At 57.3% G+C, this 172994-nt stretch carries 170 protein-coding genes, 3 tRNA genes and 16 pseudogenes (1 of these 189 only partly in view); 102 read left to right on the top strand and 87 right to left on the bottom strand.

The genetic code is table 11. The annotated features are described in order from the left end of the window. Positions 1-171 precede the first annotated feature (171 nt). Positions 172-396, top strand: coding sequence for a hypothetical protein (locus IPJ12_12555; protein ID MBK7647955.1), 225 nt, complete (start codon positions 172-174; stop codon positions 394-396). Between the two features lie 972 nt (positions 397-1368). Here IPJ12_12555 and IPJ12_12550 read toward each other — a convergent pair. The 6 genes and pseudogenes from IPJ12_12550 to hpnC all read right to left on the bottom strand — a co-directional run bounded on the left by IPJ12_12550 (position 1369) and on the right by hpnC (position 5208). Continuing rightward, positions 1369-1719, bottom strand: coding sequence for a hypothetical protein (locus tag IPJ12_12550; GenBank protein ID MBK7647954.1), 351 nt, complete (start codon positions 1717-1719; stop codon positions 1369-1371). Next, complete coding sequence (locus IPJ12_12545) at positions 1688-2302, bottom strand: DUF389 domain-containing protein (protein ID MBK7647953.1); 615 nt, start codon at positions 2300-2302, stop codon at positions 1688-1690. Before IPJ12_12545 ends, IPJ12_12550 begins: the two co-directional genes overlap by 32 nt. A 393-nt stretch (positions 2303-2695) precedes the next feature. Next, a pseudogene (locus tag IPJ12_12540) lies at positions 2696-2785 on the bottom strand (FAD-dependent oxidoreductase). Between the two features lie 796 nt (positions 2786-3581). Further along, positions 3582-3895: pseudogene (locus tag IPJ12_12535) on the bottom strand (FAD-dependent oxidoreductase). Positions 3896-3899: 4 nt separating this feature from the next. Then, positions 3900-4393, bottom strand: a pseudogene (locus IPJ12_12530) (squalene/phytoene synthase family protein). A gap of 4 nt (positions 4394-4397) precedes the next feature. After that, positions 4398-5208: pseudogene (gene hpnC, locus IPJ12_12525) on the bottom strand (squalene synthase HpnC). Positions 5209-5559: 351 nt separating this feature from the next. Between hpnC and IPJ12_12520 the strand changes: the two are divergent. Both IPJ12_12520 and IPJ12_12515 read left to right on the top strand, forming a co-directional pair. After that, positions 5560-5643, top strand: a tRNA-Leu gene (locus IPJ12_12520). Between the two features lie 84 nt (positions 5644-5727). Then, positions 5728-5967: pseudogene (locus IPJ12_12515) on the top strand (helix-turn-helix domain-containing protein). A 180-nt stretch (positions 5968-6147) separates the two neighbouring features. On the opposite strand, the pseudogene IPJ12_12510 reads toward IPJ12_12515, so the two are convergent. From IPJ12_12510 to IPJ12_12490, 5 genes and pseudogenes are all read right to left on the bottom strand, one after another. Further along, positions 6148-6663: pseudogene (locus IPJ12_12510) on the bottom strand (ATP-binding protein). A gap of 18 nt (positions 6664-6681) precedes the next feature. Further along, the gene (locus tag IPJ12_12505) at positions 6682-6978 is read right to left on the bottom strand and encodes a hypothetical protein (GenBank protein ID MBK7647952.1); all 297 of its coding nucleotides are present in this window, start codon (positions 6976-6978) and stop codon (positions 6682-6684) included. A 406-nt stretch (positions 6979-7384) separates the two neighbouring features. Further along, entirely contained in the window at positions 7385-7675 is a 291-nt protein-coding gene (locus tag IPJ12_12500; protein MBK7647951.1) for a transcriptional regulator, XRE family protein, read from the bottom strand. Positions 7676-7677: 2 nt separating this feature from the next. Continuing rightward, a pseudogene (locus tag IPJ12_12495) lies at positions 7678-7982 on the bottom strand (type II toxin-antitoxin system HigB family toxin). Between the two features lie 63 nt (positions 7983-8045). Further along, on the bottom strand, positions 8046-8489 hold the full coding sequence (locus tag IPJ12_12490) for a hypothetical protein (protein ID MBK7647950.1): 444 nt from the start codon (positions 8487-8489) through the stop codon (positions 8046-8048). 545 nt (positions 8490-9034) lie between these two features. On the opposite strand from IPJ12_12490, the gene IPJ12_12485 reads away from it, so the two are divergent. Beyond that, on the top strand, positions 9035-9295 hold the full coding sequence (locus IPJ12_12485; protein MBK7647949.1) for a hypothetical protein: 261 nt from the start codon (positions 9035-9037) through the stop codon (positions 9293-9295). Between the two features lie 120 nt (positions 9296-9415). After that, complete coding sequence (locus IPJ12_12480) at positions 9416-9793, top strand: hypothetical protein (GenBank protein MBK7647948.1); 378 nt, start codon at positions 9416-9418, stop codon at positions 9791-9793. A 15-nt stretch (positions 9794-9808) separates the two neighbouring features. Here the strand turns inward: IPJ12_12480 and IPJ12_12475 are convergent, their stop codons facing one another. The 3 genes and pseudogenes from IPJ12_12475 to IPJ12_12465 form a co-directional block, all read right to left on the bottom strand. Then, complete coding sequence (locus IPJ12_12475) at positions 9809-10192, bottom strand: hypothetical protein (GenBank protein MBK7647947.1); 384 nt, start codon at positions 10190-10192, stop codon at positions 9809-9811. Positions 10193-10196: 4 nt separating this feature from the next. Beyond that, the gene (locus tag IPJ12_12470; GenBank protein ID MBK7647946.1) at positions 10197-10805 is read right to left on the bottom strand and encodes a hypothetical protein; all 609 of its coding nucleotides are present in this window, start codon (positions 10803-10805) and stop codon (positions 10197-10199) included. 2 nt (positions 10806-10807) lie between these two features. After that, a pseudogene (locus IPJ12_12465) lies at positions 10808-11001 on the bottom strand (SlyX family protein). A 254-nt stretch (positions 11002-11255) separates the two neighbouring features. Between IPJ12_12465 and IPJ12_12460 the strand changes: the two are divergent. The 19 genes and pseudogenes from IPJ12_12460 to IPJ12_12370 all read left to right on the top strand — a co-directional run bounded on the left by IPJ12_12460 (position 11256) and on the right by IPJ12_12370 (position 27054). Then, positions 11256-11332 (top strand) — tRNA-Val (locus tag IPJ12_12460). Positions 11333-11462: 130 nt separating this feature from the next. Then, positions 11463-13372, top strand: a pseudogene (gene thrS, locus IPJ12_12455) (threonine--tRNA ligase). Positions 13373-13396: 24 nt separating this feature from the next. Further along, positions 13397-13853: pseudogene (gene infC, locus IPJ12_12450) on the top strand (translation initiation factor IF-3). 146 nt (positions 13854-13999) lie between these two features. Continuing rightward, positions 14000-14202, top strand: a pseudogene (rpmI, locus tag IPJ12_12445) (50S ribosomal protein L35). Positions 14203-14213: 11 nt separating this feature from the next. After that, on the top strand, positions 14214-14573 hold the full coding sequence (gene rplT, locus IPJ12_12440) for a 50S ribosomal protein L20 (protein ID MBK7647945.1): 360 nt from the start codon (positions 14214-14216) through the stop codon (positions 14571-14573). A gap of 68 nt (positions 14574-14641) precedes the next feature. Further along, positions 14642-15688 (top strand): annotated as a pseudogene (gene pheS, locus IPJ12_12435) (phenylalanine--tRNA ligase subunit alpha). A gap of 21 nt (positions 15689-15709) precedes the next feature. Beyond that, a pseudogene (locus IPJ12_12430) lies at positions 15710-18074 on the top strand (phenylalanine--tRNA ligase subunit beta). A 14-nt stretch (positions 18075-18088) separates the two neighbouring features. Beyond that, positions 18089-18390, top strand: a pseudogene (locus tag IPJ12_12425) (integration host factor subunit alpha). A gap of 18 nt (positions 18391-18408) precedes the next feature. Then, a pseudogene (locus IPJ12_12420) lies at positions 18409-18747 on the top strand (MerR family transcriptional regulator). Positions 18748-18782: 35 nt separating this feature from the next. After that, positions 18783-18859, top strand: a tRNA-Pro gene (locus tag IPJ12_12415). Between the two features lie 368 nt (positions 18860-19227). Then, positions 19228-19536, top strand: a complete 309-nt coding sequence (locus IPJ12_12410) for a hypothetical protein (protein ID MBK7647944.1) — start codon at positions 19228-19230, stop codon at positions 19534-19536. Between the two features lie 479 nt (positions 19537-20015). Continuing rightward, positions 20016-20216, top strand: a complete 201-nt coding sequence (locus tag IPJ12_12405) for a hypothetical protein (protein ID MBK7647943.1) — start codon at positions 20016-20018, stop codon at positions 20214-20216. Positions 20217-20773: 557 nt separating this feature from the next. Beyond that, the gene (locus tag IPJ12_12400; GenBank protein MBK7647942.1) at positions 20774-21157 is read left to right on the top strand and encodes a dihydroneopterin aldolase; all 384 of its coding nucleotides are present in this window, start codon (positions 20774-20776) and stop codon (positions 21155-21157) included. A 96-nt stretch (positions 21158-21253) separates the two neighbouring features. Continuing rightward, on the top strand, positions 21254-21688 hold the full coding sequence (locus IPJ12_12395; GenBank protein ID MBK7647941.1) for a dihydrofolate reductase: 435 nt from the start codon (positions 21254-21256) through the stop codon (positions 21686-21688). A gap of 194 nt (positions 21689-21882) precedes the next feature. Next, positions 21883-22752, top strand: a complete 870-nt coding sequence (locus tag IPJ12_12390) for a hypothetical protein (GenBank protein MBK7647940.1) — start codon at positions 21883-21885, stop codon at positions 22750-22752. Between the two features lie 115 nt (positions 22753-22867). Then, positions 22868-23188, top strand: coding sequence for a hypothetical protein (locus IPJ12_12385; protein ID MBK7647939.1), 321 nt, complete (start codon positions 22868-22870; stop codon positions 23186-23188). Positions 23189-23287: 99 nt separating this feature from the next. Beyond that, positions 23288-24640 (top strand): annotated as a pseudogene (locus IPJ12_12380) (transposase). A 121-nt stretch (positions 24641-24761) separates the two neighbouring features. Then, on the top strand, positions 24762-26258 hold the full coding sequence (locus tag IPJ12_12375) for an IS21 family transposase (protein MBK7647938.1): 1497 nt from the start codon (positions 24762-24764) through the stop codon (positions 26256-26258). Then, positions 26251-27054 (top strand): ATP-binding protein, encoded by an 804-nt coding sequence (locus IPJ12_12370; protein ID MBK7647937.1) that lies wholly within the window; start codon positions 26251-26253, stop codon positions 27052-27054. Before IPJ12_12375 ends, IPJ12_12370 begins: the two co-directional genes overlap by 8 nt. A 345-nt stretch (positions 27055-27399) precedes the next feature. Here the strand turns inward: IPJ12_12370 and IPJ12_12365 are convergent, their stop codons facing one another. Further along, complete coding sequence (locus IPJ12_12365) at positions 27400-28194, bottom strand: metallophosphoesterase family protein (GenBank protein MBK7647936.1); 795 nt, start codon at positions 28192-28194, stop codon at positions 27400-27402. A 263-nt stretch (positions 28195-28457) separates the two neighbouring features. Between IPJ12_12365 and IPJ12_12360 the strand changes: the two genes are divergently transcribed. The 7 genes from IPJ12_12360 (at position 28458) to IPJ12_12330 (ending at position 40243) form a co-directional block, all read left to right on the top strand. Next, positions 28458-29870: a PLP-dependent aminotransferase family protein gene (locus IPJ12_12360; protein ID MBK7647935.1), complete on the top strand. Its 1413-nt coding sequence runs from the start codon at positions 28458-28460 to the stop codon at positions 29868-29870. A 215-nt stretch (positions 29871-30085) separates the two neighbouring features. Beyond that, entirely contained in the window at positions 30086-31477 is a 1392-nt protein-coding gene (ccoG, locus tag IPJ12_12355; GenBank protein ID MBK7647934.1) for a cytochrome c oxidase accessory protein CcoG, read from the top strand. 983 nt (positions 31478-32460) lie between these two features. Beyond that, on the top strand, positions 32461-33177 hold the full coding sequence (locus IPJ12_12350; GenBank protein ID MBK7647933.1) for a TetR family transcriptional regulator: 717 nt from the start codon (positions 32461-32463) through the stop codon (positions 33175-33177). 35 nt (positions 33178-33212) lie between these two features. Further along, a complete protein-coding gene (locus IPJ12_12345) occupies positions 33213-35567 on the top strand; it encodes an acyl-CoA dehydrogenase (GenBank protein ID MBK7647932.1) in 2355 nt (784 codons plus the stop codon). A gap of 1 nt (position 35568) precedes the next feature. Next, complete coding sequence (locus tag IPJ12_12340; protein ID MBK7647931.1) at positions 35569-36852, top strand: acetyl-CoA C-acetyltransferase; 1284 nt, start codon at positions 35569-35571, stop codon at positions 36850-36852. A gap of 99 nt (positions 36853-36951) precedes the next feature. Beyond that, entirely contained in the window at positions 36952-38853 is a 1902-nt protein-coding gene (locus tag IPJ12_12335) for an enoyl-CoA hydratase/isomerase family protein (GenBank protein MBK7647930.1), read from the top strand. Between the two features lie 133 nt (positions 38854-38986). Continuing rightward, positions 38987-40243, top strand: coding sequence for an outer membrane protein transport protein (locus IPJ12_12330; GenBank protein MBK7647929.1), 1257 nt, complete (start codon positions 38987-38989; stop codon positions 40241-40243). A 151-nt stretch (positions 40244-40394) separates the two neighbouring features. Here IPJ12_12330 and IPJ12_12325 read toward each other — a convergent pair whose 3' ends face one another. After that, entirely contained in the window at positions 40395-42773 is a 2379-nt protein-coding gene (locus IPJ12_12325; GenBank protein MBK7647928.1) for an EAL domain-containing protein, read from the bottom strand. A 148-nt stretch (positions 42774-42921) separates the two neighbouring features. Here IPJ12_12325 and IPJ12_12320 point away from each other — a divergent pair, with 148 nt between their 5' ends. From IPJ12_12320 to IPJ12_12275, 10 genes are all read left to right on the top strand, one after another. Next, the gene (locus tag IPJ12_12320; GenBank protein MBK7647927.1) at positions 42922-45321 is read left to right on the top strand and encodes a 3-hydroxyacyl-CoA dehydrogenase/enoyl-CoA hydratase family protein; all 2400 of its coding nucleotides are present in this window, start codon (positions 42922-42924) and stop codon (positions 45319-45321) included. Positions 45322-45450: 129 nt separating this feature from the next. Then, a complete protein-coding gene (locus IPJ12_12315; GenBank protein ID MBK7647926.1) occupies positions 45451-46647 on the top strand; it encodes an acetyl-CoA C-acyltransferase in 1197 nt (398 codons plus the stop codon). A gap of 42 nt (positions 46648-46689) precedes the next feature. Beyond that, entirely contained in the window at positions 46690-47202 is a 513-nt protein-coding gene (locus IPJ12_12310) for a DUF4442 domain-containing protein (protein MBK7647925.1), read from the top strand. After that, a complete protein-coding gene (locus IPJ12_12305) occupies positions 47202-47777 on the top strand; it encodes a chalcone isomerase family protein (GenBank protein MBK7647924.1) in 576 nt (191 codons plus the stop codon). The genes IPJ12_12310 and IPJ12_12305 overlap by 1 nt, the downstream gene beginning before the upstream one ends. 27 nt (positions 47778-47804) lie before the next feature. Continuing rightward, entirely contained in the window at positions 47805-49463 is a 1659-nt protein-coding gene (locus IPJ12_12300; protein ID MBK7647923.1) for a long-chain-fatty-acid--CoA ligase, read from the top strand. Further along, entirely contained in the window at positions 49463-50410 is a 948-nt protein-coding gene (locus IPJ12_12295) for a nitronate monooxygenase (GenBank protein ID MBK7647922.1), read from the top strand. Before IPJ12_12300 ends, IPJ12_12295 begins: the two co-directional genes overlap by 1 nt. Positions 50411-50433: 23 nt before the next feature. Beyond that, positions 50434-52227 carry an acyl-CoA dehydrogenase C-terminal domain-containing protein gene (locus IPJ12_12290; protein MBK7647921.1) on the top strand — a complete coding sequence of 598 codons (1794 nt, stop codon included), beginning with the start codon at positions 50434-50436 and terminating at the stop codon, positions 52225-52227. Positions 52228-52359: 132 nt separating this feature from the next. Next, the gene (locus IPJ12_12285) at positions 52360-52998 is read left to right on the top strand and encodes an FMN-binding negative transcriptional regulator (protein MBK7647920.1); all 639 of its coding nucleotides are present in this window, start codon (positions 52360-52362) and stop codon (positions 52996-52998) included. A gap of 76 nt (positions 52999-53074) precedes the next feature. Next, positions 53075-53380, top strand: coding sequence for a hypothetical protein (locus tag IPJ12_12280; protein MBK7647919.1), 306 nt, complete (start codon positions 53075-53077; stop codon positions 53378-53380). A gap of 700 nt (positions 53381-54080) precedes the next feature. Next, positions 54081-54644, top strand: a complete 564-nt coding sequence (locus IPJ12_12275; GenBank protein MBK7647918.1) for a PEP-CTERM sorting domain-containing protein — start codon at positions 54081-54083, stop codon at positions 54642-54644. A 350-nt stretch (positions 54645-54994) separates the two neighbouring features. Here IPJ12_12275 and IPJ12_12270 read toward each other — a convergent pair whose 3' ends face one another. The 3 genes from IPJ12_12270 to IPJ12_12260 form a co-directional block, all read right to left on the bottom strand. Further along, positions 54995-55549 (bottom strand): hypothetical protein, encoded by a 555-nt coding sequence (locus tag IPJ12_12270; GenBank protein MBK7647917.1) that lies wholly within the window; start codon positions 55547-55549, stop codon positions 54995-54997. A 114-nt stretch (positions 55550-55663) separates the two neighbouring features. Then, complete coding sequence (locus IPJ12_12265) at positions 55664-56155, bottom strand: TlpA family protein disulfide reductase (GenBank protein MBK7647916.1); 492 nt, start codon at positions 56153-56155, stop codon at positions 55664-55666. Continuing rightward, on the bottom strand, positions 56152-56979 hold the full coding sequence (locus tag IPJ12_12260) for an ABC transporter permease subunit (protein MBK7647915.1): 828 nt from the start codon (positions 56977-56979) through the stop codon (positions 56152-56154). The genes IPJ12_12265 and IPJ12_12260 overlap by 4 nt, the downstream gene beginning before the upstream one ends. Before the next feature lie 18 nt (positions 56980-56997). Between IPJ12_12260 and IPJ12_12255 the strand changes: the two genes are divergently transcribed. After that, positions 56998-57183, top strand: a complete 186-nt coding sequence (locus tag IPJ12_12255; protein MBK7647914.1) for a hypothetical protein — start codon at positions 56998-57000, stop codon at positions 57181-57183. 26 nt (positions 57184-57209) lie between these two features. On the opposite strand, the gene IPJ12_12250 is transcribed toward IPJ12_12255, so the two are convergent. From IPJ12_12250 to nosZ, 9 genes are all read right to left on the bottom strand, one after another. Next, entirely contained in the window at positions 57210-57698 is a 489-nt protein-coding gene (locus IPJ12_12250; protein MBK7647913.1) for a hypothetical protein, read from the bottom strand. Position 57699: 1 nt separating this feature from the next. After that, positions 57700-58557, bottom strand: a complete 858-nt coding sequence (locus IPJ12_12245) for an ABC transporter ATP-binding protein (protein MBK7647912.1) — start codon at positions 58555-58557, stop codon at positions 57700-57702. A 65-nt stretch (positions 58558-58622) separates the two neighbouring features. Next, entirely contained in the window at positions 58623-59600 is a 978-nt protein-coding gene (locus IPJ12_12240) for a NapH/MauN family ferredoxin-type protein (GenBank protein ID MBK7647911.1), read from the bottom strand. Then, positions 59597-60463, bottom strand: coding sequence for a 4Fe-4S dicluster domain-containing protein (locus IPJ12_12235; GenBank protein MBK7647910.1), 867 nt, complete (start codon positions 60461-60463; stop codon positions 59597-59599). Before IPJ12_12235 ends, IPJ12_12240 begins: the two co-directional genes overlap by 4 nt. Then, positions 60460-61818: a nitrous oxide reductase family maturation protein NosD gene (nosD, locus tag IPJ12_12230; protein MBK7647909.1), complete on the bottom strand. Its 1359-nt coding sequence runs from the start codon at positions 61816-61818 to the stop codon at positions 60460-60462. The genes IPJ12_12235 and nosD overlap by 4 nt, the downstream gene beginning before the upstream one ends. 5 nt (positions 61819-61823) lie before the next feature. After that, positions 61824-62798, bottom strand: a complete 975-nt coding sequence (locus tag IPJ12_12225; protein ID MBK7647908.1) for a hypothetical protein — start codon at positions 62796-62798, stop codon at positions 61824-61826. Between the two features lie 83 nt (positions 62799-62881). Then, positions 62882-63607, bottom strand: coding sequence for a c-type cytochrome (locus IPJ12_12220; GenBank protein ID MBK7647907.1), 726 nt, complete (start codon positions 63605-63607; stop codon positions 62882-62884). 112 nt (positions 63608-63719) lie between these two features. Then, entirely contained in the window at positions 63720-64028 is a 309-nt protein-coding gene (locus IPJ12_12215; GenBank protein MBK7647906.1) for a cytochrome c, read from the bottom strand. Positions 64029-64111: 83 nt separating this feature from the next. Further along, a complete protein-coding gene (gene nosZ / locus IPJ12_12210) occupies positions 64112-66394 on the bottom strand; it encodes a Sec-dependent nitrous-oxide reductase (GenBank protein ID MBK7647905.1) in 2283 nt (760 codons plus the stop codon). A 196-nt stretch (positions 66395-66590) separates the two neighbouring features. Between nosZ and IPJ12_12205 the strand changes: the two genes are divergently transcribed. Genes IPJ12_12205 through IPJ12_12195 form a run of 3 tightly spaced genes read left to right on the top strand, consistent with a single transcriptional unit; the run spans position 66591 to position 68146 of the window. Beyond that, entirely contained in the window at positions 66591-67061 is a 471-nt protein-coding gene (locus IPJ12_12205; GenBank protein MBK7647904.1) for a hypothetical protein, read from the top strand. Then, positions 67062-67664 (top strand): SCO family protein, encoded by a 603-nt coding sequence (locus IPJ12_12200; GenBank protein MBK7647903.1) that lies wholly within the window; start codon positions 67062-67064, stop codon positions 67662-67664. It abuts the gene before it with no gap. Continuing rightward, positions 67661-68146 (top strand): copper chaperone PCu(A)C, encoded by a 486-nt coding sequence (locus tag IPJ12_12195; protein MBK7647902.1) that lies wholly within the window; start codon positions 67661-67663, stop codon positions 68144-68146. Before IPJ12_12200 ends, IPJ12_12195 begins: the two co-directional genes overlap by 4 nt. Positions 68147-68198: 52 nt before the next feature. On the opposite strand, the gene IPJ12_12190 is transcribed toward IPJ12_12195, so the two are convergent. From IPJ12_12190 to IPJ12_12180, 3 genes are read right to left on the bottom strand one after another with little or no spacing between them, the layout of a single operon-like run. After that, positions 68199-69590 carry a sensor histidine kinase gene (locus IPJ12_12190; protein ID MBK7647901.1) on the bottom strand — a complete coding sequence of 464 codons (1392 nt, stop codon included), beginning with the start codon at positions 69588-69590 and terminating at the stop codon, positions 68199-68201. Further along, positions 69574-70245 (bottom strand): response regulator, encoded by a 672-nt coding sequence (locus IPJ12_12185; GenBank protein MBK7647900.1) that lies wholly within the window; start codon positions 70243-70245, stop codon positions 69574-69576. The genes IPJ12_12190 and IPJ12_12185 overlap by 17 nt, the downstream gene beginning before the upstream one ends. 16 nt (positions 70246-70261) lie before the next feature. Further along, positions 70262-70840: a NapC/NirT family cytochrome c gene (locus IPJ12_12180; protein ID MBK7647899.1), complete on the bottom strand. Its 579-nt coding sequence runs from the start codon at positions 70838-70840 to the stop codon at positions 70262-70264. A 144-nt stretch (positions 70841-70984) separates the two neighbouring features. On the opposite strand from IPJ12_12180, the gene IPJ12_12175 reads away from it, so the two are divergent. The 3 genes from IPJ12_12175 to IPJ12_12165 all read left to right on the top strand — a co-directional run bounded on the left by IPJ12_12175 (position 70985) and on the right by IPJ12_12165 (position 74567). Beyond that, positions 70985-72388 (top strand): cytochrome C, encoded by a 1404-nt coding sequence (locus tag IPJ12_12175; GenBank protein MBK7647898.1) that lies wholly within the window; start codon positions 70985-70987, stop codon positions 72386-72388. A 16-nt stretch (positions 72389-72404) separates the two neighbouring features. Then, positions 72405-72785 carry a c-type cytochrome gene (locus IPJ12_12170; protein MBK7647897.1) on the top strand — a complete coding sequence of 127 codons (381 nt, stop codon included), beginning with the start codon at positions 72405-72407 and terminating at the stop codon, positions 72783-72785. Positions 72786-73193: 408 nt separating this feature from the next. Beyond that, positions 73194-74567 carry an NAD(P)/FAD-dependent oxidoreductase gene (locus IPJ12_12165; GenBank protein ID MBK7647896.1) on the top strand — a complete coding sequence of 458 codons (1374 nt, stop codon included), beginning with the start codon at positions 73194-73196 and terminating at the stop codon, positions 74565-74567. 41 nt (positions 74568-74608) lie between these two features. Here the strand turns inward: IPJ12_12165 and IPJ12_12160 are convergent, their stop codons facing one another. After that, positions 74609-75142, bottom strand: a complete 534-nt coding sequence (locus IPJ12_12160) for a response regulator (GenBank protein MBK7647895.1) — start codon at positions 75140-75142, stop codon at positions 74609-74611. Next, positions 75139-76398 (bottom strand): HAMP domain-containing histidine kinase, encoded by a 1260-nt coding sequence (locus IPJ12_12155; GenBank protein ID MBK7647894.1) that lies wholly within the window; start codon positions 76396-76398, stop codon positions 75139-75141. The genes IPJ12_12160 and IPJ12_12155 overlap by 4 nt, the downstream gene beginning before the upstream one ends. Before the next feature lie 86 nt (positions 76399-76484). Between IPJ12_12155 and IPJ12_12150 the strand changes: the two genes are divergently transcribed. Together IPJ12_12150 and IPJ12_12145 are read left to right on the top strand one after the other, a co-directional pair. Then, positions 76485-77147: a cytochrome c4 gene (locus tag IPJ12_12150; GenBank protein ID MBK7647893.1), complete on the top strand. Its 663-nt coding sequence runs from the start codon at positions 76485-76487 to the stop codon at positions 77145-77147. Beyond that, the gene (locus tag IPJ12_12145; GenBank protein ID MBK7647892.1) at positions 77144-77479 is read left to right on the top strand and encodes a hypothetical protein; all 336 of its coding nucleotides are present in this window, start codon (positions 77144-77146) and stop codon (positions 77477-77479) included. The genes IPJ12_12150 and IPJ12_12145 overlap by 4 nt, the downstream gene beginning before the upstream one ends. Here the strand turns inward: IPJ12_12145 and IPJ12_12140 are convergent. Genes IPJ12_12140 through IPJ12_12115 form a run of 6 tightly spaced genes read right to left on the bottom strand, consistent with a single transcriptional unit; the run spans position 77471 to position 82091 of the window. Further along, the gene (locus IPJ12_12140; protein ID MBK7647891.1) at positions 77471-78019 is read right to left on the bottom strand and encodes an isoprenylcysteine carboxylmethyltransferase family protein; all 549 of its coding nucleotides are present in this window, start codon (positions 78017-78019) and stop codon (positions 77471-77473) included. The genes IPJ12_12145 and IPJ12_12140 overlap by 9 nt on opposite strands. A 1-nt stretch (position 78020) precedes the next feature. Continuing rightward, complete coding sequence (locus tag IPJ12_12135; protein MBK7647890.1) at positions 78021-79325, bottom strand: M18 family aminopeptidase; 1305 nt, start codon at positions 79323-79325, stop codon at positions 78021-78023. Positions 79326-79327: 2 nt separating this feature from the next. Continuing rightward, positions 79328-80206, bottom strand: a complete 879-nt coding sequence (locus IPJ12_12130) for an alpha/beta fold hydrolase (protein MBK7647889.1) — start codon at positions 80204-80206, stop codon at positions 79328-79330. A gap of 7 nt (positions 80207-80213) precedes the next feature. Continuing rightward, a complete protein-coding gene (gene dnaQ / locus IPJ12_12125; GenBank protein MBK7647888.1) occupies positions 80214-80930 on the bottom strand; it encodes a DNA polymerase III subunit epsilon in 717 nt (238 codons plus the stop codon). Beyond that, positions 80927-81385, bottom strand: a complete 459-nt coding sequence (gene rnhA / locus IPJ12_12120) for a ribonuclease HI (protein MBK7647887.1) — start codon at positions 81383-81385, stop codon at positions 80927-80929. Before rnhA ends, dnaQ begins: the two co-directional genes overlap by 4 nt. Then, the gene (locus IPJ12_12115) at positions 81375-82091 is read right to left on the bottom strand and encodes a class I SAM-dependent methyltransferase (GenBank protein ID MBK7647886.1); all 717 of its coding nucleotides are present in this window, start codon (positions 82089-82091) and stop codon (positions 81375-81377) included. The genes rnhA and IPJ12_12115 overlap by 11 nt, the downstream gene beginning before the upstream one ends. A 28-nt stretch (positions 82092-82119) precedes the next feature. Here IPJ12_12115 and gloB point away from each other — a divergent pair, with 28 nt between their 5' ends. Next, positions 82120-82902, top strand: a complete 783-nt coding sequence (gloB, locus tag IPJ12_12110) for a hydroxyacylglutathione hydrolase (protein ID MBK7647885.1) — start codon at positions 82120-82122, stop codon at positions 82900-82902. On the opposite strand, the gene IPJ12_12105 is transcribed toward gloB, so the two are convergent. The 3 genes from IPJ12_12105 to IPJ12_12095 are packed head-to-tail and all read right to left on the bottom strand — an operon-like array spanning position 82899 to position 84672. After that, positions 82899-83291 (bottom strand): response regulator, encoded by a 393-nt coding sequence (locus IPJ12_12105; protein MBK7647884.1) that lies wholly within the window; start codon positions 83289-83291, stop codon positions 82899-82901. The genes gloB and IPJ12_12105 overlap by 4 nt on opposite strands. Before the next feature lie 11 nt (positions 83292-83302). Further along, positions 83303-84244 (bottom strand): diguanylate cyclase, encoded by a 942-nt coding sequence (locus tag IPJ12_12100; GenBank protein MBK7647883.1) that lies wholly within the window; start codon positions 84242-84244, stop codon positions 83303-83305. A gap of 29 nt (positions 84245-84273) precedes the next feature. Then, complete coding sequence (locus IPJ12_12095) at positions 84274-84672, bottom strand: hypothetical protein (GenBank protein ID MBK7647882.1); 399 nt, start codon at positions 84670-84672, stop codon at positions 84274-84276. 110 nt (positions 84673-84782) lie between these two features. On the opposite strand from IPJ12_12095, the gene IPJ12_12090 reads away from it, so the two are divergent. From IPJ12_12090 to IPJ12_12075, 4 genes are read left to right on the top strand one after another with little or no spacing between them, the layout of a single operon-like run. Beyond that, entirely contained in the window at positions 84783-88103 is a 3321-nt protein-coding gene (locus IPJ12_12090; GenBank protein MBK7647881.1) for a DUF748 domain-containing protein, read from the top strand. Between the two features lie 19 nt (positions 88104-88122). Beyond that, positions 88123-89445 carry a DNA recombination protein RmuC gene (gene rmuC, locus IPJ12_12085; protein MBK7647880.1) on the top strand — a complete coding sequence of 441 codons (1323 nt, stop codon included), beginning with the start codon at positions 88123-88125 and terminating at the stop codon, positions 89443-89445. Further along, a complete protein-coding gene (locus tag IPJ12_12080) occupies positions 89429-89860 on the top strand; it encodes a DUF3293 domain-containing protein (GenBank protein MBK7647879.1) in 432 nt (143 codons plus the stop codon). Before rmuC ends, IPJ12_12080 begins: the two co-directional genes overlap by 17 nt. After that, on the top strand, positions 89857-92235 hold the full coding sequence (locus IPJ12_12075; protein MBK7647878.1) for an HDOD domain-containing protein: 2379 nt from the start codon (positions 89857-89859) through the stop codon (positions 92233-92235). The genes IPJ12_12080 and IPJ12_12075 overlap by 4 nt, the downstream gene beginning before the upstream one ends. A 71-nt stretch (positions 92236-92306) precedes the next feature. Here IPJ12_12075 and IPJ12_12070 read toward each other — a convergent pair whose 3' ends face one another. Beyond that, positions 92307-93077, bottom strand: coding sequence for an outer membrane protein assembly factor BamD (locus tag IPJ12_12070; GenBank protein MBK7647877.1), 771 nt, complete (start codon positions 93075-93077; stop codon positions 92307-92309). 52 nt (positions 93078-93129) lie between these two features. Here IPJ12_12070 and rluD point away from each other — a divergent pair, with 52 nt between their 5' ends. The 3 genes from rluD to IPJ12_12055 are packed head-to-tail and all read left to right on the top strand — an operon-like array spanning position 93130 to position 95609. Then, positions 93130-94086 (top strand): 23S rRNA pseudouridine(1911/1915/1917) synthase RluD, encoded by a 957-nt coding sequence (gene rluD, locus IPJ12_12065; protein MBK7647876.1) that lies wholly within the window; start codon positions 93130-93132, stop codon positions 94084-94086. After that, the gene (pgeF, locus tag IPJ12_12060; GenBank protein MBK7647875.1) at positions 94079-94813 is read left to right on the top strand and encodes a peptidoglycan editing factor PgeF; all 735 of its coding nucleotides are present in this window, start codon (positions 94079-94081) and stop codon (positions 94811-94813) included. The genes rluD and pgeF overlap by 8 nt, the downstream gene beginning before the upstream one ends. A gap of 28 nt (positions 94814-94841) precedes the next feature. After that, positions 94842-95609, top strand: coding sequence for a ZIP family metal transporter (locus tag IPJ12_12055; GenBank protein MBK7647874.1), 768 nt, complete (start codon positions 94842-94844; stop codon positions 95607-95609). On the opposite strand, the gene IPJ12_12050 is transcribed toward IPJ12_12055, so the two are convergent. Continuing rightward, the gene (locus tag IPJ12_12050; GenBank protein ID MBK7647873.1) at positions 95535-95780 is read right to left on the bottom strand and encodes a hypothetical protein; all 246 of its coding nucleotides are present in this window, start codon (positions 95778-95780) and stop codon (positions 95535-95537) included. The two genes, IPJ12_12055 and IPJ12_12050, sit on opposite strands and share 75 nt — an antisense overlap. Before the next feature lie 61 nt (positions 95781-95841). Between IPJ12_12050 and phaC the strand changes: the two genes are divergently transcribed. The 4 genes from phaC (at position 95842) to phaR (ending at position 99863) form a co-directional block, all read left to right on the top strand. After that, on the top strand, positions 95842-97620 hold the full coding sequence (gene phaC, locus IPJ12_12045) for a class I poly(R)-hydroxyalkanoic acid synthase (protein ID MBK7647872.1): 1779 nt from the start codon (positions 95842-95844) through the stop codon (positions 97618-97620). Between the two features lie 24 nt (positions 97621-97644). Beyond that, entirely contained in the window at positions 97645-98385 is a 741-nt protein-coding gene (phbB, locus tag IPJ12_12040) for an acetoacetyl-CoA reductase (protein ID MBK7647871.1), read from the top strand. Positions 98386-98433: 48 nt separating this feature from the next. Next, positions 98434-99177 (top strand): acetoacetyl-CoA reductase, encoded by a 744-nt coding sequence (phbB, locus tag IPJ12_12035; GenBank protein ID MBK7647870.1) that lies wholly within the window; start codon positions 98434-98436, stop codon positions 99175-99177. 125 nt (positions 99178-99302) lie between these two features. Beyond that, a complete protein-coding gene (gene phaR / locus IPJ12_12030) occupies positions 99303-99863 on the top strand; it encodes a polyhydroxyalkanoate synthesis repressor PhaR (protein ID MBK7647869.1) in 561 nt (186 codons plus the stop codon). Between the two features lie 116 nt (positions 99864-99979). Here phaR and nifM read toward each other — a convergent pair whose 3' ends face one another. From nifM to nifV, 6 genes are read right to left on the bottom strand one after another with little or no spacing between them, the layout of a single operon-like run. Then, positions 99980-100801, bottom strand: a complete 822-nt coding sequence (gene nifM / locus IPJ12_12025) for a nitrogen fixation protein NifM (GenBank protein ID MBK7647868.1) — start codon at positions 100799-100801, stop codon at positions 99980-99982. A gap of 4 nt (positions 100802-100805) precedes the next feature. Next, the gene (locus IPJ12_12020; protein MBK7647867.1) at positions 100806-101261 is read right to left on the bottom strand and encodes a nitrogen fixation protein NifZ; all 456 of its coding nucleotides are present in this window, start codon (positions 101259-101261) and stop codon (positions 100806-100808) included. Beyond that, positions 101261-101602, bottom strand: coding sequence for a nitrogenase-stabilizing/protective protein NifW (locus IPJ12_12015; GenBank protein MBK7647866.1), 342 nt, complete (start codon positions 101600-101602; stop codon positions 101261-101263). Before IPJ12_12015 ends, IPJ12_12020 begins: the two co-directional genes overlap by 1 nt. 9 nt (positions 101603-101611) lie before the next feature. Beyond that, positions 101612-102154, bottom strand: coding sequence for a hypothetical protein (locus IPJ12_12010; GenBank protein ID MBK7647865.1), 543 nt, complete (start codon positions 102152-102154; stop codon positions 101612-101614). A gap of 19 nt (positions 102155-102173) precedes the next feature. Further along, positions 102174-102950, bottom strand: a complete 777-nt coding sequence (gene cysE, locus IPJ12_12005) for a serine O-acetyltransferase (protein ID MBK7647864.1) — start codon at positions 102948-102950, stop codon at positions 102174-102176. Next, a complete protein-coding gene (nifV, locus tag IPJ12_12000) occupies positions 102943-104082 on the bottom strand; it encodes a homocitrate synthase (GenBank protein MBK7647863.1) in 1140 nt (379 codons plus the stop codon). Before nifV ends, cysE begins: the two co-directional genes overlap by 8 nt. 297 nt (positions 104083-104379) lie before the next feature. Between nifV and IPJ12_11995 the strand changes: the two genes are divergently transcribed. The 3 genes from IPJ12_11995 (at position 104380) to IPJ12_11985 (ending at position 107571) form a co-directional block, all read left to right on the top strand. Further along, the gene (locus IPJ12_11995) at positions 104380-105045 is read left to right on the top strand and encodes a thiopurine S-methyltransferase (GenBank protein MBK7647862.1); all 666 of its coding nucleotides are present in this window, start codon (positions 104380-104382) and stop codon (positions 105043-105045) included. Between the two features lie 139 nt (positions 105046-105184). Then, a complete protein-coding gene (locus tag IPJ12_11990; protein MBK7647861.1) occupies positions 105185-106840 on the top strand; it encodes a transporter substrate-binding domain-containing protein in 1656 nt (551 codons plus the stop codon). After that, complete coding sequence (locus tag IPJ12_11985; protein MBK7647860.1) at positions 106840-107571, top strand: sensor domain-containing diguanylate cyclase; 732 nt, start codon at positions 106840-106842, stop codon at positions 107569-107571. Before IPJ12_11990 ends, IPJ12_11985 begins: the two co-directional genes overlap by 1 nt. Positions 107572-107650: 79 nt before the next feature. Here IPJ12_11985 and IPJ12_11980 read toward each other — a convergent pair whose 3' ends face one another. The 9 genes from IPJ12_11980 to nifH form a co-directional block, all read right to left on the bottom strand. Beyond that, positions 107651-108619: a hypothetical protein gene (locus tag IPJ12_11980; protein ID MBK7647859.1), complete on the bottom strand. Its 969-nt coding sequence runs from the start codon at positions 108617-108619 to the stop codon at positions 107651-107653. Positions 108620-108633: 14 nt separating this feature from the next. Continuing rightward, positions 108634-109392 (bottom strand): (Fe-S) protein, encoded by a 759-nt coding sequence (locus IPJ12_11975; protein ID MBK7647858.1) that lies wholly within the window; start codon positions 109390-109392, stop codon positions 108634-108636. Continuing rightward, entirely contained in the window at positions 109382-109645 is a 264-nt protein-coding gene (locus IPJ12_11970; GenBank protein MBK7647857.1) for a hypothetical protein, read from the bottom strand. Before IPJ12_11970 ends, IPJ12_11975 begins: the two co-directional genes overlap by 11 nt. Next, positions 109642-110373, bottom strand: coding sequence for a dinitrogenase iron-molybdenum cofactor biosynthesis protein (locus IPJ12_11965; protein MBK7647856.1), 732 nt, complete (start codon positions 110371-110373; stop codon positions 109642-109644). The genes IPJ12_11970 and IPJ12_11965 overlap by 4 nt, the downstream gene beginning before the upstream one ends. 75 nt (positions 110374-110448) lie before the next feature. Then, on the bottom strand, positions 110449-110640 hold the full coding sequence (locus tag IPJ12_11960; protein ID MBK7647855.1) for a 4Fe-4S binding protein: 192 nt from the start codon (positions 110638-110640) through the stop codon (positions 110449-110451). An 11-nt stretch (positions 110641-110651) separates the two neighbouring features. After that, entirely contained in the window at positions 110652-110879 is a 228-nt protein-coding gene (gene nifT, locus IPJ12_11955) for a putative nitrogen fixation protein NifT (protein MBK7647854.1), read from the bottom strand. Positions 110880-110942: 63 nt separating this feature from the next. Beyond that, entirely contained in the window at positions 110943-112511 is a 1569-nt protein-coding gene (nifK, locus tag IPJ12_11950) for a nitrogenase molybdenum-iron protein subunit beta (protein MBK7647853.1), read from the bottom strand. A 73-nt stretch (positions 112512-112584) separates the two neighbouring features. Next, a complete protein-coding gene (gene nifD, locus IPJ12_11945; protein MBK7647852.1) occupies positions 112585-114057 on the bottom strand; it encodes a nitrogenase molybdenum-iron protein alpha chain in 1473 nt (490 codons plus the stop codon). Positions 114058-114150: 93 nt separating this feature from the next. After that, positions 114151-115041 carry a nitrogenase iron protein gene (nifH, locus tag IPJ12_11940; protein MBK7647851.1) on the bottom strand — a complete coding sequence of 297 codons (891 nt, stop codon included), beginning with the start codon at positions 115039-115041 and terminating at the stop codon, positions 114151-114153. Positions 115042-115157: 116 nt separating this feature from the next. Here nifH and IPJ12_11935 point away from each other — a divergent pair, with 116 nt between their 5' ends. Together IPJ12_11935 and IPJ12_11930 are read left to right on the top strand one after the other, a co-directional pair. Further along, positions 115158-116144 (top strand): NAD(+)--dinitrogen-reductase ADP-D-ribosyltransferase, encoded by a 987-nt coding sequence (locus IPJ12_11935; protein ID MBK7647850.1) that lies wholly within the window; start codon positions 115158-115160, stop codon positions 116142-116144. A gap of 215 nt (positions 116145-116359) precedes the next feature. Continuing rightward, positions 116360-117574 carry a GGDEF domain-containing protein gene (locus tag IPJ12_11930; GenBank protein MBK7647849.1) on the top strand — a complete coding sequence of 405 codons (1215 nt, stop codon included), beginning with the start codon at positions 116360-116362 and terminating at the stop codon, positions 117572-117574. 107 nt (positions 117575-117681) lie between these two features. Here IPJ12_11930 and IPJ12_11925 read toward each other — a convergent pair whose 3' ends face one another. Further along, positions 117682-118866 carry a CoA transferase gene (locus IPJ12_11925; protein ID MBK7647848.1) on the bottom strand — a complete coding sequence of 395 codons (1185 nt, stop codon included), beginning with the start codon at positions 118864-118866 and terminating at the stop codon, positions 117682-117684. Positions 118867-119095: 229 nt separating this feature from the next. Between IPJ12_11925 and IPJ12_11920 the strand changes: the two genes are divergently transcribed. The 7 genes from IPJ12_11920 (at position 119096) to IPJ12_11890 (ending at position 124280) form a co-directional block, all read left to right on the top strand. After that, complete coding sequence (locus IPJ12_11920; protein MBK7647847.1) at positions 119096-119932, top strand: SIR2 family protein; 837 nt, start codon at positions 119096-119098, stop codon at positions 119930-119932. Positions 119933-119958: 26 nt separating this feature from the next. Further along, on the top strand, positions 119959-120516 hold the full coding sequence (locus tag IPJ12_11915; GenBank protein ID MBK7647846.1) for a hypothetical protein: 558 nt from the start codon (positions 119959-119961) through the stop codon (positions 120514-120516). Beyond that, entirely contained in the window at positions 120516-120893 is a 378-nt protein-coding gene (locus tag IPJ12_11910) for a hemerythrin family protein (protein ID MBK7647845.1), read from the top strand. Before IPJ12_11915 ends, IPJ12_11910 begins: the two co-directional genes overlap by 1 nt. A 5-nt stretch (positions 120894-120898) precedes the next feature. Then, the gene (locus IPJ12_11905) at positions 120899-121267 is read left to right on the top strand and encodes a Rieske 2Fe-2S domain-containing protein (GenBank protein MBK7647844.1); all 369 of its coding nucleotides are present in this window, start codon (positions 120899-120901) and stop codon (positions 121265-121267) included. Between the two features lie 18 nt (positions 121268-121285). Further along, the gene (locus tag IPJ12_11900) at positions 121286-122941 is read left to right on the top strand and encodes a hypothetical protein (protein ID MBK7647843.1); all 1656 of its coding nucleotides are present in this window, start codon (positions 121286-121288) and stop codon (positions 122939-122941) included. Then, complete coding sequence (locus tag IPJ12_11895) at positions 122938-123378, top strand: ankyrin repeat domain-containing protein (GenBank protein ID MBK7647842.1); 441 nt, start codon at positions 122938-122940, stop codon at positions 123376-123378. Before IPJ12_11900 ends, IPJ12_11895 begins: the two co-directional genes overlap by 4 nt. An 89-nt stretch (positions 123379-123467) precedes the next feature. After that, the gene (locus IPJ12_11890; GenBank protein MBK7647841.1) at positions 123468-124280 is read left to right on the top strand and encodes an SHOCT domain-containing protein; all 813 of its coding nucleotides are present in this window, start codon (positions 123468-123470) and stop codon (positions 124278-124280) included. Positions 124281-124462: 182 nt separating this feature from the next. Here the strand turns inward: IPJ12_11890 and IPJ12_11885 are convergent, their stop codons facing one another. From IPJ12_11885 to acsA, 4 genes are all read right to left on the bottom strand, one after another. Next, positions 124463-125512 (bottom strand): NAD(P)-dependent alcohol dehydrogenase, encoded by a 1050-nt coding sequence (locus IPJ12_11885; GenBank protein MBK7647840.1) that lies wholly within the window; start codon positions 125510-125512, stop codon positions 124463-124465. A 245-nt stretch (positions 125513-125757) separates the two neighbouring features. Continuing rightward, positions 125758-126285: a GNAT family N-acetyltransferase gene (locus IPJ12_11880; protein ID MBK7647839.1), complete on the bottom strand. Its 528-nt coding sequence runs from the start codon at positions 126283-126285 to the stop codon at positions 125758-125760. Further along, positions 126282-126557 (bottom strand): acyl carrier protein, encoded by a 276-nt coding sequence (locus tag IPJ12_11875; protein ID MBK7647838.1) that lies wholly within the window; start codon positions 126555-126557, stop codon positions 126282-126284. Before IPJ12_11875 ends, IPJ12_11880 begins: the two co-directional genes overlap by 4 nt. 11 nt (positions 126558-126568) lie before the next feature. Continuing rightward, a complete protein-coding gene (gene acsA / locus IPJ12_11870) occupies positions 126569-128305 on the bottom strand; it encodes an acetate--CoA ligase (GenBank protein MBK7647837.1) in 1737 nt (578 codons plus the stop codon). 279 nt (positions 128306-128584) lie between these two features. On the opposite strand from acsA, the gene IPJ12_11865 reads away from it, so the two are divergent. Both IPJ12_11865 and IPJ12_11860 read left to right on the top strand, forming a co-directional pair. After that, positions 128585-129877 (top strand): Hsp70 family protein, encoded by a 1293-nt coding sequence (locus tag IPJ12_11865; protein ID MBK7647836.1) that lies wholly within the window; start codon positions 128585-128587, stop codon positions 129875-129877. Continuing rightward, complete coding sequence (locus tag IPJ12_11860) at positions 129874-130257, top strand: hypothetical protein (protein ID MBK7647835.1); 384 nt, start codon at positions 129874-129876, stop codon at positions 130255-130257. The genes IPJ12_11865 and IPJ12_11860 overlap by 4 nt, the downstream gene beginning before the upstream one ends. Positions 130258-130282: 25 nt before the next feature. On the opposite strand, the gene draG is transcribed toward IPJ12_11860, so the two are convergent. The 8 genes from draG to nifB all read right to left on the bottom strand — a co-directional run bounded on the left by draG (position 130283) and on the right by nifB (position 136179). Further along, entirely contained in the window at positions 130283-131269 is a 987-nt protein-coding gene (gene draG / locus IPJ12_11855; protein ID MBK7647834.1) for an ADP-ribosyl-[dinitrogen reductase] hydrolase, read from the bottom strand. After that, the gene (locus IPJ12_11850; GenBank protein MBK7647833.1) at positions 131248-131820 is read right to left on the bottom strand and encodes a nitrogen fixation protein NifQ; all 573 of its coding nucleotides are present in this window, start codon (positions 131818-131820) and stop codon (positions 131248-131250) included. Before IPJ12_11850 ends, draG begins: the two co-directional genes overlap by 22 nt. A gap of 10 nt (positions 131821-131830) precedes the next feature. Beyond that, positions 131831-132193: a (2Fe-2S)-binding protein gene (locus IPJ12_11845; GenBank protein MBK7647832.1), complete on the bottom strand. Its 363-nt coding sequence runs from the start codon at positions 132191-132193 to the stop codon at positions 131831-131833. An 88-nt stretch (positions 132194-132281) separates the two neighbouring features. Continuing rightward, positions 132282-132569, bottom strand: a complete 288-nt coding sequence (locus IPJ12_11840) for a (2Fe-2S)-binding protein (protein ID MBK7647831.1) — start codon at positions 132567-132569, stop codon at positions 132282-132284. Positions 132570-132584: 15 nt separating this feature from the next. Next, positions 132585-133856, bottom strand: a complete 1272-nt coding sequence (locus IPJ12_11835; GenBank protein MBK7647830.1) for an FprA family A-type flavoprotein — start codon at positions 133854-133856, stop codon at positions 132585-132587. Next, positions 133834-134313, bottom strand: coding sequence for a hypothetical protein (locus IPJ12_11830; GenBank protein MBK7647829.1), 480 nt, complete (start codon positions 134311-134313; stop codon positions 133834-133836). The genes IPJ12_11835 and IPJ12_11830 overlap by 23 nt, the downstream gene beginning before the upstream one ends. Next, entirely contained in the window at positions 134313-134591 is a 279-nt protein-coding gene (locus tag IPJ12_11825) for a 4Fe-4S binding protein (protein MBK7647828.1), read from the bottom strand. The genes IPJ12_11830 and IPJ12_11825 overlap by 1 nt, the downstream gene beginning before the upstream one ends. Before the next feature lie 85 nt (positions 134592-134676). Continuing rightward, a complete protein-coding gene (gene nifB, locus IPJ12_11820) occupies positions 134677-136179 on the bottom strand; it encodes a nitrogenase cofactor biosynthesis protein NifB (GenBank protein ID MBK7647827.1) in 1503 nt (500 codons plus the stop codon). A 370-nt stretch (positions 136180-136549) separates the two neighbouring features. Here nifB and IPJ12_11815 point away from each other — a divergent pair, with 370 nt between their 5' ends. Continuing rightward, positions 136550-139999 (top strand): pyruvate carboxylase, encoded by a 3450-nt coding sequence (locus IPJ12_11815; protein ID MBK7647826.1) that lies wholly within the window; start codon positions 136550-136552, stop codon positions 139997-139999. A 116-nt stretch (positions 140000-140115) separates the two neighbouring features. Beyond that, positions 140116-141456 carry a 4Fe-4S dicluster domain-containing protein gene (locus IPJ12_11810; GenBank protein MBK7647825.1) on the top strand — a complete coding sequence of 447 codons (1341 nt, stop codon included), beginning with the start codon at positions 140116-140118 and terminating at the stop codon, positions 141454-141456. 1 nt (position 141457) lies between these two features. Here the strand turns inward: IPJ12_11810 and IPJ12_11805 are convergent, their stop codons facing one another. Genes IPJ12_11805 through IPJ12_11785 form a run of 5 tightly spaced genes read right to left on the bottom strand, consistent with a single transcriptional unit; the run spans position 141458 to position 144692 of the window. Further along, positions 141458-141850: a hypothetical protein gene (locus tag IPJ12_11805; GenBank protein MBK7647824.1), complete on the bottom strand. Its 393-nt coding sequence runs from the start codon at positions 141848-141850 to the stop codon at positions 141458-141460. 16 nt (positions 141851-141866) lie between these two features. After that, the gene (gene modD / locus IPJ12_11800) at positions 141867-142721 is read right to left on the bottom strand and encodes a ModD protein (protein MBK7647823.1); all 855 of its coding nucleotides are present in this window, start codon (positions 142719-142721) and stop codon (positions 141867-141869) included. Continuing rightward, entirely contained in the window at positions 142721-143110 is a 390-nt protein-coding gene (locus IPJ12_11795) for a hypothetical protein (GenBank protein MBK7647822.1), read from the bottom strand. Before IPJ12_11795 ends, modD begins: the two co-directional genes overlap by 1 nt. 2 nt (positions 143111-143112) lie before the next feature. Next, positions 143113-143862 (bottom strand): molybdate ABC transporter substrate-binding protein, encoded by a 750-nt coding sequence (modA, locus tag IPJ12_11790; GenBank protein ID MBK7647821.1) that lies wholly within the window; start codon positions 143860-143862, stop codon positions 143113-143115. Positions 143863-143873: 11 nt separating this feature from the next. Next, positions 143874-144692: a TOBE domain-containing protein gene (locus tag IPJ12_11785; GenBank protein ID MBK7647820.1), complete on the bottom strand. Its 819-nt coding sequence runs from the start codon at positions 144690-144692 to the stop codon at positions 143874-143876. Between the two features lie 216 nt (positions 144693-144908). Here IPJ12_11785 and IPJ12_11780 point away from each other — a divergent pair, with 216 nt between their 5' ends. After that, positions 144909-145337, top strand: coding sequence for a TOBE domain-containing protein (locus IPJ12_11780; GenBank protein ID MBK7647819.1), 429 nt, complete (start codon positions 144909-144911; stop codon positions 145335-145337). Positions 145338-145346: 9 nt separating this feature from the next. Here IPJ12_11780 and IPJ12_11775 read toward each other — a convergent pair whose 3' ends face one another. From IPJ12_11775 to IPJ12_11755, 5 genes are all read right to left on the bottom strand, one after another. Then, positions 145347-145652: a hypothetical protein gene (locus IPJ12_11775; protein MBK7647818.1), complete on the bottom strand. Its 306-nt coding sequence runs from the start codon at positions 145650-145652 to the stop codon at positions 145347-145349. After that, positions 145649-146182 carry a flavodoxin gene (locus IPJ12_11770; protein MBK7647817.1) on the bottom strand — a complete coding sequence of 178 codons (534 nt, stop codon included), beginning with the start codon at positions 146180-146182 and terminating at the stop codon, positions 145649-145651. The genes IPJ12_11775 and IPJ12_11770 overlap by 4 nt, the downstream gene beginning before the upstream one ends. Positions 146183-146184: 2 nt before the next feature. After that, positions 146185-146463, bottom strand: coding sequence for a nitrogen fixation protein NifZ (locus tag IPJ12_11765; GenBank protein MBK7647816.1), 279 nt, complete (start codon positions 146461-146463; stop codon positions 146185-146187). A gap of 4 nt (positions 146464-146467) precedes the next feature. Then, the gene (locus IPJ12_11760; GenBank protein MBK7647815.1) at positions 146468-146797 is read right to left on the bottom strand and encodes a (2Fe-2S) ferredoxin domain-containing protein; all 330 of its coding nucleotides are present in this window, start codon (positions 146795-146797) and stop codon (positions 146468-146470) included. A 221-nt stretch (positions 146798-147018) separates the two neighbouring features. Next, positions 147019-147675, bottom strand: coding sequence for a glutathione S-transferase family protein (locus tag IPJ12_11755; GenBank protein MBK7647814.1), 657 nt, complete (start codon positions 147673-147675; stop codon positions 147019-147021). Positions 147676-147818: 143 nt separating this feature from the next. On the opposite strand from IPJ12_11755, the gene phaZ reads away from it, so the two are divergent. Then, on the top strand, positions 147819-149063 hold the full coding sequence (gene phaZ / locus IPJ12_11750; GenBank protein ID MBK7647813.1) for a polyhydroxyalkanoate depolymerase: 1245 nt from the start codon (positions 147819-147821) through the stop codon (positions 149061-149063). 27 nt (positions 149064-149090) lie between these two features. On the opposite strand, the gene nifA is transcribed toward phaZ, so the two are convergent. Next, on the bottom strand, positions 149091-150662 hold the full coding sequence (nifA, locus tag IPJ12_11745) for a nif-specific transcriptional activator NifA (GenBank protein ID MBK7647812.1): 1572 nt from the start codon (positions 150660-150662) through the stop codon (positions 149091-149093). Positions 150663-150751: 89 nt separating this feature from the next. Then, entirely contained in the window at positions 150752-152275 is a 1524-nt protein-coding gene (gene nifL, locus IPJ12_11740; protein MBK7647811.1) for a nitrogen fixation negative regulator NifL, read from the bottom strand. A 302-nt stretch (positions 152276-152577) separates the two neighbouring features. On the opposite strand from nifL, the gene rsxA reads away from it, so the two are divergent. The 8 genes from rsxA (at position 152578) to IPJ12_11700 (ending at position 159388) form a co-directional block, all read left to right on the top strand. Next, positions 152578-153156, top strand: coding sequence for an electron transport complex subunit RsxA (rsxA, locus tag IPJ12_11735; protein MBK7647810.1), 579 nt, complete (start codon positions 152578-152580; stop codon positions 153154-153156). Between the two features lie 15 nt (positions 153157-153171). After that, entirely contained in the window at positions 153172-153699 is a 528-nt protein-coding gene (locus tag IPJ12_11730; GenBank protein ID MBK7647809.1) for an RnfABCDGE type electron transport complex subunit B, read from the top strand. Between the two features lie 7 nt (positions 153700-153706). Then, entirely contained in the window at positions 153707-155263 is a 1557-nt protein-coding gene (gene rsxC, locus IPJ12_11725; protein MBK7647808.1) for an electron transport complex subunit RsxC, read from the top strand. Continuing rightward, positions 155260-156357 (top strand): RnfABCDGE type electron transport complex subunit D, encoded by a 1098-nt coding sequence (locus tag IPJ12_11720; GenBank protein MBK7647807.1) that lies wholly within the window; start codon positions 155260-155262, stop codon positions 156355-156357. The genes rsxC and IPJ12_11720 overlap by 4 nt, the downstream gene beginning before the upstream one ends. Position 156358: 1 nt before the next feature. Then, entirely contained in the window at positions 156359-156967 is a 609-nt protein-coding gene (gene rsxG / locus IPJ12_11715) for an electron transport complex subunit RsxG (protein MBK7647806.1), read from the top strand. A 2-nt stretch (positions 156968-156969) separates the two neighbouring features. Further along, the gene (locus IPJ12_11710) at positions 156970-157641 is read left to right on the top strand and encodes an electron transport complex subunit E (GenBank protein MBK7647805.1); all 672 of its coding nucleotides are present in this window, start codon (positions 156970-156972) and stop codon (positions 157639-157641) included. Between the two features lie 11 nt (positions 157642-157652). Further along, complete coding sequence (locus IPJ12_11705) at positions 157653-157922, top strand: RnfH family protein (protein MBK7647804.1); 270 nt, start codon at positions 157653-157655, stop codon at positions 157920-157922. A gap of 212 nt (positions 157923-158134) precedes the next feature. Then, the gene (locus IPJ12_11700) at positions 158135-159388 is read left to right on the top strand and encodes a citrate transporter (protein MBK7647803.1); all 1254 of its coding nucleotides are present in this window, start codon (positions 158135-158137) and stop codon (positions 159386-159388) included. A gap of 113 nt (positions 159389-159501) precedes the next feature. Here IPJ12_11700 and IPJ12_11695 read toward each other — a convergent pair whose 3' ends face one another. Both IPJ12_11695 and IPJ12_11690 read right to left on the bottom strand, forming a co-directional pair. Then, a complete protein-coding gene (locus IPJ12_11695; GenBank protein ID MBK7647802.1) occupies positions 159502-159936 on the bottom strand; it encodes a universal stress protein in 435 nt (144 codons plus the stop codon). Positions 159937-160097: 161 nt separating this feature from the next. Beyond that, positions 160098-161666 (bottom strand): GGDEF domain-containing protein, encoded by a 1569-nt coding sequence (locus IPJ12_11690; protein ID MBK7647801.1) that lies wholly within the window; start codon positions 161664-161666, stop codon positions 160098-160100. A gap of 250 nt (positions 161667-161916) precedes the next feature. On the opposite strand from IPJ12_11690, the gene nifE reads away from it, so the two are divergent. The 14 genes from nifE (at position 161917) to IPJ12_11620 (ending at position 172266) form a co-directional block, all read left to right on the top strand. After that, positions 161917-163317, top strand: a complete 1401-nt coding sequence (nifE, locus tag IPJ12_11685; protein ID MBK7647800.1) for a nitrogenase iron-molybdenum cofactor biosynthesis protein NifE — start codon at positions 161917-161919, stop codon at positions 163315-163317. Between the two features lie 9 nt (positions 163318-163326). Beyond that, positions 163327-164736 (top strand): nitrogenase iron-molybdenum cofactor biosynthesis protein NifN, encoded by a 1410-nt coding sequence (nifN, locus tag IPJ12_11680; protein ID MBK7647799.1) that lies wholly within the window; start codon positions 163327-163329, stop codon positions 164734-164736. Next, entirely contained in the window at positions 164699-165178 is a 480-nt protein-coding gene (locus IPJ12_11675; protein MBK7647798.1) for a nitrogen fixation protein NifX, read from the top strand. Before nifN ends, IPJ12_11675 begins: the two co-directional genes overlap by 38 nt. Continuing rightward, entirely contained in the window at positions 165175-165630 is a 456-nt protein-coding gene (locus IPJ12_11670) for a SoxR reducing system RseC family protein (protein ID MBK7647797.1), read from the top strand. Before IPJ12_11675 ends, IPJ12_11670 begins: the two co-directional genes overlap by 4 nt. A gap of 4 nt (positions 165631-165634) precedes the next feature. After that, positions 165635-166096 carry a NifX-associated nitrogen fixation protein gene (locus IPJ12_11665; GenBank protein MBK7647796.1) on the top strand — a complete coding sequence of 154 codons (462 nt, stop codon included), beginning with the start codon at positions 165635-165637 and terminating at the stop codon, positions 166094-166096. 15 nt (positions 166097-166111) lie between these two features. Then, a complete protein-coding gene (locus IPJ12_11660) occupies positions 166112-166330 on the top strand; it encodes a hypothetical protein (GenBank protein MBK7647795.1) in 219 nt (72 codons plus the stop codon). Beyond that, positions 166327-166596: a ferredoxin III, nif-specific gene (fdxB, locus tag IPJ12_11655; GenBank protein MBK7647794.1), complete on the top strand. Its 270-nt coding sequence runs from the start codon at positions 166327-166329 to the stop codon at positions 166594-166596. The genes IPJ12_11660 and fdxB overlap by 4 nt, the downstream gene beginning before the upstream one ends. 2 nt (positions 166597-166598) lie before the next feature. After that, entirely contained in the window at positions 166599-166943 is a 345-nt protein-coding gene (locus IPJ12_11650) for a hypothetical protein (GenBank protein MBK7647793.1), read from the top strand. Further along, positions 166944-167363 (top strand): hypothetical protein, encoded by a 420-nt coding sequence (locus IPJ12_11645; protein ID MBK7647792.1) that lies wholly within the window; start codon positions 166944-166946, stop codon positions 167361-167363. A gap of 120 nt (positions 167364-167483) precedes the next feature. Continuing rightward, complete coding sequence (locus tag IPJ12_11640; GenBank protein MBK7647791.1) at positions 167484-167807, top strand: iron-sulfur cluster assembly accessory protein; 324 nt, start codon at positions 167484-167486, stop codon at positions 167805-167807. Positions 167808-167819: 12 nt separating this feature from the next. Further along, positions 167820-168716, top strand: a complete 897-nt coding sequence (nifU, locus tag IPJ12_11635) for a Fe-S cluster assembly protein NifU (protein ID MBK7647790.1) — start codon at positions 167820-167822, stop codon at positions 168714-168716. A gap of 96 nt (positions 168717-168812) precedes the next feature. After that, positions 168813-170021 (top strand): cysteine desulfurase NifS, encoded by a 1209-nt coding sequence (nifS, locus tag IPJ12_11630; protein MBK7647789.1) that lies wholly within the window; start codon positions 168813-168815, stop codon positions 170019-170021. Positions 170022-170573: 552 nt separating this feature from the next. Next, entirely contained in the window at positions 170574-171536 is a 963-nt protein-coding gene (locus IPJ12_11625) for a PEP-CTERM sorting domain-containing protein (protein MBK7647788.1), read from the top strand. Between the two features lie 184 nt (positions 171537-171720). After that, on the top strand, positions 171721-172266 hold the full coding sequence (locus IPJ12_11620) for a hypothetical protein (protein MBK7647787.1): 546 nt from the start codon (positions 171721-171723) through the stop codon (positions 172264-172266). On the opposite strand, the gene IPJ12_11615 is transcribed toward IPJ12_11620, so the two are convergent. Next, on the bottom strand, positions 172238-172994 hold the 3' portion of the coding sequence (locus tag IPJ12_11615) for an o-succinylbenzoate synthase (protein ID MBK7647786.1). The gene runs 227 nt beyond the window's last position; the window shows 757 of its 984 coding nt (coding positions 228-984); the start codon falls outside the window, past its right edge — the gene reads right to left on this strand; the stop codon is at positions 172238-172240. The two genes, IPJ12_11620 and IPJ12_11615, sit on opposite strands and share 29 nt — an antisense overlap.

The following is a 172994-nucleotide window of genomic DNA, read 5'->3' as shown; positions in this document are numbered from 1 at the left end:
TTTCAGCTACCGCCCCCGCTGACAGCGCTGGAGAATGTCATGCCGTTTTGAATTGGGCTGGCTTTTCCTGAAAATGACCGCAGCAGCCGGCGAATGGCTGGAACGTGTTTGGCCCCAGTCATCGCCTGGAAGCATTATCCGGAAGCATTTGTCCGGCGGTGAGCAGCGCGCGTGGCACTGGCCCGCGCCTTCGCACCTAATCCCCAACTGGTCTCCGCCGATGAGCCGACTGGCAATCTCGACGCTGCGACCGGCCAGCAGGTCATCGACCTGATGTTCGATCTAAACGCCAAACAGGGAACGACAGCTGCTGGTCACCTTAATGAGCACGAAGCGATTAAGCTGCCCGTTGCGGGCGCATTCTGCGCATTCAGTCCGGGCGGCGGCTGGCTTTGATTCGACTGGTCTGCATCACGGTGACGAGGAAGAACGTCTTTGTTACGGGCGCCAGCGCGGCTATCTTGGCTGTCGCCCGGTGAGGGCGCTGCTGGCGCGCGGCCATCAGGTTAGCGCGCTGGTTCGTGGTAACGGGTCGAGCATCCGTCCTGCCACCGGCATGTCGCGTAGTGATAGGAGATGCGCTCGATCCTCAAAGTTTTCAGGATCAGATGGATGGCGCCGACACCGTTCATCTTTGGTGGGCGTTGCGCATCCTCGTCCGGGTTAAAGTTCGCTGCCTTCCGGCATCTGATTCAGCCTCGCTGCAAGCTGCGCTGCTCGCCTCTCGCCATGCTGGGCTGAGTCATTTTGTTTATCTGAGCTGCCGCGCAACCGGCGCCGGTCATGCAGGTTTATCTGGCGGCTCCTCGCCGAGGGTGAGGCGAGCCTTGTCGCCAGCGGCATCCCGGCGACTATTCTGCGCCCCCGTACGTGCTGGGGCCAGCTCATAGGTGGCCAATGGTGCTGTTGCTAGTTTATTGGCTGGCCGAACAGTTTCTCGGCAACCCGCGAGGAGCGAAAGGCGGCTCGGGCTGGTGACCAATGATCAGACGAGGACGCCGCATTGGTGGCGGCTGTCGAGTCGCCGGCTTCGAGACCCGCATCGCGATGTCACGGCCATCCGGCGTTTTTCGTGATGTTGGTTAGGCGTCAGATTTGTTCGTTGCACCCACGACTCTTCGACGCGAGCGTTTGGTCGTGCGTTTGATGAAGCAATTTCCGGACTGGATCACCAGTGAAATGGCCTGCCCTGATAGCGTGCCTTCAGCCCGGACCGCAAGCGGGCTCGTTCAGACGCCATGATCGGTTGATCGATGACCATCGTGATGATGATGGTGGTCTGGGCCCTGGTGTCATTGCGTTGCGCCTGCTGCCACTACCCGCTGAAATCCTCAGGGCTTCCGGGTACTGTGCGCGAATTTTCCTTGATCAGCCGCTCAAACTTTCCCGCCCTGACTTCAGCGACTTCGATTTCGCTTCGAGGCGCGTCCGTTGGTGGCCACGCTTTCCCTGCAGCTGCTGGAGCGTATTGCTGAGCACTTGTTGCTGCAGTTCCTGCTTCAGTTGGGTGACGTCGAATTTCTCCGCACCAACATGGCGCACCGTGACTTCTACGCCATCGTAGCCCTCGGTTGCAAACTGTCGTTCAACGAGCTGTCGTACCTCGTCAAGTTGCCCGTCGCCGCCTAGCGTCAGCATGACGCGGCGCTTGTCGACGGAGATTTCCCGGCCAAGCAACACATAGCGTTTATCCCTGTCGATGCTCTGGACGATGCGCATTGCTTTTTCTTCGAATACTTTCTGTACGACCAAGTCGTAGGCGAGGAAGCCGCTTGGTACGGCGGTGGCAATGACGATGAAGCCAATGGCGAGGCGGGTACGTTGGCGGGTCGTGGCGTCGATTTCGCCGCGTTCCGGCAAGCGCAATAACTTGACCACGAGCAGGCTGGCAAAGGCGATGAAGACGCTGTTGATGGTGAACAGGTAAAACGCGCCGCCAAAATACTGCAGGTTGCCGGTAAATATACCGCAGCCGGCGGTGCATAGCGGCGGCATCAAGGCGGTAGCGAGGGCATCGCGGGGAACGCAGGCTGGAGTTGTAGCGCCGCCGTTCTCTGATCATGCCGACTGCACCGCCGAAGAAGGCAATCAGGACATCCCACAGCGTCGGGCTAGTGCGCGATAGCAATTCCGATTGGGCGTGGGGTGAGCGGGTCAGCAGAAAGTAAAGCGTTGCGGTCAACAGGCTGATCGCGACAAAAACACCGAGATTGCGCAATGACTGTCTGATCAACTGCAGATCCTTGACGCCGGCCCCGTATCCGACGCCAACAATCGGGCCCATCAGCGGGGAAATCAGCATGGCGCCGATGATCACGGGCCGTTGAATTGACGTTGAGTCCGATCGACGCGATCGGGGATGGCGAAAAACAGCACCCCAGATTGGTGCCGCCAACCGGATACGCCACTGCGGATGAGTTTCGTCGATCATGTCTCGGGGCTTGTCCTGATCGTGCCGAGATGGAAGAGGCGGTTCAGGGCGACAATTTGTTTATTCATGTTCATTATTCAATAGTCTGTGCCGGCCAGTGTGCCGGCGAAAATAACGAGCATCCGGAGTAACCCATGGCTTAACGATGCGCCAGTGGTTTTCTGACTGGTTCTATGTATGGCACCTATTTTAAGTGGCCTGCTCCGGATCGGCTAATCGCGATTCCGGATTGCTCTGTCATTTGGCGAGTGATTTGGCAGCTGATCATGCCGCCCGCTGACCACTCCGCACGGCGCCTTCCAGCGTGGCCGGGTAGTCGGCCCAGGTGTAGTCGCCGGCCGGAAGATGCGCGGGTCTTCGGTCTTGGATGGGCGCTGCAGTCCTGGGTGGCCGAGAAGGTGGCGCGTTTTTTTCACGGATGACTTTGTGCCAGCTCGACGTTTCCGGCATTGCCAGTTCGGTTTCAAAGGGCGATTGCCAAGGCCGCGTCATCCAGTGCTTCCCAATCGCCATGGCCGCTCAGGACGCAGGCGAGCAGGCCATCGCCGCGATCAACTATCCATTGGCCATACCGTCCGCCGGCTGGTCAGGGGAAAGAAGTTTTCGTTTTTGGCCCAAATTTCAGGTAGACCGTACTGCAATCGGTTCGTAGGCGTAATTGGTGGCTGCAGCAGGCCAAAGGGCGCCGCCGATATGCTGGGGTGCGGTGGCGATGATCGCGGCTACGTAGGCTTCTTGCCGTCGATTTTGATGGCATTTTCAGTGCTTGGGAATGATTGACGCGTGTGCTCAGACAGATTTTTTGCGCCATGGGCGGACAGCCATTTCCTGGCGGGATCCGGCAGTAATTGGCCGAGATCAACGCGGGGCAGTAGCAGGTCGGTATCTTCGCGGCGTGAACTGCCGAGGCTGTCGCGCAGGACGCGGCACGAAAGTTGCGCCGAGGCGCGCTCGGCTGGCGTGTTCAGTGCAGCGAGTCAGAGCGGTTCCCACAGGTGGCGGCGCAGGGCGCCAGTCTGCCCCGCAGAGTCCAGCCATTGGGTGACGGTCATGTCTTGCACCAATGAAACCCTGGCGGTTTGACGCCTTCCATCCACCAGCTGTTTGCGGTTTTCTTTCCAATCGACGGGGCAGCGGTTAAAACCCCAGGCTACTGAGGCGGGGCCGGCGGTTTCGGAAGTGCCAGGCGGTAGCCGGTGTTGTCGATGACCTGCAGTGGGCGGCGGTTGAATAGCTGGTCAGGATCGCCACCGACCCGGCGCATCAGCGCCAGCGTCTCGCGATAGGCGCCAAGCGGGATGTGCTGGCCGTTGTCGAGCGTCTGGCTATCAATGCGGACAGCGCGGAAGCTCGGCCACCGAGCACGCGGCCGGCTTCGAAGAGGGTGGTTTCAATACCGGCGGCAGTCAATTCCACGGCCGCAGCGATGCCGGCCCAGCCGCCACCGATGACGGCAATTTTCAAGGCTTCAGCCCTTCATCCAGGTCTTGGCAGCCAGCCATAGCTTGCGCGTCGGCGGCAAAGAAATGCGCTGGTGAAGCACTTGAAAGTTGTCGCGTTTGCGAGCAGGCCGACGACGCTGGCGACACGGTAGCAGTAGAGCGAAAGGCCCTTGAAGTCGAGGTAGCGCGATTGCATGAGGTCCATCTCCATGCCGTCAACGATTTCCAGCAACTGTTCCTTCGGCAGGTTGATGCGCTTGTCCAGTCCGGCCAATGCCAGTCCGACCGGGTGCTGCGGCTGGCCGGTAGCCACGCGCTCGATTTCCTGTCGCCACCAGGTGAGTTTGGTGGAGGCGATGGCCGCATCGTTGCATTCATCGACGACATCATCGACTTCGCGGCAGAAGGCATAGAGCGCCATGTTGGCGCGGCGGCGCTCAGCAGGAAGGAACAGAAAGCTGTAGTAGAAGGAGGAGCCGCTGGCAGCCTACTTCTCCTGGCAGTAATTGTCAGGATTCATGGGGCTACATTCTAATGGAACGGCCAGCAAGTACGAGCCAATCCCATTTGCCCAGCTTTGGACGTCGCGTGAAAACGTCACCACGCACCTTGCCGGATACGGTCGAGAATGCGCAGGCCGCCCTGCATGGTCAATCGAATTTCCCAGCCAAGCCGGCCGGGCAGGGCATGGACGAGCGGTGCGCCACGCTTTATCAGGGCGCTGGTGCGGTCAATCTCGAAATCCATCAGTGCCGCCCAGTTGGCCGACCAGTGGCTTTGCGCGATATCTACCTCGCTGACGTGAAAGCGCGGGAGGTCGCACAAAGGTACGTAAATCCGCTCTTTTTTCCAGTCGACCGCAACATCCTGCCAAAAATTGATCAGCTGCAGGGCGGTGCAGATGCAGTCGGATTGTGCCAGATGCGCCGGCTCGGTTCGGCCAAACAGGTGCAAAACCAGACGCCCGACCGGATTGGCCGAGCGGCGACAACAGTCGAGCAATTCCGGGTAATCGGCGTATCGCGTTTTCACAACATCTTGCGAGAAAGCGTCGAGCAAGTCGCGGAAGAGCTGGATGGGCAAGGTATGGGCAGCGATCACCTCGGCGAGTTCGACGAATAGCGCCGTTTGTGGAATGTCGCCGGCGTCGATGCGATCCAGTTCGGCGCGATAGGCGTTCAATCCATTGAGGCGCTCGTCACGCGATGCGTCGCCCTCATCGGCAATATCGTCGGCGCTGCGCGCAAAACGGTAAATCACCTCGATCGGCGAGCGCAATTTGGCCGGCACCAGCAGCGAGGCAACAGGGAAGTTTTCGTAATGATCGACCGACATTAATAGTCTGCTCTGGAGATTGGCGCCTAGTCGGTGCTAAAATGCGCCCCGCTTGCCCAAGTGGCGAAATTGGTGACGCACCAGATTTGGGTCCTAGTAAATCTTGCGCGTTCGCGGATTTTATCTTCACCGGCACCAATGCTGGTTTTAAGTTATTGATTTTAAAATGTATTGCATTGGTCTGGCAAGCCTTTGCTTTTCGGGCTGACGATTCCATAGTATCGTCGGACTGTAATCATCGGAAATAGATGAGAATAGGTGGAAGATGAGAATGTGCCAAGTTGGTGCAATCCTCATCAAGATAATGTGTGTCGTGAATTCGGTTTCTTTCTGAAGTACGATTTCATGCGTGCCCAGGTGGCGAAATTGGTGAACGCAGCAGGTTTAGGTCCTGCCGCCGCAAGGTGTGGGGTTCGAGTCCCTTCCTGGGCACCACGGAATATCTGTCTGGTATGTCTCTTTTGGTGGTAACTTGTGCCGGTCTTCTCTCCGAAAAGATTGCAAACAAGATTACATCGAATGAGAAAGCTGCAAGAATCATCAATAGAAAAAGAAAAGGTCATTACGGCCTATGACGCTCTTGGAGCGTCAGTTCCCCCGGTGATGGTTCTCTCTCCTGAAGATGTAGCTACATCATTAGGATTCAGTCGTAAAAGCATTTACGGCCAGATAGCAGCAGGCACCTTCCCGATACCCGTTTTGCGGATTGGGCAACTGATCAAAATCCCCAAGCTTTTGCTTGCCGAGTGGCTGGATGGGAAAGTCCTAGCCTTTGGTTCTGAATCGCCAACCTGTACAGGTGCCGAACTGGATTTTAATCCTGAGGTATCAACCAAAGCCAAACGAGGTCGTCCCAAAATGGCCAGAAATAGGGCGAGCTATCAAGTCAGTCGACGGACGGTGTCAGTTCTTGTGGATGCCGAGCTTGTCGAACAGGATTCAGTTTCGCCTTTTTGCATCCCTGACCAGCTTGTCGTAGGAGACGATCTCGACGTAGCCATTGCCCTTCGGCAGGGTAAGAAGTAACCCTCGTTATCGGAGGTCTTGTGGTACCGCATCTCGACTTGGTCGCGCAGGCTCGGGGTTAAGTCAGCGATCAGATATCCCATATACCTTAGTCGGTCGGGATTCACCGGCCGGCCGTCAATATCCTTGATGTTCCCTTGGTCGATCTCCTGAATCTGTGGATGATCTGGTCTGCAGGATCCCTGTCATAGTCATCCCGGCCCGGCCGTTTGAACTCGATGATGACTACGCCACCGCCGGGAAGGTTATCTGGTTCTGCGACCCCGATAGGCGTGCCGTAGAAAAAAGTCATGATGTCAGGCTCCTTGCCTGACGTCCCCTCAAGTCCCGGCACCTTGTTGAGTTTCTTGTCGGAAGTCAGCAGTGTGTGGAAACACAGTCGCTCGTCGATGAGCCAGAGGTTCTGTTGATCCAGAACACGTCCTTCGAAGGCCATTGAGTGCTGCCTTACACCGCCTCCAGCGCGAGCAGCTCATCTTTTGCTTTAGGATGAGCAAACAAGGTGTCGCGTGATATTCCTTTTTTGACGTAGTCGTAATAACAGTCCGGTGCTTTGCCTTTGGCAAAATGCCGAAACAAGGCCCGCAAGGAAAGGGTTTGATGGGCGTGAAAATCCTTTTCGATTGACACGCGAAGGTTAAATACAGGAGCGCCGTCGGCATTTGTCAGAGAGGAAAATCCCTCCCCTAGACCTCCTGGGCCAGCAAACAGGTCGATAACGGATATTGGTTTGCGGTCTGCCATGTGTTCTTTTTGGTTGTTCGGCACGTTCGCTGGCGTGCCTTATGGTCCACCGATGCTACCGGAATGTCCCTTGGTTGGGGTAAGCTTTGATTTTAACCTTCTGGGACTCGGGCTGGTGGGACGGTTCGATTTTTCGGGGTGTCGTCCTTTGCCCTTGCCTAGTAATGGAACCGTCCGTGTTGTGATGTTGCTCGACAGATAGACTTTCTGCTCTGAAAAAACAAAACCCGCCGAAGCGGGTTTGGTGGGGGCGGCGCGAACGGTTAAGCCTTGGGAATGAACAGCGCGGGGCTGACGCCAAAGAACTCGCCAAGCTTTCCGGCCAGTGTTGCAGATATCTTGCGATGACCAGCAAGGATATTCGACAGGTTGCCTTGTGCGACGATATTTGAAAGGTCTTCCTGTTTCAGGCCTTTGGCTTCGATCCAGGAAGCGCAGGGGCGTCTTTCGGCACGGAAGCTTCGATGGTGAAGTGTTCGCGCTCGTAGTTGGAAACCAGATCGCCGACAAGCGCCAGAAGACCAGCCAGCTTGTGTTCTTCATTGTCGCCAACCACATCGAGCAAGTCATTCATGAGGGCAACCATGCGGTCATAGCCTGCTTCGTCATGGATCGGACGAATGTGAGCCATTGCATCGAGCTTGGCCCAGGAGGTCTGGATTGCGCGGATGTCAAAACGGCTTTGTGCAGCATGCATGATTACACCTTTCCTTTTCTATATAGCTTGTTCCAGTCGTCGTATTCCCGATGTGTCATCACTTCTCGGACATAGATCTTCTTGAACTTGTACTTCACGACAACAATAACTCGATAGTTATTACCACCCACATCAAACACCGTGTAAAGGGAGGGACATAGTCGGCCGAGTTGAATGTGTTCTTCAGTTCGTTGAAGTCCTTTGCAGTGGACTTCTCCAGAACTGAATGCCAGTCCTTCAACACTTGCTCGGCCTCTGGGTGCTTCTCCCAGAACTCCCGCAGCATTTTCAGCGAAATGATGTGCATGCCCATGAGTATATCAATCTGATATAAATCTGCTGATCTTTTTTTGTAGTGGTCATCATCGGTTCAGGTGAAGATTGCCGGGCAATGCGCTCCGGTTTTTCTGTGGGTTGGCATTATCTGCATGTCACAGCGATGGTCCAACTGAACAGGCGCTCGGTTGGCAAGCCTTAACAAGCTGCTATGGTTACCTTCGGTTCCAGCGAGCGTAGATCTCCTTGCGTTCCGTTTCCAGAAAGAATGCCGGTAAAAGGCGTAGAAGACCGTAATCTGGCGCTTTCCTGGTCTTCGCCAGTCAGGGCGCGCAGAATACTTTCGTTCCCTGAAGAGAGAGATGTCTTCCCACTCAGAGTAGGCGGGTGTTTCCCCGCGCAGGCTTTCCAGCGGGAAATGTTTGAGCGGGCACGTTCTACCAGGAGATGGATTCGCTTCCAGCTTTTTGGCGATCAGACGATGCATTTCAAGGCTGCGCCAGTCGCTTGGCTGGTATTTGTTGTCGACCTGTTCCACGTATGTCACTCCATGAACCGTAGTCGTACGGTAATCGATCAGCAGCATAAATCAAGGGGGCCGACGTAACGTATGTGGGGACTGCCCGTTGTCAGCCGTCAACCACAAGCAACAACTGACGCCTGATTTCAATGAGTAACCACATTTACTGTTGTCATCTCGGTATCATCGACATTGTTGATCGCCGAATCGTTGGTTCGTTTTTTCCATGTAACTCTCCTGATTTTTGCCGGAAGATATGACAGGGTTGTTAAAAAAGTGTGGGGAGAAGTGCGGGAAAATCCTCGCGCAATTTTCTAAGGTTTTGATTATGAATGATTAAAAATTCAAATAATCGGCGAGATTTTAGATTTAGGTTCTGGCGCCGAAAGGTGTGGGGGTTCGAGTCCCTTCTTGGCACCAAATATAGCACAAAGCTCTGATTATTCAGGGCTTTTTGATTTTCTGGTCGATGAAATTCCAAATGACCGTCATTTTTTGGAGTTTGCCTGGGGAGTTTGGGCATGGTACATGCGTAAATGCCTTGTATTATCCAGGAGGTATCCATGTCCATCAGTTCTGTTCTTTCCACTGGCTTGCAAAGCATGCAGGCTGCCATCAACCGAACAGGCATTGCAAGCAGCCGAATTGCCGCTGATGACAGCGAGATGGCCACCAACATCGTTGGGCTGCATCAAGGGGCAATCGATGCCAAGCTTGCAGCCAATGTCATAAAGCCGGTGACGAAATTCTCGGGACAATTATCAACATCAGAGGCTAGATTTGCCGGAGGCGGCAGTTTACGCCGCTTGAAGTATCAGTTCTAGCCACCTTGCTTGCCATAAATGCCTGGAGTGAGCTGATCGGTAAATCAAAGGGATTGTGTTTGCCTGTATGTGCCTATACTGGTTTAAGGATTCAGTTGATTTCTGGAAATTTAGGAGGCGATGATGCGCAGACTTTTCGTTCCACTTATTCTCGCGCTATCCGTTGTTGCGCTTCCCGCTCAAGCTCAACGAGGTTACGGCCATAGAGGCTATGGCCATCACGGCAGTGGTGGTTCCGGCTGGGCCGGGCTGGCTGTATTTGGCGCGCTCACTGGTTTGGCTATCATGTCGGAGCGGAGCAGGCCGGTATATGTCGATCCCTATTACGTCGGGCCGGTTTATTCACCACAGCCAGTCTATATCGAACAGCAGCCTGCACCGGTAGCCCCGTCTGCCAATGCTTCCGGGAGTTGGTACTACTGCGGTTCGAGCGCCATGTACTACCCATATACGCAGGCATGTCCCGAAGGCTGGCAGGCAGTGCCGGCCAGACCCTAGCCAAATGGCTGGTAATCAGGCCTTGGGGGATAAATTCAGAACTTCACTGAAGAATTGCTGTGCCGGCATTTGGAATCCGGACGCATTCGTGTGACCGCCGCCACCATAACGTGAGGCAATGGTGGCAACGTCGAGCGTTTTGCCTTTTGAGCGCAGCGAGGCCTTGATTTCGCCGACACCTGACAATTGCCAGATCAAACCGTAACTACCACTTTGCTCAGCCAGGAGTTTCCTAAATCCGAGGCAAACAGCGCGTTTGCGTTGATGGCGATCCCCTGGTGTGGCCAGCCAGCTCAGATCGCCGTCGGTAATGATGGTTTGTCCATGGCGCTGCGCCTGCAGGGCGTCGACAGGTTCGCCACGAACCAAAGCCGGCATACGCAATACGCTTTGGGACATGCGTTCAATCTCTTTGGTGAAACTGATCAATGGCCGAGCCTTGAATGATGGCTTCTAGGTAGCGAGCTGCCGACGCGTTGGGTGTCTCTAAAACCAGTTGGTACCAAGTGGCAAAGTCAAATGGCAGCAGGCGCAGGGCGCGACAGAAGGCACGCGTGCCGGGTAAAGCAAAGCGCCAGATGTCTTGGTCTTCGATGTGCCGAATTGCCAGGGCGTCGGTGTTTCTGGATGGAAGTTCTCCCAAAGCCAGTCGTGCTCCTGATTTATCAAGATTGAAAACGACGTAAAGTGGCAGCGTTGGGTGCTGATATTGGCGCAGGCCGTTATCGCTGGGGCGTAGCTTGTCGCCCCAGGCATTGAGGGCGGATGCGTGATGATCAATCTGGGTGACCGAATTGGCACTTCTGGCCATGGTTTCGAGAAATTCTGGCGGAAACGAGAAGTCCAGAATGAATACCTGATGGCCGGCAATGTCGGCGAGTGCCCATGGTTCACCGTGATGCATTGCTCGATAAACCGCAGCGTCACCAAAGTGAGCCCACGCCGCGTAGGCAGCGCCAAAGCCATCCAGACAGTCTGCGTGGTAGATAACCGTAACGGGTGTTTGCTGCATGTTCAGTAGTGCGGCGGAAGTTCGTCGCGCAGGTTGCCCGGTTGGTGCGCTTGGGCATTTTGCGACTGTTCGCGCAGACTGCGAATTTCCTTGGCGAGCAGATCGATTTGTTGCTGCTGGCGAAGACGATGCGATTCAGCTCGTCCAACAAGTCTTCGGTGTAGCTGATCTTGATTTCGAGATCGGTAATCGTGATTCCACTGGGCGTCCTTACTTTGCGCTACGCCAGTCGCGCAAAGTTTCCTTGGGCAGTGGCGGCGGGGTATCGTTGCGGGGTGGCGGATCAGCGGCAAGGCGCCTCCCAATACCACAATCAGGCAAATTCCAAAATTATCCAGCCTTCGTTCATTCGCCTCTCCATTCATTAAGCGGCAAGTTTAATGGGCAACTCAAAAAATCGCGAAGGGCTGTTGACATCGGCTTTTACGTCTGTAAAATGCGCGCTTCTTTAGGCGGTTAGCTCAGTTGGTTAGAGCGCCACGTTGACATCGTGGAGGTCGTTGGTTCGATTCCAATACCGCCTACCAAAATTCCTGACGGAGTTGAATTGATGATTTTCCGAACTTGCAGTACCGTTCAGAAACACTAATCGAGTCAGCCTTCGTTTGACCAAAAGTGCGGCTCGCCCCGCACTTTTTTTTTGCCCAGAGATCCGCCATGCCCGATATCAAACTGCCTGATGGTTCCATCCGCTCTTTTGAACAGCCGGTAACAATCGCCGAAGTGGCGGCCAGCATCGGCGCTGGCTTGGCTCGCGCAGCGTGGCTGGCAAAGTCGATGGCGTTGTGGTTGATACCTCTCATTTGATTGAACGAAACGCCGACTTGGCCATCATCACGGACAAGGATGCCGAGGGGCTGGAGGTTATTCGTCATTCGACGGCTCACTTGCTGGCTTACGCGGTTAAGGCGCTGTTCCCTGATGCTCAGGTAACCATCGGCCCGGTTATCGAAAACGGGTTTTACTACGATTTTGCCTACAAGCGTCCGTTTACCCCGGAAGATCTGGTCGTCATCGAAAAGCGTATGGCCGAGCTGGCCAAGAAGGACATCCCCGTTACCCGCGAAGTCTGGGCGCGACGATGCGGTTAAATTTTCCTCGATCTCGGCGAAAAGTACAAGGCTGAACTGATTGGTGCTATTCCAGCTGACCAGCAGGTATCGCTGTATCGCGAAGGCGATTTCATTGACCTATGCCGCGGCCCGCACGTGCCGACCACGGCCAAGCTGAGGATTTTCAAGTTGATGAAGGTGGCTGGCGCCTATTGGCGTGGTGATCATCGCAACGAGCAATTACAGCGTATCTATGGCACCGCTTGGGCCAAGAAGGAAGACCTCGACGCCTACTTGCACATGCTGGAAGAGGCTGAAAAACGCGATCATCGCCGTCTCGGCAAGCAATATGACCTGTTCCATATGCAGGACGAAGCGCCGGGTCTGGTTTTCTGGCACCCCAAGGGTTGGGCGATTTGGCAGGAAATCGAACAATACATGCGCGCCGTATATCGCAACAATGGCTATCAGGAAGTTCGCTGTCCGCAGATTCTCGACAAGACCTTGTGGGAAAAGTCCGGTCACTGGGAGCATTACAAAGACAACAAGTTCCTGACCTCGTCGGAAAATCGCGACTATGCGGTCAAGCCGATGAATTGTCCGGGCCATGTCCAGGTTTTCAATTCGGATCTGCGTTCCTATCGCGAATTGCCATTGCGCTATGGTGAGTTCGGTTCCTGCCATCGCAACGAGCCAACCGGGGCCTTGCATGGCCTGATGCGTGTGCGCGGTTTTGTGCAGGATGACGGTCACATCTTCTGTACGGAAAGATCGGATCGAATCCGAAGTGACTGCTTTTAATGCGCTGGTTAAAAAGTTTATGCCGATTTCGGTTTTAACGATGTCGCGGTCAAATTGGCGCTGCGTCCGGATAGCCGCGTTGGTTCCGACGATGTTTGGGACAAGGCGGAGGATGCGCTACGCCAGGGTTTGCGTGCATCCGGGCTGGAATGGACCGAACTGCCGGGGGAGGGGGCTTTCTATGGTCCGAAGATCGAATTCCACATCAAGGATGCCATCGGTCGCTCTTGGCAATGCGGGACGATGCAGGTGACTTCTCGATGCCGGGCCGTCTGGGGCGGAATATGTCGGTGCGGACGATACGCGCAAGGTGCCGGTGATGCTGCACAGAGCCATTCTGGGGTCGTTGGAGCGCTTCATTGGCATCCTGATCGAGAATTTTGCCGGCGCACTTCCGCTGTGGCTGGCGCCGGTGCAGGTGATGGTGTTGAATATCTCCGGAAAAGCAGGCGGATTATGCTGCGATTTGGCGAAAAAGCTGCATAACGCGGGCTTCCGGGCCGAGTCGGTTTGCGTAACGAGAAAATTACCTATAAAATTCGCGAACATAGCTTGAACCGGCTGCCTTATCAGCTCGTTGTGGGCGATAAAGAAAAAGCGGACGGACTGGTTGCCGTGCGGACTCGCGGTGGTCAGGATCTCGGACAGATGTCCATTGAGGCCCTGATCAAACGACTTCAGGAAGAAGTCGTGGCGCGTAGTAGCACGGCTTAATTTATTGTTTTCGGGGGTTTTACCATAGCTCAGAACAAGGCGCATCGCCTCAACGAAGAAATTACGGTTCCGGAGATTCGTCTCCAGGGTGCAGAAGCTGAACAGCTAGGCATAGTCAGTATTCGTGAGGCTTTGCACATGGCTGAAGAAGCCGGGATGATCTGGTCGAGATCGCTCTCGACCGCTGTAGCCGGTCTGCCGCATCATGGACTACGGCAAGTTCAAGTACCAGGAACAAGCGTGCGCGAAGGCCAAGCTGAAGCAGAACAGGTGCAGGTCAAGAAACGAGACTGCGCCCAGGTACCGACGAAAACGATTACCAGATCAAACTCCAGGAACATGACGCAGCTTCTTGGAAGAGGGCGACAAGGTCAAAGTGACCCTGCGCTTCCGTGGCCGCGAAATGGCGCATCAGGAATTCGGCATGCGCCAGTTGGAACGAATCAAGGCTGACCTTGATGCGGCTGGTGCAGTCGAGTAGATGCCGAAGATGGAAGGTCGTCAGATGATTATGGTCATCGGGCCGGCCAAGAAGAAGCAAACCGTAGTATTCAGTAGTTGGTGGTGCTTGGTACGGAAGCGTTCCCGCCGGGAACCACCTGACGGCATGTCATTAAGGAGCATTAAATGCCCAAAATGAAGACCAAGAGCAGCGCGAAAAAAAGCGCTTCTCCGATTCGCGCTGGTGGTAGCATCAAGCGCGGTCAAGCCTTCAAAGCGTCACATCTTGACCAAGAAGACGACCAAAGCGTAAACGTCACCTGCGTGGTTCAGTTGCTGTTAACGAGCGCGATGCAGCATCCGTCCGCGCCATGATGCCCTACGCGTAAGGAGATAAAAGATGCCTAGAGTTAAACGTGGTGTAACGGCGCGCGCGCGTCACAAGAAGATTCTCGTTCAGGCCAAGGGTTACCGCGGTCGTCGCAAGAACGTATATCGCATCGCCAAACAGGCGGTGATGAAGGCTGGTCAATATCAGTACCGTGACCGTCGTCAACGCAAGCGTCAGTTCCGTGCCCTGTGGATCGCTCGTATCAATGCTGCAGCTCGTCTGGAAGGCATGAAATACAGCACATTCATGAATGGCCTGAAGAAAGCTAATATCGAAGTCGACCGCAAGGTCCTGGCCGATCTGGCTGTCTTCGATCAGCCGGCTTTTGCTGCTCTGGCCGCACAGGCCAAGGCACAGCTCGGCGCCTGAGCGAAGGCTTGACTAAAAAAAGGAGGCGCAAGCCTCCTTTTTGTTGGTGGTTTTGTAGGTGGAAGTCTATGGATAATCTTGATCAAGTCGTTAGCGAAGCCAAGGCGGCCTTTGCTGCTATTTCAGACCCGGATGCGCTGGAACAGGTGAAAGCCCGTTTTCTCGGCAAGACGGTCAGATTACCGAACTTCTCAAGGGCTTAGGCAAGCTGCCCGCAGAAGAGAAGAAAACGGCAGGTGCCGCGACAATCTCGCCAAGACGCCGTTGAAACCGCGTTGAACGAGCGACGCGAAGCGATCCGCAAGGCGGCCCTGGATGCCCGTCTTGGCCGAAGAGGCGCTGGATGTCATTGCCTGGTCGCGCGCGAAGCGCGCGGTGGTTTGCATCCAGTGACGCGCACTTGGAGCGCATCGAGTCGTTGTTCGCTCGATTGGTTTCTGAGGTCGCCGACGGCCCGGAAATCGAAGAGGATTTCTTCAATTTCCCTCGCGCTGAATACGCCCGAGGATCACCCGGCGCGTTTGATGCACGACACGTTTTACCTGCAGAACCGGGGACGGTACTGTTGCCGAAAAGGTTTTGCTGCGCACTCATACCAGCCCGATCAGGCCCGTTACATGCAAGCGCATGTGGCCCGCTACGGTCAACAGGAAAAAATGCCCGAAATCAGAATCATCGCGCCGGGCCGCGTCTATCGTGTCGATTCCGATGCGACGCACTCGCCGATGTTCAATCAGGTTGAAGGCCTGTGGGTGGGGGAAGGGTTTCCTTCGCCGACCTGAAGGGTGGTATTGCCGATTTCCTAAGAGCTTCTTCGAGACCGATGACCTGAAGGTGCGTTTCCGTCCTTCATTCTTCCTTTTACCGAGCCATCCGCCGAAATTGATGTCGCCTTCAAGGATGGGGGCGCCGATCTTGAAGGCCGTTGGCTGGAAATCGCCGGTTGCGGCATGGTGCATCCGAACGTGCTGCGCATTGCCGGTATTGATCCGGAAAAGTACACCGGTTTCGCCTTCGGCTTCGGTCAGGACCGCCTGACCATGCTGCGCTACGGCATCAATGACCTCCGCCTGTTCTTCGAAGGCGACCTGCGTTTCCTGCGTCAGTTCAACTGACCCCTAATTCGAGTCACGCCAATGAAATTCTCTGAATCCTGGCTGCGTAACCTCGTCGATCCCAAGCTGTCGAGTGAGGAACTTTCCCATCTGCTGACCATGGCCGGCCTTGAGGTCGAGGAACTGGACCCGGTCGCCCCTGACTTTGACAGCGTGGTCGTCGCCCATGTGCTTGAAGTCGTCAAAGCATCCCGATGCCGACCGCCTGAATGTCTGCAAGGTCGATACCGGCAGCGGCACGCCGACCACTATCGTCTGCGGTGCGCCGAATGTCGCCGTTGGTCTTGGGTGTCCTTGTGCTTTGCCCGGCGCTAAGCTGCCCGGCGATTTCACCATCAAGGTCGCCAAAGTGCGCGGCATCGAATCCTCCGGGCATGCTGTGTTCCAGCAAAGGAGCTGGGCGTGCCGAGGAGGCCTCGGGGTTGCTGATCCTGCCGGACGATGCGCCCGTTGGTCAGTCAATTCGTCAATATCTGGCGCTTGACGACAACGTTTTTGAGCTGAAGCTGACGCCAATCGTGCGGACTGCCTTTCGCTGCTCGGGATCGCCCGCGGAGGTCGGTGCCATTACCGGTGCCGCGACCAGTACTTCCCGTCGTTCCGGATTCCCGCCAGCAACCACCGAGCTGCGCGCCGTCGTTCTTGACGCGCCGAGGCCTGCCCGCTGTACTGTGGTCGGGCCTCCAAGGGACGTCAATGCCAAGGCGCCGACGCCGGAGTGGATGAAGCGTCGCCTCGGAGCGTAGCGGCATTCGTGCCATTTCGGCGTTGGTCGATGTCACCAATTACGTGATGCTTGAACTTGGTCAGCCCTTGCATGCTTTTGACAACACGAAGCTGGAAGGTGCTGTCCATGCCCGCATGTAAGACCAGAAGAAAAATGTTGCTGCTCAATGAGCAAACCATCAAGTTGAGCGCTGATGTGCTGATGATTGCTGATGACCAAAACCACTGGCTACGCCGGGCATCATGGGCGGCGAAGAAAGCGGCATTACGCTTGGAACGACCGAACTTTTCCTCGAGTCGGCATTTCGCGCCGAAGGCCATCGCCGGTCGTGCCGTCGCTACGGTTTTGGCTCGATGCCTCACATCGCTTCGAGCGCGGTGTCGATTTCGGCGGCATGCGTCAGGCCATCGAACGCGCAACAGGGTTAATTCTCGATATCTGCGGCGGTCAGGCTGGGCCGTCTGTTGAGGGCAAAGGCGGCGATGCCAGTTCGTAACCCGGTTCGCCTGCGCACGGCTCGCGCCGAAGAAGTTGCTTGGTCTGACTCGGAAGTGCAGCGCATTGCCGGGTCTGTTTACTGGTCTCGCGCTTTATCTTTCGTACGTGAGGCGATGATTTCTTGGTGACACCGCCGTCGTGGCGCTTTGACATGGAAATCGAAGAAGACCTGATCGAAGAGATCGCTCGCCTGTATGGTTACGACAATATTCCTTCTGCCACTCCGCGTGGCCCGCTGAAAATGCTGGTTCAGCCGGAAGCGCGGCGTCCGGCCTATCGTGTTCGCCAGATGTTGGCTGATCGCGGCTACCAGGAGGTGGTTAACTTCGCTTTCGTCGAGGAGGCCTGGGAAGCCGATTTCGCTGCGAATGACGACCTGATTCGCCTGGCCAATCCGATTGCCAGCCAGATGGCGGTGATGCGCTCAAGCCTGTTCGGCGGCCTGATTTCAAATCTTGTCACCAACCTGAAACGCAAGCAAAACCGTGTCCGCTTGTTCGAGGCCGGGCGCAGCTTCCGTCGCGATGACAAAGGTGGCGCCGTAGGCTTCCATCAGCCCTGAAACTGGCAGCTGGCCTACGGCGGTGCTTTGCCGGAGAGTTGGGGATGATGCGCGCAAGGTCGATTTTACGATATCAAGGGCGACCTGAAGCGCTTGCTGGCGCCAGCCAAATTCGCGTTTCGAGAAGTTGCATCATCCTGCACGCTTCATCCCGGGCGTGCCGCCAGGGTGTTGATCGATGGTAACGAAATTGGCTGTATCGGCGAACTTCATCCCGAGTGGGTTCAAAATATGACTTGCCACAGGCCCCTGTGCTTTGAGGTTGATTTTCGATGCGGTTAAGCTTGCTCAGGTGCCAGCCTATGCAGAGGTATCCAAGTTTCCGCCGGTGATCCGTGACTTGGCGATCGTGGTTGACCAAAGCATCTTTTGCAGACCTTGCTTGATAGGCTGAAAAGCCAGATTTCTGCCTTGATTCAGGACATTCAGTTGTTCGATGTTTTACGTTTGGAAAAGGCGTCCCGAAAAAAAAAAAGTCTTGCATTCCGGATAGTTATGCAAGATACTCAACGCACTTTGCAAGATTCGAAGTTGATGCTGCAATGCAGCAACTGGTGGCCTGTTTCGAACAGGCATTCGGTGCTCAACTGCGTGCCTGACGGAAATAATAAAGATGACGCTAACCAAAGCTGAGCTTGCTGATCTGCTTTTCGAAAAGTCGGTCTCAATAAGCGCGAAGCCAAAGACATGGTCGAAGCTTTTTTGAAGAAATCCGCAACTCGCTTGAAACCGGTGATGGCGTCAAGCTTTCAGGTTTCGGCAACTTCCAGTTGCGCGACAAGCCGCAGCGTCCGGGCCGCAATCCGGAAAACGGGTCAGGAAATCCCGATTACGGCGCGCCGCGTCGTGACATTTCACGCCAGCCAAAAGCTGAAGTCAGACGTAGAGCTTGCCTTCGATGGAACCGCGGCATAAAACCCCGGCGGTGACGAACTGCCGCCCATTCCTGCCAAGCGTTACTTCACCATTGGTGAGGTGAGTGAGTTATGTGGTGTCAAACCGCATGTGCTGCGCTATTGGGAGCAGGAATTTAATCAACTCAAACCAGTAAAGCGACGCGGAATCGTCGCTATTACCAGCACCATGAAGTTCTGCTGGTGCGACGTATTCGTGAGCTTTTTATAATCAGGGCTTTACCATCAGCGGTGCCCGAAATCGTTTCGATGAGGGTGGTGCAGTAGATGTGGCTGTGGTCAATGCTTCGGAAGCTACCTCTATGCCGGGTGGCTTACGTGGAGAATGCAATCGATCATTGAGATGTTACAGCTTTGAATCTGACATTTTCTGGTCTATAATGGCCGGCTTGTCGGGGCGTAGCGCAGCCTGGTAGCGCACTTGCATGGGGTGCAAGGGGTCGCGAGTTCGAATCCCGCCGCCCCGACCAAGAGAATCAAGTACTTAGGCCAATCTTCGGATTGGCCTTTTTCGTTTCTGCGGTTCTTTGAAATATTTCCCCCACAATTCCCCCCTGCACGGTCGTAGGCTGCATTCGTTACTAGGCTGCTAAATGAGCGGGTCTGCGATGCTCAGGCCATCATTTATCTCGCGCCGTAGAGCGCGCGGCATCGGCTTGAGTGCTGAAGGTGTTCGGTCATGGCTTTTATATTGAAGCTCGGCCAGCGATACATGTCCTTTCGAGAGACGCCCTCCAAAATCCTGATTCCATCCTTGGTGCTGGATTAAAACTTGCTTGTTATGATCTGCATGGCAAGTTCTTCTTTATCTGATGATCAGTAAAGTCGGAGGTGGATCATGAACAATTATCAACAGCAATTTTCTGAGGTTGCAATCGGCAACCCGCCAGCAGGTCGCCAAAATTGGCGGCTTGGCGGATTCCTTGTTCCTGTCAGGAGAATTGCGATGTCACCCCGGCTAACTGAAGAAACATTGTTCTGGATGAGGCTTGCGGCCTTTGCCAGCCTTTCCGAGTACGTGTTATCTACCGGCGCGTCAGCAGATGATGCCGAAGATTTTCTATTGGGCTTGAGCCTTCCGACCAGTCTGCCTTCCAGGTACGCCTGTTTGTCCGGAGGCGCTGCAAACAATACAGTCTTTGGGTAAGAATCTGCACCGATATTGCCAGTGGTGCACCGAAGTGGTGCGCTCTCAAATGGGTTTTTTCGCGAGTGGCGTTGCTATTGTCCTTATGGGTAGTCTGCGAGAGCAACTTCTCTACTGCAGTTTGCGTTCAGGAAGCCCGACCACGGATATCACGTCGGCTGATACTGCAATTTTTGGTGACTCGTCGCAGCTCCCGAATTCCCCCTGATTTTTGCATACCGTGGATTTAATTCAGTTTGCTGTCTCGTTTTCTATTTTTGCTTGAGTCAGGGTATGGATTTTTCCACATGAATTGCATTGGGTACAACGGGTAGCAAGTTCTAAATCGTCGGGCCTGTGAAGCGCCTCTGATAGCACCATTCCGGAAGTCAGGTTTTTCATTTTTTGCGTTATTTTCAGGTTGACCGTAGAAGATACTTTTGAAATATTTTTGAAGGTGATCTAAGCTTGTTAAGTAGATTACTTGTTGAGGTGACGACGTGGATATTCAATCAGTGACTTCAAATGTGAGCGCCTACGCCAATACTGCATCGCAGCCGAGTCAGACTCAGCAGGTGCAACAGGCAGAGAGGCGTGAGCCACCTGCGGCAGAACGCGTGGAGTTCACGGAAGAGGCGCCACGCCCGGTGAAAAACGCACAAGGTCAGGAGACGGGCAGGCTGATCAATGTGATAGCCTGACTGCGGTGAAGGCGGGGGATCGCCGTTAGGGGGCAGAATTATGGTTTCATCCATACCGAGCGTTCAGTCCGTGACTGGCGGATTCTGGATGCAGATTCAGCAGCAACTCGCACAGCGTAATGTGGAGCAGGCTGAGCAGCAGGCAACTACCCTTCGTGCCAAGGTGCAGGGTGCTCAGGCTATAGCTGAACGTGCTCGAGAAAACGCTCGGTCATTACAGATCGAGGCGAATCAGGCTCAAGGAGAAGCCAGTCAGGCTCGAGGGTTTGGTTGCCAGCAGGGCGCTTGGCGAAGCTCAGGCACAATTGAACGGCCTGCATGATCAGATCGCCCCGTTGGCTCAACCCGAGGCTTCGGTGGATAAGGCGCCATTACCTGCTACAGTCATCAATGCCCTTGGCCAGTCAACCGGAAGCTCGGACAATGTGACGGCCTGTCCGGCAGTTAAGGCTTTACGGGTATTGAATGGGCGCGCAGGCGCCTTTTTTCTTGCCAATTGATTGCCGTACTTATCGTAATATCGTGCCCAAACCGATGGGCGTAGAAAGGAATTATTGGTGTTAGCTAATCATTGGTGTGCCTCTGTCGATGCCACCATTCAGTTGCGCACAGGCTGCAACCCGCTTGAAAAACATGGTCCGCAGGCGGTGCTGGTCCATGTTGATGCCTGGGCGCCTGTGAACTCAGTAGCGAATCCTCACGATATTCGTGATGTGGTTGATTACGAGGTGGTTTTTCTGGCGATTCGGAAGCTTGAGGGTAATCCGCACTGTGAGTGTCTGGAGTCCAGCATTCTGGAGTTGATGGACGCTATATTCGGAATTTCCATCGTGACATCGGCCCTTGTTTCGATGCATAAGCCACATGTGTATAACGGTCAGGCAACACCTGCTATTTCACTTTCATTGACGCGCGAGCAATGGGCAGCGACGAAGGCTTGATCTTTGGTATCGGTGCGGTAGCCAGTAATGGCATGCTGGGCTTGGCTGGATGGCTGCCTTGGGATATCCCCGAGGAGTTGGCGTATTTCGAGAAAAATGGTTTCCGGCGCGGCATTGGTCATAGGCCGTCTGACCTATGAATCGATGGATGAGGTTCAAGCAGATTCCTTTATTGTCAGCAATTGCGAGGATCTGGCGTTACGCCCCGGTTGTACGCGGGTTGCAACCGTGGAGGATGGCTTGCGTGGTGCACTTGCGACGGGCAAGCCTGTATTCGTGATTGGTGGTGCTTCTGTTTATGCCGCAGCCTGGCCGTATTGCCATCGCTTTTACTTGACCAGAATCGACCAAGCGTTCGATGGCGATACGCTGTTTCCCAAAGAAATTCCGCTGAACGATTGGCCCATTCATCAAGAGTCGGTGAGAGCGCTTCGGGACAACAAGACAGGCCGGGACGTGCTCTGTCATTTTCTGCAATACCGTCAGCCAAATCCGAGTCCGCTGCCGACTATTGCGGGGACTTCTGATTGAAATAAGTCTTCACCCGTGCAGATGCCATGTCAGCGAAGATCGGTAGATTGAGCCATCCACGCAGCAAATCATTTTGCCGGACGGCCGATCGGAGGGGTAAAACCGATGCGTGGATTCCGGATCATGAGACCTGTTGCGATTGCTATCAGGTGACTTCAGCCGGTAATTGAATACTCCCCAATTTCAGGTAACAAATGAACAAATTAATTGATGAACTGCAGCGACTGTATTTCTCAGAGAATCCGAAGCAGGCTGATGACGCGTCCGGTATTACCTCGAGTGAAGAGGGTTCATTTACGCCCGAATTTATCGCCAGGTGGCTGGGTGGAGAAGCGCAGGCAAGGCGCACGCTCGTTGGTGCGGACGGACGGGTCAGAGCCATGGTCGTGGGTTTCGACAAGACAAGTGACTGGGAGGCGGTAGCAGGGCTTTATCAGGGGATACAGGATGACCTTGAACTGCCTGCTCCGGCAATCTCGGTGTCAGGAAGCGCGGGATATCAACTCTGGCTGTCTCTGGCGGAATGCATTCCACTCGCTGAAGCCAGATTTTTTCTCGATGCATTACGGAGCAGATATTTCGCCGAGGTTTCTCTCTCCAACCTTCGATGCATTCCGGATACCGCTCAAGAATTGGTAGAGATGGTTCCGGCTTATGACGAGGCAACCGGAAGATGGTCTGCGTTCATCGATCCCAGCATGGGCGCCATGTTTATCGAAGAGTCCGGCCTGGGTATGGCCCCCAATATGGATCGGCAGTCAGAGATGCTGTCCAGGCTGGAGAGTATGAAAGCAGGGGCTTTCCTGCAGGCAATGAATATTCTTCGCACAAAGGCAGAGATCGATCTCGCGATTCAGGAGGAGTCTTCAAATCAGCCAAGCGCAAATCACGCTTGCTCTGCCAATGTCGGGCAATCCAGGCCAAAGCTTGATGTTGGTGAAAACTTCACCGATCCCAAAGCCTTCTTGCTGGCCGTAATGAACGACGCGTCGGCAAATCCGCGTGACCGAATCGAGGCGGCCAGGGCTCTGCTACCGTATTTCAATGGACCGACGTCACAATGAATGTCTCCGGAACATGTCGAACACGGAAGAAGTCACAGAGAATCTACACGCGTGCGCGCATGCCTGATCTTTGAAAATTTATAATGCGCGCCGTTGCCACACAATCTGGACGTACATGAGAACGAATTTGAAGGTTCCCTTTGCTGAAAAGGATGAAGCCAAAAAGCTGGGTGCCAGATGGGATGGCGCAAGAAAAATCTGGTACGTCGACGACAAGCTTGATATGGCACCTTTCTCAAGGTGGTCACCCACGCCTCATGAGGTAGGTGGCGATGAAGCGGTGCCCAAGGGCAAGCCGGCGCCCCGGCAGCAGACAACAGGCAAGGTGATCGTCGGTAGCGCATATGTCGAGCAGACTAAAGTTTGCGAATGTCTGCCATGGGAGCTGTGTGAAAAATGCGAGCCCATGGCCTTGTCCCGCCAACGGCCTGATTGAAACTCGCTGCCTTCGTCGGTGACTGATTCCATTCGATGGTGTTGAAAAACGCGCCGCGGTAAAATATGCTTCGTGCATGTTTGTAGCGAGGTAATCAGGATGATGGGGCACCTGCCAAGCGGTCAAGACCAACTGTTCTACTCCTTCAATCTTGAATCCGTCGTTCCCCAGAAGCACCTACTCCGTGGCATCGACCGCTGCTTGGAGTTAGCTGACCTGCGCGATCATCTGGCTGAGTATTACAGCCACACCGGTCGCCCCTCAATTGATCCCGAGTTGATGATCCGGATGTTGGTCGTTGGCTACTGTTATGGCATCCGTTCCGAGCGGCGCTTGTGTGAAGAAGTTCACCTGAACCTGGCCTACCGCTGGTTCTGCCGTCTCAGTCTGGAAGATGCCGTGCCGAACCATTCGACCTTTTCAAAGAATCGCCATGGTCGCTTTCGTGAGAGCGGAACATTCCGTTGGGTATTCGACAAAGTCGTGCGTGCCTGCATGGCGGCCGGCTTGGTCAAGGGTGAAGGCTTTGCAGTAGATGCCAGCATTATTGAGGCAGAGGCAGGCCCACTGCAAGCGGGCTGTACGCGAATATCTGGAAGGACTGGACAACGAAGCGCTGGGCGTAACCATCCCCAAGCGCATTTCGCTCGCCGACCCGCAATCAAGTTGGACGGCCGCACCCGGTGGGCCGGCCTTCTTTGCCTATTCGACGAACTATCTGATTGATGTTGCCCATGGTGTCATCGTGGATGTGGAAGCGACGCCTGCGAATCGCACCGCAGAGGTTGAGTCCACCAAGCTCATGGTTGATCGAGTCGAGACGAACTTCAATATAACGCCACGGCGCCTCATCGGGGATACGGCCTACGGTACGGCACCGATGCTGGCCTGGATGGTCGATGAGAAGGCTATCGAACCACACGTCCCCGTTTGGGATCGGACTGAGCGCAAAGACGGCACCTTCTCTCGTAGCGATTTCCAGTGGGATCGAGAGGCCAATGAATACCGCTGCCCAACAGGCAAGAGTCCTGTTGTGATCGCCGCGCCTTCAATAAGCCGCGCAGCCGCATCACCAAAGCCGAGACGATCGTATATCGGGCAAGCCAGCGCGACTGCGCAAGCTGCCCAGAAAAAGTGCGGTGCTGCCCGAATACGGAGATGCGCAAAATTGCCCGGAGTATCCATGAGGAAGCCCGGAATGTGGCTCGGAGCATCGCCAAGACGCCGCAATATCAGCAGTCACGCTGTGAGCGCAAGAAGGTGGAGATGCTATTTGCCCGCCTCAAGCGGATTCTCCGGTTGGACCGGTTACGTTTACGTGGCATCAGCGGGGCCAGCGATGAATTCACATTGGCGGCGACCGTTCAGAATTTGCGCCGACTGGCCAAGCTGGCCTGTCCTTCGCCACTCTTTGGAGGGATAGTTGCGCCTGCAGAATGCGAAATGGCATGAAATGACCTGTTGGCGCGTGTTGAATAGGACCCAAATGGTTTGAGTAGTGCGCGTTGAAAATTACCCAGGGTGACTAACCTTCCTGCTCGATTGTTGAGCAGGGCCAAAGGAGATGATCACCATGAAAGATCTGGGAATAATTCGACGCATGTTTTACCGCGACGGCCTTTCGCTGTCGGAAATTGAAAGACGCACGGGCCTGACCCGCAAGACAGTGCGGCGCTGGCTGAACGCAGCAGAGGGAACAGAGCCGCAGTATCGGCGACGCCCCGCTGAAGACACCAAGATTGCGCCGTTTGCCGAGCGACTGACTAAGGCGCTGGAAGTGGATACCCGGCGCCCGAAGCGCGACCGCCGAACGGCGCTGAAATTATTTCGTGAGATTCAGGCGGCGGGATTTGATGGCGACTACAGCCGGGTTACGGAGTTTGTCCGACGCTGGCGCCTGAATGGCGGCCAGGCCCTGGTCAAAGCCTACGTCCCCCTGCGCTTCGAATTGGGCGAAGCCTTTCAATTCGACTGGAGCGAAGAGCGCCTGGTGATTAACGGCGTCTGGCGCAAAATCCTGGCCTCCCACCTGAAGCTTTGTGCCAGCCGCGCCTTTGTAGTCCAGGCCTATCCCACGCAGAGCCATGAAATGCTGTTTGATGCCCACACGCGATCCTTCAGCGCACTGGGCGGCATTCCCCGTCGCGGCATCTATGACAACATGAAGACCACCGTGGATAAGGTCAATAAAGGAAAAGGGCGAACTGTAAACACTCGCTTCGCCGCCATGGCCTCGCATTACCTCTTCGACCCGGACTTCTGCAACGTGGCATCCGGTTGGGAGAAAGGCGTCGTCGAGAAGAATGTTCAGGATAGTCGGCTACGTATCTGGCAAGACGCAGGCAAGGAGCGGTTTGGCTCATTCACCGAACTGAATCTGTGGCTGCTGGCCAAGTGCCGCACCCTGTGGCGCGAATTGCGCCATACCGAATATGGCGATCTGACGATTTCCGAAATGCTCGAACATGAGCAGCCCAGCCTGATGCCGATGGTGACGCCCTTCGATGGCTACGTGGAGACTCTGGGGAAGGTGTCGAGCACCTGCCTGGTCAGCATTGATCGGTGTCGATACTCGGCACCGTGCGAACTGGTCGGCCAGATGGTGAGCATTCGTATCTATCCCGAGCGACTCGATTTCGTTGCCCACGACATGGTCGTCGCCAGCCATGTGCGCAGCTTCGAGCGGAACCAGACCCACTACGACTGGCAACACTATATTCCCATCATCGAGCGCAAGCCGGGTGCGTTGCGCAATGGTGCGCCATTTGCCGACCTGCCGGATCCTTTGCTTCGCCTGCGCAGTCTTCTGCTCAAACGCGAAGGCGGAGACCGCATCATGGCCAAGGTGCTTACGGCAGTTCCGAGAGCGGGATTGGAAAGCGTTCTGGTAGCGGTCGAACTGGTTCTGGAGTCGGGAAATCCGAGCGCCGAACACGTTGAGAATGTCCTCAATCGTCTGAAGACAGCGCCGCCACCCGAGCATGTCGAAACCAGCTTGCAGGTGACCGAAATGCCGGTTGCCGATACTGGCCGCTACGACCGCCTGCGGACGGAGGCAAGCCATGCGTGATATTGCGACCGAACTCAAAAACCTCCGCTTGTATGGCATGGCCGGCGCTTGGGATGAGCTGCTTGCTCAGGGCGAGTCGGCTGGGTTGCAGTCGGCTCGCTGGCTGGTTGAGCATCTGCTGGATGTCGAATATACAGATCGGGCTATGCGCTCAATCAGCTATCAACTTCATAGCGCCAAGTTTCCCGTCCATCGTGATCTAGCGGGGTTCGATTTCGAGCAATCAAAGGTTGATCGTGGTCTGATCACCGAACTGGCGAATCTGTCCTTTGCCGAGGCAGCCCACAACGTGGTGTTCATCGGCGGGACAGGGACCGGCAAGACGCATTTGGCCACGGCCTTAGGTGTCTCCGGCATTACCCAGCACGGCAAACGAGTGCGGTTTTACTCGACGGTTGATCTGGTCAATCTGCTGGAGCAGGAGAAGGCTGCCGGCAAGGCAGGAAAGTTGGCCTTTGCGTTAATGCGCATGGATCTGGTGATTCTCGACGAACTAGGCTATCTGCCCTTCAGTCAGGCCGGTGGCGCCTTGCTGTTTCACTTGCTCTCCAAGCTCTACGAGCATACCAGCGTGATGATCACAACGAACCTGACCTTCAAGGAATGGTCAGCCGTGTTCGGGGATGCCAAGATGACGACGGCACTGCTGGATCGGCTGACGCATCATTGCCATATCGTGGAGACGGGCAACGAGTCCTACCGATTCCGCCACAGCAGTGCGACCGCCAAGTCACGCATCAAGGCAAGGGAAGAGAGCAAGCGCCCGGGACAAGCCGAGGAAAAGGAACCGTTCTGAGCGGAGGCCGCGTGGGGAAATCCGCTCCGGGCTTCGCCCTACGCGGCTATCCCCACGCAATACATCGGCCTCCCGCTTCCTTCAAAACCCGGATGAATCCGCTACACTAAACTTCAACCGACCTGCCTCAGGCGGCCAACGTCCCTGAGTAATCGTTCAACGCGCACAGCCGGGTATTTTTAAACGCGCGCCGACAGAAATGACCTAAAAACACAGCTCGCCGACCTCATTTAAAGGCTAAAACACGCAAAAAATCGCATATCGGGCGAGCGAACCCGGCTTGAGCAATGGGTTTTTCAACACCATCATTCAACTGACGCCATTGATGGCATTCAGTAGTCGACGTCAGATTTCTACGGTAAATCGTTGGTCAAAGCTTGGATTTTCATGCGCCAAGTCGGCGGGAATTGAAGCCCATTTGACCCCCTTGCTGTAACCCTTCGGGTTGGCGATCACGCGTGTGCCGTTGACCATATAATCAAATGAATGGTGCGTGTGGCCGTGGATGTGCAGCTCGGCCTTGCCAAGCAATTCCGATAAATTCGACATAAAGCCGGCGCTGGTGATGTCTTTTGCGAAGCGCGGATGAAGACTGAGTGCAGAAGGTGCATGGTGGGTGACGACCACGGTCTTTCCATTGAACGGTTCAGCCAGTCTTGATTTCAACCACTGGCGTTGTGCCAGATGTAGCGTCAATGCGGCCGCGGGCGTAAATGGTGATTCTTCGACTACTTTGATCGCGGTGTGATCAGGAATGCTTTCACCACAAATCGCCATGGCCAAATCCCGGTGCTCTTTCCCGAAGAGTTCGTAATCTGTCCACAACGTACAGCCAATAAACCTTACGCCGGCAATTTCGCAGCAACCTGGCGCCAATATGCTGACATTTGGGTAGTCCTCGGCTCGCTGCACAAACCTGGCTTCAATGTCAGCCAACGATGAATTGTAATATTCGTGATTTCCTGGAACGTACACGACCGGATATGGCCAGTCGGCGAATTGGTCCAGCGCCCGCGTTCCCTGATTGATGTCGCCAGCCAGCACAAGCACATCCGCGACACAAGGTTCGATAGCTCGATATTCCGGAAATCGCCATTGAACGTGTTCAAGGTGTAGATCGGATGCGATCTGGATACGCATAGTTCAGCCAAGTGTTACCACGATTCTTAAAGTGTAATGGCTATCGGAGGATTGCACGTAGTTCCGGGTGGTATCGGCTCGAGTGACCCTATGACGATAGATCAGGGAAGAAGTGAGGCACGGGGAAGTGGCCCCAAGTGAGTAAACTCGGCCAATCAGTTGCTTTAGTTTAGTTCTGTATATGCTTAGCCATCGTCCAAAGCCCGCCTAAATCTGACTGCCCTTGATCATCAAATACAGCTCAAGGCTGCTAGCATCTCGAAATGAGCCTTTACCAAGACTTCGCCGAGCAGACCGAAAAACTGATCATTGACGGTATCTTGCGTGTTGGGGATCGTCTGCCTTCTGTCCGTAAAGCCTGCAATGCACAAGGGATTAGCCCAATTACTGTGACGCAGGCTTATTACCTGCTGGAAAGCAGGGGATTGATAGAGGCACGTCCTAAATCAGGCTATTTTGTTCGCGCCCGCCTTGGGCGTGATCTTCCCGAGCCGGATATCTCACATCCCGTGGGTGGTTCGACCGGATTAGAGGTCAGTGAGTTTATTTTCCAGATACTCGATAGTGTTCGCGATCCATCGGTGGTTCCATTGGGCTCAAGTTTTCCCAGTCCTTACCTGTTTCCTCTCGAAAAACTAGGGCGTTATCTTGGTAATGCGGCGCGTAAACTGGATCCGATCGCAACCGTAACAGACCTTACGCCAGGCAATGAAGAACTTCGTCGGCAGTTGGCTCTGCGCTATCTCGCCCATGGAGCCTCTGTATCCCCGCAGGAAATAGTCATTACCTCGGGCGCAATGGAAGGGCTCAATCTATGCTTGCAGGCTGTAACGCAACCAGGAGACCTGATCGCTATTGAGTCACCCACCTTTTACGCTGGGCTTCAGGCCAGTGAGCGGCTGGGCCTTAAAGTGATTGAGATCCCGAGCCATCCGCGCGAGGGAATTAGCCTGGCAGCATTAGAGGATGCCTTACGCCAACATCCGATCAAGGCCTGCTTGTTCATGCTGAATTTTGCTAACCCGACCGGTAGCCTGGTAAAGGATGAACGAAAAAAGGCGCTGATAAATCTTCTTTCGCGGCATAAGGTTCCGCTTATTGAGGATGATGTTTATGCCGAGCTTTACTTCGGGCGGGTGGCACCACTTTGCAGCAAGGCCGAGGATACCGACGGGCTGGTGATGCATGTTTCTTCATTCTCGAAATGCCTGGCGCCCGGCTATCGACTGGGATGGGTTGCAGCCGGTCGATACGCAAATAAAATTGAGCGGATCAAACTTTCCACAAGTCTTGCTACAACCATTCCGGTACAAATTGCTCTTGCTGATTATCTCAAGCATGGCGCCTATGAAAATCACCTGCGTCAGTTGCGGCGTCGCCTGGCTGAGCAGGAGGCAACATTAGTTGCTTCCATCGAGAAACATTTTCCTTTGGGCACACGTTTGGCCCGTCCCTTGGGTGGCTACTTTCTCTGGCTGGAGTTGCCGCAGCAAGTCGATACTTTGGCTCTCCATCAGGAAGCGCTGGCCAGAGGCATCAGTATTGCCCCAGGGCCAATTTTTTCGGCTAAACGCGAGTTTATCCATCACCTGCGCCTCAACTTTGGCCACCCGGACTCTACTCATCAGCAGGAAGCAATAGCGATACTCGGGCGGTTGATCGCAAATCAGTTATAACTGATTGATGGCCATCGACAGATAGCCAGTGGTGCCACGAAAGCAATCAAGGGATCAGCGTAGGGCTCCGCCGCAATTCATGACTTTTCACGGGCGCCGGATCAACGAATACGATGGCAGGCATCTGTGCCTATATTAAATCGCTCAATCTGAATCTGACCCCATTCTCCGCCTGATGATCTACTTGCGTGCATCCACCGATCAGGAGCACGAATATGGGCAAGCCAGTCAGCAGAATTAGAGAAGCCAAGCTGGAGCTGTACCGCAAAAAGGGGAAAATTCATGCCAAGTCTGTCGACGGCCGGTTTAACAGGATCCGCTGGGCAATGGTCTGGTTCACTCAGGTCATTTTCTACGGTGCCTGCTGGCTGAACTGGGATAGCGTCGATATCTCCCGTCAGGCCATTCTCTTCGACATCGCACACGAAAAGCTTTACCTGTTCGGCTTGGTGCTCTGGCCACAGGATGCCTTGCTGCTTGCTTTCGTCCTGATTGTCGCGGCAACGGCATTGTTCTTTGTCACGGCGCTGGCCGGTCGGTTGTTTTGTGGGTTCGCCTGCCCCCAGACGGTTTATACGATGATCTTCACTTGGGTTGAAGCCAGGGTCGAAGGCGACCATCTCACACGGCTGAAACTTGATCAGGGACCGATGAATGCCCGCAAGCTTGGGCTCAAGGTGGTCAAACACGGGATATGGCTCGTGCTGGCAGCCTGGACAGCCATCACGTTTGTTGGCTACTTCACCCCTATCCGCGAATTGCTGCCGACTGTCTTCGCATTTGAGACTGGGCCCTGGGAAGCATTCTGGCTGATTTTCTATACTGCATTTTGTTATGTGCAGGCCGGTCTGGCGCGCGAAATGGTGTGCCAGCACATGTGCCCCTATTCGCGTTTTCAAGGTGTGATGTTCGATCCGACGACGGCTTCTGTTGCATACGACAGCCAGCGCGGCGAGCCGCGCAATGTCAAACGTCAGGTTGCTAACACCGGCGACTGTATCGATTGTGGCATCTGCGTTCAGGTCTGTCCGACCGGTATCGACATCCGTGATGGCCTGCAATATCAGTGCATCAACTGCGGCCTGTGCATTGATGGCTGCAACCAGGTGATGGACAAAATCGCTCTGCCGCACGGTCTCATACGCTTTGCATCGGAGCGTGAGCTTGCTGGTCAGTGTAAGCCGCAAGGTCTGCGCGAGCGGCCGAGAGTCGCCCTTTATGCCGCGCTTTTGGTCGTTTTGAGCGGCCTCGCGGCGTGGAATCTCAGCCAGCGCTCGTTACTGCTGGTCGATGTTCTGCGTGACAGGGGCGCGTTACTGAGGGAATCCTCGGAAGGACGAATCGAAAATGCCTACATACTGAAGTTGATGAATCTTGATGCGACCCGGAAAACATATCGGGTTGCGGTCGGCGGTCTGCCTGATCTCAGGATTGAGGGTGAAAGCGAGTTCTTAGCCAATTCGGGTAGCATCCAGCCGATATCCGTTACCGTTTCTTCGCGCGCAGACGGAACATTGTCGGGTATCCAGCCCATCCATTTCGACATTGTTGCTGTCGATGATCCGGATACACATGTTCGCGAAAAAAGCAGCTTCGTGTTGCCGTGAAGCGGATGCAAAGATCCTGATATGTACCAATACAAAGATAGTGATCAGCGGCTGTTCGACGACCAGGTCGCCCTGTTTTGCGAGCTAACGGAACGCTTCGTCAAGGGGCGTCTGAGTGAGGACGATTTTCGTCCCCAACCTCTGCAGAATGGTTTGTATGTCCAACGCCATTCACCGTTATTGCGTGTAGCGATTGCGGACTACTTCTGATCGGCTTCGATATCTGTTTGCGTCGAGCGGGCAGGATGAGAGGGCTGATGACGCACTGTTTCTGGCGACCGCCTTGTCCTGGGCGACTTTTGAATTGTTGATGTGGGTCGGGTATTTGGGTGACTTCGGTAAGTCCCAATATCCGATTTCAAATTCGGTCAAAATTTCCGGTTGACCGTAGCAATGGTGAAAACGCCGCGCTGAGCCGCCGATCGAAGGAAGCGGTCGGTGCCTTTGTCCTAAAAGCAGGGGATGCTCAGCTGAAATAGTGCAATTGTCCGTCACGCCATGCATCGTCATCGATTTGCTGGTGTTGCCGCAGCCATACCATGATTCGCGGTCCTATCAGCGAATGGATACGTCCCAAATCTTCACGGCGATATCGAACGGAAGTTGGCAACTGTTTGACGTCCTGAGATTAGGCCGCCAGGGCTGCCTGGTAAATCAGCCCAATATCCCGACGCTACGCCAAACACCCCAGTGATTCATGGCCCGAAAAGGCGAAAGCCCCGCTGGGGGAGGCGGGGCTTTCGAGGTGGTCACTAAGGAGGGGGGAGAGACCACCTAGGCTGTGGGGGGCAGCGCATGAGCTAAAGATACTTGCCGGCGGGTGGTAGCTCAAGTAACGGATTGCAACAGGTAGTATCTGTTTGTGTAGCTGGACTGAATTGCCGATGGCATTGCTCGGTATTCGAGCGCAAAAAACCCTTGCAAAAGGCGTGTCTTTTTTCTATGATTAAAACGAACGTATGAATTATAAAAACAAGGAGGGGATGATGGAAGTCAGAACACTCGATACTCGCGAACGCATTCTTGACACTGCCGAACACCTGTTCATGACGCATGGTTATGAGGGAACGTCGATGCGTCAGATTACCAGCGAGGCAAGCGTCAATCTCGCTGCCGTGAATTACCACTTTGGATCCAAGGAATGTCTGATTCAAGAAGTCTTCCGTCGTCGTCTGGATTGGTTGAATGAAGAGCGCATGCGCGTTCTCGACCAACTGGAGGCAGAAGCCGTCGATCAGCCGCTCAAGCCATCGGTCATTGTCGACGCCTTTTTCGGGACCTTGTTGCGCATGGGCGGCGATGAGAAGCGAGGCGGCATGACTTTCCTGCGCTTGCTGGGGCGAACCTTGACCGAGCCTTCCGAATTCATTCGTGCCTTCCTCGCGCATGAATACAAGGGCGTGATGGATCGCTACAAGGAGGCGCTGTTCAAGGCATTGCCCGAGGTGCCCAAGGCCGAGATAGTGTGGCGCTTCCACTTCATGCTGGGCGCGACCTCCTACGCCATTGCCGGTACCGATGCGCTGCGGCTGGTGACTGACTGGCAGATTGAGGATGAGGATTCGGTAGACCGACTGGACCGCCTCGTGCCGCGCCTGATGTCCTTCCTGCTAGGTGGCCTGCGCGCACAGTTGCCCCAGTTTTCTGATGATCCGACAAGTATTGCAGTAAAAGCCGATGCTGCGGTCGACGGCAAATAATCGGCAAAAACAAAAAAATAAAAGGAGACAACAGCATGTTCAACGGCATCATTCCGCTACTTGGGTTCATCGCCCTGATGGTAGTGGTCGGGCTGGTTCTGATTCGGCCTGTGCGCCGAAGCGTGATCACCCGGCCCATTTTTTCCACCTATCGCAAGGTGCTGCCGCAGATGTCCGACACCGAGCGCGACGCGCTGGAGGCCGGCACCGTGTGGTGGGAAGGAGAGCTGTTTCGTGGCAAGCCGGACTGGCAGAAGCTGCATGGCTATCCGCAGCCAACGCTGACGCCGGCCGAGCAGTCATTTCTCGACATCGAGTGCGAGGAAGCCTGCCGACTGGTCAATGACTGGCAGGTTACTCACGAACTGTACGACCTGCCTAACGAGGCCTGGCGCTACATCAAGGACAAGGGCTTCCTCGGCATGATCATCCCGAAGAAATACGGCGGGCTGGAGTTCTCGGCTTACGCCCATTCGCAAGTGGTGACCAAGCTGTCGACGCGTTCGTCGGCGCTGTCGGTGTCGGTCATGGTGCCGAACTCGCTCGGTCCGGCCGAGTTGCTGCTGCACTACGGCACCGAGGAACAGAAGAACCATTATTTGCCGCGCCTGGCCAAGGGCATCGAAGTTCCGGCCTTTGCGCTGACCAGCCCGTGGGCCGGTTCGGATGCCGCCGCCATTCCCGATAGCGGAATCGTTTGCAAGGGCATGTGGCAGGGCAAGGAAGTGCTTGGCATGCGCGTGTCTTGGGACAAGCGTTACATCACGCTGGCGCCGGTGTGCACAGTATTCGGGCTGGCTTTCCACCTCTACGATCCAGATGGCTTTTTGGGCGACAAGAAGCACATCGGCATCACTTGTGCCTTGGTGCCCTATGATCACCCCGGTGTCGAGACGGGCCGTCGCCACTTCCCGCTCAACGCCATGTTCATGAACGGCCCGACGCGTGGCAAAGACGTTTTCATGCCGCTCGATTTCATCATCGGCGGCCCGGAAAAAGCCGGGCACGGCTGGCGGATGTTGATGGAGTGTCTGGCCGCTGGTCGTTCCATTTCGCTGCCGTCTTCCAACACCGGCATGGCGCAAATGACGGCGCGTGCGGTGGGTGGCTATGCCCGCGTGCGCAGTCAGTTCAAGATGGCGGTTGGCAAGTTCGAAGGCGTCGAGGAGGCGTTGACCCGCATCGGTGCCTACACCTACATGATGGATGCCGTGCGCAAGATGACGGCCGGTGCTGTCGATCTCGGCGAAAAGCCATCGGTGGTGTCGGCCATCGCCAAGTACCACGTGACCGAACGCGCCCGTCAGGTGGTCAATGACGGCATGGACGTGATCGGCGGCAAGGGCATCTGCCTTGGCCCGTCGAACTTCCTCGGTCGTGCCTACGAGCAGGTGCCGATCGGCATCACCGTTGAAGGCGCCAATATTCTGACCCGCTCGCTGATCATCTTCGGCCAGGGCGCCATCCGTTGCCATCCCTTCCTGTTGCCGGAAATGCAGGCGGCGCAGAACCCGGACCAGAAGCAGGGTCTGGCTGATTTTGACAAAGCGCTGTTCGGCCATATCGGCTTCACCATCAAGAACGGTTTCCGCGCCCTGTGGCTGGGCATGACCGGATCGCATTTCGCCACGGTCAACGTCGAAACGGCGCCGGAAATGAAACGTTATTACCAGCAACTGACGCGCTTCTCTGCGGCGTTTGCCTTTATGGCCGACATCTCGCTGCTGGTATTGGGCGGAAGCGTCAAGCGTCGCGAAAAGTTGTCGGCACGCCTTGGCGACATCCTCGCCCAGATGTACCTTATCTCCTGCACCCTCAAGCGCTACGAGGAAGAGGGGCGGGAAATTGAAGATGCACCTCTTGCTCACTGGGCAATCTGGGATGCGATGTACAAGGCGCAGCAGGCCTTCGACGGGGTCATCGCCAACTTCCCGATCCCCTTTGTCGGGACGTTCCTGCACCGCTCGATCTTCCCCTGGGGCCATCCGTATGTCGTGCCATCGGACGAGGTTGGCCACCAAGTTGCCAAGGCCTTGATTGCACCCTCAGCTACCCGTGATCGCCTCACTGCCGAGTGCTACCTGCCGCTGGTCGAAAGTGAGCCGGTCGGTGCGATCGAGCTGGCGCTGAAGTCGACGCTGCTCGCCGAGCCAATCGAGGCACAGATTCGGGCTGCCGAAAAGGATGGGCGTTTCGACAATAACCCGCTGGCCAATGTTCGGGATATCGCTGTTGCAGCATTTGAGGCGGGGGTGATTTCTGCGGCCGACTACGAAATCATGAAGCAGCGTAATCGCCTCCGCGACATCGTGGTTCATGTCGATGATTTCCCGTTCGATTACGGGGTGGCTTCGGCCCACAAGGCCGCAGATTCGAGGATGGCCGCCTGAAATGAGCAAGACGATCTACGTGGTTGATGGCGCGCGTTCGCCTTTTCTGAAAGCGCAGAAAGGGCCGGGAATTTTCGCGGCATCCGACCTCGCGATGCAGGCGGGACGGGCGCTGCTGCTACGCCAGCCGTTCGAACCGAGCGATCTCGACGAAGTCATTCTCGGCTGTGCCGCACCGTCGCCGGACGAAACCAACATCGGCCGCATGGTCGCCCTGCGCCTCGGCTGCGGCAAGAAGGTGCCCGGCTGGACGGTGATGCGCAATTGCGCGTCAGGCATGCAGGCCATCGACTCGGCGATTGCCAACATTCAGTGCGGGCGTTCCGAACTGGTGCTGGCCGGCGGCGTCGACGCGCTCTCAAGGGCACCGTTGCTCTATTCGGACGCCATGGTGCGCTGGTTCGCCGGCATGATGGCGATGCGCACGGTCAACCAGAAAATTGGTCATTTTTCGAAATTGCCGCTGGCCGAGTTGCTGAAGCCGGTCATTGGTTTGATGAAGGGCTTGACCGACCCGGTTGTCGGCTTGCTGATGGGCCAGACAGCCGAAAATCTGGCCTGGAAATTTGGCATCAACCGCCAGCAGATGGACGAATTCGCCGTCAAAAGTCACTTGAAAGCGATGTCCGCCCGCGCCGCAGGGTATTTCGGCGAGATCGTCCCGGTCGTCGATAGGCAAGGCAAAGTTTACGCCGAGGATGATGGCGTACGCGCCGACGCCAGCATGGCTGGCATGGCCAAGCTGAAGCCTTTCTTCGACAAGAAATACGGCAACATCACGGCGGCTAACAGTTCGCAGATTACCGACGGTGCCGCCTGGGTGATTCTGGCTTCCGAAGAAGCAGTCAATAAATGGGAGCTAAACCCTATCGGCAAGATCGTCGACAGCGAATGGGCCGGACTCGATCCGGCGCAGATGGGGCTTGGCCCGGTGCATGCCACGACACCCATCTTGCAACGCCACGGCCTCGGACTGAATGACATCGATTACTGGGAGCTGAACGAAGCCTTTGCAGCGCAGGTGCTGGGCTGTCAGGCTGCGTGGCAATCCGATGAATATTGCCGTGAGCAGCTTGAATTGCCCGGCGCACTCGGTGCCATCGACGACGAAAAACTCAATGTGGATGGTGGCGCTGTCGCCATCGGCCACCCGGTCGGTGCCTCCGGCGCCCGCATCGTGCTGCATCTGCTGCACGTGCTACGCCGGAACAAGGCCAGACGTGGGATTGCCACGATTTGTATTGGCGGCGGGCTGGGTGGCGCGATGCTGGTGGAGGCGCTCTGAGATGAAAGAAAATTTCAATTTCGGCCAGTTTTTCCGGTTGACCACGCACCGAAGGAAGCACCCTTGGGGTGTAGCGATCGGCCAGCGGGAGAAAAGCGCATGAAACACTGGCAACTGATCATGGAAGAAAGTGGCATCGTCGTCGCCATGCTCGACAAGGCCGGTGAATCGGCCAATTCGTTGTCTGCAGAGGTGATGGCCGAGTTTGGCGAAATCCTCGACCAACTCGACAAGCAAGCGCCCAAGGGGCTGATCATCCGCTCCGGCAAAGACGCCGGGTTCATCGCAGGCGCCGACATCGAGGAATTTTCGCAACTCGACACGGCTGAAAAAGGTAGGGTGCTGGTTGCGCGTGGCTGGAACCTGTTCAATCGTCTGGCGGCAGTGTCCTACCCGACGCTGGCGCTGGTCCGTGGTCACTGCCTGGGTGGCGGCCTGGAACTATCGCTCGCTTGCCGCTACTTGCTGGCGGTCGACGAACCCGGCACCAAGATGGGCTTGCCGGAAGTCATGCTGGGCATCTTCCCCGGCTGGGGGGGCATGCTGCGTTTGCCGAAGCGCGTTGGTCCGGCTGCGGCACTTGACCTGATGCTGACCGGGAAGACGCTGGACGCCAAACGAGCAAAAAAAATGGGGCTGGCCGACGATTGCGTGCCGCCGCGCGTCATGGAAATGGCGGCTCGCCAACTGGTAATGTCTGGTCAGCCACGTCGGCCCTTGCCTCTGTTGCAGCGCCTGCTCAACGGCCCGTTGAAATCGCTTGTCGCCAACGGCGCCCGCAAGCAGGTGGCGAAAAAGGCCCGGACCGAACACTACCCGGCACCGTACGCCATTATCGATCTGTGGGCGAAGCACGACGGCAATGCGCTGGCCGCTCCGGAGGTAATCGACCGCATCATCACCTCGCCGACGGCGCGCAATCTGGTCCGCGTCTATCACCTGCAGGAACGGCTGAAGGGCTTCGGCAAGGCATCGGATTTCAAGACGAGGCGCGTTCATGTCGTCGGCGCCGGCGTTATGGGTGGCGACATTGCCGCCTGGTGCGCCCTGCGCGGCATGACGGTGACCTTGCAGGACCAGACGCTGGAACGGATTGCCCCGGCGCTCAAGCGCGCTCATGCCCTGTTCACCAAGCGCCTGCGCGAGCCGCTGAAAATCCGTGACGCCTTCGACCGCCTGATCCCCGATCCGAACGGCGATGGCGTAGCGCATGCCGATGTGGTCATTGAAGCGATTTTCGAAAACGTCGAGGCCAAGCACGCGCTGTTCAATGTGCTTGAACAGCGCATGAAACCGGGTGCCGTGCTGGCGACCAATACCTCCAGCCTTAAACTCGAAGACCTGCGCACCGTGCTCAGCAAGCCGGAACGCCTGGTTGGCATCCATTTCTTCAACCCGGTGGCGATGATGCCACTGGTCGAAGTCGTCGAGGCGGAAGGCGCCGATCCGGCTGTCGTGCAGGCGGCCTGCGCCTTCGTCAAACAGATCGACAAGCTGCCGCTGCCGGTGAAAAGTGCGCCGGGATTCCTGGTCAACGCCGTGCTGGCGCCCTACATGCTGGCCGCCATGCGTGCGGTCGACGAGGGAATTTCGCCGGAAGCAGTCGACGAAGCCATGCTCGCCTTCGGCATGCCGATGGGGCCGATCGAGCTGATCGATACCGTCGGTCTCGATATTGCCATGGCGGCCGGCAAGCAACTGGCCGGTGGGGCCGATGCGCCGCGTTGCCTGATCGAACGTGTCGAGAAAGGGCAGCTTGGCAAGAAGAGCGGGCAGGGCTTTTACGACTGGTCGTCGGGCCGTGCGACAAAGGCCGCTGCCGGCAGCGTGCCAGCCGGTTTGGCTGAAAGACTGATGACCCCGTTGATTGATCGTGTTGAAAAACTGGTCGCCGATGGTGTGGTTGCAGATGCAGCGTTGGCGGATGCCGGCGTGATTTTCGGCACCGGCTTTGCCCCCTTTACCGGCGGGCCGATGCACTTTCGTTCCCAATCCGGCTAGCACCGTTGCCTATTGCCAACGGCCGTCTAGATTTAAAAGATGCAATTTGTATTCGAAGTGTTGGTGTTTGATTTTACCGAAGCAGCAATCCCGGGAAGATATTTCCCGATATAACAAAACAGGAGACAAAACCATGAACAAGTCCACTCTGCGCCTGATGCCGGCGCTGATTACCATCGCGTTTTCAGGAAGTGCCGCAGCAGCCGGGTTCCAGCTGCTCGAACAAAACGCCAGCGGAATTGGTAATGCCTATGCTGGCTCGGCGGCGGTTGCCGACAATGCGAGCACCATTTTCTACAACCCGGCCGGCATGACTCAACTACAGCATATCGAAGTTTCCGGGGGGCTGTCGGTTGTCGGGACGAGCTTCCAGTTTTCTGACCAAGGCTCCACCGCGGGTGCCTTCGCCGGAACCGGAAATGGCGGCGACGGCGGTAATGTAGGCGTCATTCCCAATGGCTATCTGTCGTGGGGGCTGACCAAGGACCTGTATGTCGGTCTTGGTGTCGGCGCCCCGTTTGGCCTCAAGACGCATTACGACGATCGCTGGGTTGGCGCCGCCCAATCGCGTGAATTCGATGTCAAGACCTACAACCTCAACCCATCGGTGGCCTATCGGATCAACGACTTTGTCTCAGTGGGCGGAGGCCTGAACTGGCAGCGCCTGGAGGCAACTTACAAGCGCGCGGCGGCGATCAGTCTGGCCGGTTCACAGTCACCGTTGACGCTGACGCTCGATGACAACTCCTGGGGCTGGAACATTGGTGCACTATTTACGCTGACGCCGCAAACCAAGGTCGGCGTGTCGTACCGATCCGAAGTGAAATATCACACCAGCGGCAAAATCGACATTACCGGGCCGCTGGCTGCCGGTAGCTCGGACGCCAAGGCGGATATCACGCTACCGGATGTGTTCATTCTGAGTGCGACTCACAAGTTGACGGATCGCGTCGAATTGCTGGCAGATGTCTCGCGGACGGGCTGGAGCAGCATTCCGAAGGTGGACATCATGCGGGCATCGGGCGCAGGGATAGGCACGATCGCCCAAACCCTCGACACCGACTTCAGGGATACCTGGCGTTTCGCGCTGGGGGCCAACTACAAACTCAACAACGAGTGGATGCTGAAGGGCGGGGTGGCTTACGACCAGACGCCGGTCAAGGGGCCGACGACGCGACTGGTATCGCTGCCGGACAATGATCGCACCTGGTTCAGCCTTGGCGCGCAATGGAAGCCATCCAAAGCACTGACGCTGGATGTCGGTGGCACCTACCTGTACGTCAAGGATACGACGATTGACAACAATCAACCGCCAGCCCGCGGCCGTGTTGTTGGAACTTATCAGGACAGCGCCTGGATCTTTGGCGCTCAGGCGTCGATGTCCTTCTGACCCCGTCTTGCACAAGTGCTCAAATCCCCGGCGCGTCCGGGGATTTTTTTGAATTCCGGCAAAATTTCCGGTTGACCGCAGGAAGGGGTGTCGTCCGCATTTGTGCGGTTTGACCGACGTAATTTATGCAGCTTGGGGTTAGAGCTGCCGCTTATCCTGCCTGGCCCAGCCATCGCTCGGCGATGCCGGCGGCACCCACCGGTCGTGCAAAGTAATAGCCTTGCAATTGGTCACAGCCTGCCTCGCGCAACATCTCGGCCTGCTCACTCGATTCAACCCCTTCGGCGACCACGGTCAGGTTAAGCAGGCGACTGAGCGAAACGATGGTCTGGATGATGGCCTGTGAGGTCGGATTCTTCTCGGCTTCGTGAACGAAGGCGCGGTCAATCTTCATGATATCGATCGGCATATGCCGCAAATAGGCCAGGCTGGAGTGGCCGGTGCCGAAATCGTCGATGGCGATTCGGATACCCATGTTTCGAATCTCGCTGAGCAGGGGCAGGGTTTTTTCCGGCATGGACATAAGGACGCTTTCGGTCACCTCGATTTCCAGAAAACCCCGTGGCAAGCCGTGGCGCTGGATGGCGTTGCGGATTTTCCCGGCCAGGTCCTGATGGATCAGCTGTCGGGCAGATACGTTGACCGCAACGTTCTGCCATCCGTAACCGGCCTGATGCCATTCGGCCATCTGCCGGCAAGCCTGGTCGATCACCGACTCGCCGAGTGCTTCAATCAGGCCGGATTCCTCGGCGACCGGAATGAAGAGATCCGGGCGCACAAATCCATGGCCTGACCGTTCCCAGCGAACGAGTCCTTCGAAACCGGTGGGCGATCCATTGACTGCATCGATCTTGGGTTGGTAGTGCAGGGACAGTTCATTGTTCGCCAGTGCCTTGCGTAAAGCGGTTTCAAGCTCACGGCGGGCATTGGCTTGTTCCGACATGGCCGCATGAAAGTAATTGAAACGGTTTTTGCCGGCCGCCTTGGCAGCATAAAGTGCCATGTCGGCATTTTTCATCAATTCGTCGATGGTGGTGCCGTCCTTCGGATAAATGGAAATCCCGATCGACGTATTGACGTAAAGACTGGCCCCCGAAAGCTCGATGGGTGTTTCAAGCGCCCGCCGCAACTTTCTGGCGAGCAGGGCACAGTCGTCCTCGTCAGCAATGACGTTCATCAAGACGACGAATTCGTCACCGCCCAGTCTTGCCAGCGTGTCGCTGGCTCGAATACAGCCCAGAAGGCGGTTGGCAACTTCCTTAAGCAGCAAGTCGCCGACTTCATGACCCAGCGTGTCGTTGATTGATTTGAACTGATCCAGATCGAGGAAAAGAACGCCCACCAGACTCGTGTTGCGCAGGGCACGGGTAATCGCCATCCGCAAATGCTCATGCAGCAGGCTGCGATTGGCCAGTCCGGTCAGTGGGTCATGACAGGCCATATGCCTGAGTTGTTCGTCCTTGTGAAAATCTTCGGTGATGTCATTGAAGACGGAGACGTAGTGGGTAGTCGTGCCGTCGGCGTCCCGCACTGCATCGATACTGCGTCGTTCAAGAAAAACGCCGCCATCTTGCCGCCGGCTCCACATTTCCCCTTCCCATTTGCCTTCGCTGAGCAACTGTTGTTTAAGGTGATCGTAATGCTGGCGATCCTGTTTTTCGGAAAGTAGCAGGTTGGCCGGCTGGCCGAGCACATCGGCAACGGCATAGCCGGTGATTCGGGAGAATGCCGGATTGACCTCAATGATGAGGCCGTTCGGGTCGGTCACCATGATCCCCTCGGCGGTGTTCTGGATAACCGAATAGGCGAGACGATTGCGCTCCGTGCGAAACGCTATTTCGCGCTCAAGATGGGTATTTTGTTCGCGCAGGGCCGCTTCGGCCTTTCTCAAGTCAACATTGAGCTGTTCGACTTCGCTGCGCTTTTTTTGAACGTCGTCGAGAAGTTGCTGGTTTTCAAAACGCTTCAGGTTGGCCTCAAGCAGCAGTCTTCGTGCGTTGGCATGGCTGATCAGCATGACGACAAAAAAGCAGAGACCCAGCGAACGGATAACGGGCGCAGCCAAACTGGATTCGAGCAGGATGGAGCCAGGCACCAGCACGCAGAACAGATAAAAGCGGGCAGGCCATTTGACTGGCGACAGGACGGTAGCTGCACCCCCTGCCAGCCCTGCCATGATGCAGACAATGACGAATTGTTCGGGTTCGGATGCCTGCGGAAAGATCAAATAAGGCAAAGCGGCCCACAGCAGCGAGTTAAGCACCAGCGGGATGTTGAAAAGACGCTCGCGCAGGCGAATACTTAGCCGTTCGGTGTGCCGGAGGACGTAGGCAATGATGATGCCTCGTCCGACAACGATGGTCACGGCACTGATCAGCCAGGGAAGGTGGATGAGTGCATCCCTGCTGAACCAGTGAATCCACGCGATCGCGGCAATGGCGATCAACGTCATGGGTATGCCGCCCCTGCCATGGTGAAAGGCTTCGCGGATCAGCGCGTCACGCAACGGTTCGTCGTTGGGGAGGGACAAGGTTATTTTTGTGGGGTTGTTTCTCGTTACTTTATCGAATCTTGACTGAGAGACAAAAAGAAGTTGACCCTGAGTGCACCACGTCTATAATTCAAACGTTCGTTTTAGTTTTTCGAAACGGAAAAAAACAGACAAAAAGGAGATGCAATTGAACAAGTTGATCGTGAAAAAAGCGGCCGTTCTCGGCGCCGGCGTGATGGGGGCGCAGATTGCCGCGCACCTCGCCAATGCCAACGTGCCGGTCGTGCTGTTTGACCTGCCGGCCAAGGAGGGCGACAAGAACGGTATCGTGAAGAAGGCCCTCGACGGCCTCAAGAAACTGGACCCGGCCCCGCTGGCCGGCAAGGGCAAGCTGAAATTCATCGACGCCGCCAACTACGACGAGCACCTGCCGCTGCTCGCCGAGTGCGATCTGGTCATCGAGGCCATCGCCGAGCGCATGGACTGGAAGAACGATCTCTATGCAAAGATTGCACCGCATCTCGGCGCGCGGACCATCGTTGCGTCCAATACCTCCGGCCTGTCGATGAACGCGCTGGCGCAGGGGCTGCCGGCAGACGTTCGCCCGCGCTTCTGCGGCATTCACTTCTTCAATCCGCCGCGCTATATGCATCTGGTCGAGATTATCGGCACGCAGAGTACCGACGCCAGCACGCTGGACGCGCTGGAGACCTGGCTGACCTCACGCCTCGGCAAGGGCGTCATCCGGGCGCTGGATACGCCGAACTTCGTCGCCAACCGGATTGGCGTGTTTTCCATTCTCGCCGTCATGCATCACACCCAGGCTTTCGGCCTGGGCTTTGATGAAGTCGATGCGCTGACCGGCCCCAAGATCGGCCGTCCGAAGAGCGCCACCTATCGCACTGCCGATGTGGTCGGCCTGGATACGCTGGCCCACGTCGTTAATACGATGAAGGACACGTTGCCGAATGATCCGTGGCACGCCTATTTCACCAATCCGGCCTGGCTGCAGGCACTGATCGCGCAGGGCGCGCTGGGCCAGAAGACCCGCTGCGGCATTTTCCGCAAGCAGGGCAAGGAAATCCAGGTGCTCGATCTGGCCGCGCAGGATTACCGTGTCTCGGCCGGCGAGATTGCTGAAGAAGTCGGCGCCATCCTGAAGATGAAGAATCCGGCGGAAAAGTTTGCTGCATTGTGTGCTTCGTCGCATCCGCAGGCGCAGTTCCTGTGGGCCATCTTCCGCGATATTTTCCATTACGCAGCGGTTCAGCTGGAGAACGTGGCCGACAACGCCCGCGACCTCGATTTCGCCATGCGCTGGGGCTTCGGCTGGGCGCAGGGTCCGTTTGAAACCTGGCAAGCGGCCGGTTGGGGCGACATCGCGCAAGCGATTGCCGCCGATATCGCCGCCGGCAAGGCCATGAGCGCCACGCCGCTGCCGGCCTGGGCGCTGGAAGTCGGGCGAACCGGCGTACATGCGGCTGAAGGTTCGTACTCTGCTAGCAAGAATGCCTATGTGGCCCGGTCGACACTGCCGGTCTATCAGCGCCAGCTGTTCCCCGAGCGCGTGCTGGGCGAAGCCGGTGCCACCCCGGAAAAATCTGGCGAAACGCTCTACGAAAACGACGGGGTGCGCCTTTGGGTGCTTCCCGCGGTCGACCGGAAAATTGGCGTTATTTCCATAAAATCGAAGATGCACACGATCGGCGATGAAGTGCTGGATGGGGTCATCGCCGCCGTGCGTCAAGCAGAAACGACGCTCGATGGCGTGGTGATCTGGCATGAAGCACCGTTCGCCGTGGGTGCCAATCTGGCTCAGGTATCCGAAGCCATTGCCGCCGGCCAGTTCGAAATGCTCGAAAAGACCGTCGAGAAATTCCAGCGCGCCTCGCAGACCTTGAAGTATGCGCAGGTGCCGGTGGTTGCCGCAGTGCAGGGTATGGCCCTCGGCGGCGGTTGTGAATTCGTCATGCATGCCGGCAAGCGGGTGATGGCGCTGGAAAGCTACGTCGGCCTCGTTGAAGCCGGCGTCGGGCTGATCCCGGCCGGTGGTGGCTGCAAGGAATTTGCCGTGCGTGCGGCCGAATGGGCAGCGCAGTCGGCGACGCCGGGCGAGGTGTTCAATTTCCTGCAGCCGGTGTTCCAGACCATCGCCATGGCCAAGGTCGCCAAGAGCGCCTTTGAAGCGGTCGAGTTCGGTTTCGCCAGGCCCACGGACACCATCCTGTTCAACGCCAACGAACTGCTGTTCGTCGCCATCACGGAAGCCCGCGCCATGGCCGAGGCCGGTTACGCGCCACCGACCATGGCGCGCGGCATCCCGGTGGCGGGCAAGACCGGCATCGCCAATTTCGAGATGATGTTGGTCAATATGAAGGAGGGCGGCATGATTTCCGCCCACGACTACAAGGTGGCCAAGGCGGCTGCCATCGCGCTGTGTGGCGGCGAGGTCGAGACCGGCAGTCTGGTTGATGAGGAATGGCTGATCACCGTCGAGCGCCGGCTGTTTGTCGAGCTGCTGAAGACACCCGAAACCCAGGCCCGGATCAAGCACATGCTCGATACCGGCAAGCCGCTGCGCAACTAATTCCATGTCCTCGCCGCGCCATAACTTTGTCGCCGCCGCTCGCCGTACTAATCGTACTGTCTGCGCGCCGGCTTCGCGTTCTGGCGCAGCGCCGACACGGAATCCAGCTCTCCGAGGAGACAAAGAAAAATGAGCAAACAGATTCAAGACGCCTACATCGTCGCCGCCACCCGTCTGCCGGTGGCCAAGAAGAACGGCATGTTCAAGAACGTACGGCCGGATGACATGCTGGCCCACGTGATCCGCTCGGTCGTCGGCCAGGTGCCGGGCATCGATCCGGCCCGCATTGGCGATGTCATCGTCGGTTGCGCCATGCCGGAAGCGGAGCAGGGCATGAATGTCGCCCGCATCGGCCTGTTGCTGGCCGGGCTGCCAAACACCGTGCCGGGCATGACCATCAACCGATTCTGCTCTTCAGGCGTGCAGGCGGTGGCCGATGCCGCCAACCAGATTCGTCTGGGCCTGGCTGACGTGATGATCGCCGCCGGTACCGAGTCGATGAGCGTGATGCCGCAAATGCTGGGCAACAAGATGGCGATGAACCCGGCGTTCTTCACCGACGACAATGTTGCCATCGCCTACGGTATGGGCCTGACCGCCGAGACGGTGGCGAAGCAGTGGAAGATCAGCCGCGAGGCGCAGGATGCCTTCGCGGTCGAGTCGCACCGCCGGGCCTGTGCGGCGATTGCCGCCGGTCATTTCAAGGCTGAGATTTCGCCCTACACCGTGCGCGAAAGTCTGCCCGATCTGGCCTCCGGCGAGATTCGGCTGCGCGAATACATGGCCGATACCGATGAAGGTCCGCGCCCCGATTCCGCCCTCGATAAGCTGGCCAAACTGAAGCCGGTTTTCAATGTCCGCGGTTCGGTGACGGCGGGTAATTCATCGCAGATGTCGGACGGTGCCGCAGCTGTCATGCTGGTCTCGGAAAAGGTGCTCAAGGAACACAATCTGACCCCGCTGGCCCGCTTCGCCGGGTACGCAGTGGCCGGCGTGGCGCCCGAGATCATGGGCATTGGCCCGATTGCCGCGATTCCCAAGGTGCTGGCACAGGTTGGCATCACGCAGGATCAGCTGGACTGGATCGAGCTCAACGAAGCCTTTGCTGCCCAGTCGCTGGCAGTGATGCAGGAGCTCGGCATCAACCCGGACAAGGTGAATCCGCTGGGTGGCGCCATTGCACTCGGCCACCCGCTCGGGGCCACCGGCGCCATCCGCATGGCGACCGTGGTGCACGGTTTGCAGCGCACCGGCGGCAAATACGGCATGGTGACGATGTGCATCGGCACCGGCATGGGGGCGGCCGGCATTATCGAGCGCATTTGAGCATGCTGCGGTCAACCGGAAAAATCGGCCAAAATTGAAATCATGAAACCCGCCTGGCTGGCCAAACTTTCTCCCGCCTGGCGGGCGCGCATGGTGCGTTTGGGGTTCAATTTTCATCCGGCCTTTCGCGGCACGGGTGGGCGGGTGACGCATGTGGCGAAGGACTTGCGTCACATCCGGATTCGTCTGTCGCTGAACTGGAAGACAAAGAATATCGTCGGGTCGCTGTACGGTGGTTCGCTGTTTGCCATCACCGACGGGGCGCATCCGATGATGCTGATGGCTGCGCTGGGTGACGATTACATTATCTGGGACAAGGCGGCGAGCATTCGCTACCGCAAGCCCGGGTTTTCAACGCTGTATGCCGATTTCGTCCTGGATGATGCAGAACTGGCAGAGATCAGGGCCGAGCTGGCGAATAACATGGAGCTTGAGCGGACTTATCTGGTCGAATTGAAAGACAAGCAAGGTATCGTGCATACCGTGGTTGAGCGTACGGTGTATATCGCCGACAAAACTTACTACCGACAAAAGAGCGGTGGAGGAGACAAGTAATGATGACATCGACAAGTGTGCGGCGCACGGCGCTGATTGCTGTACTGCTGACTGTTCCGGGCTTGCATGCCGCCGAGGTGGCAGGTGTGAAAGTGGACGACAAAATCCAGGTCGGCAGCAGTGAGCTGCTACTCAATGGTGCCGGCCTGCGTAGCAAGTTTTTCATCAAGGTGTATGTCGGCGCCCTCTATGTTGGCCAGAAGGCGACGACCCCGGCGGCGATCTACGACAGTCCGCAGCCGCGCCGTATCGTGATGCGCCTGCTGCGTGACCTTGATGCGCAATCGCTCAACGAGTCCCTCGACGATGGGCTGAAGAGCAATCACACGCCCACCGAACTGGCCCTGATGAAACCCCTGGCCGACCAATTGGCCGGCATTATGAAGGCTATCGGCAAAGCCAGGGAAGGCGATACCATCGCCATCGATTTCTCGGCAGACGGTATTGCCGTCAGCCTGAACGGGGAGGTGCGGGGCAAGGTGGCCGGAGCGGGCTTCGCAAAAGCCCTGCTCAAGGTCTGGTTGGGCGACAAGCCGGCAGATGCCTCGCTGAAGAAGGCACTGCTCGGCAGTTAGTGCGGTCATAGCTGGAGGAGACAAAAAATGGAAAAGATCTGGCTACAAAGCTATCCAAATGGCGTGCCGGCGGTGATCGACATCGATCATATCCCGTCGCTCGTCGCGCTGTTCGAAACGGCGTGCACGCAGTACGCCGACAAGGTTGCCTACATCAGCATGGGCAAGGAGATGACCTATCGGCAACTCGATGCGGAGAGCAAGGCCTTTGCCGGCTGGTTGCAGGCCCGGGGCTACCAGAAGGGCGAGCGTGTTGCGTTGATGATGCCGAACTTGCTGCAATACCCGGTCACGCTGTTTGGCACCTTGCGCGCCGGTTGCGTGGTGGTCAATTGCAACCCGCTTTACACACCGCGCGAGCTGGAGCACCAGCTGAAAGATTCCGGCGCGACGGCCATCGTCATCGTCGAAAACTTTGCTCATACGCTGCAGCAGGTAGTGAGTCGTACCGCGATCAAGGACATCATCGTCACGCCGATGGGTGAAATGCTCGGCCTCAAGGGGGTAGTCGTCAATTTTATCGTGCGCCACATCAAGAAACTGGTACCAGCGTGGTCGTTGTCTGGCGCCCTTGGCTTCAAGCAGGCGCTGGCAACCGGCCGCCGCCATGGCTGGACGCCGGTGCCACTGACCCGGGACGACATTGCCTTCCTGCAATACACCGGTGGCACGACCGGGATTTCAAAGGGGGCGATGCTGACTCATGCCAACATCGCATCGAATGTGATCCAGGCCTACAGCTGGATCAAGCCGGTGCTGCGCGACGGACAAGAGTTCATCATCACTGCCTTGCCGCTTTATCACATCTTCGCCCTGACCGCGAACTGCCTGACCTTCATGATGATTGGTGCCCGCAACCTGCTGATCGCCAATCCGCGTGACATCCCCGGCTTTGTCAGGGAGTGGGGCAAATACCCGGTGACGGTGGTGACGGGGGTTAATACCTTGTTTAATGCGTTGCTCAACGATCCCGATTTTGCCAAGCTTGATTTTTCGACCATGCGCGTCACGCTGGGCGGTGGCATGGCGGTACAGGGACCGGTGGCCGACAAATGGCGGCAGGTGACCGGTTCCACCCTGTTGCAGGCCTACGGCCTGACCGAAACATCGCCGGCAGCGACCATCAATCCGCTCGATATGGGCGAGTTCAATGGCTCCATCGGCCTGCCGATATCGTCGACGGAGGTCTCGATCCGCGACGATGACGGGCTCGAGGTACCCATTACGCAGGTGGGCGAAATCTGCATTCGTGGCCCGCAGGTCATGAAAGGTTACTGGCAGCGGCAGGATGAAACCGATCTGGTGTTTTATCCGGATCGCTTCCTGCGCACGGGCGACATGGGTTATGTCGACAAAAAAGGCTTCGTTTTTCTGGTTGACCGCAAGAAGGACATGATTCTGGTCTCCGGCTTCAACGTCTATCCGAACGAAGTCGAAGAGGCGGTGGCCATGCATCCGGGCGTCATGGATGTCGCCGCCATCGGCGTACCCGACGAGCATTCCGGCGAGGCGGTAAAAATCTTCGTGGTTCGCAAGGACCCGAAAGTCACCGAGCGCATGCTGATCGATCACTGCCGCGGCCTGCTCACTGGTTACAAGATTCCGAAACATGTCGAATTCCGCGATGACCTGCCGCGTACCAACGTCGGCAAGATTCTTCGTCGCGCATTGAAAGAGGGGGCGTAATGGCCATTCCGGCTTCACTGAACAAGAATCTGACGCTGCCTGTCCTCTGTGCGCCGATGTTCATCGTCTCCAATCCCGATCTGGTCATTGCCCAGTGCAAGAGCGGCGTGATCGGCTCATTTCCGGCGCTGAATGCCCGGCCGAAGGAGGCGCTGGATGAGTGGCTGTCCCGCATCAAAGCCGAACTGGCGGCTGACTCCAAGGCTGCGCCATTTGCCGTCAACCAGATCATCCACCCCTCCAATGAACGGCTGGAACATGACATGGCGCTGTGCATCCAGCACGAAGTGCCGCTGATCATCACCAGCCTGTCGGCGCCCACCGCCATCGTCCCGCCCGTCCATGCCTACGGTGGCAAGGTCTTCCACGACGTGATCAGCGTTCGCCATGCCGAAAAGGCGCTTGAAGCCGGTGTTGATGGCCTGATCCTGGTGTGCGCCGGGGCCGGTGGCCATGCCGGCATGCTCAGCCCCTTTGCGCTGGTCGGCGAAATTCGCAAGTTCTACGACGGGCCGATCATTCTTTCCGGGGCAATCACCAACGGTGCGGCGATTCTTTCGGCACAGGCCATGGGCGCCGATCTCGCCTATATCGGGACGCGTTTCATTGCGACCCGTGAAGCCAATGCGGGCGAAGCCTACAAGCAGGCCATCGTCGATTCGGCGGCGGCCGATGTCGTCTACACCCCGTATTTCACCGGGGTGCATGGTAACTACCTGAAAAAAAGCATCCTTGCCGCCGGCCTCGATCCGGCCAATCTGCCCGAGAAGGACAAGACCTCGATGAACTTCGGGGGTGCCACCGCGGCCAAGGCCTGGAAAGACATCTGGGGCGCCGGGCAGGGTGTCGGCATGATCGACGACGTGTGGCCGACCGCCGAACTGGTGGCTCGCCTGAAGCAGGAATACCGCGCCGCCAAGGCAGCGTTGTGCAGCAATCCATTCTGAAATAATAACGAGGAGACCGAAAAATGAGCGACTACCGCGCGCCCGTCAAAGACATGCGTTTCGTTATGGACGAACTGGCCGGATTCAAGGAACTGAGCCAGATGGCCGCCTACGAAGAGGCGACGCCCGATGTGGCCGATGCCATTCTCGATGAAGCGGCCCGATTTACCGGTGAAGTGCTGGCGCCACTGAACAGGGTGGGCGACAAGCAAGGTTGCCGGATGACAGACGATGGCGTGACCACGCCGCCGGGCTGGAAGGAAGCCTACAAGGCATTTTGCGAGGCCGGTTGGAACGGCATTGTGTTGCCCGTCGAGTTTGGCGGTCAGGGCCTGCCGGACACCTTGGGTGTCGCCGTCAAGGAAATGGTCTGCTCGGCCAACCTGTCTTTTTCGCTCGGCCCCTTGCTCACTACCGGCGCCGTCGAGGCACTGCTGACCTGTGCCAGCGACGAGTTGAAGGCGATCTACCTCGAAAAGATGATCACCGGCGAATGGACCGGCACGATGAACCTGACCGAGCCGCAGGCCGGCTCTGATCTTGCCCTGATCCGCTCTCGCGCCGAACCACAGGCCGATGGCAGCTACAAGGTGTTCGGCCAGAAGATTTTCATCACCTATGGCGACCACGACATGACGGACAACATCGTCCACCTCGTTCTCGCCCGCCTGCCGGATGCACCGGCCGGGGTGAAGGGGATCTCGATGTTCCTGGTGCCGAAGTACATGGTCAATGCCGACGGTTCGCTCGGGGCACGCAATGACGCGTACTGTGTGTCTATCGAACACAAGCTCGGCATCCACGGCAGCCCGACCTGCGTGATGGCCTATGGCGACAAGGGCGGGGCCGTTGGCTACCTGCTCGGCGAAGCCAATCGCGGTCTGGAGTACATGTTCATCATGATGAACGAAGCCCGTCTTGGCGTCGGTTTGCAGGGCATCGCACTTGGTGAACGCGCCTACCAGCAGGCCTTGGCCTTCTCCCGCGAACGCAAGCAGGGCCGCGATGCGCTGACCGGCGAGGCGCTGGTCACGATCGACCATCATCCGGACATTCGCCGCATGCTGATGCTGATGAAATGTCGCGTCGAAGCCTGCCGCGCCTTGGCTTACTATGCCTCGGGCCTGCTCGATCGTGTGCATGCGGCGACCGATCCCGAAGAGAAGAAGCGCCATCTCTACCTCGCTGAATTCATGATCCCCATCGTCAAGGGCGGCGGCACCGAAATGGGCATCGAGGTCACTTCGCTGGGTATTCAGATCTACGGTGGTATGGGTTTCATCGAAGAAACCGGTGCCGCGCAGCATTGGCGCGACTCACGCATTACCACCATCTACGAAGGCACCACCGGCATCCAGGCCAACGACCTGCTGTTCCGCAAGCTGATGCGCGATCAGGGCGCCACCGCCAAGCTCGTCTTCGGTGAGGTACATGCCACCGCCAAGGCGCTCGGCGCTTCCGGCAAGCCCGAGTTGCAATCCATCGGCCAGCGTCTGGGCACCGCCCTCAAGGAGTGGACAGCGGCCACGGAATGGCTGGCGGCGAATGCCAAAACGGGTCTTTCCGGCGTGTTGACCGCAGCCGTGCCTTACCTGCATCTGGCCGTGACCGTTTGCGGCGGCTGGTTCATGGGCAAGGCGGCCCTTGCTGCGGCCGGTTATCTGGACAAGGCAGAGGGCGACCAGGCGTTCTATCGGGCCAAGATCGCCACGGCCCGCTTCTACGCCGACCAGATGCTGCCGCAAGCCGGCGCCTACGCCGAAACGGTGATGGCTGGCGACGCGGCGCTGGCCTGGATCGGCGACGACGTGTTCTGAAAACGATCCGGGCGGGCGCGCCGGCAGGTGCGCCTTCCCGCCGCCCCTGCTGTCCGAGTTGTGCAGCGAGTGTTGGCGTTCCCGGCAGATTCGGCGACACTTGGTCATCCTTTACTGCCACGCGAAAGCGTCATGTACATCCCCAAACACTTTGCTGAACCGGACGTTGATGTTCTGCATCAATTGATACGCGCCCGGCCGCTGGCGACGCTGGTTACGCTGTCATCCGGTGGTCTGAACGCCAATCATCTGCCGCTCCACCTGTCGGTGGATACTTCGCCCATGGGCATCTTGCGCGGGCACGTTGCACGAGCCAATTCGTTGTGGCGCGACTACGTTACGGACGTGGACGTGCTGGCGATTTTTCACGGGCCAGACGCCTACATCAGCCCAACGTGGTATCCGACCAAGGCCGAGACCGGAAAGGCCGTGCCTACCTGGAACTATGCCGTGGCCCATGCCAGCGGCCGGCTTCGCGTGATTGACGATGCATCCTGGTTGCGTGCGCATCTTGACGCGCTGACTGTCCATAACGAAGCGGGGCAGCCCGCGCCTTGGCAGCTTGCTGATGCACCCCCGGCGTACATCGACAAGATGGTGGCGGCAGTGGTCGGGATCGAGATTGAAATTGTTCGGCTTAGCGGAAAATGGAAGATGAGCCAGAACCAGCCGGCGAACAATCAGGCCGGCGTCGTCGAGGGCTTGCGGGCGGCTGGCAATAGCAGCGGGCTTGAAGTGGCCGCCATCATTGAAGGCCGCCAGCCATGCTGAAGCAGACCTCGGTGCTTGTTAAAAATGGCGGCATCGGAGATGCTTGGACCCGTCAGACAATATCCGGGCAAGATCGATGAAACTGCAGCATTTGGCGATGGGCGCCCGCTTCGAATACGAGGGCGTGACTTATGTGAAAACCGGCCCGATGACAGCTTCGTCAGAGACCGGCAGACAGCGCATCATCCCGCGCTATGCAACTTTGTGTGCGCTGGAAGAGCCGGTTGCCGAGAGCAAGGCGCCGATCAAGGGCCGGCTGGAAGCGGTGCGGGTACGCACGGCGTTCGAGCGCTTTTACGAGATCAGCAAGCGACTGGTTGGCGCAAGCGGGCAGGCAGAACTGGCACAAGCGCGCCAGAAGTTTCTGGACACCATCAAATAGCAGTTGCCACGGTCAACCGGAAAAATTGACCAAAAGTGAAAAACGAGAAAGGCCAAAACCTTCCCCGTATGCTTGTTTTGGCGATATGTATTCCAGGCTTAAAAACTTGCTTCCAGGAACGTCCTGAAATTCCTGTGGATTGTGCAAACCAAGTTTGGGTGACACGGAATTCGAACGGCTCGTTGTGTGCGCTACGTGGTTTAACCCTGTTTAGCCAATTGTGACCAGTGCCGCGCTTGCCGTCAGCGATGACGCTGAAATGTTGATGATCTTAGCTGCCTACTGAGTACAAAAGGTATTTCGACGAGCAGAGTTCAGCGCCAATGGCTGGCCCTCGGCGGCCAAGAGCGGCTGTTTTGGGGGGGCATCCCCCAAGTAGCCACTCACTGTTTTTTGCCTCACCCTAGCGTGAATTTTCAAAAATTATGGGATTTTGGAGTTGTTATACAGATAGCCAAAGCCCCAAGTTATTGAATCATATGAACTAAAAGCGCAATTTCCAGGTTCGTCAGTATCAATTGTTATATGGGCCATAGGGGCCGTGTAAACACGTTAGGTCGATATTAGGTCTGCGTCGGAATATTTTACAAATGGAGCAAGTGGTTATTGCAAACTATTGATTTTTATATATGGATTGAATATTGCTTGATTCTACTTACGTTCTTGATTGCAATCTTCATTACATATTCGGAGATGTGACATGATTAAAAAAGCCCTTTCAGTCGCAGTGCTGTCTTTCGCAGCTTTTGGAGCAAACCAGGCATTGGCAGCCCCGATATACGCTACGTCACTCGTGACCTCGAGCAACGTTACAGCGTTTGGCAGTGGAATTGTCACTGGCGCGCCAGATGGCGGTGGCCTTTTCTTGGGTTCCACATTTGATCCACCGGCACAACTGGGATCGTTTACTGTTAAGTTCGATACGGCCTTGGGAAATGGCGCGGGCGTTGATCTGGTTATATTTGAAATTGCGTCGTCCGCGAACGAAACTTTTAATGTTGAGGTCAGTTCCGACGATATTACCTTTACGTTACTTGGCGAGTTCAGTGCTACGAACAATCAGATCGACTTCGGCGCATTTGTCGACCCCGTTGCGTACGTTCGTCTTACCAACACCAGCACTCTAGTTTCAGCCGACATCGATGCCTTGCAGGGCAATTACGCCGCTTCCGTGCCGGAGCCAATCTCTCTTTCTCTCGTTGGTATCGGTATTGCCGGTCTCGCTTTCTCACGGCGTAAATCGAAAACTTGGCAATTTCATTAACATGGGCAAACATAAAGCGGGTGCTACTCCGCTTTTTCTTTGCGGGTTATGACGACGTTCCTCAGCGTCCGTTTTACAAAGCTGGCTATTGCAGCAAACGGTACGCTATTGTCATTCAATCGATAGGCGCTGAGTGAGGGTTACTGAGTGGATCTGCGCTCGTCTATACGCTTGTTAGAGGTCATTTCCAGTTCAAAGCCGGTAACAACTTGCGATCTTAATTCCAAGCATTGGAATTAAGATCGTGTTGCATATGAGATGCCAATTCCAAGCTGGGTCGCGAGCTTGATTTTGCTGCGAATCTCCCGCTATCCAAGCTCAGAATGCATCTGGCCTTATTGGCCGGTGGATCAGAAGTTGATGCCGACCTTGGCGAGCAGTGCCCAGTTTTCGAAGCTGACGTTATCGCGTTCGGTGGTGTTCAGATAACGCAGGTCGAGGCCCGAGTAGTACATGCCTTTATGGTAGTTGGCGCCGACCACTGCGCCGTAGCCGAACAGGTTTTTGTCGGTACGGCCGTTGTCGGCCATGACCAGCGCGAGTACCGGGCCGGCGCCAACTGAGTAGCCGTTGCCAATGGGCAGGGTGTAGCGCGGTGAGAGCTCGAAGGATGTCGATTTCATGCCGGATTCATCGACATGGTTGATCTGCACATGGGTACGGATGCGGTTGTCCGGGGTTTGAATCAGGCCGCAGTTCATGTTGAAGTCGAGACCGTAAACAAACATCGAATCGCTGTTGGCGGAGGGTGCGCCCATGACGCCAACCGAGACGGCCAGGCTGGGGTCGAACTTGAAGCCGGATTGCAGGCCGGGGAAGAATTTCAGCCCGTCGGCATGGCTGGCGGTCGTGCCCAGCGCAAGGCCGGCAAGAATAAGCGTGGATACGAGTGGCTTGAATTTCATGGTCTCTCCTCAGTCCTGTTTGTGGTTCGGTAACCCCCGGCTTCTGGCTGGGGTCAGTTCTCAAGACTTTATCGGCTCAACCATGACGGGTCTGTGACCCAGGTCACCTGGCGCCTATTTTTTCAGTAATGCTTCCTGAACAGCCTCAAGATCGGCTGCTTTCACAATGCCCATTTTTGTCTGGATCACCCGGCCATTGCGGTCGATGAACAGGGTGTAGGGGAGTACACCCTTGGTGTTGCCTAGGGCTTGCATCAATGGAAAGCCTTTTTCCTTGGCAACAAAGACGGGGTAGTTCATCTCGTAGGCCTTGGCGAAATCCTTGGCTGGTTCCGCCTTGTCTTCGATACCGATGCCGAGTACTTCGATTTTGCCTTTTTGGGCAGCGCGGAACTTGATCAGTTCGGGGATTTCGGCACGGCAGGGCCCGCACCAGCGCGCCCAGAAATTGACCACCAGCGGTTTGCCTTTGTAACGCTCCAGAGCGACTGGCATGTCGTCGAGATCGTTGAGCGTGACGGCAAACAGCGGGGCGGAGGAAATATCCTCTGCTACGGTCAACCCGGGAAAAAGGCCGAAAATGAAAAGTGCAAACAGCGTCTTCAAGGCAGGTCACCACGGCGAAAGATGAAGTAGCCGATGGTAGCACTGACGATGCCAAGCGTTGCCGGATAGGCCAGCGCGAAAATCTTGTAGCCGGTGGTGCCAAACAGATCGAGGATGACGTAGGCAGAAGGGCCGAGGACAATCAGTTGCGGGTCGAAGAGGGCCAGCGCGGCAGTGCGAAAGACCTGCAGTGGGTTGGCCAGGGCCAGCGTGACAGCCAATTCTGGTGCAACCTTGCCCTGGATCATGACACCGAGCAGAATCAGGTCGAGGAAGAGCAGCAGGAACAACCAGACCATGAAGGCGGCGCCCTGCGCCATATCTGTCGTGCGGGCGATGGCGGAGATCAGCATGCCGATGCCGAGGAAGCACATGGCCATCACGGCGAGCAGGGCGGTGTAATAACCGAACATGTCCCAGGGTACTTCAATGCCCTGAATGGTCGCCCAGGTCACGGCGCCGAGCATGGCCAGGAAAACTGGCGCAAAGACCACAATATAGCGACCGACAATCTTGCCCCAGAACCATGCGGAGAGCGACACCGGCAGAGAGAGCAGATATTCGAAGACGCCAGCCTCGCGGTCACCGGCGACCGAACGAACCGTGGTGATCAGCACGAAGATCGGCAGGATGGCCATGGTTAGCTGGATATAGGTAACGAGCAGGCGCGACAGGCCGATAAAGCCGAGCACGCGCGATTCGGTCAGGCCAAATACGAAGAGCAACGCGACAATGCCGCCGAAGACCAGCGTGTAGATCTGGAACCAGCGGGCGCGCAGGGATTCGACGATATCGAGCTTGGCGGTGAGCCACAGTTGTTTCATTTAACCTTGAATCCTTAGTTGGGCGCGGCTGTTGGTGCGTTTGGGCGGGATGGCCGGCGCGAAGCGACGACGCGGCAGGCTTATGCCTGCAAGAAGGAGCGACAAAGCCGGACGCCCGACCAGATGCGCCAGCGGTCGCGTAGCGCTGCTCCACAACGGGTGAATTGTTACGAAGTGCATTTCGTGCTGCTGGCCAGGGATTGATAGGCGGTCAATTGAGGTTTCAAGGTTCACTTGCCCTTGGCCAGAATGTGCTGGCGCATGTCGGTGAAATCGAGGCTGCCGGGCATCGGCATGGCGACGGCAGCAAAGTTGTAGCCCATCGGCGAGGTCTTGGTGATGAACTGGGCGCGTTTGGGTTCGAGCCAAGTCATTTCCTCGCGGCCTTTGCTATTGAAGTCAGCGATCCAGATACGCGTCGTGGCATCGGCCATCCACGGATACTTATCAGTCTTTTCCTTGAGCCAGAAAGCAAGGCAGCCGGGGTCGTCGAACTTGAAAACAGTATTGTCGGGGCCGCCACGGAGCTGACAAGCGAATCGACGGTCCGAAATGACCATGCTGCACCGTGCGCAGGTGTCGCGGTCCCATTTGATCTCGAGCATGCCTTCCGGCCAGTTCTTCTTGCTGCAACCCGAAAGGGCGGCGGCAAGCGGCGTCATTAGCAGCCCGCCGATACCGAGGCGACCGAGAAACTGGCGGCGATGGGTGTCGCACATATCAGGACCGAATTTCAGCCAGCGACAGATCGCTGACCAGCGCCGTGTAGCGGGAGACAATGCCGAGAAAACGCAGGCGATCCGGCCCAGCAATCTCGCCTTCCCAGATGCGATTGTCGTCGCTGCTGGAGAACTGCCAGCCATTCAGTGCTTTGGCGAAAGCCGGTTCGAAGCGACTGAGCACGATGCGGCAGGCCAGCTTCGCAGTCAGCGTGACTGCATCGGCCACTTTGTCGTCAAGGACGACTTTGCCCATGTCCATTTCGATGACGCGATTGACCAGGGCCGAGACTTCATCGAGACGGTGGCTGGAGATGATCATCGTGGCATCGTCAAGACGCTCGGCCAACAGGTCGAAGAATATTTTGCGCGCTTCCGGGTCGAGATTTGCCGCCGGTTCGTCCATGACCAATACCTTGGCTTCGCGACCGAGGGCAATGGCAATTAGCAGTTTCTGTTTCATGCCGCCGGAGAGGCGTACAAACTGGCGCGAGAGAATTTCTTCAATGGCCAGGCCGAGTCGTTTTGCAATGGCGTGGATACGCAGCGGATCGGTGCCACAAAGTGAGGCAGAGAAATCGATCAATTGACCCACCGGCATTTTCAGTGGTGGCGGTAGTTGCGGTACGAAGCCGATGTTGCCGAGTACCTGTGTCCGGTTACTGCGCGGGTCCAGACCGTTGATGGCCACCTCGCCACCGTAGGTGTATTCGCCAAGCAGGCAGCGAATCAAGGTGGTCTTGCCGGCGCCGTTCGATCCGATCAGTGCGACGCGTTCACCGATGCCAATGTCCAGATTGATTCCATCAAGGACTCGCGCCCGGCGAAAGTCTTTTACAACGTTCGTAAATTTGATCATGGAAGCAATTATAGAGTCGGGCACTGCCATCAACTTTGAACCTGGGTCAAAATCCGGATCAAAAATCAGGCGAGCTTTGACAGCCCCTTGACCTCGAAGCTCAGTGATCCAGTCGGGCAGGTGTCAACACACAATCCGCAGCGCGTGCAGTCGGGGCCTATGGGCACCTCGGTCTCGACCGCCCGGCCCTTGATCACGGTATCCAGCACATGCGGCACCAGGCAGACCTTGCGGCAGTCGCCTTCATGGAAGCATCCATCCAGTTTGTAGATGATGCGTACCGGCGAAACGATACCGACGACGCCATAAGTCAAACCGATCGGGCAGGCGTAGCGACACCAGGCGCGACGCGAGAAGAAGACTTCGAAAAAGAGCAGCGCCAGAACCCAGAGGAGTGCCAGGCCCGGTCCGTAGATCAGGGCGCGGGAAAGAATGCCGGTCGGCGAGATGGCCTCATAAACCGTATAGCCCGTTGCCAGGGCAAGCAGGGCAAAGACGATCCAGAAAACGGTACGCAGGCGGCGATCCATTGTCTGGTCGGTTACCAGCTTCTTTTTGGCCAGGAACAAGTGGATTTTTTCGGCCCATTCAGCGAGTAAATGATAGGGGCAAACCCAGGAGCAGAAGGTACGGCCTCCGAGCAGTGCCCAAAGAACCAGGACTGTGCCGGTACCAATCAGCAGGTTGTTGATGATGTGCTTGTGGGCCAGCATGACCTGCAGTGCCGAATTCAGGTCGATCAGATGAAAGCCGACGAAGCGCGAGGCGGTGAGTGCGCCTTCAAGAATCTGGATGTCGAGGAAGAATGACAGGGTGAACAGCAGATTGGCGAAAATGAGCGTTGCCCAACGCCGGTTGCGCCAGGTGTTCTTGTGTTGGGCATGGGCGCGAGCGTGGAGTTTTTCGGCAATCAGGTCACGATTGCCCTTTTTGTAGAAATGGATTTTCTGGGCAGCCGGGCTGATTTTCTTGGGCTTCGTTGGCTCGGCACCGAACATCACCTTGATCTGGTCAAAAAACCGCCGATTGAGTAGTGCGCTCATGTTTTCCAGACCTCGCCAGCTTCAACAGTAATGCAGCCAGGTTCTACCGGGCAGACCATTTCACAAACGCCACAACCGACACACGGTTCATGAACGACCGGTGATTTGCGCTTGCTGCCATCGGGAGCAAACACCGTTTCAATGGAAATCGCACCCTTGACCGGACATTCGCGGACGCATAAATCGCATTCGGGCACATCGTAGGGGTGGCTGCTAATCTTGACCGGCTTCCAGCGGTCGACTGCCATGTAGCGCATCCTCCCCTTGAAGTCGGCGCCGCGAGTTTGCCCTTTGAAACCCTTGCCCTGAATGGCCAGGCAGGCTTCCGGGCGGGTCAGTCGGGCAACGCCGATGCGTTCATGGAGATTGAGTGTTGGCTCGGGGTCGTTCTCCTTGGCCAGCAAAATTGGCTTGGTGGCCAGGGCGGCACCGGCACGAACAGGAAGGAAATCCGGTTTGTGGTACGTCAGCGAGCCAGTGGGGCAGGCAAGAATGCATTGCACGGCGTCACAGGAGAAATCGCAGGCCTGATTGCGCGGGTCAATATAAGGTGTTCCGACGCCAACCCCATCGATCAGGTCGGCCAGCTTGATCGCCTGTACAGGACAAACCTGAACGCACTGGCCGCACTTGATGCAACTGCCAAGAAAGTCCTTTTCATCCAGCGCGCCGGGTGGCCGCAGCCGCTTTTTCTGCGAATAGATGATAGGCAGGAAGCCGGACATTGCCGCACCGAGTACGCCGCCGGTCAACAGTATTGTTCGCAAGACGCGGCGCCGGCCCGTTTGTCGTTTGGCAATCGAGATGGCCGGCGTTTGATCGGATGCCACCTGGCGAGGTGGCTCGTTGTTGCTCTCGCTCATGATCGTGCCATTCTTTCAGGTTTGATGAAGCGCGGCTTTTCATCGCGCAGGATCAGGTCCGGTGTGGAGAAGGGGGCAAGGCGTTCAAGAAAATCAAGGAGTTCCATGACCGGCGAACTACGGAAAAAGCGGGCCACCGGCATTTCCATCCAGATCTGGTCGGCATAGGCGTAAAGCTCGTGAGTCTTGTCGCCAATCCCGTCGCCATTGCGGTCGAACCCCTGGTAGTCGTCCCAGTAGTTTCCGCTCCAGACATTCTTCGGGCTATTGTTGTTGTCGCCATGTCCGCCGTAGGCCACCTGAGTCAGATTGCCCTCGAATACATTATCGAGCATGTGGTTGCCACCGGTTTCGCTGTTGAACAGGATGCCGACACCGTTATACGCGAAGCGGTTGCCGCGGATTTCGATGGTGCTGTCAGGCTGAAATGGCGAGAGGTCGGAGCCGATGCCGACACCGCAATAAATGATCTCGTTGTTTTCAATGATCGTGCCTGAAGACTCCTTGAAACCGATGCCCATACCAGTAGCACCGGTGGCGTGCGAGATGACGTTGTCGCGGACAACCCCGCCTTCGGTGTACATGAAATAGACGCCGACCGCGTTGTCGTAGAATTCGTTGTTCTCGACCACATTGTCATTGGCGAACATGAAGTGGATCGAGTAGCGACTCCGCCGACCCAGATTATGGCGGAAGGTATTCTTGTTCGAGTACCAGGCCACCATGTCTCGTGAATCGATAATCCGATTGTTCTCGATCAGATTGTCGTTGCTGTACCAAAGACGCAGACCATCACCACGAACCCCGAGTTCGCGATCCTTGGAGCGGATGCTGTTGCCGCGAATCACATTATTGTTTGATTGTTTGAGGTCGAGGCCGAACAGGCAGTTGTCCATCTCGATATTTTCGAGCGTGTTGTGGTCTCCGCGAACGTCGAGGCAGGAGTCGTCCGTGTCATGCGAGTCGCCGGAACCGGTCAGGTGCACTCCGCGCACCACTGCATTGCTCGTATTCAAAATCATCACCGTGCCTCTATCGCCGGCGTCGATGGTGACTTGGCCGCCACCATCGATAGTCAGTGGCTTGTTGATGGTGACCGGCCCGGCGTAATTGCCTGGCGGCGGCTTGAGTACCGAACCGGATTCGGCGCGATCCACCAGATCCTGAAATGGTTTCAGGCCGTGTACCCGCTTGTCGCGCTCGTGCAACATGAAGGTTGGCTTGGGGCGGTCTACATCGGCACGAGCCCCCATGCCTGCCGGCACGTCTGATTGCTGCTCCGTGTTTCCGGTTGAAAGCACCAGAAGCAGCGCGGTGACGAGGCTGGCCTTGGCCAGATGCTTGAGGCGGATCACCAAGATTACTCGGCCTTTCCTTCGCGCAGTTGTTTGCGACGAATCAGAAGGGCTAGCATCATGCAGGCAAAAATTGTTAGCAGCAGGCCATAACCCCAGTAAGGATAGGAGAAGGTCGAGAACTGGGCGACCTTGCCTTCACCAAATACGGTGGGCATGAAAGGCTTGACGGTGAAGGCACCCCACGGGTGCATGTTGTGGCCAAAGAACCACAACCACCCTGCGTAGGTGATGACGAAGAAGACAGGCAACAAAGCGGGCACCAGCGCCAGCAGCAACTGGAACGGCCGTATTTTTGCTACGCCGGCAATTACGATGGCCATGGTGGCAATCAAGCCGAAGACGACGATCTTTGAAATGTTGCGGACGTTATCACCCCAACTGTTGATTCGTTCCATATCCTTAAAGAAGGAGCCTGATTCCTGCATGTAGGCCTGAACGTGGCTTTCCAGATGACCGAGCCAGAACTGGTCAACCAGCATCCACGTAGCAACGGCCGCGAATCCTGCGGTCAACACGATTAAACGTGGTTTTTTCCTGGCCATTGTGAAGGCAAGCATCATCACGGCGAAGAAGCCGAAGAAGAACTTGGCCAGCGGCTTCTCGACTGGCGCGCCGGTGGCAATCGGGAACATGCCGACGTAATGGTTGATGGTGTTCATCTCATGAACGCAGTCAAGTCCCTCAGCGCCTTTGTCGACGTTTTTGGCGGCGTCGGTGATCGGGTTGTAGCGTTCGTCGGTCGCTTCAAGATCCTTCTGGATGATCTCGTTGGCCATCCGACTGCCTTTGCCGGCGACCTTGCAACCGTTATAGACGCCATCAAAATGAAAATGAATGCGGATGCCATCGGGGAAGGCATCGGGGGGGTAGTTCGGGGCGGTCAGGGATACCCACCAGATTGGGGCAAAATAGGCTGCAACCAGGCAGATAAGCGAGATCAGGGTCAGGCCACCGATGATTTTGTTTTGTTTATCCATGTTGCTCTCTGTTTGACGCATCCGGCGTCTGGCCGGAGGAGGTTGCCCGAAGCTGGTTCAGGCAACCGTTTGCTGCTAGTCGATTATTTCTTCTTTGCTGCCTTCGGCTTGCACATGGCTCCCGGCATGACCATGCTCGATTGATAAGCAGAAATCGCAATCAATTGCTGGTTGTCATATTTCTTGATGATCTTGACCATGTCCGGATTCGCATTGCGGCGCTTGCCATCGCGAATGTCGGTCATCTGGCGCAGCAGGTACTTATAGTGCTGCCCGGCGATCACCGGGTAGAACTTTTCCTTGTTGCCCTCGCCAGTTTTTCCATGGCACTCGAGACATTCTTTCTCATACAGGGTTTTGCCTGCGGCAACCTGCATGGCGGCATCGGCACCTTCATACTTGCCGTGTTCCAGCGGAATGCAAAGGCTTTGGATGTAGGCTGAGGCATCTGCCAGTTCCTGTGGATCGACCAAGGTCGATGCAAACGGATACATGGTCGGATTGTCGCGCTCGCCGGAGCGGATATCAGCCATTTGTTTGATAAGCACGGTCGAATGTTGCCCAGCCAGTTGTGGGAAGGTACCGTCCGGGCGACCTGCGCCGGAGGGCAGGTGGCATGCGCCACAGATTTCATAAACCTCTTCGCCATTCTTGACGTTGCCCTTCTTGGTCAACGCTTCCATCTTTTCGCCGCCCTCGGCGTTCCATTTGTAATTTTTGCTCTCGATGCCTTCCTTGTGCGGTGCCGGCGGGCCGGCAAAGACGACGCCTGCGCTGAGCAGGCCGATCAGCAGAACTGATGCTTTCATGTTTGGTTTCCTTGTTTTGCGGGTTGATCGGAACGCTTGAAACATTGTTGATCTGTCTATATCAGCCTTCCTTGATATGAGTCATAAGCCACTAAATCGTGGCTTTGGCGGCTTATTTGAGCTTGGATAGATAGTCCGCAAGTGCCTTGATTTCCTCATCGCTTACGAGCCCCATGACCCCCTTCATTGCAGCGGTCTGGCCGTTATTACGGGCACCACTCTTGATGTCCTTCATTTGCTGTTCGGCATAAGCGGCATTTTGCCCGGCAAGTTTCGGAAAGGCGGGTGACAGGGTTTTCTTGGCATCCTTGCCATGGCATGACCAGCAGGTCTTTTCCTGGAAGAGCGTGGCGCCGTCCGGAGCGGCAAATACGGGAGCAGCGACAAAGGCTGCGGTGATCAAAGTCATTACATATTTCATGGGTATTCCCTCCTGAATGTGAAACGGGGAACAGATTGGCTCTGCTCCCCGTTGATTGCCTTAAGTCAGATCAAGTTTGTGACTTACTTGACCTTCTTGGCGCCGTTCTGCTCAAGGTAGGTCTTGGCACGCAGACCAATATCGGCTGCCTTGACCTGGTATTGCCAAATCTGCTCTTCCCAAAGATTGGCTTGGTCCCAATCCTTCTTGGCTGCAGCAGCTTCGGCCTTGCCCTTGGCTTCCTTGATTTTGCTCAGCTGGTCGGTTGCGTCGTCGACCATGTTGACCACATCAGGAAAGTCCTTGAAGTTAACACTGGTGATGTAGCCCACAACGGAATCGATAACTGCCTGGGTATCAGCAACCTTCTTCACTGTCGCCTTATAGTCTGTTTCGGTGTAGCTGGCCTTGGCTTCGGTTGTCTTGCTAGGCTTCCAACCCTTCGGTTTGACCAGCAGATAGCCCTGCATTTCGAGGTGTAGCGCGGAACAGAATTCCGTGCAGTAGTACGGATACACACCTTCCTTGTCAGCCTTGAACTTGACGGTCACCGTCTTGCCCGGCTCGACCGATGCGTGGGTATTGAAGGTCGAAACCGTGAAGCCGTGGGTTTCGTCCTGGGCACGTTCCAGGTTGGTCAGGTGGATGGTCACTTCGTCACCGACATCGGCTTCGATGGTTTCCGGCGTGATGTGCGAACGGATCAGGGTGCCGAAGACCTCGATCTTGTTGCCCTTCTTGTCGGTGTGCTCCTCACCGGCGCGGACGCCAAACGGACTAGGCTTGTCGGTACGGCTGTTGGTGCCGACCTTGTAGCGAACGCCCGGCTTCAGCTTCGATGCTTCGATGGCAACAACATAGTGCGGCTCGCCCAACGGAACGGGCATGTCGTACAGGAGTTGCATCTTGTCATTGCTGATGTCAATCAGCTGGTGGTTCTGCGGGTGCAGTGGACCAACCGGTGTGAAGCGGTCGATGGACAGCTTGTTCAGCGCAACCAGGTAATGCCCCTTCGGATCGGCCGAGTCACCTTCCATGGTCATCAGGTGACCGATGTTGTAGTGCACGGAGATCTTGTCGAGAACCTTGCCTTCACAATAGTTCCACTTGACGACTTGTGAGTCGACATAAAGGGAGGTGTAGGCAATACAGGGTTTGCTGTCGTACTGGGTGTGCAGCGGGCCAAGGCCGAGCTGGACCTGGGTGTGAAGGGCATCCTTCATGCTGATCACCGGAATGCCGTACGGATCCTTGGATTCGAACTTGCCGGCCTTGATGGCGGCCATGATCTTCTCGAAGGAATAAACGGAAACGTGGGTGTCCAGCTTGCCGGCGACGGTGAGCAGCTTGCCATCAGGCGTGACGTCTACGCCGTGCGGAGATTTCGGTTCCGGCACCAGGAAGAGGATGCCTTCCTTGATCGCAGTTTCCATCATGATCACATTGTGGCCGTTGATCTTTTTGGCTTTTCCGGCAGCAACCAGTTCAGCGGCCTTTTTCCAGTTGATCACGTGCAGATAGTCGGTGTCCTTGGCGGAGCAACCGGCTTCATAAGGCGGACGGCCTTTTTCAATGCCGCCAACGTAGCGCTCGGAACAGAAGGAATTGGTGAAGGACCAGCCATCGGACGGGCCTTTCCCAGCGTCGGACAAGTCCTGGCTGTACGGCGGCAGTTCGAGGGAGAAGGACTGCTTCGGATCAATGCGACCTTCCTTGCGGTCGAACTTCCAGTAGGTCACGCCACCACGGTATTTGTCGTTGAACTCTTCGAGCGGGAAGAACTTCTTGTTTTCCAGCGGGGACGCATACTGGGCAGCTTCAATGACGTAGTCGGTGTTCTGTGTGACGAAGGCGCCACCATGCTCGGACTTGAAGATCGGATTGACCACGATCTGCTTGGTTTCGAAGTCACGCAGGTCGATCACGGCGAGGCGCGGATTGGCCTTGTCGTTGATGAACAGGTACTGGCCGTCGTACTTGCCCTGGGTTTCGGACATGGCCGGGTGGTGCGTATCGCCCCAGTTGATTTCCTTGCCGTCGATGTTGCCCTGACGCAGCACAGCCTTGGATTCTTCATCGAAGCCGTAGCCCTGCCAAGGTTCCGGCGTGAAGACGCCGATGTATTTGAGGATACGCATGGACGGAATGCCATACACGATAATCTGGCCGGACTGACCGCCCGAACTGAAAGCGACGAATTCGTCCCGTTTTCCCGTCGGGACGTAGGTCTTGGACGCAGCGAGCAGATCCTGCTGGCTAAGGCCGCGACGCTTCATGACGTCCTGCAGCGATTCGGCAGACCATGCCGTGGCGGCAAACCCTGCTGCCAGAACCAGCGCGGTGGTGTTCACTACAAATTTCTTCATCTCGATTTCTCCCTTGAATACCAGAAGCAACAACTTCAATTCCCCCATCGCCGCCGGTCAATCAAGCCCCCTGCGACAATATGCCGCACACTCTATTCCGCACCGAGTATGAAAGAATTGATCTCTGCTAAATCCAAAAGCGCCTCATCGGCGAAAATGCCTTGTCCAAAATCTCTATAAAAATCGACGTACATTGGTGAACAAGAAAATCCTGGCGGATGTGATCGGACTGGAGTTGATCGCGCTGGTCGTTATCGTGGGTTACAAGCTGTCGCCCATGCTGCCGCCCAAGGCAGACGTGACGGTTCAGCCTGATCCCGTCTGCAATTTGCAGCGCGAAGCGTGCAGCGTGGCGCTGCCCTCAGGCGGCAAGATTCAATTGACGATGGGCACGCGCCCGGTGCCCCTGGTCAAACCTTTCGAGGTGCAGGTGACGACTACCGGCCTGTCGCCTTCGCGCGTCGAGATTGATTTCGCCGGTGTCGATATGAACATGGGCATGAACCGGCCACAATTGACTGAACGAGGTACGGGAAACTACACGGCCGAGGTGACGCTGCCGGTCTGCATTACCGGCCAGATGGATTGGCAGGCGACGGTACTGCTTGAATCCGGAAATGAGCGGATTGCCATCCCGTATCGATTTTCAACCGGAGCGCACAATTAGATGTCTGAACGCATATTGACGCTGCTGGCTGCCGTACTGGCCGTGTTGATCGCCGGTGTATTTCTCTTTTGGCAACCGGAGATTCCGGACCGTGTCTTGCCCAAGGCGAACATTGCGGCGGGCGGGGATTTCACCCTGCAGTCGGCAAGTGGCCCGGTTTCCCTGAAGGATTATCGTGGCAAACTGGTGCTGGTTTATTTCGGCTATACCTATTGCCCCGATATTTGCCCGACGTCGCTGGCGGCCACGGCCGAAGGTCTGAAGCAACTTACGCCGGCGGAGATGGCCCGGGTCGGCATGATCTTTGTGTCGGTTGATCCGAAGCGCGATACGCCGGCTCGCCTGAAGGAATACGTCGAATTCTTCCATCCGGCCATCGTGGGTGTTACCGGCACGCCGGAAGTCATCGCCGAGATTGCCAAACGTTACGGCGTCTTTTACGCCGAGCAAAAGGTCGATACCGCCGGTGGTGGCTATGTCGTCGATCACTCAGCAGATACCTTTATCGTCACGCCCGATGGGCAAGTGCTCAGCAAGATCGCACACGGCACGCCGCCCGACCGGATTGCGGCGGCCATCCGGAAATATTTGAATCAACCCTGAAGGAGATAAAACCCATGAAACAGTTATCCCTGCTAGCCGTCAGTCTGATGTTTTCGGCCGGTGTCATGGCGGGTGCCGCCGACCACGTTTCGGTGCAGGACGCTTACGTTCGCCTGGCACCACCCAACGCGCCGGCGACCGGGGCCTTCATGGTGATCAAGAACGACGGCGACAAGGACGTCAAGATCATCAAGGCCAATAATCCGATTTCCCGAGCCACCGAACTGCACACTCACCTGAACGAGGGCGGCGTCATGAAGATGCGCCCGGTACCGGGTATCGACATCAAGGCGAAGGGCGAAGCGGTGCTCAAGCCGGGTGGCCTGCATGTCATGATGATTGATCTGAAGGCGCCCATGCGTGAGGGCGACATGGTGCCGGTGACGCTGACCTTTGATGATGGCAGCACCAAGCAGGTCGATGCCAAGGTCGTCCGGCCAATGGCCGCCGGCATGCCGGCAGCCATGGAACAGAAACATTGAAATTTGGCTGTTTTTTCCGGTTGACCGCGGCAGTCAGCGGTGGGCCGGAAAATCAGGCGGGCGGCAGCTTGAATTGAATGCGTACGCGCAAGCCGCCTTGCTCGCTTCGCTTGAGCTCGACGGTGGCTTCGTGCAGTTGGGCAATTTCGCTGACGATGGCCAAGCCGAGTCCGCAGCCATTGCCGGGTGAGCCAGGGATGCGATAGAAGCGCTCGAACACGTGTTTTAGCTGTTCATTCGGGATGCCGGGACCGCTGTCGTCGACTTCAAGGAAAGCGTGGCCGTTTTCGTCGCCGCAACTCACGGTGATGATGCCGCCAGTCGGCGTGTAGCGGATGGCGTTATCAATCAGATTGGACAGCGCCTCTTGCAGCATCCAGGGGAACCCTGCGGTGGTGGCGGGCTTGATGTCGAAGCCGAGGTCGATATTTTTGGCCAGCGCACCATCCAGAAAAATCGATGCCGAATTTTCGACCAGTCGATCCAGGTCCACCGATTCAAATTTGTCCTTGACCGAATTCGAGGTTTCAGCCCGGGCGTAAGCCAGAAGCTGGCTCAACAGGTGACTGATGCGGAGCGTTGCTTCCTCGATCAGTTGAATGCGTTCGGGATTGTTATCGAAGGCACCTTCGGCGTTGGCCAGATCGAGTTGTGTCTGCAGGCCGGCCAGCGGGGTACGCAACTGATGGGCGGCGTCGGCAATGAAGCGTTGCTGGATTTCGACCGAGTCGCGCAGGAGGGCGAATAGCTCGTTGAGCCGGCGGAGCATCGGGCGAATTTCTGCAGGCTTTCCCGATGGATCGATTTCATGGAGATCGTTGGCCGAACGCTCGGCAATGTCTCGCTCCACTTCGTGCAAGGGCAACAAACCCTGCCTGACACCCAATACAACGGCCAGCATGGTGGCCAGGATAACGGCAAGATTGGGGATGACCATGGCGGTCAGAATGCGGGCGCTGGCCTGTTCGCGTTTTTTGGTCGTCTCCATGACGACAATCAGAAAATCCTGCGCCTTGATGGTAATCCGATGGCTGGCAATTCTGACGCGTGTGTCGCGGTACACACCGTTCGAGAATTCGACTTGATCATCTTTTGGCGGGCGAAGCTGCGGTAGATCGGCATCGCCGGCCACCACTTTGCCAAACGGGTCGCTCACTGAAAAATAGAGCATGTCCGGTGCATTGCTGCGCAGCATGGCTTCGGCTTCCTCCGTCAGGTCGAGCTTGAACGACGGATTCTGCGTTTTGATGTGGGCCTCCACGTCAAACACATTATCGGCCAGCGACTGGTCGTGGGCGGAGTTGGCGGTCTTTTTGGCCAGCCGGTAATCGAAATACGACGAGACGGTCAGGATAACAATCAGCGGGGTCAGCAAGGCTAGAATCAGGCGCTGCCTGAGCGACAAGGGTTCGCGCCGTTGCAGCGATTCAGTTTTGTGGGGCATCGACCCGATATCCTATGCCACGCACCGTGCGGATAACGATTGTCCCGGCGGCCAGCTTGTGGCGTAATCGCGAGACATGGACTTCGATCGCATTGGGGGTGATGTCCTTGTCCCATCCGGCCAGGGAGTGGACCAGCCTGTCCTTGCTGACGACAGCGGGGGAGGCCATCAGCAGCAATTCGAGGATGGCCCATTCGCGGTTGGTGAGTTCCAGCGGCTCATTGTTCAACGTCACCGTCCGGCTGCTGGTATCGAGGCGCAGCCCGTCGTGGCTGAGACAGGCATCGGTCACCGCATTGGAGCGCCGGATCAGGGCGCGAATTCGGGCGGCCACTTCCGGGAGCCGGTAGGGCTTGGTCATGTAGTCGTCGGCCCCGGCATCCAGCCCACGGATCGTGTCGTCCATGCTGTCGCTGGCGGTCAGGATCAGGGCCGGCATATGGTCGCCCCGGGCGCGCAGCTGGCGGATGAAATGCAGCCCATCCGCCTTGGGCAGCGCGATATCGACCAGTGCGATATCAAAGCGCTCACCCTGCACACAGAGGTCGGCTTCCTCGGCGCTGCCGGCGACGTCGACCGTGTAGCCGAGTTGCTGCAGACCTTGCTTCAGGCCGTGGGCGACCAGCTCGTCATCTTCAACAATCAATATCCGCATACGTTTTTATGCCGGCCTAGTTCTCAACAGCCTCGCTGGGTTCGTGGCCGCCTTCGGGTTCCTTGTGGGCAATTCCATAATGGCAATCGATACAGGTTCGTTCACCAGAGGCCAGTTTCTGGTGTTGCTTCTGGGCCGTTTTGCCCTGCTTTTCCGGATCCATTGCCTTGGTGTCATGGCATTGTCGACATTCCTTCGAGTCCGTCTCCTTCATGCGCTTCCAGACCCGCTTGGCCAGATCAAGACGATGTGCCTCGAATTTTTCCTTGGTATCGATCGTGCCAAGTACGTGGTGAAGGACATCGTTGGATGCCTTGATCTTGCGAATCGTCGTTCCGATCAGGTCATGCGGTACGTGGCAGTCTGAACAAATGGCCTTGACGCCCGTCCTGTTCCTGGCGTGGATCGTTTCTTTGTATTCTTCGAAGTTATTGTCCTTCATTTCATGGCACGAAATGCAGAATTCGACGGTATTGGTCTGATCCACCGCATATTTTCCGCCAGCGAAAACCAGGCCGCCCAGCAACAGCACGGCGAGGGTGCCCCAGCGCAAAATCGATTTTGCCTTTGAATGCGATCCATCCGTATTGGTCATTGCGTACTCCACTTTTCAGAATGGGGCGGATCATTGCAGCATCAAGCTTGCGAATGCCTGACGACTATTTGTATGTATTCGTCAGGCATTCGCAAGCTTCGATGATCGAGAATCGCCGCTATTGATCAAAAGGTGAGGAAAATCATGAGCATCTTGAATGCACTACCCAGAGAAATCCGGCAGCATCCAGGCTTCGGTCGCATTGCAGCGTTGATCGGTGGCGGAGTCATGCTTGCGCTGTCGATGTCCCCGGCCCAGGCCGTTCCCAGCTACGCGCGGCAGACCGGCTCGGAATGTGCGGCTTGTCACGTCGGCGGCTTTGGCCCGCAACTGACGCCGTATGGCATCCGATTCAAGATCGGTGGCTATACCGATACCGATGGCAAGGGTGGAAAAATCCCGCTGTCGGCCATGATGGTGGTGAACGCCACGCACAACGCGAAAGATGTGCCGGCCACCGATAAGCCGACCAACTTTGACACCAACGACAATCTGGCCATGCAGGAGGCTTCGGTATTTGTTGCCGGCCGCCTGGCTGACAATTTCGGCTCGTTTACCCAGATTACCTACTCCGGTGTGGACCGGAAATTCGTCATGGATCAGGCTGACCTGCGCTACGCCCGCAGCTTGAAGCTGGGCGACAAGGAAATGACGGTGGGTGTTTCGCTGAACAGCAATCCGACCCTGACCGATCCGTTCAATACGCTGGGTCAATGGCGCTTCCCGTACACCTCGTCAGACTTCAACGCCGGCTTCGGTCCGATGGCGCCCATGGTTGAAAGTCTGGGCGGTGGTGTGATGGGCCTGAACGCCTATGCTTTCTACGATGACAGCATCTATGCCGAACTCGGCCTGTACACCAACCTGTCCAAGAATACCATTCGCATCTTCAATACCGATGATCTGGGCAAGTTCAAGGGTGTCGGCACTTACGGCCGCGTTGCCTATTTCAAGGATCGCAAGCGCGACAACTTCTCGATTGGCCTGCTTGGATTCAGTGCTGACATCCAGCCGGACCGCACCGAACTGGGCGTTGCCGACAAGTATCGCGATCTGGGTATCGACGCCTCTTATCAATACCTCGGCAATCGCAAGCATATCTTCACCGCCAACGCGAGCTATGTGAAGGAATGGCAGCGTCTGGACTTCTCGGATCCGGGTGCCGAGCACAACAGCATCAACCAGCTGCGTGTCGCCGGTTCATACCACTACGACCAGACCTGGGGCGGTACGCTGGGCTTGTTCGACATGCGCGGCAAGAGCAACGCCGGCCTCTACACCAGCGACACCAATGGTGATGGCACAGGTTCGCCTACCGGCTCGATCAATGGCCGTCCGAATACCTCGGGTTATATCCTGCAGGCTGACTGGACGCCCTGGGGCAAGGAAGGTTCGTGGGGTGGCGGCTGGGCCAATGTTCGTCTCGGCATCCAATACACCGGCTACACCCGCTTCATGGGCGGCTCCACCTATCTGGATAGCGAAGGCAATGAGCGTCGTGCCCATGACAACAACACCACTATGCTGTTCCTCTGGACTTCAATTTAAGCTTTAAGCGCATCCCATGAAAAAACATCAAATCAGTTTTGTTTTCGGTCTGGCTTCCGTACTGGTCGTTGCCCAAGCCTGGGCGGCCGGAGATGCCAAGAAGGGCGCCGACGTCTTCGCAGAAGAATGCGGGGATTGTCACAGTGCGGTCGCTGGCAAGCAGAAAAAAGCCCCCAGTCTGCACGGCGTTTTCGGCCGCAAGGCAGGGACGGTGGCTGAATTCTCAGGCTATTCCGAACCCATGAAGCAAAGTGGAATCACCTGGAGTCCGGAGAAGGTCGACGCCTACATTACCCACCCGAAGAAGGTCGTTCCGGCCGGCAAGATGAAGTACGACGGCTTGGACGATGCTGCAGCGCGGGCTGACGTGATTGCCTACCTGATGTCGCTCAAGTAAAGCCAGCTCAGGCAGTAGTTCTGCCTGAAAAGCCCTGATCGGCCGCGTGCCGGTCAGGGCTTTTTTCATTTGTGTGCGCTGAGAACTCACCAGAAGACGCTTCGCACGGCTTTCTTGCTGCGCTAGCTGAGTGCCGCGGTCAACTGGAAAAAAAGCCGAAAATCGAAAATCAGGGTTTTGCCGGCTACTTGGGCCGGACTGTGTTCAATTTTGCTGCCGACTGCTCAATTTTTGCTCGCAGTGAGCCGGAAATCATCAGCTTGTCAGGCCGATCCGTCATGTTTTGCGGGGGGCAAGCCGGCCTTGGTCATGGCGCATTTATTGCGGTGATAAGGCAAATACAGTGCAGGGCGATCAGCCAATGATGCCCTGTCATGACCGGAAACCTCCTAACTCAGCGAGATCAGCATGACGCAGTCCACCACCGGCGGAGAGCATCCACCTTTTAACGTGATTGGCCCGGATGCCAATCTTCATCAGGTCGTCATCGTGGGTGGCGGCGCGGGGGGGCTGGAGCTGGCAACCCGGCTCGGCGATCAGCTCGGCAAGAAGGGCAAGGCGGCGATCACCTTGATCGAACGTTCGCGAACCCATTTCTGGAAGCCGCATCTGCACGAGATTGCGGCCGGCAGCATGGACCTCGCAACCTACGAGCTGAACCACCTGGCGCAGTCCTACTGGCATGGCTATCGTTACCGCTTCGGCGAGGTGGTGGCCATCGACCGTGCGAAGCGGCAAGTGATCACGGCGCCTTATATCGATGAGCAGGGTGAAGAAGTTATTTCGCCGCGGGTGTTTCGTTACGATACCCTGGTCATCGCCATCGGCAGCCTGACCAACGATTTTGGCGTGCCGGGTGTCAAGGAGCACGCCATTGCTCTGGAGACGCCGGAGCAGGCACAGCGCTTCCATCGGCGCATGGTCAATGCCTGTATCCGTGCGCATGCACAGCGTGAGGAGCATCGCCCCGGCCAGCTGACGGTGGCCATCATCGGCGCTGGCGCCACGGGGGTGGAACTGGCGGCCGAGCTGCACAACATGGCCCGGGCGCTGGTTTCCTACGGACTGGACCGGATCAATCCGGGTGAAGATGTCCGCATTATTCTGATTGAGGCAGCGCCACGCGTCTTGCCGGCCGTGCCGGAACGCGTGTCGCTGGCGGCCATGCGTCTGCTGGCCAAGATCGGCGTCGAGGTCAAAACGCAGGCGACGGTGGCCGAGGTCATGGCAGATGGTTTGCGACTGGCTTCCGGCGAAGTGATTCCGGCTGAACTGGTGGTCTGGGCTGCCGGCGTCAAGGCACCTGAAATGCTGAAGGATTTTGGCGGCCTGGAAAGCAACCGGATCAATCAGCTGGTCGTCCTGCCGACCTTGCAGACGACGCGCGATGAAAACATTTTTGCGCTCGGCGATTGCGCGGCCTGTCAATGGATCGGTAAGGCGGAAGGTACCCTGGTGCCGCCCCGTGCCCAGGCTGCCCATCAGCAGGCAAACCACATCTTTGCCCAGATCGGCGCCCGGCTGGCCGGTCGACCGCTCAAGCCCTGGCGCTACCGCGATTTCGGTTCGCTGGTTTCGCTCGGCCGTTATTCAACGGTCGGCAATCTGATGGGTGGGTTGGTCGGCGGCAATCTGTGGGTTGAAGGCTTGTTCGCCCGGCTGATGTACACCTCCCTCTACAAATTGCATGAGCTGGCCTTGCATGGATTCGTCAAGGTGGCGCTGGATACCCTGGCCCGCCTGATTACGCGTCGGACGGAGCCGCACGTCAAGCTCCATTAGGCGATCCCGCGGTCAACTGGAAAAAACGTCCAAAATCGAAATCAGGTCCGGACTGGCCGCTTGGCGAGCTTGCGCTGCAGGGTTCGCCGATGCATCTTCAGGGCGCGGGCGGTGGCGGAGATGTTGCCGTCGTTTTCGTTAAGTACGCGCTGGATATGTTCCCACTCCAGCCGGTCGACTGACAGCGGTTCATCGGATGCAGCGATGTCGACATCCGGAGGGCCGTCATCCTCGAAGGCGTTGAGGATGGCTTCGATTTCGACCGGCTTGGCCAGGTATTGGATGGCGCCCAGCTTGACCGCGTCGACGGCGGTGGTAATGCTGGCATAACCGGTCAGCACAACGATCCGGCAATCGGGGTTGATGGCCAGCAGTTGCGGGATCAGGGCCAGTCCGGAGCTGCCATTCAAGTTGAGATCGAGTACGACGCGGCTGACTTGCCTGTCGTGCGCCGCTTGCAGCGCTGTAACGGCGTCGAGTGCACCGAAGGCTGGCTGGCCGCGACGTTCCAGCGTGCGAACCAGAATGGCGTTGAAACTCGGGTCGTCGTCGATGACCAGCATCGGTTCATTCATGGCTGTATCCGGGGCAATTCGATACGGGCGAGCGCGCCGCCTTCTTCAGGGTTGGCGAGGGTCAGCGTGCCGCCAAGCTGTTCGATGGCGCTGCGTGTCAGCATCAGGCCGACGCCGCTACCGTGCTCGTGAGCAGGAAAACTGGTTTGGCCGCCCAGCGCCAGTACGTCCGGCGGAAAACCTGGGCCGCGGTCACGGATGTCGATGCAGACAATGTCGCTTGCCCACGCTAGGCGTACTTCCAGCGGTGTTGTCGTGGCATTGGCGGCGTTATTCAGCAGATTGAGCACGGCCTGTTCCAGCCGAGGGTCGGCAAGGATTTCGGGTGCTTGACCGTCGCTGGCCACAATCAGCCGACTGCCGGCCTGCGGTCGTGCCGCGTGCCAGTTATGGCGCAGGTGTTCGAGCCAGCGGTCGACTGATTGCAATGGTGTATTTTCAAGCCGTTCGGCACCGGCGCGGCGCGACAGGCCGGTGATGATTTCCTTGCAAACGCTGATTTGCTGGCGGAGCAGGGCGATATCCTGACGAACCGGATCGCTCAGGCTGGTGTCGTTGGCCAGTTCGCCGGCGAGCAGGGACATGGTGCCGAGCGGCGTGCCCAGTTCGTGCGCGGCGCCGGCGGCGAGCGTACCCATGGCCATGATCCTTTCGTCGCGCAAGGCTTGTTCGCGGGCAGTGGCCAGTTCGGCATCGCGTTGGCGAATGATCCGGGTCGTGCGCACGATGATCCAGCCGATCATCACCGCCGAGATGACGAAAATCAGCCACATGCCGCCCAGATGCAGGCGGGTGGCGCGCGTTGCATCGGCCATGGCCAGCGGCAGATAATAGACCATCAGCAGCGAATAAGTGGCAATAGCGCTGGCGGTAATAATGGCCACGCAGCGCGCCGGCAGGGTCAGCGCGGCAATCGCAACGGGGGGCAGAAGCAGTGAAACGAGCGGGTTTGCTGCACCGCCGCTGAGGAAAACCAAGGCACCCAGCACACCGATGTCGAACAGCAGATGACTGAATAATTCGCCAGCCGTGGCAGTCCTCGATCTGGCGACCCGAAATTGCGCGTAGGCATTGAAAACTCCGGCGATGGCGATGATGCCCAGCAATGGTACCTGGGGTACCGGAATCTCCAGCAGGCCTGGTCCGATCATGATGAGTTGTGCCAGCAAAGCCAGTACTACCCATCGTCCACCGACCAGACGGCGCAGATTGGCCAGGTGGTCCGCATTCTCGATCAGGCAGGGGGCAAGTAGCATGGAGCGAATTATGCGTGATTTGTGTCAATTTTCAGATGTGCGATGGATGCGACAATTTGCCGCATCGTTATCAGGAGTCGCTTTGCATGCTGAATTTTCTGCGCTTTTCGCTTTGTGCCGTCGCGCTGGCTACGAGCTATCCAGCTGCTGCGGTCGACCTGGAAAAAGGCAAGGAAATCAATGGTACCTGTGCCGCATGCCACAGCGATAACGGCCAGGGGGGCAAGCGAGGCGAATACCCGCGTATCGCTGGCCAGCAGGTCAAATACATCGAAAGTCAGCTGAAAAGCTTTCGGGCGCGCACTCGGGTGAATATCCCGATGTTTCCCTATACGCAGGAGCGCGAATTATCGGATGCTGATATCAAGGACATTGCGGCCTATCTGAACGGGATCGAACTCGATACAAAAATGCCGACCTATACCGGCACCGAGGATGCGCTGACCAAGCTTCGAATGGCTGAAAAGGTGATGATCATTCCGCGTGTCGAGGGTGATCTGGTCAATGGTGAGAGGATTTTCCAGAAGCAGTGTGCCGCCTGTCATGGCAAGACCGGCCGCGGTCGTGGCATGTTCCCGATGCTGCTCGGGCAATACACGAACTATTTGCAGCGTCAGGTTGATCTCTACCTGAAGGGTGATCGGCCGCATGACGAAGAAGGCACGGTCGGCCTGTTGAATGCACTCAAGCCGCAGGATATTCAGGACATCCTGGCTTATCTCACCTCAATACAGGGGCCGAAAGAATGAAACGTTTCATCATGTCGCTGCTCGCCTTGTTGACGGTTGGTTGTGTTTGGGCACACGGCCATGCCGGGCCAATCGACGACAGCATGCCGGATGCCCAGCGAATTCGTTTTTGCGAACGTGTTCGCGACCATGCCTTGCAGACTTTCTACAATCGCGAACGTGGCCAACCGATGAAGTTGTTTGAAGAAGACGGCGGCGACGGGGCTCGCATCACCAACCACATCATCCGTCGCATTTATGCCGAGCCGCAGATTTCCAGTCCGAAGAAGGCTGAAACCTTTGGGCGGGCTACCTGCAATGAAATGATGGGAACAAAGGCAATTTCAGAGTAGGAACGGGATAAACCGCTTGGTGCCCTGCATGTAGTCGGCGTAAGGCGCACCGAAGTAGGCAAGGCACTCCTGCTCGTCAGCTTTTGCCGTCAGCCACAGAAACAGCGTAGCCAGCCCGGCGATAAAGGTGCCGATCAGGCTGGGGTCCTGAAAGAAAGCACCCCAGGCCAATGCCAGCAGCGAGGCGTACATCGGATGGCGGATGTAGCCAAAAATGCCGTGTGAAACGACTTGGGTGGTCTTCTCGAATTCGTAGAACGAGCCATCGTCGCGCTTGGCACTGGCTGCACCATGGCGGCGCAAGGTTCGCGTGCCTTCGGCGACCAGGAAAATACTCAGCAGCATCAGCATCCACGAAGTGAACTGGTGGGGCGAATAGGGATCGTCACCCCAGACGCCGTGATTCAGCACGACCAGCCCGAGAATGGCCTCCCAGGCGAAGAAGCGATAAAAGCCGTGGCTGCCCGGCTTGCGCAGCGGTTTTCTTGACAGCCAGACAACAACAGCGGTGCCGGCCAGTAACAGGATCAGATCGTTCATGTCAGTCAGTGAATGCGGTGGTCAGGGCAGCAATCATGTAGCCGTGGTCGAGCACCCCGGCACTTTCGCGAATGCTGTGCATGGCCCACATCGGTGAACCGACATCGACGCTGGGAATGCCCAGCCGCGAAGCCACGATGGGGCCGATGGTACTGCCGCAGCCGAGGTCGGTGCGGTGGGCGTATTGCTGACAGGGTACGCCGGCTTTTTCGCAGATGGCCATGAAGCGGGCTGCCGTATCGGCGCTGGTGCTGTAGCGCTGGTTGGCGTTGCTCTTGATGACCGGGCCAGCGTTGACCAGCGCGTGATGGCAGGGTTCGTAGGCCGCGGGGAAGTTCGGATGCCAGCCATGGGCCATGTCAGCGCTGATGAAGAAGCTCTGCGCCAGCATACGGCGCTGGTCTTCGCTGTCCAGCCCGGCGCTGGCGGCCAGTCGGCAGACGACATCGGAAACGAAGCTGCCGCCGGCGCCGGCGGCACTCTCGCTGCCCACCTCTTCGTGGTCGAAGAAAGCGCAAATACAGGTAGCGGCAGGGGCTGGTGTGGCGAGCAGGGCACTCAGCGCAGCGTGACACGAGGCGAGGTTGTCGAGTTGGCTATTGGCAACAAATTCGCGGTCAACGCCCCAGAGGGTGCCTTTCTGCGTGTCGTAGGCGTTCAATTCCCAAGTCAGCAAATCGCCGGGTTCGACGCCGAGCGCGTTGGCGATCGGCTGGCGGAAGCGGGCTTCGGCTTTCGTCCCGTCTTCGGATAGGCCTAGCAGCAAGGGCAGTTCGGTTTGCTTGTTGAATTTCAGACCGTTCTCATTGACCTCGCGATTCATGTGGATGGCCAGGTTGGGCAGACGCAGCAACGGCTCGGTAAAACGAACGAGGCGGGAGGTAAAGCCGCCCGGCGTGCGGACATTGACGCGTCCGGCCAGCGACAGGTCACGGTCGGCAAAGGTAGCGAGAATGGGGCCGCCGTAAACTTCGACGCCAAGCCTTACCATGCCGGCGGCGTCTTCTGCCGGCTTCGGTTTGAGGCGCAGGCCCGGTGAGTCGGTATGCGCGCCAATCAGGCGCAGCCCGGTTTCGGCGGCTGGCTGGTGGCCAACGATGAAGGCGATGATCGAAGCGCCACCGCGGACCACGTAATGGCGGCCGCCGGCTTTCAATGTCCAGCGCTCATGCTCGTGAAGCTGGCTGAAACCCGCTGCGGTTAGCCGCGATTCACAGGTCTGGGCAGCATGCCAGGGGCTGGGGCTGGCATCGATGAAATCGAGCAGGTCGCTGGCTTGGGCGCGGGTGGTATCAGGAATATTCATGGCTAGTCGGATTTGAACAGTTCAAGCAGCAGATTGGCAACCCGCTCATCATAAAGCATGGCGATATGACCGACCGGTGGCAGTTCAACATCACGGGCGCCGGGCAAGCGCTGGTTATCCTGTGGCATGACGTAGTTGTCGTAAGCATTGCGCAGGCTGATGACCGGAATGCTGATTTTTTCGGTCGCCATATCGCGCAGCCATAATGATCCGGGTGTCATCTCCCGTGAGTTCTGGCCCAAGCCGATTTTGCTCAGGAGGCTTCCGGCATGTGGCGTGGCCAGGGTTATCAGGCAGTTGACGCGCTGGGTTCCGTGGCGGGCCAGGTAGGAGCGGCAAATCAGGCCACCCATGCTGTGCCCGACCAGTGTGACTCGTTTGCTGCCGGTTTCGGCGCAGACTTCCTCGATACGCTGATGCAGCAGTGGCACCAGCTTGCCCATGCTGGTATAGGGCGGCACCAGGCTGATCGTGGCGACCGTATGTCCCGCTGCTTCCAGTCGACGGCGGAGCAGCCACCAGACACCGCGGCTGCAGCCGTAGCCATGGACCAGCAGGATGGGGCGTTTGCCGGACGGCAGATGGTCTGCCGGCATCCAGAGGCGCTCAAACGGAATGACGAGGAGGAAGGTGAGCAGAAAGGCAAAGTATTCGTCGACCATGATCCGGAGCCGACCCATGAAACCAAGACTGGGTGCCGGCGACGCGAATTTCATGCCGAAAAACCAGGTTGTGGCATTCATCCAGAAACGCAGTCCGAGCAGGCAATTGATGGCTCCGATGGTGGCTAGCGGCCAGTCGAGGTGCAGGAAGTGTCGGCCGAAGGCCAAGTAGGCAGAAGTTTCCAGTGTGATCCAGATGAACAGCGAAATGGGGACCATGTCAGGTTCAGGCCGTTTCTGCTTCGGTTTTCGGCAGCCAAAGGCAGGCGCCTTTTGAGTCCTTGTCGATCCCGGCCAGCACGCGTTGGTGCTCGAGCTGTTCGTCAGCTGAAGCGCGGCGGACAATCAGCGGCTTGCGCTCACGAACCAGGCCATCTGCATCGAGGTTCGGGCGCGGCGCGGTATCGGGCTCGATCATCAGCGAGTTCTGGCCACGCGTCATGGCCATGAATACGTCGGCCAGCAGTTCAGTGTCGAGCAGTGCGCCGTGCAAGGTACGGCCGGAATTGTCGATTTCGTAGCGTTCGCATAGCGCATCGAGGCTGTTTCGCTTGCCGGGGTGCAGGTCCTTGGCCATGCGCAAGGTATCGATGACGCCATTGCAAACCGTTTCGACGGGCACGCGATCAATGCGGCGCAGTTCGGCATTCAAGAAGCCGATGTCGAATGGTGCGTTGTGGATGACCAGTTCGGCGCCATTGATGAATTCAAGAAACTCGTCGACGATGTCGGCAAATTTCGGCTTGTCGGCGAGGAATTCGAGCGTAATGCCGTGCACCGCCTGGGCGCCGGCATCGATTTCGCGTTCCGGGTTGACGTACTTGTGCAGATGGCGGCCAGTGAAGCGCCGGTTTTCCATTTCAATGCAGGCGACTTCAATGATGCGGTGACCGGAACGCGGGTCGAGGCCTGTGGTTTCGGTATCGAGTACGATCTGTTTCATGCGGCTTCCTTGCGTCCTAGTTCTTCGATGCCGCGATTGGCCAGGGCATCGGCGCGTTCGTTTTCAGGGTGGCCGGCATGACCCTTGACCCATATCCATTCCAGTTTGTGATGCTTGAGCTGGGCATCGAGCAATTGCCAGAGATCGGCATTCTTGACCGGCTTCTTGTCGGCAGTTTTCCAGCCATTTTTCTTCCAGCCGTGAATCCACTCGTTGATGCCCTTCAGCACGTATTGCGAGTCGGTGTAAATCCTGCCGCCGACTGAGCGCTTCAGTGCCTCGATCGCACGGATGGCCGCGGTCAGTTCCATGCGGTTGTTGGTGGTTTCTCTTTCGCCGCCCCAGAGTTCCTTTTCATGCGCACCGACGCGCAAGATCGCTCCCCAGCCACCTGGGCCGGGGTTACCCTTGCAAGCGCCATCGGTAAATATTTCGACAATTTCTTCAGCGGCCATGGCCTTCCTTTTGTGCGATCGGGCGCAGCGCCTTGGCGCGTACCGAGTTATTGCGCCAGTTGGGTGTGATCAGATGCATGCCGTGGACCCGCTTGATGGCGCGCAGCACGTAAACACCACCCGAAAAATTCCACCATCGGTTACCCGCGGTCTCGATGATCTTCCAGCTCTGTACCCATTTGAGCTGCTTGACGGGCGGCACATAGCAGCCCAGGCTGCCGCGGTCGACCTCGAAACCGAGCAATTTTAGCCAATCTTTCAGGCGGTTCATGGAAAGGTAACTTCCATTCCATGGAAACTCGCCGCTGCGGTCGAGTTTCCGCTTTACGCCCCACAGCGATAGTGGGTTGAATCCGATGATGATGACCTGGCCTTCGGGAATCAGGATGCGTTCCACTTCGCGCAATATCTGGTGAGGTTCATCACTGAATTCGAGTACATGCGGCAGCACGACAAGGTCTGTGCTCAGCGAGGCCAGAGGAAGCGCGGCGCAATCACAAACCAGGTCCACGGCACCGTATGCGCCGGCCTTCTGACGTAGTGGAATGCGATTGGCACGCAGGAAATCGCGTTGGGGAAGGCCGATCTGCAAGGCATGAAAACCAAAAATGTCGGCTACGGCGGTATCAATCTGACACTGCTCCCAATCCAGCACGTAGTGGCCGGAATCGGTAGACAGCCAGTCATCGAGCCCTGGAATTGACATTCGGGGCGTTGCGCTCGATAGTTCCGGTATGTTCGAAGTTTCTTTCATTCCCGCGTTCAAGGACAATTACATCTGGCTGCTGACCCAGGGCAAGCGTGCCTTCGTCGTCGATCCTGGCGATGCGGCACCCGTGCGCGCCCGTCTGGAGGCTGAAGGACTGACGCTGGAGGGTATCCTGATTACCCATCACCATGCCGATCATCAGGGCGGCGTCGCCGAGTTGACAGCACAATGGCAAGCCGAGGTCTATGCGCCGTTCAATGAGTCTATCACAGGCTGTACCCGTCCTCTTTCCGGGGGGGAGCGGATTGATGTTATGGGGCAGATCGTTGAGGTAATCGCAGTTCCCGGCCACACACTGGGACATATCGCCTATGTGGCGCCGGGGGCTTTGTTTTGCGGCGATACCCTGTTTGGTGCTGGATGTGGTCGCCTGTTTGAGGGGACGCCGGAGCAGATGTCGGCGTCACTTGACCGTATTGCGGCGTTGCCGGAAGAGACGCTCATCTATTGCGCCCACGAGTACACTGAAATGAACCTGCGTTTCGCGCTGGCCGTCGAACCTGATAATCAGGCTTTGCATGAGCGCGTGGCGAAAGTGGCAGCGCAACGTGCAGCGGGCTTGCCTAGCATTCCATCGTTGTTATGCGAGGAAAAGGCTACGAATCCCTTCCTGCGATGCAGTGAACCTGCCGTGATTGAGGCAGGTTTGAAACATGCCGTCACCATGGTGGAAATTGCTGATCCTGCGGTCAACCGGAAAAAATCGGATATTTTTAAAGCTATTCGCGCCTGGCGGAATAGCTTTTAAGGTTTGGTCTGGCGGATGCGTCCGCTGACTTTTTCCAGTGTATCGAGCACACGAGCCGCATTGAAGGGCTTGATGATGAATGCGCTGGCACCGTTCTGAATGGACTCCTGCACGGTATCCGGGTCGGAGTTGCTGGTGACCATGACGACCTCGATACCTGGGTGGGCGACCTTGATCTCGCACAGTGCTTCGATCCCGTTTTTCTCCGGCATCATGACATCCATGCAGACAATATCCGGTTTCAGGCGCGTAGCCATGTCGATGGCCAACTGGCCATTTCGGGCTTCACCCACGACATCGTATTCCTCTCCGCGCAGCATGCCACGAAGGATGCTGCGCATCATGTCATTGTCGTCGGCGATGATGATCGATATGCGTCTGCGGGCCATATGAATGTCAGTTATGCCGCGTCAGCCCGACATACGCGATCCCGCCCTTCGCGCTTGGCTCGGTAAAGCGCCTTGTCGGCGGCATGGATCAAGTCGTCCGGGGGGTTGTCAAAGCCTGGTGCAGCGGATGCTATACCAATGCTCATCGTGACTCGCCCGCTGGGTGACGAGTCATGCGCGATATTCAACTCGCGGATGGCTTGGCGAATTTTTTCGGCCACCATGAGCGCGCCACCTATCGTTGTCTCCGGCAGGACGACGACGAATTCTTCGCCGCCATAGCGAGCTACCATGTCGGAGGGGCGTTCGGTATTCACACTGATGGCGGTTGCCACCTTGCGCAGGCAGTCGTCGCCGGCCTGGTGGCCGTAGGTGTCATTGAACAGTTTGAAAAAATCGACGTCGCACATGAGCATGGCGATGCTGTTCGAGTGCCGGCGCGCCCGCCGCCATTCCAAGGCCATTGTTTCGTCGAAGAAACGCCGATTGGCAACACCGGTCAGGCCATCACTGGATGAAATGCGTACCAGTTTCTGATTGGCCGCATCCAGCTTTCGCGTGAGCGCCAGCAGTGATGAGCGCATCAGTACGAGACGTTGCATGGCCCGGATTTTGGCGCCTAGAACAATTTCACTGATTGGTTTGAGCAGATAGTCATCACCGCCGGCAGCAATGCCTTTTTCGATGCTGGCATCATCGCTGAGGGATGAAAGGAAGATGATCGGTGTCCACTCGCCCGGTTTCTCCATGGCCCTGATGCGCTGAGCGACCACGAAACCGTCAATGTCTGGAAGAACCACATCGAGCAAGACCATATCCGGTCGCATCCGGGCGAAAGTTTCCAGCGCAGCTTCGCCTGTTTCAGCAGGCAAGACTGATGCGCCAAATCTTTCAACGTGCTGAGTCAGCAGAAGGCGGTTGGCGCGGCTGTCTTCAACGACGAGAATTTTCATTGGATTGGTCTAGGTTCTGTCAGCGCAGTCTAACGGCAATAGTGCTTGAAGAAAACGAGTGCGGAAATCGCAATACCGATCGTTCCTGCGCCCCAGCCGACGCCCCAGCGTAGAGATTTTTTTGCCTGATGGTGGGCATTGTGTTGTTTGAATTCAAAATATTGTTGAAATTCTCCGAGCGTCAGTACGGCCGCGAACAGGAAGAAAATCATCCCGCAGAACATGAAAATGATGATGCTGTTGGTCAATTCGCGGCAAGCGCCCGCTGTGCGATGAAGGAACAGGAGCAGGGCGTCGGTACGAAAAGCGAAGCTGCTGATTAGATAGGCCAGTCCGGCAAAAACGCTGATCAGGCCAAGGATCAGCCAAGTTTGCCAGCGCTTGAGTTGCGCTATGGCGCTATGAATGTCGTCAAGGATCCAATTCATGTATTTCTGCTGATATTTATACCGTGCCGGTGTGCTAAATTTCGCCGATATTAAGCAAGAAAGATAGACAGAATATCATGGCAGACTCAACAGCAAACAATTCAACAACAATGTCACGCTTGGCTGACGGTCTGAAATCACCTCGTGTCTTGCGAATCGGCAAATGGCTGTTTGGAATCCTTCTGGTTTTCGGCTTGCTTGGCTATTTTGCGGCACCGCCACTGCTTAAATCTGTTTTACAGAAACAACTTTCGGCCCAATTGCATCGCGATGTCAGCATCGAAAAAATCGCGATCAATCCATTTGGGTTGTCGGCAAAGGTCAATGGTTTTTCGATCAAGGCCGATGGTGGAAAAGAAGTTGCCGGCTTTGATGAATTCTTCGTTGATCTGTCATCGGCTTCCATTTTCAAGTTTGCAGCCGTGGTGGACGAGGTGCGTCTGCAGGGCTTGCGAATTGCTGTAGCCCGTCTTGCCGACGGGCGCTATGACATTTCAGATCTGCTGGATGAATGGATGAAGCCCAAGGATGAGCCGGAAAAGGAGACGCCGCGCTTTTCTGTGAATAACATCCAGCTTATCAACGCCAAGGTTGTGTTTGACGACCAGCCCAAGGGCAAGGTGCATACGATCAGCGATATCAATCTGGCATTGCCATTCGTATCCAGCTTGCCCTATCAAACCGAGATACTGGTCAATCCCTCATTTTCGGCCAATATCAACGGTTCGCCACTGGCGCTGACAGGTGATAGCAAACCGTTCTCGGAAACTCGAGAAAGCAAGCTTGATCTCGATCTCGATCGCTTCGATCTGGCGGGGCTTCAGCCCTATTTGCCCGATTCGCTGCCGTTCAAACTGAAGGCGGGAACTCTGGACTCCGAGCTCAAGGTGATGTTCAAGGAGCTGCCCGACAAGGTGTATTCGGTTGCGGTGATCGGCAGCGCCCATGTCTCCGGAATTTCTCTGGCTGAAAGCCAGGGGCAACCGTTGGCCAGTTGGAAACGACTGGATGTCGATCTCGACAATGCCGATCCGATCAACCGAAAAGTAGTGGTCAAACGTATCGGGCTGGATGGTCTGGAGGTCTATCTGGCGGTCAATCGGCAGGGTGAATTCAATGTGATGCGCGTGGCAGATCAATTGTCCAAGCCTTCTCCCGGCGTGCCAGCGCCAAAACCCGAGGCAGGCAAGCCGTTCGAGTGGTCGCTGGGTGAATTTTCGCTGACCAATGGCTTGATACATTGGCAGGATGAATCCAACGCGACGCCAACAGTGGGTGAAGTGCGCAATCTGCAGCTAAATGTTGGCAAGGTGGATGGCAAGCTCACGGACCCGATCGAAATTGGTGAAGTGAGCTATCAGATCGATCTTGGTGATCGCTTCCGCGTCGAGAAAATGGCCTTCAAGGGAATCAGTGTCGACCTGCCGGCACATCGTCTTGACATCGCGGAGGTGACCAATTCCGGTACCCGTGCCCGCATGCTGCGAAACAAGGCCGGGAAGATCGAATGGGTAAGTTCGCCCATACTCAAGACGATTCGGGCAACCGATGCCAAAGCCAAGGATGAAAAGCCCTGGATAGGCAAGGTAGGCAAGCTCGCAGTGGATGACCTCGGCTTCCGTTTCGAGGATCAGTTTCTCCGGCCTGCAGCCGTGCAGGAAATTGAAGGCTTGAGTCTGCAAGCCGAGGGGCTGACCAACGAGCCGAACAAGAAGGGCAAGATTGCCCTGAAGAGCCGGATCAATAAAAAAGGTAGCCTGAGTGTCGATGGCAGCTTGCAGATTTATCCGCTTGATGTGGCTGTCAAGCTTGAAACCGCGGCGATTTCGTTGCTGCCGATAGAACCATATTTCGGTCAGTTCCTGAATATTGCGTTGACCCGCGGCCAGGCATCGAACAAGGGCGAGGCCACAGCCAAGTTCGATAACGTTGGCTTCAAGGCTGGCTACAAGGGTTCATTCACGCTAGGTGACTTCGTCGCGGTCGACAAGCTGAACAGTGCCGATTTCCTCAAATGGAAGTCACTGTATTTTGGTGGCATTGATTTCCGCCTGGAGCCTATGGCGATCAATGTTGGTGAAATTGCGCTGACCGATTATTTCTCCCGTCTGATCCTGAACAAGGATGGGAAGCTGAACGTGGCGGATATCATCAAGAAGCCGGAGGGAGAGGCGGCGTCGACAAAGAAGGAAGAGGCCAAGGTAGATACGAAGATGGCTGGCAAGGATACCGCACCGGCCAAGCCACCCTTGCCAATCAAGATTGGCAAGATTACCTTGCAGAACGGGACGGTCAATTTTTCGGATCTTTTTGTCAAACCCAATTATTCGGTCAATCTGACCAAACTTGGCGGGCGAATCAGCGGACTTTCTTCTGCTGCCGATTCGGTGGCTGACATGGAATTGCGTGGCAAGTACGCTACTTCGTCACCCGTGCAAATTGTGGCCAAGCTGAATCCGCTGGCAGCCAAGTCTTATCTGGATTTGAAGGCCGATATCACGGGCGTCGATATGGTTGGTTTTTCACCGTACTCCGGTAAATATGCTGGTTATGCCATTGACAAGGGAAAGCTGTCTTTGAGTGTGGCCTACAAGCTGGAAAACAACCAATTGCAAGCGGAAAACAAGCTGTTCATTGATCAGTTTACCTTCGGTGACAAGGTTGAAAGTGCGGATGCCACAAAATTGCCGGTGAATCTGGCGATTTCCTTGCTCAAGAACAACCGTGGCGAGATTGACCTGGCCTTGCCCATTTCCGGTTCGCTCGATGACCCGCAATTCTCGATCGGTGGGTTGATCATCAAGGTGATCGTCAATCTCTTCGTCAAGGCCGTGACTTCTCCATTTGCGCTTCTGGGATCGATGGTCGGTGGTGGAGAGGAATTGTCGAACGTGGAATTTGCTGCTGGTCGTGCCACGCTCAATGATGAAACGACCAAAAAGCTCGAGGCGCTGGCTAAAGCATTGAACGAGCGCAATACGCTGAAGCTGGAAATTACTGGCCGTGCCGATCCGGAGACCGACAAGGAAGGTATCAAGCGCCTGGCGATTGAACGGGCGATGAAAGCGGAAAAGCTGAAGGATATGAAGAAGGCAGGCGAAGGAAAGTCGCTGGATGAGATCGATATTTCACCTGAAGAAACAAAGACCTACATGAAACGCGCCTACAAGGAAGCGAAGTTTCCGAAGCCGCGCAATTTGGTCGGTATGCAAAAGGACCTGCCGGTTGAAGAAATGGAAAAGCTGATGATGACGAATCTGCCTGCAACGGACGATGACATCAAGGATTTGGCCACACGTCGGGCAGAGGTGGTTCAGAATTGGTTGACCGAGCAGGGCAAGGTCGCGCCGGCACGAGTCTTCCTGCTGCCGGCCAAGCTTGGTGCGGCTGACAAAGGCAAGGGAAACCGCGCCGAATTCTCGCTAAGGTGAGGTCGAGTTGAGCGCTACGATGGGGCTGGCCCTGGTGGTTGGCGTGGTGGTGGTCATCCTGTTACAGGTGGTCTTGCTGCTGCGTGGCAACAGGCGCCCTGACGACGAACGGCAAGCCCAGGCGCAACTGCAGGCTCAGGAAAAGGGTTTGATGCGCCTGGAGCATGAACTGCGTGAGGAGTTGGCCCGCAGTCGCCGCGAAGTCTCCGAAGACGCTTTTCGGGATCGCGAGGAGCGGGCGCACTCGTCCAGTCTGTTGAGCCAAGTGGTGACCACTCAGGTTACTCAGTCGGCTGCATTACAGGCCGAACGGCTGGAAGCCTTTGCGCGTGAGCTGAGCCGTTTCTCACTGGGTCTCGACGAGCGCTTTGAACATTTGAAAATTGCGGTGGAAACCCGGTTGACCGCGATACAAGCCGACAATGCGGCAAAGCTGGAAGAAATGCGGCGGACGGTCGATGAAAAGCTGCATGCGACGTTGGAGCAGCGGCTTGGTGAGTCCTTCAAGTTGGTTAGCGACCGTTTGGAGCAAGTGCATCGCGGCCTTGGTGAAATGCAGACGCTGGCGGCGGGTGTCGGCGATCTCAAGCGCGTCCTGTCCAATGTAAAAACGCGCGGTACCTGGGGAGAAGTGCAGTTGTCTGCCTTGCTGGAACAACTACTGACCGCTGACCAGTTTGGCAGCAACGTCGCGACCAAGCCGGGCAGCAATGAGCGGGTAGATTTCGCCATTCGCCTGCCGGGCAAGGGCGATGGTGCTGTGGTGTGGCTGCCGATTGACGCTAAATATCCGATTGAGGATTACCAGCGCTTGCTCGACGCACAGGAACGCGGCGATCCGGCGGCTGTTGAAGAGGCGTCAAGGGCCATCGAAACACGCCTCAAAAACGAGGCGAAAAGCATCCATGAAAAATATGTCTCACCACCACACACGACTGATTTTGCCTTGCTCTACCTGCCGCTGGAGGGGCTCTATGCGGAGGCCCTCCGTCGTCCGGGTTTGGGCGAAACGCTGCAGCGCGAGTGGCGGGTCAGCCTGACCGGACCGACGACGCTGGCGGCCATGTTGAACAGTCTGCAGATGGGCTTTCGCACGCTGGCCATTGAACAGCGTTCGGCCGAAGTATGGGCCGTGCTCGGTGCGGTGAAAACCGAGTTTGGCAAATTTGGCGAGGCGCTGGCCCATACCCGGAAAAAACTGGAGGAGGCGAGCAACAGCATCAGCAAGGCAGAAACCCGGACCCGCCAACTTTCTCGGCGGCTAAAGGAGGTCGAGGCGCTACCTGTGGCAGACTCGGAACAATTGATCGGCATGGTGGATTTCGATGGCGAAGACGAGTGAACTGGAAGCCGCCTACCAGGCGACGACTTACCGGGTATTCTTGCCCAGCGGTATTTGCGATCTACGCATCGGTGAGCCTTGTGAAGCCTTGCGGTGCTGGCTGGAAACGGCGGATTGCAATGAGTTTGCACTGATCACGGCGCACAATCCGGGAAGCATGCCCACTGACGAAGCTACCAATGCCGAGCGCCAGTCGCAGTTGGAGTGTGAGTTGCTGGAAGGTAATTACGAGCCCTATGCCGCACAGCACATATCCGATGCCGATTTGTGGCCGGATGAGGAAAGCTGCTTCGTGCCGGATATTTCGACCGAAGATGCGTGTGCGCTGGCTGCTGACTACGGGCAGAATGCGCTGGTCCGCGGCGGCCCCGATGCCGTTCCGCATCTGGTGTGGGTAGAAGAAACCGAAAAATGAGCAAACATATCGGCCGGTTCGAGCTTCGCGGGGAATTGGGGCGCGGCGCACAGAGTATCGTGTATCTTGGTTTTGATCCGCAATTGCAGCGTGAAATCGCCATCAAGACCTTGCACTTCGCCCACCCCGATCCGATTCAGAATCGCGCACTGCTGGATGAGGCGCGGACGGTCGGCAAAATGCGTCATCCCAGTATCGTGCCGATTTTCGAGGCCGGTGAGCAGGACGGCGATCTGTATCTGGTCTTTGAATACGTGCCGGGCAAGAACCTCGCCGAGTTTCTGCGGCAAAGTGACGCCTTGCCGCCGATCAAGGCGGTTTCAATATTGCGGCCGATTCTCGATGCCGTTGCGTACGCCCATGCACAGGGCATCATCCATCGCGATCTTAAGCCTTCGAATATACTGCTCGACGATGACGGAACCCCGCGTGTCATGGATTTTGGTATTGCGACCAGGGTTAAAGGTGCCAGCGAAGCGGCCGATCGCATCACCGGGACGCCTGCCTACATGGCGCCGGAATATATTCTGCGGCGTGAAATCAGTGAGTGTTCCGATGTTTTCTCGGCCGGATTGATCCTCTTCGAGATGTTGACCGGGCAGCGTGCCATCGTCGCTGAAAGCGTCACGGCGATTCTGCAAAAGTTGGTCAGGGAGGATATCAAATTGCCGCAGGAAGCTGCGGTGGATGAGCATCTGAGCAGCATCCTGCACAAGGCGATCGCGCGCGATCCTTCCGTGCGCTATCAAAATATGGCGCAATTTGGCGAGGCGCTGGACAAGTATCTCGATCCGGACGAAGACGCGTTGCCAAGCGGTGGCCGGCAGGCAACCCTCGATTTCCTGTTGCGGCGCATGCGCCACAAAAGCGATTTTCCAGCCTTGTCGGAGTCGGTCAGTGCGATCAACAAGATCGCCAACAGTGAGACGGAGAGTATCGGCAAACTGTCCAACACCATCCTCAAGGATTTTGCGCTGACCAACAAACTGTTGCGCCTGGTGAATTCGGCCTATTTCCGGCCGGCCGGTGGCGGCAACATCAGCACAGTATCGCGGGCCGTGATCGTGCTTGGCTTCGAGGCCGTGCGTAACATTGCGATAACCGTGCTGCTCTTTGAACATCTCCAGAACAAGGGCAATGCCACTCAGTTGAAAGAGGATTTTCTGCGGGCCAACCTGGCCGGTGTGCTGGCCAAGGATATTGGTGCTGCGGCGAAGATGCGCGATCTGGAGCAGTCATTCATCTGCTCGTTGTTTCATAGTCTGGGCCGCTTGCTGTCGCAATTTTACTTTCCCGAGGAAGCGGACGAGATTCGGCGCGTAATGGCGCAGAAGAATTGCGCCGAGGATGGCGCCGCCATGCAGGTGTTGGGCATTACCTTCGAGGAAATGGGAATTGCCATTGCCCGCCAATGGGGCTTCCCGCCACTGATCGTCAGTTCGATGCGGAAATTGCCTTCCGGTCCGGTCCGCAAGGCTGTTCAGCAGGAAGACCGGCTGCGTGTGCTGTCAGGGTTTTCGAATGAACTGTGCGATGTCATCGCACAGGCCACGCCCGAAGCGCGTGAGCGTGAATTGAAAAAATCGATGGCGCGGTTTGCCGATGCGGTGGCGCTGGACCAGAAGGAGCTCCTCCAGACCGTGCAGCGGGCGGTTGAGGAAGTGGCGGATTTCGCTCGCATCATTCACCTTAATTTGCCGCAGACGACGTTTGGTAAACAGATGCGTTTGTTTGCCAATGCCGGCAATGACGAGAATGCTGCGGTCGACGGGAAAAAACAGGCAAATTCGGAAGATGGCACCTTGCTCGGCGAGAGCGATCCGCTGAGCGGCGTTGACGGTGGTGCCGGTGCGCAACCGGTGGATGCCCAGTCGGTGCTGACGGCAGGGATTCAGGACATCAGCAACACGCTGATTGACGGCTTCCAGTTGAACGACATTCTGCGCATCATCCTTGAAACGATGTACCGGGCAATGGGTTTCAAGCGAGTCGTACTCTGTATCCGCGATGCCAAGGCCGGCGTCATGCAGGGGCGTTTCGGGTTCGGGCCGGACGCCAATGAGGTTGCCAAGGCATTCCGGTTTCCCCTGAGTTTCACGCCGGATATCTTTCATGCGGCAACCTCCAAGGGCGTTGATCTCATGATCAGCGATATCAACGATCCAAAAATTGCCAGCCGGATTCCTGACTGGTATCGCAAGGCCGTTTCGGCCCAGTCATTCGTGCTCTTTCCGCTGAATATCAAGGGAAGTTCGGTGGCGCTGATCTATGCCGACCGCGACGAGCCGGGGGGGATTTCGATTCCGGAAAAAGAACTTCAGTTGCTGCGCACGCTGCGTAATCAAGCCATCCTGGCCATCAAGCAGGGCTCCTGATTACTTGCTGTGCAGAATGGAAAATGCCCGCATTTGGCGGGCATTTTCCAATTATGTCATCCGGTAAGCGATTACCAGAGATGCCACCAAGCTGTCTTGCGGGTCAGTCCGTCCTTGTAGAAATGGCTGTCCGGGAAATTTTTTCTCATCACGCGATCGGCATCGTCACGCAGGTCATTCATTTCCATTTTATCGTAGGCCGTGACCAGTACGAACATGGCTTCTTCGATGGCTGGTGCATGCGGGTAGGTCTTGATGGCGAACTGAGCACGGTTGGCGGCGGCAACGTAGGCACCGCGCCTGATGTAGTAGCGGGCAACGTGTACTTCCAGCGAGGCCAACGCGTTGATCAGGTAATTCATGCGCAGTCGGGCATCCGGCGCGTATTTGCTGTCCGGAAAGCGGGTGACCAGTTCCTTGAAGGCGTCGAAAGACTCTTTGGCGGCCTTGGGGTCGCGCTCGGTCGGGTCTTGCGTACTAATGTAGGCTGTTAGGCCGAGATCTTCATTGAAGTTGATCAAGCCCTTCAGGTAATAGACATAATCCACGGTCGGGTGGGTGGGGTGCAATTTGATGAAGCGGTCACAGGCGGCCAGCGCCGAACCGGGCTCGTTGCCTTTCCAGTAGACATAGCCGAGTTCAAGCTGAGCCTGCTGGGCGTAGCGGCCGTAGGGGTAGCGTGACTCCAGTTTTTCCAGAAGTTTTGCTGCTTTGTCCCAGCCACCGTCAGCTTGCGCATCCTTGGCCTCGCCATAGAGTTTGCCGGCCGACCAGCCGGCAGTTTCGTCGTATTGACTGTTGGAGGCACAGCCAGCAATGAAAACTGCAACGAAAACAGCCATCAGCACGCGGAACAGGGCGGGAAATGACTGGAATGCGGGTAAACTTCGCATCATGAATGATCCTGTTGAAAACTCCGGCGATTATAGCCGAACTGAACCTGTCCGCCTGACCGTTCCTGATGCCAGTTATGGTCGTCGTCTCGATCAGGTGCTGGCTGACCTGTTACCGCAACATTCCCGTAACCGACTGCAAGGCTGGGTGCGTGATGCCTGCGTGCAAGTCGACGGCAAACCGGAAACCGAACCGAAGCGCAAGATGATGGGTGGCGAGCGCCTGCTGGTCAGCGAGCCGAACGATATCCGCAATCAACCTGAACTACCTGAAGACATTCCGCTCGACGTTGTCTTCGAGGATGAAACCCTGCTGGTCATCAACAAGCCGGCCGGGTTGGTTGTCCATCCAGGCAGCGGCAACTGGAGCGGTACCTTGATGAATGCGCTGCTGCATCACGTGCCAGGTATCGAGGTAGTGCCGCGTGCCGGTATCGTGCATCGTTTGGACAAGGACACCAGCGGCTTGCTGGTCGTCGCCAAGACCCTGGAAGCGCAGACTGATCTGGTTCGCCAGTTGCAGGCGCGGACCGTGCGGCGCATCTATCTGGCCCTTGCCGCAGGTGCGATGAAGCACGAAGGGACGGTCAACGAGCCGATTGGCCGGCATCCGTCGCAGCGTATCAAGATGGCCATCGTGCCGGAAAACCGCGGCGGCAAGCCGGCGATTACCAATATTCGCATCCTTGAACTATTCCCCTACACCACGTTTGTGGAATGTTCGCTGGAAACCGGACGGACGCATCAGATCCGCGTACACATGGCGGCCATTCATCATCCGCTGGTGGGTGATCAGGTCTATGGCAAGCACAATCCAAAACTGCCGGAATTTCCAAGGCAAGCGCTGCACGCCACGCGACTCGGTCTCGTTCATCCGCTGACCGGGCTGAAAATGCAGTGGGAAGTGCCAATGCCGCCTGACATGCGCGACTTGCTCGACGGGTTGCGCTATGGCTGATTTGCTGATTCCGGACTGGCCGGCGCCAGCCCGGGTTCGGGCAGTGCAGACGCTGCGGGGCGGTGGTTGCAGTCAGGCGCCGTGGGACAGCTTGAATCTTGGTGATCATGTGGGTGATGATCCGGCCCATGTTGCGGCCAATCGGGCCGCTCTGCGCAGCAGGTTGCCGGCCGAACCGCTGTGGCTGACTCAGGTTCACGGCATTGCTGCGGTCAACGCCGAAAATTGCCCAAAATCGAAAGAATCCGATGCGGCGTTCAGCCGGCAGCCCGGCGTTGTTTGCGCCGTGATGACTGCCGATTGTTTGCCCGTGCTCTTTTGCGATCGTGCCGGTACGATTGTTGCCGCCGCGCATGCCGGGTGGCGCGGACTGGTTGGCGGCGTTCTGGAGTCGACCATCAAGGAAATGGACGTCCCGGCCGGGGAGCTGCTCGCCTGGCTCGGACCGGCCATTGGCCCATCGGCTTTTGAAGTTGGTGACGAGGTTCGTGCCGCTTTTGTCGCGGACGACCCGGGCGCGGTGGTGGCCTTCGTGCCGAATACACTAGGCAAATGGCTGGCCGATATTCACGAACTGGCTCGGCGCCGCCTGCGGCGTGCCGGGATCAAAGCCATCTATGGTGGTGAGTTGTGCACAGTCAGTGACCCGGCGCGCTTCTTTTCCTATCGCCGTGATGGTGTTACCGGCCGTCAAGCAACGCTGATCTGGTTGGCCGACGGCGTATAATCCGCGGCTTTTGATCGAACCGAATTCCGTGAGTACTCTTTCCTGGATTATTACCGTATCGCTGGCCGGTGGCGCCCTGAGCGTACTTGCAGCGGCCGCGCTGAGCATTGCGCTGGGCGCACATCGCATCAGCATGCTGATTTCCTACGCCATTGGCGCACTGCTTGGTGCCGCTTTTCTGGAAATCCTGCCGCATGCGCTGGAGCACGGCGATAAGCATCAGACTACGGCAACCGTCCTGTTCGGCATTCTGGCCTTTTTTATTCTGGAAAAGCTGGTCCTTTGGCGGCATTGCCATCACGACCATTGCGAGGCGCACGATGCCCACGCGCCGACACACGACCACGGACGTTCTGGCCTGCTGATCCTGGTTGGCGACACCTTCCACAATTTTGTAGACGGAATCCTGATTGCTGCTGCCTTTCTGGAAAATACCGAACTCGGCATCGTTACCGCGCTGGCCATCATTGCCCATGAAATCCCGCAGGAGGTCGGCGATTACCTGATTCTTCTACACTCAGGCTATAGCCGGATGAGGGCGTTGGCGTTCAATCTTCTATCGAGCCTGGCAACCATGGTGGGTGCCATGCTGGCCTATTTTGCCCTGGCAGATTTGACACACTGGATTCCTTCGCTACTTGCGCTTGGCGCGGCAAGCATGATCTATGTCGCCGTTGCCGACCTGATCCCCGGGTTACATAAACGTTCCGAAATGAAAGAATCAATTCTGCAGGTCTTGTTGATCGGCTCCGGCATTGCTTCCATTGCCATCGTTCAGGCGCTGGTTGGCGAGTGATTCACGATGCGCCCGGCGTTGTCGCCGGGCCTTGGTGCCACCCAACCACATCAGCAGCGAGCAGGGGATAAGTCCATAAAACAGGAAGGAAATGATGCCGGCCACAACGGTGGGCTCGCTGACGGCCACCAGCAATGTGACGTAAAGCCAGCCGATTGCAACAATGTACATGTTAGATGCCTCGAAGAGGCCTCATTATGCATGTAAATTCATTGACAGCGTTGAACCGGGTATGGAGAATCTAAAGGCTGAAACCCCGACAACTACAGAGAAGAGTCTCCCCATGGCCCAGGGATCGAACAGTAATGACGCATTCGCGGGTTCTGCCGCACAGCTGATGCAAAGCGGGCAGAACATGATGCAGCAGTTCATGGACTATCTCGGCAAGGCAGGCGCTCAGGCTGGTGCAGCACCAGTCGCAGCCGACCCGCAGGCGATCACCAATCTGCAGAAGCAGTTCATGGATCAGCAAATGTCGTTGTGGCAGTCGATGCTGGGAAAGCAGAAAGGCCAGGAGCCAGCCTTCAAGGTCTCGCCGGAACCCGGTGACCGTCGTTTTTCAGCCCCCGAATGGCGCGAAAGCCCGATTTACGATTATATGCATCAGGCTTACCTGCTCAATACGCAGTATCTGAAGCAAATGGTCGAGGTGATTCCGGCCGAAGACGCAAAATCCAAGGAACGCATGCGCTTTCTTGCACGGCAGATGGCCGACGCCATGGCGCCTTCGAATTTTGCCGCAACCAATCCCGAATTTATCAAGCTGGCCGTGGAAACCAAGGGCCAGAGCATTACCGATGGCATCAACAACCTGATCAAGGATTTTGAGAAGGGTCGTATTTCGATGACCGACGAATCGGTATTCGAAGTCGGCAAGAACATCGCGACCACTGAAGGTGCGGTTGTCTATGAAAACGACCTGATGCAGTTGATTCAGTACGCGCCGTTGACGCCCAAAGTAGCGTCACGGCCGCTGGTGGTTGTGCCACCCTGTATCAACAAGTTCTACATCATGGATCTGCAGCCCGATAACTCGCTGATCCGCTATATGGTCGATCAGGGCAATACTGTTTTCCTGGTGTCCTGGCGCAATCCATCCGAAGCGCATGGCCAGGTCGGCTGGGACGATTACCTCGAAAGCGGTCCGATCACCGCGCTGCTTGTTGCCCGGGAAATCACCAAGGTCAAGCAGGTCAATGCTCTTGGATTCTGTGTCGGTGGCACCATTTTGACATCGGCGCTGGCTGTCCTCAAGGAACGCGGCGAAGATCCGGTTGCCTCGTTGACGCTGCTGACGACGCTGCTCGACTTCTCCGATACGGGCGAAATTGGCTTGTTTATTGACGAAAAGGGCATTACGGCCCGCGAGGCCACAATAGGCAAGGGCGGTTTACTGCCAGCCCGAGACCTGCAAAATACGTTTTCGTTCCTGCGTGCCAACGATCTCGTCTGGAACTACGTGACCGGCAATTACCTGAAGGGCGAGAAGCCAAAAGCCTTTGACCTGCTCTACTGGAACTCGGACTCGACCAATCTTCCCGGGCCGTTTGCCTGCTGGTACATGCGCAACATGTATCTCGAAAACAATCTGCGTGAACCGGGCAAGCTGGAGATGTGCGGGACGAAGGTTGATCTGGGCAAGCTGGACATACCGGTTTATCTGCTTGCCACCCGCGAAGACCATATCGTACCCTGGCAATCCGCCTATCAGAGCACGCGTATTCTAGGCGGCAAGATTCGCTTCGTGCTCGGCGCATCCGGCCATATTGCCGGCGTGATCAATCCGGCCAGCAAGAACAAGCGCAGTTATTGGGTGAATGAAGATGTGAAAAATGAAGCCGACGGCTGGTTGGCTGCGGCAGAAGAAAAAAAGGGAAGCTGGTGGTCGGATTGGGCTGACTGGCTCAAACCTTTGTCCGGAGAACTGCGGGCACCGCGCAAGCCGGGAAGCGCCAAATACAAGGCTATCGAACCGGCTCCCGGCAGATATGTCAGGGAACGCGCGGTCTGAGAGCTTCTCGATGAGGGTATGACAATGTCGCGAGTTGCACTGGTTACCGGAGGTATGGGGGGGCTTGGTGAGGCTGTATGCATCAAGCTTGCTGCACTGGGTTACAAGGTGGTAACGACCTATTCGCCAGGGAATCCGAAGGTGACTGACTGGTTGAAGGGAATGAACAACATGGGTTATGGCTTCAAGGCCTACCCGTGCGATGTCACTGATTTCGACTCGGCACACGAATGCGTTGAAACTGTCACCAGAGATGTCGGCCCGGTCGATGTGCTGGTTAACAATGCCGGTATTACCCGTGACATGACGTTTAAAAAGATGACCAAGGGCGACTGGGATGCTGTGATGCATACCAACCTTGACTCTGTTTTTAACATGACTAAGCAAGTCATGGATGGCATGATGGAACGCAAATGGGGACGCGTTATCAATGTCTCCTCGGTCAATGGCCAGAAGGGCGCCTTCGGTCAGACCAACTATTCCGCCGCCAAGGCCGGGATGCATGGTTTTACCAAGGCACTGGCACTGGAAGTGGCCAAGCAGGGTGTGACAGTCAATACCATTTCGCCGGGCTACATCGGCACCAAGATGGTAACGACCATCCCTCAGGAAATTCTTGATTCAAAAATTCTGCCGCAGATCCCGGTCAACAGGCTCGGGAAGCCGGAAGAAATCGCCGGTCTGGTTGCGTATCTTGCTTCTGATGAGGCAGCATTCGTGACTGGTGCCAATATTTCCATCAACGGCGGTCAGCACATGTTCTGACCGGCGTATCTTTTACCCCTTTTCATTTCACTACAGGAAGGAATAACAATGACACAACGTGTTGCTCTCGTTACCGGCGCTATGGGTGGTCTTGGAACCGCAATTTGTCAGGAACTGGCCAAGGCTGGCCACAAGGTGGTCGCTTCTTATCACCCGCAATTCGACAACAAGGATGCATGGCTGGCTGAAATGGCTGAAGCCGGCTTCAAGGATTTCGTTTGTGTTGCTGGCGACGTGTCGTCCCTCGAAGATTGCCAGAAAATGGTTGCCGAAGCCGAAGCCGCCTGCGGCCAGGTCGACATCCTGATCAACAATGCCGGTATCACCCGTGACCGCATGTTTGCCAAGATGGAACGCGATGGTTGGGATGCCGTGATCGCTACCAATCTGACCTCGTTGTTCAACATGACCAAGCAGGTTTCCGCCAAGATGGCAGAGCGTGGCTGGGGTCGTATCATCAACATCTCTTCCGTCAACGGCGTCAAGGGTCAGGCTGGCCAGACCAACTACTCCGCTGCCAAGGCTGGCGTGATCGGCTTCTCCAAGGCGCTGGCCGCTGAGCTGGCCGCCAAGGGCGTGACCGTCAACGTTATCTGCCCTGGCTACGTGGCAACCAAGATGGTCATGGCCATCAAGCCGGAAGTTCTGCAGACCATCGTTGATTCCGTACCGATGAAGCGCCTGGCCAAGCCGGAAGAAATTGGTGGCGCCTGTGCTTACCTTGCTTCCGACATTGCTGCCTTCATGACCGGTGCAACGATGAACATTAATGGTGGTTTGTACTACCAGTAATTTTGCAATTTTTGGTATAAATTATTGCAGAATTTTTGCAATGCACCATGAACGGGCGCCCTATGGCGCCCGTTTTTTTTGTTATAATGTTGCACTGCACTAAAACCTTCTCTGAGGATCACCGCATGTCGGAACCGGTACGCATGATCAAGAAATACCCCAATCGTCGTCTCTATGACACGAAGACGAGTGCGTACATCACGCTGGGCGATGTGAAAGAGCTGGTTCTGAAATACGAAGTGTTTCAGGTGGTCGATGCCAAGACCAACGAGGATTTGACTCGCAGTATTTTGCTCCAGATCATTCTTGAAGAAGAATCTGGTGGCATGCCGATGTTTTCCAGCGAACTGCTGTCAGGGTTCATTCGCTTCTATGGCAGCACCATGCAGGGCATGCTCGGCAAGTACCTCGAAAACAACATGCGGACGTTTGTCGATTTCCAGGGTCGCCTGCAGGAACAGTCGAAGACGATGTATGGTCCGAATGGCGCTGAAAATACCCATATGCAGACGGATTTCTGGAACCAGTTCCTGAATTTCCAGCAGCCGGCTATGCAGAATATGATGACTGCCTATATGGATCAGTCAAAAAAAATGTTTCAGTCGATGCAGGATCAAATGAAGAACCAGACGCGGAACATGTTCCCTGGTTTCAAATACAACCCCGGTGACAAAGACGAAAAATAGGGCGCTCTGCTAGCCCGTCTGCCTGGCAAGGCACGACTGCCAATATTTGAAATTTGCCGGTTTTTTCCGGTTGACCGCAGCATTTGCCAAATTACGTAATCTGGTCATTTTGATCGTCAGCGTATGACCGATCTGAGGTCTTTTATCCACTGATGTTGAGCTTCGCGTCGGCGTTTTTCGCTCAGGCGTTCGATGACCTGCGAGCAAATCTCGGGGAATGGCAGCATTCCGCTGGGCAGGATTTCATCACAACGCAGAATATGCAGACCCATCGGTGATTCGAGTACGGTGCTGATTTCGCCTTCACTCAGTCCAAATGCGGCGGCTTCCAGTTCGGCATAAAGCTGCTTACGCTTGACCGTACCGAGCTGGCCGCCTTCCATGGCGGTCGGACATTGTGAATGCTGAAGCGCAGCCTTGGCGAATTGGTCGACATTGCTCAGCGTTGTCCGCAGGGACGCCAGCGTTGTCTTTGCCTTTGCTTTTTCCGGCGCGTTGTTGAACGTAATCAGGATATGGCGCAGGCGTCGACTCTCCGGGCGATCGAATGCTTCCGGATGCAAATGGTAGTAAATTTCGGCATCTATGGCGCTGACCGGGGCGATGGCCGAAGCAACTTTTTCGAGAACAGCCTCGATGTGCAGTTCTCGTTCAACTGCCGTAGCCAGATCGGTCTCGTTGAGGCCGTTCGCTTCCATGTCGTGGATAAATTCATCCTCGGATGGGTAGCGCTTGCGAATCTCGTCCAGGCGATTCTTCAGGGTTGCTGCGGGAATGACCACATTGGATGCGGCCTTGCTGGCCAGTATGCGCTGCTCGATGCTGTCCTGCTTGCAGGCGACATCAGTCAGGCGGTCACGTTCCGGATCAGTCAGTGTCTCAGGACTTTTCTTGAAGAGTTCCCAGGATAGTTTCAGTTCGAGATAGCCTTGCTGCATGATGTCATTCCCTGGCTTCGGTAGGTTCCAGTATGGTTTCCGGAATTTGCAGAACGCGTCCCGGCAGGCTGTCGAAATGGATGTGGTAGGCGACGCCGCCCGGCGCATCGCGGATGACCTTGATGACTTCGCCTACGGCACCCAAGTCGATTAGTACCGCACCCCCGACCGACAAGCCCTTGGCCGCCCGTACTTTTTCGCGGAATTCGAAGCGTGACGGCAGCCATGGATCATCCGCACCGATCAGCTCCTCTTCACGGCATCCGACGATCTTCCCTTCATCCAGGAAGTTGACCGAATAGATGATCTGGTCCTGCAGGAAGGTACCGACATCGACGACGTAGCCGATACTGCCGCGACGGACCAGCGGGTCGCCAGGCTCGAGTCCGGGGTAGGTCCCATCGTTGCGAACGTTGCGCGTAAGACGCACCGCTTCGCCATATTCCCATCGAGCGTTCATCATTCGCGGAAGACCTTGTCGAGCGAGACGAACGAACTCATGCCGCCGTCAGGCTTGGAGACATGCTGAAAGACGGCGAACACTTTTTCCGTTAGCGAGTCGGAAGTGACGAAGTCCTGGTAGGCACGCTCCAGCCACAGACGGTAGATGCTGCGTTGCTGATCTTCTTCGGGCGGCAGATTGGGCACCTGTTTGGCCAAATAATCATGGAAACGCTGCAGGATGTGCAAGCGGTTGACATGGACGATGGCAGGTTCGTAGGGCACCGCGAAATAGTCGAGAAAATCTTCTGCGGAAACCAGTTCTTCCATGGCTTCGGCGAGGGTCAGAGTATCTTCCATCATGCCTCCTCAGGCTTCGACAAGGTTAAGTTTTGGTACGTCAATGGGTGCTACGTTTTCACTCTGGAACTCATCAACGACTTCGAGTAACTTGGCGGCACCAAGATTGTCCTTGGTGTCCAGCGCGGCAAGCTTGGTCAGTCGGTCACGTGATTCGTCGATGCGTCCGAGGCGCAGAAGAACCACGCTTTCGGCTTTAAGCGCCAACAGGTAAAAGCGAAGCAGACCGAAGGATGTGGACGCGGCGGCGCCAAGCTGGGCTTCGTCGATTTGTCGCCAATCATTGGGTATGCCCAGATGGTGGGCTGAAATTCGCATGGCATGATCAGCAACGATCAGTACGTCATTGAGCCGGTGCTGGTAGAAGTAGTAGCGGTAAAGGCTGACCAGTACGGTCAGATGTTCTGGCGCCAGCAGGTTAGCCCGCAGCAAGGCAAGTTCGGCGGTAGGATCGCCATAGTCCTGCGCCGCCTGCGCGATCAGAAGCTCTGCCGCGGCGGGCAGTTCATCCTCGAAGTAGAGCTTGCAGTCGGAGAAGTCGAGAAGGTCCATGGCGTATTTTGTCCGGTGGTCAATGCATGGACTCGTGCTCGCAGCACAAGTCGCCGGCGGAACAGGTCTTGCACTGGCCGCTGTGGTCCGTCGGCGGTGGTTCGTTGCGTACTTCCGCCAGTTCTCTTTCAAGGGTCTCGATACGCTCGATCAGACAGGCGATGGACTTGGCCACCGGATCGGGCATCAGGTGATGATCCAGGCTGATGCCGTTTTCCGGGCGTGCACCGCCGGCCCGTGTATCGACGACGCGGCCGGGCACGCCGACCACCGTGCTGTCAGCCGGGACGTTCTTGACGACGACCGAATTTGCGCCAACGCGAACGCGCTCGCCAATGATGATCGGGCCGAGTATCTTGGCGCCGGCGCCGACCACAACGCCGGCAGATAACGTAGGGTGGCGCTTGCCCTTGTTCCAGGAAGTACCACCCAACGTCACCCCGTGATACAGCGTGACGTCATCGCCGACTTCCGCTGTTTCGCCGATGACGACGCAGGCACCATGGTCGATGAAGAAGCGGCGACCGATGGTGGCGCCGGGATGGATGTCAACATTGGTCAGTGTCCGTCCGGCGAACGACAGGAGACGTGCCGGGAAGCGCCAGCCGGCGCGCCAGAGCTTGTGCGACAGGCGATGGGTGAGCACGGCGTGGACGCCCGGATAGGTGGTCAGTACTTCCAGTGTCGAGCGGGCAGCCGGGTCGCGCTGGAAAACGCAGGCAAGGTCTTCCTTGAGGATCGCCCAGAGGCCGGGTGCAGCCAGTGCAGTTGCAGTCATGGTCATCGCTTCAGACATGGAGAGGACTCCGGATTAAGGTCAGAAGGTCGCGCAGATCGGCCGTTTCCGGTGCGTGCTTGTGGGCTGCCACAAAGTTGCGAACGCGGGGTAGCAGGGCGTTTGCCTCGCCGTCATCGACGGTCAGGCCGAGTCCTGCATAAACAACTTGCACGGCCCGCGATCCCGAATGCTTGCCGAGCACGATGCGGTGCGCCTGGCCGACTTCCTGCGGGTCGTAGCCCTGATAATTGTCCGGGTGCTTGAGCAGGCCATCGACATGGATGCCGGCCTCATGGGTGAAGGCACCGGCGCCGACCACGCTCTTCTGCCACGGCACGGCGCGACCGGAGGCGCTGGCCACCTGGCTGGACAAGGACGGAAATCCTTTCAGGCTGACACCGGTTTCGATGCCATAGAGTTTCTGCAAGCCGAGCACGACTTCTTCCAGTGGGGCATTTCCGGCTCGTTCGCCGAGTCCGTTGACGGTGGTATTCACGTGCGTCGCGCCGGCTTTGCAGGCGGCGAGCGTATTGGCAGTGGCCAGGCCCATGTCGTCGTGGGCATGCATTTCAATTTCCAGACCCGTATTGCGGCGCAGTGTGCTGATGCGGTCAAAGGTGGTGAATGGCTCGAGAATGCCCAGCGTGTCAGCAAAGCGCATACGGCGGGCGCCGGCACGTTCGGCCGTTTCGGCAAGCGCACAGAGAAAATTCAGGTCAGCACGCGAAGCGTCTTCGCAACCAAGGCCGACTTCCAGCCCGAGGCTGAGCGCGGCGCCGATGAATTTTGGCAGTTCGCGCAGCAGCCAAGCGCGGTCCTGTTTCAGTTTGTAAGACAGGTGCTGGTCGGAGGCTGGTACGGAAATGTCGATCAGATGCGCGCCAAGCCCGCCGCAGGCTGCAATGTCGCTTGCATGCATGCGGCTCCAAACCATCAGGCGCGGCGCAAGGTTCAGCGCGGCGACCGCCCGGATGGATTCCCGTTCCTCATCACCCATCGCCGGGATGCCGACTTCCAGTTCCGGTACGCCGATCACGGCTAGCTGGCGGGCGATATCCAGTTTTTCATCCAGCGAAAACGCCACGCCAGCTGACTGTTCGCCGTCGCGCAGGGTGGTGTCGTTGATGGTGACGAAAGTCGGATGGGTCATGGAATTCTCCTCAGCTTTCTTTCAGCAAGGATGGTGCCAATCTTCAAGTTATTGAAAATAAAAGAAAGTTAAAAATTCATATTTTAGATGTGCGTTGAATGTAGCGAATGTGACAATTGCGTCGTGGGCACCCGACCGCCAGTTTCGGTGTTAGGCTAGTCAGCACAGGGCTGGCAATCTGACCCTGCCGAGCGAGTACCTTTTCGGCCTGCATGGCTCTTCATTTGAAGCGTTGTGTCTTTCGATCAGAACATTTTCCTGATTCAACAACGCTGCATTTGATGGAATGAGTCCGCCATGACCGGACGTGACAACGAACTTTGGCAACAGTCGTGGCGTGACCGCGATATCGCCTTTCATCAGCATGTGGTCAATCCACATCTTGTGAAATTTTGGCAAAATCTCCGGTTGACCGCAGCAGACCGCGTGTTCGTACCGCTTTGCGGGAAAAGCCTTGATTTGCTGTGGCTGGCCGAGCAAGGCCATCCGGTGATCGGTGTGGAACTCAGTCCGCTGGCTGTCCGTGCCTTCTTTCGCGAAAACAAGCTTCAGCCGACCCGGCGTAAATTGGGCAAGTTCATGCTGTGGGAGCATGGCCGGATCAGCATTTTGTGTGGTGATTTCTTTCAGCTATGTGCTGCCGATCTCGGCGAAATTGCAGCAGTCTTTGATCGTGCATCGCTCACTGCGCTGCCTGACGATATACGTGTCGCCTACATCACCCAGCTCAAGAATATTCTGCCGGCCAATTGCAAAATGCTGCTGCTGACCACTGAAGAGCCAGAGGAGGGTGAGACACAAGGTCAGCCGTTTGCTGTGGCAGACGAAATTGCCAGCTTGTACACCAGTGCCTTTGAGATTCAGCTCAGCCACGTCGAAAGCATTTTCGAACCCGATCCTGATCCCGAGATTCATCAGCCGGTGCGGGTGGAGCAAAAAGTTTACATGCTGACGCCCAAGTGATCGAGTCTGGATGACCGATCAAGCTGATCGCAATAATTCAGTTCCCGGAATTGCCAAAAGTGTTGATTGACCGCAATCACGAGTAAATACAGTGGAGTATGCTTAAAACGTTTCTCGTGGGGGCTCGAATACGCTGATCATGTCGATGAATGAGTTTGTAATAAAACATTCGGTGTGGGGCCTGCTGTTTCGCTGTTTTTTAGGCTCTGTACCCGTACTGATGCCGCTATCGGCTGGCGCCGCAGAAGAGTCCGTCGATCTAAAAGTATTGGTAGGCCAGATTGCCCAGCGAGTGAATTTGTCGCCAGAGGAGCAAGCCTGGATTGCGGCTGGCCATACTGTCAGGTTCAGGACCGTTGATAATCCACCCTACCAGTTCGATCTCAAGGCGCCCAAAGGGATCTCGGTGGACTACGCGCAAGTTATCTGCGGTGTCTTGAAAATTCATTGTGATTTCATTCCGAATCTCGGCGGAACGTTTGCCGAAGCATGGACACGCTTGGGTACCCCCGAAGGGCCCGACGCCATTCTCACTGCGCGGCGTACACCCAGTCGCCAGCGACTGGGTGTGTTTACGCAGGAATACCTGTTTTCTCCGTTCGTGATATTGACCCGTAATGACGGGGCGGTCGTCCTTAATGTTGATGGCCTGCAAGGCAAACGGGTCTTGGTTGAAAAAGGTTTTCTGATCAGTGAAATGCTGCGCAAGGATGTGCCAGGCATCCAATTGCTCGAACGGGATGGGACCCCGCAGGCGTTGCTGGCACTTGCTTCGGCTGAGGGCGACGCCTATGTCGGGGATCTGTCCACGGCCACATTCCTGATAGACCAAATGGGTTTATCCAATATCAAGATTGCTGCACCGACCCCCTTTCCGATCCTGGGCCAAAGCATGGTGGTGCGCAAGGATTGGGCGGCTTTGGGTAGTGCCATGGACAAGGTATTCAAAGCGATGTCCGTTGAGGAAAACCAGCGTTTAAATAATCGTTGGCTGTCCATTCGTTTTGACCATGGTGTATCACGGAATTTCGCGATCGCTGTCTCGATAACTGCGCTGCTACTCTTGGCTATTTTGATCGTGTATTGGCGATTGCACGTCAGCGCAAAACGGGAAATTGATGCACGCTCTTTGCTGGAAAAATCCTTACAACGCCGTCAGCTCATGATGGAGCGAACAGAAAATTTGGCGCATCTGGCCAGTTTTGAGTGGGAGGTGGATACCAACGTTGTGACCTGGTCGCCCGAGATGTTCCGGATTTTCGGCCGTGACCCCGCCTTGGGTATTCCGAACCTTGAGGGCCAGGTCGAGCTATATACGCCGCAGTCCACGCAACTACTGTTTGATGCAGTGGGCAAGGCAGTGTCGGACGGTACGCCCTACGAACTTGAGCTGATGACCGTGCAGCCTGATGGTGAGCAGCGCGCTTGCTTCGTCATGGGTTTTCCAGAGCGCGACGCCAGCGGGCGTGTGATTCGTTTGGCCGGGTTGGTACAGGACATTACGGAGCGCAAGCAGAAAGAAGAAAAACTTCTGCTTGCCGCCAGTGTGTTCAGCCATGCCCGCGAGGGCATTATCATCACCAACGCAGATGGCACCATTATCGACGTCAACGAAGCGTTCACACGCATAACAGGTTTCTCCCGCGAGGATGCGATCGGTCAGAATCCCCTCCTGCTCAAATCAGTACAACATGATTGTAAGGTGGCTAAACGCGACCCCACCCCTCGTCCCCTGCTTGCCCCGGCCGCCCCGCCTAAAACCTTGCCCCCCCCCTGCCCGATTATTACGCAGTAATGTGGGCTGATCTGCTGTCGGCGGGCTATTGGGATGGGGAGCTTTGGAGCCGTCGAAAGAACGGCGAATTATTTGCCGAGCTCGTTGCGATCAGCGCTGTGCGCGATAACAAGGGCAACACACGGCAATATGTAGCGCTGTTCTCCGACATCACGGTTGCCAAGGAACATCAAAGCTGGCTGGAGCACGTTGCTCACTTTGATGCGTTGACCAATCTGCCCAACCGCTCGCTACTGACGGATCGCCTGCAACAAGCAATGGCACAGGCGCTGCGGCGTCAGAAACCGTTGGCCGTCGCCTTCGTGGATCTGGATGGTTTCAAGGCCATCAACGACCAACATGGGCACGATGCAGGTGATCAGGTGCTCGTTGCCCTGGCGAAGCGCATGAAAGACGAATTGCGCGAAGGGGATACGCTGGCCCGAATTGGTGGTGACGAGTTCGTAGCGGTTCTGATTGATCTGGACGACACGGCGGCCTGCCTCTCGCTGCTGAAACGAATGCTGACAGCCGTGGAACAACCGGTCATGTGGGGTGACCTCGGCTTGCAGGTCTCGGCCAGCATTGGTGTCACGTTTTACCCGCAAGCAGACGAGGTCGACGCTAAACAACTGATTCGACAGGCTGATCAGTCAATGTACCGGGCCAAAATTGGCGGGAAGAATCGTTACCATATCTTCGATTCCGCCTACGAAGCCCACCCACAGGGATACCGTGAACATCAGGTATAAGTGGGCTTTGTCGCATTGCGCAGTGACACGCGAAAGACCGATATGTGGTGACACTATTGGCGCAGCATTTCTGCTTTGATCAAATCGAATATGGCCGATGCAGCCAGCCACGCACAACGTCCACATCACGCTGCGGCAGATAGGCAAAGCCGGCAAGTGCATCTTCGACGACGGTTTGCGCTACCCAGTGCGGTACGGCTTTAGTGCTGAGCATGTGAAAGTACCAGGCGAGCGGATAGCCAATTTCGTGATCAAAATGATTCAGCGCATCTTGTAGTTTCAGGCCGCTAGTGCCAGCAGTTGCTTCAAACTCAGGTGGGTCACCGGCCATCACGGCGATCGGTTGGGCTCGAAAAACGGGCTGATGGTAGCGGTCAAGGTGCTCACGGGTAGCGATGACCCAGTGATTGTAAAATGCACTGGTATTGCCGGCGCTGCTTCTGGTCCAGTCCTCAATCATGCGATGAATGGGGGCCGGTTCGTGCGTTTGGGCCAGAATGCGCGCCAGGAAGTTGCCAATATGCTGAATGCGGCGGAATTTGTAGAAAGGCAAACCTACTTGGATGGGCGTTTGCTTGCCACCGCGCGGATCGACCAATTCCTCTATCGTGCCCGGTTCGTTGACGAACAATTGATGGCAGCGGATTTCCTGCAAGTCTTCTATTTCCAGTTGCAGGAAGTCGTCGCTGGCCTCGCCGGACTGCGCAACCAGGTAATGCGTTTGCCCGACCAGCCGGGTGGCATATAGCTCTTGTCCTGAAAAGTCATCAATCAGCTGTCCCATGTTCCCATCGCGCTCATCCAGTGCATCCTCGACCCAGCTTTCGAGGCTGTCGCTGACACGATGACCACTTGGATCGACGATGCCACCGAGGCGGTACCAACCACCGCGGCCGATTGAGTGACGGAATTTCCAGTCCGGCAGCGCCGTACCCAAGGCCTTTACCAGACCAGCCTGCCCGGCACTGAGCGGTGTTTTGGCGCAGGTTTCGACAATCGCTGGCGATAGTGATTTGCAGTACTCAATCCAGCCCTGGTTTTGCTTCATGATTCTCCTCGGGATCAGGTGGTTTTTGATTCGTCGAGACGCGCTTGAGCAGCTTCCCGGACTTCAAGCTCCGGGTCGTCGATCAGTGGCGGCAAAAACTCAGTCGGTGCATGACTGACAGCTGCCAGGCGCACCCACCATTCGCTGTCCTGGAGCAATGCTGCGGCCAGCCCGGGCAGGGCGCGTTCGGCCACAATGGCGCGAACTTCCGGTTCTGCATCCTCGGCCAGCATGTGCAGCGCAAAGGGGGGAAGACGAGCCGCAACGACCTTGCGTACTTCGCGTTCAGGGTCCCTGACCAGTTTGGACAGTTGGCCATGAGGCAAGCGGCGGGCAACCGTGGCGCGGATCAGGTAATCCGGGTCGTAGATCAGCTGAATGAGCAGGGGTTCAGGCAGCCGAGCCGCTACGGAAAGTCTGACTTCACGATCCGGGTCGCCAACCATATTGATCAATGTATCCACCGGCAAGCGGGTGGCGACTACGCGACGGACGACTTCGTCGGGGTCAGATTTCAGCCCGTATATCGCGTCGACCGGCGCATAGCGTGCTGCGATGGCACGCCGTTCCCAGAAGATGTCGCTCAGGTAATTGATAGCCAGTTCCGGATTGGCGCGCAGGAAGCGGTCGATCTGGCGGCCACTGTGGGCGCGAATACAGGCATCGCCCGGCGTGCAGCGACCTGTGTTCAAATAATCCGGAAAGAAACTGCAACCGGAGCACAGACCAAAGCGACCGACGCCTGCTTCAGCCGGTCGGCTTTCATTCATCATCGACTTTGGCGGCAATCAGAATGCCCGTGGCAGCCGTCGCATCGTTGGTCAGCGCCAGGCAGTGGCCGGAGGCGCCGCTGATCAGATACAGGTCGTGGCCTTGTACGCTGAACGCCGGTTGATAGAGCGGCGAAACGTCATCTTCACTGCATTCGGTGAAATGCAGATCGGGGAAGCGCTGGCGAAGTGAGGCGACTCGTGGGTCGAGCAAGGTTGCTTCGCCGACCTGTGCAAGTTGGGATGGCGTAATCACGCAGATTCCTCCGCTTCAAGGTCTTTTTTGAAGCGTGCCAATGAAGCTGATGGCACTCCCATGATTTGCGCCAGCCAGGGTGGAGGGCTGGGCAAGCGGCCCTGCAGTTCCACCAGAACCTCTCTTGCCTTGCCGCCGGTCGGCTTCTTGACTGGATGGACGCCGGCGCGAACCACTTTGGCCGCAGCCGGGCCGCCAATGGATTGCACGTAGACGATCTGGCAGTCATTGATGAGGGCTGAGCGGGCAGCATTTTTGTCTTCCGCGCCATCGGCTTCCACGGTGCTCCGAATGCTGATCAGCTTTACCGCTTCCGGTCCGACCTGATAAATCAGGAAGCGTTCGCACGAACCGAAGTGGCCGTCGAGATTCTCGCCGCGATTGGCAGCAATTGCCACGCGCAGGGAGCCTGGCATTTCGCCTTCTATGTAGGCGTCGACAGCGGGGAAATCACTGTTTTCCATACCTTCGCCCCAGAGCATGCGGACGGCCTGTTTGAGCGTTTCAGCGTCAACGCCGACATGGCATCCCTGGTCGGCAAAATCGCCTGCCAGAATGGCGCGCAAATCGTCGACGGTCAATGTGCCGAGTTTGGCTTCCGTCAGCGGAGTACCGAGTGATTCAATCAGCGCACCGACCAAGGCACGAACATCGAGACCATTCAAGGTGCGGGCAGCGAGGGCGATGCGCAGGGCGGCTTCGCGAGAGGCAATCGGGGTATCGGACATGGTGGTCTCCAGAAAGGCTTCAGTGGAGCGCCGGGCGAACTTTCGCTACGCCAGGCGCTCGGCTCAAGGCTCTGATCAGGCCGGGCTGATGCAACCGGACGGGCAGACATCGACACACAACGGTGAATCGTTGTGGCCGTCGCATTCCGTGCAGGTCGCAGCATCGATTTTGAAGAAGATCTTGCCGGAGCTGATCGACTTGGTGGGGCAAACCGGCTTGCAGTCACCGCAGGCGGTGCACATGTCGGGGTCGATTTTCATTGCCATGATGAATCTCCTTAGTCTTCGGCAGCGCCGAGGCGCTTGGCACGCAGGGAAATGGGCAGACGTGGCGGCTTGGCGATGGGGTCGATGTAGTAAGTCCCGCCGTTGTCCAGCTTCAGTTCGCCACCCCATTTCTCAGCGGTGTCGAATTCGATGGACTCGATAGAGGCTTCCAGATCGCGCTTCGGCAGGTAAAAAACCAGCCCGCCTTTTTCGCCTTGTTGAATCATGATATTGGCCATACAGCTTCTCCCTCAGAACCGGCAGGGAACGGGCGTGAACCCGAGACCTGCCGGCGATCCTGTTTAGCGAACCAGGTCGAAGTTGTAGTCGGTCGTACCCATGCCGATCGTTTCCTTGTCGAGTTGCTCAAGGACAGCATTGGTCAGCTGGGTGACGATGGACATCATGCCTTCATAGCCCATGGTGGTCTGACGATGCAGGTGATGACGGTCGAACAGCGGGAAGCCGAGGCGGATCAGCGGCACTTCAAACGCTTCGCCGAGGTGGCGGGTGTCGCGCTGGATGTACTTGCCGTAGCTGTTGCCGATCAGGAAATCCGGCTTGTCCGTGAAGCACAGGCTGCGCATGTGCCACAGGTCGTTGCCTGCATAGACCTTGCCATTGACGCCGAACGGGCTGGAGGCGAGAAGCTTTTCCATGACCTTGGCCCAACGCTTGTTGCCGTTGTGCGCCAGAATGTGGGTTGGCTCCGCGCCGACTTCGAGCAGAATCTTGACCATGCCCATGACGAAGTCCGGGTCGCCGTAGAGGGCGAATTTCTTGCCGTGCAGCCAGGCGTGGCTGTCGGATATCAGGTCCATACAGCGACCGCGCTCCTTGGCCAGAGATTCCGGAATCGCCTTGCCGGTAACTTCGGAAACCTTCATCAGGAATTCGTCCGTCCACTCGACACCCATCGGGACGTTGAGCTTCGGAATTTCATGATTCCAAGTGTTCTCAACGAATTTTTTCGTCTTTTCCAGCTGTGTCGGCTGCAGCAGCAGGGTCGTGATGGCGTTCGGCGAATCCTTGATTTCGTCGATCGTCGTGCCGCCGGCGTACATGCGGAATTCACCATCGGCCGGGGTGTCGAACACTTCACTGCAATCGGATAGGTAGGTGTAATCAACATCCATTTCAGCCAGCATGCGCTTGATGACGCGGAAGTTGCCGAGGTAGGTTTCGAAGCCAGGAACGATGTTGACCTTGCCGTTCGAACCGATCTTCTTGCCGTCCATGAAGTTCAGCGTGAAGGAGCGCAGGATGCCTTCTTCCATGTTGTCCCAGCCGGTCGTGTGCGAACCGACGAAAGACGGGGTATGGGCGAAGGGAACCGGGTATTCCTGAGGAATGTTGCCGGCTTTCTTGGTGTTGTTGATGAAGGCATTCAAGTCGTCACCGATCACCTCGGCCATGCAGGTCGTGGAGACGGCAATCATGTCCGGCTTGTAGATCGCCTTGGCATTCTCGAGGCCGTCAATCATGTTCTTCTGACCACCGAACACGGCTGCATCTTCCGTCATCGAGTCGGAAACACAGGAGCACGGTTCCTTGAAGTGGCGGTTGAAGTAGGTGCGGAAGTAGGCGACGCAGCCTTGCGATCCATGCACGTAGGGCAGGGTCTTGTGGAAGCCGGAGGCACAGAGAACGGCGCCGAGCGGCTGGCAGGCCTTGGCGGGGTCAACCGTCAGGGCTTCACGCTTGAAGTTGAGGTCCTGATATTCCTTGGTCGTGGTCCAGACGAAGGTCTCCCAGACTTTTTCCGGCGGATTCATTTCTTCAAAAAGAACGCGCTTCTCAGCCAGGTTCTTCTTGTAGTCGTCGTCGCGGAACAGCGGATAACAGGGGTTAATCTTTTCTGCGGTTTGCATTTGCTATCTCCTTGCCCGTACCGCTCATCTGCGGTGCCGGGCTTAAGGTTCAAGGATTTGCCGTTGAGCTGACTCAGGCGGCCTTCTTAACTTCTTCAGCAACAGCCTTTTTCCATGGCGGGACCAGATTGCCAAAGACCGGGCTGGACAGTGCGATGTCCATGTCGCGGGCAAAGATGGCGAATCCGTCGTAGCCGTGGTACGGACCGGAGTAGTCCCAAGAGTGCATCTGGCGGAGCGGAATACCCATCTTCTGGAAGATGTACTTTTCCTTGATGCCCGAGCCGACCATATCGGGCTTCAGCTTCTTGACGAACTCTTCCAGTTCGAAACCGGTGACGTCGTCGTAAAGCAGGGTGGCATCACCCATTTCTTTGATCGTGCGGTCGTAGTCGTCGTTGTGGCCGAACTCGTAGCCGGTACCGATGACTTCCATACCGAGATCTTCGTAAGCACCAATGACGTGACGCGGACGCAGACCACCGACGTAGAGCATGACCTTCTTGCCCTGCAGACGTGGCTTGTACTTGGCGATGATTTCGTCAACCATCGGCTGGTAGCGGGCGATGACGGCTTCGGTCTTTTCCTTGACGGAATCGTCGAAGAAGGCGGCGATCTTGCGCAGTGATTCGATGATCTTGGTCGGGCCGAAGAAGTTGTATTCCAGGTAAGGAATGCCGTACTTCTCTTCCATGTGACGGGAGATATAGTTCATCGAACGATAGCAGTGCAGCAGGTTCAGCTTCACTTTCGGGGAGTTCATCATTTCCGCGATGGTGCCGTCGCCGGACCATTGGGAAACGACGCGCAGACCCATTTCCTCGAGGATGATGCGGGTTGCCCAGGCATCGCCACCGATGTTGTAGTCGCCGATGATGGCGACGTCGTACGGGGTGGACTCGAAGGGCTGGCCGTCGCGCTTGTCGAGTACCCAGTCACGGATGGCGTCGTTGGCGATGTGGTGGCCGAGAGACTGCGACACACCGCGGAAGCCTTCGCAGCGCACCGGAACAACCGGCTTGCCGATATTTGCAGCGCCCTTCTTGGAGACGGATTCGATGTCGTCACCGATGAGTCCGATCGGGCACTCGGACTGGACCGAAATGCCTTTGTGCAGCGGGAAGAGCAGTTCGACTTCGTCGATCAGCTTGGCGAGCTTCTTGTCGCCGCCGAAGACGATGTCCTTCTCCTGGAAGTCGGAGGTGAAATTCATCGTGCCGAAGGTGTCGACCCCGGTGGTGCCGACGTAGTAATTACGGCGACCGGCGCGGGAGTACTGTCCGCAACCAACCGGGCCGTGCGAAATGTGGATCATGTCCTTGATCGGACCCCAGACCACGCCCTTGGAGCCGGCGTAGGCGCAACCACGAATGGTCATGACGCCCGGCAGGGACTTGCGGTTGGAAGTAATGCACTTCTTGGATTGTTCAACTGTTTGATCGTTGACCGCGAGATGCTTGGCGCGGTCCTTCTGGGCTTTTTCCGGATATACCTCAAGCACCTCGGCAATGAGGGCTTCGGTTTCTTCGCGAGACAAGGTCGTCATGTTTTCCTCCTGACGCTGCCACCAATCTGTGGCCAACGTACTGGTTGAAAGTGGCGGGTTGGCTTGACGCTAACCCGCCGTGTCTTGCACTACTTAGGCAGCAGCAGCAGCCAGTTCGGCGGCGGTCTGGCCGACGATGGACTCGTCTTCCGCTTCCATGATGCCGAATTCCATCAGCAGGTCTTCCAGCTCTTCCATCTCGATCGGGGTCGGGATGACGAAGTTGGTATTGGCAACGATCTTGTTGGCGAGCTGGCGATATTCGTCGGCCTGCTTGTGTGCCGGATCGTACTCAACCATGGTCATGCGGCGGATTTCAGCGTGCTGAACAGCGTTGTCACGCGGTACGAAGTGGATCATCGTGGTGCCGAGGCGACCAGCCAGAGCCATGATCAATTCGTCTTCGCGGTCGGTGTTGCGGCTGTTGCAGATCAGGCCGGCAAGACGGACACCACCGGAGTTCGCGTACTTCACGATACCCTTGGCGATGTTGTTGGCAGCGTACATGGCCATCATTTCGCCGGAGCAAACGATGTAGATTTCCTGCGCCTTGTTTTCGCGGATCGGCATGGCGAAGCCACCACAGACCACGTCACCCAGCACGTCGTAGAACACGAAGTCGAGGTCGTCGGTGTAGGCGCCTTCTTCTTCAAGGAAGTTGATGGCGGTGATAACGCCACGGCCGGCACAGCCGACGCCTGGCTCCGGGCCACCGGATTCAACGCACTTGATACCGCCGAAACCGACGGAAAGGACGTCTTCCAGTTCGAGATCTTCCACCGATCCGGCTTCAGCAGCTAGGTGCATAACGGTGGTCTGAGCCTTTGAGTGCAGGATCAGGCGGGTTGAGTCGGCTTTCGGGTCGCAGCCAACGATCATAACTTTCTTGCCGGATTCAGCGAGTGCAGCCACCAGATTCTGGGTGGTGGTGGACTTGCCGATGCCGCCTTTGCCGTAAATGGCGCATTGACGCAGTTTTGCCATGGTGTAATCTCCTTAGTCTGTCAGTCGATTTGCGAAGGATTCATTGAGAGTCGCACCTCACCTTCTGCATGTAGCGTGCCAGGTCGACTGGCAGACCATAATTGATTGATTTTTAAATGAAATTAGAAAATCGACCGGTAGCTTCCGGTGCGGATACATCCGACAATTCCCCTACGCTTTGTAGGGGTGACGACAAAGCGTCGAGTGCAAGCGAGACAAAACTGTGTTCAGGAGACGACAGTCTCCTTTCCGACTGCTTGCTAGGTAGCAACGGGCTTCAGGCCGGTGCGACTCACCAAGCGACACTGCCGCGCGAGGCGCGACTCCCTATCAATCGCTGCAATCTGCCGGCGGTGGTCCTCGGAGGCCTTACCTACCAGCACTACCCCAGTCCGTTATTGATTGACGGGGTGGCCGAACTGCACGGCGATTTGTTCCGACGCTTGAATTCAGCGAAGCCGGACGCGCGCGTGGATGTTTTTCGTGACTACCTGACCGTCCATTTCCGGCTTGAGCGGCCGGAAGAGATGGGCTTTACCGGGCGCAGGAACGGGCGCGTCAAGGCCAACTACATCAAGATGATTCGTGGTTGGAGCTTTGATTCAGACAGTCGGGAGGGGGCCGTGCTCAAAGGCTGGGTTGAGTCGCGCTTCGGCCTCATGCCGCGTTACCACGGGCAGCCGTTGCGCGATCCGACCGGAGAGGGATATCGGCGCTATCTGGAAATGCGCTCGCACGGTCTGTACGGGACCAATGCAATCGAGGCGCAGCTTGACCTGCTCTACACGTACTGCCAGTTCGAACTGGCCCAACGCCATCAGGGGGCCCACCATGTGACGCTGTACCGTGGCGTCAATCGCCTGGCTGATCATGAGGTGCTATCGAAGGAGGCTGGGGGGCGGCGCATTGTCCTGCTCAACAACCTGAATTCATTTACCTGTAGTCGTGAGCGTGCTTGCGAGTTTGGTGACTACATTCTTGAAGCTGAAATCCCGTTGACCAAGATTTTTTTCCAGTGCGGCCTGCTGCCCGGGGTGTTGCAGGGAGAAGATGAGTTTCTGGTTATTGGCGGCGTCGTCGATGTGACATTGTCTACGATGTGACACACTGCAGCGTATTCGGGTTTGCTGCCGCGGTGCCTGAGTATTTTCTTCTCTGCTCAACGTGCAAGCGGTTTGCCGGAGTCCTTTAAGACTGCCAGGACGACCGTTGATAACTCTGTCACGGTTATTGCTTGGCGGAGCCGTTAGAATTCGGGCTGCAAATCGTTTTCAATGTCTCGCAATTTTTCAACCCTATGGTGCCTCCAATCACGACGATGAATCCATATGTCGCATTGACCCTTCTTGGTACCCCGGTTTGGATTGTGTCGCCAACAGGCCAGGAATTCATTTTCGCCAATAATTCGGCTAAAGAGCTGTCATTTGGTAGTGAACTGTCAGGTTTGCGCCATGGCAGTCATTCTGCTCATGCCGAAGAGCAACTGGTCGCGTACCTCCCGGCGCTTCGCGCCCAAGAACAAGTGGTCGAAATCTGGACGGTGCAGCGGGATGGAAAGCCGGTTCCCCTGAGTTGCCGCCTGTCACTGCTGAGACTCGACGGGCAGGTCGAGGAAATATTGGTCGAAGGAATATTGGCGAGCCTGCCGGGTTGCAGCAATCGCTCGTCAGCGCTGGAAGAGGAGCGCTTCTATGAGAAGCTGTTTCACTCGAATAGCGCCCCCATGCTGCTGATTGACCCGGGTGCCGATGGTCGAATTGTTGATGCCAATTCTGCTGCAACGCGGTTCTACGGATATTCCCACGATACGTTTTGCCTGAAGCACACGTGGGAAATCAATGCGCTTGGGCGCGATGTTTTGCCCATCATGAACGAGGTCGCCAAGCTGCCTGGCGGCCACAAACCCCTGAACTTCGTCCACCGGCTTGCCGATGGCAGCCTGCGCGATGTGCAGACCTATGCCGGCCCGCTGGAGGTTGGAGGCAGGCGGCTGATGCTGTGCATCATCCATGACGTGACCGAGCAAAAGCGACTCAAGAACGAGTTGCAGCACGCTGCCTCGCGAGACCACCTGACCGGATTGTGGAATCGGCGTCGGTTTGTCGAGATGCTGGAGACCGCCCAGGGTCAAAAACGTCGCCATGACCTGGATTACTGTCTGATGCTGGTGGATGCAGACTATTTCAAGGCGATCAACGATCAACACGGCCACCATGCCGGGGATGAGGTGCTCGTCTTGCTCGCCAGGACATTCGAGGCACGCGTCAGGGAGGCCGATGCGGTCTGTCGTTGGGGGGGCGAGGAGTTCATTGTCCTGCTGCCGCAAACCGACCTAGAAAATGCCATGCGCGTGGCCGAGTCCTTGCGCATGACTATCGAACAAATCCGGGTGGCGCATTTGCCGCAGGTCACCGTGAGTATCGGTGTGGTCCAGCATCAGGCTGGAGAAATCACAGAGCACTTGTTGAAGCGCGTTGATGCGGCACTTTACCGGGCAAAAGAGCTAGGCCGAAACCGGGTGGTCTCCGCCTAGCCAACCGAAAGTTTCAAATTTGCCCGTTTTTTCCGGTTGACCGCAGCAATGCCCTGTCAGGTCCAAGCCCGCCCGGGGATTCGATCCGTTAGGGGCCGGGCTTGGTCTCAAAATACTATTGGGTCGCTGACTACGCCGGCAGCGGCGAGGCGGTCGATTTCTTCGGCCGTCAGACCCAGCATGGCCAGTCGTTCGCGCGAATGCTCGCCGAGTAGCGGTGGCGGGCTTTGAATGGCGCCCGGTGTCCGTGACAGGCGGGGTGCCGGCGCCGGTTGTTGCACGCCGGCGACCTCCACAAAGGCTTCGCGCGCCAGATTGTGCGGATGCGATGGCGCATCGGTCATGCTCAGCACGGGCCAGACGCAATCGTCGGTGTCATCGAACAATGCGTTCCAGTGCTCGCGCGGCTCAGTCCTGAAAATGGCAGTCAGCCTTTCCTTCATGACGGGCCAGCGCCTGGTATCGTATTGCTTGCCGCTGAAATCCGGGTCATTGGCGAGGCCGAGGCGCTCAACGAAAGTTTTGTAAAACTGCGGTTCAAGCGGGCAGACGCTGATCCATTCGTCGTCCGCGCATTGATAGACGTCGTAGAACGGGGCGCTGGAGTCGATGGCGCAGTGGCCGTGCCATTCGCCCAGAGCTTCGAGGTTGAACAGGCCGTGGGCGAGGACGGCGGCGCCTTCACACATGGCGGCATCAATGATCTGGCCCTTGCCCGAGCGCTGTGTTTCGATCAGCGCGCAGGCAATGCCCCAGGCCAGCATCAGCCCGCCACCGCCCATGTCGCCGACCAGCGTGGGCGGCGCCCACGGTGCGCCGCCGTGGCGCCGCCCGGTATCCAGCACGCCGGCAATGGCCGCGTAATTGGCATCGTGTCCGGCACGGGGAGCGAGGGGGCCGGTCTGGCCCCAGCCCGTCATCCGGCCGTAGATCAGGCGTGGATTGATGGACAGACATTCGTCCGGGCCAAAACCAAGGCGTTCCATGACGCCAGGGCGGAAGCCCTCAATTAGAACGTCGGCTTCGGCGATCAGTTTGAAAACAAGGGCCTTGGCGTCCGGGTGTTTGAGGTCGATGCACAGCGATTTTTTGCCACGATTGGCCACCGCCTTGCGCCCGCCGCCGAACAACTGCGAGGCGAAGGTGCCGCCGGCGCGCTCCAGCAGGGTGATTTCGGCGCCCATGTCGGCCAGCAGCATGCCGCAGAACGGGCCGGGGCCGATGCCGGCAAATTCGACGACCTTGATGCCGGCCAGCGGGCCGCGGGATGGAATTTCAGGGTTGGTTGGCATGGTGTTCGCTATGAGTTCATTCAGTTGGAATCAGAACATATCACCCAATCGGATTCATCTGGATAATTCCCGATGGGGTTGCTTGCCATTGTCGGTCGTTCGTCAAAAAACACTGTCGCGAACACGACAATCCAAAATCAGTGCCCCCGAAGATGCCCGTCAAATGGGGAAGTGCAATCAGGCGTGGAATTTGCTGAAAGGGGCTTACACCCATTTAAGAGCGAACAACATGACCCCAGAATTGCGTGAAAAACTGCTGGCCGGCCTCAAGGATGGCAGCATCATTCCCTACCTTGGCCCCGGTGTGCTGGCTGATGTCAAAAATGCGGCGACCGGCGCACCGATTCCGGCCGACAGCGATTCGCTGATTTACGCGATGAACGATGGCAAGCCGATGGCCGCGAAGCTGATGTACGAATTTCCGCGTGCTGCGATGAATGTCGAGCTGAAGCGCGGCCGCAGCGCGGTCACCAAGTTCCTCAACCGCACCTACGGCGAGACGACCTGGACGCGCGGTGCAGTCCATGACTGGATCAAGGCGATTGCCCCGCACTACGTCATCGACATCAACCGCGACACGCAGTTGCAGGACTCCTATGCCGACATGCCGCACAACCTGATCGTCGGCATTGCCCGTCTCGGTGGCACCGATTTTCGCTACAAGCTGTATTTCTGGGATGGCGTGGCCTACCAGAAGACAGATGTCATCAATCCGGGCATTCCCATCCTCTACAAGCCGATGGGCACGCCAAAGCCGGAGGCCAACTACATCGCTTCCGATGCCGATTACGTCGATTTCATCACTGAACTGATGGGGGGTTTCTCGATCCCGCCGGTCGTCAAGGAATTGCGCAAGGGCAAGCAATATTTGCTGATGGGTATGCGCCTGAACCGCGATACCGAGCGCATGGTGATGTCGGACGTAATCTACGCGGCCGCCGAGCCTGCCGGCTGGGTGCTGATCCAGAACCCGACTGATAAGGAGCGCCGTTTCTGCAAGAAGCAGAAACTCGAACTGATCGAAGCCGACGTTTTCGATCTGATTGGCGCCGCGATTGCCGCCTAACTAATTCAATCATCCAAGGAAGCAACATGTCGCTTGATCGTTACGAATCCCTCTTCTTCAATGCCAATTTCAAGGAAGCCTCCAGCGAACCCGGCCTCGTCGCTTATCGTGGCGAACTGATCCTGCAGGAAGGCGAGGTAGCCGATGCCAATGGTCGCCGCAAGCCGCCAACGGAAGTGCTCAAGCAGGCCGTCCTGCTCGGCGCCGCTGATGGCCTGAAGCTGATTTCCGGCTCGCTCGACGAACTGCAGCAATTTCCCTTCGTGCTCGAAAAATTTGGCGCCGAATTCAATGCCGGCACGATTGCCGTCTTCTTCACCGTCAATATCCCGACTGCCTTTTCGACCATCGCCAACGGTGCAACCGTTGCCTTCATCCCGCTCGTTCAGGGCATGGTGTGGAACGAACTGGCCGACTTGGTGGCTTTGGACAAGGGTGACTTCAAGGGGCTGAGTGCTGCCGACAAGGTGGCCACGGTTTACAACGCGCTGAAATCCTACAAGTTCAAGGCGCCTTCGATGAGCCTGGACGATGCGCTGAAGACCACCAACAACGCCAAGCGCGAAACGCACGGGGCGATCTGATGGTCTGGGACGAGGCTCGCTATGGGCTGGGCGTGCCGGAAATGGACGACACTCATCGCGAGTTCGTCGAGCTCTCCTATGCCTTGCTGGTGGCCTCCGATGAGCAGTTTCCGGTGCTGTTTGCCCGCTTGCACGAGCATACCCGCCAGCATTTCGAGCACGAAGGCAAGCTGATGAAGGCGTGCCGATTTCCGGCGATTGGCGAGCACCACAGCGAGCACCTGCGGGTGCTGGGTGAGCTGGCTCATTTCTCGCGCGGCGTCGCGGCCGGCCGGCTCGGCCTGGCACGCGATTACGTCAGGAACCTGCCGGCCTGGTTCGCCACGCACCTGTCCACCATGGATTCTGCGCTGGCGGGGTGCCTGAAAAAGGGGTGAGGGCTGTGGATCAGATTGCACCGAAATTTGCCGTTTGCCCGGTGGGTGAGCTTGCCGATGGCCAGTACCGCAAGCTGACCATGATCTTCGAAGGGCGGGAGGAAGAGTGCCTGCTCGTGCGTTTCGACGGCAAGGCCTACGCCTACATCAATCGCTGCGTGCACATGCCGCGCAAGCTCGATGGTGAGGAGCCCAAGGTTTTCGACCACACAGGGCGCTTTCTGCGCTGCTCCATGCATGGCATCGTCTATACGCCGCAAACCGGCGCCTCGGTCAGCACCATGTGCGAAGGCGAACAACTGCGCGCCGTTACTGTCTATGAGGACGACGGGGAGATTGGCATCGCTGACTTCCGGGTCACTGCCTGCTACTGAAACTGAAAGCGCCCAATCTTGCCGGATACCCATCAGGAAATCGTGCGTGCCTATCACGCGCGGACCAAACATCGCTTCGACGCCTACGCCGAAGGCCCCGGCCAGCTGGACTGGGACGCCCAGCCTGCAGCCTTTCGCCACTATCAGGGCGCGCCGCAGCTGGAATTGCCACTGACCGGCGACCGCTACGAGCGATCCTACGGTCAACTGGAAAAAAAGCCCGAAATTGAAATTTTTCCTGACCTGAACAGTCTCGGTGCGCTGCTCGAACTCTCATTCGGGATTTCTGCCTGGAAAAGCTGGGGGCCGAATCGCTGGGCGCTGCGCTGCAATCCGTCGTCGGGCAACCTGCATCCGGTCGAAGCCTACGTGCTGAGCGCCGGTTTGCCCGGCATTGGCGATGGCCTGCATCACTATGATCCGGAAAACCATGTCCTCGAAGGACGCGCCCTGACCCGGCCAGGGCACGGCGATGCATGGCTGGCCGTCGGATTGTCCAGCATCATGTGGCGCGAAGCGTGGAAATATGGCGAACGCGCCTTTCGCTACTGCCAGCTCGATGTTGGCCACGCCATGGGGGCGCTGGCCTACGCCGCTGCATTGCTGGGCTGGGAGGTCGTACCGCTGGCCGTGACGGCAGAAGGGCTGAGCCACTGCCTCGGACTGGATCGTCCGGACGACTTTCCGCTATCACGCTACGCCTTCACGGAAGCCGAAGAGCCGGAAATCCTGCTCGCCATCCGTGCCCCCGGCCTCGGCTTTCCGCCAGCTGGCGACTACTTGTCCGCCTGGCTGGACACCACCACCTGGCAAGGCAAACCCGGCCGCATCGACCCGTCGCCCGGTTACCGCTGGCCGGCGATCGATCAGGTAGCTGCGGCCAGCCGTGCAGCCGATATTGTCAGGGAAGCCGTGCCGCTCGCAGCCTTGCCGGTGCTTGGCCCACACCCCAACCCCCGCCCGGTGGGCACCGCCGAAATCATTCGCCAGCGCCGCAGCGGCCAGCGTTTTAATCCGCGCTACGCGCTCACCAAGCCAGCTTTCTACCGAATGCTCGACGCCGTGCTGCCCCGGCCACAACTGCCATGGCTGACCCAGCCCGCACCCCCGCGTATCCATCTGCTGCTTTTCGTCCTGCGCGTCGATGGTTTGCCCAGCGGTATTTACCTGCTGCCGCGGACGCCGGCTGCTGCCACCGAACTGCCTGCCGCGCTGCTGCCGGCGGACCAGCGCTTCGCTGCCAGTCGCCCGGTGATCGAGTTTGACAGCGAATGCCCGTCGCATCTTGGCCTGATCCAGCTCGCCGAAATCGGTCTGCAGGAAATGCAGCGCCTGGCGCGTTCGCTGTCCTGTCATCAGGATATTGCCGCGACCAGCGCCTTCTCCCTTGGCATGCTCGGCGAATTCGACGAAGCCGCAGCCAGCGGCCACGGCTATCGCGAACTTTTGCGTGAAGCAGGGCTGGTCGGGCAGGTGCTTTACCTCGAAGCGGAAGCCGCAGAGGTGCGCGGCACCGGCATCGGCTGCTTCTTCGACGACCCGGTCCACCAGCTGATTGGGCTGTCCGGGAAGCGCTATCAAAGCGTCTATCACTTCACCATCGGCACGCCGATTACCGACGAACGGATCGAAACCGGCCCGCCATATCCCCAGCGCGCATTGGAAAATTCATGACCCCGCAACTTGCTTCCTTTCTGTCCGAACATGGTTTTGCTGCCGACAACGTCAACACCCCACACGCGGATGGCCGTTTCACACCGCTGATGCGCGCCGCCAAGCTAGGCCGGCTGGACATTGTCGAAGAACTTATTGGCCTCGGTGTCGATCTTCAGGCACTGAATGCGGACGGCTGCAACGCCTTGTGGCTGGCTTGCTATAACGGTAGCCATGAAATTATCGAACGCCTGATCGCAGCCGGTATCGACATCAATGTTCAAAATGGAAACGGTGCCACTTGCCTGATGTACGTCTCCTCCAACAGCAAGCCGGACCTGGTCAAATTACTGCTGGAGAAGGGCGCCAACGCCAAATTGAAGAATTTTGACGACTTCAGCGCCCTGGATCTCGCCGCCTCTGTGGACTGCCTGAAACTTCTGCGCAAAGCCGCTTGATGCAATTGCAAATTATTGATTGACATAAAACCCCTGTAAACTGTAGGCCGAAGTTCTTCAAAATTTGGGCGTTTAGCCAGGAGTCGGTCATGCAACAATTATCAGCACAGGGTCAACAATTTATTCAGGATTTGGCGCAACGCTACGGCGTCAGTACCGATGCGGCAATCACCATGCTCTATGCGGTCATGAACGGCAATGGCACGATGGCACAATTCAGCCACCCGGAACTCGGTGGCTCCGGCCAGTGGATGCAGGGCGGCATGACAATGGTCGGCGACATGTTCAACTACGGCCTGAAGTCAAAAGTCGACGGCCTCTGCGTTGAAATATCGAATCAACTGATGAATCAGCCCGGGTATTTCCGGGCGCCGGTCAGCCAGAGCCAGTTTCAGTCATCCAACAATTCCCAGGGCGGCAGCCTTTTTGTATCGGCCGCCGCGGCCGGTCAATGGTGGCCGGGTGATTTAGGCTCGCCGTCGTCGACCGGTGGTCAGAACAACGTGCGCTATGCCGTATTCCCCTCGTCGCGTCGTCTGGTCGTCGATATTGGCGGGCAAGTCACCGTGTACGACACGCTGGATAATCAAATTGGCGGTGTTTCGCAACAGCAGGGCGGCAATGATTCGATGACTTTCAGCAGCCAGTACGGCACGATCGCTGTCAACAGCCTGCCGGTCATCAGCGTTAATGGCTACCTGCAACAACAGCAGCCGCAGCAAAACTTCATGGCGCCGCCCCAGCCCCAGTTCAACGAAGCGCCAGCGTATCAACAGGCTTCCCCTGCACAAAATAGCGACGTTTTCGCCAAGATCGAACGACTGGCCGAACTGTTCCAGAAAGGCATCCTGACTGAGCAGGAATATTCCACCAAGAAAATGGAACTGCTCAGCCAGCTTTGATTGCCTTCCGAGCCAGCCAGAAAACTGGCTGGCTCGCGATTGACTGCAGTTCACTGTTGCAAGTCATGTTTGCCGGCACCTTCCCGGCGAGATATTGCCCGCCTGGTTGAGTCCGCTCCGAACGCGACAGTTGCGTTGTTCATCACGCAGCCCATGCCTGGCGTTATTGCAGGGCATGGTACTCAGGGCTTGAGTGTGGCGATGTCAATGACGAAACGGTACTTGACGTCACTCTTCAACATTCGCTCGTAAGCCCCATTGATATCCTGCATGTTGATGATCTCGATATCCGAAGTGATGTTGTGCTGTCCGCAGAAATCGAGCATTTCCTGAGTTTCTGCAATGCCGCCGATGACTGAACCGGCAACGGCCTTGCGCCCAAGAATAAGCGGCACTGTGCTCAAGGTCGGGGCCAGGTCGCCCAGCAGTCCGACCAGCACCAGGGTTCCGCTCAGCGATAGCGTTGGTAGATAAGGATTGACGTCATGCTGGTAAGGAACCGTGTCGATGATCAGATCAAAGTGGTTTTTGGCAGTCCGCATCTGAGTTGCATCGGTAGAGAGAACGATGTGGTCAGCACCCAGGCGACGTGCATCACCTTCCTTGCCCGGGGAGCGTGTGAACAGTGTGACCTCGGCGCCGAGCGCTTTGGCCAGTTTGATTCCCATGTGTCCCAAGCCGCCCAGTCCTACGATTGCAACCCGGCTACCGGGCCCGACCTTCCAGTGGCGTAGCGGTGACCAGGTTGTGATGCCGGCGCAAAGCAATGGAGCGGCACCGGCTAGATCCAAACCATCGGGCACCTTCACCACGAACCTTTCGGTGGCGACAATTTTTTCGGAATAGCCGCCGTAGGTTGGCATGCCATTGATACGGTCTTTGCTGCCGTAGGTCAGGGTATGTCCTTCTTCGCAATACTGTTCCAGACCTTGCTCACAGGGCGAACAGTGTTGGCAGGAATCAACCATGCAGCCGACTCCTACGCTCTCGCCAACTTTGAACTTGTTCACCGCGGCACCAACGCTGACGACTCGACCGATGATTTCATGTCCGGGCACGATGGGGTAGAAACTCCAGCCCCAGTCGTTGCGAGCCATATGCAGGTCTGAGTGACACACACCGCAATAGAGAATCTCGATTTCGACGTCGTCCGGACGGAGATCACGACGCTCAAAACGTAAGGGGGAAAGTGCTGCACTTGCGGATTGGGCGGCAAAGCCCAGAACTTTCATGGTCATTTTGTTCCTCCTGGAAATGTTCTGCTGGTCGTCAATGTAGTTCCTTATCATTGATTTGATAAGAAGCAATCAATTGCACGGATATATGGGAAATACATCAGGCCTCTGGCAAGCCTGACGATCTAGGTGCATTCATTGCGGTAGTCGGTACCGCTGTTTTATCAAAGCAGCCGCCCAATTGGGCGCTTCGCCAACGGAAGTCGGTGAGAATCGTTTAAAGGTGATGGCCGCTGATTCTTCTACAGTGATCGGGTGGCAATGACCACGCCCGGGTCATCCGGGTCATGATGCAATGAAAAGCCGAGTTGACGTGCGAATTTGAGCATTTTGTCGTTTGAGGCAAGGATAAAGCCTTCCATGCTCGTCATGCCGCGTGCTTTTGCGGCATCAATCAGCGTCATCATGAGGATGCCGGCGACGCCACTGCCTTGCCAGGCGTCATCGACGGCAACGGCAAATTCGCAGCTGTTGCCGGCGGGATTGCCTACATATCGCGAGACGCCGATTTCTACTTCATTTCCCTCCTGTTGTATCACTGCAACCAGCGCCAGGTGCCGAACGTAATCGATCTCGGTCAGGTATTTCAACTTGCCGGGAGGCAGTTCCTTGAAGGTGGACATGAATCGCTTGTAGCGCGAGTTCGGTGAAAGATGCCGTACAAAGTCCTGTTCCATGGGGGCGTCTTCCCGCCTGATCGGGCGGATGGTGACCGGGCTACCATCAAACAGATAGCGTGTGCGAACGAGTTCGGCCGGATAGTCACTCACGGCTGTCGCTCCGCCCCTGGTTCCGTGTCTCTGGCTGCCAGATAGGCGATGATGCCGTCGAGCGTCACGACCTTGCCGTAGTCGATTTCGGGAATATTGACGCCCAGCTTTTCATGGATGGTTTCCAGAACGTTCAGCCAGTCCATGGAGTCCAGATCGATCTGCGTGCGTAGTGGCTTGTCGGCGATGATGTGGCCCGGATCGATTTCCGGGGCCAGCGTCTTTACAATATCGAGTACTGCCGCGCGGATTTGTTCGTTGTTCAGGGTCATCGTCACTCCCATTATTCCAGCGTCGAGCAATCACCTTCCGGCAGGCCGAGTTCCCTGGACTTGAGGAGCCGACGCATGATTTTCCCACTACGAGTATGTGGCAGCGCTTTGGCGAAAGCAATTTCCTTCGGCGCCACGGCGGCACCCAGTCGCCGACGTGCATGAGCCATCAGTTCCAGGCGCAGTTCGTCGCTGGCCAGGACATCGAGCTTGGGCACGACAAAGGCCTTGATCGCTTCACCGGCAAGGGTATCCGGCTTGCCGATAACGGCCGCCTCAGCGACGGAAGGGTGTTCCATCAATACGTTCTCGACCTCTATCGGCCCGATCAGGTGTCCGGCCGACTTGATGACATCATCACGCCGGCCGACAAACCAGTAGTAGCCATCGCTATCCCGCCGCACCAGATCGCCGGAGAGATACAGGTTGTTGATAAAACACGCCTTGTAGCGCTCGGCTTGGTCAAGATAGGCGCGAAACATGGACGGCCAACCTGCTTCCAGCGCCAATTCGCCGATGGTGTCGGGGGTGTCGATCCGTGTGATGGCATTGTCGGGCAGGCGGCGAACCACATGGGCTTTGACGCCCGGCAAGGGGCGTCCCATGGATCCCGGCTTTATGTCTCCCGCCGCAGTATTGGCAATCATGATGCTGCCGGTCTCGGTTTGCCACCAATTGTCATGAATGGGCTGCCCGAGAGTATTCAGCCCCCACCAGACCGCTTCCGGGTTCAGCGCTTCGCCGACGCTGGCAATGAAACGAAGTTCCGGAAAATTCTGGTTGGCAAATAACTCGGTGCCGGCTTTCATCAGCATGCGAATCGCCGTTGGCGCGGTGTACCAGACATTGACCCGCTCTTTTTGAAGAGTCTGAATCCAGCGTGCTGCGTCAAACTCGGCCTGCTCCACAATGCTCGTCACGCCAAGCACCAAGGGGGCGACAATGCCGTAACTTGTGCCAGTCACCCAGCCCGGGTCGGCGGTGCACCAATAGACGTCGTCGGGATGCAAGTCGAGTGCGGTGCGCGCAGTCGCAACATGGCTGACGACGGCACCGTGAACGTGGATGGCCCCCTTGGGCATGCCGGTGGTGCCACTGGTGAAATGCAGCAGCGCCGGGTCTTCGGCGAAGGTGGGTACAAGCGCCGGCGTATCAGGGGCAAGCTGCAGCAAAGCTTGCAGATCCAGTGTCCCCGCAATTTCTCCCGAGGCGGGGGTATCCACCAGCAGAACGTGTTTGAGGCTTGGCAGCTCGCTACGAAGAATCTGGATTTTGCGTTGATAGGTCATCGCAGTGGTTACCAGAACGCCGCCCTTTGCTTGCCCGATGCGGTTGCGGATGGGTTCCGGGCCAAAGGCCTGAAAGAGAGGGGAGACGACCGCGCCAATTTTCAGTGCGCCCAATAGGGCAACGTACAGTTCAAGCCTGCGGTCGCACAGTACGAATACATAATCGCCTTTGACCACGTGCAATGATTTGAGGAGGTTGGCGAATCGGTTGGTCAGCCCGGCGAGTTCACGATAGCTGACCGAGCGCGGGGGGCCGTCCACGCCCAAAAATCGGAAGGCCGTTTTCTCGGCAAGCGGCGAATTGGCATGGCGATCCACGGCGAGATAGGCAATGTTGAGCGTTTCATCGCGTAATGCGCCAAGCTGCGATCGCGATAACGCTGCCCCCGTCTCCCCGCCATTTTCGATAGTGGAGGAGCGCGAGTCAGCAGGCGATTTTCGAATATAAGCCGGTCTCATGATGCTTCCGATGAAGTATCCCATCTCATGGTGGGCCTGCACTTTGCCCACCGTATTGATGCTTCTCAATATTGGCTCGAATATGCGCTTCCGCAAGTTTTGCCTAACCTATTAGAACGCATGCGAGCATCCGGCTGAATTGCCCGCGCGGGCAATTCTCACCGCGAAATGCCATGCCGCCAAAGTCGAAATAGCCTGTTGCCGCCACTGCTGGCTTTCGCCGCTGGACAGCTTTGCTCGCTCCGCGTAGCATCGTTGCCCCGTCAGCAAAGCTTCGCGATGTCTCATTTTTCTTACGCCCGCGCCTGCGGTATCGACTTCGGTACCTCCAATTCCACCGTTGGCTGGATAAGGTCGGGGTACTCGACACTGTTGCCACTGGAGGATGACAAGCCGACGCTGCCCTCGGTGGTTTTCTTCAATGCCGAGGAAAATTCCGTCAGTTTTGGCCGGGCCGGACTCAGGGAATACCTTGAGGGTTACGAATGTCGCCTGATGCGCTCGTTGAAAAGCCTGCTGGGCAGCAGTTTGATCGATGGTCGTACCGATGTTCAGGGCACGGTGGTGATTTTTCGTGATCTGCTGACACGTTTTATCGCCAGCCTGAAGGCGCGAGCCGAAGTGCAGGGCGGACGTACCTTCGATCAGGCGGTATTGGGGCGACCGGTGTTTTTTGTCGATGATGACCCGGCGGCAGACCGGGTGGCCGAGCAGACGCTGGCTGATATCGCCCGTGCTGTCGGCTTCAGCGACATCAGTTTTCAGTACGAGCCGATTGCCGCGGCCTTTCACTATGAGACAACGCTGGCTCGCGAAGAGCTGGTACTGGTGGCGGATATCGGTGGCGGTACGTCGGATTTCTCGATTGTCCGGCTGTCACCGCAGCGCGCCAGGGCGGCGGAGCGCTGGAGCGATGTGCTGGCCAACACGGGTGTTCATATCGGCGGGACGGATTTCGACAAGCAACTCAGTCTGGCGTCGGTCATGCCTTTGCTGGGACATCGCAGCCTGCTCAAGAGCGGGCGCGAAATGCCGGCCAGCATCTATTTCAACCTCGCCACCTGGCACACCATCAACTTCGCCTATGCCCGCCAGGTTTGGGCCGACCAGCAAAATCTGCTACTTGATGCGATGGCGCCAGACTGCCTGAATCGCCTTCTGGCGCTTATTCGGGAGCGGGCCGGACACTGGCTGGCGCATCAGGTCGAGCAGGCCAAGATAGCGCTATCGGCGGGGGAGACCGCTGTCCTTCAGTTGGATCGTTTTGCACCGGGCGAACAAGCAACGCTGACCGGCCTCGAGTTTGATCTGGCAACGGACATGCTTGTTGAAAAAGTGGAGGGCTCGGTGACCCGGCTGCTGTCCGATGCCGGCCTTGCCGCGAGCGGTATCGACACGATTTTCTTCACCGGTGGCTCAAGCGGGATTCCACGCTTGCGTCAGCGTATCGCGGCACTTTTGCCTCAGGCACAGGTGGTCGAAGGTGACTTGTTCGGCAGTATTGGCGCCGGCCTGGCGGTAGATGCCGCCCGTCGCTATGGCACCGTGCAGCAATCAGCGGTCAGCGAATGACGGGCAAATTTGCATTGTGGCGGGATGCGCAATCCGCTGACGTGCGCGCAGAACTGGATAATTTGCTGGCCTACCAGCCGGAACTGGAATTCACAGAGGGATTGGTCAGTTTGTTGTCGGTCGTTCCGTGTCCCGGCCTCATTGATCTTTATTATGATCTTTTTTATTGCTGCAAGCCGGCATTCAAAGTCGCTGTCAGGCAGTTGCACGATCCCCACGAGCTATCGCAATTTCTTCTGCTGGCCGAGCGTGCGCTGGTCGATCAAACGGATTTCGATGCGTTCACAGTGTGCTGGTCGGACGATCATGATATCGATGCAATCATCTTCTGGTTAAAGCGTCATGCATCGACCAAAACTGCTGCGGGGCATCACGCCTGACAGGCTGAGCGTGCTGCTCAGGCTTTCAGACTTTCGGTTGTTCCGCCACCTTCTCTGCCAGCGATGCTTCTTTGCTGACGGCGAGCAGGGCGCTGGCTTGGGCTGAACACTGCTCAGAAATCTTTTCGTCGATTGCCTTGAGCCAGCGGTTTGGAATGCTGTCAAGCCCGTAGCGTGCGCCAGCCAGCATGCCGGCAATGGCGCCGGTGGTATCGGCGTCACCGCCGCGATTGACGATGTCGATCAGACAATCCTCAAAGGTTTCGGTTGCAAAAAATGACTGGAAAACCGCCTGCATGGTCTCGACCACATAGCCGCTCGGGTTGTCGCAGCGCCGCCGGTCGTAGGCGAAGACGGGGTGTGTCCGGACCAACTTGGCGGCGTGCTTGCGCTCGACCTCGACGGCGTCCAGGCCGGCGAGCATATCCTGAATCATGAAGATCAACGTCTGGCAGGCTGCATCTGAAAGTACATTGTGATGGGTAACGTGGGCCTGCGCATTACTTGCAAAAATCGTCGTTTTTTCCGGTTGACCGTAGCAGGCAAGCGCTATTGGCAAAACGCGCATGGCAGCGCCGTTTCCGGCATCGTGTTCCGACGCCGGGGCTTCCGGATTGCCGGTCTTGCGGAACTGGATCAGGTTTCGGCGCACCGTGTTGCCGATGTCGACGGGTTTGGCGCGCATCCAGGCGTCGAAGGCTTCGGCTGCTGCCTGGGCATCGACGGCACGTTTGGCGAGAATGGCTTCGCCGAGGGCCAGTGACATGGTGGTGTCGTCGGTGACCTGGCCGGCTTTCAAGCGTAGCCAGCCGCCGCCGGTGATTTCTTCATGGACGCCGATTTGATGGCGAATTTCGTTGGGGGTCAGGAACTCGACCGTGGCACCAAGTGCATCACCTACAGCCAAGCCAAGATAGGCAGCAATGGCTCGACCGACATGCGGTTCGTTGAGCGGGGTAACGCGGCGGCGTACAGGGGCGTTTCTGGCGATCAGTTCTCCGGTCCAAAACATTTCGCGTAATCCTTGCATACCCCGCATGAGGGGGCTGGACAAACGTAGATGCCTTCACGTGAGCAGAACTGGCGATAGAGGAATTTCTTCCACTTCATATCGCCGGTATTTGCCCGCGCCAGGGCAGGGAAATTTACCTGCATGAGTTTAGTCAGTTCTTCGCGATTGGCCAAGCCAAGGTCTTGCCACAGGTGATCGCGACCGGCGCAGGCGGTAGCGACAATGTTGGCGATCAGCAGCTCGGACGGATATTTGTTGGCGCGATGGTCGAGCATGAGCTTTTGCAGATCGCTCCACTCGGGAATGTCTTCGATGTCCCGCAATGTTCCGTGAGATTTAAGTCCCGGGAAGTAGCGATGGATCAGGTTTTGATAGACGCCAGCGCCCAGCCCGAGATCGGCGGGCAGGCATCCGCTTTCGGCAATCTGGCCGGCAATCATGCTGGCCAGCAATGAACGGTTCGGATCGGCAGCCACCTTCGCCGGGGCTGGCAGGGCCAGCAATTCGGCGAACAGCGTGGCGCGGTAGGGAAGTCGATCCGGACCGTTCATGGCCGGTGCCTTACTTGCTCGGGTACTCGACCAGAATGTCCTCGTCACGGACGATCATCTGGCAGGCGAGGCGCCACTGGGTGGGGGGAATGTCGTCAACGTACATCTGCTCGATCTGGCCCTTGGTAATGTGGCCGAGTTCGACCAGGGCAGCGACCTCGCGAACGTTGAGCGGGCCGCCCATCGGTGCGCGCTTGCCGTCGACCGACGATACCTTGACCAGACAAGTGCCGCAGTTGCCTTCCTGGCAGCCGAAGTCGATCGGGATGTGATGTTCCTTAGCCAGTGAAAGGATGGTCTGGGTGTGACTGCCGGCGACGGCATAGACCGTCTTGTCCTTGTGCAAAGGGCTGCTGAATGTGATGAGGGCCATTTTTACGTTCTCCTGAAAAGCGGGTTGATTTGAATTTCTCTGATTAGGCTGGGTAATTGCTTTTAATCTTGTTGGGTAGTTGCGGCGTTCAGGCTGGTTTGACGACCAGTTCACCACCGATGATCTGCGCCTGGCAGGCCAGCCGATGGCCACGTGGCGCCATGTTGTCCTTGAGTACCTGGTCTTCCAGCACGCTTGGCGGAGCGAGGTTTTCGCCACCGGAAACAATTTTGGTCAGGCAGGTGCAGCATTCGCCTTCGCGGCAACCGTAGGTGATACCGGCACCGACTTTTTCGGATACTTCAATGAGGCGGGTGCCGGCCGGTACGGTGACCGATACGCCGATATCCTGAAAGGTGACTTTGGCTTTAGGCATTGTTTTCCCCTGTTGTTATGCGAGCGCCGCCATGTCGACATCGCGGTGTTCTACCCGGCCGGTCAGGTGACGGGCCAGTTGTTCGCCGAGTTCCCGGCATGCGTCGAGTTCATTGGCATCCGGTACCAGCTTGATGCGCAAGCCTTCGACCGGGACGCGCAGCTTCAGGCCGCGCAGGCGATCCTCGATCAGGCGTACTGCTTCGCCGCTCCAGCCATAGGAGCCGAAAGCGGCGCCGAGCTTGCCCTTGATATTGACCGTGGTCAGCGATGAGAGCAGATCCCAGATCGGCTTGACCGCGTCGGCGTTGATGGTCGGGCTGCCGAAGGCAATGCCATCAGCCTCTTCGACCAGATCGGTAAAGATGTCAGCTTCGCCGCCTTCGAGGTCGTAGAGTGAAACCCGCACGCCGCCCAGGCTTTCGGCCCCGGCGGCAAGTGCTTCAGCCATGCGCCGGGTGTTGCCGTAGGCGGAGAGGTAAAAGACGACCAGAGTCTTCTCGCTACGCGCTTCGTTGAATAGCCGGGGTGTGGCCAGTTCGCGGTAGCGATGCACGTAATCACGCGGCTTGTGGCGAAGTACCGGACCGTGAGCCGGCGCAATCAACTGGATATCGAGCGGTTCGATCAGCGCTATGGCATCGAGCACATACTCGCGGAAGGGCCGCATGATGTGGGCGTAGTAGTACTCGAATGAAAAGCGGAAGTCGCCGACCGTGTCGTTGAACAGACGGTTGTCGCAGAAGTGGCATCCGAAAATGTCGCCGGTGAACAGCAGGCCGTCTTCGACCAGATAGGTGCATTGCGTGTCCGGCCAATGCAGGTAGGGCGTGTGCAGGAAGCGCAAGGTGCGGCCACCGAGGTCGACGGTGTCGTCGGTGGTGACCGGGATGTATTCTGGCGGCTTCTCGCCGGTCGGCTTCAACAGCGCCTTGAGCATCATCTGGGCGCGGCTGGACAAGTAAACCTTGGCTTGCGGTGCGCGCTTGAGCAGCTCGGGTAGTGCGCCGCTGTGGTCCGGCTCCAGATGGTTGAGGACGATGGTGGTGATTTCTTCATACGTCGCCACCGACTCCAGACGACGGAAAAAATCGTCGGCGAAGTTTTCCTTCACGGTGTCGATGATCGCCACGCCATTGTCGCCACGCACGACATACGAGTTGTAGCTGGTGCCGTTGGCGGTTTTCAGAATGATGTCAAAACTCCGCAGATGCGGGTCGAGGGCGCCCACCCAGTGGACGCCAGGAGCAATTTCTACGGCGTTATCAGTGATGGCCGCAGTTGCCATGGCTGGTTTCCTCTTGTTCATGGTCGTGCGCGTGACTGCCGCAGCTGCCATGTCCTTCGGGGCCGTGTACGCAGGCTTCGATGTTGCCTTCCGGCAGTTCGATATTTTTCAGACCGATCCAGGCGTCGACCGCGGCAACGTCAAAACCGACTTGCCGCTCTTCGCCGATTTCCATCAGCGGGCGGCGGATGAGCAAGGGGTTATCGAGCAATAGATGCAGCGCAGACTCGAAACCCAGGTTTTCCGGCACGATTTCGCCTGACTTGATGGCCGGCGCCGACGGGTTGAACCAGTCGCTGACCGGCAGCTTGCCGAGAAAAGCGAGCAAGCGGTCAGCCGTCCAGGCCTCGACTTTTAGACTTTTGGCCTGGACGGTATGCCCGGCGGCAGCGAGCAGTGTCTTCTGGCGAAGATTGCCCTTGCAGCCGGGTTTTTCGTAGAACGTGACGACGGCCATTACGCCGCCTCGCGCCACAAGCCGAATTCCTTCAGCTTTTCGATCGGGATGCCGGTCAGCGACCCGGGCGGGTTCAGGAACTCGCCCAGCTCGTCGACGATGGCCATTTCGATCGGGCAGATCGCAGCGCATTGCGGCACGCTGTGATCGCCCAGGCACTCGGTACATTTGCCGTCGTCGATCAGGAAATGGGGTTTGTCTTCGTAGATCGCGTCGTTCGGGCAGACATCGACGCAAGCCCAGCAATTGACACAGGATTGGGTGATTTGCAGGGCCATGTCATAACTCCTGATGAGCCGCCCCGGCGGCGACAGGCGCCACTTCGGGGGGGAATGAAGATAGGGAGCAAAGAAGGCTTTTCATTTATGCCACCTTTTTGCTGTCGACCGCGGGAAGCAGCTTGCCGGTCGCTGCGATTTCCCTGTACACCGCCATCACGGCTTCCTCGATCGGCTCCATCGCGTGTTCGCCGTTCGGCGCGATGCCGGCGGCTTCCAGCTTGGCCCATGGTTCGTAGCCGACCTTGGAGCAAAGCACGACCTCACAGCCGGCGAGGATCCGGATGTTGCGATCGAGCAGCGATTCGGTAGCACCGGCATCGACCACGTCGCCATCCCCGCAGGAATCCATGCCGCCGCAGTACAGTTCGGTCTTGCGGTGGCTCATGAAGCGGACACCTTCCGGCGAGGCTTCGTAGATCAGGAATTCCTTGGCATGGCCGAAGTGCTCGGCAACGATGCCGTTCTTGCCGGCGACCGCCATCAGCACCGGGCGCGAACCTTCCGGAATGCCATCGGCCTTCGGCTTGACGACGCCGCGCTTGGCGTCCAGCTTCTCGATGATTTCGTCATGCACTACCTTGCGGCGGACCATGGCGGCTTCGTAATCGACATCCATGACATCGATCTTGTCGAGCGTGAACTCATCACCGCGATCTTCGCCGAGCAGGCCGACCGCATCGGCCCGGCACTGGCGGCAGTGGCGCATCATCGCCATGTCGCCGGCGCAGGCATCCTGCAGATCCTGCAGCATTTCCGGGGTAGGTTCCGGCTGTTCCATGATGCCGTAGTAGGTGCCGTGCTCAGGCTCGGCAATCAGCGGCATGACGTTGTGCAGGAAGGCGCCCTTGGCCTTGACTATCTTCGAAACTTCCTTGAGATGCTCGTCATTGACGCCGGGAATCAGCACCGAGTTGACCTTCACCAGGATGCCGCGGTCGGTCAGCATCTGCAGACCTTTCTGCTGCTGCTCGATCAGGATGCGGGCACCTTCAACGCCGAAGATGCGTTTGTTCTCCCAGAAGATCCACGGATATATCTTGGCACCAACTTCGGGGTCGACACAGTTGATGGTGATCGTCACGTGGTCGATGTTGTGCTGGGCAATACGGTCGACATACATCGGCAGGTTGAGGCCGTTGGTCGACACGCACAGCTTGATGTCCGGGGCGCGCTCGGACAGCTGTTCGAATGTTTCAAAAGTGCGGCCCGGGTTGGCCAGAGGGTCTCCTGGTCCGGCGATGCCGAGTACGGTCATCTGCGGAATTTCGGCGGCAACGGCAAGCACTTTCTTGATCGCCTGATCCGGCGTCAGCACTTCGGAGACGACGCCCGGACGGGATTCATTGGAGCAGTCGTACTTGCGGTTGCAGTAATTGCACTGGATGTTGCAGGCCGGGGCGACGGCCACGTGCATGCGGGCGAAGTAGTGGTGCGCTTCTTCCGAATAGCAGGGGTGGTCCTGAACCTTGGCGCGAATGTGGTCGGGTAAATGGCCCAGTGCATCCGGCGCCGTACCGCAGCCGCTGGATGCACAGCCGCCACCTTCAGCAGCAGGGGCGGTGTTACTGATAACAGGTAGTTCCACGATGTAGGCTCCTCAAATGCAGTCGGAACCTATTCAGCAATCGGTGTGCCAGTGCCTGTTTTGTTTATAAAACAACCAGATAGGATTTTTGCTTGCAGGCTATGTCGAGTTGCTTGTCGCAAATGCTACAGGCCGGAAGGGAGACCATACACATGCTGCCCCAGAATTTTTTCGGTTCTCAGCTTCGCACGACTGATGAGCGTTTTACCAGGATTGGCTTTACCGATGTGTTGTGAGGGAAATTACCAATCCGGTTCTCAAGCATTCGGGTACCAGAATTGCTTGAATAATTTATCAAAATAATCCCTTCTGTAACTTTCTTGCGGGTTATACACAGAGCAATCCAATAAAACATTCAAAGAGAACAGCGATGAAAAAAATCCGTAGTCTGCTTGTGGCCAACCGCAGCGAAATCGCCATCCGCGTCCTGCGTGCCGCTTCCGAACTGGGTATTCGCACCGTAGCGATTTACTCCAACGAAGACCGTTTTGCCCTGCATCGATTCAAGGCCGATGAGTCCTATCTGGTGGGTGAGGGTAAGAAGCCTATTCAGGCTTATCTCGATATCGATGACATTATCCGCATTGCCAAAGAGGCTGGCGTCGATGCGATTCACCCGGGCTATGGCTTCCTGTCGGAGAACCCAAGTTTTGCCGATGCCTGCGCCAGTGCGGGGATCGCCTTTATCGGCCCGAATGGCGATGTCATGAGGCAGCTGGGCAATAAGGTAGCTGCGCGTAATCTGGCTGAGCGGGCCGGTGTACCGGTTGTGCCCGCGACGCCGGCCCTGCCGGCAGACCTGAATGAAGCCAAGGCTTTAGCCGATACAGTTGGCTATCCGTTGATGCTCAAGGCCAGTTGGGGCGGTGGCGGACGCGGTATGCGCGTGGTCGAGAATGTCGACGAACTACCCGGTGCACTGGATGTTGCCCGGCGCGAGGCCATGGCTGCTTTCGGCAACGACGAGGTCTATCTGGAGAAACTGGTGCGCCGGGCCCGGCACGTCGAAGTACAGGTTCTGGGCGACAAGCATGGCGAACTGGTGCACCTTTTTGAACGGGATTGCACCGTTCAGAGGCGCAACCAGAAGGTTGTCGAACGTGCACCGGCGCCTTATCTGGACGAAGCAACCCGAGAGGCCTTGTGCCAGTCGGCCATTCAACTGGCCCGTGCGGCTAATTACACGCATGCCGGTACCGTCGAATTCCTGATGGATGCCGACACCGGGCAGTTCTACTTCATCGAGGTCAATCCGCGCATTCAGGTCGAGCACACGGTGACGGAGCAAATTACCGGTATCGATATCGTCAAGGCCCAGATCCGTGTCACCGAAGGTCACCATATTGGCGACGGAGCTTCCTTTATCCCGAAACAAGCCGATATCCGAATGTCCGGTCATGCCCTGCAATGCCGGGTGACCACCGAAGACCCGGAGAACGCCTTTACGCCGGATTATGGCCGGATTACGGTTTACCGCAGCGCGGCCGGTTTCGGTATTCGTCTTGATGCCGGCACCGCCTACTCGGGCGCAGTCATCACGCCGTTCTACGATTCGCTGTTGGTCAAGGTGACTGCCTGGGGGCGCAGCAGCGACGAGGCCGCGTTGCGCATGGATCGTGCCCTGCGGGAATTTCGGGTTCGTGGCCTGGCCACCAATCTGCAATTCCTCGAAAATCTCATAGCCCATCCGTTGTTCCGCTCGGGCGAATGCACCACCCGTTTCATCGACAGCACGCCCGAACTCTTTACCTTTGCCAAGCGGCGCGATCGGGCCAGCCGTCTGGTCAAATTTCTTGGGCATGTCGCGGTCAACGGTAATCCCGAGATGAAAGGTCGTAAATTGCCGACCTTGCCGCTGGCCCGGCCGATCAAGCCGTCCCTTGATCTCGGTACACCCATTCCAGCCGGTACCCGCGACAAATTGAAGGAACTCGGTGCCGAAGGCTTCTCTGGCTGGATGAAGGCCCAGCCGCAGGTGCTGCTCACCGACACCTCGATGCGCGATGCGCATCAATCCCTGTTTGCCACCCGCATGCGCACGCATGACATGCTGGCCATCGCCCCTTACTACGCTCGCATGGCACCTAACCTGTTCTCGCTGGAATGCTGGGGTGGCGCTACCTTCGACGTAGCCCTGAGATTTCTCAAGGAAGACCCTTGGGAACGCCTGACCCGATTGCGCCAGGCGGTACCCAACATCCTTTTCCAGATGCTGTTGCGTTCTTCAAATGCGGTGGGCTATACCAACTACAGCGACAACGTGGTGCGCTATTTCGTGCAGCAGGCGGCCGAGAACGGCATCGATGTGTTCCGCGTCTTCGATTCCCTGAACTGGGTCGACAACATGCGGGTAGCGATGGATGCCGTGGTCGAGAGCGGCGCGTTGTGCGAAGGGGCTCTGTGCTATACCGGCGACCTGTTCGACAGCAGCCGGCCCAAGTTCAACCTCAATTATTACGTCAATCTGGCCAAACAGTTGGAAAAAGCCGGGGCGCATATCATCGGTATCAAGGATATGGCAGGTGTCGCCAAGCCGCGTGCCATCACGGCGCTGGTCAAGGCGTTGAAGGAAGAAGTCGGATTGCCGTTGCATTTCCATACTCATGACACCAGCGGCATTGCTGCTGCGTCCGTGCTGGCTGCCGTCGAGGCGGGTTGCGATGCCGTGGATGGTGCGCTCGACGCCCTTTCCGGCCTCACCTCGCAGCCTAATCTGGGCTCCATCGCCGCGGCACTGAAAGGCAGCGAGCGTGACCCGCTCATTGATCATGCGGCCATGATGTCGCTATCGAATTATTGGGAAGGCGTGCGCCATGCCTACGCGCCGTTCGAGCCGGAAATCCGCTCCGGCACGTCGGATGTGTACAACCACGAAATGCCCGGCGGGCAATATACCAATCTGCGCGAACAAGCCCGGGCCATGGGGTTGGCGCATCGCTGGCCGGAAATCTCCCGGGCTTATGCCGAGGTCAATCGTCTGTTCGGCGACATCGTCAAGGTGACGCCGACCTCCAAAGTGGTGGGTGACATGGCCATCTTCATGGTGGCCAATGACCTGAAGCCGGAAGATGTTGCCAATCCCGACAAGGACATTGCCTTCCCGGAATCGGTGATTTCCCTGTTCAAAGGCGAACTAGGTTTTCCGCCGGAGGGTTTCCCGAAAGCCCTGGAGGCCAAGGTGCTCAAGGGCGAGCCGCCATTGTCCGGACGGGCCGGCGACTTCCTGGCACCGGTTGATCTGGAGGCGATGCGCAAGGAACTGGAACATGTCATCGGCCGCCAGGCTGGCGATACCGATCTGGCCTCGTATCTGATGTACCCCAAGGTCTTCCGGGAGTATGCCGAACATCGTCGTGAATTTGGCGATGTCTCACTGTTGCCCACCTCGGCGTTCTTCTACGGCCTGCAGGATCGCGAGGAAATTGCGATCGACATTGAAAAGGGCAAGACGTTGGTTTTGCGCCAAACCGGGCGCGCCGAGGCGCCGGACGAAGAGGGCAAGGTCCGCGTCTTCCTCGAACTGAATGGACAGCCGCGGACGGTGCGCATTCCCAAGGCTGGCCTGGAGCAGGCCAGCAAGGCACGACCGAAGGCGGATAACGCCAATCCCAAGCACGTAGCTGCGCCCATGCCGGGCATGGTGGTGACGGTAGCGGTCAAGGTCGGGCAAAAGATCAGCAAGGGAGCCTCGCTACTGTCCATCGAGGCCATGAAGATGGAAACCATGCTGAGCACAGATCGTGATGTCGTGATCAAGGCGGTTCATGTCAAACCCGGCGATGTCATTGCTGCCAAGGATCTCATCGTCGAGTTTGCCTGAGGCCCCATGAGGGCTAGGAGGGAGATGCGTTTGTCGACTAACTGACAATGTGGTTTCCTCTATCTGGCTGATTTTCAGGATAAATATTCTGGCGTTGCTCTTGCTAGTCGATAGGTATGAAAACCTTTCTTGACTGGTCGGCTTACGACACTTACGGCATGGGCGATGCCTATGCCGGCATTCCGGCGACGGGCGGCAATTACGCCAAGGCGGTTGCCGTCTGCATGAACAATCACCAGTGCCAGCGCGATGGCAAGGGCGTCATGTGTCCAAGCTACCGGATCACTGGTGATCCGGCGCAGTCGACCGGTGCGCGGGTCAAGGCCTTCAAGTCGGCGTTGAATGGTGAACTGGGCGAACAGCCCTTTATTCATCCGGATCTGGCTTCGGCCATGGATCTCTGCGTGTCGTGCAAGGGCTGCAAGAAGGAATGCCCGAGCTCGGTCGACATGACGTTGATCAAGACCGAATACCTGGCGCATCGCAACGAAGAACTTGGCGTGCCACGCCGCGCCCGCTTGTTTGGCGGCCTGCCCGAATGGTTGCATCGCTATCGTTGGCCATTGGCGGCGCTGGTTCGCCTGCGTAACGCCTCGCCGTGGCTGGCTGGGCTGGCCGAGCGCAAACTGGGCATTTCAGCGCAGCGGCCGATTCCCGAGATCGTCAGCCGGCCCGTTTTCACCGAAAACACCGAATCCCGCGGTCAACGGGGAAAAGTGGCGATTTTCGTAGACACCTTCACGCACTACTACACGCCGGAAGTCGCCATGGCGGCGATTGCCGTACTGACGGCGGGCGGCTATGCGGTGGAAGTGCTGCGCCCGGCGGCGGATGATGCCGAGCCGCAACGCCCTTTGTGCTGCGGTCGCACCTACCTGTCACAAGGCATGGTCGATGCCGCCAGAAAGGAAGGCAAACGCGTGATGGCGGCACTTGCCCCGGCCTTGGCCGCAGGAACGCCGATTATCGGGTTGGAGCCGTCCTGTCTGCTGGCTTTGCGTGACGAGTTCTATAGTCTGTCGCTTGGCCCTGAGGTCGGGCAGCTTGGCAAGCAGGCTTTTCTGTTTGAGGAATTCCTGATGCGCGAGGGCAACAAGGGGTTGAAACTGGATTTGAAGCCGATTCCCGGCGGCAAGGCGGTGGTGCATGGCCATTGTCACCAGAAAGCCTTTGGCGCGATGAAGTCGATGAAGAAGGTGCTCGGCTGGATTCCGAAGTTCGATTTCGAGATTGTCGATGCCAGTTGCTGCGGTATGTCCGGCAGTTTCGGGCTGGAGGCCGAGCATTACGAAGCGTCGGTGAAAATGGGCGAGCTGGCCTTGCTGCCGGCGGTGCGTTCAGCCCCGGCTGATGCGCCTATTGTTGCCGATGGTTTTTCCTGCCGCCATCAGATCAAGGATGGCACGGGCCGCGATGCGGTGCATGTCGCTGTGCTGCTGGCCAGCGCTCTGGCCTGAGTTAGTAGCGGGAAAACAGGTCGCGTACCTTGCACAGCGCCGTCGTGATGTCGAAGCGTTGATCGGCCAGCGCTTCGCCGGCCAGGATGCGGGTGATGGCGATGGCCGGGTCGCTTTCGCCGGTGAGCAGCACGTCGCTACCGCGCTTTTTCATGTGGCGGATAAAGCCGTCGCCAGCACTGGCAGCCACCACAATGTCTACGCCGTCGAGCGGGTGAGGTGCGTTGTCTTCGAAGACGTGCAGCACTTGTTCCTTATCCAGATCGACGCGCAGCGGCACGGGTAGCAGTTGATGGGCGCGGTGTTCGCTCAGGTCATAGAGCAGCCATTGCCGGGTTTGTCCGGCGTGGCTGCTGACGGTGGCGAAATCCTTGGTGGCGATGGCGATTTTCATGGTGATCGTCCAAAGGTTAAGTAACGGGTTCGAGGGTAACCGCGACATCGCGCGGCGGTGCCGAGTAGGGGGCGCTGGTGACAAGAATGCGGGCGCCGGCTTGCGCGTAGGCTTCGGCATTGCTCGCATTGATACCGCCGGCGGCGGCGATTTTGGTGTGTTGTCCGCGAACTGCTGGATGGCTGGCGATGCGGGTGAGCATGTCGACCGACATCTTTTCCAGTTGCAGCACTTCAACACCGGCTGCAATCCACCGCGTGGCGTCGGCTTCGTTATCGACCTCGACGACCACGGCCCGTTCCGGCCAACGGTGGCGCAGGCGTTCCAGCGTGGCTTCCGGCGTTTCGTCCCTGAGAAAGGCGCGGTGTTCGGGAAAGACCAGCAGGGTTTCCGACAGGTTCAGGCGATGCGGGGCGGCGCCGCCACTGAGCACGGCTTTCAAGGCGGCTGCCTTAGTGCCGGGAAAGTTCTTGCGCGTGCAGACAACGCTGGTTTCCGGATTGCCACGACGCGCAGCGGCGACAATATCGGCGACGCCGGTGGCGATGCCCGACAGATACTCCATTAGCGTTTGCGCGGTCTTCCAGACAACGTGCAGGTTGGCGGCATTGCCGTTCAGTCGCAATATCTCGTCGCCAGCCTGCAACCGGCTGCCACTGTCGCGCATTGGAGCAATCATGGTTAGGCCACGCATTTCGCCCATGCGCAGGGCTTCTTCGCTGCCACAGAGGACCATCGCCTGCCTGGCCCGAAAGACCAGTTGTCCAGCTTGCTGGCCGATGCCGAGGGCAAAGGTAGTGGCGTCACCGCAGGGGCTGTCATCCTGCAGCAGGCTTTCGAGGAAAGCGTCGGGGAGGAGATAGGGGCTCATCAGGTCGGTGCTTGCTCTGAAAAGCTGTAAAAGCCACGGCTGCGGGTGCAGTCAGCACCGGTGTAGACCACCCGGAACGTCAACCACCGTTCGTCGCGCAAACGCCAGGCATGGACCGACTCGCCGTAGGCGACGACCTCGTAGAAATCCTCATCATCGTCAGTCCGGCTCTCATTCAATGCGTAGCTGTGGGCGTAGTAGCAGGTCAAGCCATCGACGTCATAACCGAAGCTGCGCATCGCGGCCATTTCGTATTCCCGGTGCTGTTGAAAATCCAGCGGCTCTATCACCATGTCGCGCCACTCGTCAGGCAGAAATAGCAGCCAGTCCGGCGTCGTGTTGGACCAACGCGCCTGCCGGGCGCGGGGAAGAAGGTGGGTGGATTCCATGATCAACGCAATTCGTAGCCGTAGGACTTGATGATCGTCCTGGCCTTGTCGCCTTTGAGATAGGCGAGCAGGGCGCCGGCGGCCGGCTTGTCCTTTCCTTTGGCGAGCAGCAAAGCGTCCTGGCGGATCGGTTCATACAGATTGGCAGGGACTCGCCAGGCGGAACCGGCCGTGATCTTGCCGTCCTTATAGACCTGCGAGAGGGCGACAAAGCCAAGTTCTGCGTTGCCACTCAGGATGAACTGGTAGGTTTGCGCGATGTTTTCGCCCTGTACGAAACGGCTTTGCAGCATGGGCAGGACGCCCAGCTTGTTCATGGCTTCCAGGGCGGCGGCGCCATAGGGGGCGGTCTTCGGGTTGGCCAGCGCCAGATGCTTGAAGCTGTTCGCTTTCAGAATCTCGCCCTTCGTATCAACCAGATCCGGGTTGGCAGACCACAGGACCAGCGTGCCGATGGCGTAGGTGAAGCGGCTGCCGACCATGCCCTGACCTTCCTTTTCCAGCCTGGCCGGGGTTTCGTCGTCGGCAGCGAGCAGGATTTCAAAGGGGGCGCCGTTGGTGATCTGGGCGTAGAACTTCCCGGTGGCACCGAAAGCCAGCGTGGCCTTGTGGCCGGTGTCCTTCTCGAACTGGACGGCGATCTGCTGCATCGGGGCGGTGAAATTGGCGGCGACGGCGACCTGAACTTCGTCAGCGTGGGCAAAACCGGCGATTGCTACGGTCAACCCGAAAAAAACGAATTTTTTCAACATTTTTTATCCTTTCAGGCGTGAAGACAGAGAATCACGGCAGACGCCTTGAAGACGGCGCAGGCTTTCCCGCCAATGGCGAGGCCGAGGTTGTCGATGCTGTCGTGAGTGACCACGGCACACACGGTCTTGCCGCTGGGCAGGGTCAGGGTGACTTCGGCATTGACCGGGCCGTCGTGGATGCGCGTGATTTCGCCCCAAAGATGATTGCGTGCGCTGGTTTTGACGGTCGAATCGGAGAGCAGCAGCACGGACGATGACTTGACCAGCGCAAAGACTTCCATGCCGATTGTCAGGCCCAGCGTTTCGGCTGATTCGCAGGTGATGACGGCGACCAGTTCGTTGTCGTCATCGAGCTTGAGGCGGACTTCGAAATCGACGTGGCCTTCGCGCAGGCCAACGATCTTGCCGGCGAACTGGTTGCGGGCGCTGGCCTTGATCGACATGCGCTTGAGGAGTTGGCGGAATTGTTCGAAATCACTGGCTTGGCCATCGTTCATGCTGGCGCTCAGACGGTCGAGAGCGGCCTGATATTCAGCTTCCAGCGCGCGGTAGAGGGCGACTGTCTTCTTGCCATGTTCGGTGATCTGCGTGCCGCCGCCGTTCTTGCCGCCCGTTGAGCGCTGAACCAGTGGCTGGTCGGCGAGATTGTTCATGGCGTCGATGGCATCCCACGCTGCCTTGTAGGAAAGTGGAACCGCCTTGGCGGCATGGGTGATCGAGCCGTGTTTTTCAATGGCTTCCAACAGCTTGATCCGGGTGTCGCCGAGAAAGCTGCCGAACTCGGTATCCACTTCCAGCTTGCTGCGCAGGCGATGTGCGATTTGCTCCATTTTGTCGTCCTTGCTACAGTATATTGTCGTGTATATAACGATAGCGGAATTGTGTGGCTTGGCGTAGGTTTCAGGCCAATTTATACGCCGCGCTATGGTTGAATGTGCGCAACGCTGTTGGCTAAAGTACGCTTGTGTCCGGTTAATATCGCTATGCTGATTTGTATATAGCGAAATCCGGGCCAGCCCAACATCAACAGCTTCAAGGAGAACAACATGAAAATCAGCGCCCGCAATGTGTTTGAAGGAACGATCACGGCTTTGACCGATGGCAAGGTCAATGCAGAGGTTGAAATCACGATGGCCGGTGGTGACCGCCTGATCGCCATCGTGACCGAAGGCAGCGTTCAGTCGCTGGGCCTGGCGCTTGGCAAGCCGGTAATGGCGTTTGTGAAAGCGCCGTGGGTGATGGTGCTGGCCGGGGAGGGGAGCGTGAAGTTCAGCGCCCGCAACCAGTTGGCGGGCAGCGTGGACAGCGTCATCAAGGGCGCCGTTAATAGTGAAGTGACGATCAAGTTGACTGGCGGCACGCTGGTTTATGCCGTGGTGACCAACGAAGCGGTGCTGGAGCTCGGGCTTAAACCCGGCGTGCCTGCCAGTGCATTGATCAAGGCCAGCCATATTGTCTTGGGCGTGCCAGCCTGATTGCAGCTTTCAGGCGTCGAAATGCAGAGCGAGGCTGGCCAATACCTTCGGCAGCGGCAGGTTCTCCTCGCTCTCCAGAATGCCCGGTACCGGGTGCGGGAATTCGTAGAAGATGCCGTAGGTCCCGGCTCGCTGGCCGTGCAGATACACGTGGGCGCGTAGTGTGGCGATTTCGGCGTGGCGCAGGGTGACGATGTGCGGGTCTTGCCCGGCGTCCGGTTCGATATCGCAGGCGCTGGCGATGCGTTCATCAAGTGAGACCAGTACACGGCGGATTTCACGGGATTTTGGCGAGGCCCAAGGATTGGCGTTCATGGCAGTAGCTCCGGTCGGATTTGCGCCAGCCAGGTATCGATGCGTTCTTCGGTCAATACCGGCTGGTTGATCTGGTCGAGGGCCAGACCGAGGAAATGCTCGCCGTCGACAGCCTGTGAGGCGGCGAACTCGTAAGCTGCTATTGGCCAGCGGCCAACCACTCTTGCACCAGCGGCGACCAGCGCGTCATGAATGATGCCGATGGCGTCGACAAATTCATCGGGATATTTCTTCTGATCACCCAGCCCGTAGATCGCTGCGACCTTGCCGGTCAGATCGGCGCCGGCCAGTTGCGGCAGAAACTCCTCCCAGCTCGGTTGGCTGAGGCCGACCGATTGCCCGGGCAGTTCGCCATCGCCCAACGTCGGGCTACCGAGGATCAACGCGTCGTAGGCGAGGAAATCGTCCAGCGTCGTGCGGCCGATATTTACCGGCGCATCGGCAGATTCACCCAGCTTTTTCGCCATCTGCTTGGCGATCAGCCGGGTGCGGCCGGTGTCGGTGCCGAAGAAAATTCCGATTTTGGTCATTTTTACCCGTTGACCGTAGCGGTGTCTGTTTCCTGGGTCAGCTCATCCGGCAGGCAGCCGATTGGTGCACCGAGACTGCCATCCGGGCCATTTTCGAACTGGACCAGATAGATTTCCTTGGTTTCGTCCATCTCGGCCACGCCGAAATGCACGACCACGCCACGCTGCCCGGCCGGGACGATCAGACCTTCCTCGTCGTCGATGCCGGGCATGCCGCCATCGTTGAAGATGTCTTCGGCTGCAAAGACCATGTCACCGATTTCGTAGGGTAGTTTTTCCATGATCTCAGGCCCAGACATCGGCCGGCGCCAGCAGGTGGGCGACCGGTTGATCAAACATCAAATGCTCGTCGATGATGGTGCCCACATCTTCCGGCTTGACGCCGACGTACATCGTGCCTTCCGGATAAATCACCACGCTGGGGCCGAGATGGCAGGGGCCGAGGCAGCCGGTGTTGGTCAGCTGAAAGCCCGAAGCCCACAGGTTGCGGGCCGTAAATTCGTCCGAAAAGGCCTGCCAGGTGGTGCCGCAGCCCTTTTCCTGGCAAGAGCCGCGTGGGTGACCGTTGGGCCGTCCCTGAACGCAGACGAGGACGTGTTTCTTGGGTTTTGGCATGTTGCTCTCCTGGTTGATAGCCAAGTTATTGCAAGGGGAATGCCAGGTAATAATCCAATTAATTCAATGATTTGGTCTGTTGCTGATTTGTAGGGTTTGCGACAAGTGAGTTAAAGAGCGGTGACTCTGCAAAAATTGGCCATGTCGAGGTCATTGCTCCGACGCACCGCCGACGAGCATGTGCCTCGAAAGTGTGCAATTTTTTTGGGCGTTTCCGGCTGTCAGAACTCCATTTCAAGTTCTTCAATATCGTCAGGTTCTCCCTTTGCTGCCTCGATCCATTCCTTCATTACCGGCAGGGTCATGATGGTCTGGCAATAGGCTGCACAGACCTCGTCAAGCGCCACGTCATAGGTCATGAAACGAGTGGCGACCGGCGCGTACATGGCATCGGCGAGGGTTGGCTTCTTGCCGAACAGGAAGGGGCCGCCGTACTGTTGCAGGCAATCATGCCAGATCTCGACGACGCGCTCGATATCGCCCTTGGCGCGCGACCAGACCGTGAAATTGGGGAAGCGGGCCTTGAGATTCATTGGTAGTGCCGCGCGCAGCGAGGCAAAGCCGGAATGCATCTCGCCGCAGATCGAACGGCAATGGGCGCGGGCGGTCGCATCGGCTGGAAGCAGGCCGGCCTTGGGCTTGATTTCGTTGAGATATTCGCCAATGGCGAGCGTATCCCAGACTGAAATGTCGCCATGCGTCAGCCGCGGCACGCGCACGGAAGGGGCGAGCAGCAGCAGTTCGGCGCGCGCACTGGCATTGTCCGTTTCAACCATTTGTTCGGAAAAATCGAGTCCGGCGAAGCGGGCCATCAACCAGCCGCGCAACGACCAGGACGAGTAGTTTTTGCTGCTCAGGGTAAGGGTTGCGACGGGCATCGGATTGGGTCTCCACAAAACGGGTGCAGTGCGGCGAATGCGCACGGCGTGTCTTTATGTAGCAAAGCATATGCCAATCGATGTGCCGGTGACGGCATGCGTATTGCTTATGGAAAGCGTTGCCCATCTGCCGGAAACCGACCATGACCGCCTTTAGCCCCGCACTGCATTATCAGGCCTACCAGACGCTGGCCGACCTCACGACGCCGATGCGTTCGGTGGCGCGATATCTGGCGCCATGGCTGCATCACAGCCTGTTCTGGTTGCCCGAGAGCAAGTTGCTGCGCAAGGCGGCCGGGGCCTGTGAGGTGCTGGCGCTGGCCGGCCTGACGCATGATCGGCCTCCCTTTGGCATCGACAAGGTGGACACCGACGCAGGCACTGTTTTGGTGACAGAGGAGGCGGTGCACGCCACACCTTTCTGTACCCTGCTGCGTTTCCGCAAGGAAGGTGTCGCACCGGGCGAGCCCAAGGTCTTGTTGGTGGCGCCGGCTTCCGGCCACTTCGCCACCTTGTTGCGCGGCACGGTGCAGACGCTGCTGCGTGACCACGATGTTTACGTCACCGACTGGCATAACGTGCGCGACATTCCGCTTTCCGCCGGCCTGTTCGATCTCGATACTTTTATCGAACAGATCATCACCTTCGTCGATTGGCTCGGGCCGCATACCCATCTGGTAGCTGTCTGCCAGCCGACCGTGCCGACCCTGGCCGCGGTGTCCATCATGGCCGAGGAGAATCATCCGCACCAACCGCGCAGCATGACATTGATGGCGGGGCCGATCGATTGCCGGATCAATCCGACCGAGGTGAACCGCCTGGCCACCGAAAAGCCCATCGAGTGGTTTGAGCGCAAGCTGATCGGGACTGTCCCGCTCCGTTACAAGGGCGCGCTGCGCAAGGTTTATCCGGGCTTTCTGCAAATTTCTGCATTCATGAGTATGAACATTGATCGTCACAAGGAGTCGTTCCGCAGGATGTACGACCACTATGCAGCGGGCGAAACGGATCGCGCCATCGGCATCAAGGAGTTCTACGACGAATACCTGGCGATGATGGATCTGCCGGCTGAGTTTTATCTGCAGACCGTGCGCAAGGTCTTTCAGGAGTACCACTTGCCGCAAGGAAAGCTCGAATACCGCGGGCGACTGGTGCGGCCGGAACTGATTCGCCGAACGGCACTATTCACGGTCGAAGGCGAGCGTGACGATATTTGCTCAATCGGCCAGACGCTGGCTGCCCATGATCTGTGCGCCAAACTCGCTCCATACCGCAAACAGCACCACCTGCAAGCGACGGTTGGGCATTACGGCGTCTTCAACGGCAAGCGCTGGGAGCGGCAAATCTATCCGCGGCTGCGCGATTTCATTCACGCTTTTGATGAATGATAGGTTGGCGGCGCGCTACTGCGCTGCTTAAAACTGCTTGACTTCGATGTTCAGCGTCTGGATGCGGTAGGCAATCTGGCGCGGCGTCATGCCGAGGATTCGAGCGGCCTTGGCTTGCACCCAGCCGGCTTGTTCCAGTGCAGCGATGACACGTTCCTTTTCCGACAGGTTGGGGTCATCGATATCAATTTCCGGAATTGCCCCGGAATTCGGGTTGACCGCGCCCCGCAGGAAGTCCCCTTGGGGGGTGGAAATCACCGTGCGCATGGGGCGTGGACTGCTGCGCTCGCGTACGCTCGGGAAGCGGATCAGATCTACGTCGATCTGACCGTCGTCGGAGAGCACTGCGGCACGTTCCAGACAGTTTTCAAGTTCGCGGACGTTACCGGGCCAATCGTGGTTGGCCAGGCGGCGGTTGGCCATGTCGGTCAAGGTCAGTTTGCGCTTCTGGTCGCTGCCGATCTTGGTCAGCAGGTGGCGGGCAATTTCCGGGATGTCCTCGATGCGCTCGCGCAGCGGAGGCAGAAACAGTGGCATGACATTGAGGCGATAAAAAAGGTCTTCGCGGAAGTCGCCCATCTCGACAGCAGTTTCCAGATCGCGGTGGGTCGCTGCGATGATGCGGACATCAACCTTGATGGTCTTGCTGCCACCGACCCGCTCGAATTCGCCTTCCTGCAGGATGCGCAGCATCTTGGCCTGGAACGCGGCTGAGACTTCGCCGATTTCATCGAGGAAGAGGGTACCGCCGTGGGCCTGCTCGAATCGGCCCTTGCGCGATTCGACGGCGCCGGTAAAGGCGCCGCGTTCGTGGCCGAAGAGTTCGGATTCCAGAAGGTTTTCCGGCAAGGCGGCGCAGTTCAGCTTGACCAGCGCATTGCGGGCGCGCGGCGAGTTGTAATGAATGGCGTTGGCGATCAGTTCCTTGCCGGTGCCGGTTTCGCCGCGAATCAGCACGGTGGTGTTCCACTTGGCGACCATGCGTGCCTGGTCGAACACACGGCGCATGACCGCCGAACGGCCCACCATACTGTCAAAGCCGAACTGATGACGCACGGTGCGGCGCAGCAGGTCGCGTTCTTCCAAGAGGCTGGATTTTTCCTGGGCAACCTGCATCGACAGTCTCAGGCTCTGACCGATCAGGTTGGCGACCATTTCAACAAACTGGGCGCGTTCTTCCAGCAGGCCGTCTTCAGGCAGTTCGGGCTGGACGGCCAGTACCCCCTTGAGATCGCCACCGACCTTGATGGGCACGGCGATGAAGGGCAATTCGCCTTGATAGACGTCACCACGGTTTAGAAAGCGTGCCTCATCGGCGACGCGAGTCAGTTTGATGGTGCGCGGCTTTTCCAGTACCAGGCCGATGATGCCTTCGCCGGGGCCGTATTGCGAGTCATCGAGGATCGGGCCTTCCGGACTGTAGATTGTGTGGATATTGAGCTTGCCGCTGTCCGGGTCGAGTACGCTGATCAGACCACGGTTCAGGCCGGCTTCATCGTGCAGCACGCGCAATACGTCGCGCAGCGTTTCATTGAAATCCAGGGAGCGGCTGAGTACCCGGCTAACGGCGTAAAGCGCTGCCAGCAGCTGGATATTCAGCTCGTGCGTTCGGCAAAAGCCGCCGGGCGGCGGGCATTCGTCCAAGGGGTGAATGGTGTGTTCATGCATGCTGTTCTCTTTGCCTGTTTTCAGATCGGGTCGCCGTCTATGCGGAACTCGACGATCGCTGCGCAACCGCCACTGGGGCTTTCGTCGAGGTCGATGATGCCGCCGTGGTCAGCGACGACCTGCTGGGCGCGAGAAAGGCCGGTACCAATGTGCCTGCCGGTACCGCTCTTGGCCGTGAAGAATGGCTCGAATGCCTTGTGCCGCCACTCCTCCGGAATGCCGGGGCCGCTGTCGAGCACGGAAATCACGATGCATTCGCCCTTGAGTGTGCTGGTCATCGTCAGTTCGCGGCGCTTCCAGCCCTTGATGTTCATGGCCTCGATGGCGTTGTCGACCAGTACCTTGAAGAGCATCCGTAGCTGCAGCGGGCGGCCGATAATCGGTGGCAGGGTGGCCGCCGGTTGCCAGTCGACGGTGATGCCGGCTGCAAGCAGGCGTGGTGTGCTGATTTCCAACACATCGCGCAGGATTTCGTTCATGTTGACGCTGACGACGATTTCCTGGGGACTTTGCGGGATCACTTGGCGCAGTGCTTCCAGATGTTCACGACTGCCGGCCAATGCGGACTGCAGCATCGCTGCGCTGGCCGGGTCGCGACGTTGCAGCACGGAGATGGCCGAGGCCATGACATTCATCGGTTCTTCGAGGCGGAAAATGGCGGCTGACAGACCTTCACGGATCGCGGCCGTGCGTTCTTCCTTGGCCAGCACTGCCTGCAGGGCCGAAGCACGGGATCGTTCCTGCTCATCCCGTAGATTGGTAATGTCGGCAATGACAAGGAGCAGGCCGGGTTGGCCGTCGGCGCAGAAATAGCTGTCGGCACAGTCGCTATGCATGTCGATGATCGACGAAGTCACCGACAGCCAGCGGGCACGGCCTGCTGCCCGATCGATGCGGACTTCACGGTTATTCATCAGCAACTGCTGCGGCTGGCTGGCCAGGCTTTCGCGCCAGGTGGGAAAGATCCCGTCCAGCATGCTGTGGGCAGGTTCCTTGACGCGCAGGTCGGAGACCAGCTTCTTGTATTCCTGATTGTCGAGAATGATGCGCCCGTTCGGGTCGAGAAGCGCGAAAGCTATGGGCGCGGCGTCGACCACCGACTCGATCAAATGTTTCTGGTTGCGAACCAGTCGCTCCAAGCGATGCAAATCGGTGATATCACGGTGCATGCCGACAAAATGGGTGGTTTCCCCGCTGGCATCGACGACCGGGGAAATCTCCAGTTCGGCCAGATACAGGGTGCCATCCTTGCGCCGGTTGAGTACTTTTCCCGACCACGGCTTCTGGGCCGAAAGTTCGGTCCACATTGACTGGTATATCTCGGGTGGCGTCGTGTGGTTGGATAGCGAGGACTCGTTCTTGCCGAGTATTTCGTTCTTGCTATAGCCGGTGACGCGGGTAAACGCGTCGTTGGCAAACAGGATGTTGGCCTTGGCATCCGTTATCGAGATCGCCAGATCAGCCTGGTCGACTGCATGTCGAAAGGCTTCAGGCGGCAGTTTTTTCTCGATGATTGGTGTCGTGATATGCGTGACGGACGACATGGCTTGACTCCTGAATAGTTCGTTATGTGTAGCGTGGCTAATCCTTAAGGCGTATTCGAAGCAGCTTCCGTGCCGTTTGGCTGTTCGCGGTGGAATCTCGGCTGAAGCGCAGGCCTAGGGCTGAAATGCGACGAAATGTCTGTCGGGTTCGCGACATTTGTAGCTTTTTAAAATGCACCAATTTTGGGCGTTGACCGCGGGAGTCTGTATCGGCATGGGGTTTTGCCGGGGTGGCGCGATGAACTGGCGGATTGGCACGCCTTGTGCAGTGATGGCTACGAAACTACTTGAGCCTGACTGCCATGAGCGAATTCCTGTTACTGCTGCTTTCCACCGCGCTGGTAAACAACGTGGTACTGATCAAGTTCCTCGGCCTGTGTCCGGTGATGGGGGTCTCGAAGAGCGTGGACAGCGCCTTTGGCATGGGGCTGGCCACCACCTTCGTCATCACGCTGGCGGCTGGTGCGTCGTGGATGCTCGACAACTGGATGCTGCAGCCCCTGGGACTGGGTTACCTGCGCATCCTGACCTTTATCCTGGTGATCGCGGCGGTCGTCCAATTCACTGAAATGTTCATCAAGAAATCCAGCCCCGGCCTTTACCAGTCGCTGGGTATCTACCTGCCTTTGATCACCACCAACTGTGCGGTACTCGGCGTCGCGCTGCTCAATGTGGATCAGAAATTCAACTTGTTCAAAAGCCTGCTCTACGGCTTCGGTTCGGCACTGGGTTTCACCATCGTGTTGCTGATCTTCGCCGGCCTGCGCGAACGCATTGCGCTGGCTCGTGTCCCGGTGGCCTTTGCCGGATCGCCAATCTCGTTTGTCACCATCAGTCTGCTCGCACTGGCCTTCATGGGCTTCTCGGGCATGAATGTTTAAAGGGGAATACGCCAAATGATCGCTGCCATCCTCAGCCTGACCCTCCTCGGCGCCGCACTCGGCGTCATCCTCGGTGTCGCCAATAAATTCCTGCAGGTCGAAGGCAATCCGCTGGTCGAGGAACTGATTACCATGATGCCGGGTTCGAATTGCGGGCAGTGTGGCTTTCCAGGTTGCTCCGGGGCAGCGACGGCCATTGCCGACGGTACGGCTGCGCCGACCTGCTGCCCGCCGGGCGGCAAGTCGCTGGCTGCTGCCATTGCTGCCAAGCTTGGTCTTACCGTTGATCTCTCGGCAATGTCCGACGATGGTCCGAAGATCGCCACGGTTGCGGAAGAGCTGTGTATCGGTTGCTGCCGCTGCAGCAAGGTGTGTCCGACTGATGCCATCATCGGCGCTGCCAAGCAGGTGCACAACGTCTTCCGCGAAGCCTGCACCGGCTGTTCGAGCTGCGTTGCAAAATGCCCGACCGACGCACTGGTCATGAAACCGGTGCCGGTCACCCTGCAACATTGGGTCATGCCCAAGCCACTTGCCGCGTGAGATCGCCATGGGATTCATGAACCTCTTCAAGCACTTCCTCGGCAACGACTGGGGGGTGCATCCGGATGACCACAAGCGGCCGGCGGCTGATCAGCCGGTTCGCGTCATGCCGGTACCGGCCAGACTGTACTTGCCACTGCAGCAGCACTTGGGTGGCCCGGCACGGGCAGCCGTACTGGTCGGCCAGAAGGTCAAAAAGGGTGAAGTGATTGCGGAGGCACAAGGCATGGTGTCGGCACCAATTCATGCACCGACCTCCGGTACCATCACGGCAGTGACTGAAATTACGGCGCCGCATCCTTCCGGCCTGACGCTACCGGCGATTATTCTGGAGGCCGACGGTGCCGATGAATGGTGCGAACTGTGCGGTTGCGACGATCCCTTTGCTTTGCCTGCCGCCGAGATTGGCAAGCGTGTTGCCTCCGCCGGCGTGGTCGGCATGGGTGGTGCTGCCTTTCCGTCGGCCGTCAAGCTGATCGGCGCTTCGCGCGCCAACGTAACAACGCTGGTCATGAACGGCGGCGAGTGCGAACCTTATCTTTCCTGCGACGACCGGCTGATGCGCGATGCCGCCGCGGGCATTGTCGATGGTATCCGCATCATGCTGCATGCGACGGGAGCCAGTGTGGCGCTGGTCGGGATCGAGGACAACAAGCCGGAAGCCATTGCCGCGATGCAAGTCGCGGCGGCCGGGTTTGATGCAGTGCAAATTCGCCCCGTGCCGGCCCGATACCCGATGGGTTCGGAAAAGCAGCTTATACAAGTGCTGACCGGTATCGAGGTGCCGGCGGATGGTCGTCCGGCCGACATCGGTGTCATTGTTCACAACGTCGGCACTGCGTTGGCCGTGCGCACTGCTGTGCGCGAGGGCAAGCCGCTGATCTCGCGGCTGGTCACCGTCAATGGCAATTGCGCCAGTCAGCCGGGCAATATCGAGGTTCGCGTCGGTACGCTGGCCGAAGAGGTTATTTCCTTTGCCGGTGGCTTGAAGGGCGAAGGACTTGGCTTGGCGCGCCGGGTCATGGGTGGTCCGATGATGGGCATGCAGATTCCGCACTGGCGTGTCCCGGTGGTCAAGGGTACCAGCGGCATCCTGGCTTTTGACACCGCCGAAGTGGCGGAGCAGGAACCAAATCCGTGCATCCGCTGCGGTTCCTGCGTCAAGGCTTGTCCGATGGGCTTGCTGCCGCTGGAAATGAGTTCGCGTATCCGCAATGAGGCCTACGGCGATGCCATTGACCTCGGCCTGAAGGACTGCATCGCCTGCGGTTGCTGTGCTTACGTCTGTCCGTCGAAAATCCCGCTCGTTCAATACTTTGTCCATGCCAAGGGCGAACTGGCAGCACAGGACCGCAACAAGCTGCGTAGCGATGCGACAAAAAAGTTGGCTTCGCAGCGGCAGGAACGACTTGATCGGGAAGCACGTGAAAAGGCCGAGGCGGCGGCCAAGCGCAAGGCCGAGAGGGAAGCTGCAGCCGCTGCCAAGGCGAATGCGGAAGCCGCAGCTAAAGCAGTTCCGCAAGTGGACTTCCGACAAGGTGAAACTCAGGGAGAATCCGCATGACTCCGGCCACACTGACTGCCCAGCCTGTTGCATCGCCGCACGCCCATGGTGGAAACACGGTTACCCGCACCATGTTCCGTGTCCAGATGGCATTGATGCCAGCCACGCTCTACGGATTCTGGCTCTTCGGCTGGCCGTCTTTCTTCCTGTGGCTGCTGACCATCCTCTCCTGTCTCGGTTTTGAGGCGCTGTCGCTGAAGATGATGGGCGTCACCCGAATCAAGGCTACGCTGTTCGACGGCTCGGCGCTGCTCACCGGCTGGTTGCTAGCCATGACCTTGCCGCCTTGGGCACCGTGGTGGGTAGCGGTGGTTGGCGGCTTCATCGCCATCGTGATTGGCAAGCAGGTCTTCGGCGGGGTTGGGCAGAACGTCTTCAATCCGGCCATGGTCGCCCGCGTCGCGCTGCTGGTTTCCTTCCCGGTGCCGTTGACCCAGTGGGTGCATCCGCTACCGCTGACCTCGCTGGCTGCGCCGGACTTCATTGACGGGCTGCGTATTTTCCTGACCAGCCTGCCGCAACCGGATGCGATGGCCAGTGCTTCATTGCTCGGCTATACCAAGACCGAATTGTCGCGTGGCATTGACCTGCTCCATTCACTGGCTGGTGATCATGCACCGGTGCTCTCCTGGATTGGTGCACGTTCGGGCAGCTTTGGCGAGTCGGCATCGCTGCTGATCGTGGCGGGCGGGCTGTACCTGTTGAGTGTCGGCGTCATTAGCTGGCATACACCGGTGGCGGTGCTGGCGGGGCTGGCGATTCCCGCAGCCATCGGGCACGCCGTCGATCCGACCCATTATTTGAGCGTTTCTGCCCACTTGCTTTCGGGGGCTGCCATGCTCGGTGCCTTCTTTATCGCTACTGATTACGTGACTTCGCCGAATACGGGACCAGGCCAGCTAGTGTTTGGTCTGGGTATCGGATTCATTACCTGGGTAATCCGGACTTATGGCGGCTATCCCGAAGGAATGGCTTTCGCGGTATTGCTGATGAATGCGCTGACACCGGTCATCGACCGCTTCCTCAAGCCGCGTATTCTCGGCCGCGACCGCAAGGGCAAACCACTGGATATTCCGGAAGGGAAGGGGGCTTGAGATGAATCTTGAAGCCATACGCGAAAAGATCGGTTATCAACCCTTGTTGCTCGGCGCCATAGCCTTGCTCGCCAGTGGCGCGCTGGCGCTGGCTTCCAGCGCCACCGGCGACGCAATCGCCGCTGCCGAAGCCAAGGATCTGCGCGATTCACTGTCTGAGGTGCTGCCTGAAGGCATGGCAGACAACGACTTTCTTAAGGATACGGTGAACCTCGAAAATGACGGGAAAGCCATCACGATCTATCGGGCGCGGCAGAAAGGGGTGGTCAAGGCTGCCTTGTTCAGGGTTGTCGAGCGCGGTTATGCCGCCGATATTCAGGTGCTGATGGCGGTCGATAGCGAGGGAAAGTCGCTGGGTGTGCGTGTCCTTAAACACAGTGAAACGCCGGGTCTGGGGGACCGGATAGACGTCAGGAAGGATCCATGGGTGAAGAGTTTCGCCGGCAAATCGCTGGGCGACCCGGCTCCTGATCAATGGGCGGTCAAAAAAGATGGTGGCGTCTTCGACCAGTTTGCCGGCGCCACCATCACGCCGCGGGCCGTGGTCAAGGCGGTCAAGGGCGGCATGAACTTTTTCACCGAACATCGCACGGAAATTCTGGGAGGCTGATGATGAGCGACAACTACGGCAGCATCGTGAAGGAAGGGCTTTGGGAGAACAACGTGGTTTTTGCACAGCTTCTGGCGATGTGTCCGACCATGGCGGTGACCACCAGTGGCACCAACGGCCTGGGCATGGGGCTGGCGACGACGGCAGTGCTGGTTGTTTCCAATATCCTGGTGTCGATGATTCGTCATACCGTCAGTTCGCAAGTGCGTATCCCGCTCTTCGTCGTCCTGATTGCGACGCTCGTCACCGTGGTCGACATGGCGATGAATGCGTGGATGCACGATCTCTACAAGGTGCTCGGCCTGTTCATCGCACTGATTGTGGTCAATTGCGCGATTCTCGGGCGGGCCGAGGCATTTGCCGTCAAGAATGGCGTCGTCGCCTCGGCGGTTGATGGTTTGGCCATGGGGCTCGGGTTTACCGGTGCCCTGACGCTGATCGGCCTGATTCGAGAATTTTTGGGTGCGGGCACCTTGTTTGCACAGGCATCGAACCTGCTCGGCCCATCATTCGCTTTTCTTGAAATGAAATTGCCAGGTTACGGTGGCGCCTTGCTGATGATTCTGCCGCCCGGCGGGTTTGCTGTTCTCGGCTTCCTGCTGGCTGGCAAGCGGGTGATGGAGCAGCGCATGCAAGAACGTGGCGCTGAAAAACCCGACCTTGTACCGGCTTGAGGAGAAATAAAATGCAGATTGGTGTCGCGTATTCGGAACCCGGCCAGCAAATCTGGCTCAATATTGAAGTGCCCGACGAATCGACCGTTGCCGATGGCATTGAACGCTCGGGCATTCTCCGGCAGTTTCCTCACATCGATCTGACAGCGCAAAAAGTGGGTGTTTTCGGCCGCCTGGTCAAGCTTGATGCCGCCCTGAAGCCGGGTGACCGGGTGGAAATCTACCGGGGCATCATCGCCGATCCGGAAACAGTACCGCGCAAGGATATCGCTGACGATTAAGCGACTTCGGGAACATCCGGGTTGATAACTCGCTGCGTAGCGTCGACAATGCCAACCGGCATGGCCGCTGCGCGCTGTCAGACTGCTTGTGCCCGGCATCGCGCCACAAAGATTTCATTACTTCGAGAACACCCATGTACCGATTTTTGCCATTGCTACTTTTACTGCCGGCTGCCGCGTTTGCCGCCGATTCAGTACCTTCTGTCGGCGGAATTCCCCTCGACTTCATCTTTTTTGGGTTGACCTTGCTTGGCGTGGCGCTGTTTCACCACGCGACCCTCTATGTCGCGCTGACCGGACTTTTTACGATTAGTCTGTACAAGATATTTTTCACCGGCTTCAAGACCGGACTCGGGGTGGCTGGCTTCATGGGGCATCTGGGGCATGAATGGGTCACAGTGGCCAACCTGTTCTGTCTGCTTACCGGCTTTGCTTTGCTGGCCCGGCATTTTGAAAAGAGCCACGTGCCGGTCATCTTGCCGAAATACCTGCCGGATGACTGGAAAGGCGCTTTCCTGATGCTGGTCATGGTTTTCGTGCTTTCCAGCTTTCTCGACAACATCGCAGCAGCACTGATCGGTGGTGCCATGGCTCACCAGTTGTTCAAGGCGCGCGTCCATGTCGGTTATCTGGCAGCCATTGTTGCCGCCTCCAATGCAGGTGGTTCCGGTTCAGTGGTCGGTGATACGACCACGACGATGATGTGGATCGATGGCATTAGTCCGATGGTGGTCCTGGATGCCTACGTGGCGGCATTTGTGGCGCTACTGGTCGTCGGTTATTTTGCAGCCAAGCAGCAACATGCTTATTCGCCAATCATCAAGAATGCTCACCAACACACGCATGTTGATTGGGGCCGGATTTTCATCGTCGGCCTGATGCTGGTGTTTGCGGTTGGTACCAACGTCACCATCAACCTGAAATTTCCAGAACTCGCTGAACATTTCCCCTTCATCGGCGTGGCGGTCTGGCTGGCCATCATCCTGACCATCCCGGTTCGTCGGCATGACTGGGAACTGATGCCGGAAACCATCAAGGGCTCCATCTTCCTGCTCTCGCTGGTACTCTGCGCCTCAATGATGCCTGTTGAGCAGTTGCCACAGGCCTCCTGGATTTCAGCGCTGGCCCTGGGCTTTATCTCGGCGGTTTTCGACAATATTCCGCTGACGGCGCTGGCGTTGCGCCAAGGTGGTTACGACTGGAGCGTGCTGGCCTATTCGGTCGGTTTCGGCGGCTCGATGTTGTGGTTTGGCTCGTCGGCAGGCGTCGCGCTGTCGAATATGTATCCGGAGGCAAAATCGGCCGTGCAATGGGTCAAGAATGGCTGGCACGTACCCGTTGCCTATGTCACCGGTTTCATGGTGATGATGGCAGTCCTTGGCTGGCACCCTGATCCGGGACACAAGAAGGTTGCTGCGCCGGTTCACGTCGAAGCTTCGGTGCCTGTGCCGGTTACCCAGCATTAAGGGTTTCTGGCAATTCATCTTCCCGTCGGCGCACACTTCGGCGGGAAGATTCCGTTTGCCACGGTCAACCGGAAAAAACAGGGAAAATTGAAAATTCTTCGCCGGTGCGCCGTTCAGTGCTCGCCAGCCTGAATACAGATAACCGGCAGTCGGCTTAGATGAAGGACCTTTCTGGTCACCGAGCCGAGCGCCAATGCGGCCAGACCGCCCAGTCCGCGGGTGCCCATGACGATGGTATCGCATCCGATTTCATTGGCCAGCGCCACGATGGTGTGGGCGGGGTCGCCAAATTTGACGTAGGTGTGACACTTGATGCCCGCTTGGGCAAATGTATCGATCACCGGCTGCATCGACATGGCGCCACGGGTAGTCAGCTGCTCCTGAATCGCTTCCTGTTCAAGTCCGTGCGTTTGCCATTGGAGCGGTTCGGGTTCGATATTGGCGACATGAATGTCAATCAACCCATGCACTTTTACAAATTCAATCAAATACCATGCGGCAGCAAGGGCGTGTTTGGAGCCGTCAACCGGTAACAGTACAGAACGCATGTTAGCCTCCCTCGGGTAGTCGGCAGGGCCGGGCAGCCCCTTCATGCCTTCAGTCTAGAAGCTCGGCATGGCGTTCGAAAGTTGTTTTTTGGCCAATGTGTTCACAATCAGCCAGCCACGACATGCCGGAAGGAGATTCGCGCGCCGGAGACCCATCCAATCTATGCTGATGATGCGCTATCTGGATTCGGCGTGGCCAGTTCGGCGCGATTTTTGCCCTTGGCCTTGGCTCGGTACAGGGCGTGATCTGCCTGGGAGATGATCTTGATCAGCGTGTCACCATGTTGCGGATAGATGGCCAGGCCGGCACTCGCCGAAACGGGGGGTTGAACGCCCGGATAGGGTTTGGCGAGTATGTCGACAATCCGCAAGGCTGTTTCTATGGCCAGTGCTGACTCGCCGTCACAAAGGAGGATCAGAAATTCATCGCCGCCAATTCTTGAGGCGACATCGGAACTTCGAATGGCATTGGTCAGGCGCTCGGCCGCAATTTTCAGTACTTCGTCGCCGACCTGGTGCCCGTGCTGGTCATTGACCTGCTTGAACCCATCCAGATCAATGGCGATCACCGCAAAATGGCTATTGTGGCGCTTCGCCAATGCCAGCTGTTGTACGGCGAACTGATCGAAGAATCGGCGGTTTGCCAGCCCGGTTAATGAGTCATGCTGAGCGAGAAATTTGACTTCCTCAATCGAGTTGGCCGCTTTGACAATGGCTTCACCTACTGCATCGGCCTCCTTGAGCAAAATGGCCGGCAATTCGATGGGCGTCCCGTCGCCCAATTTGGCCGCCGCCTTGTTCAAGCCGCGGACTGATGAGAGGATTCGCGAGGCAAGGCCCAGGGCAACTGAGACACCCAGCGCAATTGCTAGCGCTGTGGCAACAATAACCGCTGCGATCGTTGAGGAAAGGTCATCGTGCAAACTAGAGTCGGGCGCCCCGATGACGACGGTCCAATGCCAGATGTCGGACTTTGAAAATGAAGCAACCACAGGAATCTCTTCCTTCGTCATGGTTTTCAGCTTTCCTTCCTGACGGTGCTGGATGGCAGCAAAAATCTCAGGCACGGGCTTTTGTCCGATAAATCGTGCTGCGTCGCGCGAGCGACCAACGATCGTGCCATTTTGATCAAGTACGGCGATCAGCCACCCGTCGGCGAACGCTTGCTTGCCCAGGATTTCATTGATTTTGCTTGGTGCGAGACCGATGTTCAGACTGTATTTGACTTCGTCACCGACGAGCACCGGCACGCCCATGGCAATTAAATGTGTTCCGGTTACCGGGCCGATGAAGAGACCGGTGAGGATGGTTTTTCGTGTTGAAAAAACGGCCTGAAGTTCTGGCGGTGTCCCGGCTTTTGGCAGCGGGGTGCCGTAGGGGCGCAGCGTATTCAATATTTGAGCGCCGTTGGGATCGGTCAGAATGAAGTTATAGACGATTCCTGGCGCCAGGGCGTCGCGGGCTTGTTGGTAGAAACTTTTGAAATTGCCCAGCGCCAAATTCTGGGACGTCGCAAGAATCTTCAGCGCCGACTCGATTGAAGCGAGTTCCCGGTCGAGGTCCGCAACGACCTTTCGAGCCAGCAAGAGGGTGGTCTGATCCAGTTGCTCCTGGCGCATCTGATATTGCTTGTAAATCAGGCTGGCACTAATCACGACCGCCGGAACTATGCAGGCGGCAACCACCATCAACAGACTTGTACGAAGTGAGTAACGCTTGCGAATAGTCATCTCAAACCAATTGTTGAACGACCAAGGAATAGCTTGAAGATTATCCGCAACTTCCCGCGTAGTCCCAAGAATTTGACCTGAAGTTTGTCGATTTAAGGGGGCTGCTGTATTGCTGGACGGCTCGAAATGTACGGAATATCATGGTTTGTCGTGTTTCAGACAATTTTTATTAAAAAATTGTCTATATAAAACAATGAATTATAGGTGGCACCCGTCTTGCTCATTGCTATCCAGACCTCTGGAGAACAGCATGAAAGCCAGCGAAATCCAGGCCTTGCTCGATGAGCCGGCCTGTACTCACAACAAGAAGGAAAAGTCCGGTTGCGCCAAGCCCAAGCCGGGCGCGACGGCGGGTGGCTGTTCCTTCGATGGCGCTCAGATTGCACTGCTGCCGATAGCCGATGTTGCGCATATTGTGCACGGTCCGATTGCCTGTGCCGGGTCGTCCTGGGATAACCGTGGTACGCGTTCCTCGGGCGTAACACTTTATCGGATAGGGATGACGACTGATCTCTCGGAAACCGATGTGGTGATGGGGCGTGGTGAAAAACGTCTGTTCCACGCCATCAAGCAGGCCATCGACAGTTATTCGCCTGCCGCTGTCTTCATTTACAACACCTGCGTGACCGCGCTGATCGGTGACGATGTCGGTGCAGTGTGCCGGGCGGCCACGGAACGCTGGGGTACGCCGGTGGTCCCGGTCGATGCTGCAGGCTTCTATGGCACCAAAAATCTCGGCAACCGACTGGCCGGTGAAGCGATGTTCAATCATGTGATCGGCACGGCCGAGCCGGCGCCCGTTTTGCCACGGGCTGACGGCTTGCCGACATACGATGTCAACCTGATCGGCGAATACAACATTGCCGGTGAGTTCTGGCATGTCGCCCCCTTGTTCGATGAACTGGGCTTGCGCATTCTTTGCACCTTGTCCGGTGATTCGCGCTTTCATGAAGTGCAGACCATGCACCGGGCCAAGGTCAATATGGTCGTCTGTGCCAAAGCGCTGCTCAATGTGGCGCGCAAGATGGAAGACAACTTCGGCATTCCATACTTCGAAGGCAGTTTTTACGGGGTGGAGGATGTCTCCAACGCGCTGCGCGATTTTGCCCGTTTGATCGGCGATCCGGATCTGAGCGCACGTACCGAGGCAGTGATCGCCCGTGAGGAAGCCAAGTCGCATGCGGCGCTGGAGCCCTGGCGTGACCGCCTGCGTGGCAAGCGGGTACTGCTCTACACCGGCGGCGTCAAGTCGTGGTCCATCGTTTCTGCCTTGCAGGACCTGGGCATGAAGGTGGTGGCGACCGGTACAAAAAAATCGACCGAAGAAGACAAGGCACGCATCCGCGAACTGATGGGCGACGACACCAAGATGATTGATGACGGCAGCCCGAAAGCCTTGCTTTCGACCTATCACGAATACAAGGCTGACATCCTGATCGCCGGTGGTCGCAATCTCTACACGGCGCTGAAGGCGCGCATTCCCTTCCTCGATATCAATCAGGAGCGCGAATTCGGCTACGCCGGCTACGACGGCATGGTTGAGTTGGCTCGCCAGCTGGCGTTGTCCATGGAAAGCCCGGTCTGGGCTGCCGTGCGCAAGCCGGCGCCATGGGCCAAACAAAGCGGTCCCGGCACTGTGCTGGCGGCCTAGGGGAACAACATGGCAGAAATCGTCCATTCCAAGAAAGCGCTGGCGGTCAATCCGCTCAAGGTGAGCCAGCCGATTGGGGCTTCGCTCGCCTTTCTCGGGCTCAATCGCTGTCTGCCGCTGATGCATGGTTCGCAGGGTTGCACGGCTTTCGGCAAGGTTTTTTTCGTGCGCCATTTTCGCGAGCCGATCCCGCTGCAAACGACGGCAATGGATCAGGTGTCGAGCATCATGGGCGCCGACGACAACGTAATCGAGGCGCTCTGTACTCTCTCGGACAAGAGCAAGCCGGACATCATCGGGCTGGTGACCACGGGTCTTTCCGAAACACAAGGGACGGACATCCGGCGCTCGGTGCGTGACTTTCGAGCGGCCCATCCCGAATTTGCCCACGTTGCCGTGGTGCCGGTCAATACGCCGGACTACGTTGGCTGTCTGGAAAGCGGATACGCGCTGGCCATTGAATCGCTGATCGATACGCTGGTGCCGGAAAGCAGTTGCGTCGGCAAGCGGCCAAAGCAGGTCAATGTACTGGCTTCAGCCATGCTGACGCCGGGCGATATCGAGGCGATCAAGGAGTGGGTCGAGGCGTTCGGCCTGCGCGCCATCGTCGTGCCGGATATCGGCGATTCGCTGGATGGCCATCTGGTCGATGCTGAAACGTCATCGCTGACGCTGGGCGGTACGCCACGCTCTGAAATCGAGATCATGGGCGAGTCGTCTGCAACACTGGTGGTTGGTCCCTCGCTGCACAAGGCCGCCAATCTGTTGAAGGCACGCACTGGCGTCCCGGATTACCACTTTGACGGGTTGATGGGGCTGGATGATTGCGATGCATTCACTCAGGTCCTGGCTGAAATCTCCGGAAATCCCGTACCCGAAAAGATCGAACGCCATCGCGCGCAGTTGCAGGACGCCATGGTTGATTGCCATTTCATGATCGGCTTCGCCCGCGTCGCGCTGGCGGCAGATCCCGATCTGCTCGGCATGCAGGTTCGCTTTCTGGTGGGCATGGGGGCCGAGATTGTCAGTGCGGTCAGCCCGCACAAGCATGAAAGCCTGACCAGACTGCAGATAGCCAAAGTCATCATCGGCGATCTGGAAGACATGGAGAAGGAGGCGAGAGCGAACGAGGCGCAATTCATCATGGCCAATTCCCACGCCGCCGAAACCGCTCAAAGACTCGGCCTGCCGCTGATGCGTGCCGGCTTCCCTCAGTACGACCACGTGGGCGGTTATGCCCGCACCTGGGTGGGCTACCGTGGTACGCGGCAAGCCTTGTTTGATCTCGCCAATTTGATGATGAGCCAACACCATGAACTCGAACCCTATCGATCAATCTACTGGACAGCGTCACGCGACGACTGCCGCCCCGGTGAGCAACATGTCATCTCGTCGTCTGCAGCTGGTCTGGTCCATTAAGCAGGAGCCCAGCGCCGTGATCAAGGTTGCCTTCGCTTCGACCGACCGAACCCGGGTCAACCAGCACTTCGGTGCCGCCGAGGGCTTCGTGATTTATGAGGTGACGCCCGACAAGGCCACGCTGGTCGGTGTTGGCGAATTTGCCGAAGAGGCGATGGATGGCAACGACGACAAGCTCACCGCCAAGGTCGATTTTCTCGATGGCTGTGCTGCGGTCTATGTCATGGCGATCGGCGCTTCGGCGATCAAGAAGCTGATGACCAAGGGTGTCCAGCCGATCAGGATCAACGAGGTTGATTCGGTCGACGAGCTTTTGGCCGAGATTTCGAAAGCCATGAGCGATGGCGGTGTCGCCTGGATCGACCGGGCCATTGCGGCACAAGCTAAGGCCCGGGCAGAAGACAGGTTTGCCAGCATGGAAGAAGAGGGGTGGCAGGGATGACCCCGGGAATGATCGAACATCGTGGCGTCGTTCAGCGCATTGAAGGCAGTAAAGCCATCGTGGTCATGGAAACCGGCGGCTGTTCTTCCTGCGGTCAGGGCGCCAGCTGTGGCATCGGCAAGATGGCCAGTGGCCGTGCCGCCACCCTGCTGACCCTGCCGGCCACGCCCCATCTCAAGGCGGGCGATCTGGTCACTATCGCCCTGCCGGAAAGCCGACTGACGCTCTCTGCCTTGCTCGGCTACCTCTTTCCAGCCTTTGCCATGCTGCTGGGGGCCTGGGCAGGTGCAACGCTGGAGGGTGGCGATGGTGGTACCGCTCTCGGCGCCATTGCCGGGTTCCTCGCTGCGCTGGCCATTGCCCGCGTGGTGATCGGCTTGATCCCCGGCCTGATGCCGGCCCCGCAACTCATCCCGATTTCCAATCAATCTCACGCATTCCCCAAGGAGTAACATCATGACTGAAGCCATTGCTGCCGACCCCATCCTCCAGACCGATTTCGTCAAGGAGATGGCCCGCCAGATGCGCGCGCTGGACACCTATGGCACCTATCAGGGCTGGAGTGTCGAAAAGATTCTCGATCCCTATGTGCTGACCAAGGAGCGCAAGGCGACCATTCCGTTGATCGGCGATCCGGACGACGAAACGATTTCGCGCGTCAAGGCCTTCTACAACGCCATCGCCGTGCTCATCGAAAAGGAATGCAAGCTGCTGGCCGTGCCGCTGGTACATCTGACGCATGAAGGTTTTGGTCGTGCGTTGATCACCGTCGGAAAGCTGGTCGCTGTCGATCGTACCTTGCGCGACGTGCATCGCTTCGGTTTTGCCAGCCTCTCGAAGATGAAGGACGAAGCGGACAAGATTCTCGGCGTCGCCATTGAGCGCATCGGCCAGAATTCGGCCGTCGCCGGCCTGTAAGGGGTGGGAGGCAAGATGACTGACGAAGAAATCGCCGCCCTCGACAAGGAAGTGAAAAAGTTGAAGCGCATCGCTTCCGAATGGGCCTCGCAGATGCACGATCTCGTGGAAGACCGCCTGCCGGCGGCCTTTCTCGAAATCCCTGGCATCGCTCAATCGACCTACGACGCCTGTCAGGCGTGGGCGGACGCCAGCGCCCGTCTGGCCAAAGCGCAGAAAGGACAACCAGCATGATTACCGGACTTACCAAGGGTGGCACCGAATGGACGCCGCAATTCGCCATCGAACTGGATCAGTCCAAGTGCATCGGTTGCGGTCGCTGCTACAAGGTCTGTCCGCGTAACGTGCTCGATCTGGTCGAGCGCGAGCTGGATGATGACAGTGACGATGAAGATGACAACATGATGGTGATGTCGCTGGCCAATCCATCCGACTGCATTGGTTGCGGCTCCTGTGGGCGGGTTTGCCCGAAGGATTGCTACACCTACGCACCTGCCTGACAATGCCGAAGCCGCCTGATTCCGCGCACGGCGAGGCCGTCTGTGCCGCCTTGCGCGGCCAGGTCGAAAAGCTTGGCCTGTCGATCGGCAACGAGCCGCTGTGGTCCGATGCCGTCTTCGAAGAGACGACCGATCCGTTTTCGCAGGAGGTCAGCGTGCTGGCTTACTGGCGCGGCAAGGAGCGATTCGGCAAGGCCACTTTTTTCCCGGATGGGCGGATCTTTGCCGAATATCAGGTGCTTTTGCCGCATCCGGACAAGGCGGACAGCTATGTCGATTCCGTGCAAATTTGGGGTCGAGCGCCGCAATTGCGCGGCGAAGCGGTCATTGCCGAATACCTGAAGTAGATGACGACGGTGCAGCCCCGACTGATCCTGATTCACAAGCAGTCCACCAGCGGTCGATTGCGCTTCCTTTGCCTTAGTTCGGGTGTCGTCGCGTTTACGCCATTGCCGGCATTGTCGGCGCTGCATGAAGAAGCGTATTCGCCGAAGATACAGTTTCACCCGACCGCCTCGGTGCGCGAAGCTGAGGTGCAGCTTGGCCTGCCGGAGGGTGCCATCGAGCCGGTGGCTGATTTTCAGGCGTGGGTCGACACGCCGGCCGGTGACGTGCCGGTGTTGCTGGCGGCGTTTGTCGGCATTGACCCGCCATTTGAAGCGGCGGAGCGGACGCGTAGCCGTTTTATCGCCATTACCGAATCGCGTCAGTTGAGCGAGGTCGAGCGCAACCTGTTGCGGCGGGCTTACGAACACGTTCTTGGCTGATTGTCGCAAAAACGACAATGCGCCGTGCTGCAACAATCAAATAAATTCAATTGTTTAGCGTGTTTTTCAGCATGGCACAGGGCTTGCAATGAAGCTCTCATCTACTCTGGGAGAATCGCCATGATCAATCTGACCCCCGCTGCCATCAAAGCTGTTCAACGCTTTATTCGTGGTTCCGAAACGCCCGTGATCGGGCTGCGCATGACCATTTCGGGCGGCGGTTGTTCCGGCCTGCAATACGGTATGAAACTGGAAGCCGAGAAGGCAGACGATGACTGGGAGCTGGACGTCGAGGGCGTCAAGCTGCTGGTCGATCCGATGACCTTCCCGATGATCGACAACGTCACGGTCGATTTCGTCGACACACTGACCCACACCGGTTTCAAATTCGACAATCCTAACGCCAGCGCCCAGTGTTCCTGCGGCTCTTCGTTCTCGGTCTAAGGAGCTAAGGACATGTGGGAATATTCTGACAAGGTTCGCGAGCACTTCTTCAACCCGCGCAATTCCGGCCCGCTGGAAGAAGCGAACGGTATCGGCGACGTCGGTTCCATTCAGTGCGGCGATGCGTTGCGCCTGATGCTCAAGGTCGAGCCGGAAACCGAGATCATCCTTGACGCGCATTTCCAGACCTTTGGCTGCGGTTCGGCCATCGCCTCGTCGTCGGCTTTGACCGAGATGGTCAAAGGCATGACGCTCGATCAGGCGCTTGAAGTGTCGAACCAGAACATCGCCGATTACCTCGATGGCCTGCCGCCGGAAAAGATGCACTGCTCGGTCATGGGCCGTGAAGCCCTGCAGGCTGCCATCGCCAACTACCGTGGCGAGGAGTGGTCCGATGATCATGAAGAGGGTGCGCTGATTTGCAAGTGCTTCGCCATCGATGCCGTGATGATCGAGGATGTGGTCAAGGCCAACGATCTGCACACGGTCGAAGAAGTGACCTTCTACACCAAGGCCGGCGGTGGTTGCGCCGCTTGTCACGAAGGCATCGAGGAGATTCTGGCCAAGGTCAAGGCGGAACAGTCCGGCCCCGGTGAAGTCTCGCCGCCGCCCGCTTGCCCGGCCACGCCGGAAGCGCCGAAGCCGCCTTCAGTCAAGCTGACCCTGGTCCAGAAGATCAAGAAGATCGAAGAAGTGCTGGAGTCGGTCCGTCCGATGCTGCAGCGCGACCATGGCGATGTCGAACTGGCCGATGTGCAGGGCAAGAAGATTTATGTGCATCTGAAAGGCGCCTGTTCCGGCTGCATGATGGAAGCGGCGACCCTCGGCGGTATCCAGCAGAAGATGATCGAAACGCTGGGTGAACTGGTCCAGGTGCTCCCTTCGTCGCACATGCCGGTCGAGGCCTGATCGTCACCCCGAACGGCGACTTCCACGGTCAACCGGAAAAAGTCGCCGAATTCGAAAATCTCCCAACCCCAACAGAGACCCAAAAAGGACAGCGCCATGGAACCGATCTATCTGGACAACAATGCCACCACGCGCTGCGATCCCGCCGTGGTGCAAGCCATGCTCCCTTTCTTCACCGAGCATTTCGGCAACGCCTCGTCGATTCACGCTTTCGGTAGCGAAGTCGGCAAGGCCCTGAAAAAAGCACGCAGCCAGGTGCAGGCGCTGCTCGGCGCCGAGCATGACTCGGAAATCATCTTCACCTCCTGCGGCACCGAGTCCGACTCGACCGCCATCCTCTCGGCGCTCAAGGCCCAGCCGGATCGCAACACGGTGATCACCACCAATGTCGAGCATCCGGCCATCCTGACCCTGTGCGACTGGCTGGAGAAGGAAGGCTACATCGTCCATAAGCTTAAAGTGGACAAGAAGGGTCGCATCGACATGGACGAGTACAAGTCCCTATTGAACGATCGCGTTGCCGTCGTCTCGGCCATGTGGGCAAACAACGAGACTGGTACCATCTTCCCGGTGGTCGAGATGGCCGAACTGGCCTCGGCCAAGGGCATCATGTTCCACACCGATGCCGTACAGGCCGTCGGCAAGATTCCCATCGACCTGAAGAGCACCAAGATCGACATGCTGTCGCTCTCCGGCCACAAGCTGCATGCCCCCAAGGGCATCGGCGTGCTCTATCTGCGTCGTGGCTGCCGCTTCCGTCCGCTACTGCGTGGTGGCCATCAGGAACGTGGTCGGCGTGCCGGTACCGAAAATTCGGCGTCCATCGTCGGCCTCGGCATGGCTTGCGAACTTGCCCTGAACAACATGGAATTGGAAAATACCGAAGTCCGCCGGTTGCGCGACAAGCTGGAAAATGGATTGTTGAGCCAGATCACCCACTGCTTCCCGACCGGTGATGTCGCCAACCGCTTGCCGAACACCAGCAACATTGCCTTCGAATATATCGAAGGCGAGGCCATCCTGTTGCTGATGAACAAGATGGGCATCGCCGGTAGCTCAGGTTCGGCCTGCACCTCCGGTTCGCTGGAGCCTTCGCACGTGATGCGCGCCATGGGCATCCCCTACGCCGCGGCGCACGGAACGATCCGTTTCTCGCTGTCGGTATACAACACCGAAGCCGAAATCGACCGTGTGATTGCCGCCGTTCCGCCCATCGTTGCCCAGCTGCGCAAGCTTTCCCCGTACTGGACCGACAAGGGCCCGGCCGCCAATCCAGAAGCCGCCTTCGCCCCGACCTACGCCTGACCGAAAATCGCTCGCCAAGTCAGCCCGGCGAATGCAAACAATCTCTCTCAGCAGCAACCTCGGTTTGCCCCGGAAGTAATTCCGGGGTCTTTTTTTGCGGATTGTTAGGTCTCGCGAAAGTTCCAAATTTGGCTGTTTTTTCCGGTTGACCGCGAAAATTAAATTTTCTTGGGCACCTGTTGGGCATTGTGCTGCAGGTCTCTCGACTTCCAGTCTTGCTTGCCATGTGGATATATAGAAGTCAGCAACCCGTTGTTGTTTCTGACGATTATTCAGTACTTCTATCCGGAGGCAAACTATCCTTAATTTTCATGGGATTTACGGCAATTGTCTGACCCGACCCGAATGAAGGTCGGGGTCATCTCAAGTTTTAGAGAATATGTGTCGGGAAATTTTACGATTTGGATTATGCATAATGCAAAAGTCTATATAGTTAATTGTTTTAAAACAATAAATTTGTTATGGCACGGAATTCGCTTTAAAATGGCTTGGCGGCAGACAGGTGATGCACCTGTCTGAGGTTAAACAAATCTAAAGAGGGAATATATTTAAATGAAACGACTTATTTCACTGGCTGCACCACTCATAGCCTCGGGGATTCTGGCTATGGCTTCCCCGGCGCAAGCGGCGATCGTGCTTACTCAGGCGGGGGTCGATAGCGGCTTCTCTCTTGCAACCATCGTTACCGGTCTTCAGGGTAGTATCGTTTTAGGTAGCGCGGTCAATAGCGACGGCAAAATCGTGGTTGGCGACAGCTTTGGCAATGGCAAAAATTACGTTTTGAATGACGTCAACAACCAAACGGTTGGCCAGGCTCTTAGCTCGACAAATCCGGTGTATACCTACGCAATCGTCAATTCAGGCGGAACCTTGTACGGTGGCGGTCTGGGTAGTTCGCTTAAAAAGCTCAATAATGACGGTTCAGTCGCCGTAGATTACGGCATCTCCGTTAATGCCGGGATGTGGGTGAATCCGATAAATCAGCATATCATTGCCGTCGGTGGTGGCGGGTTGATCGATATCGACGTCAGTGGCGCAGCTCCTTCGGTGCGTCAGATCAATGGCGCTTATTCAGACGGGATCACGGTCTCGCCAGACGGCCAATTTGTGTACACAAACAACGCAGCCTACCGTATCGACACGGGTGCGTTAGTCGCGAATTATTCAGTAAGCGGTGCTGATGGTATGGCTGTTATCACCAGCTCCAATGCACTCAATGGGAAAGTGATTGTTGGTACCACCAACGGCAATCTCGTGATGCTTGACCCAAATGCAAACTTCGCGCAATCCTTGATCGCTACTGGCGGTGGTTATATTGACTTTTTCGGTGTGGATCAGACCAATGGCTCATTGATGTTTGGACAACCGACACAGCTTTGGCGTATGAGTTGCGGTGATGGCTGCGGTATCGGTGTCGCGCCGCCTCCGACCGGAAATGTTCCAGAGCCAGGCACGGCGATGCTTCTAGCGATTGGTAGCCTTGCGTTGGTACGTTCGCGTCGTCGCAAGAACTAAAACTCCTGATTTTTAGCGCTAGCCCTGGCAAGTCCAGGGCTTTTTTATGGAACGGAAATTCATAAACAATTTACTATCTGCTTTGACGTTGATATATCGGATCAATTTCCGCCTTTGGCAATTGAAATCACCCCAATAGCCCATAAAATGGATTGGTTTTCCTTCGTTCAACACAGGTATCTGCGTGCAAGAGATTTCGTTCGATTGGCCACAAACGGCGAGCGCGCTGGTTCATCAGGCGAAGACCCATTGCGATTTGGCTCGATTGATCATGGATGGTGTGGCCGAAGTGGAGTCGTGGCTGATTGCCCATCAGATTTTGCCCATGCTGCGCCAGAAAGGGCTCAAGACAATCGGTTTCAGCATGGTTGCGCGAGGGCACGAAAGGCGGACGGCAGCTTGTATTCCGTTGCCGGATGGCAGTGCGTTTATCTGTAACGTGCTTGGCTCATGGATGCCGCTCGAAGCACCGGAGGCCATGCATGAAATGCAATATATCGGTTCGCGTTATGCCCCGGGAAAGCACTGGCATGCTGGTTTTGAGGCTACCCTCGGCGAGCTGGATGGCCGTTCGGAGCCGCTAAGCCCCATTGATCTTGCCAAAATCTGGCTGGAAATTACCGGTGAAAAATTGACCGGATTTGAAACGGGAATTCTTGATCACATCGAAGCCATCGGCTACGACGTGGCCGACAAGGTATTCACGACGCAGGGACGTCTGGGGCTGTAGTCGGCAAGGTGCTGGAAAAACCGGTGCCGGGGCCGTTCGGCAGTTGTATGCAGCCATGGGCGATGATTGGCGACGTTCCAGTATTGCTGGCAAACCAGTCCGCCGTGGCCAGACCATGTACCGCCTGCGGTGCTAGCGCGGCTGCCAGATGGGCGCAGGAGAGTAGGCCGCAGGCACTTTCCAGGCTGGAGGTCACGATGACTTCAAGGCGGGACGCGCGAGCGCGCAGCCCCAGCTCCATGCTGGCCAGCAGACCGCCGTGGCGGGCCGGTTTGATCACGATGCGGCGGACCGGTGGGTGGTGGAAGAAATGGGCGTCGAGCAGATGAGTCGATTCATCGATGGCGAGCGGGAATGCCACGGTCGACTGCAATTTTGCGAGTAAAACAGAATCCGCTTCGGCCAATGGTTCTTCCAGGCTTTCGATTGGTAAGTCGGCACAAGCGGCGATGAAGGCTTGCGCCTCGGCAAAATTCCAGGCGCGATTGGCGTCGAGCCGCAGTTTTAATTCGGCGGGTAGATTCTTGGCTAGTTGGTGCAAGCCGGCAATTTCTTCGGAAACCGGTGCGACGCCGACCTTGAGCTTGATGACTGAAAATCCGGCTTTGACTGTAGCGCTCAGTGCCGCACGGTCACATTTCAAAATCGGCCCAAAATTCCGGTTGACCGCAAGATTGGCCACGGGGGGCTCGCCACTGAGCCAGGCGTTCAAGGGCAGCCCGGCTAGC

The organism is Betaproteobacteria bacterium (genome assembly GCA_016709965.1).
Classification (GTDB): Bacteria; Pseudomonadota; Gammaproteobacteria; order Burkholderiales; family Rhodocyclaceae; genus Azonexus; species Azonexus amarohabitans.
The sequence above is the reverse complement of the archived record's forward strand: the minus strand, read 5'-3'. Positions and strand labels throughout refer to the sequence as shown.

Bases quoted from the DNA above. Each gene is read 5' to 3' on its own strand.
- IPJ12_11890 (MBK7647841.1), top strand. From the start codon at position 123,468: ATGCAACAATTATCAGCACAGGGTCAACAATTTATTCAGGATTTGGCG.
- nifU (MBK7647790.1), top strand. From the start codon at position 167,820: ATGTGGGAATATTCTGACAAGGTTCGCGAGCACTTCTTCAACCCGCGC.
- IPJ12_12335 (MBK7647930.1), top strand. From the start codon at position 36,952: ATGAAACACTGGCAACTGATCATGGAAGAAAGTGGCATCGTCGTCGCC.
- IPJ12_11815 (MBK7647826.1), top strand. From the start codon at position 136,550: ATGAAAAAAATCCGTAGTCTGCTTGTGGCCAACCGCAGCGAAATCGCC.
- nifM (MBK7647868.1), bottom strand. From the start codon at position 100,801: ATGCAGCAAGGCTATCTCGAACTGAAACTATCCTGGGAACTCTTCAAG.
- IPJ12_12080 (MBK7647879.1), top strand. From the start codon at position 89,429: ATGGCGAAGACGAGTGAACTGGAAGCCGCCTACCAGGCGACGACTTAC.
- IPJ12_11895 (MBK7647842.1), top strand. From the start codon at position 122,938: ATGACCCCGCAACTTGCTTCCTTTCTGTCCGAACATGGTTTTGCTGCC.
- IPJ12_11925 (MBK7647848.1), bottom strand. From the start codon at position 118,866: ATGCCAACCAACCCTGAAATTCCATCCCGCGGCCCGCTGGCCGGCATC.
- IPJ12_12475 (MBK7647947.1), bottom strand. From the start codon at position 10,192: ATGTCCCAAAGCGTATTGCGTATGCCGGCTTTGGTTCGTGGCGAACCT.
- IPJ12_11665 (MBK7647796.1), top strand. From the start codon at position 165,635: ATGACTGAAGCCATTGCTGCCGACCCCATCCTCCAGACCGATTTCGTC.
- IPJ12_12135 (MBK7647890.1), bottom strand. From the start codon at position 79,325: ATGAATATTCCTGATACCACCCGCGCCCAAGCCAGCGACCTGCTCGAT.
- IPJ12_11840 (MBK7647831.1), bottom strand. From the start codon at position 132,569: ATGCCTAAAGCCAAAGTCACCTTTCAGGATATCGGCGTATCGGTCACC.
- IPJ12_12150 (MBK7647893.1), top strand. From the start codon at position 76,485: ATGCTGAATTTTCTGCGCTTTTCGCTTTGTGCCGTCGCGCTGGCTACG.
- phbB (MBK7647871.1), top strand. From the start codon at position 97,645: ATGTCGCGAGTTGCACTGGTTACCGGAGGTATGGGGGGGCTTGGTGAG.
- IPJ12_12300 (MBK7647923.1), top strand. From the start codon at position 47,805: ATGGAAAAGATCTGGCTACAAAGCTATCCAAATGGCGTGCCGGCGGTG.
- IPJ12_11850 (MBK7647833.1), bottom strand. From the start codon at position 131,820: ATGAACGGTCCGGATCGACTTCCCTACCGCGCCACGCTGTTCGCCGAA.
- rnhA (MBK7647887.1), bottom strand. From the start codon at position 81,385: ATGGCCGCTGAAGAAATTGTCGAAATATTTACCGATGGCGCTTGCAAG.
- IPJ12_12090 (MBK7647881.1), top strand. From the start codon at position 84,783: ATGTCACGCTTGGCTGACGGTCTGAAATCACCTCGTGTCTTGCGAATC.
- IPJ12_12015 (MBK7647866.1), bottom strand. From the start codon at position 101,602: ATGGAAGATACTCTGACCCTCGCCGAAGCCATGGAAGAACTGGTTTCC.
- nifN (MBK7647799.1), top strand. From the start codon at position 163,327: ATGGCAGAAATCGTCCATTCCAAGAAAGCGCTGGCGGTCAATCCGCTC.
- IPJ12_12100 (MBK7647883.1), bottom strand. From the start codon at position 84,244: ATGAAAATTCTCGTCGTTGAAGACAGCCGCGCCAACCGCCTTCTGCTG.
- IPJ12_12225 (MBK7647908.1), bottom strand. From the start codon at position 62,798: ATGGATAAACAAAACAAAATCATCGGTGGCCTGACCCTGATCTCGCTT.
- IPJ12_11690 (MBK7647801.1), bottom strand. From the start codon at position 161,666: ATGACTATTCGCAAGCGTTACTCACTTCGTACAAGTCTGTTGATGGTG.
- IPJ12_12215 (MBK7647906.1), bottom strand. From the start codon at position 64,028: ATGAAATATGTAATGACTTTGATCACCGCAGCCTTTGTCGCTGCTCCC.
- IPJ12_12410 (MBK7647944.1), top strand. From the start codon at position 19,228: ATGAACAATTATCAACAGCAATTTTCTGAGGTTGCAATCGGCAACCCG.
- IPJ12_11720 (MBK7647807.1), top strand. From the start codon at position 155,260: ATGACTCCGGCCACACTGACTGCCCAGCCTGTTGCATCGCCGCACGCC.
- IPJ12_12485 (MBK7647949.1), top strand. From the start codon at position 9,035: ATGTCCATCAGTTCTGTTCTTTCCACTGGCTTGCAAAGCATGCAGGCT.
- IPJ12_12370 (MBK7647937.1), top strand. From the start codon at position 26,251: ATGCGTGATATTGCGACCGAACTCAAAAACCTCCGCTTGTATGGCATG.
- IPJ12_11915 (MBK7647846.1), top strand. From the start codon at position 119,959: ATGTCGCTTGATCGTTACGAATCCCTCTTCTTCAATGCCAATTTCAAG.
- rmuC (MBK7647880.1), top strand. From the start codon at position 88,123: ATGGGGCTGGCCCTGGTGGTTGGCGTGGTGGTGGTCATCCTGTTACAG.
- acsA (MBK7647837.1), bottom strand. From the start codon at position 128,305: ATGAGACCGGCTTATATTCGAAAATCGCCTGCTGACTCGCGCTCCTCC.
- IPJ12_12190 (MBK7647901.1), bottom strand. From the start codon at position 69,590: ATGCCCCACAAAACTGAATCGCTGCAACGGCGCGAACCCTTGTCGCTC.
- IPJ12_12385 (MBK7647939.1), top strand. From the start codon at position 22,868: ATGAGAACGAATTTGAAGGTTCCCTTTGCTGAAAAGGATGAAGCCAAA.
- IPJ12_11670 (MBK7647797.1), top strand. From the start codon at position 165,175: ATGACCCCGGGAATGATCGAACATCGTGGCGTCGTTCAGCGCATTGAA.
- rsxA (MBK7647810.1), top strand. From the start codon at position 152,578: ATGAGCGAATTCCTGTTACTGCTGCTTTCCACCGCGCTGGTAAACAAC.
- IPJ12_12020 (MBK7647867.1), bottom strand. From the start codon at position 101,261: ATGAACGCTCGATGGGAATATGGCGAAGCGGTGCGTCTTACGCGCAAC.
- IPJ12_12200 (MBK7647903.1), top strand. From the start codon at position 67,062: ATGTCTGAACGCATATTGACGCTGCTGGCTGCCGTACTGGCCGTGTTG.
- IPJ12_12275 (MBK7647918.1), top strand. From the start codon at position 54,081: ATGATTAAAAAAGCCCTTTCAGTCGCAGTGCTGTCTTTCGCAGCTTTT.
- IPJ12_12270 (MBK7647917.1), bottom strand. From the start codon at position 55,549: ATGAAATTCAAGCCACTCGTATCCACGCTTATTCTTGCCGGCCTTGCG.
- IPJ12_11695 (MBK7647802.1), bottom strand. From the start codon at position 159,936: ATGCGTTCTGTACTGTTACCGGTTGACGGCTCCAAACACGCCCTTGCT.
- modA (MBK7647821.1), bottom strand. From the start codon at position 143,862: ATGTTGAAAAAATTCGTTTTTTTCGGGTTGACCGTAGCAATCGCCGGT.
- IPJ12_11755 (MBK7647814.1), bottom strand. From the start codon at position 147,675: ATGCCCGTCGCAACCCTTACCCTGAGCAGCAAAAACTACTCGTCCTGG.
- IPJ12_12345 (MBK7647932.1), top strand. From the start codon at position 33,213: ATGTTCAACGGCATCATTCCGCTACTTGGGTTCATCGCCCTGATGGTA.
- IPJ12_12075 (MBK7647878.1), top strand. From the start codon at position 89,857: ATGAGCAAACATATCGGCCGGTTCGAGCTTCGCGGGGAATTGGGGCGC.
- rplT (MBK7647945.1), top strand. From the start codon at position 14,214: ATGCCTAGAGTTAAACGTGGTGTAACGGCGCGCGCGCGTCACAAGAAG.
- cysE (MBK7647864.1), bottom strand. From the start codon at position 102,950: ATGTCTGAAGCGATGACCATGACTGCAACTGCACTGGCTGCACCCGGC.
- IPJ12_12500 (MBK7647951.1), bottom strand. From the start codon at position 7,675: ATGCATGCTGCACAAAGCCGTTTTGACATCCGCGCAATCCAGACCTCC.
- IPJ12_11710 (MBK7647805.1), top strand. From the start codon at position 156,970: ATGAGCGACAACTACGGCAGCATCGTGAAGGAAGGGCTTTGGGAGAAC.
- IPJ12_12175 (MBK7647898.1), top strand. From the start codon at position 70,985: ATGAGCATCTTGAATGCACTACCCAGAGAAATCCGGCAGCATCCAGGC.
- IPJ12_12390 (MBK7647940.1), top strand. From the start codon at position 21,883: ATGAACAAATTAATTGATGAACTGCAGCGACTGTATTTCTCAGAGAAT.
- IPJ12_12305 (MBK7647924.1), top strand. From the start codon at position 47,202: ATGATGACATCGACAAGTGTGCGGCGCACGGCGCTGATTGCTGTACTG.
- IPJ12_11650 (MBK7647793.1), top strand. From the start codon at position 166,599: ATGCCGAAGCCGCCTGATTCCGCGCACGGCGAGGCCGTCTGTGCCGCC.
- IPJ12_11995 (MBK7647862.1), top strand. From the start codon at position 104,380: ATGACCGGACGTGACAACGAACTTTGGCAACAGTCGTGGCGTGACCGC.
- IPJ12_12365 (MBK7647936.1), bottom strand. From the start codon at position 28,194: ATGCGTATCCAGATCGCATCCGATCTACACCTTGAACACGTTCAATGG.
- IPJ12_12340 (MBK7647931.1), top strand. From the start codon at position 35,569: ATGAGCAAGACGATCTACGTGGTTGATGGCGCGCGTTCGCCTTTTCTG.
- phaC (MBK7647872.1), top strand. From the start codon at position 95,842: ATGGAGAATCTAAAGGCTGAAACCCCGACAACTACAGAGAAGAGTCTC.
- IPJ12_11705 (MBK7647804.1), top strand. From the start codon at position 157,653: ATGCAGATTGGTGTCGCGTATTCGGAACCCGGCCAGCAAATCTGGCTC.
- nifS (MBK7647789.1), top strand. From the start codon at position 168,813: ATGGAACCGATCTATCTGGACAACAATGCCACCACGCGCTGCGATCCC.
- IPJ12_11825 (MBK7647828.1), bottom strand. From the start codon at position 134,591: ATGGCCCTGCAAATCACCCAATCCTGTGTCAATTGCTGGGCTTGCGTC.
- IPJ12_12130 (MBK7647889.1), bottom strand. From the start codon at position 80,206: ATGGTCCCCATTTCGCTGTTCATCTGGATCACACTGGAAACTTCTGCC.
- IPJ12_11675 (MBK7647798.1), top strand. From the start codon at position 164,699: ATGTCATCTCGTCGTCTGCAGCTGGTCTGGTCCATTAAGCAGGAGCCC.
- IPJ12_12285 (MBK7647920.1), top strand. From the start codon at position 52,360: ATGTACATCCCCAAACACTTTGCTGAACCGGACGTTGATGTTCTGCAT.
- nifL (MBK7647811.1), bottom strand. From the start codon at position 152,275: ATGTCGTCCGTCACGCATATCACGACACCAATCATCGAGAAAAAACTG.
- gloB (MBK7647885.1), top strand. From the start codon at position 82,120: ATGTTCGAAGTTTCTTTCATTCCCGCGTTCAAGGACAATTACATCTGG.
- IPJ12_12010 (MBK7647865.1), bottom strand. From the start codon at position 102,154: ATGGACCTTCTCGACTTCTCCGACTGCAAGCTCTACTTCGAGGATGAA.
- fdxB (MBK7647794.1), top strand. From the start codon at position 166,327: ATGATTACCGGACTTACCAAGGGTGGCACCGAATGGACGCCGCAATTC.
- IPJ12_11860 (MBK7647835.1), top strand. From the start codon at position 129,874: ATGACGGGCAAATTTGCATTGTGGCGGGATGCGCAATCCGCTGACGTG.
- IPJ12_11985 (MBK7647860.1), top strand. From the start codon at position 106,840: ATGTGGGCTGATCTGCTGTCGGCGGGCTATTGGGATGGGGAGCTTTGG.
- dnaQ (MBK7647888.1), bottom strand. From the start codon at position 80,930: ATGAAACAGATCGTACTCGATACCGAAACCACAGGCCTCGACCCGCGT.
- nifE (MBK7647800.1), top strand. From the start codon at position 161,917: ATGAAAGCCAGCGAAATCCAGGCCTTGCTCGATGAGCCGGCCTGTACT.
- rluD (MBK7647876.1), top strand. From the start codon at position 93,130: ATGAATGATCCTGTTGAAAACTCCGGCGATTATAGCCGAACTGAACCT.
- IPJ12_11660 (MBK7647795.1), top strand. From the start codon at position 166,112: ATGACTGACGAAGAAATCGCCGCCCTCGACAAGGAAGTGAAAAAGTTG.
- IPJ12_12330 (MBK7647929.1), top strand. From the start codon at position 38,987: ATGAACAAGTCCACTCTGCGCCTGATGCCGGCGCTGATTACCATCGCG.
- IPJ12_12375 (MBK7647938.1), top strand. From the start codon at position 24,762: ATGAAAGATCTGGGAATAATTCGACGCATGTTTTACCGCGACGGCCTT.
- IPJ12_11760 (MBK7647815.1), bottom strand. From the start codon at position 146,797: ATGCCAAAACCCAAGAAACACGTCCTCGTCTGCGTTCAGGGACGGCCC.
- IPJ12_12170 (MBK7647897.1), top strand. From the start codon at position 72,405: ATGAAAAAACATCAAATCAGTTTTGTTTTCGGTCTGGCTTCCGTACTG.
- IPJ12_11965 (MBK7647856.1), bottom strand. From the start codon at position 110,373: ATGTCCGATACCCCGATTGCCTCTCGCGAAGCCGCCCTGCGCATCGCC.
- IPJ12_12115 (MBK7647886.1), bottom strand. From the start codon at position 82,091: ATGTCAATTCCAGGGCTCGATGACTGGCTGTCTACCGATTCCGGCCAC.
- IPJ12_12295 (MBK7647922.1), top strand. From the start codon at position 49,463: ATGGCCATTCCGGCTTCACTGAACAAGAATCTGACGCTGCCTGTCCTC.
- IPJ12_12290 (MBK7647921.1), top strand. From the start codon at position 50,434: ATGAGCGACTACCGCGCGCCCGTCAAAGACATGCGTTTCGTTATGGAC.
- rsxC (MBK7647808.1), top strand. From the start codon at position 153,707: ATGGGATTCATGAACCTCTTCAAGCACTTCCTCGGCAACGACTGGGGG.
- IPJ12_11830 (MBK7647829.1), bottom strand. From the start codon at position 134,313: ATGGCCGTCGTCACGTTCTACGAAAAACCCGGCTGCAAGGGCAATCTT.
- IPJ12_11845 (MBK7647832.1), bottom strand. From the start codon at position 132,193: ATGGCCCTCATCACATTCAGCAGCCCTTTGCACAAGGACAAGACGGTC.
- nifH (MBK7647851.1), bottom strand. From the start codon at position 115,041: ATGGCAAAACTGCGTCAATGCGCCATTTACGGCAAAGGCGGCATCGGC.
- IPJ12_12220 (MBK7647907.1), bottom strand. From the start codon at position 63,607: ATGAAAGCATCAGTTCTGCTGATCGGCCTGCTCAGCGCAGGCGTCGTC.
- IPJ12_11910 (MBK7647845.1), top strand. From the start codon at position 120,516: ATGGTCTGGGACGAGGCTCGCTATGGGCTGGGCGTGCCGGAAATGGAC.
- IPJ12_11960 (MBK7647855.1), bottom strand. From the start codon at position 110,640: ATGGCAATGAAAATCGACCCCGACATGTGCACCGCCTGCGGTGACTGC.
- IPJ12_11775 (MBK7647818.1), bottom strand. From the start codon at position 145,652: ATGAACGCCAATCCTTGGGCCTCGCCAAAATCCCGTGAAATCCGCCGT.
- IPJ12_12360 (MBK7647935.1), top strand. From the start codon at position 28,458: ATGAGCCTTTACCAAGACTTCGCCGAGCAGACCGAAAAACTGATCATT.
- IPJ12_12240 (MBK7647911.1), bottom strand. From the start codon at position 59,600: ATGAGCGCACTACTCAATCGGCGGTTTTTTGACCAGATCAAGGTGATG.
- IPJ12_11625 (MBK7647788.1), top strand. From the start codon at position 170,574: ATGAAACGACTTATTTCACTGGCTGCACCACTCATAGCCTCGGGGATT.
- phbB (MBK7647870.1), top strand. From the start codon at position 98,434: ATGACACAACGTGTTGCTCTCGTTACCGGCGCTATGGGTGGTCTTGGA.
- IPJ12_11920 (MBK7647847.1), top strand. From the start codon at position 119,096: ATGACCCCAGAATTGCGTGAAAAACTGCTGGCCGGCCTCAAGGATGGC.
- modD (MBK7647823.1), bottom strand. From the start codon at position 142,721: ATGAGCCCCTATCTCCTCCCCGACGCTTTCCTCGAAAGCCTGCTGCAG.
- IPJ12_11645 (MBK7647792.1), top strand. From the start codon at position 166,944: ATGACGACGGTGCAGCCCCGACTGATCCTGATTCACAAGCAGTCCACC.
- IPJ12_11770 (MBK7647817.1), bottom strand. From the start codon at position 146,182: ATGACCAAAATCGGAATTTTCTTCGGCACCGACACCGGCCGCACCCGG.
- IPJ12_12070 (MBK7647877.1), bottom strand. From the start codon at position 93,077: ATGGCTGTTTTCGTTGCAGTTTTCATTGCTGGCTGTGCCTCCAACAGT.
- IPJ12_12185 (MBK7647900.1), bottom strand. From the start codon at position 70,245: ATGCGGATATTGATTGTTGAAGATGACGAGCTGGTCGCCCACGGCCTG.
- IPJ12_12050 (MBK7647873.1), bottom strand. From the start codon at position 95,780: ATGTACATTGTTGCAATCGGCTGGCTTTACGTCACATTGCTGGTGGCC.
- IPJ12_11780 (MBK7647819.1), top strand. From the start codon at position 144,909: ATGAAAATCAGCGCCCGCAATGTGTTTGAAGGAACGATCACGGCTTTG.
- IPJ12_11810 (MBK7647825.1), top strand. From the start codon at position 140,116: ATGAAAACCTTTCTTGACTGGTCGGCTTACGACACTTACGGCATGGGC.
- IPJ12_12250 (MBK7647913.1), bottom strand. From the start codon at position 57,698: ATGTGCGACACCCATCGCCGCCAGTTTCTCGGTCGCCTCGGTATCGGC.
- IPJ12_12160 (MBK7647895.1), bottom strand. From the start codon at position 75,142: ATGAATGAACCGATGCTGGTCATCGACGACGACCCGAGTTTCAACGCC.
- nifV (MBK7647863.1), bottom strand. From the start codon at position 104,082: ATGACCCATCCGACTTTCGTCACCATCAACGACACCACCCTGCGCGAC.
- ccoG (MBK7647934.1), top strand. From the start codon at position 30,086: ATGGGCAAGCCAGTCAGCAGAATTAGAGAAGCCAAGCTGGAGCTGTAC.
- IPJ12_11930 (MBK7647849.1), top strand. From the start codon at position 116,360: ATGAATCCATATGTCGCATTGACCCTTCTTGGTACCCCGGTTTGGATT.
- nifD (MBK7647852.1), bottom strand. From the start codon at position 114,057: ATGACGACCTTGTCTCGCGAAGAAACCGAAGCCCTCATTGCCGAGGTG.
- IPJ12_12245 (MBK7647912.1), bottom strand. From the start codon at position 58,557: ATGATCAAATTTACGAACGTTGTAAAAGACTTTCGCCGGGCGCGAGTC.
- IPJ12_12480 (MBK7647948.1), top strand. From the start codon at position 9,416: ATGATGCGCAGACTTTTCGTTCCACTTATTCTCGCGCTATCCGTTGTT.
- IPJ12_11935 (MBK7647850.1), top strand. From the start codon at position 115,158: ATGAAATTAGAAAATCGACCGGTAGCTTCCGGTGCGGATACATCCGAC.
- IPJ12_12395 (MBK7647941.1), top strand. From the start codon at position 21,254: ATGGTTTCCGGCGCGGCATTGGTCATAGGCCGTCTGACCTATGAATCG.
- IPJ12_11975 (MBK7647858.1), bottom strand. From the start codon at position 109,392: ATGATGAATGAAAGCCGACCGGCTGAAGCAGGCGTCGGTCGCTTTGGT.
- rsxG (MBK7647806.1), top strand. From the start codon at position 156,359: ATGAATCTTGAAGCCATACGCGAAAAGATCGGTTATCAACCCTTGTTG.
- nifK (MBK7647853.1), bottom strand. From the start codon at position 112,511: ATGCAAACCGCAGAAAAGATTAACCCCTGTTATCCGCTGTTCCGCGAC.
- IPJ12_12145 (MBK7647892.1), top strand. From the start codon at position 77,144: ATGAAACGTTTCATCATGTCGCTGCTCGCCTTGTTGACGGTTGGTTGT.
- IPJ12_12180 (MBK7647899.1), bottom strand. From the start codon at position 70,840: ATGACCAATACGGATGGATCGCATTCAAAGGCAAAATCGATTTTGCGC.
- IPJ12_11835 (MBK7647830.1), bottom strand. From the start codon at position 133,856: ATGGCAACTGCGGCCATCACTGATAACGCCGTAGAAATTGCTCCTGGC.
- IPJ12_12260 (MBK7647915.1), bottom strand. From the start codon at position 56,979: ATGAAACAACTGTGGCTCACCGCCAAGCTCGATATCGTCGAATCCCTG.
- nifT (MBK7647854.1), bottom strand. From the start codon at position 110,879: ATGGCCAATATCATGATTCAACAAGGCGAAAAAGGCGGGCTGGTTTTT.
- IPJ12_11885 (MBK7647840.1), bottom strand. From the start codon at position 125,512: ATGAAAGTTCTGGGCTTTGCCGCCCAATCCGCAAGTGCAGCACTTTCC.
- IPJ12_11640 (MBK7647791.1), top strand. From the start codon at position 167,484: ATGATCAATCTGACCCCCGCTGCCATCAAAGCTGTTCAACGCTTTATT.
- IPJ12_12095 (MBK7647882.1), bottom strand. From the start codon at position 84,672: ATGAATTGGATCCTTGACGACATTCATAGCGCCATAGCGCAACTCAAG.
- phaZ (MBK7647813.1), top strand. From the start codon at position 147,819: ATGACCGCCTTTAGCCCCGCACTGCATTATCAGGCCTACCAGACGCTG.
- IPJ12_11785 (MBK7647820.1), bottom strand. From the start codon at position 144,692: ATGGAGCAAATCGCACATCGCCTGCGCAGCAAGCTGGAAGTGGATACC.
- IPJ12_12280 (MBK7647919.1), top strand. From the start codon at position 53,075: ATGAAACTGCAGCATTTGGCGATGGGCGCCCGCTTCGAATACGAGGGC.
- IPJ12_11990 (MBK7647861.1), top strand. From the start codon at position 105,185: ATGTCGATGAATGAGTTTGTAATAAAACATTCGGTGTGGGGCCTGCTG.
- IPJ12_12545 (MBK7647953.1), bottom strand. From the start codon at position 2,302: ATGCTGATTTCCCCGCTGATGGGCCCGATTGTTGGCGTCGGATACGGG.
- IPJ12_11980 (MBK7647859.1), bottom strand. From the start codon at position 108,619: ATGAAGCAAAACCAGGGCTGGATTGAGTACTGCAAATCACTATCGCCA.
- IPJ12_12105 (MBK7647884.1), bottom strand. From the start codon at position 83,291: ATGGCCCGCAGACGCATATCGATCATCATCGCCGACGACAATGACATG.
- IPJ12_12470 (MBK7647946.1), bottom strand. From the start codon at position 10,805: ATGCAGCAAACACCCGTTACGGTTATCTACCACGCAGACTGTCTGGAT.
- IPJ12_11730 (MBK7647809.1), top strand. From the start codon at position 153,172: ATGATCGCTGCCATCCTCAGCCTGACCCTCCTCGGCGCCGCACTCGGC.
- IPJ12_12550 (MBK7647954.1), bottom strand. From the start codon at position 1,719: ATGCGCATCGTCCAGAGCATCGACAGGGATAAACGCTATGTGTTGCTT.
- IPJ12_12315 (MBK7647926.1), top strand. From the start codon at position 45,451: ATGAGCAAACAGATTCAAGACGCCTACATCGTCGCCGCCACCCGTCTG.
- IPJ12_12165 (MBK7647896.1), top strand. From the start codon at position 73,194: ATGACGCAGTCCACCACCGGCGGAGAGCATCCACCTTTTAACGTGATT.
- phaR (MBK7647869.1), top strand. From the start codon at position 99,303: ATGTCGGAACCGGTACGCATGATCAAGAAATACCCCAATCGTCGTCTC.
- nosZ (MBK7647905.1), bottom strand. From the start codon at position 66,394: ATGAAGAAATTTGTAGTGAACACCACCGCGCTGGTTCTGGCAGCAGGG.
- IPJ12_12310 (MBK7647925.1), top strand. From the start codon at position 46,690: ATGAAACCCGCCTGGCTGGCCAAACTTTCTCCCGCCTGGCGGGCGCGC.
- IPJ12_12350 (MBK7647933.1), top strand. From the start codon at position 32,461: ATGATGGAAGTCAGAACACTCGATACTCGCGAACGCATTCTTGACACT.
- IPJ12_12155 (MBK7647894.1), bottom strand. From the start codon at position 76,398: ATGCTACTTGCCCCCTGCCTGATCGAGAATGCGGACCACCTGGCCAAT.
- IPJ12_11865 (MBK7647836.1), top strand. From the start codon at position 128,585: ATGTCTCATTTTTCTTACGCCCGCGCCTGCGGTATCGACTTCGGTACC.
- IPJ12_11765 (MBK7647816.1), bottom strand. From the start codon at position 146,463: ATGGAAAAACTACCCTACGAAATCGGTGACATGGTCTTTGCAGCCGAA.
- IPJ12_11805 (MBK7647824.1), bottom strand. From the start codon at position 141,850: ATGAAAATCGCCATCGCCACCAAGGATTTCGCCACCGTCAGCAGCCAC.
- IPJ12_12505 (MBK7647952.1), bottom strand. From the start codon at position 6,978: ATGGCAGACCGCAAACCAATATCCGTTATCGACCTGTTTGCTGGCCCA.
- IPJ12_11795 (MBK7647822.1), bottom strand. From the start codon at position 143,110: ATGGAATCCACCCACCTTCTTCCCCGCGCCCGGCAGGCGCGTTGGTCC.
- IPJ12_12140 (MBK7647891.1), bottom strand. From the start codon at position 78,019: ATGAACGATCTGATCCTGTTACTGGCCGGCACCGCTGTTGTTGTCTGG.
- IPJ12_12235 (MBK7647910.1), bottom strand. From the start codon at position 60,463: ATGAGCGAGAGCAACAACGAGCCACCTCGCCAGGTGGCATCCGATCAA.
- IPJ12_11875 (MBK7647838.1), bottom strand. From the start codon at position 126,557: ATGACCCTGAACAACGAACAAATCCGCGCGGCAGTACTCGATATTGTA.
- pgeF (MBK7647875.1), top strand. From the start codon at position 94,079: ATGGCTGATTTGCTGATTCCGGACTGGCCGGCGCCAGCCCGGGTTCGG.
- draG (MBK7647834.1), bottom strand. From the start codon at position 131,269: ATGTTTTGGACCGGAGAACTGATCGCCAGAAACGCCCCTGTACGCCGC.